The sequence below is a fragment of the Streptomyces sp. A5-4 genome (assembly GCF_051131715.1).
In the GTDB taxonomy this organism is placed as follows: Bacteria; Actinomycetota; Actinomycetes; order Streptomycetales; family Streptomycetaceae; genus Streptomyces.
The window spans coordinates 962,501-1,189,260 of sequence record NZ_CP178591.1 but is presented as its reverse complement, the minus strand read 5'-3'; the positions used below and the strand labels follow the sequence as shown (position 1 = coordinate 1,189,260).

The window sequence follows — 226,760 nt, the reverse complement described above, 5'->3', positions numbered from 1 at the left end:
GAACGACATGATGCCCGCGAACCCGTCCCGGGCCAGCACCCGCTCCAGCAGTGCGCGGCAGCGCACCGACTTGCTCGCCACTCTGATCGGCTTGCCGGCCGCCCGGCGGACCAGATCCGCGGCGTTGTCGTCGAAAGCCTCCAGATCGACGACGGCGACGGGAGCGTCGAGGCGGGCAGTGGCCCGGTCGTACCGGGCACGGTCGGCAGCGCGGGGTGTCATGGCCAGAGCTTGCCAGAGTCGATTACCACTGGGTAGGGGGATGATCCGGTCAGATCCGCCCGTCTTCCCCCGGACTCTGCGACTGGTTCCCGCCCGGCCCACGTCAGCCCGTAGAGTGACGCCCACGCGGTGAGGACGCGAACGGACCTGCCCCGAAAGGCGATCGGGCGTCGTGGGGCACAGGTCGGGAGAACACGAATCATGGGGGGCGGATGAGCACCGAAGCGCACCGTGCCCCGGCACAGCCCCCCACCCCGCCCGACCGCCCCCGCGCAACCGCCCCGGCGCCATGGCCGTCGGCGCCCGGCCCGCACCCGCCCGCCCCGGCGCCCACCGAAGGCACCTCGACGCCGGGCACCCGCCCGCCGGGCGGACCGCCGGAACACCCGCCCGCCCAGCCGCCCGCTTCCGGCGAACGCCCCGCCGCTCCAGGCATCCGGTCGCGCGGTGCGGCGGACGCCGTCCGGGCCGACGGCGCGCAGCCCCCGGCCCGTCCCGCGCGGGCGCCCGCGCGGCCCGCTTTCGTACCGCCGCGAGTGATCGTCGAAGCCCCCTCCCGGGCCCCCGGCTCCGGCGCCCACGACCCCGCGACCGGCCTTACCACCGCACCCGCGACCCGCCGGGCCCCCGGCTCCGGCGACCCCACGACCGGTGGTGCTCCTGTCCCGACGCCCAGGCGTGGCGTCGCGCGGGACACGGGTGCGCCGTCCGCCTCCGGATCGGACTTGGACGCCGGTCCCGGCGCGGGCACCGGCACCGCCCACCCGCCCAGGCCCACCCGGCACCCGCGGCCCGCCCCGCCGGTCGAGACCACCACCCGGCTTCGCCCCGTCACCGCCCCCCTCGCCCCGAGCCCGCGCCCCGCCCAGGCTCCACCCCGGCCGACCGGGCAGCCCGTCGGGCAGATCGCCGGCGGGCCGCTGCCCGGACCCGTGCGCCGCAGAGTCGTCGGCGCGGTCGGCCTGACTCCGCAGTCCGGCGCCGGACGCCCCGCCGTGTTCGAGCCACCCGCGCACTGGACGTCGTACGAGGCCCCCACCGAGACCACCACCCAACTGCGCCCCGTCCGCACCCGCCGGCCCTCGCGCGTCCTGGCCGCCGCCGTCTGTGTCGTGCTCGGGCTCGGCCTGATCGGTGGTGCGGTCACCGGGAGCTGGCTGACCGGGGACTCCGCCGCCGACGCCACCGCACCCACCGGCTACGCCGAGGCACGCGCCGGCTGGCACAGCGTCCCCGTCGACACCCTCTTCCCCCGCACCATCGAGGGCGACGGCGCGGGACCCGGCGGCGCGGACCGCGACTGGACGCGGATCGCCGTGGCCCCGGACAGCGGCTGCGCGACCGCATTCGACCCACTGCTGCGCAAGGCGCTCGCGCCGGTCGGCTGCGAGCGGCTGTTGCGCGCCACCTACACCGACGCCACCACCAGCAGCGTCATCACCGTGGGGCTGCTCTTCACCGAGGCCCAGGCGCCGGCCATGCGGACTCTGCGTACCCGCTTCACCGGCGAAGGCCTCGCGGAACGCGCCGACTTGATGCCCCGCACCTACCCGGTCGACGGCACCGCGGCAGCAGGCTTCGGCGACCGGCAGCGTGCGAGCTGGACGGTGAGCGTGCTCACCGACGCCCCCGTCGTCGTGTACGCCGTCTCCGGGTTCGCCGACGGACTTACCGTCACCGACCCGCAGCCCGCCAAACCCGCCATGGTCAAGGGCGAGACCACCGCCCCCGCCCAGGCGGGCCTAGGCCACGAGGCGAAGGGCGTCGCGGACCGCATCGAGCGGGCCCTGCGCAAGACGGTCGCCCCGGTCCCGGAGGCACCCCGATGACCCGCACCGCCCACCGGGCCGTCGCCGCCACCCTCGCGGCCACCGTCCTCGCGCTGCTGCCCGCGGCCCCCGCGCAGGCCGCCGACGGCATCCGCGTCCAGCAGTGGGCCCTCGACGCCATGCGCACCGAGCAGGCCTGGCGTACGACCAGGGGCGAGGGTGTCACCGTCGCCGTCCTCGACACCGGGGTGGACGACGCCCACCCCGACCTGGCCGGGCAGGTGCTCACGGGCAAGGACCTCATCGGCTTCGGGGCCCGGCGGGGCGATCGGCCGTGGGCCCGGCACGGGACCGCGATGGCCGGCATCATCGCGGGCCACGGACACGGCCCCGGCCGCACCGACGGCGTGCTCGGTATCGCGCCCCGAGCGAAGATCCTGCCGGTCCGGGTGATCCTCGAAGGCGGCGACACGGCCCGCAAGAAGGCCCGCGGCTCCCGGGGCAACGCCCTCGCCCAGGGCATCCGTTGGGCCGCCGACAACGGCGCCGACGTCATCAACCTCTCGCTGGGCGACGACAGCGAGTCCGCCCACCCGGAGCCCGCCGAGGACACCGCCGTCCAGTACGCGCTCGGCAAAGGCGCCGTGGTGGTCGCCTCCGCGGGCAACGGCGGCGAGGACGGCAACCACATCTCCTACCCCGCCGCGTACCCCGGCGTGATCGCGGTGGCCGCCGTCGACCGCGACGGCTCGCATGCCCCGTTCTCCACCAGCCGCTGGTACGCGACCGTCAGCGCACCCGGTGTCGATGTGGTCATAGCCGACCCCGACCGCCGCTACTACGAGGGCTGGGGCACCAGCGCCGCGTCCGCCTTCGTATCCGGCGCGGCGGCACTCGTACGCGCGGCGCATCCCGGGCTGTCCCCCGCCCAGGTCAAGAAGCTCCTCGCGGACACCGCGCGCAACGCGCCCCGCGGCGGGCGCGACGACGCCAGGGGCCACGGCCTCGTCGACCCGGCGGCCGCGATCGAGGCGGGCGGCAAGGTACGCCCCGCCGACCTGCGCCCGGCCGCGGCGGTGCACGGCGACAAGTACTTCGGTCCCGGCCCCACCCCCGAGCGCGAGCCCTACGAACCGGCCAACTGGTTCGCCCCCCTGGCCGGTGGCCTCGGCGCGCTGCTCCTGGCGGGAGCGGTGGTCCTGTGGCGCGGCAGCCGCGTCAGCGCGGGCCGCCGCACCTACTGACGGAGCCCGGCACCTCCGCCGGACCGGTGCGGCGCGCTCCAGGCGGGAGCGCCCCGCGCCCCACCGCCCCCTGCCCGACCCGCGGTGCCGCAGCGCCGCAGCCACTCCCGGACCGCCCCCGAACCCCCCGCGGCTTTCGGCTCGCCGCCTCGGCGCGTCTCGGCCGCAGCCATCGGGGGACCGCCCCCGATCCCCGAGCCGCCCCCGGGCTCGCAGACCCCGCGCTCACCGCCGTCTCAGCCGCACCCACTGCTGGAGCGCCCCCGGCGCCCACCGCGGCCCCGCCCGCACCTACCGCCGTACCCACTCGGCCACCGCCTCCCGTGCCACCCGCTCGACCAGCGCGACCCCAGCCTCCCGCGTGGCATGGCCGTCCGAGAGTACGGCGACCAGCAGGGTGCGGCCGTCCACGGACACGCGCCCGATGCTGTTGACGGCCCACAGCCCCTCCGGATCCCGCGGCATCCACCCGTTCTTCACCGCCGCCCCCGAGCCGGCCGCCGACACCCCCCAGGCCTGCGCCGGGACCACCCGCTCCATCAGGCGCCCGATGCGGGTGCGGGCGTCCTCGCTGAGCACCGAACCCGCCGGCGTGTCCACCGGACCGAACACCGCCCGCAGCAAAGCCAGTTGATCCCGTGCCGTGGTCTGGGTGCGCCCCCAGGCCCGGTCCGCCCGGGTCTCCGTGAGCCCCAGCCGCCCCAGCGCCGTGTCCAGCCCCGCGGCGCCACCGACCGACGCCCACAGTGCCGTCGCCGCGTCATTGTCGCTGCGCCGGATCATGGCGTCCGCGTACGCCTCCTCGCGCGCGCCGAGCCGCCGCCCGGTGTCCTGGGCCTGCAGCAGCAGCGCCGCGAGAATGCCGACCTTGACGATGCTCGCGCTCGCGAACCGGCCGTCTCCGCCCATGGTCACCCGCTCGTCGGCCGGCTCGGACACGGCGCAGGAGACGTTCATGGGAGGCGCTCTGCCCGCGGGCCCGGTGAGCAAACACGCGGGGACCGGCCGCTAGGCTCGGGGGGTGGCGCTCAAGAACATCCCGGACCCCGGTTTCTCCGAAGACGACGGCACGGCCGACCCGCGGCTCACCGCCGCGCTCGCGGCCTGGGCGGACGCCCCCTCCGCCGAGCCGCAGGTGCTTGAAGCGCTGGCGGGCGCCCGCCTCCTGGTGCCGGTCGTCGCACTACTCGGCGAGGTCGAGACCGACGAGAACGGCCTGCGCCGCGAGAAGACCAGCGACATGGCCGTGCCGACCCTGCAGGCCGGCGACCGTCGGGCGCTCCCCGCCTTCACCTCCACCGAAGCGCTGGCCCGCTGGAACCCCGAGGCGCGGCCCGTCGCCGTACCCCTGCACCAGGCCCTGCGGGCGGCGGCCCACGAGGGCGCCGACACGGTGGTCATCGACCTCGCGGGGCCCGTCCCGTACCAGCTCATGGGGTCCGCGCTGCTGGCGCTCGCCGAGGGGCGCACCAGTGCGGCGCCGCTGGACGACCCGGCCGTCACCGGGGCGGTGCGCGCGGCGGTCGCCGCCGAACCGGCGGTGCTCCGGGCCCACCTCGGCCCCGGCCGCGCCGACGGCGCCCTCGCCCTGGTCCTCGACCCGTCCGCCGACCCGGCCGCCACCGCGCGGCGGATCGCCGAGGCGCTGGCGGCGGACGACGTACTGAGGGCCCGCCTGGTGCGCGGTCTCGACCTGGCACTGCTGCCGGCCGACGCCACCCCACCGGGCGAGCCCCTGTTCGTACGGGAGTAGATGGGCAGCCACCCGGTCAGGTGGCTGTCAGGGGGCGGTCAGCCGTAGACGGGGCCCGTGTACTTCTCGCCGGGGCCCTTGCCCACCTCGTCCGGCACGATCGACGCCTCACGGAACGCCAGCTGCAGTGACTTCAGGCCGTCCCGCAGCGGTCCGGCGTGGAAGGAGCTGATCTCGGTGGTGGTCGCGTCCATCAGGCCGGCCAGCGCGTGCACCAGCTTGCGCGCCTCGTCGAGGTCCTTGTGCGCGTCGCCGTCCTCCGTCAGGCCGAGCTTCACGGCGGCGGCGCTCATCAGGTTGACCGCGACCGTCACGATCACCTCGACGGCGGGGACCTCCGCGATGTCGCGGGTCATGGCGTCGAAGTCGGGAGATTCACTGGGGGAGGTCGCGTCGCTCATGCGGCCCACGATATGCCCCGGTGTCCCGGCGCCCGCCCCGGCCACCGGTTAGCCCCTCCGGGCGGGAGCTGCTAACCTTCTGTAACGACCGGCCGGACACCTGTGTGCCCGGCCCACAAGTGGAGGCTCCGATCTCCCACCTTGCTGTCCTCGCGGACGGCGGGTCACCGGTCAAGCGGTCCCCATCGTTCCGTACGGACGATGGAACCGTTCGATGCGCCCCGCGGTAGGTACGCGGTGGTGCTCCGGTATTCCAGGAGCCCCGCCTGTGTCCCGTCCGGGGCTTTTTTCATGTGCCCTCGCGGTTGGTCCCAGGAAAATAGACGTTACACGGCTGTCTGCCAGGCGGCCGTGTGGTGCTACTGAGGAGGATCCATCAGCGCCGAGCCCCGCATCAACGACCGGATTCGCGTCCCCGAGGTGCGACTTGTCGGACCCAGCGGCGAGCAGGTCGGCATTGTGCCGCTTGCCAAGGCCCTGGAGCTTGCACAGGAGTACGACCTGGACCTGGTCGAGGTCGCGGCGACAGCCCGTCCGCCCGTGTGCAAGCTCATGGACTACGGGAAGTTCAAGTACGAGTCGGCCATGAAGGCCCGTGAGGCGCGCAAGAACCAGGCGCACACGGTCATCAAGGAAATGAAGCTCCGGCCGAAGATCGACCCGCACGACTATGACACCAAGAAGGGTCACGTCGTTCGGTTCCTCAAGCAGGGCGACAAGGTCAAGATCACGATCATGTTCCGTGGTCGTGAGCAGTCCCGCCCCGAGCTTGGCTTCCGCCTGCTTCAGCGACTCGCTTCCGATGTCGAGGATCTCGGCTTCATCGAGTCGAACCCGAAGCAGGACGGCCGGAACATGATCATGGTTCTTGGCCCGCACAAGAAGAAGACCGAGGCCATGGCCGAGGCTCGCGAGGCCCAGGCGGCCCGCAAGGCCGAGCGCCAGGGCTACGCGACGGACGACGACGCCGAGGCGTCGACGGACGAGGCCGCCGAGGTGGCGACGGACGAGGTGACCGAGGCTCCGGCCGCGGCCGCCGAGACTCCGGCCGAGACCCCGGCCCCCTCCGAAGCGTGACCTGCGGGGCTGCCATCCAGGCGCCCCCGGGTCCCGCCCGGAACCACATACCAAAGATCTGACGCTCCAGCATTCCGGTGTTCGCACCGGGGGAGCGCCACTGACGAGGAGAGAACGGCGCCATGCCGAAGAACAAGACGCACAGCGGTGCCAGCAAGCGCTTCAAGGTCACCGGCTCCGGCAAGATCATGCGCGAGAAGGCCGGCAAGCGCCACCTCCTGGAGCACAAGTCCTCCAAGAAGACCCGCTCGCTGACGGGTGCGGTCGTTGTGTCCGCGGCCGACGCCCCGAAGATCAAGAAGCTTCTCGGCAAGTGATGTTGGGCCCCTGGGTGACCGGGGGCGCGACATCGAGACCGGGACCAATTCGTTTCCGGGCCGTGTGAAGACACCCACGGCCCCGCTACAAGGAGTCAACAAGTGGCACGCGTCAAGCGGGCAGTCAATGCCCACAAGAAGCGCCGGGCAATTCTCGAGGCGGCCAAGGGCTACCGCGGTCAGCGCTCGCGTCTGTACCGGAAGGCCAAGGAGCAGGTCACCCACTCCCTGGTCTACAACTACAACGACCGCAAGAAGCGCAAGGGCGACTTCCGTCGGCTGTGGATCCAGCGCATCAACGCCGCTGCCCGCGAGAACGGCATGACGTACAACCGCCTCATCCAGGGTCTGAACGCCGCCAACATCGAGGTGGACCGCAAGATCCTGGCCGAGCTCGCGGTCAACGACAGCAACGCGTTCGCCGCGCTCGTCGAGGTCGCCCAGAAGGCGCTCCCGAGCGACGTCAACGCTCCGAAGACCGCCGCCTGATCCGGGCAGCAGCTCTTCCCATCGGACCCGCAGGCGTCTGCCGCCTGCGGGTCCGATGCGTCCTGCGGGTCCGAGGCGTCGTGCAGGACCCCTTCCGTACGTAGAGAAGTGAGCCGCCGACCATGGGCACCCCCGAGCTGATCTCGCCGCGATCCCCGCGCGTCGCCGCCGCCAAGCGGCTGACCAGGCGCAGCTTCCGCGGCAAGGAGCGCCAGTTCATCGCCGAGGGGCCGCAAGCCGTGCGCGAGGCGGTCGAGCACCGCAGCGACGGTCGGGCGACCCTGATGGAGCTGTTCGCGACCGTCGAGGCGGCCGAGCGCTACGCCGACATCGTCGACGCCGCCCAAGCCGCGGGTGTACGGGTGCACCTGGCGCCCGACGAGGTGCTCGCCGAGGTCTCGCAGACCGTCACGCCGCAGGGCATCGTCGGCGTCTGCCGCTTCCTCGACTCGCCCTTCGAGGAGATCCTCGCCGCGAAGCCCCGGCTGGTGGCCGTCCTCGCGCATGTACGCGACCCGGGGAACGCCGGGACGGTGCTGCGCTGCGCGGACGCCGCGGGAGCCGACGCGGTCGTCCTCACCGACGCCTCGGTCGACCTCTACAACCCCAAGTCGGTACGGGCCTCGGTCGGTTCGATCTTTCATCTGCCCGTCGCCGTCGGCGTACCCGTCGAGCAGGCGGTGAGCGGACTGAAGGCCGCGGGCGTCCGGATCCTCGCCGCCGACGGCGCGGGCGACGACGACCTCGACGACGAGCTGGACGCGGGCACCATGGGCGGCCCCAGCGCCTGGGTCTTCGGCAACGAGGCCTGGGGACTTCCGGCGGAGACCCGGGCGCTCGCCGACGCCGTGGTGCGCGTTCCGATCCACGGCAGAGCCGAAAGCCTCAACCTCGCGACGGCCGCCGCGGTGTGCCTCTACGCCTCGGCCCGTGCGCAGCGTGCTTCCGGAGGGTGCCGCAGCGTTACCTCCAACTAGTAGTGTGACGGGCCTGGGGACCCACTGCGCTAAGTGAAAGAGGTGGGGTACGGGGATGCCTGTCGGCATGAACGGCCTGTCCGGTCTGCGTGATTCCGTGCTGGGTACGGGCGAGGGGCCCGACGGCTTCGGGATCGATCCGGACGACCTGCCCGACGGTCTCGCCGTCGCCGACGAGAGCGGCCGCGTCATCTGTTTCAACGACGCCGCGGCCCGGATCACCGCCATCGCCAAGGAAGCCGCGCTGGGCCGGCCGCTGGAGCTCGCGCTGCCGCTGGAGGACCTCGAAGGCCGCCGCTGGTGGACGCTGACCGATCCGTACGGCGGACTCGCCATCAGGGTCGGCCAGCCCGAGCGCAATCTGCTGCTGCCCGGCGGCCGTGAGGTGCTGGTCTCCGCCCGGTACCTGCGCGAGGAGCCGACCGGGCCCGTGCGGCGGGTCGTCGTCTCCATCCGCGGCACCGAGGCCAGGCGCCGCACCGAGCGCAGCCATGCCGAGCTGATCGCCACCGTCGCCCATGAGCTGCGCTCCCCGCTGACCTCCGTGAAGGGCTTCACCGCGACGCTGCTCGCCAAGTGGGAGCGGTTCACCGACGACCAGAAGCGGCTGATGCTGGAGACCGTCGACGCCGACGCCAACCGGATCACCCGGCTGATCGCCGAGCTCCTCGACATCTCCCGCATCGACTCCGGCCGCCTGGAGCTGCGCCGCCAGCCCGTGGACATCGCCGCGGCCGTCGGACGCCATGTACAGGGCGCCATCTCGTCGGGCCAGGAGCCTGACCGCTTCCTGGTACGGGTGCAGCAGCCACTGCCCGACCTCTGGGCCGACCCGGACAAGATCGACCAGGTGCTGGGCAACCTGCTGGAAAATGCGGTGCGCCACGGCGAGGGAACGGTCACCATCGAGATGGCACCCGCGCACCTGAAGTACGCGGAACACCTGGCGAACTCGGCGAAGGGAACGGCCGTCACCGTGACCGACGAAGGCCCCGGCATCCCCGAGGAGTCCATGGGCCGCGTCTTCACCCGCTTCTGGCGGGGGAGCAAGCGCGGCGGGACCGGTCTTGGCCTGTACATCGTCAAGGGCATCGTCGAGGCGCACGGCGGCTCGATCACGGTCGGCCGCGGGCCCGGCGGCGGCGCAGAGTTCCGATTTATTCTGCCCGTCGGCGCTCCGGCCTATCTCGCCTGAGCAGCCCACGGGCCACTCCGCCCCTCGCGGGCTTTAGACTCGACCTTTGGCACCTTTGCGTCCTCAGCGGTCGAGCGGGGCCGCGCCACCAGCCAATCGGAAGTACGGGAAGAGATGTCCGCACCCAATAAGTCGTACGACCCTGTTGAGGTCGAGGCGCTGAAACCGGCCGAGATCGAGCGCATGCGCGACGAGGCGCTCGCCGCCTTCGCCGCCGCCGGTGATCTCGACGAGCTGGCTCGGGCGAAGACCGCGCACAGCGGCCCCACCTCGCCCCTCTCGCTCGCCAACCGTGAGATCGGCGCACTGCCGCCGGCCGCCAAGGCCGAGGCGGGCAAGCGCGTGGGCATGGCCCGTGGCGCCGTGAACAAGGCGCTCGCCGCCCGCCTCGCGGCCCTGGAGACCGAGCGCGACGAGCGCGTGCTGGTCGAGGAGGCCGTGGACGTCACGCTGCCCCACGACCGGGTCCCGGCCGGCGCCCGCCACCCGCTGACCACCTTCATGGAGCGCGTGTCCGACGTCTTCGTCGCCATGGGCTACGAGGTCGCCGAGGGCCCCGAGGTCGAGGCGGAGTGGTTCAACTTCGACGCCCTGAACTTCGTGCCCGACCACCCGGCCCGCCAGATGCAGGACACCTTCTTCGTCCGTGACGCCGACGGCGGCACCGGCGATGAGTCCGGCGTCGTACTGCGCACCCATACCTCCCCGGTCCAGGCGCGCACGCTGCTCGACCGTGAGCCGCCCGTGTACGTCGTCTGCCCCGGGCGGGTCTACCGCACCGACGAGCTGGACGCGACGCACACCCCGGTCTTCCACCAGATCGAGCTGCTCGCCGTCGACGAGGGCCTCACCATGGCCGACCTCAAGGGCACCCTGGACCACATGGTCCAGGCGCTCTTCGGCGAGGGCATGAAGACCCGGCTGCGGCCGAACTACTTCCCGTTCACCGAGCCGTCCGCCGAGATGGACATGGTCTGCTACGTCTGTCGCGGCGAGTCCGTCGGCAACCCGGACCGCCCCTGCCGCACCTGCGGCAGCGAGGGCTGGATCGAGCTGGGCGGCTGCGGCATGGTCAACCCGAAGGTGCTCGTCGCCTGCGGTGTGGACCCCGCCAAGTACAGCGGATTCGCCTTCGGGTTCGGCATCGAGCGGATGCTGATGTTCCGGCACAACGTGGAAGACATGCGAGACATGGTCGAGGGTGACGTCCGGTTCACTCGGCCCTTCGGGATGGAGATCTGATGCGGGTCCCGCTTTCCTGGCTGCGGGAGTACGTCGATCTCCCCGCCACCGAGACAGGCCGTGACGTACAGGCCAAGCTCGTCCCCGCCGGCCTGGAGGTCGAAGCTGTCGAGCAGCTCGGCGCCGGCCTCAAGGGCCCGCTCGTCGTCGGCAAGGTCCTCACCATCGAGGAGCTGACGGAGTTCAAGAAGCCCATCCGCTTCTGCACCGTCGACGTCGGCTCCGCCAACGGCACCGGCGAACCGCAGGAGATCGTCTGCGGCGCCCGCAACTTCGCCGTCGGCGACAAGGTCGTCGTGGTCCTGCCGGGCGCCGTCCTGCCCGGCGACTTCGCCATCGCCGCCCGCAAGACGTACGGCAAGACCTCGCACGGCATGATCTGCTCCGGCGACGAGCTGGGCATGGGCGGCGCCACCGCGACGGACAACGCCGGCATCATCGTGCTGCCGCCCGAGTACGAGGTGGGCATCGACGCCATCGAGCTCCTGGAGCTCGTCGACGAGGTGCTGGACATCGCCGTGACGCCCGACCGCGGCTACTGCCTGTCGATGCGCGGCATCGCCCGCGAGACCGCCACCGCGTACGGCCTGCCGCTGCGCGACCCGGCGCTGCTCGACGTGCCCCCGCCGAACTCCTACGGCTACCTGGTCAAGGTCTCCGACCCGCGGGGCTGCGACCGCTTCACCGCCCGCACGGTCACCGGCCTCGACCCCGAGGCCCGCTCCCCGATCTGGCTGCGCCGCCGGCTGCAGAAGGCCGGGATGCGCCCGATCTCGCTGGCCGTCGACGTCACCAACTACGTGATGCTGGAAGTTGGCCAGCCGCTGCACGCCTACGACCGCTCCCGCATCGACGGGACGATCGGGGTGCGCCGAGCCGAGCAGGGCGAGAAGTTCACCACCCTCGACGGCACGAAGCGTGTGCTCGACGCCGAGGACCTGGTCATCACCGACAACCGTGGACCGATCGGCATCGCGGGTGTCATGGGCGGCGCCAACACAGAGATCGCCGACACCGAGACCGACCCCGAAACGGGCCGCGCCCAGGGCACCACGGACGTCGTCATCGAGGCCGCGCACTTCGACCCGCTCTCCATCGCCCGCACCGCGCGCCGGCACAAGCTCGCCTCCGAGGCGTCCAAGCGCTTCGAGCGCGGCGTCGACCCCGAGGCGGCGTCGGCCGCCGCCCAGCGGACCGTCGACCTGCTGGTGCTGCTCGCGGGAGGCACCGCCGAAGCGGGAGTCACCGAGGTCATCGCGCCCTCGGGCCCGCGGACCATCAGCATGGGCGCGAACCACCCGGACCGCGTCGCGGGCGTCGAATACGGCCGCGAGACCGTCGTACGCCGCCTCCAGGAGGTCGGTTGTGACGTGTACGGGCAGGACGACCTCGTCGTCACCGTGCCGTCCTGGCGCCCCGACCTGGCCTTCCCCAACGACCTGGCGGAAGAGGTCATCCGGCTCGAAGGGTACGAGAACCTCCCCTCGACCCTGCCCACACCGCCCTCGGGCCGGGGGCTCACCGACCGCCAGCGGCTGCACCGCCGCATCGGCCGCGCCCTCGCCGGGGCCGGTTACGTCGAGGCGCTGAACTACCCGTTCATCGGCAACGCGGTCCTCGACCAGTTCGGCCTGGATGCCGACGACGCCCGCCGCCGTACGGTCGAGCTGGTCAACCCGATCTCAGACGAGGAGCCCGCGCTGCGCACCACGCTGCTGCCGGGCCTGCTCGGCGCGCTGCGCCGCAACGACGGCCGCGGCTCGCACGACCTCGCGCTCTTCGAGACCGGCCTGGTCTTCCGGCCCACCGGCGACGAGCACCAGGCCGCGCGGCTGCCCGTCGACCGGCGTCCCACCGACGAGGAGATCGCCGGGATCGACGCCACGCTGCCGCGTCAGCCGCGGCGCGCCGCCGTTGTCCTCGCGGGCGCCCGTGAGCAGGCCGGCTGGTGGGGCAAGGGCCGCCCGGCCGACTGGGCGGACGCCGTCGAGGCCGCTCGTACGATCGCCCGCGAGGCGGGCGTCGAGCTGACGATCCGCGGCGAACAGCACGCCCCGTGGCACCCCGGCCGCTGCGCCGCGCTCTACGTCACGGTGAACGGCACCGAGACCCTCGCGGGTCACGCCGGTGAGCTGCACCCGCGCGTCATCAAGGAGCTCCATCTCCCCGAGCGCAGCTGCGCCATGGAGATCGAGCTCGACGCGCTGGAGCAGGCCGCGGGCGGCGCACTGCTCGCGCCCCGGATCTCCACCTTCCCGGTGGCGACCCAGGACGTCGCGCTGGTCGTCCCCGCCGAGGTGGCTTCCGCCGACGTCGAGTCCGCGCTGCGCGCGGGCGCGGGTGAACTCCTCGAATCGCTGCGGCTGTTCGACGTCTTCACCGGAGAGCAGCTCGGCGAGGGCAAGAAGTCCCTCGCGTACGCGCTGCGCTTCCGCGCCGCCGACCGCACCCTGACCGTCGACGAGGCATCGGCCGCCCGCGACGCGGCCGTCGCGCTCGCCGCCGAGCGCACCGGAGCGGTGCTGCGCGGGGCGTAACGCCTGGTGGAGCAGTCGTGCAGGCAGTACTGAGGGGCGCGTCCGGACACCGGACGCGCCCCTCAGTCGTTCGGCTGAGAATTCCGGGCGGTGGTCCGCCCGCACACGGGAGAGAATCAAAAAAGTCATTCCGGCCGCAGGGCCGCACGTCGTACGCGGCGAAGGTCCAGGGGGCACCGGGATGAGCGCGGTGAGAGCTGCAGGGCGCTGCTGCGCCACACGCGCGGACGGTTCACCGGTGACGCGGCTCTGCTCGCGCTGCGCGACGATCGTCTCGGATCGAAGCGCAGCCCGGTGAGCCCGGCCCGCGCCGGCCCCGCGCCGAACCCTCCCATCCCTGAGTGGTCGCGAACCGGCCCGCCGACCGTCCGTCCGCCCTGCCGTGGAGTGTCGGGCAGACGAGCAGGGCGGACGGTGCGAGAACGGGCCGCCGCACTGTACGAGGGGGGGAGCCGGCGGCCCGGCCACCTCTTTGTGAGGCGGTTGCAGTTAAACGCGTGCGGCCCGCGGCGCGGGAGAGTACGCGGGGCACGAACGTGAGCGTTCCGTTCACACCCCGTGTGAAAGCGGCTCCACTACGCTGAGTTCACCGAGTCACCGGAGAGGCCCATGCAGCCCAATACCCTGCTCGACGCCCTGCTCGACGAGGCGGGCATCTCCAACGCCGGTCTGGCCGCGCACGTCAATCAGGCGGGCGGTGCCAGAGGGCTGGCACTGAGGTACGAACACACCGCCGTCGCCCGGTGGTTGAAGGGGCAGCGGCCACGCGGGCAGGTGCCCGACCTGATCTGCGACGTGCTCGCGGCCCGGCTGCACCGGCCGATAACCCTGGACGACATCGGCTTCGGCGTACCGGGCGAGACGGTCATGCCGCACGGCTCCCCGCTGACGGGCTTCGTGGAGCGCGCCACCGCGCTGTGGCGCTCCGACGAGCAGCAACGCCCCCATGTCCTGGTCGCGCCCGCGGTCACCGGCACGCCGGCCGTGATGCCCGTCTGGGAGTGGGAGAACCCTCCGGAGGACTCGGACGTCTCCCGCAAGGGCCAGACGCGGGTCAGCGTCGCCGACATTCAGATGCTGCGAGCGGCCAGGGCCCACTACGAGCTGATGTACCGCAAGGCGGGGGGCATCGCGACGCGCTCCCGGATCGTGGGCTTCCTCAACGCCGAGACCGCGCCGCTGCTGCGGGGCAGTTACTCCAATGCCATGGGGCGCCATCTGCACCGGGCGACGGGCGGGCTGGTCGCGATGGCCGGCATCTGCGCGTACGACTCGGACGCCCAGGGGCTCGCCCAGCGCTACTTCCACCAGGCGCTGAGGCTCGCGAAATCCAGTGGGGACAGGGGACTTGGCGCCTACATCATTGCGCTGCTCGTCAACCAGTCGCTGTTCATGGCCGAATACCGGCAGGCGGTGGCCTTCGCTGAGGCGGCCCTGCGGACGGCCGGCAAACAGATCACCCCGGCGCTGGCCGCGGATCTGCACGCGATGCAGGCCAAGGCGTACGCCCATCTCGGCGACGGGAAGGGCGCGTTGTCCTGCATCCGGCGTGCGGAGGCGGAGGCCGAGCGCATCAGGCGCGGCCACGAACCGGACGAGACGGGGTACGTCCAGCCGGGTCTGGTCAATGTGCAGGTGGCCGAGGCGCTGCTGAGCCTCGGCGACCTGCCGGCCGCGCGGGAGCACGCCGCCGCCGCGGTGGGCACGCCGGCGCACGACAGGGGGCGTGTGCACCGGCTCGCCATGCTCACCCACATCGAACTGCGTCAGGGCAAGGCGGATCGGGCCGTGGAGATTGCCGCGGAAATGGCCGAGCGGGCCAGAGGAATGGAGTCCCAGCGGATGCGGGACCGGTTGCGGGCGGTGCGTGAGCATCTGGTGGGGAGTGGCTGTGCCGGCGCCGAGGAGGCTGCCGAACTGATCGACGGGGCACTGCGCGTTCCGCTGTGACCATAGTCCTGCTGCGATGTTGCCACCTACTTGTCGAAAGGTGGCAGAACAGTGCAGTGGACGAATCTAAGCGAACAAACTGTGTACGAAAACCGATGGTTCCGGATCAACCTGGCGGATGTCGAGCTTCCCGACGGACGACACCTGGACCACTTCGTCATCCGGCTCCGCGCGGTGGCCGTGGCGACGGCGGTCAACGAGGCGAACGAGGTCCTGCTGCTCTGGCGGCATCGCTTCATCACCGACAGCTGGGGCTGGGAGCTCGCGGCAGGGGTGGTGGAGGACGGCGAGGACGTCGCGGAGGCCGCGGCCCGCGAGATGGAGGAGGAGACCGGCTGGCGGCCGGGGCCGCTGCGCCATCTGCTGACCGTCGAGCCGTCCAACGGCCTCACCGACGCCCGTCACCACCTCTACTGGGCGCAGGACGCGACGTACATCGGCCATCCCGAGGACGACTTCGAGTCCTCGCGGCGCGAATGGGTTCCGCTCAAGCTGGTGCCCGACATGGTGGCCCGGGGTGAAGTCCCGGCCGCCAATATGGCGGCCGGGCTGCTGATGCTGCACCATCTGCGCCTCGGCTGACTCCGCGTCCCGACGGCTCTTCACCGGGGACGGCTCCGTGCCCGCGCGGCGTCCGCCCCGCACTTCCCGTTAGCGGCCGAGCGCCTGCCAGAGGGTTACACCGAGTGATCCGGCCGTGGTGATCGCGGCCACCGTGGGGATCGGCCATCGGTTGTGTTCAAGGGCCGCGACGCGCGCCGTCAGGCCGCTCACGTCGTTGTCGGCCTGGTCAATACGCTGAGCCAGCAGGGCCAATCGGCCGTCGATGGTGGCGGCACCGACGTCCAGGCAGCGGCGTAACTCGGCGAATTCTTCTACGACCACGGGCTGGTCGGGGTCGAGGCTCACTGATCTGCTCCTTTTCGGCAAGGCGTCCAACGTCCTTGTCTGGGTGACGCAGAGTCAACTCGCCTTGTGCCCATGGCGGGAGCGTGTGTGCGAGGCATATGCGGGTACGCCTCGCACACTCCGTGCGAATCAGGAGTACGGGTAGAACCCGGAGCCCGTCTTCCGGCCGAGCCTGCCGGCGTCCACCATGCGCTGGAGCAGCGGGGGAGCGGCGTACAGCGGCTCCTTGAACTCGTCGTACATCGAGTCGGCGACCGAGGCGACCGTGTCAAGACCGATGAGGTCCGCCAGCTTGAGCGGGCCCATCGGGTGGGCGCAGCCCAGCTCCATGCCGTTGTCGATGTCCTCGCGGCTCGCGATGCCCGACTCGAACATCCGGATCGCCGAGAGCAGATACGGGATCAGCAGTGCGTTGACGACGAAGCCGGAGCGGTCCTGGGCGCGGATCGGGTGCTTGCCGAGCATGTCCTGCACGACGGCCTCGGAGCGTTTGATCGTCTCCTCGGAGGTGGTCAGCGCCGGGATCAGCTCGACGAGCTTCTGCACCGGGGCCGGGTTGAAGAAGTGGATGCCGATGACCTGGTCGGGACGCGAGGTCGCGACGGCCAGCTTCACCAGCGGGATGGAGGAGGTGTTCGAGGCGAGGATCGCGTCCGGGCGGGTCACCACCTGGTCGAGGACCTGAAAGATCTCCGTCTTGATCGACTCGTTCTCGACGACGGCCTCGATCACGAGGTCGCGGTCGGCGAACTCCCCGAGGTCGGTCGTGAAGCTGAGGCGGCCGAGCGTCGCGTCGCGCTCCTCCTCGGTGATCTTGCCGCGCTCGGCGGCCTTCGAGAGGGAGTTGTGGAGCCGGGTGCGGCCGATCTCCAGGGCTTCGCCCGAGGTCTCGGCAACCATGACTTCGAGGCCGCTGCGTGCGCACACCTCGGCGATGCCCGCACCCATCTGGCCGCAGCCCACTACTCCGACGCGTTCGATGTCGGTCACATCGTGCCTTTCGCTGAACAACAGTGCATGGGGTCCCCCAACCGAAGGTTAGGGGAAAGGTTCACCGGTGATTCCGGCGCCCGTCGGCCCCCGACGTTACTCCGGCCTTATGGGTACACCGGGGGCCGGGGCGGGCATGCTCTGCGGATAAGGCGGGACGAACTCACCGAACCAGGGGCAATAAATAGTGCAAATCGGGCGTAGAGGATTGTTGTTGGGAGCGGTCGGAGCGCTGTCCCCGCTGTCGGTCGCCGGAGACGCCGCGGCGGTCGGCCGCCGGGCACCGAAGAACGAGCTGCGGGGGATGTGGCTGGCCACCGTGGCCAACCGGGACTGGCCGTCGGCGCCGGGCCTCACCGCCGCCAAGCAGAAGGCCGAGCTGCTGGCCCACCTGGACACGGCTGTGCGCCGCAGGCTGAACGCCGTGGTCCTCCAGGTGCGGCCGACCGCCGACGCCCTGTGGCCCTCGCCGCACGAGCCGTGGTCGGCGTGTCTCACCGGCGTCCAGGGCAAGGACCCCGGCTGGGACCCGCTGGGCACCGCCGTGCGCGAGGCACACAAGCGCGGTCTTGAACTGCACGCCTGGTTCAACCCCTACCGAGTGGCCAATCACACGGACCCGTCCCGGCTGGCGGCGAGCCATCCGGCGCGTGTGCACCCGGACTGGGTCCTGCCGTACGGCGGGAAGCTCTACTACAACCCGGGGCTGCCGGACGTCAGGAAGTTCGTCCAGGACGCGATGCTCGACGCGGTGCGGCGCTACGACATCGACGCCGTGCACTGGGACGACTACTTCTACCCGTACCCGGTGGCGGGCCAGACGTTCGCCGACGACGACGCGTACGCGCGCTACGGCGGCGCCTTCCCCGACCGGGCCGCCTGGCGGCGCGACAACACCGACCGGCTGGTCAGCGAGACGGCCGCCCGCATCAAGGAGATCAAGCCGAAGGTGCGCTTCGGCATCAGCCCCTTCGGGGTGTGGCGCAACGCCACGACCGACCCGCTGGGCTCGCCGACCAAGGGTGGGGTGCAGACGTACGACGACCTGCACGCGGACACCAGGAAGTGGGTGAAGGAAGGCTGGATCGACTACATCGCGCCCCAGCTGTACTGGAACATCGGCTTCGCGGCGGCGGACTACGCGAAGCTGCTGCCCTGGTGGGCCGATGTCGTGCGCGGCACGGGCGTCGAGCTGTACGCCGGCGAGGCCCTCTACAAGGCGGGCGACCCTGCTCAGGCCGCGCCCTGGCAGGACCCGGCCGAGCTCTCCCGCCACCTCACCCTCGCCAAGAAGTCCCCTGAAGTGCGCGGCCACATCTTCTTCTCGGCGAAAGAAGTCGGCGTGGACCGCATCGGGGCCATGGCGAAGGTGGTCGCCGATCACTATCCGGCCCCGGCCCGGCCGCGCGGCTGACCGCGCCCCGCGGACGACTAGGGGGCGTCCGGCGGGTTCACACGCCGGACGATGGAGTCCGGACCCGGTGACACCAGGGCCTCGTGCCCGTCCGGGAAACGGACCCGGTAGGGCGGTGTCCCGTCGGTGCCCAGCACCTCGACGATCTCCGCGACCCGGTCCTGCTGACCGACAATCCGGCCGTGCACCAGGAGCTGGTCGCCCATGCTCGCTTGCATCGCGGATGACCTCCTTGAGACTGGCGGTATGTGACCGCCAGTCTACGGCCGGGGCCGGGAGATGAGCCCGTGCGGGAACTCCCGCGCAACCCTCTGGCTGCCCGCTCAGGTCCGCGCGCGCTGGGTGACCGCTATGGATATGAGCACGCCCACGGCGGCCAGCGGGGCGGCTGGGGAGAGGTGCTCGCCGAGCAGCAGAACCGACCACAGAAGCGTCAGCAGCGGCTGGGCCAATTGGAGCTGGCTGGCCTTGGCCACGCCGATCCGAGCCATCCCCCGGTACCAGACGACCAGGCCGAGGAACTGCGAGCCGATCGCCACCCAGAGCAGCCCCACGATGCTGTGCGCCGTCAGCTGCACCGGCTCCACGGCGAGGGTGACGGCCGCCGCCGGCAGGGTCAGCGGCAGACACAGCACCAGCGCCCAGCCGATGACGTGCCAGCCGGGCATCTCGCGCGCCAGCCTGCCCCCTTCGGTGTAGCCCGCGGCGCACACCAGCAGGGCGCCGAAAAGATACAGGTCGGCCTTGGACAGGGCGCCGCCGCTCTGCTGGAGGGTGAAGGCGATCACGATGCCGGCGCCGCCGAGCGCGGCCAGCCAGAAGGCACGGGACGGCCGGGACCCGGTGCGCAGCGCCGAGAAGGCGGCGGTGGTCAGGGGCAGCAGGCCGACCACCACGGCGGCGTGCGAGGTGCTCGACGTCTGGAGGGCGAGCGTGGTCAGCATCGGGAAACCGAGCACCACACCGGCGGCGACCACCGCGAGCCCCATCCGATGCCGGCGGGCGGGCAGGGGTACGCGCAGGGCAAACAGGGCCGTCCCCGCTATCAGGGCGGCCAGCGCGCTGCGTACGGACACGAGCGACCAGGGGCCGAACCCTTCGAGGCCCCAGGCGGTCGCGGGGAAGGTGAGCGAGAAGGCGGTGACTCCCAGGGCGGCGAGCACAGTGCCGTTGCCGATTCCTCGGCCCCCGCCGTGGGCGTCTCCGGCGTCGATGTCACTGCTCACCGCTACTGCGGTATCGGGAGTAGCGCTATTCTCTGCTGTCATGCAAGAGCGTAGCAGCGTCACCGAACTGGCCGAATCTCTCCGGCGGGATCTCAACCGCTACTCACCAGGTGGAAAGCTGCCATCCAGCCGGGCCCTGGTCGAGCGCCATCGGGTGAGCCCGGTGACCGTCTCGCGGGCACTCGCCCAGCTCGCCGCCGAGGGCCTGGTCGTCACCCGGCCGGGCGCGGGCGCCTTCCGGGCCCAGCCCCGCGCGCAGGCCGCGGCGCCCGGTGACACGTCCTGGCAGCAGGTGTCGCTCAGCGCCGACGGAGCCACCGAGTCCGTGCCGCGCTCCGTCGACGCGTCGGGGGTCCTGGCCACCCTCGCCGCCCCGCCACCGGGCGTCATCGAGTTCAACAGCGGTTACCTGCACGCCTCGCTGCAACCCGAGCGGGCCATGGCCGCCGCCCTGGCCAGGGCCGGACGCCGCCCCGGCGCCTGGGGCAGACCACCCGTCGAAGGCGTCGCGGAACTGCGCGAGTGGTTCGCCCGGGGCATCGGCGGTGCGATCACCGCCGCCGAGGTGCTGATCGCGGCGGGCGGCCAGAGTGCCCTGACCACCGCGCTGCGCGCGCTCGCCCCGCCCGGGGCACCGGTCCTGGTCGAATCACCGACGTACCCGGGGATGCTCGCCATCGCCCGCGCGGCCGGGCTGCGCCCGGTTCCCGTACCGGTGGACGCCGACGGAGTGCGCACCGACCTCCTCGCCGCGGCCTTCCGGGCCACCGGGGCCCGTGTCTTCGTCTGTCAGCCGCTCTTCCAGAACCCGACCGGCGCCGTGCTCTCGGCCGAGCGCCGCCCCGAGGTGCTGCGCGTCGCCCGCGAGGCCGGGGCCTTCGTCGTCGAGGACGACTTCGTACGACGCCTCGTCCACGAGGACGCCGGGCCGTTGCCCCGACCGCTGGCCACCGACGACCACGACGGCGTGGTCGTCCATGTCTGCTCGCTGACCAAGGCCACCTCGCCCAGCTTCCGGGTGAGCGCGCTGGCCGCGCGCGGGCCCGTGCTCGACCGGCTGCGCGCCATCCAGGTCGTCGAGAGCTTCTTCGTGCCGCGGCCCCTGCAGGAGGCCGCCGTCGAGCTCGTCGGGTCCCCGGCCTGGCCCCGCCATCTGAGCGCCGTGTCAAGGGAGTTGAGGGTGCGTCGTGACACGCTGGCGGCGGCCCTGCGGCTGCGGTTGCCCGAGCTGGCCCTGCCGCACATCCCGGCGGGCGGCTACCACCTGTGGCTGCGGCTGCCCGACGGCGCCGACGAGAGCGCGATGGTCTCCGCGGCGCTGCGGGCGGGTGTGGCCATCGCCCCGGGCCGCCCGTACTTCAGTGCCGAACCGCCCGCCGGGCACGTCAGGCTGAGCTTCGCGGGTGTGGCGGGAGCCGCCGAGATCACGGAGGGCGTGCGGAGGCTGCGCAGCGCCTGCGACGAACTCCTCGGATGACCCGGGTCGGAAATCGGCTCGACAGCAGGCGCCCGGCCTGCGAGTTTCCTGCCATGAAAGAGATGCCCGAGCCGACTCCGCCGCTCCCCGCCGGATACGAGATCTCCACCGACCCCGACCGTCTGGACCGCGCCCGCGTCCACCACTGGCTGTCCACCGACGCGTACTGGGCCATCGGCCGCAGCGGCGAGAAGCAGGACCTGGCCATCGCCGGATCGCTCAACTTCGGTGTGTACGAACAGGCTTCGGGCGCCCAGCGCGCCTACGCCCGGGTCGTCACCGACCGCGCCACCTTCGCCTGGCTCTGCGACGTCTACGTGGACCGGCCCGCGCGCGGCAAGAGTCTCGGCACCGCGCTGGTCGCGGCGATCCGCGACGAGCTCACCGCGTACGGGCTGCGCCGCGTCCTGCTCGCCACCGCGGACGCGCACGGCGTCTACGCGAAGGCCGGCTTCAGGCCCCTCGACGCCCCGGAGCGCTGGATGGCCCTCAATCTCCAGTGACCGCCGGGCCGGCCGACGCGCGGGGCGTCAGCGCCTGACGGCCCGCAGGACGACGAACTTCGGGTCGCTCGCCATCACCTCGCTGTTGCCGAAGATCCGGCGCAGCGCCACGTGGTAGCGCAGGTGCCGGTTGCCGACGACCCACAGCTCGCCGCCGGGGCGCAGCGCGTCGCGCGACTCGGTGAACATCCGCCGGGCCGTGGCGTCGGTCGTCGCCTGGTGGCTGTGGAACGGCGGATTGTTCAGTACGAGATCCACCGACCCCTCCGGCACACCCGTCAGGCCGTCGCCCACCAGGAACTCCGCCTTGGCGTCGGGCCCGGCGTTCGCCCGGAAAGTGGCCTCGGCCGACGCCACCGCCTGGAACGACTCGTCGGCGAAGAGGATCTCGGCCTCGGGGTTGATCACCGCGGCGGCCGTACCGACCACTCCGTTGCCGCAGCCGAGGTCCACCACACGCTCGGGGCCGTGGCGCCGCGGAAGCTGCTGGAGGAAGAAGCGGGTGCCGATGTCGAGGCGGTCGGCGCAGAAGATCCCGGCGTGGTTGGTGACGGTCAGCCCCGAGGCCGCGCCGGTGCCGGCGGGCAGCGTGTAGGAGCGCGGCCACGGGAGAGGGCCGCGGGCGAGCGCGGGGTCGGGCGTGCAGAAGATGAGCCGGGCCTTCTTGGCCGCCAGCGAGGTCCGCGTCGTACCGAGGATCCGTTCGAACAGCCTCAGCGTCGAGGTGTGGATCTCCTTGACCATGCCGGTGCCGATGACGACGGTGCCCGCGTGGACATGGGGCGCGAGCCGGTGCAGCTGGTCCTCCAGGAGCGCCAGGCTCTTGGGCACGCGGATCAGCAGGACGTCGATCCGGTCCGTCGGGGCGTCCCTGGTCGACAGGAGCCGCACCGCCGCGGTGTCGATCCCGTTGCGCTCCAGGTTGGCCAGGGTCGCCTGCTGGGTGAGGAACGAGTCGCTGATCTGCGTGGGCAGGGAACCGGCCAGCGCGGTGGCCAGCGCCCCCCATCTGTCACCGACCACGACGACGTTGCCCGACAGGTCCGTCGGCCCGTCGTCGTCGATCCCCTCCAGGTGCCGCAGGAGGTACTCGTCGGCGGCGTCCCAGGCACGGAGCCTGTCGCGGGGGTCTTCGGGGAAGCGGGCCAGATCGAGCTCGCCCCACGTCGTCACATCGTTCATCGTGCACCAGGCTAACCGAGCCTTCGCCCAGCTCACCGCATGATCATGCCAGGATCGTGCCGACCGGCCTGGCGATGAGGTCGAAGACATTGCCGAGAGGGTCGGTGATCTCTGCCATCCGGCCGTACGGGGTGTCCGAGACGGGGCCGGCCGAGCCGCCCGCAGCAAGGGCGCGCGCCGCCGAGGCGCCGGTGTCCGCGACCTCGAACGTGGTCTGCCAGCGGGTGGAGGTCGCGGTCGGGTCGCCGAAGACGCCGCCGATCTCGTGGCCGTCCGGCCGGCGGAGGAAGGTGAAGTCGAAGTCGGGCAGATCCTGGTTGCCGTCCAGGGTGAAGTCGAAGACATCGGCGTAGAAGGTCCGGGCCGGTTTCGGGTCCGCGGTGATCAGGTCGTTGCGGACCAGGGTGCCGGGCTCGTTCACCAGTCGGCAGCCGGGGTGCGTGCCGCCCTGCCAGAGCCCGAACCGGGCGCCGACAGGGTCCTCGGCGAGGGCCCTGCGGCCCAGACCGGGCACGTCGAGCGGGCCGAGCCGTACCGTGCCGCCCGCCTCGGCGACGCGCTTGGCGGTGCCGTCGCAGTCCTCCGTGGCGAAGTACACGCACCACAGCCCCGGGGTGGCGGGGGTAGCCGCCTGCCGGAGCCCCGCGACCGGCAGGTCCCGCAGCAGACAGCTCGTGTAGTACCCGTTCGCCGCGTCCGCCGTGGTGAAGTCCCAGCCGAAGAGTGCGCCGTAGAACTCCCTCGCGCGGTCGAGGCCGGTCGCGGGGACGTCGAGTTCGATCCAGGTCGGGGTGCCGTACGGCTGGTTGCTGTCGACAAGGCTCATGGGGTCCTCCAACGGTCCGGGGCTGGTCGTTCGAAGCTAGGGCCCATGTAGGTCGGATAGTGGCCGCGATGACGGTGGGACGGCGGAGATTGTCGTCGTGGCGATGGGCGCCCTCCTCGGCGCGGCGGCGTTCTGGTACTGGCTGCACGACGGTCACCTGTGGGCCGCCTACCTGCTGGCGCTCCCCTTTACTGTGGTCCGGATCTCTCGCTTTGCGCTGAGGGCCCGCCGTCTGATCCGCTGAGGGGGCGACTTCCGGCTGTCGCCCGCCGATGGTGGCGCCCGGCGTTCCGCAATTCGTTGCATAAAAGTGCGGCACTGCGTATAGTCATGCCGTCGACGAGGAGGGCTCGATGGCCGTACGTGCAGCAGTGGCAGGGGCGAGTGGATATGCGGGTGGGGAGCTGCTCCGCCTGCTTGTGGCCCACCCCGGGGTCGAGATCGGGGCCCTGACCGGCCACTCCAACGCCGGACAGCGACTGGGCGCGCTGCAGCCGCACCTGGTGCCGCTCGCCGACCGAATCCTTGAGCCCACCACCGCCGAGGTGCTCGCAGGCCACGACGTCGTATTCCTGGCGCTTCCGCACGGGCAGTCCGCCTCCGTCGCCGAGCAGCTCGGCGACGAGGTACTCGTGGTCGACATGGGCGCCGACTTCCGGCTCGCGGACGCCGCCGACTGGGAGAAGTTCTATGCCTCGCCGCACGCCGGGACCTGGCCCTACGGCCTCCCCGAGCTCCCCGGCGCCCGCGCCGCGCTGGCCGGCTCCAAGCGCATCGCGGTACCCGGCTGCTACCCGACCGCCGTGTCGCTCGCCCTCTTCCCGGCGTACGTCGCGAAGCTCGCCGAGCCCGAGGCCGTGATCGTGGCCGCGACCGGCACCTCCGGCGCGGGCAAGGCGCTCAAGCCGCATCTGCTCGGCAGCGAGGTGATGGGCTCGATGTCGCCGTACGGCGTCGGCGGCGGTCACCGGCACACCCCCGAGATGATCCAGAACCTCAGCGCGGCGGCGGGGGAGCGGGTGACGGTCTCATTCACACCGACGCTGGCGCCCATGCCCCGCGGCATCCTCGCCACCTGCAGTGTCAGGGCCAGGCCGGGAACGACCGCGCAGAGTGTGCGGGCCGCGTACGAGAAGGCCTGCGCCGACGAGCCGTTCGTGCACCTCCTCCCCGAGGGACAGTGGCCCGCCACCGCCTCCGTGTACGGCTCCAACGCCGTCCAGATCCAGGTCGCGTACGACGAGGCCGCCGGCCGGATCATCGCGATCAGCGCCATCGACAACCTCACCAAGGGCACCGCGGGCGGCGCCGTCCAGAGCATGAACATCGCCCTCGGGCTCCCCGAGGACACAGGGCTTTCCACGATCGGAGTAGCACCGTGAGCGTCACGGCAGCACAGGGATTCACGGCGGCGGGCATCGCGGCCGGAATCAAGGACAGCGGCGGACCCGACCTGGCCCTCGTGGTCAACAACGGGCCCCGCCAGGCCGCCGCGGGCGTCTTCACCTCCAACCGCGTGAAGGCCGCGCCGGTCCTCTGGTCCGAGCAGGTGCTCAAGGGCGGTCAGGTCTCCGCCGTCGTCCTCAACTCCGGCGGCGCCAACGCCTGTACGGGACCGCAGGGCTTCCAGGACACGCACGCGACGGCGGAGAAGACCGCCGAGGTCCTCGCCGGGCACAGCGCCGGCGAGATCGCCGTCGCCTCCACCGGGCTCATCGGCATCAACCTGCCCATGGACAAGCTCCTGCCCGGCATCGAGCGGGCCGCCACCGAACTCTCCGCGCACGGCGGCGAGAAGGCCGCCATCGCCATCAAGACCACCGACACCGTCCACAAGACGGCCGTCGCGGGCGGCGAGGGCTGGACCGTCGGCGGCATGGCCAAGGGCGCGGGCATGCTCGCCCCCGGCCTCGCCACCATGCTGGTCGTGCTGACCACCGACGCCGACCTGCCCGCCGACGTCCTCGACAGGGCGCTGCGCGACGCCACCCGCACGACCTTCGACCGCATCGACTCCGACGGCTGCATGTCGACCAACGACACCGTGCTGCTGCTCGCCTCCGGCGCGTCCGGAGCGGCGCCCGGGTACGAGGAGTTCGCCGAGGCCGTACGCACGGTCTGCGGCGACCTCGCCCGGCAGCTCATCGGCGACGCCGAGGGCTCCAGCAAGGACATCCGCATCGAGGTCATCAACGCGCTGACCGAGGACGACGCCGTGGAGGTGGGCCGCTCCATCGCCCGTAACAACCTCCTCAAGTGCGCCATCCACGGCGAGGACCCCAACTGGGGCCGGGTGCTCTCCGCGATCGGCACCACGCGGGCCGCCTTCGACCCCGACCAGCTCAATGTCGCCATCAACGACATCTGGGTCTGCAAGCGCGGTTCGGTCGGCGAGGACCGGGACCTCGTCGACATGCGCTACCGCGAGGTGAAGATCACCGCGGATCTCGCCGCGGGCACCGAGACGGCCGTCATCTGGGCCAACGACCTCACCGCCGACTACGTCCACGAGAACAGCGCGTACAGCTCATGAGCGCACGCAAGCACACCGCGCTGCCCAAGGCACAGATCCTCGTCGAGGCACTGCCGTGGCTGACCCGTCACCACGGCCGTACCGTCGTCATCAAGTTCGGCGGCAACGCCATGATCGACGAGGAGCTCAAGGCCGCCTTCGCCCAGGACGTCGTCTTCCTGCGCCACGCCGGGCTCAAGCCGGTCGTCGTGCACGGCGGCGGCCCGCAGATCAGCGCCCAGCTGGACCGGCACGGTCTGGTCAGCGAGTTCAAGGCGGGCCTGCGGGTCACCACGCCCGAGGCCATGGACGTCGTACGCATGGTCCTGGCGGGCCAGGTGCAGCGTGAACTGGTCGGGCTGCTCAACCAGCACGGGCCGCTCGCCGTCGGCATGACGGGCGAGGACGCGCACACCATCACCGCCACCCAGCACTACCCGCTGATCGACGGCGAGTCCGTCGACATCGGGCGGGTCGGCGAGATCGTCGAGGTCAACACCGGCGCCATCCAGGCCCTGCTCGACGACGGCCGCATCCCGGTCGTCTCGTCCATCGCCCGCAGCGCCGACGACCATCACGTGTTCAACGTCAACGCCGACACCGCGGCGGCCGCGCTCGCCGCCGCCCTGGGCGCCGAGACCCTGATGGTCCTCACCGACGTCGAGGGTCTCTACGAGGACTGGCCGAACAGCGACGAGGTGATCAGCAGGCTGACGGCGAAGGAGCTGGAGAAGCTACTGCCCGAGCTCTCCAGCGGCATGGTCCCCAAGATGGAGGGCTGCCTGCACGCCGTACGCAACGGGGTCAACACCGCCCGCGTGATCGACGGCCGGGTGCAGCACTCGATCCTGCTGGAAATCTTCACCGACGAAGGCATCGGCACGATGGTCGTGCCCGACGAGCACGAAGGGGACACGAAGTGACCGCGAACGAGGCGCTGATCGGGCGCTGGCAGGGCGTCATGACGGACAACTACGGCACCCCGAAGCTCTCACTCGTCCGCGGCGACGGCGCGAAGGTCTGGGACGCCGACGGCAACGAGTACGCCGACTTCGTCGGAGGCATCGCCGTGAACGCTCTCGGTCATGCCCACCCCGCCGTCGTCGAGGCGGTGTCCCGGCAGATCGCGTCCCTCGGCCACGTGTCGAACCTCTTCCTCGCCGAGCCTCCCGTCGCGCTCGCCGAGCGGCTGATCCAGCTCTTCGGCCGCCCGGGCCGCGTGTACTTCTGCAACTCCGGCGCGGAGGCCGCGGAGGCGGCCTTCAAGATCGGTCGGCTGACCGGCCGTACACACATGGTCGCCACCGAAGGCGGCTTCCACGGGCGGACCATGGGCGCCCTCGCGCTCACCGGCCAGCCGAAGAAGCGCGAGCCCTTCCTGCCGCTGCCCGGCGACGTCACGCACGTCCCGTACGGCGACGTCGAAGCGCTGCGCGCCGCCGTCACCACCGACACCGCGCTGCTGGTCATCGAGCCCATCCAGGGCGAGAACGGTGTGGTCGTACCGCCCAAGGGCTATCTCAGGGCCGCCCGGGAGATCACCCGGGCCACCGGCACCCTGCTCGTTCTCGACGAGGTCCAGACGGGCATCGGCCGCACCGGCCACTGGTTCGAGTACCAGGCACACGAAGGCGTCGAACCCGACCTCGTCACGCTCGCCAAGGGCCTCGGCGGCGGGCTGCCCATCGGCGCGACCGTCGCCTTCGGCGCCGCCGCCGACCTCCTGGAGCCCGGCCAGCACGGCACGACCTTCGGCGGAAACCCCGTCGCGTGCGCGGCTGGCCTCGCCGTCCTCGACACCATCGCGGCCGACGGCCTCCTCGACCGGGTCAAGCGCATCGGGGAGAAGCTCCGCGACGGGATCGAGTCACTGGGACACCCGCTGGTCTCCCACGTCCGTGGCGCGGGACTGCTCCTGGGTATCGTGCTCACCGAGCCACTCGCCGCCCAGGTGCAGCAGGCGGCTCAGGACGCCGGTCTCCTGGTGAACGCGCCCGCCCCCGATGTCGTACGGCTCATGCCGGCGCTCGTCATCGACGACGACGAGGTGGAATCGTTCCTCCGGGTCCTGCCCGGCGTTCTCGACACCGCACACGGGGACCGATGATCCGGAGACTGACGACGATGACCGAGGCGCAGGCGAAGGACACCGAGCACAGCGGCCCAGCCGTACCGCAGACCCGCACGGCCAGGCACCGCCGGATCGTGGACATCCTGAACCGGGTGCCGGTGCGTTCGCAGAGCCAGCTCGCCAAGCTTCTCGCCGACGACGGCCTGCACGTCACCCAGGCGACCCTCTCCCGGGATCTCGACGAGCTGGGCGCGGTGAAGATCCGCAACACCGGCGGCGAGCTGATCTACGCGGTACCGAGCGAGGGCGGCTTCCGCACCCCGCACGCACCGCTGGGCGAGTCCGCGAAGGAGGAGCGCATGCGGCGCCTCTCCAGCGAACTGCTGATCTCGGCGGAGGCCTCGGCCAACCTCGTGGTCCTGCGTACGCCCCCGGGCGCCGCCCAGTTCCTCGCCTCGGCCATCGACCAGGCCGAACTGCACGTCATCCTCGGGACCATCGCGGGCGACGACACGCTGCTCCTGATCAGCAGGGACCCGGCGGGCGGCCAGGCACTCGCGGACCATCTGCTGCGTCTGGCCCAGAACGACCGTTAGCGCGCTCGTCCGTCAGGAGGCGGCCGGATCCCCGGCCGCCTCCGCCGCCGCTGCCTCCGCCTTCCTGGACCGGTACGACATCCAGGCCGCGACCAGGGCCCCCGACACGTTGTGCCAGACCGAGAAGACCGCCGCCGGGAGCGCGGCCAGCGGGCTGAAGTGGGCGGTGGCCAGGGACGCGGCGAGGCCGGAGTTCTGCATGCCGACCTCGAAGGCCATCGCCCTTCTCGCGGGCGCCCCGAGACCCGCCAGCTTGCCCGCGCCGTAGCCCAGCGCGAGCCCGAGGCCGTTGTGCAGCACCACGGCGAGCAGCACGAGCAGCGCCGCCGACTTGATCGCGGTCGCGCTGCCCGCGACCACGACCGCGACGATCACGGCGATGGTGAGGGCCGACAGCCAGGGCAGCGCGCCGATAGCCCGGTCGACGTACCGGCCGGCGAGGAGCCGCACGGCGAGCCCCGCGAGGACCGGCAGCAGCACGGTCTTGAGGATGTCGGTCACCATCGAGGCCGCGTCGACGGGCAGGTACTCGCCCGCGAGCAGCAGCGTCAGCGGCGGCGTCACCAGCGGGGCGAGGACGGTCGAGACGGTCGCCACCGAGACGGACAGCGCCACGTCACCGCGCGCCAGATACGTCACCACATTGGACGCGGTGCCGCTCGGCGCGCAGCCGACGAGGATGACGCCCGCCGCCAACTGGGGCGACAGGTCCAGGGCATGGGCGATCAGCCAGCCGAGCCCCGGCATGATCACGTAATGGGCGACCAGACCGAGCGCGACCGCCCACGGCCGCTTCGCGACGCCCCGGAAGTCCTTGGGCGTCATGGTCAGGCCCATGCAGAACATCACGATGCCCAGCAGGTACGGGACGGAGGTCTTCCACTCCGCGAAGGTGGCGGGCGTGGCCAGGCCGAGCGCGCCGGCGGCGAGCACGAGGACGGGGAAGACGGTGACGGCGCGCCGGGCTGCCCGGTCGCCCGCGTCGGGGGTCCTGACGGGCGGCTCGGTGGGCTGGTCGGGGTTCATTTGTTCGGTCTGCACGGCGCGATGCAACGCCCCCGGGGCGGGGGTCCGCAACACCGTCTCGATATGTGGTCGCTACACGGGTAAGTGTGCGGCGGGTCAGTAGCGGGTGATCGCGGTCGGGCCCGAGCCCGTCCCGATCGCGATGTGCGGCGCGCGGTCCGGATCCGCCCACGTCAGGATCCGGCTCATCGCGGCATCCGGCACGGAGACACAACCCGCCGTCGCGCCGTCTCCATTGACGTGCAGGAAGATTCCGGCGCCCCGGCCGCGCACCGGCCGGTCGTAGTTGAAGCCGATCACCAGCGCGCGGGCGTACTGCTTGCCGTACGTCACCAGGTGCTCGGCCCGGTCCGCCCGGCAGTCCGCGGGCAGCCCCTCGGTCCACCGGTTGTAGTGGCGCGAGCCGTTGTCCTGGCACCACCACGACGCGGCGGTCACCCGGCGGTAGCGCACCCCGGTCCCGGCCGGCGCCGCCGCGATGCCGAAGGCGTACGGCAGGTCGTACAGGCCGGTGGGGGTGGTGTCCGTGCCCTGGGTCCGGCGCACGCCGTCCACCAGCCCGTTCGCCCCGAACCTGGCCTCGGCCGACCCGGCCGGTGACCAGTGCCCGCCGCGCCGGTCCCACCAGGTCAGCCGGCCCGCGGCGGAACCGGTGCGCGGGGCCTCGGCGGTGATCAGCTGGGTCCCGCCGTCGGTGTCCGCCATCCGCTCGGGGAGCGGCGCCGGGGGCTCGGGCGCGGCGCCGGGGGAGGCGAGGGACAGGAGCGCGGCGCCGATGACAAGAGCTGTACGCATGCTCGGGACCGTACGCCGAACCGGCCCTGACGGCCTCACAGGCAGGGCGCCATTACTCCGTACGCGCGAGCCGCCGGGCGCGCGGAACCGCGCGAGGCGATGGGTGGGCAGCGGCGCGATCTGATCAGCCGGTACGAAGGGGGAGAGGCAGCGGCAGCGCCGGCAGCCCGTCCAGGCTGACCCCGATGTAGTCCTTCTTCTCGCAGTACGCGGCGAACTCCTCGTCCGTCTTGCGACCGAAGTACTCGGCGTGCTGCGTCCGTTCCTCCTGGTACTCCATGAACGGAATGGCGAAACCACAGCTGTCGCTGATCCGCCCGGCGTGGACCACCACGATGGCGCGGGCGCTCGGCCCGTCGACGTCCTTGAACCATGTGATGAGATCCGCCCACCGGGGGTCGTCCCGGAACACGGCCTCACCCTGCCCGTGCACCCGCAGTATCTTGGGCGGCCCGGTGAAGGCGCACCACATCAGCGTGATGCGCCCGTTCTCCCGCACATGCGCGACGGTCTCGGCGCCGCTCCCGCCGAAGTCCAGGTAGGCGAGGGTCATTTCGTCCAGGACGACGAGGGTCCCGGCCCGGCCCTTGGGCGAGAGGTTGATGTGTCCGTCGCCGGCCAGTGGCGCGGTGGCCGTGAAAAAGAGGGGCTGGTCCTCGATGAAGTCGCGGATCCTGCCGTCTATTCGTTCGTAAAGTTTTCCCATGCCGTGGATTATCCGCGACGGGTTCCCGGCGGCGCCCTACGCCTTGGTGATCAGCGCCTTGCTGTGCTCGCGCACCTGGTCCGGTGTGAGATACGCGCCGGGGCTCTCGAAGTCGTGCAGAGTCCCCTCCCGGCGGGCCTGGAAGTCGGTACGGACGAAGTCGTTGCCCGCCACCGCGTTGAGCGCCCAGTTGGTCATCACCCGGGTCCTCGCGGTGAACGTGGGCAGCGCCATGAGGTGGTAGCCGCGGGCCACGGCCTGGGCCGGGAGGCCGTGCAGTTCGATGCCGAGAGGCTTGGACACCGCGTCCTTGCCGCCCAGGTCCACCACCAGGCCCATGTCCTTGTGGAGATACGGCTTGAGCGGGGTGCCCCGCAGCCGCGCCATGATGTTGTCGGCCATCGCCCTGCCCTGGCGCTGCGAGTGCTGCGCGGTCGGCGGGCAGATGGCGTCGCCCCCCTTGGCGAGGTCGGGAACGGCCGCGGCGTCGCCCGCCGCGAACAGCCCGTCACAGCCCGGCACGGTCAGCTGGGCCGTCGCCGCGAGCCGGCCGCGCACGGTCTTCGCCCCCAGCGTCGCCACCAGGGGGCTCGCCGCGACACCCGCCGTCCAGATCAGGGTGTGCGACGCCAGCGTACGGCCGTCGGTGAGCTTGACCGAGGTCGCGTCGACCGAGGCGACCGAGGTGCCCAGCGAGAACTCGACGCCCCGTCGGCGCAGCATGGCCATGGCCTTCTCGCCGAGCTTCTCGCCCAGCTCGGGCAGCAGCCGGGGCGCGACGTCCACCAGGTGCCACTTGATCAGGGCGTGGTCGAGCCGGGGGTAGCGCTTGGCGGCGGCCGAGGTGAGGCGCTGCAGACAGGCGGCGGTCTCGGTGCCGGCGTAGCCGCCGCCGACCACGACGAACTGCAGCCGCGCGGCGCGCTCCGCGGCGTCGGTGGTGGCCGCCGCGATGTCGAGCTGGGCGATCACGTGGTCGCGCAGATACGCCGCCTCGGCCAGCGACTTCATGCCGCGCGCGTGCGTGGTCAGGCCGGGGATGTCGAAGGTGCGGGTGGTGGAGCCGGCCGAGAGGACCAGCTGGTCGTACGGTTCCGCGACCACCTCACCGGTGACCTTGCGGATGACACAGACCTTGGCCTTGGCGTCGATGCCGATGGCGCCGCCCGGGATGATGCGGGTATGGCGCAGTCGGCGGCGCAGTGACACCGCGACGGATTGCGGTGTCAGAACCCCCGCCGCGACGTGCGGCAGCAGCGGCAGATAGAGCTGGTAGTCGGAGGGCGAGACCAGCACCAGTTCCGCTTCGCCGGGAGACAGCTTCCGTTCCAGCCGGTTCAGGCACTCCACTCCGGCGAAACCCGCGCCGACCACGAGGATCCTCGGTCGCGTCATCGTCTCCACTGCTCCTCACGGGTACCGACGGCTGTTCCGCTTCTCACCATCGGCGTTCGAACGGGTGGCCGCCCGTCGGCGGGGTGCATTCGGGGCACCGCACGGGTCAGGTCGGTCCGGACGAATCGGGCCACCTTTGGGCCGGGCCGGGGGGTGCTTGTCGGCGCAAGGCACAACACAGCACGCGCGTCGGACACTTGGCGGCCGGACAGCCTGGGAACACGGGACCATGACCGGGGCCATCGACGGCATCACCGATGAGCCCGCCGGTGAGTCCACCGGCGGGTCCGCGTCACGCCGGTCACAGGGGCGGCAGGGCCCGGCAGAGTGCCTCCAGCGCCGCCCGGTAGGCGTGGTCAGGGGCAGTGGCGTACCCGACGACCAGGCCGTCCTCGGCGGGCATGGTGGCGGCCGGGTGGCGGAATTCCGCCAGCCCGTCGAGGGCGAGCCCCTGCCAGGCGGCGGCCTTCGTGGTGGAGCGCTCGGTGCCCGGCGGCAGCCGCAGCACCGCGTGCAGGCCTGCGGCGATGCCGGTCGCGGTGATGTGCGGGGCGTGTTCCGCGAGGGCGGCCACCAGCTGGTCGCGGCGTGACCGGTACCGCTGGCGCATGCGTCGGATGTGCCGGTCGTAGTGGCCCCCGTCGATGAAATCGGCGAGCGTGAGCTGGTCGAGAACGCTCGTCCAGGCCTCACGCTCGCCCTTGGCGGCCAGCACGGGACCGACGAGATGCTCGGGCAGGACCAGCCAGCCCAGGCGGAGCGCGGGGGACAGGCTCTTGCTGACGGAGCCCAGGTGGACCACGCGGTCGGGGTCGAGCCCCTGCAGGGCGCCGACCGGTTCGCGGTCGTAGCGGAACTCGCCGTCGTAGTCGTCCTCCAGGATCACCCCGCCACGGCCTCGGGCCCAGTCGACGGCGGCGGCGCGCCGCTCGGCGTGCAGCGGGCCGCCGGTGGGGAACTGGTGGGCGGGGGTGAGCAGGACCCCCCGGGCATCCGGCAGGTCCGCCAGTTCCCCGGTGCGGGCGCCGTGTTCGTCGAGCGTGAGCGGGACCGTACGGACCGACGCGCCGGCCAGGACGGAGCGGTGGAATCCAAGGCCGTAGGACTCCACGGCCAGCGGGCCGCGCAGCACCCCGCCGTCGAACAGCAGCCGCAGGGCGTGCCCGACACCGGCGCAGATCACGATCCGCCCGGGGTCGGTGCGTACCCCACGGGCCCGCGTCAGATATTCGGCCAGCGCGCGGCGCAGCTCGACGCGGCCCTGCGGATCGCCGGGGCCGAAGGCGTCGCTGGGGGCGGCGTTCATGGCGCGTCGGGCGGCGGCGAGCCAGACGGCGCGGGGGAAGGACGCGGCATCGGGCTGGCCCTGCCGCAGATTGTGCGCGGGAGGGGCGGTGCGGGTCGGCGCCCTGGTCGGGACGCGGGCCGGGGCGACGGGGGTGGCGCGCGCGGCGACGCGGGTGCCCGAGCCCTGCCGGGCGGTCAGCCAGCCCTCCGCGACCAGCTCGGCGTAGGCGTCGGCCACGGTGTTACGGGCCAGACCGAGGTCGGCGGCGAGTGACCGGTAGGGCGGCAGCCGGGTGCCCGGGGTCAGCCGGCCGTCCCGAACGGCATCGCGCACGGCGCGGATAAGGGTGGCGCGGCGGCTGCCTGGACCCGCGAGTTCCAGATGCAGGTCGCTGCCGGCCCGCATCGCCGCGTCGGCCCACGAGCGCGCCGGGTCCGCTCCCTGTACCGGCCCGTCGGGACCCTCTGAACGCGGTGAATCCGCTGACTCCGCCATGGAGCAAGACCTTATCGAGGAGCGCGTTGACGAAACATACGGTGGAGTGCATACTTATACCCATCACCACATGCATCGTAAGGAGAAGACAGTGACCGAGCGCGTCGTACTCGCCTACTCGGGCGGCCTGGACACCTCAGTCGCCATCGGCTGGATCGCCGAGGAGACGGGCGCCGAGGTCATCGCCGTTGCCGTGGACGTCGGCCAGGGTGGCGAGGACCTGGACGTCATCCGCAAGCGCGCCCTCGCCTGCGGTGCGGTGGAGGCGGAAGTCGCCGACGCCAAGGACGAGTTCGCCGACGAGTACTGCCTCCCGGCGATCAAGGCCAACGCCATGTACATGGACCGGTATCCGCTGGTCTCCGCGCTGTCCCGGCCGACGATCGTCAAGCACCTCGTCGCCGCCGCCAAGAAGCACAACGCGGGCATCGTCGCCCACGGCTGCACCGGCAAGGGCAACGACCAGGTCCGGTTCGAGGCCGGCATCTCCGCGCTGGGTCCCGACCTGAAGTGCATCGCCCCGGTCCGCGACTACGCGATGACCCGGGACAAGGCGATCGCCTTCTGCGAGGACAAGAACCTCCCGATCGCGACCACCAAGAAGTCCCCGTACTCCATCGACCAGAACGTCTTCGGACGGGCTGTCGAGACGGGCTTCCTGGAGGACATCTGGAACGGTCCGATCGAGGACATCTACGAGTACACGTCGAACCCGGCGACGCAGCGCGAGGCCGACGAGGTCGTCATCTCCTTCAAGGAGGGCGCCCCGGTCGCCATCGACGGCAAGCCCGTCACCGTCCTGCAGGCGATCCAGCAGCTCAACGAGCGGGCCGGCGCGCAGGGTGTCGGTCGGATCGACATGGTCGAGGACCGGCTCGTGGGCATCAAGTCCCGTGAGGTGTACGAGGCGCCGGGCGCGATCGCGCTGATCACCGCCCACCAGGAGCTGGAGAACGTCACCGTCGAGCGTGAGCTGGCCCGCTACAAGAAGCAGGTCGAGCAGCGCTGGGGCGAGCTGGTCTACGACGGCCTGTGGTTCTCCCCGCTCAAGCGGGCCCTGGACGGCTTCATCAACGAGGCCAACCAGCACGTCACCGGCGACATCAGGATGACGCTGCAGGGCGGCCGGGCCGTGGTCACGGGCCGGCGCTCCAGCGAGTCGCTGTACGACTTCAATCTGGCGACGTACGACTCGGGCGACACCTTCGACCAGTCCAAGGCGCAGGGCTTCATCGAGCTCTTCGGCCTGTCGTCGAAGATCGCCGCCAAGCGCGACCTCCAGGCGTAGCCTGACGCCGACTTGCCCGACCAGCAGGTTGTACCGCCTCCCCGTTCCTCCGCGACGGGGAGGCGGTCGTACATCCCCCTTTTAGGAGCAGCAAGTGAGCAGCAACAGTGGTGACGTCCGGCTCTGGGGCGGCCGTTTCGCCGACGGACCGGCCGAGGCCCTGGCGAAGCTGTCCGCCTCGGTCCACTTCGACTGGCGGCTCGCCCCGTACGACATCGCCGGTTCCCGTGCCCACGCGCGCGTGCTCCACGGGGCGGGGCTGCTCACCGAGGACGAACTGACCCGGATGCAGGCCGGCCTCGACGCGCTCGAAGCCGATGTGGCGAGTGGCTCCTTCACCGGCACCATCGCCGACGAGGACGTCCACACGGCCCTGGAGCGGGGGCTCCTTGAGCGCCTCGGCCCGGACCTCGGTGGCAAGCTGCGGGCCGGCCGGTCCCGCAACGACCAGGTCGCGACGCTCTTCCGGATGTACCTGCGAGACCACGCCCGCATCGTCGGCGGCCTGGTCGCCGAACTCCAGGACGCGCTCGTCGGCCTCGCCGAGGCGCACCCCGACGTCGCCATGCCCGGCCGTACGCACCTCCAGCACGCCCAGCCGGTGCTCTTCTCCCACCACGTGCTGGCCCACGTCCAGTCGCTGTCCCGGGACGCGGAGCGGCTGCGGCAGTGGGACGACCGGACGGCCGTATCGCCCTACGGCTCGGGCGCCCTGGCCGGCTCCTCGCTCGGCCTCGACCCGGAGGCGGTCGCCGCCGACCTGGGCTTCGAGAACGGCTCCTGCGGCAACTCGATCGACGGAACGGCCTCCCGTGACTTCGTCGCCGAGTTCGCCTTCATCACCGCCATGATCGGCATCAATCTCTCCCGGATCGCGGAAGAGATCATCATCTGGAACACGAAGGAATTCTCCTTCGTCACCCTGCACGACGCCTTCTCCACCGGCTCGTCGATCATGCCGCAGAAGAAGAACCCGGACATCGCGGAGCTGGCGCGCGGCAAGTCCGGGCGTCTCATCGGCAACCTCACCGGCCTGCTGGCGACGCTGAAGGCGCTGCCGCTCGCGTACAACCGCGATCTCCAGGAGGACAAGGAGCCGGTCTTCGACTCCTGCGACACACTCGAAGTCCTGCTGCCCGCCTTCACCGGCATGATGGCCACACTCACCGTCAACCGCGAGCGCATGGCGGAGCTGGCGCCGGCCGGTTTCTCGCTCGCCACCGACATCGCCGAGTGGCTGGTCAGGCAGGGCGTCCCGTTCCGGGTCGCGCACGAGGTCGCGGGCGAGTGCGTCAAGGAGTGCGAGCAGCAGGGTATCGAGCTGGACGAGCTCACCGACGAGCAGTTCGCGAAGATCTCCCCGCATCTGACCCCCGAGGTGCGTACGGTCCTCAATGTCGCCGGCTCCCTCGCCTCCCGCGACGGCCGCGGCGGCACGGCTCCGTCCGCCGTCGCCGTCCAGCTCGCCGAGGTCAAGCAGGACCTGGCGGTCCAGCACGCCTGGGCCACCGCCAAGAACTGACGCCCCCTGAAGATCCCTCAACCATAACCACGATGAGACATCCATGTCTCATCGTGGTTATGGTTGTCTCATGACAGTCGACCGCCAACAGGTGTTGCGCACCGCCGCCGCCCTTCTCTCGCGCAGGGCGACCGCCACGATGGACGAGGTCGCCCGAGCCGCAGGCATCGGCAGGGCCACCCTCCACCGGCACTTCGCCGGGCGTGACGCCCTGGTCAAGGCGCTGGAGGACTTCGGCCTCCAGGAGCTGGAGTCGGCGATGGACGCCGCCCGGCTCGCCGAGGACCGGGCCGAGGACGCGCTGCGGCGGCTCATCGCCGAGGTGGAGCCGGTCGCCGGTCTCCTGGCCTTCCTCGTCACCGAGAACCAGCTCTTCGAGGGCGAGCAGATCAACGACGGCTGGGCCCGGCTCGACCGCCGGATCTCCGCGCTCTTCCGGCGCGGACAGGAGCAGGGCGAGTTCCGCATCGACCTCACCCCGGCCTGGCTGACCGAGGCGCTGTACGGGTTGGTGGGCGCCGGCGCGTGGTCCGTCCACGACGGGCGGGTCGCCGCCAAGGACTTCCAGTACATGATCGTCGAGTTGCTGCTCGGCGGGGCACGGCGGAGCGTGGAGAAATGACCAGCACTGATCAGCACGCGAAACAGTCGGACGCGGCGCGCGGCCCCGCCCGCTGGCTCGCGCTCGCCGTTCTTGTTCTCGCGGTACTGCTCGTCGCCGTCGACGCGACCGTGCTCGGCCTCGCGACGCCCTTCCTGAGCGAGGACCTCAAGCCGTCCGGCACCCAGCTGCTGTGGATCGGTGACGTCTACTCGTTCGTCATCGCCGGTCTGCTCGTCTCCATGGGCAGCCTCGGTGACCGCATCGGGCGTAAGAAGCTGCTCCTGGTCGGCGCCGTCGCCTTCGGCGGGGTCTCGGTGCTCAACGCGTACGCCACCAGCCCCGAGACGATGATCGTCGCCCGCGCGCTGCTCGGCGTGGCCGGTGCGACGCTGATGCCGTCCACCCTCGCGCTGATCCGCAACATCTTCCACGACGCCAAGGAGCGCAGCCTCGCCATCGGCATCTGGGGCGCCGCGGCCTCCGCGGGCGCCGCCGTCGGTCCCGTGGTCGGCGGCTTCCTGCTCGAACACTTCTGGTGGGGCTCGGTCTTCCTGATCAACCTGCCGGTGATGGCCGTCCTGGTGGCCGTCGGCATCAAGCTGCTGCCCGAGTCGAAGAACCCGGCGCCGGGCCCGTGGGACCTGCCCAGCGTCGGCCTCTCCCTCATCGGCATGGTCGGTGTCGTGTACGCCGTCAAGGAGGCGGCGGCGCACGGCTTCCACTGGTACGTCCTCGCGGCGGCGGTCGTCGGCGCGGGCGCCCTCTACTGGTTCGTACGGCGCCAGCTCACGCTGCCGGCGCCCCTCCTCGACATGCGTCTTTTCCACCACCGCGGGTTCTCCGGGGCGGTCCTGGCGGACCTGCTGACCATCCTCGGCCTGTCCGGCCTGGTCTTCTTCCTCTCGCAGTTCCTGCAACTCGTCCAACTGCACTCGCCCCTGAAGGCCGGCCTCATCGAACTGCCCGCCGCGGTCGGCGCGGTGGGAGCGGGCCTGCTGGCGGGCTACACCGCGCGCCGGGCCTCGGTCCGCAGCGCGGTCTCCGGCGGGCTGCTGGCCCTCGCGCTGTCCCTGGCGGCGTGCACGCTGGTCTCGGCGGACACCGGCGTCGTGCTGCTGGGCCTGGCCCTGTTCCTCGGCGGCGCGGGCGCGGGCATGGCCTTCACCGTGACCGCGGACGTCATCCTTTCCAGTGTTCCCAAGGAGCAGGCAGGCGCCGCCTCGGCCGTGTCGGAGACGGCGTACGAACTGGGCGCGGCGCTCGGCATCGCCCTGCTCGGCTCGATCGTGACCGGCATCTACCGCGGCTTCACGGTGCCATCGGGTGTCCCCGCCGAGGTGGCCGACGCGGCGCACGACTCGCTCGGCGGCGCCGTGCAGTCCGCGAAGGAACTGTCGCCGGAAGTGGGCGCGCAACTGCTCTCGTCGGCGCAGAACGCCTTCACCGACGGCTTCCAGACCGCCGCCGCGGTGGGCTCGGCGCTGCTCTTCGCCACGGCCGTCGCCGCGTGGTTCATGCTCCGCGGCCAGAAGCTGGAGGACGGCGTGGAGCACTGACGGTGTAGCGGGCGCACAGAGGTACGGCGGAGGGGCGGGCCACTCGTGGCCCGCCCCTCCGCCGTACCCAGGACTCTCGCGCCGGTCAGGCGGCCTTCGCCTTCGTCGCGTACATGTCCACGTACTCCTGGCCGGAGAGCCGCATGACCTCGGCCATCACCGAGTCCGTCACCGCGCGCAGCACATAGCGGTCGCGGTCCATCCCCTCGTAGCGCGAGAACTCCATCGGCTCACCGAAGCGGACCGTGACCTTGCCGGGGCGCGGCAGGCCGGCGCCGCCGGGCTGGAGCTTGTCCGTACCGATCATCGCGAACGGCACCACCGGCGCACCGGTCATCAGCGTGAGACGGGCGATGCCCGTACGGCCACGGTAGAGACGGCCGTCGGGGGAGCGGGTGCCCTCCGGGTAGATGGAGAAGACCTTGCCCTCTTCGAGGACCCGGCGGCCGGTCATCAGCGCGGCGACACCGCCACGGCCGCCGTCACGGTCCACCGGGATCATTCCGCAGCTGGTGAAGAACCAGGCCATCAGCCTGCCCTTGAATCCCTTGCCGGTGACGTAGTCGTCCTTACCGATGTAGAAAACCTGCCGGTCACAGCAGATCGGCATGATCATCGAATCGATGAACGTCAGGTGGTTGCCGGCGAGGATGACCGGTCCTGTCCCAGGAATGTTCTGTGCGCCTTCCACGCGTGGGCGGAACATCAGGCGCATGATCGGTCCGAGCACTGCCTTGATGAGCGCGTGACGGGACAACGCTTCCTCCGGTGTCGTGGCTGGGCGGGCTGGTTGTGAGTGAAGTCTGTGCAGGTGAGGACGATACTCGCGGGCTCCGCCTGACCGCACATCGGGTTCATCAAGTGGATACGCAGTGTTGACGTGTGTTTCCACTGCGTTCCGTCCACATCCTCGTCTGCGTAAGACGTAGACGCCTACGATCAGGCCTTCACTTTCGACGGTTTCCAGGCAGTTTCCAGGCAGTACGTGGACTTCACAGGTGCGGGACATCACACGAGGAGCGTTCATGACACAGGCCGGACAGAACAACCCCGGACGGCGGTCCGTGCTCGGGGCGGCCGTGCTCGGCGCGGGCGGCGTCACACTCGGCCTGGCGGGCACGGCGGGAGCCGAAGGCCGTCAGGACGGGCAGCGGGGCCGCGACGACCACGGGTCGTACCACGCTCTTCCCGTACCGACCGTCGTCGCGCACCGCGGGGCCAGCGGCTACCGCCCGGAGCACACCATCGGCTCGTACCAGCTCGCCCTCGACCTGGGCGCGCACGTCATCGAGCAGGACCTGGTGCCCACCAAGGACGGCCACCTGGTCTGCCGGCACGAGAACGACATCACCGCGACGACCGATGTCGCCGACCACCCCGAGTTCGCGGACCGCAAGGCCACCAAGTCCGTGGACGGGGTGTCGCTGACCGGCTGGTTCACCGAGGACTTCACGCTCGCCGAGCTCAAGACGCTGCGCGCCAAGGAGCGGATCCCCGCCACGCGCCAGGAGAACACCCTCTACGACGGCCGCTGGGCCATTCCCACCTTCGAGGAGGTACTGCGCTGGGCCGAGAAGGAGGGGCGGTCGCGCGGTCGGCGGATCTGGCTGCACATCGAGACGAAGCACCCCACCTACTTCCGCGGCCTGGGCCTCCCGCTCGAAGAGCCCCTCGCCAGGCTGCTCCGCGAGTACGGCCGTGACAAGAAGTCCTCGCCCAACTTCCTGCAGTCCTTCGAGCCGACCAGCATGCGCCGCCTCGCCAAGCTGGTCTCGGCGCCGCGCGTCGTGCTGCTCGACGCCAAGGGCACCCGCCCGTGGGACTTCGTCGTGGCGGGCGATCCGCGCAAGGTGGACGACCTGATCAAGCCCGAGGGCCTGAAGTGGATCTCCGGCTTCGCCCAGGGCCTCGGCCCCACCCTGGACCTGATCATCCCCAAGGACGCGGCGGGCAAGCTGGGCAAACCCACCACGCTGGTGCGGGACGCGCACGCGAAGGGGCTGATCCTGCACCCGTACACGATGCGCAACGAGAACACCTTCCTGCCCGCGGACTTCAGGCGCGGCACCGACCCCACCGCGTACGGGAACGCCTTCGGCGCGCTCCAGCTGTACTTCGAGCAGGGCATCGACGGGATCTTCTCCGACAACCCGGACACCGCGCTGCTCGCGGCCGCCGACTTCGCCGGACGCTGACCGCCGCCGCGGGAGCCGCCGCCACGGACGGGTGACTGTCCTGGCAGGCGGCAACCGCGGGCCGTCGGCGGCACGTCCCGCGTGGCATGACCCTCCCCGTACGTCACGCGAAGCCCGCCCCGCCCGTCCCCGTGCCCGACCTCTTCAGCTCCCTGCGCCCCCTGCTGGCCGCCGAGGCGGGGGCGGAGGCCGCCGGGACCGGAATCGAGCCGGGCGACCTCGAACAGGACGTATGGCTGCGCCTGCTCGAACTGCTCGACGGGGCGGGCCCGCCACCCGACCCGGCGCTCTGGGTGCGCCGCGCCGTACGCGCCGAGGCACGGCTGGCCCGCAGCCGGGCGCGGCGCGAACTTCCCCACGCCGCCCCGCCGGCCGCCACCACGGACGCCGCGTGCCCGGAACGCGAGGCGCTCAGGGCCGAACGTCGGCGCGCGGTGCGCGATGCGGTCGGCAGGCTGCCGGGGCGCTGCCCGCGGCTGTTGGCTGCGATGTTGTCGCCCGCGGACCCCACTTACCGCGAAATCGCAGGGGAGTTGGGAATGTCACAAGGCAGCTTGGGGCCCATGCGTTCCCGTTGCCTGGGATGCCTGCGCAGAATGCTGGCGGCGGAGGTTGCGGTTCCTGGCCCAGGGGGAAAGGAGCGGTAAGCAACCGGCGGAGCAGGCGAGCGGGAGGCATGCACACATGGGCATGAGCGTGACCATCTCAGCGGCAACGGAACAGGACGCCGAACACATCCTGAAGCTGCAGTACCTGTGCTACCAGAGCGAGGCCGAGCTGTACGGCGACTACGGCATTGAGCCCCTGACCCAGTCACTCGACGACCTGCGCGCCGAACTCGGCCGCAGCCACACTCTGGTGGCCCGTCTCGGCGACGAAGTGGTCGCCTCGGTCCGCGGCAGCGTCGACGACGCGGGCACGGCGCGGATCGCCAAGCTGATCGTCCACCCCAGGATGCAGCGCCACGGTCTCGGCGGGCGGCTGCTCGCCGCCATCGAGGTGCACTTCGCGGGGGAGCCGGCCGCCAAGCGCTTCCAGCTCTTCACCGGCCACCGCAGCGAGGTCAATCTGCGGCTCTACCGCAGCCACGGCTACGCCCCGGTGGCCACCGAGCGGCTCGGCCCCGGACTCACCCTCGTCACGCTGGAGAAGGAGACCGAGGCGCAGGCATACGTCGCGAGTGCCTAGGGGGTGTCGCGTCGCGCCCTGCGCAGCCAGAGCATTCCGGTGACCGGCAGCAGCACCGGAATGAAGAGGTACCCCCTGCCGAACATGGACCAGACGGTGGTGTCCGGGAACGCGGACGGCTCCACCACTGTCCAGGTCCCCACGACGAGCACGCCCACCAGCTCGGCGGCGCAGCACACCAGCGCCGCCCTACGGGCCCTTTCGCCGCCCCGGACGAGGGTGTACGTAATGAACGCGTAGACCACCGCCGCCACCGCGGACAGCGCGTACGCGAGCGGCGCACGGTCGAATTCCGTGGCGATCTGGTAGGCCGAGCGGGACACGGCGCCGACGGACATCACGCCGTACAGCCACACCAGCAGCAGCCCGGGCCCCTTGACCAGCCTGACGCGGCCCGGCTCCCGGTCCTGCTCGTCGGCGACGGACTCGCTCATCTCAGGCTCCCCAGATGTCGTGCAGCCGGACTTCGAGCACGGCCAGGACCACCGCGCCGGCCGAGACCGTCACAGAGCCCCAGCGGGTCCGCTCGCCCAGCGAAAGGAAGCCCGCGGCGGGCACCGCCGCGAACGCCCCGATCAGATACGAGACGAAGATCACCGCGCCCTCGTCCGGCTTCTCGCCGCGCGCGAGAAGCACGATGCCGATCACCAGCTGGGCGAGCGCGAGCACCGAGACCACGGCCATGCCGATGAAGTGCCAGTCCTTGGTGGGCTGATCGCGGAACGCGGCGTAACCGCACCACGCGGCGAGTGCGAGCGCGGCCACGGAAACCGTGACCGTCAGGGCGTCGAGCATGACCACGAGCGTATTACGGACGCGACGGGCACTGGACGTAGGGTCGGTCAGCATGAAGATCCAGGCCGAGGCCCTCCTGTTCGACAACGACGGAACACTCCTGTCCTCCATGGAGTCGGTGATCCGCTGCTGGACCCGCTGGGCGCAGGAGTACGGCATCACGGCCGAGGAGTTCGCCCGCGTCGAGCTGCACGGCCGCCCCGCCGCGGAGATCGCCGCCGATCTGCTGCCCGCCGACGTCGTGCCGGGCGCGGTGGCCCGTATCGAACAGCTGGAGGTCGAGGACGTGAGCGGCCCCGGCGGCGTCGTGCTGCTGCCCGGCACCGCTCAGCTCCTCGCGAGCCTGCCCGCCGACCGCTGGGCCGTCGTCACCTCCGCCACCCGCCGCCTCGCCGAGGCGCGGCTGGAGCGGGTCGGCATCACCCCCAAGACACTGATCGCCGCGGACGACATCACGCGCGGCAAGCCCGACCCGGAGCCCTTCCTGCTCGCGGCACGCAGGCTCGGGGTGGACCCGGCCCACTGCGTGGTGTTCGAGGACGCCCCGGCCGGGCTCCAGGCCGGCCGCGCGGCGGGCATGACGACCGTGGCGTTGGCCACAACGCACCTCCGCTCCGAGCTGACGGCCGACGTGGTCGTCACGGACCTCTCGGCGGTGTCGGCGCGGGCCACGGAGCACGGCGTGGAGATCGTCACGGCCGACTGACGACATCGGGCCCGTCCCCGATAGTGAGACAGGGGAGTCCGCTATTCGGACAGCGGTGATCGGTCCGTACTGCCGTCTGGTTTACTCGTTGTATGACCACGACGAGCAGCCGCACCCTTGCGACCGAGGCGACGATGACGCCCGGTGCTCGTTGTATGTGTCGAATGTGCGCCTTCTGAGGGCCCCTGCCCGAGCCTCGCGCCCCGAAGCGAGACCCGACAGCCGCCCCGCGCCCGACCGGCCACGCATGTGCCGGACGAGCCGGGCCCGCCCCGCGCACGCTTTGCCCTCCGGTACTCACCGGCTCGGCCGTGCCGCGTCCCCCAAGACGAATGCCCCGTGCCCGGCGGACACCTCGCCGCGCACTCGACAGTGACGGAAACCCTGTGATCACCACTACGGGCCTCACCAAGGTCTACCCCTCGCGAGGCCGCGAGGTCACCGCCCTGGACGGCGTCGATCTGCACGTCCGTGAGGGGGAGGTGTACGGAGTCATCGGCCAGAGCGGCGCCGGAAAGTCCTCTCTCATCCGCTGCGTCAACCTGCTGGAGCGCCCCACCGCCGGCATCGTGACGGTCGACGGCCAGGACCTCACCGCACTCGCCGGCCGCGGCCGGCGGGCCGGCAAGGAACTGCGCGCGGCGCGCAGCCGCATCGGCATGGTCTTCCAGCACTTCAACCTGCTGTCCTCGCGCACCGTCAAGGACAACGTCGAGCTGCCCCTGGAGATCCTCGGGATCTCCGGCCAGGAGCGCTCCCGCAAGGCCCTGGAACTGCTCGACCTCGTGGGCCTCGCAGACAAGGCGAAGGCCTACCCCGCCCACCTCTCCGGCGGTCAGAAGCAGCGCGTCGGCATCGCGCGGGCCCTGGCCGGCGACCCCAAGGTGCTGCTGTCCGACGAGGCGACCTCGGCGCTCGATCCCGAGACCACCCGCTCGATCCTCCAGCTCCTGCGCGACCTCAACCAGCAGCTCGGCCTGACCGTCCTGCTGATCACGCACGAGATGGATGTCGTCAAGACGGTCTGCGACTCGGCCGCGCTGATGAAGCGTGGGCGGATCGTCGAGTCCGGCACGGTCAGCGAACTGCTGGCGACCCCCGGCTCCGAGCTCGCGCACGAGCTGTTCCCGGTCGGCGGCCAGGCCTCGGGCCCCGACAGGACCGTCATCGACGTCACCTTCCACGGTGAGGCCGCGACGCAGCCGGTGATCTCCCAGCTCTCCCGTACGTACAACATCGACATCTCGATCCTGGGCGCCGCGATGGACACCGTCGGCGGCAACCAGATCGGCCGCATGCGCATCGAGCTGCCGGGACTGTACGAGGAGAACGTCGTCCCCGTCGGCTTCCTGCGCGAGCAGGGCCTGCAGGTCGAGGTCGTCGAGGAGAACACGCCCGGCAGCGAAACGCCCCCGCAGGTGGCGACGCGGACGCCCACGCTGGTCAAGGAAGGTGCCAAGTGACCTGGTCGGAAATGCAGCCACTGCTGGAGCAGGGCACCATCGACACCCTCTACATGGTGCTGTGGGCCACGGCCGTCTCGGTCCTCGGCGGGCTCCCGCTGGGCATCCTGCTCGTCCTTACGGACAAGGGCGGGCTGCTCCAGAACCTCACGGTCAACAAGGTCGTCGGCGCGATCGTCAACATCGGCCGGTCGCTGCCGTTCATCATCCTGCTGATCGCCCTGATCCCGTTCACGAAGCTGCTGGTGGGCACCTTCATCGGCCCGTCCGCGATGATCGTGCCGCTCGCCATCGGCGCCATCCCCTTCTTCGCCCGGCTCGTCGAGACCTCGATCCGCGAGGTCGACCACGGACTGGTCGAGGCCGTGCAGTCGATGGGCGGCTCCGTGCCGACCGTCGTCTTCAAGGCGCTGCTCCCGCAGTCCCTGCCGTCGCTGATCTCCGGCGTCACCACCACCGTGATCGTGCTCGTCGGCTACTCGGCGATGGCCGGCGCGGTCGGCGGCGGAGGCCTCGGCAACACGGCGGTCACCTACGGCTACCAGCGCTTCGAGACCCAGCTCATGCTCATCACCGTCGCCATCCTGATCGCGATGGTGACCGTCGTGCAGCTCATCGGCGACGGCGCGACACGGCTCCTCGCCCGCCGCAGCCACACCGCCTCCTAGGCCTCCCCGAGCTTTCTTCCCCACACAAGCCCGCACTCCTTGTCCGGGCGACCACCCGCAAGACCAGAAAGAGGCACTTTTCGGGCTCTGTCGCTGATCTTGTGACGGGGTGGGTCAGGGTGTGAGGAGCACCCGCTTGCGGAGGAAGTCGAGGTTGGCTCGTCCGTATCCTTGCCTTTTGAGGAATTTCACTCGTGTGACCTGGCCTTCGACCTGGCCTGAGCTCCAGGGGGTGGACAGGCCGGCGGTGACGGCGTCCTGGTCCCGGCGCAGGCCGTTGACCAGGGAGTGCAGGGCGGGCAGGTTGTCGGCGAGGACGCGTTCCATCCAGGCTGGCAGCTGGTCGCCGCGCAAGTCGCTCATCATGGCGGCGAAGTCGCGGACATGGTCGGTGACGGCGTCGAGTTCGGGGCAGTCGGCCCGGATCTCTTTGAGGTCGGCGGCGTCCACGGCTGCCAGGTTTCCGGGGGCGGTCATGATCCAGCGGACGATGCGGCGGGGCCGCGGAGCTGGACGGGGCACTGGCGGCGCGGTGGTGGAGGTCTTGAACGGGCGGAGGTAGCGGCGGACGGTCTGGATGCTTCCGGTGAACCCCCGGGCGACGATTTCCTGGTGGAGCTGGGCACTGTCGCGACAGCCCTCGTTCCATCGCTGGTGGAGGTAGGGCGTGTGCTCGTCCAGGAGGGTGGACCGGTTTGTCGCCTTGACCAGCAGTTCGTCGATGCTGGTGGCCCGGGCGAAGCGGCGCACGGTTTTGCGGCTCAGCCGCAGTGTCCGGCAGATCCCCTCCAGCGTGCTGCCGCCGTCCAGGAGTTCCCGCACTGCGGTGTAGCGTTCCCTGGTCCGGGTCACCAGACGGCGTTCGCGTCCGCAGACATCGAGCATCGCGTCAACCGGGGGCGGCGTCTGCCAGATGTCGTCGCTGGGCGGCGGCTTGGCCGGTACGGTGTTCTCGAACGCGGCCCGGGCGCAGGCGTGGTGGGCGGATACGGTCTTCTCCACCGCCTCGCCGAGGTTGTGCCACAAATGCCAGGCGTCTGCGACCTGGACCGCCTGCGGGGCGCCGCTGCGGGTGCCCTCGGCATACGCTCCGGCCCTGTCCCGGCACACGATCTCTATTTCCGGGTGGTTGCTCAGCCATGCGGCCAGTGGCTCGGCCTCACGGCCGGGCAGCACGTCGACCGGGCGCCGGGTCTCCAGGTCCACCAAGATCGTGGCGTACGTCGCACCCCTGCGGAGCGCGAAATCGTCGACACCGAGCACACGGATCTCTCCGACAGGCTCTTCCGGCACCGCACGGACCAGACGTAACAGAGTGTCCTTGGCGACGTCCAAGCCCAATACCCCGGCCAGGCGGGCCCCCGCGCGGCCGGCCAGCGCGAGAGCGATCGAGGTCAACTGGCCGCGCAGCAGCGGCGTATAGCGGGCATGCGGGCTGGTCAGCCCCGCGATCTGCTCAGCGAACGTCACCGCCCGGCACCCGGGGTTCAGGCACTTGAACCGCCGCACCAGCAACTCGATCACCACCCCGGCGCCGCTGGCCGCCGCGTCCGCGAGCCGCCGTACGTACCGTCCGTGCACCCGGCCCGACGCGCTACCGCAGTGCGGACACACCCCGCCCGACGACCGAGCACGCGCATGCATCGAGACCACACCGGACAACGACCGCTCGACCACCTCGACCACAACACCGGCCAGATGAGGGAACAACACCCCGAAACTCCGTGAAGTACACCTGGCTCATGATCACAGCCGCCACTGACACCACCCGCCCCGTCACAAGATCAGCGACAGAACCACTTTTCGTGCGCAAGAACCTCAAGATCACCGCGGCTGCCGCCGCCTCCGCCGCCCTCGCCCTGGGCCTCACCGCCTGCGGCACCGCCTCCGACCCGGGCGCCAAGACCGAGTCCGGCAAGGCTGACGAGTCCAAGGCGCTGGTCGTCGCCGCGTCCCCGACGCCGCACGGCGACATCCTCAACTACGTCAGGGACAACCTGGCGGAGAAGAACGGCCTGAAGCTCACGGTCAAGGAGTTCACGGACTACGTCCTGCCGAACACCGCGACCCAGAGCGGCGAGGTCGACGCCAACTTCTTCCAGCACAAGCCGTACCTCGACGACTTCAACAAGAAGAAGGGCACCACCATCGTGCCCGTCGTCAACGTCCACCTGGAACCGCTCGCCCTCTACTCCAAGAAGTCCAAGGACCTCAAGGACCTCAAGCCCGGCCAGACCGTGGCGGTGCCCAACGACACCACCAACGAGGGCCGCGCGCTCAAGCTGCTCGCCGAGAACGGCCTGATCACGCTGAAGGACGGCGCCGGCACGGACGCCAAGCTCTCCGACATCAAGGACAAGAAGGGCCTGGAGTTCAAGGAGCTGGAGGCCGCCACGCTGCCCCGCGCCCTGGACGACGTCGACGCCGCGATCATCAACGGCAACTACGCCATCGAGGCCGACCTCGACCCCGCCAAGGACTCCCTGGCGATCGAGAAGGCCGAAGGCAACCCGTACGCCAACTTCCTCGCCGTCAAGAAGGGCAACGAGAAGGACGCACGCGTGCAGAAGCTCGCAAAGCTCCTGAACTCCGACGAGGTCAAGAAGTTCATCGAGGACAAGTACGACGGCAAGGTCGTCCCGGCCTTCGGCGCCGTCAAGTCCTGACGCCCGCACGGCCCTTGTGAGCGAAGGCCCCGCCCACCCCCACCGGGTGCGCGGGGCCTTCCCGCGTCGACCCGCGCCTGCGTGCCCCCGCCGCGATGCTGCATGCTGTGCCTTTACGTCCTTTACGACGGTCCACGGCATGGAGTGAGCATGACTACCACCTTCCCGGACATCTCCATCAGCACGGACCGGCTGGTGCTGCGCCCCTTCGACGAGTCGGACATCCCGGCGCTGACCGAGATGATGAACGACGAGATGGTCACCGCCTGGACGTCGGCGCCCCACCCGTACACGACACGTGACGCCGAACGCTGGGTCCGCAGGATCGCTCCTGCCGAGCGGACCCAGGGCCGCGGCATCGCCCTCGCCGTCACCGAGTTCCTCACCCAGCGGCTCGTCGGCAGCGTCCACCTCAAGCACACCGACTGGCGCACCCGCGCCACCGAGATCGGCTATGTGACGGCCCACTGGGCGCGCGGTGAGGGGTACGCCACCGAGTCGGTGCTCGCCATGGCCCAATGGATCTTCCGCGACCAGCGCTTCGAACGCCTGGAGTTGCGCACCGCCGCGGACAACACGGCCTCGCAGCAGGTCGCGCAGAAGATCGGCTGCATCAGCGAGGGCGTCCTGCGTAACGCCTGGATAGCGCGTACACAGACCCAGGACGGCGGCTGGACGGACATCCGCACCGACCTGATCGTCTGGAGTTTGCTCCCGGAGGACCTGGACGGCGTCACCGACCAGATGGCCGAGGCCGGCGGCTACGGCACCTACACCGACTGGAACTGACCCCGCCCAGGTCCGTACCAGGTACTCTCACCCTGCCCCCGGCCGCCACGCCGGGCTGCCCCAGACCTGCGACAACCTCAGGAGACTGACGACGATGGCCGACCGGGTCACGGTGATCGGCTGGGACGGTTCGCCCCTCACCGCGGCGGCCCGCTCCGCTCTGGCCGCCGCGACCCTCGTCGCCGGGGCCGCGCACCATCTGGCACTGCCCGAAGTGCCGCCCGGCGCCGAGCGCATCCGCCTCGGCAGCGTCGATCTCGCCGCCCGCCGGATCGCGGGGCACCGGGGCACCGCCGTGGTCCTCGCGGACGGGGACCCCGGATTCTTCGGTGTCGTACGGACACTGCGCGCCGCCGAGCACGGCCTGGAGGTCGAAGTGGTGCCCGCCGTCTCGTCGGTGGCCACCGCGTTCGCCCGCGCCGGGATGCCCTGGGACGACGCGCAGACGGTCGTCGCCCACCGCCGTACGCTGCGCCGCGCCGTCAACGTGTGCCGGGCGCACTCCAAGGTCGCGGTGCTCACCTCCCCGGGCGCCGGGCCCGCCGAACTCGCCCTGCTCCTCGAAGGAGTCCACCGCACCTTCGTCATCTGCGAGGAGCTGGGGACCACCCGCGAGCAGATCACGGTCCTCATCTCCGACAAGGTCGCCGACCACGTCTGGCGCGACCCCAACGTCGTCATCGTCATCGGCGGCCCCGGTGGTCCGGCCGCCCCGGGCAGCGGCTGGATCGCGGGCCGCGAGCCCGGCTACCCGCCGGCCGTACGAGGCTGGGCGCTGCCCGGCGAGGTGTACGGCGACAACCTGGGGGAGGGCGAGTCGGCCGAACTGCGCGCCGCCCAGCTGGCCAGGCTCGGGCCACGCACCGGCGACCTGGTCTGGGACATCGGCTCGGGCAGCGGGGCGCTGTCGGCGGAGGCGGCCCGGTTCGGCGCGGCGGTCATCGCGGTGGACTCCGACGCGGACGCCTGCGGTCGCACCACCGTGTCGGCCCGGCGCTTCGGCGTCCAGGTCCAGGTCGTGCACGGACAGGCGCCGCACGTGCTGGAGGATCTGCCCGAGCCCGACGTCGTACGGATCGGCGCCGGGGGAGTGCCGGTCGTCTCGGCCTGCGCCGACCGCAGGCCCGAGCGCATCGTGACGCACGCGTCCACGCGGGACGAGGCGGAGGCGATCGGGCGGACGCTCACCGAGAGCGGCTACACCGTCGAGTGCGCGCTGCTCCAGTCCGTCGAACTCGACACCGGTGCCTGGTCGGAACGCGACCGCTCGGTGGTCTTCCTGCTCTCCGGGCAGCAGGAGCGGCGCGACGCGACCCGCTGAGGACCTGATGGGCGGGGCCGGGCGGGGGCGGGAATGCGCCCCGTGACGCTGCTTCGACACGGCGCGGGGTAGGCTGGCCGATCGTTGTACCGCAGCCAGGCCTTCGGCGCTTCGTTCGCCAATGTCCGGAAAAGGGGCCCGTTTTGGAACTCTATGTGGTACGGCGCGGCCGGGGGGCGCGCAGCGTGGCGTAGCCCACAGCGGATCGTGGCGGGACTTCCTGCAGCGGTGGCGCACGGCCGCGACAATGCTTGGAGTCCGTGGGCCTTTCGTGCCGCGTGGCGCGGACGCTCGTTCTTGATGAATGGGCGCCCGGTGTGCCACGAGCGGGCGTCGGGCGAAGGGCCGAAGGAGCAAAATCGATGGGCGAGGGGTATGCAGCATGACTGACACCGGCCAGGTCCCGGGCGAGGGACTGCCGGAGAACGCAGGCATGGTGGAGCAGCCGGGCATCCCCGCTCCGGGCGCGTACACCTTCCTCGACCCCTCCGAGAACACGACCGAGCAGGACGACGATCTGCTGTTGATGCCGGGTGCGCAGGGCGCGTGGAGCGACCCGCAGGTCATCCCGGCGCCTCAGCCGCAGATGCATGCGCAGCCCGCACAGCAGGCCCCGCAGATGCAGCCCGTCGCGCAGATGCAGCAGGCCCCGCGGACGGCCCCGGTGCCGCAGGGCGCGGAGCCCGGTGCGCACGAGGCCGGTGGCCGCGACTCCGGCTCCGTCAACCTCAACGGGGTACGGATGCCCCAGCCCGTGTCGACCTCGGCCCGGTCCGCCGCTCCGGCGTCCATGGCGACGCCGCCCCCTGCGCGCCGTCCACTTCACCTCGGGCCGCAGGTGCCGGACGGCTCCGCCGGAGTCGTGCGGTCGCTGGCCGACCGGGGTCCCGCCGGCGCCACCCCGGCGTACCCGGTTCCGCTGCGCAACCCGGGTCCTGCCACCACCGGTCCCGAGTACCTCGACATTTCGCGCGAGGAGATCGACGTACTGCCCGGCCCGCAGCTCGGGGCGATCCCGTCGCAGGTCGCCACGCCGTGGCCGCAACCTCAAGTGCAGCCGCAGCCGCAGCCGCAGCCGCAGCCCCAGGCCGTTCGGGAGACCCCAGCAGAAACGGTCGTTCCGGAGCCCGTGGCTCCGGAACCCGCCCCCGAACCACCGGTGGAGTCCGCGGCCGAGCCGGTAGCGGTACCCGCGCCGACGGAACTCCCGGTACCGGAACCGCAGATCCAGGCCCCGACGCCGGAACCGGCGGCCGGGGCGGCGCCGGAGCCGTTGCCGGAGGAGGCCGTGAGCATCCAGGCACAGCCGGAACCGGTAGCACCTGCCGCACCCGAGCCGGTCTTCGCCGAGTCCCCGGCGCTCATGGACATCGCGCCCGAGCAGCTGGCGGCAGAGCCGCTCGCCCCGTCGCCGATGGCCGCCGACCCCGTCGCCGCGGAGCAGCCCGCTCCCGAGTACGTCACCGCTGACCCGGCTGCGGCGGTAGCGGCAGCACCGGAGCCGGAGCTCCAGCCCCAGGCCGCCGGTGAGTTCGCCCCCGTCGAGGCAACAGCTCCGAGCGCCCCTCAACCAACTCCGACGCAGCCTGAGCCGATCGCGCAGGACGCGCCCGCGGCGGTGCCAGAGCAGTTGGCGCCCGAGCAGCGCGTACTCATGCAGCCCGCACCCGAGCAGCAGCCGTTGGCGGAACCGGCTCTGGAGCCGCAGCCGGCGACGACGTGGACCGCACCAGAAGCAGCCGAGGCACCACCCACGACACCTCATGCACTTGACGCACCTGGGGCGGAGAGCCTGTCCGCGGAGTCCGGGTCCGAGTCGGTGAGCCCCGAAGCCGAGCCGCAGCCGGTGCCCGAGCCCGCCCCGGCGGTGCTCGAAGAGCCGCCGACCGCGCAGCCCGAGCCCGTCGCGGAGTCGGTGCCCGAGCCCGTACAGCCCGAGGAATCCCTCGTGGCATCGATCGTCCCCGCTCCGCGCGACGCCGGCCCCGCGGCCCAACCGGCGGCGGAACCCGAGCCGGAGGCGTTGCTCGCTCCGGAGCCGGAGCCGGCGGCGTTGATCGCTCCCGAGCCGGAGGCCGTACCCGAGTACGAGTTCGAGGCGGCCACCCCTGTCACCGCCGCCACCGCGGCCAAGGCCGTCCCGGACGACCCCGGCCCCGCCCCCGGCTACAACGACGCCGAGCGTGAGGCGGTGCTGCGTGTGATGCGCGAGCGCCGGGACATCCGCAACGGCTTCCGCAGCGACCCCATCCCGCACGAGGTCCTGCTGCGCGTCCTCGAAGCCGCGCACACCGCGCCGAGCGTCGGTCACTCCCAGCCCTGGGACTTCGTGGTCATCCGCTCCGCCGAGACGCGCCGCACCATGCACGAACTGGCGCAGCGCCAGCGCGACGCGTACGCCAAGTCGCTGCCCAAGGGCCGTGCCAAGCAGTTCAAGGAACTGAAGATCGAGGCCATCCTCGACACCCCGGTGAACATCGTCGTCACCGCCGACCCCACCCGCGGCGGGCGCCACACCCTCGGCCGGCACACTCAGCCGCAGATGGCTCCCTACTCCTCGGCGCTCGCCGTCGAGAACCTGTGGCTCGCCGCCCGCGCCGAGGGCCTCGGCGTCGGCTGGGTCAGCTTCTTCGACGAACGCGAGATGGTCCGCTCGCTGGGCCTGCCCGAGCACCTCGAAGTCGTCGCGTACCTCTGCGTGGGTTACGTCGACGAGTTCCCGGAGGAGCCCGAGCTCATGCAGGCCGGGTGGTCCAAGAAGCGCCCGCTGTCCTGGGTAGTCCACGAGGAGACCTACGGTCGCCGCGCGCTGCCCGGCGAGGAGCCGCACGACCTGCTCCAGGAGACCGTCTCGCACATCCGCCCGCTGGACGCCAAGGCGCTCGGCGAGGCGTGGGAGCGCCAGAAGCGGATGACCAAACCGGCCGGGGCGCTCGGCATGCTGGAGATCATCTCCGCACAGCTGAGCGGTCTGTCCCGGATGTGCCCGCCGCCGATCCCGGAACCCGCGGCCGTCGCGATCTTCGCGGGTGACCACGGGGTGCACGCGCAGGGCGTCACCGCATGGCCACAGGAGGTGACCGCTCAGATGGTCGCCAACTTCCTCGGCGGCGGCGCGGTCGTCAACGCCTTCGCGAGCCAGGTCGGGGCGGAGGTCTGCGTCGTCGACGTCGGCGTCGCGGGTGAACTCCCGGCCACACCGGGCCTGCTGCCACGCAAGGTGCGTGCGGGTACGGCCGACTTCACCACGGGACCGGCTCTCACCCACGAAGAGGTGCTCGCCGCGATCGAGGTGGGCATCGAAACGGCCCGGGACCTGGTCGCCGCAGGCAACAAGGCGCTGATCACAGGCGAGATGGGCATCGCCAACACAACAGTTTCAGCGGCTCTGATCTCGGTCTACACGGGCGTGGACCCGGCCGAGGTCACCGGCCGAGGCACGGGCATCAACGACGAGATGCACGCCCGCAAGATCGATGTAGTGCGCCGTGCGCTCGAACTTCACCAGCCCGACCCGGCCGACCCGATCGGCGTTCTGGCCGCGGTCGGCGGCCTGGAGCACGCGGCACTGGTCGGCTTTGTACTCGGCGGAGCCTCGCTGCGTACGCCGGTGATCCTGGACGGCGTCAGCGCGGGAGCGGCGGCCCTGGTCGCCCGCGCGATCGCCCCCGAGGCGCTCGCGGCCTGCATCGCCGGACACCGCAGCGCAGAGCCGGGCCATGTGGCGGCCCTGAACAAGCTGGGCCTGCGCCCGCTGGTCGACCTGGACCTCCGCCTGGGCGAAGGCACGGGCGCCCTGCTGGCGCTCCCGGTGGTCCAGAGCGCGGCCCGTGCGATGCACGAGGTGGCGACGTTCGACTCGGCAGGCGTGACGGAAAAGTAACCCCCTGGGGCGAGACCCCACGCGCCAAGCGCCGGAGGCTTCGCCCCAGGTGGAGGACCCTCGGACCCGGCACCGTTTCCAAAGCGGTGCGGGAAGGGGACGTGGCGGGGCGCTCCAGTCCCCGGGGCCGCTCCCGCACGCTGCCGGGAGGGGACGTGGCGGGGCGCTCCCCGCAGGGTGTCGAACGCAACCACCGCAGGACCTCACGCAGCGGTGCCCGAACGTTCGGCACCCGAGGAGACGCCCCGCCGCGGCACCGACCCCCGGCACCGACCCCCGGCACCGACCCCCGGCACCGACCCCCGGCACCGACCCCCGGCACCGACCCCCGGCACCGACCCCCGGACCCGACCCCCGGACCCGACCCCCGGACCCGGCCCCAGGCACCCCGGACGCGGGCCCCCGGCCCATACCCCCGGCCCGCCCACACGCCCACCCCCGCCCGGCCGACCGAGACCCACGCGCCCCCGGCCCGTAAAGTATTCGCAGAGGGCTCGAACACCGCCCCACCAGCGCCGCTCCACCGCCGTGGCGGCCCCGCCCCGCACTCTGCCCCGCCCGAGGAGCCGCACGTCATGACCGCGCACGACGCCGCAGGCGCACCGCACACCGCTGCAGGCGACCCGCACCCCGCCTACCCCGTCGGACTCCGCCTGGCCGGGCGGCGGGTCGTGGTGGTAGGCGGTGGCCAGGTCGCCCAGCGCCGCCTCCCGGCGCTCATCGCGGCCGGCGCCGACATCGTTCTGGTGTCGCCCTCCGCCACCCCGTCCGTCGAGGCGATGGCCGAGTCGGGCGAGATCCGCTGGGAGCGCCGCCCGTACGCCGACGGGGACCTGGCCGACGCCTGGTACGCCCTGATCGCGTCCACCGACACCGACGCGAACAACGCCGCGTCCGCCGAAGCAGACCGCACCAAGACCTGGTGCGTACGCAGCGACGACGCCGAGGCGGCCACCGCCTGGACCCCGGCGACAGGCCGCAGCGAGGGCGTGACCGTCGCGGTTCTCACCGGCCGCGACCCCCGCCGCTCCGCCGCTGTCCGCGACGCGATCGTCGAGGGTCTGCGCGACGGCACTCTCGTCGCCCCGCACCACCGGGACCGCACCCCGGGAGTCGCCCTGGTCGGCGGTGGCCCCGGCGACCCGGACCTGATCACGGTCCGCGGCCGGCGCCTGCTGGCCGAGGCGGACGTCGTCATCGCCGACCGGCTCGGCCCGCGCGACCTCCTCGACGAACTTCCGCCGCACGTCGAGGTGATCGACGCCGCGAAGATCCCGTACGGCCGCTTCATGGCCCAGGAGGCCATCAACAACGCCCTCATCGAGCATGCCAGGGCCGGCAAGGCGGTCGTACGCCTCAAGGGCGGCGACCCCTTCGTCTTCGGCCGCGGCATGGAGGAGGCTGAGGCCCTGACCGAAGCCGGCATCCCGTGCACCGTGGTCCCCGGTATCTCCAGCTCCATCAGTGTCCCGGGTGCGGCCGGAATCCCTGTCACCCACCGGGGCGTCGCGCACGAGTTCACGGTGATCAGCGGCCATGTCGCCCCCGAGGACCCGCGGTCGCTCGTCGACTGGAAGGCGGTCGCGGGGCTCCGCGGCACCCTTGTCCTGCTGATGGCTGTGGAGCGGATCGGCGCGATCGCCGCCGCCCTCGTGGCGCACGGCCGCTCGCCCGAGACCCCCGTGGCGATCGTCCAGGAGGGCACGATGGCGACTCAGCGACGCGTGGACGCGACACTGGCGACGGTCGCCGAGACGGCAAAAACGGAAGACGTACGCCCACCCGCCGTCATCGTCATCGGCGATGTGGTCACCGTGGGGGCGAAGCACGAGGCGGCGGCCAAAAAACTACGAGGCGGACAGTAACCCCCGGTAACGCAGCTCCGTCCCGGCCGTTGGCACCGCACCCACGACAAGGCAGTATCTCCCTGTGGCTGATCTCATCTCCATCGACGACCCCGACGACCCGCGCCTGAGCGACTACACGGGCCTGACCGACGTCGAACTCCGGCGCAAGCGTGAGCCCGCCGAGGGCCTCTTCATCGCCGAGGGCGAGAAGGTGATCAGGCGCGCCAGGCAGAGCGGGTACACGATGCGCTCGATGCTGCTCTCGGCCAAGTGGGTCGACGTCATGCGTGATGTCATCGACGAGGTCCCTGCCCCGGTGTATGCCGTCAGCCCGGACCTCGCCGAACGCGTCACCGGCTACCACGTGCACCGCGGCGCGCTGGCGTCCATGCAGCGCAAGCCACTCCCGGAAGCCGGCGAACTGCTTCGCAGCGCCCGGCGGATCGCCGTGATGGAGGCGGTCAACGACCACACGAACATCGGCGCGATCTTCCGCAGCGCGGCGGCCCTGGGCATGGACGCGGTACTGCTCTCCCCGGACTGCGCCGATCCGCTCTACCGCCGCTCGGTCAAGGTTTCCATGGGCGCGGTGTTCTCGGTGCCGTACGCACGGCTGGAGGCCTGGCCCAAGGACCTGGAGGCGGTACGGGAGGCGGGCTTCAAACTGCTCGCCCTCACCCCGGACGCGAAGGCTTCGTCGATCGACGAAGCCGCCCCGCACCGTCTCGACCGGGTGGCGTTGATGCTCGGCGCGGAGGGCGACGGGCTGTCCACGCGGGCGCTGGTCGCGGCCGACGAGTGGGTACGTATCCCGATGGCGCACGGCGTGGACTCACTGAACGTGGGCGCGGCAGCGGCGGTCGCGTTCTACGCGGTGGCGTCGGGGCGGCCGCAACCCTGACACAGGACAGGCAGCCCGAGGCAAAAAAACAACCCGAGGCAGAACACAACCCGAGGCAAGTCGGACGGTCGGACGGCCCGATAAACAGGTCGTACCCCGCCGTACCCGGCCGACCCTGCCGCCCGCTCAGCCGACCCGAGGGCCGTTAGAGCTCGGCATCCCGTCGGCCCCAGGCCCCTGCTGCTGTACGCCGAGCCCCTGGGCCGGCCCCTGGCACCCCTGGGCCGCCGCGATCCCCAGCGCCACCAGCAGCGTCACCACGACGAACACGACGATGCGCTGCCGCAGCAGTCGCGGGTTGGCCGGGCGCCGTCCGCCCGAAGAGGTCCGAGTGCCGGGCCTGGTACCGGGCCTGGTGCCGGGCCGCGCACCCGCGCGCGAGCCGGAGCGGGTCGTGTTGCGGGCCTGCGGGGGGCGTGAACCGGTGCGCGCGGACGAGGAGCGCGGGGCCTGCGCGCGGGTAGCGTGCGGGCCCGTCGTACGCCCCTGCTGGGTGTCCTGTTCGGCATACCGCTCGGCGAGCCGCCCGGTCGGCGGTTCCTGGTCGACCCGCTGGGCGGGCGGCCGGCTCTCACCGCCCCCCTGGGCCTCTCGCGCGGCGATCTCCTTGAGCCGCATCGAGAGCTGCAGCGTGCTGGGACGTTCCTCCGGGTCCTTGGCGAGGCAGGCCTGCACCAGCGGCGCCAGCGCGTCGGGCACGCCCAGCAGCTGCGGCTCCTCGTGCACCACCCGGTAGAGCATGACTTCGGAACTGCCCTGCCCGAAGGGCGAATCGGCGGTCGCGGCGTACGCGAGAGTGGCGCCCAGCGCGAAGACGTCCGTGGCCGGCGTGACCGCCGCGCCCCTGACCTGCTCGGGCGCGAGGAAACCGGGGGAGCCCACCGCCGTACCCACGTGCGTGAGGGTGCTCGCGCCGGTCGCCCACGCGATGCCGAAGTCGATGATCCGCGGGCCTTTGGGCGACAGCAGGATGTTCGAAGGCTTGAGGTCCCGATGGACTACACCGGCCTCGTGCACGGCCACCAGCCCCTCCGAGAGCGCCGCACCGATCGAGGCCACCTCGGAAGCGGGCAGTGGACCCTCTTCGGCGACCTTGTCGTGCAGTGACGGGCCTGGTACGTACTGCGTCGCGAACCAGGGCCGGTCGGCCTCCAGGTCGGCCGCCACCAGCCGCGCCGTACAGCCGCCGCGGATGCGCCGCGCGGCGGACACCTCGCGGGCGAAGCGCGACCTGAATTCCTGATCCTCCGCCAGGTCCGGCCGGATCACTTTCAGGGCGACCCGCTGACCGCGCCGGTCGGAGCCCAGATACACGACGCCCATGCCCCCCGCGCCCAGCCGCCGGTGAAGCCTGAACGAGCCGACGACACGCGGGTCCTCGCGCCGGAGCCGCATCATCGCCATGTCCGTCCCCTACCTCCGGTGGGGCCTCCCCCACCCCGCTGCTGACCGGTCCGTTCGACGTGGCACAGCTTACGTACCTGCGGGCCGGTGTGCTCATAGGCCGCGCCCTCGTGAATCGACCGATTGTCAGTGCCGGGTGGGAAACTTGAAGAGTGGTCAGGGGGTGCGGGATCCGCGCTCCCCGGCGCGTGCGAGATCTCAATGGTCCGTCGCAGAAGGGGGATTGGATCAATGAAGGGTGATCGGGTGGAGATAGTCGTGGACGCGGGAGACACGACCAGGACGTACGAAGTAGTGGCCTCCAGGGCGGGCCGCCGGGTGGAAACGGCGGTCCGTAGAGGGGTGGTCGAAGTGAGCGAAGTCACCCGCAGCGGCTCGGTGGTGCGCACCGCGCGGTTCATGGCGACCAGGGTGCTCGCCCTGGTCGAGCAGCCGGTCCCCAGGGAGGACGCCTCGGAACATCAGGAGCGACCCCTCCGGGAAGACCCCAAGGCATAGGGCCCGCTCTCCACCCAGGGGAGTACGTCGCCGGGTGGTGGCTCATCCTCCGGGAGGCCCGGCAATCAGTACGCGGGCATGACGACCGGCCGCCGCCGCGCCCCTAATGTTGAAGTCAAGCGGCGGGTGGAGCACTCGTCCCCCGAGGTCAAACGCCCGCCGCTGCCAAATACGACAGGAGAGGGACCATGGCGGACACGGCATCGCGGGCAATGATCCGCACGCAGGGACGCAAGGCATTCGCCTCGTTCGGCGGCCGCGCGTCCGGTACGCGCCACCCGTTGGTGGCGACAGCCATGGTGCTTCCCCTGGCCGTGCTTCTCGTAGTCGTCTTCGGCGGCTGGGAAGCAGTGGTTACACAAGCGTCGTCCGTGGGTGTGATGCTCGGACGCTGAGCGGCGTCCACAGGCCCGGTAGAGCGGACCGGGCCGGAGTATCCGGCCATTCAACCCCGTGGGGACGGGGGTGCGGCGGGCGGCTGCGTTTGCCCGGACAGCTGGGGAGCTGTCCGGGCAGCGCCTTTTTCGCGCCCGGATCCGCGGCACCCCGACCTGGGCACGCGCGTGGGATGAGGCCGTGGGCGCCCCACCCGGCAGCTGCCCTCGCCTGCCCGACGTCGCCCCTCGGCCGGGATGGGCCTCGGGGCCGCCTTCGGCAGGACGGTTCACGGAGGCTTCCGGCAGCGCCGCTCCTTCCGGGCACCCACGCCGCATGCGCCTTCGCGCCGGCCCCTCCCGCCGCGGCCTCGGGGGAGAAGCTGTAGCCGCGGCGCGTAGGCTCCCGGGCGGCATCCGGACATTCGCGTCCACATCCGCATTCCGTATGTACCTGCATCCGCATCCGCACCCTGGGGGAGAACGCCGCCGTGACCGTATCCGTCGTGCAAGCGTTGGCCGCCGTCGCCCACGACGTCGCGGCCGTGCCCGCGCCACGCACCCGCCGCGCCGCGGCCCCCTGTGGCTGTGCGCGGCCGGACGTACTGGCGGACCGGCCGGACGGCATGGTCGTACGTCATGGGGAGGTCGTCGCCAAGTCGCACGCGCCGGACACGGATGTCCCCGCACTCGCGGCCCGCGTCACCATGGCCGCCGATCCGCTCCTCGCGGGCATCCTGCTGCCTCCGCTGCCGGTGCCGGCGGCGCGGGGCGCACTCACCACGATGGTGCACGGGCGGCCCCTGAGCCTGTGGCCGTACGGGCGCCCCGTCGACCCCGGTGACCCCGATTCCGCGCCCTGGGAGGACGCCGGGGCCCTCCTCGCCCGGTTGCACGCTGTGCCCCCGGGTGCGCTTGCCGGGCCACTGCCCGCGATGCGCGGCCCCGCGAAGGCGGCCCGCGCCGTCGCACGTATGCGCGCGGCGGGCCCCCACCCGGCCACCGCCTCCGTGCTCCGGGCCTGGGCCCGGCTCCCGTCCTGGGCCCGCGACGAAGCCCCGGCGAGCCCCGATCCCGCCACTGGCCCCGCGACCCCCGCGACCCCCGCACCCCCCACGAGCCGCCCCGTCGCCCTCTGCCATGGTGATCTGCACCTCGGTCAGCTCGTCCGCCATCCCGTCCCCGAAGGGCCCTGGTTGCTGATCGACGTGGACGACATGGGCCTTGGCGACCCGGCCTGGGACCTGGCCCGCCCCGCCGCCTGGTACGCCGCGGGCCTCCTGGCGCCCGAGGTCTGGGAGCGCTTCCTCGGCGCCTATCGGGCCGCGGGCGGCCCGGCCGTGCGCCGGGACGGCGACCCCTGGCCCGAACTCGACGCCCCCGCCCGCGCCCTGACGGTCCAGACGGCCGCTCTCGCCCTGGCCAAGTCGGCCGCCGAGAACCGTCCCCTGGACGAGGTGGAGGAGATGGTGATCGAGGCCTGTGGCCGAATCGCGGTCCTACCGCCCGAGTTTGAGTTCGAGACCAGGTCGTAGGGTGAGCGGACCGTCGCCGGGCATGCATTCCGGCGATGCCGAACCGACGGCGAGGAGTTGAGCCGACCATGCAGTGTCCCAAGTGCCATGCACCCATGCACACGTACAACCGCAATGGTGTCCAGATCGAGCAGTGCAGCGGTTGCCGCGGGATATTTCTCGACTACGGCGAGCTCGAGTCGCTGACCCGCCTCGAGTCGCAGTGGTCGCAGCAGGCGCCACCCGCACCGCCGGCCCCGCAGGCATACCCGGCCGCCGCCCCGCAGGCGTACCCGGCTCCCGCCGCGCCCGCCTGGGGTGCCCCGCAGCACGGCCACCACGGCCAGCACGGTCACCACCGCCAGAAGGGCTTCGGCCGGATGCTGTTCTCCTCCTGATCAGGGTGTGAAGCCGTGACCAGGGCATGAGCCGTGAGCCGTGACCAGGACATGAAGAAGCCCCCGGCCGTCGAGACGGCCGGGGGCTTCTTGTCGGTGCGCGATACTGGGATTGAACCAGTGACCTCTTCCGTGTCAGGGAAGCGCTCTCCCGCTGAGCTAATCGCGCGGGACGTTCACAAGATACAGGTACTGCACGTACTACAGGCACAGATGGTGCGAACTGCGTGCGCGATACTGGGATTGAACCAGTGACCTCTTCCGTGTCAGGGAAGCGCTCTCCCGCTGAGCTAATCGTGCGGGTACGGAAACCCGGCCGACTGCGGCCGTGTATCCAGTGGACGATACTGGGATTGAACCAGTGACCTCTTCCGTGTCAGGGAAGCGCTCTCCCGCTGAGCTAATCGTCCTTGGAGGTGGAGACGGGATTTGAACCCGTGTAGACGGCTTTGCAGGCCGTTGCCTCGCCTCTCGGCCACTCCACCAGGAGTGCGTGCGGGGAGTCGGGAAGATTCCCACACCGAGCGGACGACCAGGTTCGAACTGGCGACCTCAACCTTGGCAAGGTTGCGCTCTACCAACTGAGCTACGTCCGCTTGTCTCGGGGCGTTTCCTTGTCCCGGCGACGTGTTGAACTCTAGCGGATTCCCGGGCCAGCACAAAAACGCGTTTGTGCAGCGTGCTGCGCTGTGTTCACCCCGAGGGCATCACGACGCCACCCACCATAGACTCGCAGCCGTGCACGACCTCCCTCCCCTGGCCCGCTTCGGCGGCCTCGTCGCCTCCGACCTGCGCGATGTGACCAGCGACGCAGCCGCTCTCGACTCCGCCGGCTTCTGGGCCGTCACCGCGGACTTCGAGGGCCGGCTCCTGTGCGCCCGCTTCGGCGACGTACGGAGGGAAGCGCAGCCCGCCCCTGTGCCGGGCCGGTGGCACGGGCCCGACGCCGGTGACTGGATTTCCTCCATGGACCGGGCGGCGTACACCGCCGGGGTACGCCGCATCCGTGAGCACATAGCGGCCGGCGAGGTCTACCAGGCGAACCTCTGCCGCGTCCTGACGGCCCCGCTGCCGCGTCCGGCCACCGCCGACATCGACGCGCTCGCCGCACTGCTGGCCCGCGGCAATCCGGCGCCGTACGCCGGCACCGTGCGACTGCCCGCGCACGGAGTGGAGATCGCCACCGCGTCCCCCGAGCTCTACCTCAGGAGGGACGGGCGGGCCGTCGAATCCGGGCCGATCAAGGGCACCGGGCGGACGGCCGGGGACCTTCTGGAGAAGGACCACGCGGAGAACGTGATGATCGTGGACCTGGTCCGCAACGACCTGGGGCGGGTCGCCGTCGCAGGCTCGGTCACCGTGCCCCGGCTGTGCGCCGTCGAGCCCCACCCCGGCCTCGTCCACCTCGTCTCCACCGTGCGGGCCGAGCTCACCTCCGACACCGGCTGGGCCCCTCTGCTGGCAGCCACCTTCCCGCCCGGCTCGGTGACCGGCGCGCCCAAGAGCAGCGCGCTGAGGATCATCGAGGCGCTGGAGACCGCGCCGCGCGGCCCGTACTGCGGAGGCATCGGCTGGGTCGACGCGGACCGGGGCACCGGCGAGCTCGCGGTGGGCATACGTACGTTCTGGATCGACCGCACCGACCCCGGCGGCCCGGTCCTGCGATTCGGTACGGGGGCCGGCATCACCTGGGGCTCCGACCCCGAGCGGGAGTGGGAGGAGACCGAGCTGAAGGCGAGCAGGCTGCTCGCGATAGCGTCGGGGACGTATCGGGCAAGTGGAAGGACCGCGTCATGAAGCTCTGGGTCAACGGCGGACTGCGGGATGCCGAGACCGCCCGGGTGTCCGCACTCGATCACGGTCTGACCGTGGGGGACGGCATCTTCGAGACCGTGAAGGCGACCCGGGGGCGGACCTTCGCCCTCACCCGCCACCTCGACCGGCTGGTGCGCTCGGCCCGCGGGCTCGGCCTGCCCGAGCCCGACCTCGAAGAGGTGCGCCGCGCCTGCGCCGAGGTGCTGGCCGCCAACCCGATGGAGCTCGGCCGACTGCGGATCACGTACACCGGCGGGCTCTCCCCGCTCGGATCCGAGCGCGGGGACGCCGCGCCCACACTGATCGTCGGGCTGGGTGAGACCGGGCGCCGCCCCGACACGACCGCCGTGATCACCGTCCCTTGGACGCGCAACGAACGCGGCGCGCTGACCGGGCTCAAGACCACGTCGTACGCCGAGAACGTCGTCGCGCTCGCCCGCGCCCACGAACAGGGTGCCTCCGAGGCGGTGTTCGCGAACACCGTCGGGCAGCTCTGCGAAGGCACCGGATCCAATGTCTTCGTCGTGCTCGACGGAGAGCTGTACACCCCGCCCGTCTCCGGCGGCTGCCTTGCCGGGATCACCCGGGCGCTGGCCGTCGAATGGGTGGGCGCGCAGGAGGCGGACCTGCCGCTGGACGTGCTGGAACGGGCCGAGGAGATCTTCCTGACCTCGACCCTGCGCGACGTGCAGGCGGTCCACCGGGTCGACGCGCGGCAACTGCCCGACGCCCCGGGGCCCGTGACGACCAAGGCCATGCGGGTCTTCGCCGAGCGGGCCGCTTCGGACCTGGACCCGTAGAGCGCCGCGAAATCGGATGACGAGTGGTGTCGCGGCGGGTAGAACTCCCGTGATGACCACAACTCTGCGGCCGACCGTGCCGCTTCAGCAGGGCGCCGACGGCGCCAAGTCGCGCCGCTACGAGGTGTGCGTGAACAGCCGCCCCGTCGGCACGATCGAACTCGTCACCGAGGTCCGCCACGGAGCCGGGGCGGGCCGCATCGCCGCACTCGCGGTCGACGAGTCCGACCGGCGCCGGGGCAGGGCGACGGTCGCCATGCTCGCCGCCGAGGAGGTGCTGCGCGGCTGGCGGTGCGACCGGGTGGACATCTCGGTCCCGGCCGGGGCCGCGGCGGCGCTGCGGCTGGTGGCCGCTCTCGGCTACACCGAACGCAACATCAACATGGGTAGACCACTGTCCGGGCCGGCCCCCGAACTGCCCACCGGCATCTCGGCCAGAGCGATGACACAGGGCGAATTCGACGCCTGGCTGGCCCGCACCAGGGTCAATTACGTACAGGGACTGACTCGGCGCGGATTCCCCGAGAAGGCGGCGCGGGCCAAGGCCGACGCGGACCACGCCGACGCCCTGGCCGACGGTCTCGCCACCCCCGACACCTACCTGGGTGTCCTGACCCGCGACGACGCGGTCCTGGGCACGCTCTGGCTGGCACTGCGTCACCCGTTCCTCGGCCGCACCGGAGGCTTCGTCTTCGACGTGGAGGTCGCCGCGGCGTACCGGGGGAGGGGGCACGGCCGCTCGCTGATGCTGCTCGCCGAGCAGCGGGCGCTCGACGCCGGAGCGGAGCAGATCCGCCTCAACGTCTACGCGGACAACGTCCCCGCTCTGCGGCTGTACGAGTCGCTGGGGTACGAGCCGCAGATGCGCCACTTCTACAAGCAGTTGCTCTGACCTCCGGACCCGGGTCCGGAGGTCCGCGGCTCAGGCCTGGGCGAGCAGGTGGTCGACGATCTCCTCGATGCGCCCGCGCAGCCCTTCCTGGCTCTTGCCGCCGTCCAGCCGCTGGTCGTCGATGACGTACGTCGGTGTCCCGGTCACGCCGATGGCCTTGCCCTCGGCCTGGTCGGCGTCGACGATCAGCATGTGGCGCCCGTCGATCAGCGCGGTGTCGAACTCCTCGGCGTCCAGACCGAGTTCACCCGCGGTCGCCACCAGGAAGGGCTCGCCCTTCTTCGCCAGCTCCCCGGTCCCGGCGAGCACCGCAGCCACGTACGGCCATCCCTTGCCCTGCTCGAAGGCCTCCTCGGCGGCCTGCGCGGCGGCGTGCGCGTGCTTGTGCTTTTCGAGGGGGAAGTGCCGCAGCCGCAGCTCCAGACGGTCGCCGTAGCGCTCGCGCAGCGCGTTCACGTCGTCCAGGGCGGTGTGGCAGTCGGGGCACTGGAGCTCGCACCAGAGGTCGAGGACGACGGTGCGGGCGGGGGAGGAGTCGCTCATGGGGTCAGTCTCCCAGCCCCGCGGGCGCGTTCCCACCGGGACCTGGGGATGACCTTGGCCCGGAGATCTCCCTGAGGTGGCACGGGGGGCGTGGCCCCGGTGGGCCCCGGCGGTGCAGGATGGAGGGGAAACGTTATCCCTGAGGCTGGAGGACCGGATGCTGGCTGAGACCGTCTGTTCCGCGGTGTCCGCGGCCGGCCTGGGCATCGCCGCGATCACCGCGTACCGCAAGCGCTTCCTGGCCGCGACCCGTATCGCCGCCTACTCGCTCGTCCCGGTCGGCCTGGTCATGACCGGGGTCGTCGAGTGGGTCTCGGGCATCGCCTTCAAGCCGAGTGTGTGGGTCGGCTTCGGGGTGCTCGGGCTCGCCTGGCTGCTCTTCATGACGACCAGGGCCGTCGAGCGCCGCACCGGCGGCACCCGCAAGGAGCGCAGGGCCGCGCGGGCGGCGCAGCGCGAGGCGGTGGCCCCGCAGGCGTCCGCACCGTCGCTCGGCCCGTCTTCCTTGCCCGGACGGCAGGAGGCCGCGCAGCCGCAGGGCCGGCCCGCGGCGGAGCCCAGGAGCAAGCCGAAGGCCGCCGCGCCGGCCGAGGACTTCAGCGACATCGAAGCCATTCTGAAGAAGCACGGGATCTGAGGCGCGGGATCTGCGCACGGACCCTGAGGCGCGGGATCCGAGCGCTGGGATCCGAGGCGCGGGCCTGAAAGCGGCGTGCGGGACCTGTCAGGGGCGGGGCTGAAACCGGCGCGGAATCCGCCCGCTACCGGACAGGACCTGTCAAAGTCGGGCACCGCGCAGAGCGAAGTGATCCCGCATGGGTTACGGGCAGACGTGGATCCGGCGAACTCCCCCCGCGAGCGGGCGTGTTGGTCATCGAGGGTGCCCGTACTGCGTCATCATCGCACCGAGATGCTGGACACCTCCCGGGGCGAAGCCCCCGCCCCCACCGAAGAACCGCGCGGCTGCCTCTTCGCGCTCTCCCAGCCACCCCTGATGATCTTCCTCGGGGTGATCGGCTCGCTGCTTCTGGCGGCGGCTGTGCACGATCTCTTACTGCTTTGAGTGCGGGCCGCTGTGAGTCCCACCGCTGTGAGTCCCACCGCTGTGGGGCGCCCGTGGTGGGCTGGGGGAGCGCCTCGGCTCAGCCCGCCGCTTCCTTGCGTCGCGCCCGGTACGCGGCCACGTGCAGCCGGTTCCCGCAGGTGCGGCTGGAGCAGTAGCGGCGCGAGCGGTTGCGCGACAGGTCGACGAAGGCCCGCCGGCAGTCCGGGGCCTCGCAGCGCCGCAGTCGCTCCTGCTCGCCGGAGACCACGATGAAGGCCAGGGCCATCCCGCAGTCCGCCGCGAGGTGGTCCGCGACCGAGGCGCCGGGGGCGAAGTAGTGCACGTGCCAGTCGAAGCCGTCGTGGTCGGTGAGCCGGGGCGTGGTGCCGGCCGCGGCCACCAGTTGATTGATGAGTTCCGCCGCGGCGTGGGCGTCCTCCGCCGCGAATGCCTCCGCGAACCGCGCTCGCACGTCCCGTACGGCCTTCAAATCCAGCGCGCCGAGCTCTCCCACGTCGCTGACGTCGTGGAGCCTTACGAAGCCGTACAGCGCCTCGATGTCTGCGAGCCGGTCGGGCTGTCCGCCCTCCGCCGCCGTGTTCACCAGATCGACGACGACGTCGAGGGCGCGCCGGGTGTCGTGGGGGATCAGCACGATTTGCTCCCTGGCCTGCCGCGGGCGGGCGCCCGCCGATGCTGGCCGACTTTAGCGGGCGCAGCGGCGCCGCCCCCACGGTGGATTCCGTGGAGGCGGCGCCGGTGTCTGCCTTGTGCGGTTGTTCGCTCCGCGCCGTCGCCCCGAGTCGGACGGCGATGAACGGCTCTCGACCTGGCTCAGTTCTCGGCCAGGATGTGGGAGAGCTCGGTGTCGAGATCGAAGTGACGATGCTCGGTGCCCGGTGGCACCGCGGCATCCGTCCGCTTCAGGAACGACTCGAGAGCTCGCGCCGGAGCTTCGAGAAGCGCTTCTCCTTCCGGGGAGCTCAGGGCGATGCAGACAACGCCCTGACCGTGGCTGCGGGACGGCCAGACTCGGACGTCGCCGGTACCGGTGGGCCGGTGCAGGCCCTCGGCGAGGAGGTCGCGGGCGAACACCCACTCGACGGTTTCCTCGGCTCCGGTGTGGAAGGTGGCATGAACGGCATAGGGATCGGCCGTGTCATACCGCAGGCCCGCGGGTACAGGCAGTGAGGACTCGCTCGACACAACGAGGCGCAGGTGCAGCTCGCAGCTGACCGTGGTGTTCATAAGCGCCAGGGCCTTTCGCTCAGTGTGCGCTCGGGGATTCGCACGTCGGCGAAATCGACATGCCACCTACGGTGCCGTTGTAAACCCCTCTGACCGTTTTGCGGCCCTTCGGATACCTCGTACGGCGGAGTGGCACTTCATCCGATACGGCCATTCCGGTGACGCGGTCCGGTCGGGTAGGTTGGGCCCCATGAATGCGGAGAGTAACGAGCGGGAGAAGGTTGCCGATCCGGCCGCCGCCGACCCCGCGACGGGGGACGCGACCGGGGCGGATCGCGAGCTGGGATCCCGCGCGCCGCAGTTCATCAAGGCATCCAGGACGCTGCACATCAGCTGGCAGGTGGGCGTTTTCGTCATCGGCCTCGCGGTCGTGGTGGCGGGCGTCGTCATGCTGCCGCTGCCGGGGCCCGGATGGCTCGTGATCTTCGGTGGCATGGCGATCTGGGCCACCGAGTTCGTCTGGGCCCAGCTGGTGCTGCGCTGGACGAAGCACAAGGTGACCACGGCGGCGCAGAAGGCACTCGACCCCAAGGTCCGCCGACGCAACATCATCCTCACCACGATCGGCCTGGTGATCATCGCTGTGCTGGTCGGAATCTACGTCTGGAAGTTCGGCCTCGCGATGCCCTGGAAGATCGACGAGTAGCGCGTATTCCGGTTCGGGGGAGCCGCTGACATGGGGTAACGTTTGCGGTGCGCCCGGGCGATTAGCTCAGTGGGAGAGCGCTTCGTTCACACCGAAGAGGTCACTGGTTCGAAACCAGTATCGCCCACCCGGACCGAAGGCCCGAAAGACGAAAAGTCTTTCGGGCCTTCGTCGTTCCCGGCCGTCCGGGCCCCCGGCCCCGCCCGCCTCTCAGCGCATCCGGCCCAAGGTCTCCCGCAGCCTGCGGGCGTCGCGCAGCCGTTGCTCGTACGTCGCCCCGACGGCGAGCAGCAGCAGACCCACGAGGGCCGGCGGCAGCCAGCGCGGCAGCGCGCCGACGGCCTGGACGACGTACGGCGCGAGCTCGTGCAGCGCGTCCAGGGCGAGCACCGCGCCGCCGAGCATCAGCAGCGCCTGCAGCCGGTGCCTGGCGCCGGTGAGTGTGACGGCCAGGGCCACCGCACCGAGCAGCAGTGGGCGCGGCCAGTGCTCGTCGCCCCAGGCCGCGAAGAGGCTCGGCAGCAGCGTCGCCGCCAGGCCGGGGCCGTACGCCGCCCAGGACGAGGCCTGCGGGTCGCGGCGGCGCCGCAGCACGCCGACCACGAGCGCGGGCACCGTCACCGGCAGCGTGTACGCCTCGGGGGTGACCACGTCGGACGCGGCCAGCCGCACCCAGGCGGCCAGCACGAACAGCACCACGGCGGCGTGGCCGACGGGCCGCCGGTCGTCCCGTACGGCGCTGCCCGCGAGGACGACCCCGCACAGGGCGAGCACCAGCGCGAGTGTGGCCGCGTCCCCGGCGGCGAGGCCGATCGCGAGCAGGGCCGCCGCGGCGCCGGTGATCTCCAGGGGCAGCGTGAGGGGGCTGCGGGGGAGGCGGGCGGCGAGGACCGCGACCGCGGCCGGGGCCGCCAAGACGGCCAACGCGACCTGGTGGGGCGGCAGGTGGAAGGAGGCGGCGACGGCGGCGGTGAGCCCGGTCGCGTACACGACGGCGGCGCAGACACCGACGAGCGGCGTGACGCGGTCGGCGGCGTACGCGGCGTACGCGGTGAACAGCGCGAGCAGGACACCGAGGACGGTGAGGGTGGCGGCCTCCGAGGCCAGGGACAGCATGGCGGTGGCGGCCGAGGTGGCGAGAGCGCAACCGAACGCCGTCAGGGCGAGCGGGCCGCCGACCGCCGGCGCTGTGGGCTCCGGACGGGCGACGGTGGCGGGGGGCCCTGGGACCGGGGCGCCGCCCGCGGGCAGGGTGACCGGGGCGGAGCGGCGCACCGCCACCGCGAGGGTCGCCGCGGTCAGCAGCACGTACAGCGACATGGCCGCCGGGTAGCCGAAGCCCAGTGCGGCCGGGGCGGCGAGCAGCGCCGACCAGGTCAGGGCCAGTGCCCCGCAGACGGCCGCCGGGCGCCAGGCGCGGTCGGCGGAGGCCGGGCGGTACGCCGTCACCAGGGCCGCCGCGGCGATGAGCAGGACCAGCGAGGTCAAGGCGGCCCAGGACCAGGGAAACTCGCCGGAGAGCGCCTCACGGATGCCGTCGGGCGCCCCCGACCAGACCCGCTCCAGCAGGTTCACCGGGCCCAGCAGGGTCGCCGCGACCGGCGGCAGCGCCCACACGGCGCCCCCGGCGACGACCGCGCCGGCCGCCGCCGCCAGGCCGAGCGTCATGGGGCGCGGCAGACCCGCCCGCACGACGGCCAACAGGGCGACCGCGCACAGCACATACCCGGGCACCGCCCACGTTTCGGGCACGGCGGGGCGGATCGCGCCGCCGACCGCCGCGATCACGGCGAGACCCGCGGCGACCGCTGGCGCGACGGCGTGCGAGGAGGGTGCGCGCCAGGCCGTGAACAGGCCCAGCGCCGCGACGGCCAGCAGCAGCGCGCCGGGGCGCAGGGCGTCGCCGGCATCACCCGCGGCCGCCGCCATGCCCCCGGCGCCGATCAGCGCCCACCCGCCCATGAACCAGGCCAGGGTGTAGGCGAGCGGGCGAACGGCACGGCCCGTCGTCCACAGGGCGACCGCGACATCGAGCGCGGCCGTCGCCAGCAGGGCCCAGACCGCCGACAGCGGTCCGGCCCCCGCTGCCAGGGACCAGAGCAGGAGAGGCAGTTGAGCGGCGATCAGCGCGGCGGGCAGCGGAATCCGCAGCCGGCCGAGCGTCAGACCGTACGCCGTCCACAGCGCGGCGAGCACGGCCGAGGCGACCGCCACGTATCCGACACCGTCCACGTCCGCCAGCGCCACCCGGTGCAGCGCGTACGCGTCGAGGACCGTCAGCGCCAGGCCGAGAGCCGCCACCGACTCCGCCGTCGAGACGAGCCCGCGGCGCAGCAGCAGCGCCGGGGTCGCCAGGGCCAGGGCGGTCACCGCGCCCAGCACCACGCTGCGCCCACCGATGCCCATGTCGCCCCAGCTGACGAGGGTGAAGGCGATCGCGGCGATGGTCAGCAGAAGGCCGCCGAGCGTCAGCAGCACATTCTGCGCCCCCGGCGCCGAGGTGTCCTTGGGGGCGCGCGGCACGTGCCCGGCGCCGAGGGGGGCGACTGTCTGCGCGCGGGCGAAGGGCGGGGCCTGCGGCACGGGTGGCCACAGGACGCTGATCAACCAGGCCCTGCGGGCCAGCAACTGGGCGCGGCGGGCGTCCAATTGGACCAGTTCGCGATCGAGGATCACCAGTTCCTCGGCGGGCGGTGGCGCGTTTTCCATGGTCGGAGTGTGGCCGGTGCCACACGTCGCGGTATGGGTTGCGGTACTCAGATCCGTGGTGAGTACGCCCGGGTGCCCGCAGACTGCGGATATGGACTGGAGTCGTTACCGCTTTCGCACCGTGTGGGACCTGGCCGCCCCGCCCGCCGCCGTGTACGCCGCGCTGGAGCGCGCCGAGGACTACCCGCTGTGGTGGCCGCAGGTGCGGCAGGTGACCCCGGTCGACGACCGCACCGGCACCGCGCGGTTCCGCTCGCTCCTCCCGTACGACTTCGTCGTCACCGTCGTCGAGCGGCGGCGCGACCCGGCGGCCGGGGTGCTGGAGGCGGCCATGACCGGGGATCTCGAAGGGTGGGCGCGCTGGACGGTGACGGCGCGCGGCGCGGGCACGCGCGCCCTCTACGAGCAGGAAGTGGAGGTGCGAAAGCCGCTGGTGCGACGGCTCGCCGTACCGGGGCGCCCCTTCTTCATCGCCAATCACGCGCTGATGATGCGAGGCGGGCGACGCGGTCTCGCCGCCCTGCTCGCGGTTTGAAGGAAACCCGCGGAGCCCTGTATGGTTCAGTGCGTTCCCGGGCGATTAGCTCAGTGGGAGAGCGCTTCGTTCACACCGAAGAGGTCACTGGTTCGAAACCAGTATCGCCCACCGGGAAAGGCCGGTCCGTCAATCACGGACCGGCCTTCGCGCGTCCCGCTCAGGCCGCGGCCGGCAGATCGGGCCGCAGCGGCCAGGCCGGATCCACCGACTCCTCCGAGCCGTTGCGCGTGAACCACGCCTGCAGTCCGCGCGCCTGCGCCGCGTGCCACACCGCCTGAAGAGTGTGCAGCTCGCCCGGGGTGAGCCGCTCCAGACGCGCGGCGAACCGACGCCCCACCGCCCGTACGACCTCCAGTGACGCCGTCGCGTCGGCGGCGGCGTCATGGGCGCTGTCCAGCTCCACCTCGTACTGCATGCACAGGTCCGTCAGCGTGCGGCGGCCCTTGCGGTACCGGTCCAGATGCTTGTCCAGCACTCGCGGATCAAGCACGTGCAGCGGACGGCGATCCAGATAGTGCCCCAGGGACGAGGCTCGGTGCCGGCGCAACTCCCGGTCGAGCAGCGTCAGATCGAAGGGCGCGTTCATCACGACCACCGGTCGGCCCGCAGCGCACTGCTCGGCGAGAGCGCGCGCTATCTCCTCGACGACCGGTGCGGGCCAGCGGCCGTTGTGCTGCAGATGCTCATCGCTCAGCCCATGGATCTCGGTGGCCCCCGCGGGCACCGGAATCCCCGGATTGACCAGCCAGCGAGTGGCGCGCACCCGCATGCCGGGCGCGTCCTGGACGACGAGGGCGGCGGAAACGATGCGATCCTCCTCGACATCCACGCCCGTCGTCTCGGTGTCGAATGCGGCCAAGGAACCTTCGTACCAGCACGTCATGTCGGAACTCCTCTTTGCTGCTTCGGCAGATGGCGTGCGTCCCCTGCCCGAAACGGTGATACCCGGGCCGTTTGCGCTGTACGCAGGGAGGAGACAACACAAGTGACGGGGAGTGAAGTTGACGGCCCGTCAAAGAGAACTGATCGGTACGGCCCGGAAGGCACACGTCAGCCATGGCGCTCGCGCAGCCCGACCCGGGCGGGCTGCTGCCCGAGCGGATCGCACCGCTGCGCGGCGGACTCGCCACCACTGCCTGCATGGAGACACTTCAGGTGGGCTATCTGCACGCGGTCGCGGCGGCCGCGGGTTGCTCTCTCTCACAGCCGTTCCCGGACAACGGAATCGACTGGCACGTGAGCCACAGTGCTCCCGGGCACACGGTCGACGACGAAGTCACCATCAAGGTGCAGCTCAAGTGCACGTACCAGATCCCGCCCCGCCCGGCAGGACCCGCTTTCTCCTTCGTGCTCGACAACCCGCATCTGGAGAAGCTGGCCCGCAGCCCGGTCTCGGTGCACAAGATCCTGGTCGTGATGCTCGTACCGAGGACCCAGGAGGACTGGCTGCGCGCCGGCCACGACCGCCTGGACCTACGGCACTGCTGCTACTGGACCAACCTGGCCGGACACCCGGTGACAGGCAGGCGCAGAACCACTGTGCGGATCCCGACCTCGCGGATATTCGACGACCGAGCCCTCTGCGAGATCATGACCCGCGTCGGGGTGGGAGGGAAACCCTGATGCACTGGCCGATCGACGAGCCCCTGCGGCCGCACCCGAGCACGGTGTCCGACGGCTTGGCCGCGGGCCCCGGAGTCTGGGGCGCGGGCGCCGGCCCCGAACCCGCCCAGGTGGACCCCGTGGTCCTCGGCGCGCTGCTCGAGCGGCACGGCTGGCGGCGGCGCGGTGGCGCGGCGGGCCGCTACGCGCGCTGGACCCCGCCGGGCTCCGCCGGTGGCGGCGGTACGAGTCTGCTCGTACCGGAGAGCAGGGCGTTCCCGGACAGCGGCGACCTGCTCGGCGAGGCGCTCGTCGCACTCGCCCGCTGTCCCGCGCCGTCCGCCCGTGAGGTGCTGGTCTCCCTCGCCGTGCCCAGTGACGAGATCCGCTGGCGGCGCGAGGTGCCGGACGGCCCGTCCGGAGCGGCCCCGTGGACCGTGCAGGAGCAACTGCGGTCCGCGGCGCGCCAGATGCTGCTCGCCGCGGCCCTCGCGGATCGCGAGCGCTCCGGGTACCACGGCGCGCGGCACCGGCGGCAGGCGCGGAAGGTGCTCGACGGCGTACTGGTCGGGCCCGCGCCCGGCGGGCGCGAGCTCACCGCGTTCGTGCCGGTCGAGGCGGGACGCGGCTCCGTCGTGCGGCTGCACCACGCGCTGCACGCCGCCCGCGAGGCCACCGACTATCAGCGGACGACGGGTGGCATGGAGGCCTTCGACGCCGCCGTCGCCGCGGGAGTGAGCCGGGAGCTGACCGAGGCGGTCATCGCGCTGGTGCACGGCTCGGAGGGCGCGCGTATCGCTCTGGACTGGTCGCCCGCCGAGGGCGTGCCCGAAGGGTGCGCGGCGTGTCCGGAGCCGGTGGAGTTCTCGCCCGGCGACCTGCCGGCGCTGCGCGCGGCGGGCGCGCGCTATCTGCTGGGGGAGCCGTCCGTCCCGGTACGGATCACGGGCGCGGTGGTGCGGATGCGGCGCTCGGGGCAGCGCGGCCCCGGCACGGTGCGGCTGCGTGTCCTGGCGGGCGCGGAGATCGCGCACGTACGGATGGTGCTCGACGAGGACGCGTACCGGACCGCGGGCCACGCGCACCTGGTGGGCCTGCCGATCCGGGTCCACGGGCAGCTGGAGAGCCGGGGCGGCTTCCGGCGGCTGACCGGGGCGAGCGAGGTGGTACCCGTGCAGGTGGACGAGGCGGAGCGGGACCGGCTGATGAAGTCGCTGCACGAGAACCTCGACTTCTTCGAGGAGGCGTGCGGCGGCGAGTGAGGGGCGCGCCCGGGGCGCCTCCCGAGGGCGGGGAACAAACCGTTTCGCGATGCGGCGCCGGGGCTCGTTAGGATTGGCCATCGCGCGCGCAGCAACTTATGCGCGGCCCCCTCAGTCAGGAGTGACCGGTGTCAGACGTCCGTGTGTTCATCCAACGTGATTCCGAGCGGGAAGAGCGGGTGGTGACCACGGGCACTACGGCGGCCGAGCTCTTCCCCGGTGAGCGCACCGTCGTCGCCGCCCGCGTGGCCGGCGAGCTCAAGGACCTGGCGTACGTCGTCGCGGACGGCGAGGAGGTCGAGCCGGTCGACATCTCCTCGGAGGACGGCCTGAACATCCTGCGGCACTCCGCCGCGCACGTCATGGCCCAGGCCGTGCAGGAGCTCTTCCCGGACGCCAAGCTCGGCATCGGACCGCCGGTCAAGGACGGCTTCTACTACGACTTCGACGTCGAGAAGCCGTTCACCCCCGAGGATCTCAAAGCCGTCGAGAAGAAGATGCAGGAGATCCAGAAGAAGGGGCAGAAGTTCGCCCGGCGCGTCGTCACCGACGAGGCCGCGCGCGAGGAGCTGGCGGCCGAGCCGTACAAGCTGGAGCTCATCGGCATCAAGGGTTCGGCCTCGTCGGACGACGGCGCGGACGTCGAGGTGGGCGGCGGCGAGCTGACCATCTACGACAACCTGGATGCGAAGACCGGCGAGCTGTGCTGGAAGGACCTCTGTCGCGGTCCGCACCTGCCGACCACCCGCAACATCCCGGCGTTCAAGCTCATGCGCAACGCGGCGGCGTACTGGCGCGGCAGCGAGAAGAACCCGATGCTCCAGCGCATCTACGGCACCGCGTGGCCGTCGAAGGACGAGCTGAAGGCGCACCTGGAGTTCCTCGCCGAGGCCGAGAAGCGCGACCACCGCAAGCTCGGCAGCGAGCTCGACCTGTTCTCCATCCCGGAGCAGATCGGCTCCGGCCTCGCGGTCTTCCACCCCAAGGGCGGCGTCATCCGCCGGGTCATGGAGGACTACTCGCGCCGCCGGCACGAGGAGGAGGGGTACGAGTTCGTCTACACCCCCCACGCGACCAAGGGGAAGCTCTTCGAGACCTCGGGTCACCTGGACTGGTACGCCGACGGCATGTACCCGCCCATGCAGCTCGACGAGGGCACGGACTACTACCTCAAGCCCATGAACTGCCCGATGCACAACCTGATCTTCGACGCGCGGGGCCGCTCGTACCGTGAACTGCCCCTGCGGCTCTTCGAGTTCGGGACGGTGTACCGGTACGAGAAGTCGGGCGTCGTGCACGGCCTGACCCGGGCCCGCGGCTTCACCCAGGACGACGCGCACATCTACTGCACCAGGGAGCAGATGGCGGAGGAGCTCGACAAGACGCTCACCTTTGTCCTCGGCCTGCTGCGCGACTACGGCCTGAACGACTTCTACCTGGAGCTGTCCACCAAGGACCCGGAGAAGTTCGTCGGCTCGGACGAGGCCTGGGAAGAGGCCACCGAGACCCTGCGCCAGGTGGCCGAGAAGCAGGGGCTCCCGCTGGTCCCCGACCCGGGCGGCGCCGCGTTCTACGGCCCGAAGATCTCCGTCCAGACGAAGGACGCCATCGGCCGCACCTGGCAGATGTCGACCATCCAGCTGGACTTCAACCTGCCCGAGCGCTTCAACCTGGAGTACACCTCCGCGGACGGTTCCAAGCAGCAGCCGGTCATGATCCACCGCGCGCTGTTCGGCTCCATCGAGCGCTTCTTCGCGGTGCTGCTTGAGCACTACGCGGGCGCGTTCCCGGCGTGGCTGGCGCCCGTCCAGGCGGTCGGCATCCCGATCGGTGACGCGCATGTGCCCTACCTCCAGGAGTTCGCCGTGAAGGCGAAGGCCAGGGGGCTGCGCTTCGAGGTCGACTCCTCCTCGGACCGTATGCAGAAGAAGATCCGCAACGCCCAGAAGAGCAAGGTCCCGTTCATGATCATCGCGGGCGACGAGGACATGGCCAACGGCGCGGTGTCCTTCCGCTACCGCGACGGTACGCAGGAGAACGGCATTCCGGTCGACGAGGCCATCGCGAAGATCGCGAAGGTCGTCGAGGAGCGGACCCAGCTGTAGCCCGGCAGTACGGCCGCACGTCGCGACAGGCCCCCGGCGGGGCGACTCAGCCCGCCGGGGGCCTGTCCTCGTCCTCCCGCGCGAACGTCTGCAGCAGCCAGGACGAGAAGGACCCCGTCACCGCCCCCAGCAGTGCCAGCCCGCAGCCCATCAGGCCCGCCGCCACCAGCCGCCCCAGCGGCGTCACGGGAGCCACGTCGCCGTACCCCACCGTCGTCAGCGTCGCGCAGGCCCACCAGGCCGCGTCCCCGAAGGTACGGATCGTGGCGTCCGGCGCCCCGTGCTCCTGCTGATACACGGCCAGCGAGCCGGCGAAGCCCAGCAGCAGCGCCGTCAGGCCCGCATACGTGATCACGCGCGCGTGCAGGCTCAGCCGGGGTCTCGCGCGGCGGCGCTGCACCGCCGTGTAGAGCCGCACCATGCGCAGCGGTCGCAACAGCGGCAGCGCCAGCACCACGGTGTCGAGCCAGTGCGCCCGTACGAAGCCGAGCCGCCGCCCGTCCAGCCGCCAGCGCACCAGATAGTCGAGGGCGAAGGCCGCCCACGAGGCGACGGTCACGGCCAGGCACACGCTCCGCCAGACCGGCGGCAGCCCGTGGGCCAGCACCTGGACCGCGTACGCGGCCAGAAAGAGCAGCGACGCCACGGACAGCGGGATCTCACCGCGCTGCTCCCAGCGCCGGGCCCGGCTGTCGGCTTCGGCGGCATGCTCGGCTTCCATCTCCGCAGCATGCCCGCGCACCCACGGCCCGCGCCCCGGCGACACGGCCACCGGGAGCCAAGTCATATGCTGCACTCCATGACGATTGAGCCGGAGCAGCAGCTCGGAGTGGGGATTCAGGACGCGTTCCAGCGCCTGTGGACACCCCACCGGATGGCGTACATCCAGGGGGAGAACAAGCCGACCGGTCCGGGCGCCGACGACGGCTGCCCGTTCTGCTCGATCCCGGCGAAGTCCGACGAGGACGGCCTGGTCATCGCGCGCGGCGAGCACGTGTACGCGGTGCTGAACCTCTACCCGTACAACGGCGGTCACCTGATGGTCGTCCCGTACCGGCATGTCGCCGACTACACGGACCTGGACACGGCGGAGACCGCCGAGCTCGGTGAGTTCACCAAGCGTGCGATGAAGGCGCTGCGTGCGGCCTCCGGTGCGCAGGGGTTCAACATCGGGATGAACCAGGGCTCGGTGGCCGGGGCCGGTATCGCCGCGCATCTGCATCAGCACGTCGTGCCGCGCTGGGGCGGGGACACGAACTTCATGCCGATCGTCGGTCACACCAGGGTGCTGCCGCAGTTGCTGGGGGACACCCGCAAGATGCTGGCCGATGCCTGGGTGGCCCGGCTGGACACCCCCTGACACCCGGTCCGCATCACGCGTCGTAGAGGTCCGCCTTCCTCGGCGAAGGGTCCTGGACCATGCCGCTGAGGATCATCGAGCGGTTGCTGAAGCGCTCGGTGTCCACGCCGTGGTCGTCGAGGACCCGGATGGCCGCCGTGTGCACCACGCGCAGCACGGGCGCGGCGGCCCGCATCGCGTCGTCGGCCATGAAACGGTGCCGCCACGGCTTCTCGGCCCAGGCGTGCCGCAGGCCGAACGGCTCGGGCAGGGTGAGCTTGCCGCCGAAGAAGTCCAGCAGCGGCGGGAACCAGGTGAGCGGTGCCCGCACGGCGAGGCGCACCACCTCGGTGGCGTCGACCAGCGGCAGATTCCGGTCGGTGGTCTCCCAGAACTTGACCGTCTTGCTGACCGTGACGGTCTTGGGTTTGGGCTTGGTGGTGAACAGCGAGTGCACCGGGCCCAGCGCGTGGCCCGTGACCTCGATGCGCAGCGTCTCGTGCAGCACGGTGACGGTGATCAGCATGGTGATCACCAACTGGCCGTCCCAGAGGGTGAACTGCACGCCCAGGTAGTGCCGGTTGCCGGCGCCGAACTGCTGCTCGTTGCAGATCCGCTGTATTTCGTGGCCCTTGATCTGGAAGGCGTCCACGTTCTGGCCGTCGGGCCGCGCCACCTCGGCCGCGTTCTCGCCGACCGGTGCGACGATCCAGTGGCGTACGGACGGGGCGGGGAAGCCGCCGGTGTGCAGCGGGCCGCGCTCCAGCATGCGGAGCTGGTCGTGGATGGCCCGTATGACGTCCCAGCTGCGGAAGCCGTGGATCTCCTTGCCGGCTTCCCGCGGGTTGAGATCCTCCGCGAGGTGCCAGCTGCCCCAGCGGGTGCCCATGCCCAGTATCCCCTTGGGGCCCGCGTAGAAGACCGAGTTGCTGTGCTGCTCGGCGGTGAGCTTGGCGAGCGACTGGCGCAGCTGCTCGGCGGCGGACTCGTTGGGGTCTCTGGGGACGGCCTCGGGGACCTTGGCGCCGACGCCGCTGCCGCCCTCAAGGAGGGCCAGCCAGCGCGCCCGCAGATCCTTGGCGGTGGACTCGCTGATCTGCTTCGCCCACAGCCAGCCGATGATCGGGGCGACGACCATGGCCCGCAGGTAGATGGCGGGCAGCCCGGTGAAGGGGAGCTTGACCAGGAAGATCACGGCGAGTCCGCCCGCGGCCACCAGGGCCGCGGTGGCGAGGGCGCCGGTCCGCTTGTCCTTGGAGCCGGAGATGGTGCGCCGCAGCTGGAACAGGCCCAGCCAGAGCAGCAGTCCGGGCAGGAAGACCAGGCCGAAGGCGACCGTGATGCCGGTGAGTTTGCTGTCGCGCTCCTTGCGGATGCGGGTGGCGGCGAGGCAGTGCTCGACGACGGTCTGCGGCTCGGTGCCGAAGGACTGGATGAGCGCCTTGCGGGCGCCGCCGAGCATCCGTACCTGCACGGCGCGCGAGAAGGCCTCGCCGAGGTTCGGCTCGAAGAGCGAGAGCCTGCCCTTCTTCACTTCGGACTTGTGCCACTCGCTGTTGGCCTTGAGGATGTCGTCGAGCGGGCTGTCGCGGTACGCGGCCGAGGCGAGGGCGTGCGTCGCCGCGGTCTGCCCCGCCGATCCCTGGAGCGGGATCTGCGCTCCAGGTGAGAAGTCGAATACGTCGTTCGCCACTGCTGCCCCCATCGCCGCACGCCACCGCTGTTGCGGCCTTTTCCCGACCACCGCGCCCCGCACACCAGCTGAGCTGGGATCACAGCGTATCCGGGTGTTCCCTGCCCGTCAGGGGACAGTGCAATGCCGCCCACCGCAAGGCAATTGGGTGGGCGGCACCCGCAACTATGCTCCCTTTTCTGCCTGTTCGCGCATCTTGCCCGCCAGCTGTGGCGGCATCGGCTCATGGCGGGCGTAACTGCGGCTGAACCGGCCGGTGCCGTGCGAGACCGACCGCAGGTCGACCGCGTACCGCCCGATTTCGATCTCCGGGACCTCGGCCCGTACGAGCGTCCGGCCGTGTCCCGCCTGTTCCGTTCCGACGACTCGGCCACGGCGGCCGGACAGGTCGCTCATCACCGGGCCGACGTAGTGGTCGGGCACCAGCACCAGCACCTCCGCGACCGGCTCCAGCAGGTTGATCCTCGCGTCGGCCGCCGCCTCGCGCATCGCCAGCGCGCCCGCCGTCTGGAACGCCGCGTCCGAGGAGTCGACCGAGTGTGCCTTTCCGTCGAGCAGGGTGATGCGTACGTCCACGAGCGGATAGCCCGCCGCGACGCCGCGCCCGGCCTGCGCGCGCACTCCCTTCTCCACCGACGGGATGAACTGGCGTGGTACCGACCCGCCCACGACCTTGTCGACGAACTCGATTCCGGTGCCCGGGGGCAGCGGATCGACCGCGATCTCGCAAATCGCGAACTGGCCGTGGCCACCGGACTGCTTCACGTGCCGGCCGCGGCCCGTCGACCTCGCGCCGAACGTCTCCCGCAGCGACACCTTGTGGGGCACGGCGTCGACCTGGACGCCGTAGCGGCTGCGCAGCCGCTCCAGGACGACGTCGCGGTGGGCCTCGCCCAGGCACCACAGCACCAGCTGGCGGGTGTCCTGGTTCTGCTCCAGACGCATCGTCGGGTCCTCCGCGACCAGCCGCGAGAGGCCCTGGGAGAGCTTGTCCTCGTCCGGTTTGCTGTGCGCCTCGATGGCCAGCGGCAACAGCGGGTCGGGCATGCTCCAGGCCTCCATCAGCAACGGGTTGTCCTTCGCGGACAGGGTGTCGCCGGTTTCGGCGCGGGTCAGTTTCGCGACGCACGCGATGTCGCCCGCGATGCAGTGGGTGAGGGTGCGCTGATGTTTGCCGAACGGGGAGGAGAGCGCGCCGACCCGCTCGTCGACATCATGGTCCTCGTGGCCGCGGTCGGTGAGGCCGTGCCCCGACACATGCACCGTCTCGTCCGGGCGCAGCGTCCCGGAGAACACCCGGACCAGGCTGACCCGGCCGACGTAGGGGTCGGAGGCGGTCTTCACCACCTCGGCCACCAGCGGCCCCTGCGGATCGCAGGTGATCGGCGGGCGGGAGCCGCCCTGCGGGGTGGTGACCTCGGGCGCCTCGCCCTCCAGTGGGGTCGGGAAGCCGCCGGTGATCAGTTCGAGCAGCTCGATCGTGCCGAGGCCCTCGCGGGCCCCCTCGGGCGCGGGCGCGGCGGCCAGCACCGGATGGAAGGTGCCGCGCGCGACGGCCCGCTCCAGGTCGTCGACCAGGGTCCGGTAGTCGATCTCCTCGCCGTCGAGATAGCGGTCCATGAGGGTCTCGTCCTCGCTCTCGGCGATGATCCCCTCGATGAGCCGGTTGCGGGCCTCCTCGATCCGCGGCAGTTGGTCCTCGTCCGGCGGGGTCTCCTTGCGCTCCCCGGAGGAGTAGTCGAATACCCGCTGCGAGAGCAGCCCGACCAGTCCGTCCACCGGGGCGTGCCCGTCGGCTCCCGTGGTCCCGTACAGCGGGATGTACAGCGGCAGTACGGCGTCGGGGTCGTCGCCGCCGAAGGCCTGCGCGCAGGTCCGCGTCATGGCGTCGAAGTCGGACCTGGCCGCTTCGAGGTGGGTGAGGACGATGGCCCGCGGCATCCCCACCGCGGCGCACTCCTCCCACACCATCCGGGTCGCGCCGTCCACCCCGTCCGACGCGGAGACAACGAAGAGGGCCGCGTCCGCTGCCCGCAGACCGGCCCGAAGCTCCCCGACGAAGTCCGCGTATCCGGGAGTGTCCAGCAAATTGATCTTGATGCCACCCCAGTCGACGGGGACCAGCGACAGCTGGACCGACCGTCCCTGCCGGTGTTCGATCTCGTCGTAGTCGGAGACGGTCGCGCCGTCCTCCACCCGACCCGCCCGGTTGACCGCTCGCGCTGCCAGCGCGAGGGCCTCGACCAGGGTCGTCTTTCCCGATCCGCTGTGGCCGACCAGCACCACGTTCCTGATGGATGACGGCCGGTCGGCCGCCGTTGCCCTGCCGGCGGCCCCGGAGTGTGCGTTCGCCTTGTCGCCCATGAACCTTGCCTCCCTGTTGCGTGCACGGTGAGGACAGAGGGCGCGGACCTGTGGGAGCCGCAGCGGCGTGGCGGCACCGGTGACGCCCGCGGTCTTTTGAGCTTTCCACTCCGGTCACGGTGCGTCCATACGTCGTACCGGATCGTCGGCAGGCCGGTGCCCCGGCGGTGGCGCCGCGCGGTCGTGGCTACGATGGGCCAGCCGGCGGCCACAGGGGCCGCACCGGCCACCGACCGTCGGGAAGGCCATGCTGAACAAGTACGCGCGTGCATTCTTCACGCGTGTCCTCACACCGTTTGCCGCATTTCTGCTCCGGCGCGGGGTGAGCCCGGACGCGGTCACCCTCATCGGAACGGCCGGAGTGATGGCGGGCGCACTGGTCTTCTTCCCCAGGGGAGAGTTCTTCTGGGGCACGATCGTCATCACGCTCTTCGTCTTCTCCGACCTCGTCGACGGCAACATGGCGCGGCAGGCGGGCGTTTCGAGCCGCTGGGGCGCTTTCCTCGACTCCACGCTCGACCGGGTCGCCGATTCGGCCGTCTTCGGCGGGATCGCGCTCTGGTACGCGGGCTCCGGCGACAACAACGTGCTGTGCGCCGTCGCCATCTTCTGCCTGGCCAGCGGCCAGGTCGTCTCCTACACCAAGGCACGCGGCGAATCGATCGGCCTGCCGGTCGCCGTCAACGGTCTCGTGGAGCGGGCCGAGCGGCTCGTCATCACCCTCGTCGCCGCAGGCCTCGCGGGGCTGCACAACTTCGGGGTGCCGGGCATCGACATCCTGCTGCCGATCGCCCTGTGGGCCGTCGCGGTGGGCAGCCTGGTGACCCTCGGGCAGCGCGTCGTGACCGTGCGCCGGGAGTCCGCCGAGGCGGACGCCGCCGCGGCCACCGGGAGCGAGGCGACCTCATGAGCGGTCTGAGCGATATGAAGGACCGGCTGGCCGGTTCGCTGTACGGGCTCGGCTGGGCCACCGTCAAGAAGCTTCCCGAGCCGGTGTCCGTCGCCCTCGGGCGCAGGATCGCCGACACGGCGTGGAAGCGACGCGGCAAGAGCGTGCTGCGGCTGGAGTCCAACCTCGCCCGGGTGGTGCCCGACGCGGGCCCCGAGCGCCTTGCCGCGCTGTCCCGGGCGGGTATGCGCTCGTACATGCGCTACTGGATGGAGTCGTTCCGGCTGCCTGCCTGGAGCAAGCAGCGGATCGGCACCGATGTGCAGATCAAGGACGTCCACCACCTGGAGGACGGCCTCGCGGCCGGCCGGGGCGTAGTCGTCGCACTGCCGCACCTGGCCAACTGGGACCTGGCGGGCGCCTGGGCCACCACCCAGGTCGGAGTGCCCTTCACCACGGTCGCCGAGCGCCTCAAGCCCGAGACGCTCTACGACCGGTTCGTCGCGTACCGGGAGGGTCTCGGCATGGAGGTCCTCCCGCACACCGGCGGCAGCGCCTTCGGGACGCTCGCCCGGCGGCTGCGGTCGGGCGGCCTGGTCTGCCTGGTCGCGGACCGTGACCTGTCCTCCTCGGGTGTGGAGGTGCAGTTCTTCGGCGAGAGCGCGCGGATGCCCGCGGGCCCGGCGATGCTCGCCCAGCACACCGGCGCGGCCCTGCTGCCGGTGACGCTCTGGTATGACGGAACGATCATGCGTGGCCGGATTCACCCTCCGGTGGATGTCCCCGAAGCAGGGACCCGGGCGGAGAAGACGTCCGGTATGACGCAGGCGATGGCCGATGTCTTCGCCGCCGGAATCGCCGACCACCCGGAGGACTGGCACATGTTGCAACGGCTGTGGCTCGCGGACCTGTCCGACGAGGCCGGGGAGCGCGCGTGAAGATCGGCATTGTCTGCCCGTACTCGTGGGACGTGCCGGGCGGCGTCCAATTCCACATCCGCGACCTGGCAGAGCACCTGATCGGGCTCGGCCACGAGGTCTCCGTACTGGCCCCCGCGGACGACGAGACCGTGGTGCCGCCGTACGTCGTGGCGGCCGGCCGGGCCATTCCGGTGCGGTACAACGGCGCGGTGGCCCGGATGAACTTCGGCTTCATCGCCGCGGCGCGGGTGCGGCGTTGGTTGCACGACGGCACGTTCGACGTGCTCCACATCCATGAGCCGACCACGCCCTCGCTCGCGCTGCTGAGCTGCTGGGCGGCGCGGGGACCGATCGTCGCGACGTTCCACACGTCCAACCCGCGGGCGCGGCTGCTGGCGGCCGCGTACCCGATGCTCCAGCCCGCGCTGGAGAAGATCAGCGCCCGGATCGCGGTGAGCGAGTACGCGCGGCGCACGCTGGTCGAGCACCTTGGCGGGGACGCCGTCGTCATCCCCAACGGCGTCGACGTCGACTTCTTCGCGAAGGCCGAGCCCAAGCCGGACTGGCAGGGGCAGACCATCGGGTTCGTCGGCCGCATCGACGAGCCGCGCAAGGGGCTGCCCGTCCTCATGAAGGCGCTCCCCAAGATCCTCGCGGAGCGGCCGGACACCCGACTGCTGATCGCGGGCCGCGGTGACGAGGAGGAAGCGGTCGCCTCGCTGCCCAAGGAGATGCGTGCACGCGTCGAGTTCCTCGGAATGGTGAGTGACGAGGACAAGGCACGGCTGCTGCGCAGCGTCGACCTGTACATCGCGCCGAACACCGGGGGCGAGAGCTTCGGCATCATCCTGGTGGAGGCGATGTCGGCGGGCGCGCCGGTGCTCGCGAGCGACCTGGACGCCTTCGCGCAGGTCCTGGACCAGGGTGCGGCGGGCGAACTGTTCGCCAACGAGGACGCCGACGCGCTGGCCTCGGCCGCCGTACGCCTGCTGGGCGACCCGCAGCGGCGCGCGGAGCTCCGGGAGCGGGGCGCGGTGCATGTGCGCCGCTTCGACTGGCTGACGGTGGCTGCGGACATCCTGGCGGTGTACGAGACGGTGACGGACGGGGCGGCCTCCGTCGTGGCCACGGACGAGCGACCGGGACTCCGGTCCCGCTTCGGCCTGGCCCGGGACTGACCACTGGCCGCCCGACGCTCCCACGGGCGGCCGTGACCCCCGCCGGGCGTGACGGCGGCGATCGGGTGCGGAGCCCGCCGCGACATGCGACGGCGGCGAGGGCCCCGCTGAGGCCCGTAGCTCCGGGGTCCGCGCTCCGCCCGATGGCCACGCGGCCCCCTCACCCGGCGCCCGGGTCCCCCGGCCGGGCCGGGCCACCTCCCGCTCCCGGTAGCGTTGCGGCCTGTGACCGCAACTCTGATCTGGATCGTCGTAGCCCTCTTCGCGATTGGGCTCTACCTCAGCTGGACCGCAGGCCGCCTCGACCGCCTGCACGCCCGTATCGACGCCTCGCGCGCCGGGCTCGACGCCCAGCTGCTGCGCCGCGCCTCGGTCACCCAGGAGCTGGCCACCTCCGGCGTGCTCGACCCGGCCGCCTCGATCGTGCTCCATCAGGCCGCGCACGCCGCCCGTCAGGCGGAGGAGGACCAGCGCGAGGTCGCGGAGAGCGAGCTCAGCCAGGCGCTGCGAGCGGTTTTCGGCGAGAGCGCGCAGGTCGAGGCGGTCAAGGAGGTGCCCGGCGGCGAGGAGGCCGCCGGGGAGCTGGCCGCGGCCGTACGCCGCGTGCCGATGGCCCGGCGATTCCTCAACGACACCGTCGGCTCGGCCAGGGCGCTGCGCCGGCACCGCACGGTCCGCTGGTTGCGGCTGGCCGGCCACGCACCCTTCCCCCTCGCCTTCGAGATGGACGACGAGGCGCCGGTGGCGCTGGCCGACAGGCCCGGCACGTAACGCGACCTCGGGTCCCAGGCCCGCCACTGGCCAAAACGATCCACCGGGTCCCCATTGGCTCTTGCAGTGGACTGGTCGGCCGGGGTTGTCTCGGGAGTGCAGGAACCGCGGTGCAGTAATCCGCAGTGCAGAAACTCCCGCTACTTTTTCACCGAGTGAGGTCCACCCGTGTCCAGCACCAACACCCCCCAGGCCCCCGAGACCGGCACCGCGCGCGTTAAGCGCGGCATGGCCGAGCAGCTCAAGGGCGGCGTCATCATGGACGTCGTCAATGCCGAGCAGGCCAAGATCGCCGAGGACGCGGGCGCCGTGGCGGTCATGGCGCTGGAGCGCGTACCCGCCGACATCCGCAAGGACGGCGGAGTGGCTCGGATGTCCGACCCGAACATGATCGAAGAGATCATCGAGGCCGTGTCGATCCCCGTCATGGCCAAGTCCCGGATCGGCCACTTCGTCGAGGCCCAGGTCCTGCAGTCCCTCGGCGTCGACTACATCGACGAGTCCGAGGTCCTGACCCCGGCCGACGAGGTCAACCACTCCGACAAGTTCGCCTTCACGACCCCGTTCGTGTGCGGCGCCACCAACTTGGGTGAGGCGCTGCGTCGTATCACCGAGGGCGCGGCCATGATCCGCTCCAAGGGCGAGGCCGGCACCGGCAACGTCGTCGAGGCCGTCCGCCACCTGCGCCAGATCAAGAACGAGATCGCCAAGCTGCGCGGCTACGACAACAACGAGCTGTACGCCGCCGCCAAGGAGCTCCGCGCCTCCTACGAACTGGTGAAGGAGGTCGCCGAGCTCGGCAAGCTCCCGGTCGTCCTCTTCTCCGCGGGCGGCGTGGCCACCCCCGCCGACGCCGCGCTGATGCGCCAGCTCGGCGCCGAGGGCGTCTTCGTCGGCTCCGGCATCTTCAAGTCCGGCGACCCCGCCGCGCGCGCCGCCGCGATCGTGAAGGCCACCACCTTCTTCGACGACCCGAAGATCATCGCGGACGCTTCGCGGAACCTGGGCGAGGCCATGGTCGGCATCAACTGCGACACCCTCCCCGAGTCCGAGCGCTACGCGAACCGTGGCTGGTAGTCACTGATGCGCAGCAACCCTGTGATCGGCGTCATGGCTCTCCAGGGCGACGTGCAGGAGCACCTGATCGCCCTGGCCGTGGCCGACGCCACGGCCAGGCCGGTCCGGCGCCCCGAAGAACTCGCCGAGCTCGACGGTCTGGTGATCCCCGGCGGCGAGTCCACCACCATGTCCAAGCTCGCCTCTCTGTTCGGGATGCGGGAGCCGCTGCGTGAGCGCATCGCGGGCGGGCTGCCGGTCTACGGCAGCTGCGCCGGTCTGATCATGCTGGCCGACAAGATCCTCGACCCGCGCTCCGGGCAGGAGACGTTCGGCGGCATCGACATGATCGTGCGCCGCAACGCCTTCGGACGGCAGAACGAGTCGTTCGAGGCGACCGTCGACGTCGCGGGCGTCGAAGGCGGCCCCGTCGAGGGCGTCTTCATCCGCGCGCCGTGGGTGGAGTCGGTCGGCGCCGAGGTCGAGGTGCTCGCCGAGCACGACGGTCACATCGTCGCGGTACGCCAGGGCAACGCCCTCGCCACGTCGTTCCACCCCGAACTGACGGGCGACCACCGGGTGCACCATCTGTTTACCGAGATGGTCCTGGCCGTACGCTGACGGGATCCCGGTAGGATCTCTGCCGAACGCAGCAGAATTGGTGACGCGAAGGAGACAGGCGGATGTCCGGCCACTCTAAATGGGCTACGACGAAGCACAAGAAGGCCGTGATCGATGCCAAGCGCGGCAAGCTCTTCGCGAAGCTGATCAAGAACATCGAAGTCGCGGCGCGCACCGGTGGCATCGACCCCGAGGGCAACCCGACGCTCGTCGATGCTGTTCAGAAGGCGAAGAAGAGCTCCGTCCCGAACAAGAACATCGACTCCGCGGTCAAGCGCGGCGGCGGTCTTGAAGCGGGCGGCGTCGACTACCAGACGATCATGTACGAGGGTTACGGGCCGAGCGGTGTCGCGGTGCTCATCGAGTGCCTCACCGACAACCGCAACCGCGCCGCCTCCGACGTACGGGTCGCCATGACCCGCAACGGCGGCTCGATGGCCGACCCCGGTTCGGTCTCGTACCTCTTCCACCGCAAGGGCATCGTGATCGTCCCCAAGGGCGACCAGGCCGAGGACGACATCCTCGGCGCGGTGCTGGAAGCGGGCGCCGAGGAGGTCAACGACCTCGGTGAGTCCTTCGAGGTGCTCAGCGAGGCCACCGACCTGGTCGCGGTCCGTACCGCGCTCCAGGACGCCGGCATCGACTACGACTCGGCGGACGCCAGCTTCGTGCCGACCATGCAGGTCGAGCTCGACGAGGACGGCGCGCGGAAGATCTTCAAGCTGATCGACGCGCTGGAGGACAGCGACGACGTGCAGAACGTCTTCGCCAACTTCGACGTCTCGGACGAGGTCATGGAGAAGGTCGACGCCTGACCTCCCCCAGGGGAATCGCACACGGCAGCGGCGGGCCGACGGGACACACCCGTCGGCCCGCCGCTTTGTCACTGGTAGCCGATAGCCTGCACAAACAAGTGATCGAAGGGAGGGGTGACGTGCGTGTGCTCGGCGTGGACCCGGGGTTGACCCGGTGCGGAGTCGGCGTGGTCGAAGGCGTCGCGGGCCGTCCCTTGAAGATGCTCGGCGTCGGTGTCGTCCGTACGGCGGCGGACGCGGAGCTCGGGGACCGGCTGGTGACCATCGAGTGCGGCATCGAGCAGTGGCTCGACGAATACCAGCCACAATTCGTCGCCGTGGAGCGGGTGTTCAGCCAACACAACGTGAGTACGGTCATGGGCACCGCCCAGGCCAGCGCCGTCGCAATGCTCTGCGCCGCCCGCCGCGGCCTGCCCGTCGCCCTGCACACGCCGAGCGAGGTGAAGGCGGCGGTCACCGGCAGCGGCCGGGCCGACAAGGCCCAGATCGGCGCGATGGTGACCCGGTTGCTACGGCTCGACGCCCCACCCAAGCCGGCCGACGCCGCCGACGCCCTCGCGCTCGCCATCTGCCACATCTGGCGGGCCCCCGCGATCAACCGACTCCAGCAGGCGCACGCCGCAGCCCGCGCGCCGCGCATCCCCGTACGGAAGGCCACGCGATGATCGCGTTTGTCAGCGGCCCGGTGGCCGCACTCTCCCCGAACACCGCCGTCCTCGAGGTCGGCGGCATCGGAATGGCCGTCCAGTGCGCGCCGAACACCCTGTCCACCCTGCGCATGGGCCAGCCCGCGAGACTCGCGACCTCCCTGGTCGTACGGGAGGACTCCCTCACCCTCTACGGCTTCGTCGACGACGACGAGCGCCAGGTGTTCGAGCTGCTGCAGACCGCCAGCGGGGTCGGCCCGCGGCTGGCCCAGGCCATGCTCGCCGTGCACGCGCCGGACGCGCTGCGCCTCGCCGTGTCGACCGGCGACGAAAGGGCGCTCACCGCCGTGCCCGGCATCGGCAAGAAGGGTGCGCAGAAGCTGCTCCTTGAGCTCAAGGACCGCCTGGGCGCCCCGCTGGGTACCGGTGGGCACCTCGGCGCCCAGCGCAGCATCGCCTCCGGCCCCGCCCCGTGGGACGAGCAGCTCCAGGCCGCCCTGATCGGCCTCGGCTACGCCTCACGCGAGGCCGAGGAAGCCGTCGCCGCGGTCGCGCCGCAGGCCGAGGCCGCGCTCGCCGACGGCGTCCAGCCTCCCGTACCGCAGCTGCTGCGCGCCGCACTCCAGACCCTCAACCGCGCCCGCTGACCGAGAGATCCACACTCATGAACTGGGACGAGACCGGCCCCGACACCGACCAGCGCCTGGTCGACTCCGGCACCGACGGCGAGGAGCAGGCCGTCGAGGCCGCGCTGCGCCCCAAGGACCTCGACGAGTTCGTGGGCCAGGAGAAGGTCCGTGAGCAGCTCGACCTGGTCCTGCGCGCCGCCAGGGCACGCGGCGCCACCGCGGACCACATGCTGCTCTCCGGCGCCCCGGGACTCGGCAAGACCACCTTGTCGATGATCATCGCCGCGGAGATGAACGCGCCGATCCGCATCAGCTCCGGCCCCGCCATCCAGCACGCGGGCGACCTCGCCGCCATCCTCTCCTCCCTCCAGGAGGGCGAGGTCTTCTTCCTCGACGAGATCCACCGGATGTCCCGCCCGGCGGAAGAAATGCTCTACATGGCGATGGAGGACTACCGGGTCGACGTCATCGTCGGCAAGGGCCCCGGCGCCACCGCCATCCCGCTCGAACTGCCGCCGTTCACCCTCGTCGGCGCCACCACCAGGGCCGGCCTGCTGCCACCCCCGCTGCGCGACCGCTTCGGCTTCACCGCGCACATGGAGTTCTACGAGCCGTCCGAGCTGGAGCGCGTCATCCACCGCTCCGCCCGCCTCCTCGACGTGGAGATCGACACGGAGGGCGCCGCCGAGATCGCCGGACGCTCCCGCGGCACCCCCCGTATCGCCAACCGCCTGCTGCGCCGTGTCCGTGACTACGCCCAGGTCAAGGCCGACGGCTTCATCGTCCGGGACATCGCCAGGGCTGCCCTGAAGGTGTACGAGGTCGACGCCCGCGGCCTCGACCGCCTGGACCGCGCGGTCCTCGTCGCCCTGCTCAAGCTCTTCGGCGGCGGCCCGGTGGGTCTCTCCACCCTGGCGGTGGCGGTGGGGGAGGAGCGCGAGACGGTCGAAGAGGTGGCGGAGCCCTTCCTCGTACGGGAAGGGCTGCTGGCCCGCACCCCGCGCGGGCGGGTGGCCACACCCGCCGCCTGGGCACACCTGGGACTCGTGCCACCGCAGCAGGGGCAGGGCGGAAGCGGACAACCGGGCCTCTTCGGGGCGTGACGGCGCGGAGGGTGGCCGGGGCAGGAACCACGGTGCCATGCTGGGCGTTGTTCCATTGATGCGGACTCGCTTAGACTCCGCCGATGCCGCCCTTCCAGGTCGGCACGCCCACCCCCGTATATCAGGCCGCCCATCTGTGCGGTCGTGCGAAGGAAGTTCCGTCCCGTGAGTATCGTGACCCTCCTCCCCTTCATCGTGCTCATCGGGGCCATGTTCCTGATGACCCGGTCCGCCAAGAAGAAGCAGCAGGCGGCTGCGCAGATGCGCAACGAGATGCAGCCCGGCACCGGCATCCGGACGATCGGTGGCATGTACGCCACGGTCAAGGAGGTGCACGACGACACGATCCTCCTTGAGGTCGCCCCCGGCGTGCACGCCCTCTACGCGAAGAACTCGGTCGGTGCGGTCCTCCCGGACGAGGAGTACAACCGCATCGTCCACGGTGACCCCGCCATCGAGGCCGACAGCCCGGTCGTGCCGGACGACGCCTCCTCGCTGACCGACTCCTCGGACGACGACGTCGCGCACATCGACCTCAGCAAGAAGCCCGAGACGGACGACGCCGAAGCGGTCGCGGTCACCGACGAGCCGGTTGTCGACGAGCCGAAGGATAAGAAGGCCGACGGCGAGGACGACGCGAAGAAGTAGTCACGTAGGGGGACCGTGGAGCGCCCACCGGCGTACCCCGGTCCCCGGATCGTGTCGACTTCCGCGGGGCAGTGCCTCACACACTTCGTGGCCGTCCGAGCGCTCACCCGGCGCGGGGCGGTTGGACAGGGAGAAACGAAAAGGTGGCAGCACCGAAGAAGGGCCGTAGGCCCGCGGGGGCTCCGGGGAGGCCAGGGCGCGCCCTGGGCCTGATTCTGGTCCTCATGGTCGCGCTCATCGGCGGAATGTTCTGGTCGGGCGAGACCACGCCGCGCCTGGGCATCGACCTCGCCGGCGGTACGAGCATCACGCTCAAGGCCCAGAGCGAGCCCGGCAAGCCCAACGCGGTCAACAAGACCAACATGGACACCGCCGTCAGCATCATCGACAGCCGTGTCAATGGTCTGGGTGTTTCCGAGGCCGAGGTACAGACCCAGGGCACCGACAATATTGTTGTCAACATCCCCAAGGGAACGAACGAACGCCAGGCCCGGGAGCAGGTCGGTACGACCGCCCAGCTCTACTTCCGGCCCGTGCTGACGCTCGACGCCGGTGTCCCCGCACCCAAGCCCTCGGGCAGCCCGTCGCCGGGTGCCACGCCCGGCGACAAGGACAAGCCCGCGGAGAAGGACAAGGCGACGGACGGCAAGTCGTCGCCGACCGCGAGCCCGTCGTCCACGACGCAGGGCCGCGCCGTCCCGGAGGCGCTCAAGAAGGACGAGACGCCGACCCCCAAGGCCGACGAATCCAAGGCCCCCAAGCCGACCGGCACACCTCCCGCCGACCCCGCGGCCGCCGCGCTGGGGAAGAAGTTCACCGCCCTGAACTGCTCCGACGATGTCGCGCGGAACAAGGCCGGGAAGGGCGTCAAGCCCGAGGACCCCACAGTCGCCTGTGGCAAGAACAGTCAGGACCAGTGGGAGAAGTACATCCTGGGCCCGGCCGCCGTCAACGGTAAGGACGTCGACGACGCCAGCGCCGAGCTGGACACCCAGCGAGGTGGCCAGTGGAAGGTGAACATGGAGTTCACCAGTGGCGGGTCGAAGAAGTTCTCGGACATCACCAGCAAGCTGTCGCAGCAGCAGCCCCCGCAGAACCAGTTCGCCATCGTCCTCGACGGCGAGGTCGTCTCAGCCCCCTCGGTCAACCAGACCCTGAGCGCCAATGCCGAGATCTCCGGCAGCTTCACCCAGGAGTCCGCTCAGGAGCTGGCGAACATCCTGTCGTACGGCGCGCTGCCGCTCACCTTCCACGAGGAGACCGTCACCACGGTCACCGCGGCGCTCGGTGGCGACCAGCTGAAGGCCGGTCTGATCGCCGGTGCGATCGGGCTCGTCCTGGTCATCATCTATCTGCTGGCGTACTACCGGGGTCTGGCGTTCGTCGCGATCGTCAGCCTCTTCGTCTCGGCGGTCCTCACCTACTCGCTGATGACGCTGCTCGGCCCGGGCATCGGGTTCGCACTGAACCTGCCCGCGGTGTGTGGTGCGATCGTTGCGATCGGTATCACCGCGGACTCGTTCATCGTCTACTTCGAACGAATCCGCGACGAGATCCGCGAGGGCCGCACCCTCAAGCCGGCCGTCGAGCGTGCCTGGCCGCGTGCCCGACGCACCATCCTGGTCTCGGACTTCGTGTCGTTCCTCGCCGCCGCGGTGCTGTTCGCGGTGACCGTCGGCAAGGTGCAGGGCTTCGCGTTCACTCTCGGTCTGACCACCCTGCTCGACGTGGTCGTGGTGTTCCTCTTCACCAAGCCACTGATGACGCTGCTGGCCCGCACCGAGTTCTTCGGCCGGGGTCACCCGTGGTCCGGCCTGGACCCGAAGCGGCTCGGCGTTCAACCCCCGCTTCGCCGTACCCGTCGCGCCTCCGCCCCCACCGACCCGAAGGAGGCCTGAGATGTCGCGACTCGGCAGCCTCGGCGCCCGGCTCTACCGCGGTGAGGTCGGTTACGACTTCGTCGGCAAGCGGATGATCTGGTACGGCCTTTCGATCCTGATCACCATCACGGCCATCGTCGGTCTGGCGGTGCGCGGTCTGACGATGGGTATCGAGTTCGAGGGCGGTGCCGTCTTCACCACGCCCAAGACGAGCCTCTCCGTCGCGAAGGTCCAGGAGGACGCCGAGAAGGCGTCCGGGCACGACGTGATCGTCCAGGAGCTGGGCAACGGCGGCATGCGGATCCAGATCAGTGGTCTGGACACCGCCACCGCCACCCCGGTCCAGGACGCGCTCGCCAAGGACCTGGACGTCCCGGCCAACAAGATCAACGCCGAGCTGGTCGGCCCCAGTTGGGGTGAGCAGATCGCCAACAAGGCTTGGACCGGCCTGGCGATCTTCATGGTGCTGGTGGTGATCTATCTCGCCATCGCCTTCGAGTGGCGGATGGCCGTCGCCGCCCTCATCGCCCTGATCCACGACCTCACCATCACCGTCGGTGTCTACGCACTGGTGGGCTTCGAGGTCACACCGGGCACGGTGATCGGCCTGTTGACGATCCTTGGTTACTCCCTCTACGACACCGTCGTCGTCTTCGACGGGCTCAAGGAGGGGTCCAAGGACATCACCAAGCAGACTCGCTGGACCTACAGCGAGGTCGCCAACCGCAGCCTCAACGGCACGCTGGTGCGATCCATCAACACCACCATCGTGGCGCTGCTCCCGGTGGCCGGCCTGCTGTTCATCGGTGGCGGCGTGCTCGGCGCGGGCATGCTCAACGACATCTCGCTCTCGCTGTTCGTCGGCCTCGCCGCCGGTGCGTACTCGTCGATCTTCATCGCCACTCCGCTCGTCGCCGACCTCAAGGAACGCGACCCGCAGATGAAGGCCCTGAAGAAGCGCGTGCTCGCCAAGCGGGCCGCCGCGGCGGCCAAGGGCGAGTCGGCCGAGGGTTCGGACCGGTCCGACGGCTGGGACGGGCCGCAGGACCGGGTCGAGGGTGACGCCGCGCCCGCCGGTGCGGTCGTCGGCCAGCGTCCTGCCGACCGCGGCCCCCGCGGTCGCGGCAAGCCCTCGGGCAAGCGGCGATGACCAGCACCCAGGAGCTCCTGCTCAGCCGCATCAGGGACGTTCCGGACTATCCGAAGCCGGGCGTGATGTTCAAGGACATCACCCCCCTGCTCGCGGACCCGGAGGCCTTCACGGCCCTGACCGAAGCCCTCGCGGAGCTGTGCGTACGGCACGGCGCCACCAAGGTCGTCGGCCTGGAGGCGCGCGGCTTCATCCTGGGCGCGCCGGTCGCGATTCGCGCCGGCCTGGGTTTCATCCCCGTGCGCAAGGCGGGGAAGCTGCCCGGGGCGACGCTCTCGCAGGCGTACGAGCTGGAGTACGGCACCGCCGAGATGGAGATCCACGCCGAGGACCTGGCCGCGGACGACCGCGTCATGATCATTGATGACGTGCTCGCCACCGGCGGCACAGCCGGGGCCTCGCTGGAGCTCGTCCGGCGGGCCGGTGCCCAGGTCGCAGGCGTGGCCGTGCTCATGGAGCTCGGCTTCCTGAACGGCCGAGCACGGCTGGAAGGGCCCCTCAAGGGGGCACCGCTGGAGACCCTGATCACTGTCTGACCTGCGCTGATGTACGTAAGAGGCGGGCCCGGGAATTCTCCCCGGGCCCGCCTCCTGCGTCCCCTTCGCCCCCGGCCCCGGGCGAAGGCCGGGCCAGGGATCGTTACCATGGGCTTTCCGGGCCTGACCGGGGGACCCGGATCCGCACGAGGAGCGCTCTTGCCAGACGAGGCCCAGCCACTCTCCCCCAGCGCCCGTCCGGGGGACCCCGCAGCCGCGCAGCCCGGCCCCGAGCAGGCCGACCGGGCCGCGGCGGGCACGGTCACGCCCGCGGAGAGCGGCGCTCCCGCCGACACCACCCGGAACACGGAGCCCCCCAAGACGGCCGAGCCCGCCAACGCCACCGGGACGCCCGAGCCCGCCAACGCCACCGGGGCGGTGAAGCCCGCCGAGCCCGCCGGGAACACGGAGCCCGCCGAGCCCGCCGACGATGTCAAGGCCGCCGAGTCCGCGGAGTCCGCCAAGGACGCGGCGACGCCCCCGCAGCCCAAGGCCGCCCCTGAGCAGGCCAACGACGCTTCCCCTGTCTCCGCCCCCAAGCCGGTCCAGGGCTCCGCCCCGCGCACCGGCGGCGGCTCGTCCAACCGGGTCAAGGCCAGGCTCGCCCGCCTCGGCGTGCAGCGCACCAGCCCGTACAACCCGGTCCTCGAGCCGTTGCTGCGCATAGTGCGCAGCAACGATCAGAAGATCGAGACCACGACCCTGCGTCAGATCGAGCGCGCCTACCAGGTCGCCGAACGCTGGCACCGCGGGCAGAAGCGCAAGAGCGGCGACCCGTACATCACCCACCCGCTGGCCGTCACCACCATCCTCGCCGAGCTCGGCATGGACCCGGCGACGCTGATGGCGGGCCTGCTGCACGACACCGTCGAGGACACCGAGTACGGCCTGGACACACTGCGCCGCGACTTCGGCGACCAGGTGGCACTGCTCGTCGACGGCGTCACCAAGCTGGACAAGGTCAAGTTCGGCGAGGCCGCGCAGGCCGAGACCGTTCGCAAGATGGTCGTCGCCATGGCCAAGGACCCGCGCGTCCTGGTCATCAAGCTCGCCGACCGCCTGCACAACATGCGCACGATGCGTTATCTCAAGCGGGAGAAGCAGGAAAAGAAGGCCCGCGAGACCCTGGAGATCTACGCGCCGCTGGCCCACCGCCTGGGCATGAACACCATCAAGTGGGAGCTGGAGGACCTCGCCTTCGCGATCCTCTACCCCAAGATGTACGACGAGATCGTGCGGCTGGTGGCCGAGCGGGCGCCCAAGCGCGACGAGTACCTCGCCATAGTGACCGACGAGGTCCAGTCCGATCTGCGGGCCGCTCGCATCAAGGCCACCGTCACCGGTCGGCCCAAGCACTACTACAGCGTCTACCAGAAGATGATCGTGCGAGGCCGCGACTTCGCCGAGATCTACGACCTGGTGGGGATTCGTGTACTTGTCGACACGGTCCGCGACTGTTACGCCGCCCTCGGCACCGTCCACGCGCGATGGAACCCGGTACCCGGCCGGTTCAAGGACTACATCGCGATGCCCAAGTTCAACATGTACCAGTCGCTGCACACGACCGTGATCGGGCCCAGCGGCAAGCCCGTCGAGCTGCAGATCCGTACGTTCGACATGCACCGCCGCGCCGAGTACGGCATCGCCGCGCACTGGAAGTACAAGCAGGAGCCGTCCGCCGGCGCCTCCAAGGTGCGTACCGACGCACCGAAGAACACCGGCCGGGGCCAGGACACCGTCAACGACATGGCCTGGCTGCGGCAGTTGCTCGACTGGCAGAAGGAGACCGAGGACCCCAGCGAGTTCCTGGAGTCCCTGCGCTTCGACCTCTCGCGCAACGAGGTCTTCGTCTTCACGCCCAAGGGTGACGTCATAGCGCTCCCGGCCGGCGCCACGTCCGTCGACTTCGCGTACGCCGTGCACACGGAGGTCGGCCACCGGACCATAGGGGCGCGGGTCAACGGGCGGCTCGTAGCGCTCGAATCGACCCTCGACAACGGCGACCTGGTGGAGGTCTTCACCTCCAAGGCGGCAGGAGCGGGTCCGTCCCGCGACTGGCTGGGCTTCGTCAAGTCGCCGCGAGCCAGGAACAAGATCCGCGCGTGGTTCTCCAAGGAGCGCCGCGACGAGGCGATCGAGCAGGGCAAGGACGCCATCGCGCGGGCCATGCGCAAGCAGAACATGCCGATCCAGCGCATCCTCACCGGCGACTCGCTCGTCACCCTCGCGCACGAGATGCGCTACAGCGACATCTCCTCGCTGTACGCGGCGATCGGCGAAGGCCATGTCACCGCGCAGAGCATCGTGCAGAAACTGGTGCAGGCGCTCGGCGGCGAGGACGCGGCCAACGAGGACATCGCGGAGAGCTCACCGCCCTCGCACGGCCGAAGCAAGCGCCGGGCCAACGCCGACCCGGGCGTCGTCGTCAAGGGCGTCGACGACGTGTGGGTCAAGCTGGCCCGCTGCTGTACGCCGGTCCCCGGCGACCCCATCATCGGGTTCGTCACCCGGGGCAGCGGCGTATCGGTGCACCGCGCCGACTGCGTCAACGTCGACTCGCTGTCCAAGGAACCCGAGCGCATCCTTGAGGTCGAGTGGGCCCCGACGCAGTCCTCGGTCTTCCTCGTCGCCATCCAGGTGGAGGCGCTGGACCGGTCCCGGCTGCTCTCGGACGTCACCCGCGTCCTGTCCGACCAGCACGTCAACATCCTGTCGGCGGCCGTCCAGACGTCCCGCGACCGGGTGGCCACCTCGCGGTTCACCTTCGAGATGGGCGACCCCAAGCACCTCGGTCACGTCCTGAAGGCGGTCCGCGGTGTGGAGGGCGTCTACGACGTCTACCGCGTCACCTCGGCCCGCAGGCCGTAGGGCGGACAGCGCATGGGGCGGCCCCGGTACGGAATTCCGTACCGGGGCCGCCCCACGCGTGTGGTGAGTCCGGCTCTCAGCCGCCGAACTCTTCCAGGCCCTTGAGCGCCTGGTCGAGCAGCGCCTGACGGCCTTCGAGCTCACGGCCGAGCTTGTCGGCCTTGGAGTTGTTGCCCGAGGCGCGGGCCGCGTCGATCTGCGTACGCAGCTTGTCGACGGCGTCCTGGAGCTGGCCGGTCAGACCCGCGGCGCGCGCACGCGCCTCGGGGTTCGTACGGCGCCACTCGGTCTCCTCGGTCTCCATGAGAGCCCGCTCCACCGTCTGCATCCGGCCCTCGACCTTCGGGCGGGCGTCACGCGGCACATGACCGATGGCCTCCCAGCGCTCGTTGAGGGAACGGAACGCGGCCCTGGCCGCCTTCAGGTCCTTCACCGGCACCAGCTTCTCGGCCTCGGCCGCGAGCTCCTCCTTGAGCTTGAGGTTCTCGGACTGCTCCGCGTCGCGCTCCGCGAAGACCTCGCTGCGCGCGGCGAAGAAGACGTCCTGGGCGCCGCGGAAGCGGTTCCACAGATCGTCCTCGGCTTCGCGCTGGGCGCGGCCCGCGGCCTTCCACTCGGTCATCAGATCGCGATAACGGGCGGCGGTCGTCACCCAGTCCGTGGAGCCGGAGAGCGCCTCGGACTCGACGACCAGCTTCTCCTTGGCCTTACGGGCCTCCTCGCGCTGCGCGTCCAGCGAGGCGAAGTGGGCCTTGCGCCGCTTGGAGAACGCCGAGCGGGCATGCGAGAAGCGGTGCCACAGCTCGTCGTCGGACTTCCGGTCCAGCCTGGGCAGGCCCTTCCAGATGTCCACCAGCGCCCGCAGCCGCTCGCCGGCCGACCGCCACTGCTCGCTCTGCGCCAGCTCCTCGGCCTCGACGACCAGAGCCTCCTTGGCGTGCTTCGCCTCGTCGGTCTGCTTCGCCTTCTGTACCTTGCGCTCCTCGCGGCGCGACTCGACCGTCTTGACGAGCGCGTCGAGGCGCTTGCCCAGCACGTCGAGGTCACCGACCGCGTGATGCTCGTCGACCTGCAGGCGCAGGTGGTCGATCGCGGTCTGCGCGTCCTTGGCCGACAGGTCGGTGGTCTTCACCCGCCGCTCGAGGAGGCCGATCTCGACAACCAGGCCTTCGTACTTGCGCTCGAAGTAGGCCAGGGCCTCCTCGGGAGAGCCCGCCTGCCAGGATCCGACGACCTTCTCGCCATCGGCCGTACGCACGTACACGGTGCCGGTCTCGTCGACACGGCCCCACGGGTCGCTGCTCACAGCGCCTCCTCCACATGATGCCTGTCAGGGGCGCGAAGGCCCCCGGGCATCGTCCACAGTTTCTTTTCGCGGGTCACAGGCGCCCCGCACTCCGCCAACATAGGCGAACCGCAGGGCGGCTGTCCGCATCCCGCACTGCCGGATTTACTTGGTGACGGTCGCCTTGTCGATGACGACGGTCGCATTCGGCGCCCCGTCACCCTGACCGGTCGCCTCACCCGCACCAGCGATCTTCTTCAGTACGTCCTGACCACCCTTGATGGTGCCGAACGGCGTGTAGTTGGCAGGCAGTTTGCTGTCCTGGTACACGAGGAAGAACTGGCTGCCACCGGTACCCGGGCCCGCGTTCGCCATCGCGACCGTGCCGGCCGGGTAGACGCCACCCTTGAGCTTCGGGTCCTTCAGGTTCTCGTCGGGCAGCTTGTAGCCGGGGGTGCCCGAGCCCTGGGCCGTCGGGTCACCGCACTGCAGGACGAAGATGCCGTTCGTCGTCAGGCGGTGGCACTTCGTGTGGTCGAAGTACCCCTTGGACGCGAGGAAGTTGAAGGAGTTGACCGTGCGGGGCGCCTTCGCCGCGTCCAGGCCGAGCGTGATGTCACCACAGGTGGTCCGCAGCTTCATCGTGTACGCGGCGGACTTGTCGATGGTGAGTGCCGGCTCCTTCTTGTACGACAGCTTCTTCACGGCGCCGGCCGCCGGCTTCTTGCAGGGGTCGGGCCCCTTCGACGGCGACGCACTGGGCGTGGAGTCGGCGACGGTGTCCTTGCTGTCGTCCTTCTTGTCGTCGCCGCCCAGACTGCCGGTGGCGAACGCGGCGGCCCCGGCAGCCAGCACCACGGCGAGCGCCGAGGCGATCACGGCATTGCGCCGCCGCGCCTTGCGCTTCGCGGCGGCGCGGCGGACCTGCTGGCGTTCGAACTTTTCACGGGCGAGCTGCCGCCGCCGCTGATCGTTGTTGACCACCGGTGTCTCCTCGTACGTCTCGTCTGTCACTGTCGGCCGACCTGAGCTTGCCCGTACCGTATATGGGTTACCTGTGGGATGAGCGGCGCCGGTAGGCTTTGGTCCGCCGCCACTCGACGCGGCGATCTCTTGCCGGACGACACATAGAGGACGATCGTGCTAATTGCCGGGTTCCCCGCCGGGGCCTGGGGGACCAACTGTTACGTGGTCGCCCCCGCCGCAGGCGAGGAGTGCGTGATCATCGACCCGGGCCACCAGGCCACCGAGGGAGTCGAAGAGACGCTCCGGAAGCATCGGCTCAAGCCGGTCGCCGTCATCCTCACCCACGGCCACATCGACCATGTCGCCTCGGTCGTCCCGGTGTGCGGAGCGCACGACGTACCCGCCTGGATCCACCCCGCCGACCGGTACATGATGAGCGACCCGGAGAAGGCCCTCGGCCGCTCCATCGGCATGCCGCTGATGGGCGAGCTGACCGTGGGAGAGCCGGACGACCTCAGGGAGCTCACGGACGGCGCGGAGCTGAAGCTCGCGGGACTCGACCTCACCGTCGCGCACGCGCCCGGCCATACCAAGGGGTCGGTGACCTTCACGATGCCCGAGTCCGGCGATGTCCCGCCGGTGTTCTTCTCGGGCGACCTGTTGTTCGCCGGCTCCGTCGGACGCTCGGACCTGCCCGGCGGCGACCACGCCGAGCTGCTCGGATCGCTGGCCAGGGTGTGCCTGCCGCTGGGCGATCCGACCGTGGTGCTGTCCGGCCACGGCCTCCAGACGACCATCGGCCACGAGCGCGCCACCAACCCGTACATGCGGCAGGTGGCGGCCGGCCAGGGAGCGGCTCCCGCTCCACGACGAGGAATGTGACGAGAGATTCCGTGAGCACTTTTCAGGCCCCCAAGGGCACGTACGACCTGCTTCCGCCGGACTCCGCGACGTACCTCGCGGTGCGCGAGGCCATCGCCGCGCCGCTGAGGAACTCCGGCTACGGCTATGTCGAGACGCCGGGCTTCGAGAACGTCGAGCTGTTCTCGCGCGGTGTGGGCGAGTCCACCGACATCGTCTCCAAGGAGATGTACGCCTTCGAGACCAAGGGCGGCGACAAGCTGGCGCTCCGCCCCGAGGGCACCGCCTCCGTGCTGCGGGCGGCGCTGGAGGCCAACCTGCACAAGGCGGGCAGCCTCCCGGTCAAGCTCTGGTACTCCGGCTCGTACTATCGCTACGAGCGTCCGCAGAAGGGCCGCTACCGCCACTTCTCGCAGGTCGGCGCCGAGGCGATCGGCATGGAAGACCCGGCCCTGGACGCCGAGCTGATCATCCTGGCCGACCAGGCGTACCGCGCGCTCGGGCTGCGGGAGTTCCGCATCCTGCTGAACTCGCTGGGCGACAAGGAGTGCCGCCCCGTCTACCGGGACGCGCTCCAGGGCTTCCTGCGCGGTCTCGACCTGGACGAGGAAACCCGCCGTCGCATCGAGATCAACCCGCTGCGGGTCCTCGACGACAAGCGCGCCGACGTCCAGAAGCAGCTGGTGGGCGCTCCGCTGCTGCGCGACTACCTGTGCGACGCGTGCAAGGCGTACCACGAGGAGGTCCGCGGGCTGCTGGCCTCGGCCGGCGTCCGGTACGAGGACGACGAGAAGCTGGTGCGCGGCCTCGACTACTACACGCGTACGACCTTCGAGTTCGTGCACGACGGTCTCGGTTCGCAGTCCGCGGTGGGCGGCGGCGGCCGTTACGACGGCCTGTCCGAGATGATCGGCGGCCCCGCGCTGCCGTCCGTCGGCTGGGCACTGGGCGTGGACCGCACGGTCCTGGCACTGGAGGCCGAAGGCATCACCCTCGAACTCCCCGCCACCACCAGCGTGTTCGCGGTGCCGCTGGGCGAGGAGGCCCGCCGGGTCCTGTTCGCAGTGGTGACGCGGCTGCGCCAAGAGGGCGTGGCGACCGACTTCTCGTTCGGTGACCGCGGCCTCAAGGGCGCCATGAAGGGCGCCAACCGGTCCGGTGCACGGTTCGCGATCGTCGCGGGTGAGCGCGACCTCGCCGACGGCCTGGTCCAGCTCAAGGACCTCAAGTCGGGGGAGCAGGAGCCGGTCGCGCTCGACGCGGTCGTCGCCGAGATCCGGCGCAGGCTCGCCTGACGCACGCACGCACGCACGGAAAGCGGGGGCCCGGACACATCGTCCGGGCCCTTCGCGTTCTGGTGGGCGCGTTCCACAGGCTTGCGGACGTCAACTTCGTGACGGTACCCACCCCTTACGGGCGCCACCGTCGCCGATGGCGCCCCTTCCGGCGGATGCCCAGGTCCAGGCCGTTTCCGTGGGCCGCGCACGCGTCGCCGGGTCCGTCCTTATGTCCATCGAACAGTGGAAACGGGTGGTGGTGCGGCACAATGACCCTGCCCGGCAGGTACTGAGTGATGGAACGGCGATATGACGACTGCAGTGGTAGACGACGTGTCCTCCGACCGCGGGGGAGCGAGGGGTACGGTCGGCGGCGGTCGCGCGCTGGCCCTGCTGCTGATGATCACCGGGGCGGCCGGTCTGCTGGCCTCCTGGGTCATCACCATCGACAAGATCAAGCTTCTCGAGGATCCGACCTTCACGCCGGGCTGCAGCCTCAACCCCGTGGTGGCCTGCGGCAACATCATGAAGAGCGAGCAGGCCTCGGCCTTCGGGTTCCCCAACCCGATGCTCGGTCTCGTCACCTACGCGATGGTCGTGTGCATCGGCGTGGGGCTGCTGGCCGGGGCGCGCTACCGGAGCTGGTTCTGGCTCGGGCTGAACGCGGGCACCTTGTTCGGTGTCGGCTTCTGCACCTGGCTCCAGTACCAGTCGCTGTACAACATCAACTCGCTCTGCCTGTGGTGCTGCCTGGCCTGGGTCGCCACCATCGTGATGTTCTGCTACGTCACCACGCACAACATCAAGCACCGGATCATCCCGGCCCCCGAGGGCCTGCGGAAGGGCCTGCTGGAATTCCACTGGGTGCCTCCGGTGCTGTGGATCGGCATCATCGGGATGCTGATCCTGACGCGCTGGTGGGACTTCTGGACCAGCTGACCAGCCGGTCCGAGGGCATTGTCAGTGGGCTGGCATAGGCTTCATGCGTGGAGCCCGACCTATTCACCGCAGCCGCGGAAGACCGCCAGTTGAAGGACCCGTCCAGCAGTCCGCTGGCTGTACGGATGCGTCCGCGCACCCTCGACGAGGTGGTCGGCCAGCAGCATCTGCTGAAGCCCGGATCGCCACTGCGCCGCCTGGTCGACGAGGGCGGCAGCGGCCCCGCGGGCCCCTCTTCCGTGCTCCTCTGGGGCCCGCCCGGCATCGGCAAGACGACCCTGGCGTACGTCGTGAGCCAGGCCACCCAGAAGCGCTTCGTCGAGCTCTCCGCGATCACCGCCGGCGTCAAGGAGGTCCGGACCGTCATCGACAGCGCCCGGCGAGCCTCCGGTGGCTACGGCAAGGAGACCGTCCTCTTCCTCGACGAGATCCACCGCTTCAGCAAGGCCCAGCAGGACTCCCTGCTGCCCGCCGTCGAGAACCGCTGGGTCACGCTCATCGCCGCGACCACCGAGAATCCGTACTTCTCGATCATCTCACCGCTCCTCTCCCGGTCGCTGCTGCTCACACTGGAGTCGCTGACCGACGACGACCTGAGCGCACTGATGCACCGGGCGCTCACCGAGGACCGTGGCCTGGGCGGGGCCGTCACGCTGGCCGAGGACGCCGAGGCGCATCTGCTGCGGATCTCGGGCGGCGACGCGCGGCGCGCGCTCACCGCGCTGGAGGCCGCCGCGGGGGCCGCCATCTCCAAGAGCGACCAGGAGATCACCCTCGAAACGGTCGAGGAAACCGTCGACCGCGCGGCCGTGAAGTACGACCGGGACGGCGACCAGCACTACGACGTGGCGAGCGCGCTCATCAAGTCCATCCGCGGCTCCGACGTCGACGCGGCGCTGCACTACCTGGCGCGGATGATCGAAGCGGGGGAGGACCCCCGGTTCATCGCCCGAAGGCTGATGATCTCGGCCAGCGAGGACATCGGCCTCGCCGACCCGACCGCGCTGCCGACCGCGGTGGCCGCCGCCCAGGCCGTGGCGATGATCGGCTTCCCGGAGGCCGCTCTCACCCTGAGCCACGCCACCATCGCGCTCGCCCTCGCGCCCAAGTCCAACGCGGCGACGATGGCGATCTCCGCCGCCCAGGAAGACGTACGCAAGGGACTCGCGGGCCCGGTCCCCGCGCATCTGCGCGACGGGCACTACAAGGGCGCGGCCAAGCTCGGCCACGCGCAGGGCTATGTGTACCCGCACGACGTGCCGGGTGCCATCGCCGCCCAGCAGTACGCGCCGGACGCGGTGCACGGCAAGCAGTACTACACCCCCACGCGCTACGGCGCGGAGGCGCGGTATGCCGATGTGGTCGACAAGGTGCGCGAGCGGCTGCGCGGGGGCGGTTCGTAGCGGGGGACCGCCCCGGACCGTCAACCCCGGTGCGCCCGTGGGCGCGCCGTGACCGGCCGAAACCGGCAGGATCAGGTCCATGGTCCGACGATCCGCGTCCCACCGGTGCCGCGCCGCGGCGGCGCTCCTGGCCTGCGCCGTCGTACTGCCCGGCTGCCGGCACGAGGGGCCGCCCGCCGTGCGGCCGAAGGCCGTCCCGCTGAGCAGACCCGGCTTCCCGCCAGCGCCCGCGCAGGCGCGCACCGGGCTGGCCGGCCTCGGAGTCGGCCGGGGCGAGAACTGGCAGACGTACGCACGCGAGAAGTTCGGCAGGACCTGGTCGGACGACACCGACGCCCCTGGCGGGCGCAATGGCTGCGACACCCGCGACGACATCCTGGCGCGCGACCTGTCCGAACTGCGCCGCGGCGACCGCAACCCCTGTGTGGTGCTGTCCGGGGTGCTGAACGATCCGTACACCGGCAGGAAGCTGCCGTACTCCTACCGTCGCGCCTCGCAGATCCAGACCGACCACGTCGTCGCGCTCGGCGCCGCGTGGCGGGCCGGCGCCTGGGCGTGGACACCGGAGCGGCGTCTTGTGTACGCCAACGACCTGGACGTCCTGCTCGCCGTCGACAAGCGGGCCAACTACGACAAGAGCAGCAAGACCCCGGACAAGTGGAAGCCGCGCAAGGCGTACTGGTGCGAGTACGCCAGGCGCTGGGTCGGAATCAAGGTGAAGTACCGGCTGACCGTGACGCCGCCGGAGAAGCTCGCCCTCCGGGACATGCTGGTGGTCTGCCCGAAGTGAGCCGCTCGGGCACCGGCCCACCCGGCCGGTGCGCCGGATGCGCGGCTCTCGGGGCGCGGCTCCTCAGTGCGCCGCCGCGTCGAAGAGCTGATGCATGGCCCGGCGCAGCCCGATGATGTCGGTCACCGGCTCCTGGAAGTCGAACCGCGCGTCGAAGATGCGCCCGCCGGTCGACTGGAAGCGCACCCGCAGTCCGAACCGGTCCAGGCCCACCGGCACCGCGCTCTGCCAGTCCCCCTCCGTCGGGTCCGCCCCTTCGCCCACCAGGCACCCCAGCTCGCGCACCTGCTCGTTGTGCGCCGTGTGCAGGTGCTGGAGGAGGTCGGCCTCGTGCGCCACCAGGGGATCGGCGGTCGCCGAGGCGAAATCCTCGGGCTCCACGGAGCCGGCGCCCCACAGGTCGTCCACGCAGGCCTCGCCGACTTCGAGCCGCAGCAGCATGCGGCCGGGGTCGGCGATCCCGCGCACCGCGGTGAGCCAGCCGGTGACCCAGGCGCGGCCCCGGATACGGTTGGGGACCGAGACCGGCGCGACATCGGTGATCTCCAGCACAGCGGTCAGCTCGTCGTCCTGGGCGTGGGTGGCGGCGCGTACGGCCGGTGAGTCCGCGGGGAAGAGCAGGAACACCTCTCCGTCGGGTCCCACGCTCCTTTCCGACGGTGTCAGCTGCTCCGGACGGGCTCCGTCCAGCCCCGGGATGAGGAGCACCGCGGAGGAGGTACTCTGTACGAGAGTTCGTGTGCGCTCGGCTGCTGACGGCATCCGTGCGATTTCAAGTCCGCTGGGACGCGGCTGACCACGATCTGATCGGACCTCCGTCGCGTCGATGCCCTGAGCGTCGGCCTTCTTCGTGTTGTCCGTGACGTGACTGGTGTTCCCCGGGCGAGACATACGATCTCCTTGAGTAAGGTGAGCCTAACCTAACCTACAACGGAGGTCCGGAGAACGTGCCTAACCAGTCGCGTCCCAAGGTCAAGAAGTCACGTGCGCTCGGTATCGCACTGACGCCGAAGGCTGTCAAGTACTTCGAAGCCCGCCCGTACCCGCCGGGCGAGCACGGCCGTGGGCGCAAGCAGAACTCGGACTACAAGGTTCGTCTGCTCGAGAAGCAGCGTCTGCGCGCCCAGTACGACATCAGCGAGAAGCAGATGGCCCGCGCGTACGACCGCGCCAAGAAGGCCGAAGGCAAGACGGGCGAGGCGCTGGTCGTCGAGCTCGAGCGCCGGCTCGACGCGCTGATCCTTCGTTCGGGCATCGCCCGCACGATCTACCAGGCCCGCCAGATGGTCGTTCACGGCCACATCGAGGTCAACGGTGGCAAGGTCGACAAGCCGTCGTTCCGTGTCCGTCCCGACGACGTCGTGATGGTCCGCGAGCGCAGCCGCGAGAAGCACCCCTTCCAGGTTGCCCGCGAGGGTGGTTACGACACCGACGGTGAGACGCCGCGCTACCTCCAGGTGAACCTGAAGGCCCTGGCCTTCCGCCTGGACCGCGACCCGAACCGCAAGGAAATCCCGGTCATCTGCGACGAGCAGCTCGTCGTCGAGTACTACGCCCGCTGATCAGGCGTACGTAGCTCAGTCAGAGCGCCTCAGCCCGTCGCCTCCTCGCTCCTCACGGAGCGGGAGGCGGCGGGTTCGCGCGTGTGCGGGGCGTTTTCCCTCGGCGGCGGTACCGCACGCGACCGGGCCGGCCCGGCGGGGCGGACCGGTCCTGCCAGCGCCCTGGCGACCGCCGTGTCCATGGCGAGTCCGGCGCCCTCGTGCCTGAGCTTCTCGTACGCGCCGTCGCCGAGGCGCTCGCGCGCCTGCGCCTCGCACAGGGTGTGCGGCTCGCTGTAGTACGCCGAGCCGAACAGGGGCAGCCCCACCGACGGCCAGATCCGCTCGGCCGCCCCCTGCAGGACGGCGGCCTCCGCCGGATCACCCTCGTCCAGGGTCACCAGCGCCAACAGCTCCAGCGTGAGCACCAGACCGAGCAGGTCGTGGAAGGCGTGGTCGATGGCCAGGCACTCCACGAGCAGCTCCCGGGCCCGTTTAGGGCGGCCGTGGGTCCGCGCCGCGTAGGCCAGGACGTACAGCGCGTACGTGAGAGTCCAGCGTTCCCCATGGTCCTCGCAGACCTCGGTGACCTCCTCGCAGAGCAGTACGGCCTGTGCCAGATCGCCGCGGAAGGCCACCGCCATGGCCAACTCGACCTGTCCCATCAGCACATTGCTGTTGAGCTCGCCGATCTCCCGGTAGCGCAGCAGCGCCTCGCGCAGCAGCGCCTCGGCGCGCGGCATGTCGTCGGACACCAGCGCCAGACATCCCGACCTGTGCACGGCGTACGCCGCCGCGACCGCGTTGCCGGACACTTCGGCGCCGGCGCGGCACTCCTGGAGCGCGGCGAGCGCCCCGATCGCGTCGCCCTGCAGCACGGCCACGTGGCCGAGCACCCACAGCGCCTTCAGCCGGTAGGCCCCGTACTCGGTCTCCGCCTCCAAGGCGTGGTCCAGCCAGTGCCGGCCCTCCGCCAGGCGCCCGCAGCCGACCCAGTAGAACCACAGCGTGCCCGCCAGGTACTGGCCCAGGTGCGCCTCCTGCGGGCTGTCCAGCGAGTACTCCATCGCCTTGCGGAGATTGGGCAGTTCACTGTCGACTCGTGTGGCCACCTCGGCCTGCCGGGGGCTGAACCAGTCCAGTTCGCACCAGGTCGCCACCCCCAGATACCAGTCGCGGTGCCTGCGCGACAGCCGCGCCGCGTCCCCCGTCGCGGTCAGCCAGTCGCCGCCGTACTCCCTGACGGTGTCCAGCATCCGGTAGCGGACGCCGGACGGGGTGTCCTCGCGGGTCACGACGGACTGCGCCAGCAGTTCACCGAGTACGTCGAGTACGTCGAGTACGTCGGCGCCCGGCAGGTCGGGGCCGCCGCAGACGTACTCGGCGGCCTCCAGGTCGAACAGCCCCCGCGAACACCGAGAGGCGCGCCCACAGCAACCGCTGCGCGGGGGTGCACAGTTCATGGCTCCATCCGATGGCCGTGCGCAGCGTCTGATGGCGGGGGAGCGCGCCCCTGGCGCCGCCGGTCAGCAGCCGGAAACGGTCGTTGAGCCGGTCGAGCACCTGCTCGACGGAGAGTGCGCGGAGCCGCCCGGCGGCCAGTTCCAGGGCGAGTGGAATCCCGTCGAGGCGCCGGCACAGCTCCTCGACGGCGGCGCCGTTGTCGTCGCTCAGCCGGAAGGCGGGCTGCCCGCCGACGGCCCGGTCGGCGAAGAGCGCCATCGCGTCGGGCGGCGGCATGGGCGGCAGTTCGAAGGCCTGCTCGCCGTCGATGGTCAGCGGCATCCGCCCGGTGGCCAGCACGCGCAGCCCGGGTGCTCGCCGCAGCAGCTCCCTGACGAGGCCGGCGCAACTGTCGACGAGGTGCTCGAACCCGTCGAGCACCAGCAGGAGTTCACGCCCGGTGAGATGTTCGAGGAGTACGTCGCCTGGCGGCCTGGCGGTGTGGTCGGTCAGCCCGAGCGCCTCGACGACCGCGTGCTCCAGCAGTTCGGGATCGGGGAGCGCGGACAGCTCGGCGAGCCACACCCCGTCGGCGTACCGTTCCTGCAGGGCGCCCGCCTCGTGCAGCGCGAAGCGTGTCTTACCGACGCCGCCCACCCCGGTGACGGTGACCAGCCGGGCACGCGCGAGCAGTCGGCCGAGTTCCGCGAGCTCCTCGTGGCGCCCCACGAATCGATTCAGCTCCGTCGGCAGATTGCCGTGAGCGGCGGACGGGAACCCGGGCCGAGGAGAGCGTCGCATAGAACACGGAGCGTACCGACCTATAAGCACTCCGTACAATCGGCCCGGACAACTCCCGCCGTACGCACGCGTAATGCGGTATGGGCGGTGAGTCCCGGCGCGATAGGCTCACAGGACGACTTTTTTCACGTAGAGGGAGCGGTGCAAAGTGTCCGGTGGAGAGGTGGCCGGGATCCTGGTGGCCGTCTTCTGGGCGATTCTGGTCTCCTTTCTCGCCGTGGTGCTGGTGAGGCTGGCCCAGACGCTCAGGGCGACGACCAAGCTGGTGGCGGACGTGACCGAGCAGGCAGTGCCGCTGCTCGCCGACGCCTCCGCGACCGTGCGCTCCGCGCAGACTCAGCTCGACCGGGTCGACGCCATCGCCACGGACGTCCAGGAAGTCACCTCCAACGCGTCCGCGCTCTCGACCACGGTCGCGTCCACCTTCGGCGGCCCGCTGGTTAAGGTCGCGGCCTTCGGGTACGGCGTACGCCGGGCCCTCGGCCGCAACAAGGACATGCCGGCCCAATCGTCCCGGCGTGCCGTCATCGTCGGCCGGGCCGTGCCGTCCGACCGACGCAGGAAGCGGAAGGGCTGAAGCCGCAATGTTCCGCCGTACGTTCTGGTTCACCGCGGGCGCCGCAGCCGGTGTGTGGGCCACCACCAAGGTCAACCGCAAGATCAAGCAGCTGACGCCCGAGAGTCTCGCCGCGCAGGCCGCCGACAAGGCGGTCGAGGCAGGTCACCGGCTCAAGGACTTCGCGCTCGATGTCCGGGCGGGCATGGCGCAGCGCGAGAGCGAGCTGGGTGAGGCGCTCGGCCTGGAGCAGCAGAACGATCCCGAACTTCCCGCGCAGCGACGCATCGCTGCCATCGAGCACCCCAAGCATTCGTACAACCGGAATGAGGACCACTAATGGAGTCGGCTGAAATCCGCCGTCGCTGGCTGCGCTTCTTCGAGGAGCGCGGACACACTGTCGTGCCCTCGGCGTCGCTGATCGCGGACGACCCGACCCTGCTGCTGGTCCCCGCGGGCATGGTGCCCTTCAAGCCGTACTTCCTCGGCGAGGTCAAGCCGCCCGCGCCGCGCGTCACCAGCGTGCAGAAGTGCGTGCGTACGCCGGACATCGAAGAGGTCGGCAAGACCACCAGGCACGGCACGTTCTTCCAGATGTGCGGCAACTTCTCCTTCGGGGACTACTTCAAGGAAGGCGCCATCAAGTTCGCCTGGGAGCTGCTGACCAGCTCCGTCGCGGACGGTGGCTACGGCCTGGAGCCCGAGCGCCTGTGGATCACGGTCTACCTGGACGACGACGAGGCCGAGCGGATCTGGCGCGAGGTCGTCGGCGTGCCCGCCGAGCGCATCCAGCGGCTGGGCAAGAAGGACAACTTCTGGTCCATGGGCGTGCCGGGACCGTGCGGCCCTTGCTCCGAGATCAACTACGACCGGGGCCCCGACTTCGGCGTCGAGGGCGGCCCCGCCGTCAACGACGAGCGGTACGTGGAGATCTGGAACCTGGTCTTCATGCAGTACGAGCGCGGCGCCGGCGAGGGCAAGGACGACTTCCCGATCCTCGGCGACCTGCCGTCGCAGAACATCGACACCGGTCTCGGCCTCGAACGCCTGGCGATGATCCTCCAGGACGTGCAGAACCTGTACGAGATCGACACCTCGCAGGTCGTCATCGACAAGGCCACCGAGCTGACCGGCGTGCGGTACGGCGCCGAGCACGCCTCGGACGTCTCGCTGCGCGTCGTCACCGACCACATGCGTACGTCCGTGATGCTCATCGGCGACGGTGTCACCCCCGGCAACGAGGGCCGCGGCTATGTGCTGCGCCGCATCATGCGCCGCGCCATCCGCAACATGCGCCTGCTCGGCGCCGGCGGGCCGGTCGTCGCCGAGCTCGTCGACACGGCCATCAAGACCATGGGCGAGCAGTACCCGGAGCTGCTCACCGAGCGCAAGCGCATCGAGACCGTGGCCCTGGCCGAGGAGGCCGCCTTCGTCAAGACGCTGAAGGCCGGCACCAACATCCTCGACACCGCCGTCACCGAGACCAAGGCCTCGGGTGCGCAGGTCCTCGCCGGCGAGAAGGCCTTCCTGCTGCACGACACCTGGGGCTTCCCGATCGACCTCACCCTGGAGATGGCCGCCGAGCAGGGGCTGTCCGTGGACGAGGACGGTTTCCGCCGCCTGATGAAGGACCAGCGGGAGCGCGCCAAGGCCGACGCCAGGTCCAAGAAGACCGGCCACGCCGACCTCTCCGCCTATCGCCAGGTCGCCGACGCCTCGGGCACCACCGAGTTCACCGGGTACACCCGGACCGAGGGCGAGTCCACCGTCGTGGGCCTGCTCGTCGACGGTGTGCCCTCGCCGGCCGCCACCGAGGGCGACGAGGTCGAGATCGTCCTCGACCGCACCCCGTTCTACGCCGAGGGCGGCGGCCAGCAGGCCGACCAGGGCCGCATCAGGCTCGACTCCGGCGCGGTCGTGGTCGTGCGCGACGTGCAGCAGCCGGTCCCCGGCATCAGCGTCCACAAGGGTTCCGTGCAGGTCGGCGAGGTGACGGTCGGCGCTTCGGCGCACGCCGCCATTGACCTGACGCGCCGCAGGGCCATCGCCCGCGCCCACAGCGCCACGCACCTCACGCACCAGGCGCTGCGCGACGCTCTCGGCCCGACGGCCGCCCAGGCCGGCTCCGAGAACTCTCCCGGCCGGTTCCGCTTCGACTTCGGCTCGCCGGCCGCCGTTCCCGGCGCGGTCCTCACCGACGTCGAGCAGAAGATCAACGAGGTGCTCTCCCGGGAGCTGGACGTCACCGCCGAGGTGATGTCCATGGAGCAGGCCAAGAAGCAGGGCGCCATCGCCGAGTTCGGCGAGAAGTACGGCGACAAGGTGCGCGTGGTCACCATCGGTGACTTCTCCAAGGAGCTGTGCGGCGGTACGCACGTCCACAACACCGCCCAGCTGGGTCTGGTGAAGCTGCTCGGCGAGTCGTCGATCGGCTCGGGCGTACGGCGTGTCGAGGCCCTGGTCGGTGTCGACGCGTACAACTTCCTGGCCAGGGAGCACACCGTCGTCGCCCAGCTCCAGGAGCTGGTCAAGGGCCGTCCCGAGGAGCTCCCGGAGAAGATCTCCGGCATGCTCGCCAAGCTCAAGGACGCCGAGAAGGAAATCGAGAAGTTCCGCGGCGAGAAGGTCCTGCAGGCCGCGGCCGGTCTGGTCTCCGGTGCCAAGGACGTGCACGGCGTGGCCCTGGTCACCGGCCAGGTGCCCGACGGCACCTCGGCCGACGACCTGCGCAAGCTGGTCCTCGACGTCCGTGGCCGTATCCAGGGCGACCGCGCCGCCGTGGTCGCGCTGTTCACCACGGTCAACGGGCGTCCGCTGACGGTCATCGCCACCAACGAGGCCGCCCGCGAGCGTGGTCTCAAGGCCGGCGAGCTGGTCCGTACGGCCGCCAAGACCCTCGGTGGCGGTGGCGGCGGCAAGCCGGACGTCGCCCAGGGCGGCGGTCAGAACCCGGCCGCCATCGGGGACGCCGTGGCCGCCGTCGAGCGCGCCGTCGCCGAAACGGCCTGACCCGCCGTGCGCAGAGGCCGTCGCCTCGCGATCGACGTCGGGGACGCCCGGATCGGGGTCGCCTCGTGCGACCCCGACGGGGTCCTCGCCACACCGGTGGAGACCGTGCCGGGACGTGACGTCCCGGCCGCCCACCGGCGGCTGAAGCAGCTCGTCGACGAGTACGAACCCATCGAGGTCGTCGTCGGCCTTCCTCGCTCCCTCAACGGGGGCGAGGGGCCGGCCGCGGCCAAGGTGCGGATCTTCGCCCAGGAGATCGCGCGGGGCATCGCGCCCGTCCCGGTGCGGCTGGTCGACGAGAGGATGACCACAGTGACGGCCAGTCAGGGGCTGCGCGCTTCGGGCGTGAAGTCCAAGAAGGGCAGGTCGGTCATCGACCAAGCGGCCGCAATTGTCATCCTTCAGAACGCCCTTGAGGCCGAACGGGGCTCAGGTAAACCCCCGGGTGAGGGCGTCGAAGTGGTTGTCTGATCGCGATACGGTAACGTTCCGCGCGATGCGGCGGCGTTCGAACAGTTGCCGCACAAAGAAGAGGCGGAACCGGTTGCCGTGCCCCACGCGCGATGCAGCCGACGCCTCGCGGCTCTATGGGGTTTGATGACTGACTATGGCCGGGGCACAGGTCGTGAACCGTGGCATCCCGAGGACCCGCTGTACGGGGACCCGGGGTGGGACGGACAGCAGGCCGCGCACGGCCAGGGTTCCTACGGTGGCCGGCCTCAGCAGCCTCAGCAGCCGTACTACGACGGGCAGCATCAGCACCAACAGCCTCAGCAGCCCTATTACGACGGGCAGCAGCAGCCCCAGTACGACGGCCATCGGCAGCCGCAGCAACAGCAGCCCCAGTACGACAACGGGCAGCAGCAACACCCCGGGTACCCGGACCAGCAGCAGTACAACAACAGCGGCTGGGACACGGGGCAGCAGCAGGGCGCCGTCCCGTACGACGTGAATCCGGCGGACCCGTACGGCGGTCAGCAGCCCGGCTACGGCGGCGAGAGCCCCGACTACTACGGCACACCCGAGGCGTACCCCCCACCGCAGCCGCCCGGCCGGCGCCACAGCGCGCCGGAGCAGAGCGACGACTGGGACTCCACGCCCGAGGCGGAGGCTCCCGAGGAGCACCCCTTCTTCGCCGGCGGCAACGACCGCGACGACGACGGCGAGTACGACGACGATCCGGACGAGAAGCGCCGGGGGCGCGGCGGCGAGCGCCGGGGCAAGACCAAGAAGAAGAGCCGCACCGGCTGCGCCTGCCTGGTCCTGTCACTGATCATGGCCGGCGGCGTGGGCGGTGTCGCGTACTTCGGCTACGAGTTCTGGCAGGACCGCTTCGGCGAGCCCGCCGACTATGCGGGCCGCGGCACGGGCTCGGTCGAGATCGAGGTCCCCAAGGGCGCGGGCGCCGCCGTGATGGGCTCCATCCTGGAGAAGGAAGGCGTGGTCAAGAGCGCCGGAGCCTTCGTGTCGGCGGCGGCCGGCAATCCCAAGTCCAAGGGAATCCAGCCGGGCATCTACCCGCTGAAGAAGGAGATGTCCGCCAAGGCGGCTCTCGAAGTGATGGTCAACCCGTCGAACCTGAACGCCCTGATCATCAGCGAAGGCCAGCGGAACGTAAAGATTTACGCGGAGATCGACAAGCGGCTGAAGCTCAAGGACGGGACGACCCGGGACGTCGCGAAGAGCGAGTCCAAGAATCTCGGACTGCCCACCTGGGCAAATGATAATACGAAGATCAAGGACCCGCTGGAGGGATTCCTTTATCCGGCGCGCTACGACGTGGGCGGAAAGTCGACCCCCAAGTCCGTACTCAAGGAAATGGTCGCGCGGGCCAACGGTCAGTACGCGAGCCAGGACCTCGAAGCGCAGGCCAACCGGCTGGGTCTCGACTCTCCGTTGCAGCTCGTCACGGTCGCCAGCCTGGTGCAGGCCGAGGGTAAGACGCACGAGGACTTCCGCAAAATGGGCGAGGTCGTCTACAACCGCCTCAAGCCCGATAACGACCAGACGAACCAGAAGCTCCAGTTCGACTCTGCCTTCAATTACCTCAGGGGTCAGAGCAACATCAAGATCAGCGAGTCCGAGATCAATAGCAACCCGGACCCGTACAACACCTATTTCCATAAGGGCCTTACTCCCGGCCCCATCGGAAATCCGGGCTCCGAGGCGATGGCCGCCGCCCTGAACCCGACGAAGGACGGCTGGCTGTATTTCGTGGCGACGGACGGTGAGCACCAGACGGAGTTCGCCAAGACGATCGCCGAATTCAATAAGCTGAAGGACAAGTTCAATGAAAGCCAGGGACTCGACTGAGGCGCGCCGGGCGGCCGTTCTCGGGTCGCCCATCGCCCACTCGCTCTCACCCGTGCTGCACCGCGCCGCCTATCAGGAGCTCGGTCTCGCCCATTGGTCGTACGACCGCTTCGAGGTGGACGAGGCCGCGCTCGCCGGCTTCGTGGAGGGCCTCGACGCCTCCTGGGCGGGGCTGTCGCTGACCATGCCGCTGAAGCGCGCGGTCATGCCGCTACTCGACACGGTCAGCGACACGGCGGCCTCGGTCGAGGCGGTCAACACCGTCGTGTTCACCGAGGACGGCCGCCGCACGGGCGACAACACCGACATCCCCGGGATGATCGCCGCACTGCGTGAGCGGGGCGTGGACCAGGTCGAGTCCGCCGCCGTCCTGGGCGCCGGCGCCACCGCGTCCTCGGCGCTCGCCGCGCTCTCCCGCATCTGTACGGGCCCGGTCACCGCGTATGTACGCAGCGCGGCCCGCGCCGACGAGATGCGCCAGTGGGGGGAGCGGCTCGGGGTGCGGGTGCGCATCGCGGACTGGGCGGAGGCGGACCTGGCGCTGAGCGCGCCGCTAGTCGTGGCCACCACCCCGGCCGGCGCCACCGACGAGCTCGCGAAGGCCGTCCCCGACCACCCGGGCACGCTTTTCGACGTCCTGTACCACCCCTGGCCGACCGCTCTGGCCGGTGCCTGGTCGGCGCGCGGCGGCGCGGTCGTGGGCGGTCTTGACCTGCTGGTCCACCAGGCGGTCCTCCAGGTGGAGCAGATGACGGGCCGCGCCGTCGCGCCCCTCGCGGTCATGCGGAAAGCCGGGGAGCAGGCGCTCGCGGCCCGCTAGCGCCCTCCGGGTCCCTTTGCGTGACGGGGGAGAACAGCATGGGCGCCATCGGCATGGGCCTGCCACAGGCTTCCGGCGTTGGCGAGTCCTCGACGGCCTGTTCACCGACCACCTGGGCTCGTACGCGCCCAGCGACGGCGACGGGGGCTGACGGGCGTCCGACTGCTGGACCTGGGGCCGGGCCGGGGGGCCGTTCGTGGGAGGATCGGGGATGGCGGGCCAGGGCCGCGCACCCGGTCGCGCCGCAGCAGTTCGGGCGCGAGCATGAGGAGCATCGTTGAGCAGGTTGCGCTGGCTGACCGCGGGGGAGTCCCACGGCCCCGCACTCGTCGCGACGCTGGAGGGCCTTCCCTCCGGCGTACCCATCACCACGGACATGGTGGCGGACGCGCTGGCCCGGCGGCGGCTCGGCTATGGCCGTGGTGCCCGCATGAAGTTCGAGAAGGACGAAGTCACCTTCCTCGGCGGCGTACGGCACGGCCTGACCATGGGCGGCCCCGTCGCGATCATGGTGGGCAACACCGAGTGGCCCAAGTGGGAGCAGGTCATGTCGGCCGACCCGGTCGACCCCGACGAACTGGCCAAGCTCGCCCGTAACGCCCCGCTGACCCGCCCGCGCCCCGGCCACGCCGACCTCGCGGGCATGCAGAAGTACGCACTCGACGAGGCCCGTCCGGTCCTGGAGCGCGCCAGCGCCCGGGAGACCGCGGCCCGCGTCGCGCTGGGCACGGTCGCCCGCTCCTACCTCAAGCAGACCACCGGCATCGAGATCGTGTCGCACGTCGTCGAGCTGGCCGCGGCCAAGGCGCCGTACGGCGTCGTCCCGGTCCCCGGCGACGAGGCGAAGCTCGACGCCGACCCGGTGCGCTGCCTGGACGCGGCCGCCAGCGAGGCGATGGTCGCCGAGATCGACCAGGCCCACAAGGACGGCGACACGCTGGGTGGCGTCGTCGAGGTCCTCGCGTACAACGTGCCCGTGGGCCTCGGCTCGTTCGTGCACTGGGACCGGCGCCTGGACGCCCGGCTGGCCGCCGCCCTCATGGGCATCCAGGCCATCAAGGGCGTCGAGGTCGGCGACGGCTTCGGCCTCGCCCGGGTGCCAGGATCGCAGGCCCACGATGAGATCGTCCCCGGCGAGAACGGCGTGCGCCGCACCTCCGGCCGGGCCGGCGGCACCGAGGGCGGGATGTCGACCGGTGAACTGCTGCGTGTCCGGGCCGCGATGAAGCCGATCGCGACCGTGCCGCGCGCGCTGGCCACCATCGACACCGTCACCGGTGAGGTGGCCGCGGCCCACCACCAGCGCTCCGACGTGTGCGCCGTGCCCGCCGCCGGGATCGTGGCCGAGGCCATGGTCGCGCTCGTCCTCGCGGAGGCGGTCGGCGAGAAGTTCGGCGGCGACAGCGTGGGCGAGACCCGCCGCAACGTGCGGGGCTACCTCGACACCCTGGTCGTACGATGACCGGCCCGCTGGTCGTCCTGGTCGGCCCCATGGGGGTCGGCAAGTCCACGGTCGGTGAACTGCTGGCCGAGCGGCTCGGCTGTGCGTACCGGGACACCGACGCGGACATCGTCGAGGCCGAGGGCCGGCCGATCTCGGAGATCTTCGTCGAGGCGGGCGAACCGTACTTCCGCGACCTGGAACGCGAGGCGGTACGCGCGGCGCTCGCCGAGCACACCGGCGTACTCGCCCTGGGCGGCGGCGCGGTCCTCGACGAGGGCACCCGCGCGGCGCTGGCCGGGCACCCGGTCGCCTACCTCTCGATGAATGTGGGCGAGGCACTCAAGCGGGTCGGGCTCAACACCGCGCGCCCGCTGCTGGCCGTCAACCCCCGCCAGCAGTGGAAGCTCCTGATGGAGGCGCGCCGCCCCCTCTACACCGAGGTCGCCGGCGCGGTCGTCGCCACCGACGACCGCACCCCCGAAGAGGTCGCACGGGCGGTCCTCGACGCACTGGAATTGAAGGAAGCATGACGGAGCAGGCAGCACCCACCCGAATTCAGATCGGCGGCAGCGAGGGCGCGGAGCCGTACGAGGTGCTGGTCGGACGGCAGCTCCTCGGGGAGCTCCCCGGGCTGATCGGCGAGCGTGCCCAGCGGGTGGCGGTCCTGCACCCGGAGGCGCTCGCCGGCACCGGCGAGGCGATCCGTGAGGACCTCGCGAGCCAGGGCTACGAGGTCATCGCGATCCAGCTGCCGAACGCCGAGGAGTCCAAGACCGTCGAGGTCGCGGCGTACTGCTGGAAGGCGCTCGGCCAGACCAACTTCACCCGCACCGACGTCATCGTCGGCGTCGGCGGCGGCGCCACCACCGACGTGGCGGGCTTCGTCGCGGCGACATGGCTGCGCGGGGTGCGCTGGGTCGCCGTGCCGACGACCGTGCTGGGCATGGTCGACGCCGCGGTCGGCGGCAAGACCGGCATCAACACCGCCGAGGGCAAGAACCTCGTCGGCGCCTTCCACCCGCCGGCCGGTGTGCTCTGCGACCTGGCGGCGCTGGACTCGCTGCCGGTGAACGACTACATCAGCGGTCTCGCCGAGGTCATCAAGGCGGGCTTCATCGCCGACCCGGTGATCCTCGAACTGATCGAGGAGGACCCGGTGGGGGCCCGCTCGCCCGACGGGCGGCACGCCGCCGAGCTGATCGAGCGCGCCATCCGGGTCAAGGCCGACGTCGTCTCCAGCGACCTCAAGGAATCGGGGCTGCGCGAGATCCTCAACTACGGGCACACCCTCGCGCACGCCATCGAGAAGAACGAGCGCTACAACTGGCGGCACGGCGCCGCGGTGTCCATCGGCATGGTCTTCGCCGCCGAACTGGGCCGTCTCGCGGGTCGCCTCGACGACGCGACCGCCGACCGGCACAGCGCGGTCCTGGAGTCCGTCGGGCTGCCGCTCACCTACCGCGGCGACCAGTGGCCCAAGCTGCTGGAGGCCATGAAGGTCGACAAGAAGTCCCGCGGCAATCTGCTGCGCTTCATCGTCCTCGACGGTCTCGCCAAGCCGACGGTCCTGGAGGGCCCGGACCCGGCGGTGCTGCTGGCCGCCTACGGCGAGGTGTCCAAGTGACAGCGGCCACCCGGCGGGTGCTGGTACTCAACGGACCCAACCTCGGCAGGCTCGGCTCGCGCGAGCCCGATGTCTACGGGGCGACGTCCTACAGCGGACTCGTCGAGGAATGCGGGCGGCTCGGCAAGCAGCTCGGCTTCGACGTCGATGTCCGCGAGACCAATGACGAGGGCGAGCTGATCCGCTGGCTGCACGAGGCCGCCGACGGTTCAATTCCGGTCGTTCTCAACCCGGGTGCTTTCACGCACTACTCGTACGGAATGCGGGACGCGGCGGCCCAGCGCACCGCGCCGCTCATCGAGGTGCACATCTCGAATCCGTACACACGCGAGGAATTCCGGCACACCTCGGTCGTCGCGGCCGTCGCCAGCGGCACCATCGCGGGCTTCGGCATCGGCTCCTACCGCCTGGCCCTGCGCGCCCTCGCCGACGAACTCGACGGCTGACAGGGCACTCTGGACCTGCCCCGGCCGTTCACAGTGCAGCGGCCGGGGAGGGTACCGTTCAGTAGGCCTTGGCCGCCCCGGCCCAGCACGAGTCGCCTGTACGAGACGGAGTGGCACCGGATGCAGCACGCTATGGGGGCTCCGCTGCCACCGCCCCACGAGGCCGGCGCCGCGTGGGCGCAGGGCGCCCCGCACCCCGCCGGTCCTCCGGCACCCCACGGGCCCCCGCAGGTGCCTCCGGGCCCCGCCCGGGCCCCCGGCTGGACGGCGCACGCCCCGCAGCACCCGCAGGGGCCGGCGTCCCGGGACACCACGGGACACATACAGCTGCCGCCCGGCGGCCCCGTTCCCGTGCCCGCGCCGCCGCCCGCCGCGGCGGGCGCCAACACCGGCAGTACCACGCTGGCCGTGCTCCTCATCGGCCCGGCCGGTGCGGGCAAGACGACCGTCGCCAAGTACTGGGCGCAGCACCGCAGGGTGCCGACCGCGCACATCAGCCTCGACGACGTACGCGAATGGGTCTGCTCGGGCTTCGCCGACCCGCAGTCCGGCTGGAACGACCACTCCGAGGCCCAGTACCGCCTCGCCCGCCGCACCTGCGGCTTCGCCGCCCGCAACTTCCTGGCCAACGGCATCTCGTGCATTGTCGACGACGCCGTCTTCCCGGACCGGCCCGTCGTCGGGCTCGGCGGCTGGAAGCGCCATGTCGGCCCCGGACTGCTGCCCGTCGTGATCCTTCCCGGCCTGGAGATCGTGCTGGAGCGCAATGCCCAGCGCGGCGGCAACCGCCGTCTCTCGGACGAGGAAGTCGCCCGTATCCACGGCCGGATGGCCGGGTGGTACGGCTCGGGGCTGCCGATCATCGACAACTCGCAGTACGACGTGCCGACCACGGCCCGGGTACTGGACGAGGTGCTGGCCCGCTCCATCGCCAGCCCGCCCAGCTGGTAGCCGCCCGGCCCAGGTGCGGGGGAGCGCCCCGCCCCTGGGCGCGGCGGCCCCGCCGCCCGGTCGGACGCGCTGAACCGGCCGGGTCGCGCGGGCGCTCGTAGGCTCGTGGCATGTCAGAGGTGCATGCGGTTCGCCGCGGACGGCTGCGTGACCGGTGTGCCGCGGCCGGCAGCGCCGCCGCACTCGTCTCCAGTCCCGCCAATGTCCGCTATCTCGCCGGCGGAGCGCCGCCCGGCGCCGTGCTGCTGCTCGGTCCCGGCGGGGGCGACGACGTCCTGCTCTGCCCCCGTACCTCACTGGTCGACCCCGCCGACGGCCGTCCCGACGAGTCGCTGCGGGTCACGGTCCTGCCGATGCCGGGAGGCGACACCGTGGTCGCGGCGGCCGGCCTCGTCGCCGCGTCCGGCGCGCAGTCCCTCGCCGTGGAGGAGCACCACCTCACCGTCGCCCGGCACCGGGCGCTCGGCTCGGTCGCGCCGCGGCTTCGCCTGCACGATCTCGCGGGCGCCGTGGAGCAGCTGCGGATCGTCAAGGGCGAGGAGGAGATCACGAGCCTGCGGACCGCGGCCGAGATCACCGACCAGGCCCTCGGTGAGCTGCTCGAATCGATTCTGGTCGGGCGCACCGAGCGTCATCTCGCCCTGGAGCTGGAGCGCCGGCTGGTCGACCACGGCGCAGACGGCCCCGCCTTCGTGACCTCGGTGGCCACCGGTCCCAATTCGGGACAGGGCAGACACCGGCCGTCGGACAGGCGGGTCGAGGAAGGAGATTTCCTCTCCGTCTGCCTCGGCGCCAACTACCGCGGCTACCGTTGCGAGATCGGTCGCACCTTCGTCATCGGCTCGGCGCCCGCGGACTGGCAGATCGAGCTGTACGACCTCGTATTCGCCGCTCAGCGGGCGGCCCGGGAGGCTCTGGCACCCGGCGTCGCCTACCGCGAAGTGGACCGTGCTGCCCGCCAGGTACTGGACGCGGCGGGCTACGGGGAGAACCTCCCAGCACGGACCGGACACGGTGTGGGGCTCGAAATCGAGGAGGACCCGGAGCTGGCACCTGCGGCCATGGGTAAACTGGACGCTTGTGTGCCGGTCACCGTCGAACCGGGGGTCCACCTCCCGGGCCGGGGCGGTGTCCGGATCGATGACACGCTCGTCGTTCGCCCCGAGGCGGACGGCGGACCCGAGCTACTCACCATCACGACCAAGGAGCTGCTCGCGCTGTAGCCGTGTGCCGCAGCGTGCACCCGAGGTCCCACCAGCCTTCAGTCCAGGAGATTCCGCAACCGTGGCTTCCACGAACGACCTCAAGAACGGCCTGGTGCTCAAGCTCGACGGAGGCCAGCTCTGGTCCGTCGTCGAGTTCCAGCACGTCAAGCCCGGCAAGGGCCCTGCCTTCGTGCGCACCAAGCTCAAGAACGTGCTCTCCGGCAAGGTGGTCGACAAGACCTTCAACGCCGGCGTGAAGGTCGAGACGGCCAGCATCGACAAGCGCGACATGCAGTTCTCGTTCAAGGACGGCGACAACTTCGTCTTCATGGACATGGACACGTACGACCAGATCTACGTCGATCCCAAGGTTGTCGGGGACGCCTCCAACTTCCTGCTGGAGGGCTTCGAGGCCAGCGTCGCGATGTACGAGGGCAGCCCCCTCTACATCGAGCTGCCCGCCGCGGTCGAGCTGGTCATCAAGTACACCGAGCCCGGCGTCCAGGGCGACCGCTCCACCGGTGGCTCCAAGCCGGCCGAGCTGGAGACGGGCCACGAGATCGGCGTTCCGCTCTTCATCACCACCGGTGAGAAGATCAAGGTCGACACCCGTACGGGCGACTACCTCGGCCGGGTGAACAGCTAACCGTGGCTGCCCGGAACAAGGCGCGTAAGCGCGCCTTCCAGATCCTTTTCGAGGCCGACCAGCGCGGTGAGTCCGTGCAGACGGTCCTCGCGGACTGGATTCGGCATGCCAGGACCGACGACCGGCAGCCGCCGGTGACCGAGTACACGATGTCGCTCGTCGAGGGGTACGCGGAACACGCGGACCGTATCGAGGAGCTCATCTCCACCTACGCGGTGGACTGGGCGATCGACCGGATGCCGGTCGTCGACCGAAACCTGCTGCGGCTCGGCGCGTTCGAGCTCGTGTGGGTGGACGAGACGCCCGACGCGGTGGTGATCGACGAGGTGGTACAGCTCGCCAAGGAGTTCTCCACCGACGACTCCCCGTCCTTTGTGAACGGCATGCTGAGCCGTTTCAAGGACCTCAAGCCGAACCTGCGCCGCGAGAACCGCGAATAGTTTCCGCCAGGGGGACGGCCGAAAAGGGGCCTGCGACACGCTGAGAGCGTGTCGCAGGCCCCTTTCATGGCTTCCACGGGTCCCGGGGCCCCGCCGTGCCCACGTCTCGCGTACGGGCCCGTGGGCGACGCGGGAACGCCGGGGTCGGCAGAGGCGAAAAGCCACTGCCGACCCCGGCGTTACGTTTCTGCTGGGTCCGATCAGACGTCGTCGTGAGCGACCGCACGGCGTGCGTCGGAGTCCAGCACGCCCCAGCTGATGAGCTGCTCGGTCAGGACCGAGGGCGACTGGTCGTAGATCACGGCAAGGGTGCGCAGGTCGTCCTGGCGGATCGACAGCACCTTGCCGTTGTAGTCGCCGCGCTGCGACTGGATCGTGGCGGCGTACCGCTGGAGCGGGCCGGCCTTCTCCGCCGGGACGTGCGCGAGACGCTCCAGGTCGAGGCGGAGCTTGGGCGGCGGCTCGGCTGCTCCACCGGGCGTCGTGCCGGGCAGGAGCTCCTGCACGGGGACCCCGTAGAAGTCCGCCAGCTCGGCGAGGCGTTGCACGGTCACGGCGCGGTCGCCGCGCTCGTACGACCCGACTACGACGGCCTTCCAACGGCCCTGGGACTTTTCCTCGACACCGTGGAGGGAAAGGCCCTGCTGGGTGCGGATGGCGCGGAGCTTGGCCCCGAGCTGTTTGGCGTATTCGCTGGACATATGGCTCCCCGGACGAAGACTGGTAACTCACTGTGAGGTTACGCAGCGTTACTTGGATGCGTCAAGCCGAATGGTCCGGACCGGTTCTTTCCGGGGCCCCCGAAGAGGTCGCGGAAACGCCCTGGTACTGTGGATGACGCAATTTCGACGTCCTTTAAGATCCGTCCTGTGAGGCGGAGAAGGGGGTCCGTTTTTCAATGGACGCAATGAATTCCGATGAGGCACGCCCTGTTCTTGAGGGCCCCGACATCGCGCGGGTACTGACCCGCATCGCCCACGAGATCGTCGAGCGCGCCAAGGGCGCCGACGACGTGGTGCTCCTGGGCATTCCCACCCGCGGTGTCTTCCTGGCCCGCCGGCTCGGCGCCAAGCTCGAAGAGATCACCGGCCGGAAAGTACCGGTCGGCTCCCTCGACATCACCATGTACCGCGACGACCTGCGCAGAGGCCCGGCACGCGCCCTCGCGCGCACCGAAATCCCCGATGAGGGCATCGAGGACCGGCTCGTCGTCCTCGTCGACGACGTGCTCTTCTCCGGCCGTACGATCCGGGCCGCGCTCGACGCGCTGGGCGACATGGGCCGCCCCCGCGCCGTACAGCTGGCGGTCCTCGTCGACCGCGGCCACCGCGAACTGCCGATCCGCGCCGACTACGTCGGCAAGAACCTCCCCACGTCGTTGCGGGAGACGGTCAAGGTCCAGCTCGCCGAGGAGGACGGCCGCGACGCCGTGCTGCTCGGTCTGAAGCAGACCGCTCCGGTCGGCGAGCAGTAGCGCTCTCCCGCACGGGCCCGAGAACCGGGTCCGTACCCGGCCGCGCCCTGCCCGCCTTCACTTTCGCGCCCCTCCACGACTCACGGAGCACCAGATGAAGCGCCACCTCATCTCGGCCGCCGACCTCACCCGCGACGACGCCGTCCTGATCCTCGACACCGCCGAGGAGATGGCCCGGGTAGCGGACCGGCCGATCAAGAAGCTGCCGACGCTGCGCGGACGCACCGTCGTCAATCTCTTCTTCGAGGACTCGACCCGTACCCGCATCTCCTTCGAGGCCGCCGCCAAGCGCCTCTCCGCCGACGTCATCAACTTCTCCGCGAAGGGCTCGTCCGTCTCCAAGGGCGAGTCGCTGAAGGACACCGCGCTGACGCTGGAGGCCATGGGCGCGGACGCCGTCGTCATCCGGCACGGCGCCTCCGGCGCCCCCTACCGCCTCGCGACCTCCGGCTGGATCGACGGCGCGGTCGTCAACGCGGGCGACGGCACCCACGAACACCCCACGCAGGCGCTGCTCGACGCCTTCACGATGCGCCGCCGGCTCGTCGGCGCCGACGCGGGCACAGGGCGTGACCTGGGCGGTCGTCGCATCACGATCGTCGGCGACGTCCTGCACAGCCGCGTCGCCCGCTCCAATGTCCTGCTGCTGCACACCCTCGGTGCCGAGGTGACGCTCGTGGCGCCTCCCACCCTGGTACCGATCGGCGTCGAGAATTGGCCCTGCGAGGTCAGCTACGACCTCGACGGGGTGCTGCCGAAGTCCGACGCGGTCATGATGCTGCGTGTGCAGCGCGAGCGGATGAACGCCGCCTTCTTCCCCACCGAGCGCGAGTACTCGCGCCGCTACGGCCTGGACGGCGACCGGATGGCGCGGATGCCCGAGCACGCCATCGTGATGCACCCCGGCCCGATGAACCGCGGCATGGAGATCACCGCGCAGGTCGCGGACTCCGACCGCTGCACGGCCGTCGAGCAGGTCGCCAACGGCGTCAGCACCCGGATGGCCGTCCTCTATCTGCTTCTGGGCGGCAATGAGCCCGCCATCTCGACCAACGCCCGCACCGAGGAGAACAAGTAACCATGAGCAAGATCCTGATCCGCGGTGCGAAGGTCCTGGGCGGCGAGCCGCAGGACGTCCTGATCGACGGCGAGACGATCGCCCAGGTCGGCGCCCACATCGAAGCGGGCGACGCGACCGTCGTCGAGGCGGCGGGCAAGGTCCTGCTGCCGGGCCTCGTCGATCTGCACACGCACCTGCGCGAGCCGGGCCGCGAGGACTCCGAGACCGTGCTCACCGGCACCAAGGCCGCCGCCGTCGGCGGCTTCACGGCCGTCCACGCCATGGCCAACACCTTCCCCGTCGCCGACACCGCGGGCGTCGTCGAGCAGGTCTGGCGCCTCGGCAAGGAGTCCGGCTACTGCGACGTCCAGCCCATCGGCGCCGTCACCGTCGGTCTTGAGGGCAAGAAGCTCGCGGAGCTCGGCGCCATGCACGACTCCGCCGCCGCCGTGAAGGTCTTCTCCGACGACGGCAAGTGCGTGGACGACGCCGTGATCATGCGCCGCGCGCTGGAGTACGTGAAGGCATTCGACGGTGTCGTCGCGCAGCACGCCCAGGAGCCCCGCCTCACCGAGGGTGCCCAGATGAACGAGGGCATCGTCTCCTCGGAGCTGGGCCTCGGCGGCTGGCCGTCCGTCGCCGAGGAGTCGATCATCGCCCGCGATGTCCTCCTCGCCGCCCACGTGGACTCGCGGGTGCACATCTGCCACCTCTCGACCGCCGGTTCGGTGGAGATCGTCCGCTGGGCCAAGTCCAAGGGCTGGAACGTCACCGCCGAGGTCACCCCGCACCACCTGCTGCTCACGGACGAGCTCGTCCGTACGTACAACCCGGTCTACAAGGTGAACCCGCCGCTGCGCACCGAGGCCGACGTGATGGCCCTGCGCGAGGCACTCGCCGACGGGACCATCGACTGCGTCGCCACCGACCACGCCCCGCACCCGCACGAGGACAAGGACTGCGAGTGGGCCGCGGCCGCCATGGGCATGGTCGGTCTGGAGACCGCCCTGTCCGTCGTCCAGCAGACGATGGTGGACAGCGGCCTGATCGACTGGGCGGGCGTCGCGGACCGGATGTCCTTCCGGCCTGCGGCCATCGGCCGGCTGGAGGGTCACGGCCGCCCCGTCTCGGCAGGAGAGCCCGCGAACCTCACGCTCGTCGATCCGGCTTACCGTGGAACCGTGGACCCCTCGGGCTTCGCCTCCCGCAGCCGCAACACCCCCTACGAGGGCCGTGAGCTGCCGGGACGCGTCACCCACACCTGGCTGAGGGGCCGCGCGACGGTCGTTGACGGGATTCTGGCGTGACACCTTTCATTCATCTGGCAGCCGAGGCCGCCGAGCAGAAGTCGGCCGAAGTGACCGATTGGGCCGCCCGCGTGGGGTGGGTCGTCGGGCTGCTGCTCTTCATCACCCTCGTCTATTGGCTGATGCGCCAGGGCTGGAAGTGGCGCGGCACCCTCCAGTCGGACCTGCCCGAGCTGCCCACCGCGCCCGAATCGCCCGGAGCGGCCAAGCTGAGCATGAGCGGCCGCTACCACGGGTCGACGACCGCCGGGCACTGGCTCGACCGGATCGTGGCGCACGGTCTCGGCACCCGTAGCAAGGTCGAGCTGACGCTCACCGACGAGGGGCTCGACGTCGTACGCCCCGGGGCGAGCGACTTCTTCGTCCCGGCGGCGGCGCTGCGCGAGGCCCGTCTCGACAAGGGCATCGCGGGCAAGGTCCTCGCCGAGGGCGGCCTGCTGGTCGTCACCTGGCAGCACGGGGACCGGCAGATCGACTCCGGCTTCCGCTCCGACCGGGCCGCCGAGCACGCCGCCTGGGTCGAGGCGGTCAACACCATGAGCGAAACCAACAGCATCACAACGGAAGGCACCGCACGATGACGATCTCCACCCGGGGAGCCGGCAGGGCTCCCGCCGTACTCGTCCTGGAGGACGGTCGCAGCTTCCGCGGCCATGCCTACGGGGCCGTGGGGGAGACCTTCGGCGAGGCGGTGTTCAACACCGGCATGACCGGCTACCAGGAAACCCTCACGGACCCGTCGTACCACCGCCAGGTCGTCGTGATGACGGCCCCGCACATCGGCAACACCGGAGTCAACGACGAGGACGACGAGTCGGGGAGGATCTGGGTCGCCGGTTACGTCGTGCGCGACCCCGCCCGCATCCCGTCCAACTGGCGCTCGCGCCGCTCCCTCGACGAGGAGCTGGTCGGCCAGGGCGTCGTGGGCATCAGCGGCATCGACACCCGCGCCCTCACCCGCCACCTGCGCGAGCGCGGCGCCATGCGCGTCGGCATCTTCTCCGGCGACGCGCTCGCCGACGAGGCCACGCTGCTCGCCCGCGTCCAGCAGGCCCCCGAGATGACGGGCGCCGACCTGGCCGCCGAGGTCGCCACCAAGGAGGCGTACGTCGTCCCCGCGATCGGTGCGAAGAAGTTCACCGTCGCCGCCATCGACCTCGGCATCAAGGGCATGACCCCGCACCGGATGGCCCAGCGCGGCATCGAGGTGCACGTGCTGCCCTCCACCGCCACGGTCGAGGAGGTGTACGCGGTCGGCCCCGACGGCGTTTTCCTCTCCAACGGTCCCGGCGACCCCGCCACCGTCGACCTCACGGTCGTCAAGGCGGTCCTGGAGCGCAGGACCCCGCTCTTCGGCATCTGCTTCGGCAACCAGATCCTGGGCCGCGCGCTCGGCTTCGGCACGTACAAGCTCAAGTACGGTCACCGCGGCATCAACCAGCCGGTGAAGGACCGTTCCACCGGCAAGGTCGAGATCACCGCGCACAACCACGGATTCGCCGTCGACGCCCCGCTCGACAAGATCTCCGACACCCCCTTCGGTCGCGCGGAGGTCTCCCACGTCTGCCTCAACGACAACGTGGTGGAGGGCCTTCGACTGCTCGACCAGCCGGCCTTCAGCGTCCAGTACCACCCCGAGGCAGCAGCGGGTCCGCACGACGCCGCGTACCTGTTCGACCGCTTCACGTCTTTGATGAACACAGCCCAGATGGAGGACCAGCGTGCCTAAGCGCACCGATATCCAGTCCGTCCTGGTCATCGGTTCAGGACCGATCGTCATCGGCCAGGCCGCGGAGTTCGACTACTCCGGCACCCAGGCCTGCCGCATCCTGAAGGCCGAGGGCCTGCGGGTCATCCTGGTCAACTCCAACCCGGCGACGATCATGACCGACCCGGAGATCGCCGACGCGACCTACGTCGAGCCGATCACCCCGGAGTTCGTCGAGAAGATCATCGCCAAGGAGCGCCCCGACGCGCTGCTGCCGACCCTCGGCGGCCAGACCGCGCTCAACACCGCGATCTCCATGCACGAGCAGGGTGTGCTGGAGAAGTACGGCGTCGAGCTCATCGGCGCCAACGTCGAGGCCATCAACAAGGGCGAGGACCGCCAGCTCTTCAAGGGCGTCGTCGAGGCCGTGCACGCCAAGATCGGCCACGGCGAGTCCGCCCGCTCGGTCATCTGCCACACCATGGACGACATCATCGGCGGCGTCGAGACGCTCGGCGGCTACCCCGTCGTCGTCCGCCCCTCCTTCACCATGGGCGGCGCCGGCTCCGGCTTCGCGCACGACGAGGAGGAACTGCGCCGCATCGCCGGACAGGGCCTGATGCTCTCGCCGACCACCGAGGTCCTCCTGGAGGAGTCCATCCTCGGCTGGAAGGAGTACGAGCTGGAGCTGATGCGCGACAAGAACGACAACGTCGTGGTCGTCTGCTCCATCGAGAACTTCGACCCGATGGGCGTGCACACCGGCGACTCCATCACCGTCGCCCCGGCGATGACGCTGACCGACCGCGAGTACCAGCGGCTGCGCGACGTGGGCATCGCGATCATCCGCGAGGTCGGCGTCGACACCGGCGGCTGCAACATCCAGTTCGCCGTCAACCCCGAAGACGGCCGGATCATCGTCATCGAGATGAACCCGCGCGTCTCGCGCTCCTCGGCGCTCGCGTCGAAGGCCACGGGCTTCCCGATCGCGAAGATCGCCGCGCGGCTGGCCGTTGGCTACACGCTGGACGAGATCCCCAACGACATCACCGAGAAGACCCCGGCGTGCTTCGAGCCCACCCTCGACTACGTCGTCGTCAAGGTGCCGCGCTTCGCCTTCGAGAAGTTCCCGGCCGCCGACGCCACCCTCACCACCACCATGAAGTCGGTGGGCGAGGCCATGGCGATCGGCCGCAACTTCACCGAGGCGCTCAACAAGGCGCTGCGCTCGCTGGAGAAGAAGGGCAGCCAGTTCACCTTCGTCGGTGAGCCCGGCGACAAGGTCGCGCTCCTGGAGACCGCGAAGGTCCCCACCGACGGGCGTATCAACACCGTCATGCAGGCGATGCGGGCCGGCGCCACCCCCGAGGAGATCTTCGACGCCACGAAGATCGACCCGTGGTTCGTCGACCAGATGTTCCTGATCAAGGAGCACGCCGACGAGCTCGCCGCCGCCGAGAAGCTCGATCCCGAGCTGCTCGCGGACGCGAAGCGGCACGGCTTCTCCGACGCCCAGATCGGCGAGATCCGCGGTCTGCGCGAGGACGTCGTCCGCGAGGTCAGGCACGCGCTCGGAGTACGCCCGGTCTACAAGACGGTCGACACCTGCGCCGCCGAGTTCGCCGCGAACACCCCGTACTTCTACTCCTCGTACGACGAGGAGTCCGAGGTCGCACCGCGCACCAAGCCCGCCGTGATCATCCTGGGCTCGGGTCCGAACCGTATCGGCCAGGGCATCGAGTTCGACTACTCCTGCGTCCACGCCTCCTTCGCGCTCAGCGAAGCGGGCTACGAGACCGTGATGGTCAACTGCAACCCGGAGACCGTCTCCACCGACTACGACACCTCCGACCGGCTTTACTTCGAGCCGCTCACCCTGGAGGACGTACTGGAGATCGTGCACGCCGAGTCCCTCGCGGGGCCGATCGCCGGTGTCATCGTCCAGCTCGGCGGCCAGACCCCGCTGGGCCTCGCCCAGGCGCTCAAGGACAACGGCGTACCGGTCGTCGGCACGCCGCCGGAGGCCATCCACGCCGCCGAGGACCGCGGCGCGTTCGGCCGGGTCCTCGACGAGGCCGGTCTGCCCGCGCCCAAGCACGGCACCGCGACGACCTTCGACGAGGCCAAGGCCATCGCCGACGAGATCGGCTACCCGGTGCTCGTACGCCCGTCCTACGTGCTGGGCGGGCGCGGCATGGAGATCGTGTACGACGAGACCCGGCTCTCCTCGTACATCTCCGAGTCCACCGAGATCGGCCCCGACCGGCCGGTCCTGGTCGACCGGTTCCTCGACGACGCGATCGAGATCGACGTCGACGCGCTCTACGACGGCACCGAGCTCTACCTCGGTGGCGTCATGGAGCACATCGAGGAAGCCGGCATCCACTCCGGCGACTCCGCCTGCGCGCTGCCCCCGATCACCCTCGGCGGCTTCGACATCAAGCGGCTGCGGATCTCCACGGAGGCCATCGCCAAGGGCGTCGGCGTCCGCGGACTGATCAACATCCAGTTCGCACTGGCCGGCGACATCCTCTACGTCCTGGAGGCCAACCCGCGCGCCTCACGTACCGTCCCCTTCACCTCGAAGGCGACCGCGGTGCCGCTCGCGAAGGCCGCCGCCCGCATCTCGCTGGGCGCCACCGTCGCGGAACTGCGCGCCGAGGGGCTGCTGCCGAGGACCGGCGACGGCGGCACCCTGCCGCCGGACGCGCCGATCTCCGTCAAGGAGGCCGTGATGCCGTGGAGTCGCTTCCGCGACATGCACGGACGCGGCGTCGACACCGTGCTCGGTCCGGAGATGCGCTCCACCGGCGAGGTCATGGGCATCGACTCGGTCTTCGGCACGGCATACGCCAAGTCGCAGGCCGGAGCGTACGGCCCGTTGCCCACCAAGGGCCGCACGTTCATCTCGGTCGCCAACCGCGACAAGCGCACGATGATCTTCCCGGCCCGTGAGCTCGTCGCGCACGGCTTCGAGCTGCTCGCCACCTCGGGCACCGCCGAGGTGCTGCGCCGCAACGGCATCAATGCCACGGTGGTGCGCAAGCTGAGCGAGGGCGAGGGCCCGAACGGCGAGAAGACCATCGTCCAGCTCATCCACGACGGCGAGGTCGACCTCATCATCAACACGCCGTACGGCACGGGCGGCCGACTCGACGGCTACGAGATCCGCACGGCGGCCGTGGCGCGCGGCGTCCCGTGCCTGACGACGGTCCAGGCGCTCGCCGCCGCCGTCCAGGGCATCGACGCACTCAACCGCGGCGACGTCGGCGTCCGTTCCCTCCAGGAACACGCCGAACACCTGACCGCGGCTCGCGCGGAATAGGGCGAACGAGGGGGACACCGGTCGGTGTCCCCCTCTTCATGAGCCCCCTTCATGAGCTTCTGCCTCATGACCCCCTCCCGCCCCTCGTTCAGAAGGCACCCGCAGCCCATGTACAAACTCTTCTTCAACCTCGTCTTCCGGCGCATGGACCCCGAGCAGGCCCACTACCTGGCCTTCCGCTGGATCCGGCTGGCCGCCCGCGTCCCGGTCCTGCGCACCTTCGTCGCTGCCGCCCTCGCGCCCCGCTACGAGGAACTGCGCACCGAGGCATTCGGCCTGCGCATGCACGGCCCCTTCGGCCTCGCCGCCGGCTTCGACAAGAACGCCGTGGCGATCGACGGGATGTCGATGCTCGGCTTCGACCACATCGAGATCGGTACGGTCACCGCCCAGCCGCAGCCGGGCAACCCCAAGAAGCGCCTCTTCCGGCTCGTGAAGGACCGTGCGCTCATCAACCGCATGGGGTTCAACAACGAGGGCTCCGAGGTCGTCGCGGAGCGCCTGGGTACCCGCAGGCCCGTCTTCACGACCACCGTCGGCGTCAACATCGGTAAGACCAAGGCCGTCGCGGAGGAGGAGGCCATCGGCGACTACGTCACCTCCACCGAGCGGCTGGCCGCCCACGCCGACTACCTCGTGGTCAATGTCTCCTCCCCGAACACACCCGGCCTGCGCAACCTCCAGGCCACCGAGGCGCTGCGCCCGCTGCTCAGCGCCGTGCGCGAGGCCGCCGACCGCACCGTCACCGGCCGGCGCGTCCCGCTCCTCGTGAAGATCGCGCCCGACCTGGCTAACGAGGACGTCGACGCGGTCGCCGACCTGGCCCTGGAGCTCGGGCTGGACGGCATCATCGCCACCAACACCACCATCGCCCGCGACGGCCTCGGCCTGAAGTCGGACCCGGCCCTGGTCAAGGAGACCGGTGGACTGTCCGGAGCGCCCGTCAAGGAGCGCTCCCTGGAGGTCCTGACCCGCCTGTACGCGCGCGTGGGCGACCGGATCACCCTGGTGGGCGTCGGCGGCATCGAGAACGCCGAGGACGCCTGGCAGCGCATCCTGGCGGGCGCCACGCTCGTCCAGGGCTACAGCGCCTTCGTCTACGAGGGCCCGTTCTGGGGCCGCGCCGTCCACAAGGGCCTGGCCGCGCGCCTCGCCAACAGCCCGTACGCCACCCTCGCGGACGCCGTCGGCGCCGGGACGAGGAAGGCCGCCCGATGACCGTGGAATCCCCAGGGACCGCCGGTTCCCCCGGTGCCGTCGAGACCTTCGGTACGCGCCTGCGCCACGCCATGGACACCCGCGGCCCGCTCTGCGTCGGCATCGACCCGCACGCCTCGCTGCTCCACGCGTGGGGCCTGGGCGACGACATCGCCGGCCTGACGGCCTTCACCCGCACGGTCGTCGACGCGCTGGCCGACCGGGTCGCCGTGCTCAAGCCGCAGTCGGCCTTCTACGAGCGCTTCGGCTCGCGCGGCATCGCGGTCCTGGAGAAGGCGGTCGAGGAGGCGCGGGCGGCCGGCGCGCTGGTGCTGATGGACGCCAAGCGCGGCGACATCGGCTCGACCATGGCCGCGTACGCGGCGACGTACCTCGACAAGGACTCGCCGCTCTTCAGCGACGCGGTCACCGTCTCGCCCTACCTGGGCTTCGGATCGCTGCGCCCGGCGCTGGACGCGGCGCGGGTCAGCGGAGCGGGTGTCTTCGTGCTCGCCCTGACCTCCAACCCGGAGGGCGCGGAGGTCCAGCGTGCGACGGTGGCCGACGGGCGCTCGCTCGCGCAGGTGATGCTCGACCACATGGCGGCCGAGAACGCGGGCGCCACGCCCCTGGGCTCGGTCGGCGCGGTGGTCGGCGCGACCCTCGGCGACGCGGGCGTCGACCTCGCCGTCAACGGCCCGCTGCTGGCGCCCGGCATCGGCGCTCAGGGCGCGACCCCGGCCGATCTGCCGGGTGTCTTCGGGTCCGCCGTCGGCAATGTCGTCCCGAGTGTGAGCCGCGGCGTACTGCGCCACGGCCCGGACGTGGCCGGACTGCGGGAGTCCGCTTCCCGCTTCGCCGACGAGGTGCGGGCGGCGGTCTCGGGGGCGTGAGGAGCGGCCCTTCGGGTGGCTGTCGCCGGGTTGTGGTGGCCTTGGAGCGGGTCACCCGAACCGTGTTGACGGATTCCTGACCCAAAAGCGGGGTGATATGACCGAAATATCCCAACCGGTGGAGGCTGACCAGGACTTTTCGTCTGTTCTCGCTGACTGGAGCGGTCCTGGCCGCTAGTCTCCGTCGAGAGCAAACGCACAACTCCGTTGTGCGTTGCTCGCCCCGGTGTGGGGCGACCAGCTTCCTCACCGGTCCGTATCCGACAGTTCGACATCCGAGGTGACGTAGGCGTGGCTCTTCCGCCCCTTACCCCTGAACAGCGCGCAGCCGCGCTCGAAAAGGCCGCCGCGGCTCGCCGGGAGCGGGCCGAGGTCAAGAATCGACTCAAGCACTCCGGTGCCTCGCTCCATGAGGTCATCAAGCAGGGTCGGGAGAACGATGTCATCGGCAAGATGAAGGTCTCGGCCCTTCTCGAGTCACTGCCCGGCGTGGGCAAGGTCCGCGCCAAGCAGATCATGGAGCGTCTGGGGATCTCCGAGAGCCGTCGTGTGCGCGGCCTCGGGTCCAATCAGATCGCCTCTTTGGAGCGTGAGTTCGGCGGCGGCGGCGCCTGACGTTCTCGGGCACTCCCGAGAAGCTGGATAATCAGCTCCATGGCTGCAACATCCCGGGGGACGCCCCCCGTACCCCCGGACGTACGTCCGCGGCTGACCGTGCTCTCCGGCCCTTCCGGGGTCGGCAAGAGCACGGTCGTCGCCCATATGCGCAAGGTCCACCCCGAGGTCTGGCTCTCGGTGTCGGCCACCACACGCAAACCGCGCCCCGGCGAGCGTCACGGCATTCAGTATTTCTTCGTCAGTGACGACGAGTTCGACAAGCTGATCGCCAACGGCGAACTGCTGGAGTGGGCCGAGTTCGCGGGCAACCGGTACGGCACGCCCCGGCGTGCTGTGAGCGACCGGATCGACGCGGGTGAGGCCGTGCTCCTGGAGATCGACCTCCAAGGCGCACGCCTGGTCCGCGAGTCGATGCCGGAGGCCCGGCTGGTCTTCCTGGCCCCGCCCAGCTGGGACGAGCTGGTGCGCAGGCTGACCGGCCGCGGCACCGAGTCGTCCGACGTCATCGAGCGTCGGCTGGCCGCCGCCAAGATCGAACTCGCCGCCGAGGCGGAGTTCGATACGACCCTTGTCAACACCTCCGTCGAGGACGTGGCGCGCGAGCTGCTAACGTTGATGGAAGTTGCTTGATCTCTGTCCACTTTTTCGGAAGGTAGAGCGTGTCCTCTTCCATTTCCACGCCCGAGGGCATCATCAACCCGCCGATCGACGAGCTGCTCGAGGCTACGGACTCGAAGTACAGCCTCGTGATCTACGCGGCCAAGCGTGCGCGTCAGATCAATGCGTACTACTCGCAGCTCGGTGAGGGTCTGCTCGAGTACGTCGGTCCTCTGGTGGACACTCACGTCCACGAGAAGCCGCTCTCGATCGCCCTGCGCGAGATCAACGCGGGTCTGCTGACCTCCGAGGCCATTGAGGGCCCCGCTCAGTAGCACCAGGCGCAGGAATAATTTTCACCACAGGCCCGGCAGCGCGACTGCCGGGCCTGTGGTGTGTCATGTGACGTGTCACAGGACGTCGGTCCTGGTGGCATCAGTTACCGGTTGCCGGCCGTTTGGGAGACGCAGTGGACAAGCCGAAGGTCGTGCTGGGGGTCAGCGGGGGAATCGCCGCGTACAAGGCGTGCGAACTGCTGCGACGGCTGACCGAGTCCGGACATGACGTACGGGTCGTGCCGACCGCGGCGTCCCTGCACTTCGTGGGTGGAGCCACCTGGTCGGCGCTCTCGGGCAACCCGGTCTCGACCGAGGTCTGGGACACGGTCCACCAGGTCCCGCACGTGCGCATCGGACAGTCCGCCGACCTGGTCGTGGTGGCCCCCGCCACCGCCGACCTGCTGGCCAAGGCGGCGCACGGCCTCGCCGACGACCTGCTGACCAATACGCTGCTGACCGCCCGCTGTCCGGTGATCTTCGCGCCCGCGATGCACACCGAGATGTGGGAGCACCCGGCCACCCGGAAGAACGTCGATACGCTGCGCCGCCGGGGTGCGCTCGTCATCGAACCCGCGGTCGGCCGGCTCACGGGCGTGGACACCGGCAAGGGCCGGCTGCCCGACCCGGGCGAGATCTTCGAGGTCTGCCGTCGGGTGCTGGCGCGCGGTGTCCGCGAGCCCGACCTGGCCGGCCGGCACGTCGTGATCAGCGCGGGCGGTACGCGCGAGCCGCTCGACCCCGTGCGCTACCTGGGCAACCGCTCCTCCGGCAAGCAGGGGTACGCCCTGGCCCGTACGGCCGTCGCGCGCGGCGCCCGGGTCACGCTCATCGAGGCCAACACCGGCCTGCCCGACCCGGCCGGCGCCGACATCGTCCGGATCGGGACGGCGTTGCAGCTGCGCGAGGCCGTGCTCAAGGCCGCGGCGGACGCCGACGTGGTGGTGATGGCGGCGGCGGTGGCCGATTTCCGTCCTTCGGCGTACGCCGAAGGCAAAATCAAGAAGAAGGACGGCCAGGAGCCGGCAGCTGTCGAGCTGGTCCGTAATCCGGACATTCTCGCCGAGGTTTCGGCGGAGCGTGCCAGGCCGGGACAGGTGGTCGTCGGCTTCGCCGCGGAGACCGACAATGTGCTGGCCAACGCCCGCGAAAAGCTTCAGCGCAAGGGCTGTGACCTGCTCGTTGTCAATGAGGTGGGGGAGCGTAAGACCTTCGGCTCGGAGCAGAACGAAGCCGTCGTGCTCGCTGCGGACGGGGGCGAGACGCTGGTGCCGTACGGACCCAAGGAGGCCTTGGCCGACACGGTCTGGGATTTGGTGACAAGTCGGCTCGGTTAAATCTCGGTGTGGCCCGACGGACTCGGGACGAGCGCCGCCGTGGCCGAAAACCCGGGGAAACTCGACTTTTCGGCCTCTGGTGGGAGGCGATGGTCTTGCTGCACAATGCAGTGCCGCAGATCACAGGCTCCCACGGAGCGAGACACGTGGTCCGGTTGTCGGAAGGGACCGATAAACTGGTCCAGGACCGACGCCGGGCGCAGCTCCCGGCCGGTCCGCCAATGATGAGCCAGCAGCCGCTGCAACCCCAGGGAGCGTTGTGTCCCGTCGTCTGTTCACTTCGGAGTCTGTGACCGAAGGTCACCCCGACAAGATCGCTGACCAGATCAGCGACACGATTCTTGACGCGCTTCTGCGGGAGGACCCGGCTTCCCGGGTCGCCGTGGAGACCTTGATCACTACCGGCCTGGTGCATGTGGCCGGCGAGGTCACCACCAAGGCCTGGGCCGACATCCCCACGCTCGTCCGTAACAAGATCCTCGAAATCGGTTACGACTCCTCGAAGAAGGGTTTCGACGGCGCCTCCTGCGGCGTGTCGGTGTCCATCGGCTCGCAGTCCGCCGACATCGCGCAGGGCGTCGACACGGCGTACGAGAAGCGGGTCGAGGGCGACGAGGACGAGCTCGACAAGCAGGGCGCCGGCGACCAGGGCCTGATGTTCGGGTACGCCTGCGACGAGACGCCCGAGCTGATGCCCCTGCCGATCCACCTGGCGCACCGGCTCTCGCGCCGGCTGTCCGAGGTCCGCAAGAACGGGACCATCCCGTACCTGCGCCCCGACGGCAAGACCCAGGTCACCATCGAGTACGACGGCGACAAGGCGGTCCGCCTCGACACGGTTGTCGTCTCCTCGCAGCACGCCTCGGACATCGACCTGGACTCACTGCTCTCGCCCGACATCCGTGAGTTCGTCGTCGAGCACGTGCTGGGTCAGCTCATCGAGGACGGCATCAAGCTGGACACCGAGGGCTACCGCCTGCTGGTCAACCCGACCGGCCGCTTCGAGATCGGCGGCCCGATGGGCGACGCCGGTCTCACCGGCCGCAAGATCATCATCGACACGTACGGCGGCATGGCCCGGCACGGCGGCGGCGCCTTCTCGGGCAAGGACCCGTCGAAGGTGGACCGCTCGGCCGCGTACGCGATGCGCTGGGTCGCCAAGAACGTGGTGGCCGCGGGTCTCGCCGCGCGCTGCGAGGTCCAGGTCGCCTACGCGATCGGCAAGGCCGAGCCGGTCGGCCTCTTCGTGGAGACCTTCGGCACGGCCACGGTCGACAGCGAGAAGATCGAGCACGCGATCGGCACGGTCTTCGACCTCCGCCCGGCCGCGATCATCCGCGACCTCGACCTGCTGCGCCCGATCTACGCGCAGACCGCGGCGTACGGCCACTTCGGCCGCGAGCTCCCGGACTTCACCTGGGAGCGCACGGACCGGGTGGACGCGCTGCGCGAGGCCGCGGGCCTGTAACCAGCCCCGACCCGCCCCGCCGGTCTTCATGTGTCGGCACGGCCCCGGACCGCACTGGTCCGGGGCCGTGTGCGTGGCGGCGGGTCCCTGGTCTGTCAGTGCGGTCTGGTAGGAATTTGGCTGTGAGCAGCGAAAACGAGCAGCCCGAAGAGGCCCCGGCCGTGGCCGGGGCGCCGGAGCAGCTTGCGCTCATTCGGGAGACTGTGCGCCGGGCGAAGGTGCCGCGGGCCAAGCCGCGGACGTGGCGGGGGGCCGCGCTGGCCAAGGAGTTGCCGGTGGCGCGCGTCGTGGTGAACAAGGGCGTGCTGCATCTCGATCAGTACTTCGACTACGCCGTGCCCGAGGAGCTGGACGCCGACGCGCAGCCGGGGGTGCGGGTGCGGGTGCGGTTCGGGGCCGGGGCGCATCAGGTGCGGGACGGGCGGCGGGAGGGTGGGGGGCTGATCGACGGGTTTCTCGTCGAGCGGCGCGCCGACTCCGACTATCAGGGGGCTCTCGCGGCGCTCGCCGGTGTGGTGTCGCCGGAGCCCGTGCTGAGTGCGGAGCTGTTGGGGCTGGCCCGTGCGGTGGCCGACCGTTACGCGGGGAGCCTGGCCGACGTACTGCAGCTGGCCGTGCCGCCGCGCAACGCCAGAGCCGAGGGGAAGGCCTCGCCGGAGCCGTTGCCGGCGCCCGCGATGCCCGAGCCGGGCACCTGGGGGCGGTATGCGAAGGGCGCCGCGTTCCTGGAGGCGCTGGGGCAGGGCGGCGCGCCGCGGGCGGTGTGGACGGCGCTGCCCGGGGCGCACTGGGCCGAGGAGATCGCACGGGCCGTCGCCGCGACGCTGGCCTCCGGGCGGGGGGCGCTGATCGTCGTGGGGGACGGGCGCAGCGCGGCGCGCGTGGACGCGGCCCTGACCGAGCTGCTCGGCGAGGGGCGGCACGCGCTGCTCACCGCCGACGCCGGGCCGGAGAAGCGCTACCGGCAGTGGCTCGCGGTGCGGCGCGGTGCGGTGCGGGCCGTGGTCGGGACGCGGGCCGCGATGTTCGCGCCGGTGCGGGACATGGGACTCGTCGTCATCTGGGACGACGGGGACTCCAGCCACAGCGAGCTGCACGCCCCCCTGCCGCACGCGCGCGAGGTGCTTCAACTGCGGGCCACGTACGACAAGTGCGCGTTCCTGCTGGGTGGTACGAGCTGCACCGTGGAGGCGGCCCAGCTCGTCGAGAGCGGCTGGGCGCTGCCGCTCGTCGCCGACCGCGAGCGGGTGCGTGCCGCGGCGCCGCTGGTGCGGACGGTGGGCGACGCCGAGCTGGCGCGGGACGAGGCGGCGCGGGCCGCGCGGCTGCCCAGCCTCGCCTGGCAGACCGTACGGGAAGGGCTCAAGAGCGGCCCGGTCCTGGTGCAGGTGCCGCGGCGCGGGTATGTCCCCCGGCTGGCCTGCGAGCGGTGCCGTACACCGGCGCGGTGCGCGCACTGCTCGGGGCCGCTGGAGGCGCCGGACGAGCGGGACCTGATGTGCGGGTGGTGCGGGCGCGGGTCGACCGGCTGGCACTGCTCCGAGTGCGGGGGCAGGCGGCTGCGCGCGCAGGTCGTCGGCGCCCGCAGGACCGCCGAGGAGCTGGGGCGGGCGTTTCCCGCGGTGCCGGTGCGTACGTCCGGGCGCGACCATGTCCTGGACACCGTGCCGGGTCAGCCCGCGCTCGTCGTGAGCACGCCGGGGGCGGAGCCGGTCGCCGACGGAGGGTACGCGGCGGCGCTGCTGCTCGACGGGTGGGCGATGCTCGGCCGTCCGGACCTGCGGGCGGGCGAGGAGGCGCTGCGGCGCTGGATCGCCGCGGCGTCGCTGGTCAGGAGCCAGAGCGAGGGCGGCACCGTGGTCATCGTCGCCGAACCGACGCTGCGGCCCGTGCAGGCGCTGGTGCGGTGGGATCCGGTCGGGCACGCGTTGCGGGAGCTGGCGGAGCGGGCCGAGCTGGGTTTTCCGCCGGTGTCGCGGATGGCCGCGGTGAGCGGGCGGGCGGAGGCGCTGGCGGCGTTCGTGGCCGCGGCGGAGCTGCCGGCGGATGTGGAACTGCTGGGGCCCGTCCCCATCGCGGCCCCCGATCCCGGCAGGCCGCGCAGGCCCGGGGATCCGCCGACGGGGGAGCACTGGGAGCGGGTTCTGCTGCGGGTGCCGCGGGGGAGCGGGGCTGCGCTCGCTGCGGCGCTCAAGTCGGCCCAGGCGGGGCGGACGGCGCGGGGCGGCGGGGAGCCCGTGCGGATCAGGGTCGACCCGCCGGACATCGGGTGAGGGGGCGGGCGCGGGGTGCGGAGTGGGTGCGGGCCCGGGGTGCCTGCGGCGCTGTCCCCTACCCGCCGGCGGCCTTGGCCGTCCCGTTGTACGTGGGTTTCGTACGGCGGGACGGCCGGGGGAGTCGGGTCAGCCGTTGCGGGGGCCCGGGAAGGCGCTGGGACGTGCCTCCCCGCGCATCGACTGGCTGCTCGCCGTCGGCTGCGGCGGCATGGAGCGGGCGGCGGGTACGGCGGGCAGGCCCGGCGGGACCGGCAGCGTGCGGGTCGCGGCGGGCAGTGTCGGCTCCGTATTGAGCTCGGCGTCGACGGGGATACCGGGCTGCGCCGTGCGGCGTGCTCCGTAACGTCGGTGCACCGCCTGCTTGGTGACCCCGAGCGCGGAGCCGACCGCGTCCCACGAGAAGCCCAGCGAACGGTCGAAGTCCACGGCGGCTGTCACCAGGGTCTCGACACTGTCCCGCAGCTCCTGTGCGAGGCGGACGGTCGGGGCGGGTGCCCTGCCGTAGACGACGAAGCCCGCGGAAGGGCCGGAGCGTCGCGGGCGGTAGACGTTGCCGAGCTGCGCGGTGAGGGTGCGCAGCGCGTCCACCTGCCTGCGGACCCGCTCGATGTCCCGTACCAACAGATGCAGGCTGGCCCGCGCTTGGGCGTCGTGGGTGGCGTGGTCGGCCATGAACAAGCCTCTCGAACCGGCGTGGAATAAGGATCGGGCCGCATGTGCGGCCCGTTCTGGTCAATCTCTCTTGACCAACGCGTCACTGGGTGTCTGGGTCACGCTGCGGGGGCGTGTCCGTATTCGGGTGGGGCGCGCGAAGGCGCGTACGCCCCCCGGTGCACAGGCAGGCGCAGGCCCCTAGACTGGTGCGTCTCTTGAATCCGCGCCCGAATTCCACGCCCGATCGGGCACCCGGCTCCCTGCTTTTCCCACCTTCCCGACCGAGAGGCTCGCGCCACCGATGAAGCTCGTCTTCGCAGGCACCCCCGAGGTCGCCGTCCCCGCCCTGGACGCGCTGATCGCCTCCGACCGGCACGAGGTGGCCGCCGTCGTCACGCGGCCGGACGCCCCCGCGGGACGCGGCCGCAAGCTGGTCGCGAGCCCCGTCGCCGAGCGCGCCGAGGAGGCAGGCATCGAGGTGCTCAAGCCCGCCAAGCCGCGCGACGAGGACTTCCTGGCACGGCTGCGCGAGATCGCCCCCGACTGCTGCCCCGTCGTCGCGTACGGCGCGCTGCTCCCCAGGGCCGCCCTCGATGTCCCCGCTCGGGGCTGGGTCAACCTGCACTTCTCGCTGCTGCCCGCGTGGCGCGGCGCCGCCCCCGTGCAGCACGCGATCCTCGCGGGCGACGAGGTCACTGGCGCGTCGACGTTCCTCATCGAGGAGGGTCTGGACTCCGGCCCCGTGTACGGCGTACTCACCGAGCTGGTGCGGCCCACGGACACCAGCGGCGACCTGCTCACTCGCCTCGCCTTCGCCGGATCCGGGCTGCTGCTCGCCACCATGGACGGCATCGAGGACGGCACCCTGCACGCCGTGCCGCAGGCCGCCGACGGCCTGTCCCTCGCGCCGAAGATCACCGTCGAGGACGCGCAGGTGGACTGGACGGCGCCCGCGCTGCGCGTCGACCGCGTGGTGCGAGGCTGCACGCCGGCGCCCGGCGCGTGGACCGTCTTCCGCGGCGAGCGGCTCAAGCTGGTCGCCGCGAAGCCGGTACCCGATCACGCGGGTCTGGCTCCCGGCGAGCTCGCCGCGGCCAAGAAGAACGTGTACGTCGGCACCGGGTCGCACGCCGTGGAGCTCCTCTGGGTTCAGCCGCAGGGCAAGAAGCCGATGCTCGCCGCCGACTGGGCGCGTGGTGTGCGGATCGCCCCGGGCGAGCGCGTCGGCGTGGCGGACGTACGCTGAGAGGGATCGTCCCCCATTCAAGCGGAGCACCTTTTACGTGAACGCCCAGCCTCCCAGCAGTTCCAGCGGCCCCGGCAGTCCCAGTGGCCCCGGCGGTTCCGCCAAGCGCCCGCACAAGCCGCACCGGCGTCCGAAGAAGGACCCGGTCCGGTTCCTCGCCTTCGAGGCGATGCGCGCCGTCGACGAGCGTGACGCGTACGCGAACCTGGCCCTGCCGCCGTTGCTCAAGAAGGCCCGCGCCAAGGGCGACTTCGACGACCGCGACGCGGCGCTCGCGACCGAGCTGGTCTACGGGACGCTGCGCCGCCAGGGCACGTACGACGCGGTCATCGCGGCCTGCATCGACCGGCCGCTGCGCGAAGTGGACCCGCCGGTCCTCGATGTGCTGGCGCTCGGCGCGCACCAGCTGCTCGGCACCCGCATCCCCACCCACGCCGCCGTTTCCGCGAGCGTGGAGCTGGCGCGTGTGGTGCTCGGCGAGGGGCGGGCGAAGTTCGTCAACGCGGTGCTGCGCAAGATCGCCGCGCAGGACCTCGAAGCGTGGGTGGCGCAGGTCGCGCCCCCGTACGACGACGACGCCGAGGCGCACCTCGCCGTGGTCCACTCCCACCCGCGCTGGATCGTCGCCGCGCTTTGGGACGCGCTGGGCGGCGGCCGGGCCGGGCTGGAGGACCTTCTGGAGGCGGACAACGAGCGGCCCGAGGTGACGCTCGTCGCCCGCCCGGGCCGCTCCACCCCCAAGGAGCTCCTCGAAGCACTGGGGGAGGACTCCGGGCTGCCGGGCCGCTGGTCGCCGTACGCCGTGCGGCTGGCCGAGGGCGGCGAGCCCGGTGCCATCACGGCCGTGCAGGAGGGGCGCGCCGGCGTCCAGGACGAGGGCAGTCAGCTCGTCGCGCTCGCGCTGGCCGAGGCGCCGCTGGAGGGCCCCGACACCCACTGGCTCGACATCTGCGCCGGCCCCGGCGGCAAGGCCGCTCTGCTGGCCGCGCTGGCCGCCGAGCGGGGCGCCGCGCTGCTGGCGTCCGAGAAGTTGCCGCACCGCGCCCGGCTCGTGGAGCGGTCGCTGGCGGGCAACCCCGGCCCGTACCAGGTCATCGCCGCCGACGGCACCCGCCCGCCGTGGCTCCCCGGCATCTTCGACCGTGTCCTGGTGGACGTCCCCTGCTCGGGACTCGGCGCCCTGCGGCGCAGGCCCGAGTCGCGCTGGCGGCGCCGCGCCGAGGACCTGGAGGGCTTCGCGCCGCTTCAGCGCGCCCTGCTGCGCGAGGCGTTCACGGCGGTACGGGTCGGCGGAGTCGTCGCGTACGCCACCTGTTCACCGCACCTCGCCGAGACCCGGGTCGTCGTCGACGACGTACTCAAGGGACACGGCGGGCAGCAGACGATCGAGGCGGAGTGGATCGACGCCAGGCCGCTGATGCAGAGCGTGCCGGGTCTCGGCGACGGGCCCGACGTACAGCTGTGGCCGCATCTGCACGGGACCGACGCCATGTATCTGGCGCTGCTGAGGCGTACCGCCTGACGGCGGTTCTCGGTCCGGCCGGCTGCGCCCCGGCTCGTCCTCACGGGCGAGCCGGGGCGGCCACCACACCCTCGGTCCCACGTCCAGGTCCAACGACGTGACCAGCGGGGACCGTACGACGAGGACGTCCAGCAGCACGCCCGGCGCGACCGCGAAAAGCGATCCCCGCGAAGGCCGCCACCGGCAGTGTGCCCAGGACGGCGAAGGTGCCCGCCAGGACCGGCCCCGCCGAGGTGCTCACCGCATCCGTCGCCGGCCCGTAGCCATGAGGCCGCCAATCCGCTCGTACAGGACGGCGGTGGGCAGCGCCCATGGCCTGAACTCCGGGGAGAGTCAACGGACTTGGGTGGCTTCGGGGCTGCCGGGCCGAGTCGTTGTCCTGTACGTCCGAGAGCTTCTGGCTGAGCGGTGGGGCCAGTACGGTCACCACGAGCCACAGCAGCGCCACGGGCCACTTGGTACGGCGCCCGCGGACCAACCGGCCACTCCCTGCCGCCGACGCTCCTGTGCGTCCGCGATGCCCGCCCCATGGGCGCTCGCCGCGCGTGGTGGTCGCCCCGAGGCGCTGTGAAATCGCCAGGACGGCACGAGTCGCCGTGATCCCGGGGGGCTTTGGTCCGTACCGAGGGTGGGAACTGCCCCGGAACATGGCAGGCTTGGGGCATGGCCGCGCAGATCAATCCGAGCATCCTGTCCGCAGACTTCTCCCGGCTCGCCGAAGAGGCGAAGGCCGTCGAGGGCGCCGACTGGCTGCATGTCGACGTGATGGACAACCACTTCGTGCCCAACCTGACCCTGGGCGTCCCGATCGTGGAATCTCTGAGCAGGGCGACGGACATCCCGCTGGACTGCCACCTGATGATCGAGGACGCCGACCGCTGGGCCCCGCAGTACGTCGAGGCGGGGGCGGGCTCGGTCACCTTCCACGCCGAGGCGGCCGCCGCACCGGTGCGCACGGCCCGTGAGATCCGGGCCAAGGGCGCCCGCGCCTCCATGGCGCTCAAGCCGGCCACGCCCATCGAGCCGTACGAGGACCTGCTCCCCGAGCTCGACATGCTGCTGATCATGACCGTGGAGCCGGGCTTCGGGGGCCAGTCCTTCCTGGACATCATGCTGCCGAAGATCCGCCGGACCCGTCAGCTGATCGCCAAGCACGGTCTTGAGCTGTGGCTCCAGGTCGACGGGGGCGTCTCGGCCTCGACCATCGAACGCTGCGCCGAGGCGGGAGCCGACGTCTTCGTCGCCGGCTCCGCCGTGTACGGGACCGACGACCCCGCCGCGGCCGTGCGCATGCTGCGCAACCAGGCGACCGAAGCCACCGCCGCGGCGTCCTGGGCATGCGGCCACTGAGCTACGGCTCGGTGAACGGCGCCCTTCGGGGCAGATCAAGGGCGCGGGCATCTGACAGGATGACCGCGAGTCCAGAGTGTGAACAGCAGTGAGGAGATCGCGGTGTCTGCAATGTCGGCGGGTCGGTCAGTCCCGCGGATGGGACCCGCTGAGCTGGTGCAGGCGGCGGCCATGGCCCGCCGCTTCTACCTCGAGGGCAAATCCAAGATCCAGATCGCCGAGGAATTCGGTGTCAGCCGCTTCAAGGTGGCCCGCGTCCTGGAAACGGCACTCGAACGCGATCTCGTACGGATCGAGATCCGGGTGCCCGCCGAGCTGGACGCGGAGCGCTCCGACGCCCTGCGCGCCCGCTACGGCCTGCGGCACGCGGTTGTCGTCGAATCCCCCGCGGACGCCGCACCGGACGCTCCCGCCGCGTTCCCCGGCAGCACCCTCACCGATCCGGAGAACCTGGGCGAGGTCGCGGCCGACCTGCTCGGCGAGCTGGTGACCGAGGGCGATGTGCTGGGCCTGGCCTGGGGCCGGTCCACCATCCACATGGCGGCGGCCCTGCATCAGCTGCCGCCGTGCACCGTCGTCCAGCTCACCGGCGTGTACGACGCGGGCACCGCGGAGCGCGGCTCGGTCGAGGCGGTACGGCGCGCCGCCCAGGTGTCCGGCGGTGAGGCGCACCCGATCTACGCGCCGATGCTGCTGCCCGACCCGGCCACCGCCGCCGCACTGCGCAACCAGACCGGCATCGCCCGCGCCTTCGAGTACTTCGACAAGGTGACCGTCGCCGCCGTCTCCATCGGCTCCTGGGAGCCGGGCATCTCCACCGTCCACGACATGCTCAGCGACGAGGAGCGAGCGCACTACGCCTCGCTGGGCGTCGCCGCCGAAATGTCCGCGCACCTCTTCGACGCGCAGGGCCGCCGGGTCGGCCGCGACCTGGGGGAGCGGTGCATCACCGTCGAGGCGGACCGGCTGCGGCGGGTCCCCGAAGTGGTGGCGATCGCGGGCGGACTGCGCAAGGCGGCCGCCATCGACGCCGTACTGCGGTCGGGGCTGGTCACCAGCCTGGTCACCGACACCGCCGCGGCGGACTTCCTGCTGAACGAGACGGCTCCCGGGCCGCGGCCCGCACTGAACCGGGCCGACCCGGACGACTGACCCGCGGGCGCGGGGCGCGGGCCGGGGCGGGCCGAACGCCACACGGCCGCGACGGTCTCCCCAGGGGGAGTCGGCGGAACAGACAAGGCGAGTGGCGGCGGCTTGGATGAACATTCACAAAAGGGTCCGCCGGTTCGCCACTTGCCCTTTGTGTCGGTGATGATGGTCTAGGAACCGCAGACGGATCCGACCCCGAACCGGTGTCGGGCCGTGCTGGCTTCCCACCCGCCCATTCCGCAAAACCGCAGGTGAGAGAGCTAGAATGCGTTTCCTCAACGACCTGAAGCCGCCGTACGACCTGACGTACGACGACGTATTCATGGTGCCGAGCCGCTCGGCCGTCGGCTCCCGCCAAGGTGTCGACCTCGCGGCCCCGGACGGCACCGGCACCACCATCCCCCTCGTCGTCGCGAACATGACCGCGATCGCGGGCCGCAGGATGGCCGAGACGATGGCCCGCCGCGGCGGCCTCGTCGTCATCCCCCAGGACATCCCGATCGAGGTCGTCACCGAGGTCATCTCCTGGGTGAAGACGCGCCATCTGGTGCTTGACACCCCGATCATGCTGTCGCCCTCGCAGACCGTCGCCGACGCCCTGTCCCTGCTGCCCAAGCGGGCGCACGGCGCGGGTGTCGTCGTGGACGCCGAGAACCGTCCCGTCGGTGTCGTCACCGACCACGACCTGACCGGTGTCGACCGCTTCACCCAGCTGTCCGAGGTCATGTCCAGGGACCTCGTCCTCCTCGACGCCGACATCGACCCGCGCGAGGCCTTCAACCGGCTCGACGGCGCCAACCGCAAGTACGCGCCCGCGGTCACCAAGGACGGCCGGCTCGCCGGCGTCCTGACCCGCAAGGGCGCGCTGCGCGCGACCCTCTACACGCCGGCGACCGACGGGGACGGCAAGCTGCGCATCGCCGCGGCCGTCGGCATCAACGGCGACGTCGCGGGCAAGGCCAAGCAGCTCCTCGCGGCAGGCGTGGACACGCTCGTGGTCGACACGGCGCACGGCCACCAGGAGTCGATGCTCGCCGCGGTCAGGGCCGTGCGCGCGCTCGACCCGCAGGTCCCGATCGTCGCGGGCAACATCGTGGCCGCCGAGGGGGTGCGCGACCTCGTCGAGGCCGGCGCGGACATCATCAAGGTCGGTGTGGGCCCCGGCGCCATGTGCACCACGCGCATGATGACCGGCGTGGGCCGCCCGCAGTTCTCCGCGGTGATGGAGTGCGCCGCGGAGGCGAAGAAGCTCGGCAAGCACGTCTGGGCCGACGGCGGTGTCCGTCACCCCCGTGACGTCGCGATGGCGCTCGCCGCCGGCGCGTCCAACGTGATGGTCGGCTCCTGGTTCGCCGGTACGTACGAGTCGCCCGGTGATCTCCAGCAGTCCGCCGACGGCCGCTTCTACAAGGAGTCGTTCGGCATGGCGTCGGCCCGCGCCGTACGCAACCGTACGAGCGAGGAGTCGGCGTACGACCGCGCCCGCAAGGCGCTGTTCGAGGAGGGCATCTCCACTTCCCGGATGTTCCTCGACCCGACCCGTCCGGGCGTCGAGGACCTGGTCGACTCGATCATCGCGGGCGTCCGTTCCTCCTGCACGTACGCCGGTGCGAACTCGCTGGAGGAGTTCGCCGAGAAGGCGATCGTCGGCGTGCAGAGCGCCGCCGGCTACGCCGAGGGCAAGCCGCTGCACGCCAGCTGGAGTTGAGGCGGCAGCACTTGCTGAACCGGCCGGTTTCCGTGCATTCTGCGGGGACCGGCCGCGGTGCGTCGGGGGTCCAATATCGGCGCGAGGGAGGGTCGTTGTCGACAATTCGCCGACAGCGATGAATGACTTCCCTACTTCCGGGTACCCGGCCACTTGCGCTTGCACCGGAGAACCAAGGGAGGAAATCGTGTCCATGGCGACCGCAGTCCCGACCGGACTGACCCACGGAACAACGACATCCGATGTGGCGGAGCTGGAACTTCCATATGTGGAGAATCCGGCGGAGGTGGCTCCCAAGGACGCGCGCGAACTGTCGAAGATATTCTTCGAGCGGCTCGCGGTCCTGGAAGAGGGCACCCACGAGTACCAGTACGCGCGCAATACGCTGATCGAGCTCAACCTGGCGCTGGTGAAGTTCGCCGCGACGCGCTTCCGCAACCGGTCCGACCAGATGGAGGACATCGTCCAGGTCGGCACGATCGGTCTGATCAAGGCCATCGACCGATTCGAGCTGACCCGCGAGGTCGGGTTCGCCACCTTCGCGATGCCGTGCATCATCGGCGAGATCAAGCGTTTCTTCCGGGACACCAGCTGGTCCGTCCATGTGCCGCGCAGGCTGCAGGAGCTGCGGATCGACCTGGCCAGGGCGAACGACCTGCTGTTCCAGGAGCTCGACCGGGCGCCGACGACCCCCGAACTGGCCGCGCACCTCGGTCTGGAGGAGGACGAGATCGTCGAGGGGCTGGTCGCCTCCAACGGCTACACGGCCGGCTCGATCGACATGCCGCTCGACGAATCCGGGAACCCGGGCTCCGCGACCCTCGCCGACCGGCTGGGCGAGACGGACGCCGAGCTGGAGATCGTCGAGAATGTCCAGGCCCTCAAGCCGCTGCTCGAAGAGCTCGGTGAGCGCGACCGCTGGATCCTGAGCATGCGCTACGGCGCGGAGATGACGCAGTCGCAGATCGGCGCCGAGCTGGGCGTGTCCCAGATGCAGGTGTCCAGGCTGCTGACGCGCATCACGTCGCGGCTGCGGACGGGGCTCCTCGCCCAGGAATGACTTGTGCGGGAAAGGCCGTGGAGCACGGCGAGTGATGTGCGCGCGTGCGAGTGGTGATTGATGTGGGGCGGTGTCTCCTCCGGTGACGGAGGGGGCACCGCCGTACGATCGTCTCGGCGGCCCGTACGTTGTTCCTGGAGCGCGGCTACCGGCGTACCACTCTGCGCGCGGTGGCCGGGGCAGCCGGGGCCACGGCCAGTTCGCCAGCCGCGAGAAAGCGCCGCGTACCTCGTCCTGGGTTCGCACCCGCGCACGCTGTGAGCCTGAAGCGTCCCGCGCTTTCAGCAGGCCGCCGTGAGCCCGAACATCCCGGCTTTCAGCAGACCGGGGCTTCGGAACCGGGCCCTCGGAAGAGCGGAATGGCTGGGGCCGGCCTCGGCCAGGTCGCCCGTACCTGTTTGCCCTCGGGCAGGGACAGCGCCTCGACCCGCCCCGCGAGCTTGAGCACCATGTGCCGGCCGAACCCGCCGCCCCGGAGAAATCGGGCTCGCGCGGCACCGGCAGCTGGGCGCAGGAGTCGTCCATCTCGACCACCAGCTCTTCCCGGCCCGCGTGCAACCGCAGCCGCCACCAGCCGGAGGTGTGCCGGGCCGCGTTGGCGACCAGTTCAGTGATCACGAGCGGCACGGCGTCGAAGTCCGCCCAGGGGCAGTTCTGGGCCAGATACTCGGCGGCGGCTTCTCTGGCCGTCGCGCTGTTTGCCTGCGGCGAATCCAGGACCGCCCATGTGCGGGTCCTCAGTCATCAACGGCTCGGTTTACCCGCCCTTCACGCATTCATGACCCCCTGCCCCGTCAGGTGGTCACGCCCTGGGCGAACGCGGGGCCCGGCCGTCCTCCGGCGCGGTGGCGCCGCTACGGCACGAAATCCGCCTTCCGCAGCGCTTCGGCCACAGCCTCGGCCAGCACTCCATGCCCTGCGTCGTTGGGGTGGAGGCCGTCCGCCAGGTGCTCCGGTCCCAGCACGCCGAGGCCCGGCAGCAGGGCCAGCCGCGTGTCACCCGCCGTGATGAGGTCGTGGACCGCACTCTCCAGCGCGGTGCGAAGATCGGCCAAGGTGGCGCCCGGCGCGTTTGCCCTCCGCTCGGCGTCGGGGCGCAGGACGGGGGAGACGACCAGCAGGGGAGTGCGCGGATGTCCCTCGCGTACGAGGCCGATGAAGGCCCGTACCGTCTCGTGCAGCAGGGGCGCCGAGAAGGGGGCGCGGGACCAGCAGTTGGTGCCGAATGCCAGGGTCAGCAGGTCGGCGGGGAGCGAAGCGAGCTGCTCCGCGGTGGCGAGCTCGCCGCGGGCGGCCCCCGCGTAGCCGAGGTTGACGGCGTCCAGGCCCAGCGCACGGCCGGCCGTCGCGGGCCAGGCGTGCGCGGGACGGGTGGACCACCAGCCCTCCGTGATGGAGTCGCCGTGCACCAACCAGCGCGGCCGGTCCGGCGCGGGGGCGACGGAGCCGCCGACGGCGCGGACGCCGAGGATCATCGGGGACCGGCCCTCCGGCGGATGGACGATGAAGAGGCCGCCCGAGGAGGGAAGGCCGATGCGTACGACCGCCTCCTCCGCCGGGTCGGTGAAGGACTCCGAGAGGAGTTCACCGCTGTCCCAGAGCGCGAATACATGGGCGAGGTCGTGCAGTGCCTCGTCGGCGGCCGGCACCGTGGCGCGGTAGCGGATCTCGATCGCCGTGGCGTCCTGGGTGGTGAACTCCAGCCGCACGCCTATGGGCAGGCTCGCCCGCTGCACGGTGTCCCACGGCAGCCGGAGCAGATCGGCCGGGTCCGCACGCACCACGCGTCCCCCGTCGCCGCGCCAGGCCACCCCGCGCAGGAAGGGCTGCGGATCGAGCCATGTCATCATTCGCCTCCGATGGCCGATGGCCGATGGCCGGTGTACGGGAATCTCGCAGCCGCCCGCCGTCCACCATGAGTGTCTGCCCAGTGACACACGCTGCCATGGGGAGGCGAGGGAAAAGGCGCGGACGCGATGGCGGCCGACCGCGGGGTCCGCACGACGCCGGGCGCGACCGCGTTGACACGTACCCCGTGCGGACCGGGTTCAACGGCCGCCGACCGCACCAGGGGGCCCGGGGCCGGGCCGGGCAGACCGCGCCGCATCGCACCCCGCGACCGGGGCCGACGAAGCGACGGCGCGCACCCGCGTCCGCGCCCGCCGCAAGGGGGCAAAAAGGATTTCGAAAGGTGATGCGCAACAAAAACGCATCCGTCGTGGTTGTGCGCAATGATCGGCCGCCGATGCGCAAGGTTGCTGCATTACGACCGGGAACTCGCAGCTCGTAGGGTTCACGCTGTACGTGGAGTGGCGGGGACCGCCTGCTCGGCGGTTCCCGAGCTCCGGGCTGTTCAGTCATGCCCGGGGCCCACCGTCGCGGTCGCCGCCTTCCCGATAGGCAGCGATAAGGAGCCACCAAAAAGTGTTGGACCACGGCGCAGCGCCACCCGCCACCCCCCAACCGGAATCCGGGCGTCCGCAGCTCGGCAGTCGGCTGATGCGGCGCAAGCCCGTCGAGCAGCTCGTCTCCGAGAGCGGCCAGGGCGAGGGCGGCTCGCTCCGCCGCTCGCTCACCATGTGGCAGCTGACCATGATCAGCATCGGTGCCACGCTCGGCACCGGAATCTTCGTCGTCCTCGGTGAGGCCACCCCGCTGGCCGGACCGGCCGTCGCGATCTCGTTCGTCATAGCCGGCCTCACCGCGCTCTTCTCGGCGCTCTCCTACGCGGAGCTGGCCGGTTCCATACCGGTCTCCGGCTCCTCGTACTCCTACTCGTACGCGACCATGGGCGAGCTCGTCGCCTGGATCTGCGGCTGGTGCCTGGTGCTCGAATACGGCGTCTCGGTCGCGGCCGTCGCCGTCGGCTGGGGCGAGTACCTCAACGAGCTGCTCGACGGCACGCTCGGCGTCACCATCCCGGACGCCGTGTCCGCCCCGCTCGGTGAGGGCGGCTACATCAACCTGCCGGCGCTCGTCGTCGTCATGCTCGCCATGGTGTTCCTGATGGGCGGCGCCAAGGAGAGCGCCCGGATCAACACGATCATGGTCATGGTCAAGATCGCCACGCTGGTGCTCTTCTGCGTGATCGGCTTCATGGGCATCAAGGCGGGCAACTACACCCCGCTCGCCCCGCTCGGCGTCACCGGGATCAGCGCGGCCGCGGCCACCCTGTTCTTCTCCTACATCGGCTTCGACGCCGCCTCCACCGCCGGTGAGGAAGCCAAGAACCCCAAGCGGGACCTGCCGCGCGCGATCATGCTGTCGCTGCTCATCGTCACCGTCCTGTACTGCCTCGTCGCCCTGGTCGCCGTCGGCGCCATGCCGTGGCAGAACTTCGAAGGCACGGAGGCCGCGCTCGCCCAGATCATGAAGGACGTCACGGGCCACAGCTTCTGGAGCGTCGTACTCGCGGCCGGCGCGGTCGTGGCCATCGCCAGCGTCGTCTTCGCCGTCCTGTACGGGCAGACCCGCATCCTCTTCGCGATGTCGCGCGACGGCCTCGTCCCCAAGGTCTTCGCCAAGATCGACCCGCGCACCGGCACCCCCAAGGCCAACGTGGTGCTCGTCTCGCTCTTCTGCGGTCTCCTCGCGGCCACCATCCCGCTGGGTGAACTCGCCAACGCGACCAGCATCGGCACACTCTTCGCGTTCGCCCTGGTCAACATCGCGGTCGTCATCCTGCGGTACAAGCGGCCCGACATGGCGCGCACCTTCCGCGTGTCGCTGTTCCCGGTCACCCCGATCCTGGGCTTCGCGTTCTGCGGCTGGATGATGTTCAGCCTGCCGGGTGTCACCTGGGCGGTCTTCGGTGGCTGGATGGCCGTCGGGCTCGTGTTCTACTTCTGTTACGGCTTGCGCCGCTCCCGTCTGGCCACCGCAGAGAAGTGATCCACCCGCAGTGCGACTGAACGACCTCGACGAACGCATCGTCCACGCCCTCGCTGAGGACGCGCGCCGCTCCTACGCCGACATCGGCTCGATCGTCGGCCTGTCCGCGCCCGCGGTGAAACGCCGGGTGGACCGGCTGCGTTCCGTCGGAGCGATCACCGGGTTCACCGTACGGGTGGACCCGGTGGCCCTCGGGTGGGAAACCGAGGGCTTCATCGAGATCTACTGCAGTCGCAACACGTCGCCCGCGGCGATCGAGCGCGCGCTCAAGCGGTACCCGGAGATCGCGTCCGCCTCCACCGTCACCGGTGACGCGGACGCGATCGTCCAGGTCTTCGCCTCCGACATGCGCCACTTCGAGCGCGTCCTGGAGCGGATCGCGGGCGAGCACTTCGTGGAGCGCACCAAGTCCGTACTGGTGCTGTCCCCGCTGCTCAGGCGCTACTCCTCGGGCGCGCCCACCTAACAACCCCGCTCGGCCCCCTCAGCCCCGCGCCGACTCGTACACCGGCTGCCACGGCAGCACCTTGAAGTCGCCCGTGCCCGCCTTGACCTTCTCGAACGGGGCGGAGCTCATGCACTTGGGCAGGTTCTGCTTCTCCGCGTCCCGGCCGATCCAGCTGTACCCCAGGCGGTCGTTCTTGCCCTGGTCGTGGACCGAGATGCCGACCCGCTTGCCCTTGTTGGCCTGGTCGGTCTCGGTGATGATGCCCGTGACGACCGCCACCTTGCCGCCCGTCAGCAGGCAGTCGACCTTCCCCTTGGCCCATCCGGACGTACCGTCCGGGAAGGCATGGCGGAAGCTGAACGTGCCGGACGCCTGCTCCGGGTCCATGTTGTCCTTCGCGGCCAGATGGGCGTCGAAGGTGAAGGTGATGTCGTCACCGGCCGGCCGGTACAGCTTGGCGGTGCCGGTCAGTGCGGCCGCCTCGCGCGCCTGGCCGGCGGGGACGGCGTCCCCGGAGGCCAGGGCGGTGCCGGCGGCCCCTGCGGTGACCAGCAGGGCGGCGCCGAGTGCGGCGATCTTCGTGCGGCGCTGGGTGAGACGGTTCATGACGGCCCCTTCGGCGGGTGATGGCGGGTCGCCCGGCGCTGCTGTCCGGACGCCCTTTACTCTTCCGGCGGGGGGCGCCGCGCGCATCGCGCCGAGGTGTCCGTCGGCGCTCCGCCGCGCGGCGGGAACCGGGTCCGCGCCGTACACCTCAAGGCGTACGTTCCGTGCGACTTCCGTCGCCCTTGGTGATCACGCAACGAATCGCCGCCACAGTGCCAAATTGCGCAACGGATCGACGGTCGCTCCGCAACAGTCGTGCCTTGTCCGTACATGTGCACGGCCCGTACCGTCATAGCGTCTCCCTCCCGCCCCACCTGCCCGAGGTCTGCCATGCCGCCGCTGCGTACCGCCCTGCTCCAGAGCTCCGGGCGTCCCGGCTCCGTCGCCGGGAACCTCAAGGTCCTCGACGAGGCCGCGGGCCGCGCCGCCGACGCGGGCGCCGCGCTGCTTGTCTGCCCCGAGATGTTCCTGACGGGCTACGCCATCGGCGCGGACGTGCACCGGCTGGCCGAGGCGGCCGACGGCGAGGCGGCCGACGCCGTCGCCGACATCGCCGTACGCCACGGACTCGCCGTCCTCTACGGCTACCCGGAGCGCGACGGTGAGCAGGTCTACAACGCGGCGCAGCTGATCGGCCCCGACAGCGCACGGCTCGCGAACTACCGCAAGACCCATCTCTTCGGCGGCTTCGAGCAGGAGTGGTTCACGCCCGGCGACACCCCGGTCGTCCAGGCCGAGCTCGGTGGCCTGCGGCTGGGCGTCATCATCTGCTACGACGTGGAATTCCCGGAGAACGTCCGCGCCCACGCGCTCGCGGGCACCGACCTGCTGCTGGTGCCGACCGCCCAGATGCACCCGTTCCAGTTCGTCGCCGAGTCCGTCGTGCCCGTCCGGGCCTTCGAAAATCAGATGTACGTCGCGTACGTCAACAGGACCGGCGTCGAGGGCGAGTTCGAGTTCGTCGGGCTGAGCTGCCTAGCGGGCCCCGACGGCACGGCCCGCGCCCGCGCGGGCCGCGACGAGGAGCTGGTGTTCGGCGACGCCGACCCCGAGTTCCTGCGCGCCTCGCGCGAGAACAACCCGTACCTCCGCGACCGCCGCCCCGGCCTGTACACGTCACTCGGCTGACGCGACCGCGCCCCGCCCTCTTTTCTTTCCGCCCTGCAAGGAGTCCGTACCCCATGACGTCCACGGTGCCCACCGCTGTCCAGCACATCGACGCGCAGCCGCCGATCACCATGTTCGGGCCGGACTTCCCCTACGCGTACGACGACTTCCTCGCGCACCCGGCGGGCCTCGGCCAGATACCGGCGACCGAGCACGGCACGGAGGTCGCGGTCATCGGCGGCGGTCTCTCCGGCATCATCGCCGCGTACGAGCTGATGAAGATGGGCCTCAAGCCCGTCGTCTACGAGGCCGACCAGATAGGCGGCCGGCTGCGTACGGTCGGCTTCGAGGGCTGTGACACCTCGCTGACCGCCGAGATGGGCGCCATGCGCTTCCCGCCGTCCTCCACGGCGCTCAACCACTACATCGACCTGGTGGGCCTGGAGACCAAGGCGTTCCCCAACCCGCTGGCCCCCGAGACCCCGTCGACCGTCGTCGACCTCAAGGGCGAGTCGCACTACGCCGTGACCGTCGACGACCTGCCGCAGGTCTACCGCGATGTCATGAACGCCTGGAATGCCTGTCTGGAAGAGGGCGCGGACTTCTCCGACATGAACCAGGCCATGCGGGAGCGCGATGTTCCGCGGATCCGCGAGATCTGGGCCAAACTCGTCGAGAAGCTCGACAACCAGACCTTCTACGGCTTCCTCTGCGAGTCGGAGGCCTTCAAGTCCTTCCGGCACCGCGAGATCTTCGGTCAGGTCGGCTTCGGCACCGGCGGCTGGGACACCGACTTCCCCAACTCCATCCTGGAGATCCTGCGGGTCGTCTACACCGAGGCGGACGACCACCATCGCGGCATCGTCGGCGGCAGCCAGCAGCTCCCGGTCAGGCTCTGGGAGCGCGAGCCGCAGAAGCTCGTGCACTGGCCCGCCGGTACGTCGCTGAAGTCGCTCCATGACGGCGCCCCGAAGCCCGCGGTGACGCGGATGCACCGCACCGCGGGCAACCGGATCACCGTCACCGACGCCTCCGGCGACATCCGCACCTACCAGGCCGCGATCTTCACCGCCCAGTCCTGGCTGCTGCTCTCCAAGATCACCTGTGACGACTCGCTCTTCCCGATCGACCACTGGACGGCGATGGAGCGCACCCACTACATGGAGTCGTCCAAGCTGTTCGTGCCCGTCGACCGGCCGTTCTGGCTGGACAAGGACGAGGTGACCGGGCGCGACGTGATGTCGATGACGCTCACCGACCGGATGACCCGCGGCACGTACCTGCTGGACGACGGCCCGGACAAGCCCGCCACCATCTGCCTCTCGTACACCTGGTGCGACGACAGCCTCAAGTGGCTGCCGCTGTCCGCCAACGAGCGGATGGAGGTCATGCTGAAGTCGCTCGGCGAGATCTACCCGAAGGTCGACATCCGCCGTCACATCATCGGCAACCCGGTCACCGTCTCCTGGGAGAACGAGCCGTACTTCATGGGCGCGTTCAAGGCGAACCTGCCCGGCCACTACCGGTACCAGCGGCGCCTGTTCACGCACTTCATGCAGGACCGGCTGCCCGAGGACAAGCGTGGCATCTTCCTCGCGGGCGACGACATCTCGTGGACCGCGGGCTGGGCGGAAGGCGCCGTACAGACCGCGCTCAACGCGGTGTGGGGTGTGATGCACCAACTCGGCGGCGCCACCGACGCCTCCAACCCCGGCCCCGGTGACCTCTACGACGAGATCGCCCCGGTCGAGCTGCCCGAGGACTGAGCGGACGTCGACGGGCCTGGCCCCGGCCGGGGTCAGCCCGCCGGGGTCAACAGGCAGCGCCCGACGAGCCCCACCGCGCCGTCCATGCGCTGCCTGAACTCATCGGCCAGCTCCGGCAGTTCACGCAGGCTCCAGAGCAGCCGGGCGGCGGACCAGGCGGCGTCCCGCGCCCGGTCCAGGCTCCATGAGCCGAGCAGATGGGTGAGCGGATCGGCGATCTCCAGGAGATCGGGTCCGGGCATCAGATCCTCACGGATACGTTCCTCCAGCGCGACGAGCGTGTCGCCCACCCGGTCGAAGTCGGCCTCCAGGTCGGCCGGCAGGCAGCCCAGCGCATGGCAGCTGTCGACGACGGCCAGGGCCAGATCGTGCCCGATGTGTGCGTTGATCCCGGCGAGCGCGAACTGCACGGGGCTCACGCCCGGATGGTGCCGGTACTGCATCAGCGGACGCCAGCAGTCCGGTGGACGTCGCCCCGCGACCGAGGCGTCGACGGCGGCCAGGTACCGCTCGGCGAAGAGCACGTCGAGGGTGACGGCGCTGCGGGCGTCGGGGAACACGCCGCGCTCGATCCGCCGGCCGATCTCCTCGGTGACCGTCAGATAGACCCCGTTGAAGACCGCGAGGCCGTCGGACGGCAGCCAGCTGGAGTGGTGGGCGCGCATCCGCGCGACGACGGTGTCCACGGAGTGCGGGGCGAGCTCGGCCGGGGTGGGGAAGCGCTCGATCTGCTGCTCGATCTGCGTCATACGGGCAGCCTCGCAGCCCGGGCCCTTCGCCCGGCGCGGGCGGCGGTGGCTTCCCCAGAACGAGCGAACGGGCGCGCCGGGCGCGGGCAGGGGAAGCGCCCCGCAGGGCTTAGCGCTCCGCGTCGTACGACGACGTGCCCTCGTCCAGCAGTGGCTCCTGGCCCTTGAGATGCGCGGGCGCCAGCGCCCGCAGCACGTGGTAGCCCGTGATGACCACGATCGTGCCGAGTGCGATACCGCTGAGCTCGAAGTTGTCGGAGAACTTCAGACCGACTCCGCCGACGCCGATGATGATGCCCGCCGCGGCAGGCACCAGATTCAGCGGATTGCGCATGTCGACCTTCGCGTTGATCCAGATCTGGGCGCCGAGCAGGCCGATCATGCCGTACAGAATGACCGTGATCCCGCCGAGTACACCGCCGGGAATCGCCGCCACGACCGCGCCGAACTTGGGGCAGAGCCCGAAGAGGAGCGCGAATCCGGCGGCGGCCCAGTACGCGGCGGTCGAGTAGACGCGCGTCGCGGCCATCACCCCGATGTTCTCGGAGTACGTCGTGTTGGGCGGCCCGCCGACCGCCGTGGACAGCATGGACGCGACGCCGTCGGCCGCGATCGCGGTGCCCAGCTCGTCGTCGAGCGGGTCGCCGGTCATCTCGCCGACGGCCTTGACGTGCCCCGCGTTCTCCGCGACGAGCGCGATGACGACGGGCAGGGCGACGAGGATCGCCGACCATTCGAAACTGGGACCGTGGAAGGACGGGAGGCCGACCCAGTCGGCGTTGCCGACCGCGGAGAGGTCCAGGCGCCAGTGGTCCACCGCCTCGGCTCCACCGGACGGGGAGTGGATCCGGCCGAAGACGCGGTCGAAGACCCAGGAGATCCCGTACCCGAAGAGCAGGCCGAGGAAGATCGCGATGCGCGAGAAGAAACCACGCAGGCACACCACGGCCAGTCCGGTGAAGAGCATCACCAGCAGCGCGGTCCACTGGTCCTGTGGCCAGTACGTCGACGCGGTGACCGGCGCCAGATTGAAGCCGATCAGCATGACGACCGAGCCGGTGACCACCGGCGGCATCGCCGCGTGGATGATCCGGGCGCCGAACCGCCGCACCACCAGGCCCACGAGGAAGAGCGCGGCGCCGACCACGAGGACCGCGCCGGTGACGGTGGCGCTGTCACCTCCCGAGGCCCGGATCGTGGCGGCGACGCCGACGAAGGAGAGCGAACAGCCCAGATAGCTGGGCACCTTGCCGCGGGTGGCCAGCAGGAAGATGACGGTGGCGACACCGGACATCATGATGGCCAGATTGGGATCCAGGCCCATGAGTACCGGCGCGACGAACGACGCCCCGAACATCGCCACCACGTGCTGGGCGCCGAGCCCGGCCGTGCGGGGCCAGGACAGCCGCTCGTCGGGGCGTACCACGGCGCCGGGGGCGGGGTTCCGCCCGTCGCCGTGCAGGGTCCAGCGCACCCCGAGCTTCATGGTGGCTCCCGTACAGAATCGGTCGGAAAGATTCGGAAAAGATCAGCGTCATGCTAAGGCCGAAAAGAGTCCCTCACTCGCCGTGCCGCTGAGAGGCCGCCGGGTTTCCCTGCTGGCGCGGTCGGTTCACGGCCGCGGGTCGGGAACCGGCTTCTGCGCCGCGCCGGTCGGCGCACTTGTGCGCCCGGCCGAGCGCAGTACCCCCGCACCCACCACCAGGCCGAACGCCAGCACCGTGACCAGCCCGAACGACACCACCAGCGAGGTCGCGTCGGCGACCGCGCCGATCGCCGACGGGGCGATCAGCCCGGAGGTGTACGTGATGGTCGCGACGCCCGCGATGGCCTGGCTTGGGTTGGGCCCACTGCGGCCGGCCGCGGCGAAGGCCAACGGAACGACGACCGCGACGCCCAGCCCGACGAGCCCGAAACCGGCCATCGCGACCGCCGGATGGGGGGCCAGCACGACCAGGGCGCCGCCGACGGTCGCCGTGACACCGCCCACCCGGACCGTGCGTACCGGACCGAACCGGTCGACGACCCTGTCCCCGGCGAACCGCGCCACGGCCATGGTCAGGGCGAACGCGGTGGTCGAAGCGGCCGCGAGACCGGGCGAGGTCTCCAGTACGTCCCGCAGGTAGACGGCCGACCAGTCCAGGCTCGCCCCCTCCGCGAAGACCGCGCAGAAGCCGATCGCGCCAATGGCCAGCGCCGACTTCGGCGGCAGCGCGAAGCGCGGCGGAGCCACCTCGTCGGGGGCGCTGCGCAGGTCGAGGACGTGCCGGCAGGCGACCAGACCGGCCACCGTGAGGGCTGCCGCGGCGAGCATGTGATGCAGCCGGGCGTCGCTGCCCAGATGGGCGGCGACTGTGCCCGCGGCGGATCCGATCAACGCGCCCGCGCTCCACATGCCGTGCAGCCCCGACATGATCGACCGGTCGAGCCGGTTCTCGATCTCGACACCCAGGGCGTTCATCGCCACGTCCGACATGCCCGCCGTCGCGCCGTACACGAAGAGAACGGCGCACAGGGTGAGCAGATTGGGCGCGAGTGCGGGCAGGGCCAGCGCGAGGGTCCACAGGCTGAGCAGCCCGCGCAGCGCGGTGCGCGCCCCGAAGCGGTGGCTGATCGCCCCGGCCAGTGGCATCGACACCGAGGCGCCGATGGCGGGAAAGGCGAGCGCGAGGCCCAACTGTCCCGCGCCGACCGACGCGTGGTCCGCGATCCACGGGATCCGGGTGGCGAAGCTGCCCGTGACGGCGCCGTGCACACAGAAGACGGCGGCCACGGCGATCCGTGCCTGCCTCAACTGCTGCTGACTGAAGACCTTCTCGCCTGCCATACGTCCCCGCCCTCCCCGATCCCTGTCCCGCCCGGCCCGTCCCACGTGCGGCCGTAAACTATCAGGAACCCTGCCTGATAAATAGGTGAAATAAATCTGAGAGGATCCGTGGCATGCCCGCATCACCGAGCACCGCCCGGGCCATCAACGACCGGTCCGCCCTTCGACTGCTCCAGGACGAGGGGCCACTGACGGCAGGACAGCTGAAGAAACTCACCGGGCTGTCCCGCCCCAGCATCGCCGACCTGGTGGAGCGGCTGCAGGGCTCCGGCCTCATCACGGTCGTGGGCGAGGCGGGCGCGCAGCGGCGCGGGCCCAACGCCCGGCTGTACGGGATCGTGGCCGACCGGGCGCATCTCGCCGCGCTCGACGTCCGGACCGGGGGCGTCACCGTCGTGGTCGCGGATCTGCTCGGCACGACCCTCGCCGAGGCGACCCTGCCGATCGACGAGAACGCCACCGGCACAGGGCCCGCCGTGGAACAGGCCGTGGCGCTCCTTGAACGCACCGTCCGCCGGGCCGGCGCGGAGCGGCTGCACAGCGTCGGCATCGGCGCCCCGGGGCTGATCGACCCCGCCACCGGCGAGCTGCGCGACACCACCGGGCTGCCCGCCTGGCACCGCAGGCTGGTCGCCGCCCTGCAGGAACGGCTCCCGGCCACGGTGCTCGTGGAGAACGAGACCAACCTCGCGGCCGTGGCGGAGCAGCGGCTCGGAGCGGCCCGTGACCGCGACACCTTCGTACTGCTCTGGCTCGGCCACGGGGTCGGCGCGGCCCTCTTCCTGGACGGCAGGCTCCGCCGCGGGGCCTCCGGCGGAGCGGGCGAGATCGGCTTCCTGCCGGTGCCCGGCACCGTCGGGCTGCCCTCGGCCACCGGCTGCGACGGTGGCTTCCACTCCCTGGTGTCCGCCGCCGCCGTCGCCGAACTCGCCGTGCGGCACGGCATCGAGACGGACGGCGGAACCTCGGCGGCGGCCGGTGTGCGGGCCGCCCTGGCCGCGGGCTCGCGCGGCGCCCCCCTCCTCGAAGCGCTGGCCCAGCACCTCGCGGTCGGGGTGGCGGCCGTCACCGCGGTCCTCGACCCCGGCTGCGTCCTGCTGGGCGGCGAGATCGGGCACGCGGGCGGCGCGGCGCTGGCCGACCGGGTGGCCGACCGGCTGGCCGGGTTCTCGCCGCTGCGCACGGAGGTACGGGCGGGGGAGCTGGGCGACGGGGCGGTGCTGCGCGGGGCGCTGCTGACGGCCAGGGACGCGGCCCAGGACGATGTGTTCGCCCCTGGGGCCGGGTGACCCGCCGGGCGGCCCCGCCCGGGACCCGGCGACGGCAAGGGCCAAGTGTCCGCCGCCGGGCGCCGGCCGTGGGGGCCGCCGGGCATCGAGTGCCCGCGGGCGGCCCACTACTGATCCAGTACCCGGCCCTCCGCCGCGTGCACACCGCGGGGCGCCCGTGTGAGCCAGGCCACAGGTCGTTCATGTATGGCCGTCGATCAGGCGTGGCAGACTGGCCGTGTACCAATAGCAGCGCACTCCGGGGTCGGTGTAATTCCGAACCGGCGGTTATAGTCCGCGACCCGGTCACCTCCAGTGACCGGTTGAACAGGTGAAATTCCTGTACCGACGGTGAAAGTCCGGATGGGAGGCAGTGCGCGGCGGGCCCTCACAGGTCTTCGGTACGCCGCTGTCGGCGTTTCGTCCCACGGGCGATCCGTATTTCCGGCCTTGGTGTCGCCGTCTCCGACCAGTGGTGTTCCCGTTCTTCTGTCGTCATTGACAGGCCCCGGAGTCCGTGCCCCGTAAAGGCAGGAGACCGGTGGCCACCCGAGCCGCAGCCGATGAACAGGCCATGCGCCGAGCCATTGAGCTCGCTGCGCGCGGACTCGGCCTCACCAGTCCCAACCCGGTCGTCGGGTGTGTTGTCCTCGACGCCTCGGGGCAGCTCGCGGGCGAAGGCTTCCACCAGCGGGCGGGCGGCCCGCACGCCGAGGTGCACGCCCTGCGGGCAGCGGGCGAGCGGGCCCGCGGCGGCACGGCGTACGTCACCCTCGAACCCTGCAACCACACCGGCCGCACCGGCCCCTGCGCCCAGGCGCTGATCGCCGCCGGAATCACCCGCGTGCGGTACGCCGTCGGCGACCCGAACCCGCAGGCCACCGGCGGCGGCGACGCCCTGCGCGCGGCCGGCGTCGAGGCCCGGGAGGGCCTGCTCGCCGCCGAGGCCGAGGTCGGCAACGCCGCGTGGCTCACCTCCGTACGCCGCGGACGGCCGCACGTGCGCTGGAAGTACGCCGCGACGCTGGACGGCCGGATCGCCGCCGCCGACTCCACCAGCCGCTGGATCAGTTCCGCCGAGTCCCGCGCCGACGTCCACCGGCTGCGCGCCGAGGCCGACGCGGTCGTCGTCGGCTCCGGCACGATGCGCGCCGACGACCCGCACCTCGCCGTCCGCGGCATCGAGGGCGCCACCCAGCCACTGCGCGTCGTCGTCGACACCTCCGCCACCGCCGTCAAGCCCGGCGCCCGCGTCCTGGACGACGCCGCGCCCACACTGATCGCGGTGGCCGACGACGCCGACACGGGGCACCTGCCGCACGCCGACGTGCTGAGGCTGCCGCGCACCGCGACCGGCCTGGACATCCCCGCGCTGCTCGCCGCCCTGCACGCCCGCGGTGTCGTGTCCGTACTCCTCGAAGGCGGCCCGACGCTCGCCGGAGCCTTCGTCGCGGCCGGCGCCGTCGACACCGTCACCGGCTACCTCGCCCCGGTCCTTCTCGGCGCGGGCCCCGCCGCCCTCGGCGACGCCGGAATCACCACCCTCACCGAAGCGTTGCGGCTCGATGTGACCGAGACCGTCCGCATCGGCCCCGACCTGCGTATCACTGCCACCCCGAAGGAGCGCTGAGCGTGTTCACCGGAATCGTCGAAGAACTGGGTGAGATCACCGCCGTCGAGAACCTCGGCGACGCCTCCCGCTTCCGCCTGCGCGGCCCCGTCGTCACCGAAGGCGCGAAGCACGGCGACTCCATCGCCGTCAACGGTGTCTGTCTCACCGTCGTCGACTTCGGGGACGGTGAGTTCACCGCCGACGTGATGGCCGAAACGCTGAAGCGCTCCAGCCTCGGCGCCCTCGGCGTCGGCTCGCGCGTCAACCTGGAGCGCCCCATGGCGCTCGGCGGGCGCCTCGGCGGACACCTCGTCCAGGGCCATGTGGACGGCACCGGCACCATCGTCGGCCGCGAACCCTCCGAGCACTGGGAGATCGTCAAGGTCTCGCTCCCCGCGGACCTCTCCCGCTATGTGGTGGAGAAGGGCTCGATCACCGTCGACGGGGTGAGCCTCACCGTTGTCGACGCGGGAGCCGACCACTTCACCATCAGCCTCATCCCGACCACGCTCGCCCTGACCACGCTCGGCATCAAGCAGGCCGGCGACCCGGTCAACCTCGAAGTGGACGTACTCGCCAAGTATGTCGAGCGGCTGCTCGGCGCGGACCGGAAGGAGACCGTGAAGTGAGCGCCGTTTCCTGGCTCAACAGCGAGGCCTTCACGGCCTTCGGACAGCACATCATGTGGTCCGACATGATCGGCAACACCATAGGCCTGATCGCGCTCGCGCTCGGCTGGCGCCGCTCCATATGGACCTGGCCCGCCCAGTTCCTGTCCGGCGTCATCCTGGTCGCCGCGTACTCCTCGGCCAATCTCAGCGGCGGCGTCGGCAAGCAGCTGCTGGTCATCGGCGTCGCCCTGTGGGGCTGGCGGATGTGGCAGCGCGGCAGGCAGCAGGCCCAGGACGGTTCGATCGCCGTCCGCTTCGCCACCTGGCGCGAGCGGGGTCTGCTGGTCGCCGCGGCGGTCGCGGGCACCCTCGCCGTCGGCGGGCTCTTCACCCTGTACCCGTCGCTGTCCTGGAGCCCCTGGGCCGACGCGTACATCTTCGTCGGCACACTCGTCGCGATGGTCGCCCAGGCCCGCGGCCTGGTCGAGTTCTGGTTCGCCTGGCTGCTGGTCGACCTCGTCGGCGTACCGCTCGCCTTCAACAGCGGACTGGCCTTCTCCGGATTCGTGTACGTCGTCTACCTCGCCCTCGTCCTCTGGGGTGCCTACGACTGGTGGCAACGCTCGCGTACGAGCGTGCGGCCCGCCCTGGAAGGAGCTGCAGCATGACCACTGCCCTGCCCACCTGGTACAGCACCGACAACGTCGAGGACCTCGCCCTCGACCCGGTCGAACGAGCGATCCGCGACATCGCGGCGGGCCGTCCCGTCGTCGTGGTGGACGACGAGAACCGGGAGAACGAGGGCGACCTCGTCATCGCGGCCGAGAAGGCCACCCCCGAGATCGTCGCCTTCATGATGAGCGAGTGCCGCGGCCTGATCTGCGCCCCGATGGAGGGCGACGAGCTGGAGCGGCTCGACCTCCCGCAGATGGTGCAGAACAACACCGAGTCGATGCGTACGGCGTTCACCGTCTCCGTCGACGCGAGCCCCGCGCACGGCGTGAGCACCGGCATCTCCGCCGCCGACCGTGCCACCACGCTGCGGCTGCTGGCGGGCGGCGAGAGTGTCGCGGGCGACTTCGTCCGCCCCGGCCATGTCTTCCCGCTGCGCGCCAAGCCCGGCGGCGTACTCGTCCGCAACGGCCACACCGAGGCCGCCGTGGACCTGGCCAGGCTCGCTGGCCTGCGCCCGGCCGGTGCGATCGTGGAGATCGCCGGTGAGGACGGGGTGATGCTGCGACTGCCCGAGCTGATCCCGTTCGCCCGCAAGCACGGCCTGACGATCATCTCCATCGAGGACCTGATCGCGTACCGCCGCACCTCGGACCCCACGGTCCGCCGTGAGGCCACGGTCCATCTCCCCACCACCTTCGGGGAGTTCACGGCGTACGGCTACCGCTCCACCGTGGACGGCGTCGAGCATGTCGCCCTCGTCCACGGCGAGGTCGGCGACGGCGAGGACGTCCTGGTCCGGGTCCACTCCGAGTGCCTGACCGGCGACATCTTCCAGTCGCAGCGCTGCGACTGCGGCCCCCAGCTGGAGGCGTCCATGCAGCGCATCACCGAGGCGGGCCGCGGCATCGTCGTCTATCTGCGCGGCCACGAGGGGCGCGGCATCGGGCTGCTGTCCAAGCTGCGCGCGTACGAACTCCAGGAGCTCGGCCGCGACACCCTGGACGCCAATCTCGAACTGGGGCTCCCCGCCGACGCCCGCGACTACGCGGCGGGCGCGCAGATCCTGGAGGATCTCGGCGTGCACAGCCTCCGGCTGATGACCAACAACCCGGACAAGACCGCGGCGCTCGTACGACACGGGCTCAAGGTCACCCAGCGCGAGCCCATGCCGGTACAGGCGGGCGAGCACAATCTGCGGTACCTGCGGACCAAGCGGGACCGGATGGGGCACGACCTGCCCTGGCTGGACCCCGCCGCTTCCACCTGCGGAAACCAGTAAGCACCACCAGCATGAACACCACCAGTGAGCACGACCGACGAGGAGAGCTGTGAGCGGCAAGGGCGCACCCGTACTGAGCGTGAAGAACTGCGGAGACCTGCGGGTGGCAGTGATCGCGGCCCTGTGGCACGAGAAGGTCATGGACGGCCTCGTCGACGGCGCTCTGCGCGCCCTGCACGAGCTGGGCATCGACGAGCCGACCGTCCTGCGGGTGCCCGGCAGCTTCGAGCTGCCGGTCGTCGCCAAGGTCCTCGCGGGCCGGGGCTACGACGCGATCGTGGCACTGGGCGTCGTCATCCGCGGCGGAACCCCGCACTTCGACTTTGTGTGCCAGGGCGTCACCCAGGGCCTGACCCAGGTCTCGGTCGACACCGGGGTTCCCATCGGATTCGGCGTACTGACCTGCGACACCGAGCAGCAGGCGCTGGACCGCGCCGGAATCGAAGGCTCGACCGAGGACAAGGGCCACGAGGCCGTGACCGCCGCCGTCGCCACCGCGACCACGCTGCGCACCGTCGCCGAACCCTGGCGCTGAGTCGCCACGGGCCACCCCTTACCCTAGGACCATCATGGCGAACAAAACCTTCGAAGAGCTCTTCACCGAGCTCCAGCTCAAGGCCGCCAACGGCGACCCCTCCACCTCCCGTACCGCCGAACTGGTGGACAAGGGTGTGCATGCCATCGGCAAGAAGGTCGTCGAAGAGGCCGCCGAGGTCTGGATGGCCGCCGAGTACGAGGGCAAGGAAGCCGCCGCCGAGGAGATCTCGCAGCTGCTGTACCACGTCCAGGTGATGATGGTCGCCCGCGGAATCTCCCTCGACGACGTCTACGCCCACCTCTGAGGACCGCACCCGCTGTCCTCTCCCGTCCGAAAACTCCCGCACAGAAGGACCTGACCTCATGCTGCGCATCGCCATCCCCAACAAGGGCTCCCTCTCCGGACCTGCGTCGGCGATGCTCCATGAGGCCGGCTACCAGCAGCGCAAGGAGTCGAAGGAGCTCGTCCTCGTCGACCCCGAGAACGAGGTCGAGTTCTTCTACCTCCGGCCGCGCGACATCGCGATCTATGTGAGCTCCGGCAAGCTCGACATCGGCATCACCGGACGCGACCTGCTGCTCGACTCCGGGGCCAGCGCCGAGGAGATCCTCCGGCTCGGCTTCGCCCGCTCGACCTTCAGGTACGCCACCCGGCCGGGCACCGCCCAGGGAGTCAAGGACTTCGGCGGCATGACCGTGGCCACCTCCTACGAGGGCATCGTCGCCAAGCACCTCGCCGACAACGGCATCGACGCCGCCGTCGTGCACCTCGACGGCGCGGTCGAGACCGCCATCGAGCTGGGCGTCGCCCAGGTCATCGCGGACGTCGTGGAGACCGGCACCAGCCTGCGCAACGCCGGCCTCGAAGTGATCGGCGAGCCGATCATGAAGTCGGAGGCGGTCGTGATCCGCCGCACCGGCGCTCCCGCCGACGACGCCAAGGTCCAGCAGTTCCTGCGCCGCCTGCAGGGCGTCCTGGTGGCCCGCAGCTACGTGATGATGGACTACGACTGCCGCGCCGAGCACCTCGAAGCGGCCGTCGCCCTCACCCCCGGGCTGGAGTCACCGACCATCTCGCCGCTGCACAACGAGGGCTGGGTCGCGGTCCGTTCGATGGTGCCCGCCAGGGACTCCCAGCGGGTCATGGACGACCTGTACGAGATCGGCGCCCGCGCCATCCTCACCACGGCCATCCACGCCTGCCGTCTCTGACCGGGTGCGCCCCGGCGCCCCCGACCCACCCCGCCCGAAGGAATCCGGCCACCGTGTCACAGTCCGAACTGCCCATACTGCCGGTCACGTTCCGGCCGACCCGCACCCGGGCCGTCCTGCTGACCGTCGGGGCGGCGATGTTCGCCGTCATCACGGCGATCGCACTGCTCCTGGAGACCCTGTCACCGGGGGAGCGGGTCAGCTTCATCTTCACCGCGCTGCTGCTCTTCGGCGTCATGCTGCTGCTGAGCCGCCCCAAGGTGGAGGCCGACGAGGCCGGGGTCACGGTCGTCAACCTCACCACCAGGCGCCGGCTGGAGTGGGCCGAGATCGTGAAGGTCAACCTGCGTCCCGGCGACGCCTGGGTCTTCCTCGACCTGAGCGACGGCACCAGCCTGCCGGCCCTCGGAATCCAGCCCGGCATCGCCAAGGAGCAGGCCATCCGTGACGCCCGCGCGCTGCGCGCCCTGGCGGAATTCCACGGCTCGGGCACACACGCCGACTGAGCCCCACCCGGCTCGCCGCGCCAATGATTACTCTGTTGACTGTGGCGCCGAGAACGGCCCGCCCCGCACCGAACGGCCGCACCTGGGCCGCGGGGCACCTGCGACCCAAGGAGTGACTCCCTCCAGCAATGGACGGATCGTCCGGTAGTACCTGCGCCGCCCCCTCTTCGGAGTCGGCGGCATGACCATCCCGCTCGTGCTGCTCGCCGCAGCCTTCCTCCTCATCCTCGCCAACGGGTTCTTCGTGGCCGCCGAATTCGGCCTGGTCACCGTGGAGCGGCCGGACGCCGAGCGCGCCGCGGCGGCGGGTGACCGGCGGGCCCGTACCGTCGTCACCGCGCTGCGCGAGCTCTCCTTCCAGCTCTCCGGCACCCAACTCGGCATCACGATCACCTCCCTGGTGGTCGGCATGCTCGCCGAGCCCGCGCTGGCCCACCTCCTCGCCGGCCCCTTCACCGCCGTCGGCGTCCCCCAGGGCGCCGTGTCCGGCATCTCCGTCGTGGTCGGCATGCTGCTCGCCTCCGCCGTCCAGATGGTGATCGGCGAGCTCGTGCCGAAGAACTGGGCGATCTCCAGGCCCCTGCAGGTCGCACGATTCGTCGCCGGCCCGCAGTACCTGTTCTCGACCGTCTTCCGGCCGGTGATCTCCCTCCTCAACTCCGTCGCCAACCGCCTCGTGCGGATGCTGGGCGTCGAACCCACCGAAGAGCTGGCATCCGCCCGTACCCCGGGAGAGCTCGTCTCGCTCGCCCGCCACTCGGCGCTGGCCGGCACGCTGGAGCAGGACACCGCCGATTTGTTCGTACGGGCCCTCTCGCTCGGCGGGCTCACCGCGCAGCACGTCATGACGCCGCGGGTGAAGGTCAGCGCCCTGCAGTCCTCCGCGACCGCGGCGGACGTCCTCAACCTCACCCGGGCCACCGGCCTGTCCCGTTTCCCCGTCTACCGGGAGCGCATCGACGAGATCGTGGGCATGGTCCACCTCAAGGACGCGCTCGCCGTGCCGGTGGACGAGCGGCTGCGCACCCCGGTGTACCGGGTCGCGGTCCCGCCGCTCCTGGTGCCTGAGACCCTGCCCGTCCAGCAGCTGCTGGACCGGCTGCGCAGCGAGCAGCCGATCGCCGTCGTCGTCGACGAGTACGGCGGCACGGCCGGGGTCGTCACCCTGGAGGACATCGTCGAGGAGCTCGTCGGAGAGGTCAGGGACGAGCACGACGACGAGGGCGCCGAGCGACCCGAGCTCGCCGCGGTGCCCGCCGAGGACGGCCAGCCCGCCTGGGAGGCCGAGGGCAGCTGCCGGGTCGTCGGCCTGCGGCGCATCGGCCTCGAAGTCCCCGAGGGCCCGTACGAGACCGTGGCCGGTCTGGTGGCCGATCTGCTGGGGCGCATCCCCGCACCCGGAGACCGGGCCGAACTGCCCGGCTGGCGCCTGTGTGTGCGGCAGGTGGACCGCCATCGCGCGGAGCGGGTCCGTCTTGTCCGTACCGTGCAGGTCCCGGAGGCCGTGCGATGAACGTGCTGCACCTGTTGTTCGCCGTGCTGCTGGTCCTGGCGAACGGGTTCTTCGTCGGCGCCGAGTTCGCGCTCATCTCCGTACGCCGCAGCCAGATCGAACCGCTCGCGGCCGGCGGCTCCGCACGCGCCAGGAAAGTCCTGCACGGCCTGGAGCGCCTTCCGCAGATGATGGCGGCGGCGCAGTTCGGCATCACGATCTGCTCGCTGACCCTCGGCGCGGTGGCGGAGCCGACCGTCGCGCGTCTGCTGGAGCCCGTCTTCCACGCGGTGCACCTGCCCGAAGGGCTGATCCATCCCCTCGGATTCGTGATCGCGCTGGCGGTGGTCGTCGTCCTGCACCTCGTGATCGGCGAGATGGTCCCCAAGAACCTCGCCATGGCCGCCCCCGAGAAGACCGCGCTGTGGCTCAGCCCCGGCCTGGTCGGCTTCGCGCGGCTGTGCCGCCCGGTGACGGTGGGGCTCGGCGCCTGTGCGCGTCTGGTGCTGCGGCTGTTCCGCGTCGAGCCCAGGGACGAGGTCGAGTCGGTCTTCACCAGTGAGCAGCTGAACCGCCTCGTCGAGGACTCGGGGCAGGCCGGACTGCTGGAGCCGGGGGAGCAGGAACGCCTGGAGGACGCGCTGGAACTGGGCAGCCTCCTGGTCGCCGACGTCCTGCTCGACCGGGCCTCCCTGATCACCGTGGACGCCTCGGTCACGCCCCGCGAGATCGAGGAGCTCACGGTCAGCACCGGCTACTCGCGCTTCCCGGTGTGCGCCGACGGCGGTGCCTTCATGGGCTACCTGCACGTCAAGGACGTACTGGACCTGGAGGAGACCGGGCGGGCCGTGCCCCAGCAGATCTGGCGTCCGATGGCCGTCCTCAGTGCGGAGCTGCCGCTGGACGACGCCCTGACCGTGATGCGCCGCGCCGCGACGCATCTGGCGCAGGTCGCGGACGGATCGGGACGGGTGCTCGGTCTGGTCGCGCTGGAGGACGTACTGGAGATGCTGGTGGGCGAGGTACGCGACCCCGCCCACCGGGTGGTGGTGCCCCGGCTGCCCAGGGACACCGCCCCGGCAGTCGGGAACGCCGCTGATCAGGTGGCCCTGGTCGGGTGACGCACCGCCGGTGTGCGTGCCCCCGCCGGGGCACGCACACCGGCGGTCACAGCAGAGGCGGTTCCTGCTTGCCGCGCCCCACCGGGCCGCGGCCCGACAGCACCTCGCCGTACGCCTGCATCAGGTCCGGCAGCCGCAGTGTGGACAGGTCGTCGCGGGTGGGGGTGGCCGGGTAGCCGGAGAGTCTCAGGTCCCGGTACGCGCAGCTCTTCTCGTACAGCGTGCGCAGGAACCGGCCGTTGCCGAGCTCGTCGATCCAGCTCTGGTCGACGACGTGTCCACTGATGCTGCGCAGCTCCTCCAGCGCCTCCTCGTCCCACATGTCACCGTTCTCGGCGGCCAGCACCCCGCCGATGGCGGTCAGCTCCAGCGGGCGGTAGCTGGGGAAGTCGACGCGGGTGGTGAAGCGCGAGGAGAGCCCGGGATTGACCGCCAGCAGGCGGTCCATGCCCTCCGGGTAGCCGGCCAGGATGACGACCAGATGGTCCCGGTTGTCCTCGGCGCGCTTGAGGAGCACCTGAAGGGCCTCGTCCCCGTACGCGTCGCCCTTGCTGTAACCGGTGTTGGAGAGGCTGTACGCCTCGTCGACGAAAAGCACCCCGCCGAGCGCGGAGTCGATCAGCTCATTGGCCTTGACCGCGGTCTGGCCGAGGAACTCGCCCACCAGATCGGAGCGTTGGGCCTCCACCAGATGGTCGCCGCCCAGCAGCCCGAGCGCGTAGAAGACCCGCCCCAGGATCCGGGCGACGGTGGTCTTGCCGGTGCCGGACGGTCCGGAGAAGACAAAGTGACGTTTCGGCGGCTGTACGGGAAGGCCCTCGCCCGCTCTCAGACGAGCCATGTTCAGCTGCGCGGAAAGCGCCTTGACCTGGCGCTTCACCGGATCGAGGCCCACCATCCGCTCCAGCTCCGCGAGCGCCTCGGCGAGCAGCGCCGGGTCGGCCGAACCGGCCGGGAAGGACGGCACGGCCGCCCGCACCGGGATGACGGCCTTCTCCCGCACGCCGTCGCCCGTGATCGGCGGGACCGCGCCTCCGAGCGGGGTCTGGACCCCGTCGCCGAGCCGCAGGTCCCGGCCCTCCGGCGCGTCCGGGCCGATCAGGGTGTCCGCGTCACCCGCCGCGTCCGCGGTGTCCTGGCCGAGCCCCGCCAGTGACATGGCGGCGAAGTCGGTGGAGTCCTCGTACCCGTCCCCCTCGGCGATGGCCGCCAGCCGCGCCGAGGTGTCCATGAAGGCCGGGTCGACCCGGTGCACGGCCCGGTAGAGCGGCAGCGCGGCGGCGCTGCGCCCGGTGCCCTCGTGCGCGCGCGCCAGCCAGTACCGCAGCTCCTTTCGCTGCGGCTGCTCGCTGCGACAGCGCATCAGGGCGGCCGACAGCATCGGCTCCGCCTGCCCGTACATCTCCAGACGCACCCGCGCCATCCCGCCGAAGAGCCCTGTCTCGATGCCCAGCAGCGGGTCGTCGACGAGCGGGTCGGTGTGCCGTACGAGCTGCTCCCAGTCCTTGACCAGATACGCGCGGCACGCGTGCAGGAAACGCACCTGCGGGTCGGCGTCCACCGGCGGCAGGCCCGCCAGTGCCCGGTCCAGCTCGGGCACATGGCGGCCGTCGAGCCAGTGCGAGGCGTGCGCGAGCAGCAGATCGCGCGGGCTCTCCAGCACGGGCTGTACCCACCAGCCCAGCCAGTACCAGGAGTTGATGGTGCGTCGGTGCCGGGCGCGCTGTTCGCCGAAGCGCTCGCGGTGGCGGTACATGCGCAGCAGGGCGGTGGTCGTGTCGACGCGCAGCGCGTGCAGCCCGAGCCAGCCGTCGGCCATGCCGGGATCCATCCGCACGGCGGCCCTGAACTCCTCCTCCGCCTGCGGATACCCGCCCATCGTGTAGGCATCGACGCCGCGCAGCCAGGCGAGGTCGGCCGGTGCGTTCACACCCTGCGTGCCGAAGTCCGTCACGTCCACCACAAACTGTGCCCCCCGTGATGTGCCGCCGGGCCGGCGCCCGTCGGCAGGTCGCAGAACCAGGTCTCAGAACCGCCGTGCCGCGGACGGGATTTGACCGCACCGAAGGGCATCGTACCTGTGCAGAGAGCTACGGCCCAAGGGTGGCGCAGGTCGGTCGCGCACGGTGACCGAGGGTGAGCGAAAGGCGCCACTGGGCGGCCCGACAGGGGGCTGTGGGGGCAGAACGAAGCCCCCGATCACGGGGGAACAACCGGGGGCTTCGCGTCTGCGGCGGCTCCGGAGAGCCGCACATTGAGAACGTAAGACCTGTACACCCCTTGGGTCAAGCGGAGTTGAGGCACTCCCGGGGCGGTTTTCAAGCCGTTCCGGAAGCCGGGGGCAGGTGGTCACGTGCAGTGACCAAAAGGGCCGCTTCGCGCTGTCGCGGAGGGCCCATGGCGCCACTTGTACCCCTCCTGCCTCTCCTGTACCAACGTATTCGCGTACGGCCGAGAGGGGTCGGTCGCGAAATGGCGCGTCTCCGCCGCTGTCCACCCGTCCCAGAAGCCGGACTGGGCCGGTCCGTCCCTGCGCCGCCCCCGTGCCCAGGACCGGCGCGCGTCCAGATCCATCCACAGCAGCCACGCGAGATCCGGGCGCAGCGCCCCGCGCCCGGCCCCCACACCCTCGATCAGCACGACCGGCGCGGGGTCCAGGAGGCGCGGCGGGCCGAAGCGGCGCAGCGACCAGTCGTAGGGGGTGTACCGCGCGCTCCCGCCGCGGGAGAGCGGCCCGGTCACCTGCTCGCGCAGCCGTCCGGTCCAGCCGAAGAGCTGCTCGTGGGTGGCCAGGTCGTCGAGATGCAGTACGGGGGCGCCGCCGAGCGCCGCCGCGAGCCGGGCCGCGAAGGTGCTCTTGCCCGAGCCCGCGTGCCCGTCGACGGCGACCAGCCGCACCGGGCCGCAGGAGGGCGGCAGTGCGGTCAGCAGGGCGGCGAGTCGGTCCAAGTCTTCCACTCTGTCCACCCTAGGACCATCCCGGGCCGGGGCGCCTCGCAGGTCACACCAGTGGTCCAAACCAATATTGGTGGGAACCACGCGGCGTCAGGTGCTGGCAGAAGTCCGCCGGAACCGGCCATAGTTGGCGCACTGCCGGGCATCTGTTGCGCCATCCGCATCCCATTTGGGGGTCCATGACCATGACCAGATCCGCTTCGCGCCGAACCGTTCTGACCGCCGCAGTCGCGGTGGCCGCGGGTGCGGCAGCCGCTTCCGCCGCGACCCCCGCCGCCGCTTCACCCACCGGTGGCGCCGCCGTGCGTACCCCGCTCGTCGACAACCGCTTCTGGTCCACCTACCGGGACTGGCGGAGCGGCGCCGACTCGGGCACCAAGGTCGTGGCGGGCCGCCGGCCGTCCCTGGTCATCGCCACGCCGTCCGGCCGCACCGAGTACACCGATCCGCACACCGGCGCGACCACCAGCTGGGAGAGCGCGACCTGGACCTCGCCGGTCCACCGCTGCACGGTCCCCGCGACCGAGGTCATCGCCTCCTGGAACGCGCACACCCCGGCCGGTACCTGGCTGGCGGTCGAGCTGAGCGGCACGTACTCGGACGGTGCGAAGACGCCCTGGTACGTGATGGGCCGCTGGGCCGCGGGCGACGCCGACATCAAGCGCACCTCCGTCGACGACCAGAGCGACGACCGGAGCAGCGTCTGGACCGACACCTTCGCCATCGACGACCCGGCGAGCGGCCTGCGCCTGGCCTCGTACCGGCTGCGGCTGACGCTGCACCGCAAGCCCGGCACCCGCCTCACCCCGGCCGTCTGGCGGGTCGGCGCCATGGCCTCGGACATCCCCGACCGCTTCACCGTCCCGGCGTCCACGCCCCGGGCTGGCCGGGAGCTCGTCGTCCCGCGCTACTCGCAGAACACGCACGTCGGGCAGTACCCGGAGTTCGACAACGGCGGTGAGGCGTGGTGCAGCCCCACCTCCTCGCAGATGATCATCGAGTACTGGGGCCGCAAACCCACCGCGCGCGACCTGGCCTGGGTGAACCCCGATTTCGCCGATCCGCAGGTCTGTCACGCGGCGCGCCACACCTTCGACTACCAGTACGACGGCTGCGGCAACTGGCCCTTCAACGCCGCGTACGCCGCGACGTACAAGGACATGAGCGCGGTCGTCACCCGGCTCCACTCGCTGACCGACCTGGAGACCCTGGTCAAGGCGGGTATCCCGGCCATAACGTCGCAGTCCTTCCTGGAGAAGGAGCTGACGGGCGCGGGCTACGGCACGGCGGGCCACCTGATGACGGTCATCGGCTTCACGCCGGACGGTGATGTGATCGCGAACGACCCGGCCTCCCCGAGCAACCAGGCCGTGCGCCGCGTCTACAACCGCCGCGAGTGGGAGAACGTCTGGCTCAGGACCAAGCGCTACAACGCGGCCGGGAAAGTGGTGTCCGGCACAGGCGGCGTCTGTTACGTCTACTGGCCCGCCCACCCGAAGCTGGCCCAGCAGTGGGCTCTGGGGGCCGTGGGCATTCGCTGAGACGGGAGGCCCCGGGGGCGCGTGACCAACGTCATGTACCCCGGGGCCGGACCCGCTGTCAGTGTGGAGACGTCTCTCGGGGGACATCCACTGCCACACGACCGAGCGGGATTCCATGACTGCCACGACCGTGAACACTGCCGAAAGCGCCCGCGCCCGGACGGGCGGCCCCAAGGACGGCCCCAAGCTGCTGGAGCACCTGCTGGGCTGGACCCTCGTCGTCCTTCTGGCCATGTTCGTCACCGGCGCCGGACTCATGTGACCCGCGGGTGACCCGGAGTCCGCCGGGCGCCGGCGCTTCAGGCGGCCCGGATGAGCTCCACGTCGGCCCTCCAGTGCCGGTGCGGGACGCCCACCAGCCCGTACAGCAGCCGCACGGGACTGCGCCGCGGCAGCAGCACGACCCCCGCCAGGGCCGCGAACAGCGCGAGCCCCGCCGGCCACCCCAGCAGGCGTACGAGCGCACTCGCTGCCAGCGCGCCGACGAACGGCAGGCCGTACACCCCGGCCGCCGCGACGGCGACGGCCGCCACCCGCGCCACCTTGCGGTCCTCGTCCGCGCCCGGCAGCCGCCAGCCCTCCAGCAGCCAGCCGATCTCGGTGGCCAGCATGGTCCCGACGACACCCGCGCCGAGGATCAGCAGGGCGAGGAAGGTCCCGGAGGTCAGGAAGTCCAGGACGTTGTTGACCACGCTCTCGCGCGGCCAGTCGGCGTACGCGTCCCTGCCGGTGGTCAGCAGGCGCCGGTAGCCATGGCCGTCCCAGCCGTGGATGAGTATGCCGAAGAGCAGGAAATGGCCACCGACGGTCTGCAGGTACGCCCAGTACCCCGCGCCCACCAGCACGAACAGCCGCGCCGCCAGAAAGCCGAGCAGCGTGGCGACAATGATCCCGCCGGCGTAGAAGAGGACGAGGCCCGCCCACACCCCGTCGTGGTCGCGCGCCACGTGCATGGTGGCCCAGGACGGGTTCTGCCAGAGCAGGAAGAGGCCGGTCGGCACCAGCATGACCGCCGCGAAGAGCAGGGTGAGCGCGAGATAGGGGTCGGCCGCCCGGCTGCGCGTCCGTGGGCCCTGGCCCCGCACGGACCGCTCCCACCACTGGAGCTGGCGCCCCGCCGACAGGGCGAAGGTCGCCCCGATCGCGTAGGACCAGAACAGCGCCGCCTGGATCTGGATCACGAGGCCTCCAGCGTCAGCCCGTCGGTGACGATCAAGTCCGAGGTGACCAGGGCCTGTTCGGCGCTGACATCGGTCATGAAGACGAAGGGCGGCACGACGGGGGGCACCGGCAGGCCGTCCGGGGTGAAGGTGAGACACAGGATCCCCTGGAGGCACCCGCTGAACTTGGTGAGGTAGAGCGTCACATCGCCGCTCAGGTCCAGGGTGTCCGCGCCGAGGGCGAGTTCGTCGTGGCCGTCGCGGGTCTTGAGCCGGTAGTCGGAGAGGGACGCGGACCGCATCTTGAGCACCATCGCCCGCACCGGGCCGTCGACCGTCGGGACCTCCCGCACCCCAGCGATCAGAAAGCCGTCCGGGGCGAAGCGGGTGGTGGTGACGGTCGGCGCCGTGCGGGGCGCGAGGACGGAACCGGGCTCCGGCGCCTTCTGCGCCGGACCGCCGCCGAGCGCGGCGAGCAGTACGACGGGCAGCGCGGCCGCGAGCGTCCTTGACCCCTGCCCGTCGTGCGGCGGCGCGTGCTCCCGCTCCTCGTGCTCGTCCGGGGCGGGCGTCCAGCCGAAGCCCATCGCGCTGCCCGCGATCCCCAGCCCCATCCCGACCAGGAATCCGCCCAGATTCGTCGCGGCGAAGGACAGCACCGACAGCAGCAGCGCGTTGATGCTCACGTAGTGGCGGGTGTGCGGCAGGAACCACAGGAACAGCCCCGCGACGATCAACGCGAGCCCGATGCCGATCGCCGCGAGTCCGCCGAGCCCGAGACTCACCAGCACCGTCAGCGGCGACAGCGGCACGAGCAGCAGCTCGGTGCCCCCGAGCATCAGCAGCAGCCCGCCCCAGAACGGCCGGGTGCGCCGCCAGGCCCGCAGGCGGCGCCGCCCGTCGGGGTACGGGAGACGCCTCTCCAGCCGGCCCTTGACCGGATTCGTCAGAAGCACTTCTTGCCGTCCAGGCTCACATCGATGCTGAGCCCCTTCAGCCGGAAGTTCCCGCCGGTCGCGGACCAGGCGTGCGACTTCACGCCCGCGACCTCGATGTCCCCGGCCTGCAGCCCGAACTTGCCCGCCTCGCCCTGCACGCCCGGTACCTGGTCGAGCGTCGACGCGTCCCGGCCGATCTCCGCGGTGCCGAAGCGGGCGTCGCCGACCAGGTCCTCGGCGTCGATGATCAGGCTGCTGGCCGTCACCTCACCGGCCTTGCCGCCCGCGGTCAGCTTGAAGACGACCTTGCCGACGGGCGTCTCGGCCTCGGCGGCCTGGCAGATGTCGCTGAGCCTGGCGTCACCGATGCCCAGCAGCGCGACAGGATGGCCCCTGCCGTCCGCCGACCGGTCCGTCTGGACGTAACTGGAAAGCCCCTGGCTCGACAATTTTCCCGACGCCACCTGGAAACTCGTGCCCGAGACGGCGAACGACGCGGCCAGCGCGCCCTCGCCCATCATGGATGCCATCACCCCGACCGCCAGCACCGCCGGCATCGCGACGACCGCGGTCTTCTTCCAGGCCGTTCTGCCCTCGGCAGGTGGCCGCTTGGCTGCGCTCACTGTGTTCCTCCCGTACGTCGTTCGGTGCGCAGGGGGAGTGCGTGGAGGTGCGTTCAAGCTCGTTCAAGGCATGTTCAAAACCGCCGACAGGACAACGCGAGAACGGAGTTGGCCAGGTCTGGCATACTGCCGTGATCCTGTGGCAGTTGGAGACTAGGGCGTAATTTGAATATTAGTCAACAGCGTGGATCGACCGAACGATCCCAGCTGCGCCGCGCCGAACTCATCGCGACCGGAAGGAAGTTGTTCGCCGACACGTCGTACGACGCACTGTCGATGGACGACATCGCCCGGCACGCGGGCATCGCCAAGGGCTTGATCTACTACTACTTCAAGAGCAAGCGGGGCTACTACCTCGCCATCGTCGAGGAATCGGTCGCCGAACTGGTCGCGCGCGCCGGCAGCGAGACCGACCTGCCGCCCACCCAGCGCCTCCAGCGCACCATGGACGGCTACCTGCGCTACGCCCAGCACAACCAGGCGGCGTACCGCACGATCGTCACCGGCGGCGTCGGCTTCGACACCCAGGTCCAGGAGATCCGCGACACGGTGCGCGAAGAGCTGATCGCCACCATCGCGGAGGGGGCCTACGGCCGCCGCGACATCCAGCTGATCGCCCGACTGGCGCTGATCAGCTGGATGACCGGCGTCGAAGGGGTCACGCTGGACTGGCTGGGCCACCAGGAGCTGGACCGCGACGAGGTGCGTGAGCTGCTCGTACTGCTGTTGCGCTCCACTCTTCGTACGATCGGGGAGCTGGTCCCCGAGTGCCCGGCACCGGCCGTCGTCCCCTGACCCGTGACGGAAACCCTTCCATCGGGCATACTCAACCCGCCACAGCCGCTGGCCAGCGACTTCCGTGATCCGGGAGTACGCGGAGCGGCCCTGGCAGTGAGACCCGGCGGCGCCGCCACACCCTGCGCGCGCGACCGCCGCAGTGCCCGAAAGGGAGGAGTGCGCCGCAATGCCCGACCGTGCCCCGCAGCCGGTGGAACGACAGCTGCCCACCGAGGAGTCCCGGGATCTGCTCGCGCTCGTGCGCGACATGATCCAGCGCGACATCGCGCCCCAGGCGGCAGCGGAGGAGGACGCCGGGCACTTCCCGCGCCATGTCTTCTCGCTGCTCTCCGAGTCCGGCCTTCTCGGCCTGCCGTACGACGCCGAGTACGGCGGCGGCGACCAGCCGTACGAGGTCTATCTGCAGGTCCTGGAAGAGCTCGCCGCGGCCCGCCTCACGGTCGGTCTCGGCGTCAGCGTCCACAGCCTCGCCTGCCACGCGCTGGCCGGGTACGGCACCAAGGAGCAGCAGCGCGAGTACCTTCCCGCGATGCTGGGCGGCGGCCTGCTCGGCGCCTACTGCCTCTCCGAACCCGCCTCCGGCTCCGACGCCGCCTCGCTGAGCACCAAGGCGGTGCGCGACGGGGACGACTGGATCATCACTGGTACCAAGGCCTGGATCACCCATGGCGGGGTCGCCGACTTCTACACCGTCCTGGCGCGGACCGGCGGTGAGGGCGCCCGGGGCATCTCGGCGTTCCTGGTGCCCGGCGACGCCGAGGGGCTGACCGCGGCGTCGCCCGAGAAGAAGATGGGCATGAAGGGCTCGCCCACCGCCCAGCTGCACTTCGACGGCGTACGGGTGGCCGACTCGCGCCGTCTCGGCGAGGAGGGCCAGGGCTTCGCGATCGCGCTGTCCGCGCTCGACTCGGGTCGCCTGGGCATCGCGGCCTGCGCGATCGGGGTGGCGCAGGCGTCGCTGGACGAGGCGCTGTCGTACGCGACGGGGAGGCAGCAGTTCGGCCGGCCGATCGCGGACTTCCAGGGGCTGCGCTTCATGCTCGCGGACATGGCCACCCAGATCGAGGCGGGCCGGGCCCTGTATCTCGCGGCGGCACGCCTGCGGGACGCCGGGCGGCCGTTCTCACGGCAGGCCGCCATGGCGAAGCTGTTCTGCACGGACGCGGCGATGCGGGTGACGACCGACGCGGTCCAGGTGCTCGGCGGTTACGGCTACACCCTGGACTTCCCGGTCGAGCGCTTCATGCGGGAGGCGAAGGTGCTCCAGATCGTCGAGGGTACGAATCAGATCCAGCGCATGGTCATCGCCCGCCACCTAGCGGGGCCCGAGTCCCGCTGATCCGCCCTGCCTGCTCCAGTCGGGCTCCGGCCAGCCAGGGGACGCCACGAGCCGGATCCACTCCGGGTCGCGGCGCCCCGGCAGGGTCCGCCCCGCGCTGTGCCACTGGTACATGAGGGCGCGGTAGATGGGCGGATCGGCAGGCTGCGGAACCGATTCTTCCGGCATGGGTGACGCGTGGCGCCGGCGTCCGTCACCGATCGCGGTGGTGAAAAGCTGGGTCATGCATGGCCAACTGCGGCAGGCCGCCGGGGGTACCGCCCGGCCGAATCGAGCGTCTGTTCATGGCGTGACCGTCCCGTGGGCGGACGGTGACACGAGTATGGCCCCGAACGCGGTTTCTGACGTACCGTCATATCCGCCGCCGGGGGCCGCACCGTCCGGTGGCGCCGTACCCCGTCAGGGGGTGTCCGGCGGCTCCCGGTTCACGCCGCGGTGACCCGCGAACGCCCCACGTCCGCGCCCAGGAGGACCGCCGTGGCCGAGGACCGCCCCATCGCGCTCGACGAATACCCCATCCACCAGACCCCGTTGTCGATGAAGCACGTGGCGACGGGCGACCGCAACGCCTACGACCGGTGCATCTTCCACCTCGTCGACCACACCGGCCGCGCCCTGCTCATCGCGGGCCTCGGCGTTTATCCCAACACCGGGGTGATCGACGCCTACGCGACGCTGCGCATCGGTGATCGACTGCATGCCGTACGCGCCTCCGACGCACTCACCGACGACCGGATGAACCTCTGTGTCGGCCCGCTGCGGATCACCGTCGACGACCCGCTGCGCCGCTTCACGCTGCACTGCGACGCCGACCCGAAGGACCCGGACGCCCTGTCGTACGACATCACCTGGACCGCGGACTTCCCCGCCGTCTGGGAACCGCACCACGTCCAGCGGCGCGGCGAGCGCCTGATGCTCGAAGGGCGCCGGTTCGTCCAGGCGGGCGGCGCCACGGGCGTGATCCGCGCCGGCGGCGAGGAGATACCGCTGACGGCGGGGGAGTGGACCGGCACCCGCGACCGCAGCTGGGGGGTGCGGCCCATCCCGGGCGAGGACGGCGGCCGGGCCGCCGAGGAGTACCGCCCCGAGGGCTTCCACTGGCTCTGGGTCCCGGTGCGCTTCGACGACCGCTTCCTGATGGTGATCGCCCAGGAGGACGCCGACGGGCACCGCAACCTCAACGAGGCGCTCCTGGTGCGCGACGGCGAACACGACGTCCAACTCGGCTGGCCGCACGCCGACATCACCTACCGCCCGGGAACACGCCACCCGGAGAGCGCCGTCATCCATCTCACCGACCCCGCCCGCAAGCCGCTCGAACTGGGCGTGGAGATCCTGAACTCCTCGCCGCTGGCCGTCGGCGCCGGCTACCCGCCCGCCGCCGACTGGCAGCACGGCACCTGGATGGGCCGCGACTGGACCGACCGGCGCACCTACGACCTGTCCGACCCCGCGGCGCACCCCATGGCGGCGTACGGCGTCACCGACCACGCCGCCCGCTTCACCCTCGACGGGCGCATCGGCCACGGCGTCTTCGAGCACGGCACCTTCGGCCGCCACGACCCCAGCGGCTTCACCGGCTACGACTCGGTGGCGCCCTGACGGGTGCCCGGCGGGCCCTCCCGGGGACCGCCGGGCCCTCTCGGCACGCACCCACGCCCGGCACACGCGTACACGATCGGCACGCACCCCCTCGGCACACCTGCACGCGCCGCGCGCTGCCGGGAGACCCACCGGCGCCCGCGCGTCCTCCGACGACCCGAACGCCCCGCAGACGGGAGTACCGCCATGACCACGGCACCTCGCCCCCGCACCACCACCCGCGACCCCGAGGAGATCGGCCGCCGGCTGACCGCGTGGTTCGCCGGCCGCCTGCCCGGAGCGCGCGTCACCGGCGTCCACGCCCCCGCCTCCAACGGCATGTCCAGCGAAACGCTGCTCTTCGACCTCGACCACCCCTCGGCCCCGGCGCACCGCTGCGCCCTGCGGCTGGCCGCGGACCCGGCGGCGTACACCGTCTTCCCCGTCTACGACATGGCCCGCCAGCATCGCGTCATGAGCCTCGTCGCCGAGCACACCGGCGTGCCCGTGCCGCGCACCCTGTGGCTGGAGGAGGATCCCGGCCCGCTCGGCGCGCCCTTCTTCGTCATGGAGCGGGCCGAGGGGCGGGTGCCGCCCGACGTCATGCCCTACACGTACGAGGGCAACTGGCTCCACTCCGCCACCGACGCCGAGCGCGCCCAGCTCCAGGACGCCACGCTCACCGTCCTCGCGCGGCTGCACGACCAATTCCCGGCGCAGGAGGCACGGTTCCTGCTGCCGCCCGGCCCGGGCAGCCCACTGCGCCGCCATGTCGAGGCCCAACGGGCCTACTACGCCTGGGTGGTGGACGGTGTAGCCCGCTCCCCGCTCATCGAGTCGGCCTTCGACTGGCTGGAGAAGCACTGGCCCGAAGAGTCCGCGCCGGCCGTGCTGAGCTGGGGCGACGCCCGCATAGGCAACATCATTTACGAGGGCTTCGAGCCCGCTGCCGTGCTCGACTGGGAGATGGCGGCCTACGGCCCGCGCGAACTCGACCTGGCCTGGACGGTCTATCTGCACCGCTTCTTCCAGGACCTGACCGAGTCCCTGGGGCAGCCGGGCCTGCCGGGCTTCCTGCGGCGGCACGACATCGAGCGGCGCTACGCCGAACTCACCGGCCACACACCGCGGGACATGGAATTCCACACGCTGTACGCCGCCCTGCGGCACGCCGTCCTGATGCTGCGCATCGGCTACCGGCAGGTGCACTTCGGTGAGGTCCGGGTCCCCGCGGACCCGGACACCATGATCCTGCACCGGGCGTCACTCGACGCGATGGTGCGTGGGACGTACTGGAGCGCCGGCTGAGGTCAGGCGGCGCTCCGCAGCTGCGCCGCCTTGAGCGGGCGCGAGCCCTGGCCGCCGACGTGCGAGAAGGGCTGCGTCCGCCAGTCCAGCCCCTGGGGGAGCGTCAGCAGCAGCGCGGTCTCCTGCTCCTGCACGTCCAGGGACGCGTCGGCGGGCTTGGCGTCCGACGACGGCCGGCCCGTGCCGGTGCACGCCGTGAGCCCGAACGGGTTCCACGGGGTGGGGCACTTCGCGTGCTCGGGCAGGACGGTCTCGTCCGCGAGCAACGCGATCGGCTGGGTGCAGTCCGGGCAGATCACCCGGTACATCTCGAAGGTGTCGTACTCGTCGAACTCGTCCTCCTCGACGCATTCGACGGACTCCGGTTCGGTACGTCCGGTGCGCTTCAGCTTCTGCATGGAAACTCTCCCCCTCAGGTGGGCCGACAAAGGCACTGCGACCTCGACCACAGCAAGCACTTCCCGTCGCGCTCGCGCGGTAACCGCACAGGCCCGGTGGACACGGCCATAACCCTGTGGTCTTCGTCACATGCCCGCCGCGGGTGCCCCCGTCGACCGCCTCCGGCTGTGCCGGAAGCCCTCCGGGGCCATAGGTTGATCCGCTATGGAGGAGCTGGATCGTCAGATCGTGGATTTGCTCGTCAAGGACGGGCGGATGAGCTACACCGACCTGGGCAAGGCCACGGGCCTGTCCACCTCGGCCGTGCACCAGCGGGTGCGCAGGCTGGAGCAACGCGGCGTCATTCGCGGCTACGCCGCCGTGGTCGACCCCGAGGCCGTCGGTCTGCCGCTCACCGCCTTCATCTCGGCGAAACCGTTCGACCCCAGCGCCCCCGACGACATCGCGGAACGGCTCGCCGTGGTCGACGAGATCGAGGCCTGCCACAGCGTGGCGGGCGACGAGAACTACATCCTCAAGGTGCGGGTCGCCACCCCCCTCGAACTGGAGCACCTGCTGACCCGGATCCGCTCCCTCGCGGGGGTCTCCACCCGCACCACCGTGGTCCTCTCCACCCCGTACGAGGCGCGCCCCCCGCAGCTCTGACCCCGCGGGCGGGACACTCCGCGCGAGGGGCGAGACTGGTCACCATGACCGAGCACAACGCCCCTGGGGCCGAACACCGCACCGTGCTGCTGCGCGGTGGAGACGTCCACAGCCCCGCCGATCCGTTCGCCACCGCAATGGTCGTCGAGCGGGGGCACGTCGCCTGGGTGGGTTCCGAGGGGGCGGCCGACGCCTTCGCCACCGGTGTCGACGAGGTGATCGATCTCGAAGGGGCCCTGGTCACCCCGGCGTTCACGGACGCCCACGTCCACACCACGTCCACCGGCATCGCGCTCACCGGCCTCGACCTGTCCGCGGCGCGGTCGCTCACCGAGGCCCTGGAGCTGGTACGGGCCCACACCGGCGCCCACCCGGACGGGCAGGTCGTCCTCGGGCACGGCTGGGACGCCACCCGCTGGACCGAGCAGCGCCACCCCTCGCGCGCCGAGCTCGACGCGGCGGCGGGCGGCCGCCCGCTCTACCTGCCCCGGATCGATGTCCATTCGGCCGTCGTCAGCACCGGGCTGCTCGACCTGGTTCCCGGGATCACCAGGATGGCCGGCTACCACCCGGAGGGCCCGCTCACCGGCGCGGCCCACCACGCGGTGCGCGCGGCCGCCCACGGGGCGATCACCCCGCGCCAACGGGCCGAGGCGCAGCGCGCGGCGCTCGCCAGGGCCGCCTCGCTCGGCATCGGCGCCGTCCACGAGTGCGCCGGGCCGGACATCTCCGACGAGGAGGACTTCACCGGCCTGCTGAAGCTCGCCGCCGACGAACCCGGGCCGCGGGTCTTCGGCTACTGGGCCGAGCAGGTGGCCGACGCCAAGGACGCCCGTCGCATCCGCGAACTCGGCGCCATCGGCGCGGCCGGCGACCTCTTCGTCGACGGCTCCCTCGGCTCGCACACGGCCTGCCTGCACGAGCCCTACGCCGACGCGCCCCACACCGGCGCGGCCCACCTGGACGCGGCGGCCGTCGCCGCGCATGTGGCCGCGTGCACCGAGGCCGGGCTCCAGGCGGGCTTCCACGCCATCGGGGACGCCGCGGTCGGCTCCGTGGTCACCGGGGTGCGCGCGGCGGCCGAGCGGCTCGGCCTTGCCCGGGTGCGCGGCGCCCGCCACCGCGTCGAGCACGCCGAGATGCTCACCCCCGCCACGATCGCCGCCTTCGCCGAACTGGGCCTCACCGCCTCCGTCCAGCCCGCCTTCGACGCGGCCTGGGGCGGCTCCGACGGCATGTACGCGGCGCGCCTGGGCGCCGAGCGGGCCCGGACGCTCAACCCGTACGCCGCCCTGCTGCGCGCGGGCGTCCCGCTGGCCTTCGGCTCCGACAGCCCCGTCACCCCCCTCGACCCGTGGGGCACGCTGCGCGCCGCGGCCTTCCACCGCACGCCCGAGCACCGGATCTCGGTACGGGCCGCCTTCGCCGCCCATACGCGCGGCGGCTGGCGGGCGATCGGCCGGGACGACGCGGGCACCCTGGTTCCCGGTGCCCCCGCCGACTACGCGATCTGGCGCACCGACGAGCTCGTCGTACAGACGCCCGACGACCGGGTCGCCCGCTGGTCGACCGATCCGCGCTCGGGTACGCCGGGGCTGCCGAACCTCACTCCCGGCGCCGAACTCCCCGTCTGTCTGCGGACGGTGGTCTTCGGACAAACAGTTTTCCTGCGACCGAACGAGTGATGCGTACGGGCCCCATACGGCCGATCGCTGTTCCGGAAGGCTCTCGTGTCACTTGGCCACCTTCCGCACTGACCTGGTGATTTGACCTAAACCCGCAGGTGGGGCGGCTGTTGACAGAAAGCGGCCATCCACGGGTAGGTTCGGCCGGGTCCACCGCAGGACGTCCGACCGCCGAACCTCCACGCAGTCGTCGAACGCCGCTGGGTCATGGGGCGGTGTGCCGCACCGGCGCACCCGCACCCGGAGCCAGGTTCAGCGCCCGCGCCTCGGGGCGAGGGAAGGTTTCAGCAGGTCGGCGGGTGGTACCCGGGTGGGGCCCGGACGTTCAGTAGACAACGGCTTTCGGTCGACCCGCAGCCAGCGGGTCCCAGGTCGGCCCGAAGGACGCCGGGCCCCGATCCGCAGAAACGACTTGGCGCTGCCCGACACCCCCGAAGCACGGTCGTGCGGGGGCCACCGGGCATGCTCGCTATGGTGGTCCCTCTGTGCACGACATTAAGGGGCAGTAGTGAACGACGGCGGTCAGAGGCGTTACGGCCCGCTCGGCAGAGTCCTGGTCATCATTCCGACCTACAACGAGGCCGAGAACATCAAGCCGATCGTCTCCCGGGTCCGGTCCGCGGTGCCCGACGCGCACGTTCTCGTCGCGGACGACAACAGCCCCGACGGCACCGGGAAGGTCGCCGACGAGCTCGCGGCGGCCGACGACCAGGTCCACATCCTGCACCGCAAGGGCAAGGAGGGGCTCGGCGCGGCCTATCTGGCGGGCTTCCGCTGGGGCATCGAGCAGGACTACGGCGTCCTGGTGGAAATGGACGCCGACGGCTCGCACCAGCCCGAGGAGCTGCCCCGGCTGCTGACCGCGCTCAAGGGCGCCGACCTGGTCCTCGGGTCGCGCTGGGTGCCGGGTGGTCGCGTCGTCAACTGGCCCAAGTCCCGCGAGATGCTCTCCCGCGGCGGCAGCACGTACTCGCGCATGCTCCTCGGCGTCCCGATCAGGGACGTCACGGGCGGCTTCCGGGCCTTTCGCACCGAGACGCTGGTCGGACTCGGCTTCGAGGACGTCGCCTCCCAGGGGTACTGCTTCCAGGTGGACCTCGCCCGCCGCACGGTCGAAGCCGGCTACAACGTGGTCGAGGTGCCCATCACCTTCGTCGAGCGCGAACTGGGCGACAGCAAGATGAGCCGCGACATCGTCGTCGAGGCGCTGTGGCGGGTGACGGCGTGGGGCGTCGGCTCCCGGACGAACAAGCTGCTCGGGCGCAAGCCCTCCTGATCTTGTCTTTACGCCGCTCAGGCGCCCGCCCAGGCACACTGGGGGCATGACGACCGGCTCACCGCCCCCGACAGTTCCCAAGCGCTCACGCGCGCTTACCTTCGTGCCGCTGGGCGTCGCCGCCTGGCTGGTGCTCGAAATCTGGCTGCTGACCGTCGTGGCGTCCGCCGCCGGCGGACTCACGGTCTTCCTGCTGCTGGTCGCCGGCGCCGTGCTCGGCGCCGTGGTCATCAAGCGGGCCGGCCGCCGGGCCTTCCGCAACCTCACCGAGACCCTCCAGCGCCAGCAGTCCGGCGCGGCGCCCGAAGAGGGCAAGGAAGAGCGGGGCAGCAGGGGCAACGGCTTCCTGATGCTCGCCGGCCTGCTGCTGATGCTGCCGGGACTGCTGTCGGACGCGGCCGGTCTGGTGTGTCTCCTGCCGCCCGTCCGCTCGTTCCTGAGCCGCTTCGCGGAGCGGTCGCTGGAGCGCCGGATGAGCGCGGCCGGCCCCGGCAGCCTGGGCGACGCCTTCCAGCAGGCCCGTATCCACCGCCCCGACGGAAAGGTCGTCCCGGGCGAGGTCGTCCACGGCGAGGTCATCAGGGAGGACGGCTCGCCCGCGCCGCGCCGCGATGAGGGCCCCAGGCCGCCGCTCACCTCCTGAGGCCGGGGGCCCGCCTCGGATGCGAGGGCTCGGGGCCCCGGCCACGGCACTTCGGCGCACGACAAGAGCCGCGGGGCTGTGACACACATTGTGTGTGTCACAGCCCCGCGGCTCTTGTGTGGTGCTACTGCTGTGGTGCTTGTTGTGCTGACTGCCGTAGGGCGCAGCGCCGAGGCGCTACGCGGACTTGCGGCTGTCCCGCGGATGCACGGCAATGTTCATGGCGCCTGAACGCAGTACCGCCAGCCTTTCGGCCAGAACCTCTTCAAGTTCCTCGCGGGTGCGCCTTTCCATGAGCATGTCCCAGTGCGTACGCGCGGGCTTGCCCTTCTTCTCCTCAGGCCCGTCGCCGTCTACAAGGAGTGCCTGGGCGCCGCACGCCTTGCACTCCCACTCCGGCGGAATTTCTGCCTCAACCGAGAACGGCATCTCAAATCGATGTCCGTTCTGGCATGCGTACTCCACCGCCTGGCGCGGGGCCAGATCGATGCCGCGGTCCGTCTCGTAGCTGGTAACCACGAGTCGCGTGCCGCGGAGAGCTCGCTCACTCATGAATTGTGCCTCCCGGGCTTGTCGCCCACAGGACAGGTGTCGCTGTCGTCGTCATCCGGTCAACGTCCGGTCGTCGGTAAAGATTCCCGTTGCCGGTCATGCGTCGCCGGGCGTGCCGCCCTTTGTTGTACCCATCAGTGCCCGGTTTGTCACCTCTGGCACCAGAATGTCACCCAGCGTTGTAGAGATCTGAGCGCGCAGTAACGGTCCGCCTGGCAGGTCAAAGACGTACACTACCGGCCTTTCACTTCAAGGCCTAAATTCGCGGGGCACGAGGTTTCCCGCCGCCTCCACGGCCCGTCGTACGGGTACCCGTACGAGCAGCATGAAACCCACCGCGAAGAAGACCACGAGCGAGACGATCGCATCGCGATAACTGCCGGTCAACTGGTACGTGAGCCCGAAGACCAGCGGCCCCAGCCAGCTCGTGCCCCGGTCGCTCATCTCGTAGGCCGAGAAGTACTCCGCCTCCTTGCCGCGCGGCACCAGATGGGAGAAGAGGGAGCGGGAAAGAGCCTGGCTGCCGCCCAGCACCAGGCCGATCGCCGAGGCCAGGACGTAGAACCAGACCGGTGATCCGGCGGGCAGGAAGTAACCCGCGCCGATGGTCACGGTCCAGGCGGCGAGCGAGCAGAGGATGATGCGTTTGGCCCCGAACCGCTGCGCCAGTCGGCCCAGGCCGAGCGCGCCGGCCACCGCGAGCACCTGCACCAGCAGGATGGCCGTGATGAGGGTCGTCTGGTCGAGTCCCAACTCCTCGGACCCGTAGATCGAAGCCTGGGAGATCACCGTCTGGATGCCGTCGTTGTAGACCAGATAGGCGAGCAGGAAGGACAGCGTCAGCGGATGGCGGCGCATGTCCTTGAGCGTGGCGACCAGCTGACGCCAGCCCGCGCCGACCCGGCCCGCCACCACGTCCTCCCGCCGCACCCGCCGGTCGCGCAGCCGCCGCAGCGGTATGAGCGTGAAGGCGCCCCACCAGACACCGGCCGAGGCCAGGCAGATCCGTACCGCGGTCCCCTCCGACATCCCGAAACTCTCGTGTCCCGAGTAGAGGACGAGGTTGAGTACGAGGACGAGGGCGCCGGACGTGTATCCGAAGGCCCAGCCCCGGGAGGAGACCCTGTCCCGCTCCTCGGGCCCGGCGATCTGGGGGAGGTAGGCGTTGTACAGCGCCATCGACACGGACAGCGAGGCGTTGGCGACGATCAGCAGACCGGCGCCCAGCAGATAGCGGTCGCCGTTCAGGAAGAACATGCCCGCCGTCGCGGCCGATCCCAGGTACGCGGCGACAGCCAGCAGCGGCTTCTTGCGCCCCGTACGGTCCGCGACCGCGCCCGCCAGCGGCATGACCAGCACGGCCAGCACCACGGAGATCGACACGGCGTACGCGAAGACCGAGCCCGCCCGCACCGGGACGCCCAACGGGTGGACGAAACCGTCGGCGTCCGCGGCGGCCTTGGTGATGGACGTCAGGTACGGGCCGAGGAAGACCGTGAGCACACTCGTCGAATAGACGGAGCACGCGAAGTCGTAGAAGTACCAGCCGCGCTGCTCACGCTTACGGGCGGCGGTCGACCCACCCGCTTCGTCCGCCCCGCAGGCTCCGTCGTCCCCGTCGGTTCCTTCCGGTCCACCGGTCCGGTCCACGGTGTCAGCGCTCACCGCGCCCCCTTGTTCGTCCCGTGCCGATGCGGGCCACGGGCGGGCGGGGTTCAGGTCCAGGCACCCCGCTCGGTCAGCACCGTGCGCAACGTCTCTGTGCGATCCGTCATGATGCCATCCACGCCGAGGTCGAGCAGCGCCGCCATCCGCTCGGGCTCGTTGACCGTCCAGACATGGACCTGCAGACCCAGTGCGTGCGCGGTCGTCACGAAGCGCCGGTCGACCACCCTGATGCCGTTCCGGACCTCGGGCACCTGCGCGCACACGGCGCCCCGGCGCAGCGTGGCAGGGATCTTGCGCGCGCGCAGCCACAGCCCGAGGATTCCCGTGGTGCCGTAGGAGGTGGCGAGGCGGGGGCCCGCCAGGCGCTGCGCCCTGGCCAACCGGCCCTCGCTGAACGACCCGACGCACACCCGGTCCCAGGCGTCGGTCCTGCGCACCAACTCGATCAGCGGGCCCAGGGCCCGCTCGGCCTTGACGTCCACGTTCCAGCGGTGCTCGGGAAACTCTTCCAACAGCTCCTCGAAGAGCGGCAGCGGTTCCTTTCCCCCCACGCGCGCGTGTCTCACCCGGCTCCACGGGAGCGCGGCTATCCGCCCGTCCGCGTCGGTCACGCGGTCGAGGGTCGCGTCGTGGAAAGCGACGAGACGGCCGTCCGCCGTGGCGTGCACATCGGTCTCGAAGTAGCGGAACCCGGCCCTTCCGGCGCGCCGGAAGGCGACCGCGGTGTTCTCCAGGCCGTCGGCCGCCCCTCCGCGGTGGGCGAAGGCGATCGGCGTGGGGTGGTCCAGGTAGGGGTGGCGTACTCGGTTCACCCGGGAAGTATCGCTCCTTCCGGAGCGCCGTCGGCGACGACCGTGCGTTCCGGCTCCGGCGAGGGGACGGCGAAGAGCTTCAGGAAGAACTGGGCGAGCGGCCCGATGGCGAGCGCGTAGGCGACGGTGCCGGCGCCGAGCGAGCCGCCCAGGGCGAAGCCGGTGGCGACGACGGCGACCTCGATCGCGGTGCGGGCCAGCCGGATGGAGCGGCCGGTGAGCCGGTGCAGCCCGGTCATCAGCCCGTCGCGCGGCCCGGGTCCGAAGCGGGCGGCGATGTAGAGGCCCGTCGCCACACCGTTGAGCACGATGCCGAAGAGCATCAGCGGGATCCGCAGGCCGAGGCCGTGCACGTCCGGTACGAGGGCGAGCACGCCGTCCATCGCGACGCCGATCACCACGACATTGGAGACGGTGCCCAGCCCCGGACGCTGTCGAAGGGGTATCCACAGGAGCAGCACCGCGGCGCCGACGATGATCGACACCACGCCGATCGTCAGGCCGGTCCGCTCGGCCAGCCCCTGATGCAGGACGCCCCACGGCTCCAGGCCGAGACCCGCGCGGACAAGCAGCGCCGAACTCACCCCGTACAACGCGAGGCCGATGTACAGCTGCGACAGCCGACGGGTGAGTTCCCTGGACAAGGATTGCCCCCTGTGTGGTGGTGGTGGACCGACACATGACACTCTGTGGCTTGGCAGGACAGGCATTCCAGGGCCAATTCGGGTTAGGTGGACCGGTAATTATGGCGCAGTGGACCTCAGCGGTCGGTGCGGCTCAACTCGCCCGGCAGCTCAACGCCCAGCAGTCCCGCCCGGCGGGCCCCGGCACCCGCAAGCCGCCGGCCTACCGGGCGCTGGCAGACGGCATAAGGCTGCTCGTCCTCGAAGGACGCGTGCCGGTCGCCGCGCGGCTTCCCGCCGAGCGGGAACTCGCCGTGGCGCTGGCCGTCAGCCGGACCACCGTGGCGGCAGCCTACGAGGCCCTGCGGGCCGAGGGCTTCCTGGAGTCGCGCCGCGGAGCGGGCAGCTGGACCGCCGTGCCCGCGGGCAACCCACTGCCCGCGCGCGGTCTCGAGCCCCTGCCGCCCGAGTCGCTCGGCTCGATGATCGACCTCGGCTGCGCCGCGCTGCCCGCACCCGAGCCGTGGCTCACCCGGGCCGTCCAGGGCGCCCTGGAGGAGCTGCCGCCGTACGCCCACACGCATGGGGACTACCCGGCCGGCCTGCCCGCGCTCCGCCAGACGCTCGCCGACCGCTACACCGAGCGCGGCATCCCGACCATGCCCGAGCAGATCATGGTGACCACCGGCGCGATGGGCGCGATCGACGCGATCTGCCACCTCTTCGCGGGCCGCGGCGAGCGCATCGCCGTCGAGTCGCCCTCGTACGCGAACATCCTTCAGCTCATGCGCGAGGCCGGCGCCCGCCTGGTACCCGTCGCGATGGCCGACGGGTTGGCGGGCTGGGACCTCCCCCGGTGGCGGCAGGTGCTGCGCGACGCCGCGCCCAGGCTCGCGTACGTCGTCGCCGACTTCCACAATCCGACCGGCGCCCTGGCCGACGAGGACCAGCGGCGGGCGCTCGTCGACGCGGCCCGTTCGGCCGGCACCGTTCTGGTGGTCGACGAGACCATGTCGGAGCTCAGCCTGGACCCCGACCTGGAGATGCCGCGCCCGGTCTGTGCCTTCGACCCGGCGGGCAGCACGGTGCTCACCGTGGGGTCGGCGAGCAAGGCCTTCTGGGCGGGGATGCGCATCGGCTGGGTGCGGGCCTCGCCCGATGTGATCCGCAGCCTGGTGGCGGCCCGCGCCTACGCCGACCTCGGCACGCCCGTCCTTGAGCAGCTCGCCGTCAACTGGCTGATGAGCACCGGGGGCTGGGCGCAGGCCGTCGACATCCGCCGCGACCAGGCCAGGGAGAACCGGGACGCGCTGGTGGCGGCGCTCGGCAAGGAGCTGCCCGACTGGGAGTTCGACGTCCCTCGCGGTGGGCTGACGCTGTGGGTCCGTACCGGTGGGCTGTCCGGTTCGCGGCTCGCCGAGCTGGGCGAGCGGGTGGGCGTCCGGGTGCCGTCCGGACCGCGTTTCGGGGTCGACGGAGCCTTCGAGGGGTACGTCAGGCTGCCGTTCACCGTGGGCGGCCCCGTGGCGCTGGAGGCCGCGGCGCGGCTGGCGGCGGCCGCGAGGCTGGTCGAGTCCGGAGCGCGCTCCGGTTCCGAGGCCCCGCGGACCTTCGTCGCCTGACGGGGACGGTGCCCCGGCGTCAGCCCTCCGCCGGCACCGGGGTCGCCTCCGGGGCCTGCGCCTGGGGCTGCACCTCGGGCTGCGTCTGGGGCTCGGGCTGCGCCTCCGGCGCCACCTGGCGCTCCGGGAGCAGGTCGAGCACGGCCTGCCGGTGCGCCTCGCTCGTCGCGTCGTCGTACGGGTCGGGCGTGGCCGGGACCTGGAGCCGCAGGACCGGCCCGGTGCCCAGTCGCGCGTAGCCGCGGCCCGGCGGGTTGTCCCGGGTCGGCGTCGTGTGCGGCGGCTCGCCCAGCACCTCCTCCAGCAGCTCCGGGGCGGCGGGTCCGAGCACGGCCCGCGCCCGGGTGTGCGAGCGCACCGGCTCGCTGAGGTCGTCCAGGGCGTCGAACTGCTCCGCCACGACCACCGTCACGTTCGCCGCCCTGCCGTGCCGCAGCGGCACCTGGAGGAGCTGCTGCGGATCGGTGCGTCCGTCGGCCGCCGCCAGATGACCGAAGACGCTCGGCCGGTCGAGCAGGATCCACAACGGACGCTTGGTGTCCTCGGGCGCGGGGTGGCCGGCCTGGCGGGCCCGGTTGGCGGAGATGAGCCGCCGCTCGGTCTCGTGCGCCGCCCACTCCAGGCTGGCCAGCGCCCCGGTAAGGCCGCACTCGACGGCCAGTACGCCCGTGCGCCCGGTCAGGCAGGCGTACTCGCCGGTGCCGCTGCCCTCGATGATCAGTACGTCGCCGTACTGGAGGGCCTGCAGTGCGATGCAGCGCAGCAGGCTGGTCGTGCCGCTGCCCGGCTGCCCGACTGCGAGCAGGTGCGGCTCGGTCGAGCGCGCCCCCGTCCGCCAGACGACCGGGGGAGCGTCACGGGACTCCGCGCCCTCGGTGACCGGCATGGTCCGCCGGACCGCGTCGGCGTCGGTGAAGCCCAGCACGGTCTCGCCGGGGGACGTGACGAACCGCTGGGCCGCGACAGTGGTGGGAAGCGCGTCGAGCACCGTCATGACCAACTGGTTGCCCTCCTCGTCCCAGGCGAAGTGGTACTCACGGCCGCGCCCCGACTTCGCGTGCAGCAGCTGTTCGATCCGGGCCCGGGACAGGGGCTCGCCGTCGGTGAAGTACGCGGGGTAGCGCAGCGCGAGCCGGACGAGCCTGCCGTCGTCGTCGAAGGCGTGGTCGCCGAACGCCGTGGCCCAGTCGCCGCCGTGGGTGAACAGCGGACTGGGGTCCTCGGGCACCGAGAAGTACGGCACCAGAGCCTCGTAGAGGGTCTGGAGCCGCTGGACCTCGGCCGGATCGGGACCGGTGTGCACCGGAGTGCGGTCCCGGCCCTTCCAGGCGGCCGCGGCCATCACCGTGATCAGGGCGAGCAGCGGCCCGTACGGGATGAGCGCGACCACCAGGACGATGGCCGCCACCAGGAACAGCGCGGGACCGCGCCGCTCCTTGGGCGTGCCGACCCACTTCAGCCGGCCTGCCGCGGCCAGCTGTCGCAGGCCACGGGTGATCGTGATCAGCGGATGGAGAACGTCGGTGGCGCTGTCGGCTGCGGTGCGCGCGATCTCGCGGCTGCGGACGATCGAGGCACTGCCGCTGCTCAGAATGCGGGGGAGTGGACGCCGGACCACTTCGGTCTCCTGATGGTGTGGAAGCGGGAACGGCAGGTCAGAACTTGATCCCGCCCAAGAGGCTGGCGAGGCTCGCGCCCCCGGCCTTGATGCTCGGGGCGATGGCGGTGCCCGCGAGGTAGAAGCCGAAGAGTGCGCAGACGAGGGCGTGGGATGCCTTGAGTCCGTCTTTCCGGAAGAAGAGGAAGACGATGATTCCGAGCAGCACGACGCCTGAGATGGACAGGATCATGAGGGGATCTCCTGGTTGAGGGGGACAGTCACCATGAGTTCTTCCAGGCTCACAGCATGTATCTATACGGCAAAAGGTGCAAATGGGCTATTTCTGGGCTTTTTCACTTGAGTGGCGGAGGGGGTCTGCCTGCGGTGATCTTTGCCACTGCCGGGTCGGGTCATGTCGTCCGGCGGGCAGTACCCTGACGATTCACTCGTACGGCGCTGCTGCCGTACGTACAGGTCACGGCAGTGGAAGGCGGTCCGTCCGATGAGCGAAACCCCGGAGCCCGAGGTGGTCGAGCTGGCTACCAAGATCTTCGACCTGGCCCGCCGGGGCGAGACCGAGGCGCTCGCCGCGTACGTCGACGCGGGCGTGCCCCCGAATCTCACCAACGACCGGGGCGACTCCCTGGTGATGCTGGCCGCGTACCACGGTCACGCTCCGGCGGTCGAGGCGCTGCTCGCCCGGGGCGCCGACGCGGACCGGGCCAACGACCGCGGTCAGACGCCGCTCGCCGGCGCGGTCTTCAAGGGGGAGGACGCGGTGATCCGCGCGCTCCTCGCCGGCGGCGCCGACCCGGCCGTCGGAACGCCGTCCGCGGTGGACACTGCGCGCATGTTCGACAAGAAGGACCTGTTGGAGCTGTTCCGGGCCCAGTGACCGGACGCCGTAAATGTGGTCGCGGTGGCGAAATGGGTGGGTCATCATGACGTCGGAATCACATGCGCGGGGTACGGGCAGAAGATGCCGAATCACGGGGGATGTGAGAGGGCCCGCACCGGGCCCCAGCGACGAAGGGCAGAGGAAGATGGTCTACACCAGGCAAGAGATGACGGCGTACTGCCGAACATGTTGTCGCGCGGCCTAGGCACGGCACGTTTCCCGGTTGCGTCGACAGCTCGATGTGAGGCATTTTCCATGTTCGATCCAGTCATAGCGCCGAGCGGCACGCTGCTCGGCCTCCTGCAGAGGGGCCGTGGCGACGGGACGCTGCACGCGCTCGCCGCCCCCCGCCCCGAAGCGCTCGCCGCCCTCAACCACTGCGTACTCGACGACCCCCGCCACGACTGGCAGGTCGAGAACCGCTCCCTCTACTACGCGCGTCTGTACGTGGACCTCGACGGCGGACTCGAAGAGATCGAGGAGCACCTCTTCGACACCGCGGATCTCGTCGACGCCGACGAGTCCAGGACCGGACTGGCGCTCGCCGTGCTCGGCCACCTCGCCTCGTACGGCAGGGAGGACGCCCTGGCGCTGCTGCGGCAGTACGCCAGGACCGGCTCCAACTGGGCCTGGGCCCTCGACGAGCTCGCGCTGCGCGACAACGACGCGGGACTGCGCCAACTCGCCGTCCCCGTCCTCGCCAGGTTCCCCGGCACCCCGCAGGGCGAGACCGAACTGGCCACCGCGGTCCGGGACGCCTTCGAGCCCAGGCCCTGGCGACTGTGGGCGCAGGACCCGCGCGAAGCGGTCGGTGCCCGGGTGCGGGCGGCCGGCGAGCAGGGCTCCTTCGACCGCTGGCAGCGGCAGATGCGGCCGACCGGGCCCCGGCCCGGCTGGAGCGTCCAGGCCGTCTTCGACTGGGCCCAGCAGGGCCTCGACCGCGGCACACCCCTGCATGTGCCGGCCGCCAGGTGCCTGACCGCCGTGGCAGGCCCCGCCGACCGGGCCGCGATCGTCACGGCGGCGCTCAGTGGTGAGGACGGGGCGCGCAGTACGGCGCTGCACTATCTCGCCGAGTCACAGGATCCCGCGGTCCTCGACCTGATCGAAGCGGCCGCGCAGAGCCCCTCGCGCACGGTCGCGGACGCCGCCGTCGCCTCTTTCGAGCGGATGTGCGGCGCCGCCGCGGTGGACCGGGCCCGCGGGTGGGTCCACCGCCCGGACGTCCTGGGGGCATCGGCGGCGGGCGTGCTCGCGTGCCGCGGCGGGGCGCAGGACGCCCCGCTGGTGCTCGGTGCGCTGCGGGAGACCGTGCGGTCGGACGGGCCCGACGCGCCGCTCCTGTGGACCCTCGTCGACGGGGCGGGCCGGCTCGGCATCGGCTCGGCCGCTCCCGTGCTGCGCCACGTCTACCGGGAGACCACCTCCTCGCACCTGCGAGGCCGCGCCGCCCGCGCCCTGGCCGCCACCGACCCCTCGTACGCCACCGGCTTCGCCGTCGAGTGCCTGTGGGACTGCGAGGAGACCACCAGGGAAGTCGCGGCGCTGCACGCCGAGACCGCCGACGCGCGCGTGGCGGACAGACTGCGGCGGCTCGCCGCCGACCCGGCCGAGGAGGCCGAGGTGCAGACCGCGGTACGCAGCAGGATCGGGCCCGACGCGCCGGCTCTCTGAGCGGACGCGACGGGCACGGGGGCCCGAAGCCCTGTCGCGCACCTCTCAACGGTGTTCGGACACCGCTCGACGGTCCGGACATCCCGCAAAAATCCGTACGTCCTTCGCACAGGCCACCCGCCGGGTGCGATGTCGTTGAACGATCCTCCAAGAGTTGTGTTGTCTCGTTCCGGTATCTGCGATTCACTTCAAGAGCATTTCTGTGAAACCGGGGACACCCCGGGGGCGGCCGGGGAACAGAACAGGTGGGACACCGCGTGGGTTCGAGTGGGGTCGAAGTAGGCGCACTGGCGGACGACCGCCCACTGCTGGGGCGCACCAGCACGGCCGAGCGGGTCGCCGACATCCTGCGCAGCCGTATCGCGGAGGGCTTCTTCCAGCCGGGCACCCGGCTGTCCGAGGACAGCATCGGCGGCGCCCTGGGGGTCTCGCGCAACACGCTCCGCGAGGCCTTTCGACTGCTGACCCACGAGCGGCTGCTGGTTCACGAGCTCAACCGCGGGGTCTTCGTCAGGGTTCTCGCCGTCGAGGACGTCGAGGACATCTACCGCATTCGACGGCTGATCGAGTGCGCGGTCGTGCGGGGGCTGGGGGAGCCGCCGTTCGCCCTGGACGGGCTCGACGCGGCCGTCACGGACGGCGAGCGGGCCGCTCGGAAGAAGGAGTGGAAGGGCGTGGCCACGGCCAATATCCACTTCCACCACGAACTCGTCGCGCTCGCCGGCAGCCCGCGCACCGACGAACTGATGCGCAGCGTCCTGGCCGAACTGCGCCTCGCCTTCCACCTGGTGGCCGATCCGCGTCTGCTGCACGAGTCCTATCTCGTACGGAACCGGCAGATCGTGGAAGTGCTCCGGACCGGGGACAAGGCGGCCGGGGAACACCTGCTCGACGTGTACTTCGACGACTCGCGCAATCAGCTCGTAGAGGTGTACGCACGGCGCATCGAGGCGGACGGACAGAGCAACGGGCACAGCGGCTGACAGGCAGGCCGGCCTGTCTGTTGGCGCGCGGACACCGTGGTGGGCCGGGTGGCCGGGAAGCCTTGTCCGGGTCCTGTGCGAGGGGTCGCTTCTGCGCCGTTTCGACCGTTGTCAGTGTGAGGACCTAATCTGTGCCACGTGACTTCGCCTGCATCGACGGAATTCGTTCCGCCCCAGCTCAGCGCGGGGCCGCGGCCCGCACTGGGCCCGGCCGCCGACGAGGGGCTCGCGCGGCGGCTCCGCGCGCTCGCCTGCACGGCGCCGCTGCACGATCTCGACGTACGCAAGGCGAACCTCGCCGGTGAGTACTCGGTGTACGCGATGGCGGAGGTCGCGCTCGCCGCGATCGACCTCGTGACGCTCAACATGGACTTCGACACGGGCGCGGACCACGAGCAGATAGTGGCCAGACTGCTGCCCCGCGTCGCCGCCCAGTCCCCCGGGCGCCCGCTCGCCGAGCACGAGCGCGTCGCGCGCTGGGTCCTGGAGAACCTGATCAACGTCGGAAGCGTGGACCGCGGCTTCCGCGCGGTCTACGGCACCTTCGGCCCCGACGGTGCCTATGTGCGCAGGGACTACGACTTCAAGCTCATCGAGGAGGTCCCGGGCTACGGCGGCAGCGTCTACCTGCGGACCACCGACGAAGCGGTCAACGTCCTGGTGGGCGCCCTCGACACCGACGTCACCAGTGCCCAGATCGCCGCCGAGGTGAAGCTCGAAGTGCTGATCAGCCGGGGCAGGCTGGCCGACGCCCAACTCGCCGCGGAGCAGGCCCGCTACCGCACCGTGCAGTACGCCGAGACGCTCCGCAGGACCCTGGAGGCGACCCGGCGCAACGTGCGCGCCGTGGACTGGCTCAACGCCGTACCGGACATGATCGCCGAGGCGCTCGACCACATCGCCGACCGGTACCGCCACGAGAACGCCATCCTGACCAACATCCGCAAGGCCCGTGACGAGGCCGAGGACCCCGAGCACAAGCGCCGCGCGGCCGAGCTCGTCGACATCGTCAAGGACTGCATCCGCCGGCACACGCAGCTGCAGTCGCGGCTCCTGGAGGCCGGGCCCCTGTTCCGTGCCGAGCAGGACCGGCAGGCCTTCGCCACGCCCACCGCGCGGGTCGGCCTCGACCTGTACGGGCAGCTGCTCGCCCCACTGCTGCCGCTCCCCGTCGAGCAGGCGATCCGAATCACCGACGCGTTCTTCACCGCGGGCACCGGGCTGCGCACCCCCGTTGCGGTCCGGGTCGGAGACCTGGTCGACATACTGCTGACGCCGACGGTGGAGCGGGAGCACCTGGGTGCCGAGATGCCCGAGCCCGAGCTGATCGCCACCCCCGACGACAGCCGGTTCAGCGAGGAGCAGCTCGCGAGCGCCATGGAGCTGCTCGACCTTCCGCACGACGCACCGCGCAGGCTGTCGGGCCTGCTGGCCGACGCCCGGCTCCGCGATCCCGACCTCCCGTACCTCGTCGCGCTCCTCGCGGTCCACGCGGCGAGCCCGCCGGTCGGTACCGCCTACCGGCAGGGTGAGAAGCGGCTGCTGTTCTCCGTCGACGACGGGACCGAGCTCGACGATCCGGAGTTCGGTGGCGCCGACCTGATCGTGGGCACGGCCCTGCTGGACTCGGTCGCCATGACCGCCGACCGCAAGGAGGCGGCATGACGGCTTCGGTTGCCGGCACTCCGAGCAGCCCGGCTCCGCCCGGGACGGTTTCGAGCACCCCGGCTTCGGACCATACGGTTTCGCGCGATTCACCCGGTGCGCCGATGATTTCGGCCGGCGCGGGAGCGGGCCCCGGATCCGGGCGTCGCCCGCCCGCGGACCGACCGCAGGCCCGTCACCGTCCGGCACCCCAGACCTTCCGCAGCAAGGAGCAGCAGTCGTGAGCGACCACCACGCAGAGCACGCCGGCGCGTGGAGCGAGCGAGGATCCGAGGCCGCCGCCGAGGGAGCCACGGCAGTCGACCCGGCCGACGTACCCACGTTCGGGCCCACGCCCGCCGGAAGCGGCGCGGTCACCCCCGCCGACGCCGCCGACGCCGCGCGGCTCGTGTCCTTCGGCCTGCAGCCCAAGCTGCTGCCCGCACGTGACGCCGAGTACGCCGACCTCCTTCGCCGGTACCGCGAGGAGTCCGCCTTCGCCCGGCTCGCCGATGCCGTCGCGACCGGGCTCGGGCTCATCGTCCTCGAAGTCTCCACGCGCGCGGGCATGGCCGTATCGGCCGGCGAGGACTCCGTCTTCGCCGTGCGCATGGGGGACTACGCCCGGCGCGCCTCCGCCGAATCGGCCGACCGGTTCCTGCACGGCCTCGCCCACCTGGCCGTCGCCGCCCTGGCCTTCCCCCGCCCCGAGGACCTGGCCGACGACGGTTACATCGGCCGCATCACGGTCAACGGTGTCGATGCCTTCGTCCGCCAGGCCTGCCGACGGCTGGAGGAGCAGGCCGAGGAGCACGGCGAGAACACCGACCCGGCCACCGAAACCCCCGGCCTCGAAGCGGCCTGGCGGATATACGCACGCCGCAGCGCGACCGGCGCCACCAAGGACGCGCGGCGGCTGGCCGGTTCCACCACCGGCATCATCGGCAAGGCCGTCGCCTTCCTCACCGACTCCGGCTTCCTGCAGCGCACCGGTGACGACGCGGGAGGGGCGTACCGCACCACCGCCCGCTACCAGTTGCAGGTCCGCGACATGGCGGGCAGCGCCGCCATGGCCGAGTTGCTCGAGCTGGGTGTGGTGCCGGTGACCGACGGCAGCGCGACACTACTGCCGCCTTCCGACGCCGACGACCTGGAACTGACCGCCGACGCGGGCCTGCCCTTCCACAACTGACCGCAGCCCGACCCACAAGTGACCCACGCCTGGCCCACGACTGAGCCTCAACCGACTCACACCCGACCACGCGTGGCCCCTGCCGCTTCACGACTTACGACGAGAGTCCGCCGCCATGTACGAGCTGTCCCGGGTCCGCCTCTACTCCATCGGCCCCGCCGGTGCGCGCTACGCCGACACCGTGCTTGACCTGCGTGGAGTCGGCAAGCCCGTGCCCAACCCCGCCCCCACGCAGGCGGAGTTCTTCGAGGACGAGCCGGTCGGCCCACCGCGCCGCCCGGCGCCCGCCGGTGTGCTCTTCCTGGAGAACGGCGGCGGCAAGTCCGTCCTTCTCAAGCTGATCTTCTCGGTGATGCTGCCGGGTCACCGCAATACGCTCGGCGGCGCCAGCTCCGGCGTGCTGCGCAAGTTCCTGCTCGCCGACGACTGCGGCCACGTCGCCCTGGAGTGGCAGCACACGCTCACCGGCGAGTGCGTGGTCGTGGGCAAGGTCAGCGAATGGCGGGGGCGGCAGGTCTCCAACGACCCACGGAAGTTCGCGGAGGCCTGGTACTCCTTCCGGCCCGGCCCCGGGCTCAGCCTCGACTCGCTGCCGGTCGCCGAGTCCACCGCCGTCCGCCCGTACGGCGAAGGCGTGTCCGGCGCGCAGGGCCGCCGCCGCACCATGAAGGGCTTCCGTGACGCGATCACGGACGCGGGCAAGGCGTATCCGCACCTCGACATCCACTGGGAGGAGATCCACGACCGGTGGAACGAGCACCTCGGTGACGTCGGCCTCGACCCCGAACTGTTCCGCTACCAGCGGGAGATGAACTCCGACGAGGGCGAGGCGGCCGGCCTCTTCGCGGTCAAGAAGGACTCCGACTTCACCGACCTGCTGCTGCGGGCCGTCACCGATACCCGGGATACGGACGGCCTCGCCGACCTCGTCCACGGCTTCGGCAACAAGCTGGGGCGACGGGCCGAACTGATCGCGGAGCGGGAGTTCACGGCGGGCTCCGCCGACCTGCTCGGTCGCATCGTCGACGCGGCCGACACCCGACTGCGCTCCCGCGACATCCACGCGGGCGCCGAGCGCAGGACCCGCACGCTCTCCCGCAGGCTCACGGTGCGCGCCGCCGAGGAGCGTGGCCGCACCGGCGAGCTCGCGCAGCAGGTCACCGCCACCGCGCACAAGGTCACCGAGGCCGAGCAGGTCCGCAGCCGCAGCTCGCTGATCGCCGCCGAGCTCGCCTACCGGCACGCCTCATTGGCCCTGACCGCCGCCGAGAAGGCGGCGGGCGGCCAGCGCCGTGAGCTGGCCGACGCCCGTACGCTGCACGCCGCCTGGCAGGCGGCCGAGGTCGTCCTGCGCCACCGCGCCGCCGCCGACCGGGCCGCGCGGGTGACCGTCGCGATCCGCGAGGCGGAGCGGGACGCCGCACCGGCGCTGGCCGCCCGCGGCACCGCGGCCGGCGAGCTCGTACGGGCGCTGCACACGGCGGCGGAGGACGGCGAGCGCGTGGCGGCCGAGGAGGAAGAGCGCTCCGCGACGCTCCAGGAGACCGGCGAGGCGGCGCACCGCGATGCGACCACTGCCGCGACCCAGGCGCAGCGGGCGCGCAGCGAGGCCGGGCATCTGCGGCAGCGCCTCGGCGAGGTCGAGCAGGAGACGGCGGAGGCGGTGCGGGCCGGGTGGCTCGACGACACCGCCCCCGACGCCGACCCGGCGCGCGCGGCGCTCGCCGCCGTCGACGCGGAGAAACTGGCGGTCGCCGCCTGGGAAACCGCGCGGGATGCCGCTCGTACGACGGGCGACCGGGCGAAGGAGGCCACCGCCACGGAGAGCCGTGCCGATTTGGCGGCAGCACGAGCGTCGGACGCCGCGCAGGGCGCGGAGCACGCGTACCAGGCCGAGTACCGCGCGGCGGAATCGATCGCCGCGCACGACCGCCTGGCAGAGTTGCTGAGCCTGCCGTCCGCCCCGTCGGCGGCCGGGGGCGTACCGCAGCCCCGTCGAAGCGCGGCACAGGCCGGTTACCCGGACGCGCAGGGCGCGGACGGGTCTGCGTCCGCGGACGCCGCGTCCGGGCCCGACGACCGGGACGGCGGGACGGTCTCCGCGAGCGGCGACACCCCGGCCGCAGCCGCGACGGACGAGGCGGGCGACGCCTACGCCGGGCGGAGCGACGCCTCCCGCGAGTCGGGAGCCTCCGAGGGCGCCTACCACCCCCGTACCCCGCGCCCCACGGCGGAGGGCCCGCTCACCGTCGCGGAGCTCGACCGCAATGCCGAAGACCTGCTCCACCTGCTCGACCAGGGCGTCACCTCCGCCGAACGCCAGCTCTTCGGCATGCGTACGGCAGCCGCCGACGACGCACGGATTCTCGGCGCTCTCGGCGACGGCGGTCTGCTGCCCCCCGGCCCCGATGTCCTCGCCACCGTCGAGTTCCTCGGCGAGCACGGCATCCCCGCCCTGCCGGGTTGGCGCTACCTCGCGCAGGCCGTCGATCCGGGAGACCACTCCGCCGTGCTCACGGCGCGCCCAGAGTTGGTCGACGGCGTGGTCATCACCGACCCCGACGCACACGTACGGGCCCGCGAGGCGCTCGCCGGCGCCGCACTGCTGCCCCGCTCGGCCGTTGCCGTCGGCACCGCCGCCGCCCTGCTGGCCCCGGTGCCCGCACCCGGAGCCGACGGATCCGACCGCGGTGACGTCTTCCTCGTACCGCCGAACCCGGCCATGCACGACGAACACGCCGCGGACGAGGAGCGCCAGGCACTCAGAGCCCGCGCCGCCGCCCGCGACGAAGAGATCCGCAAGCTCGCCTCCAGGCTCACGGGCGACCGTGCCCTCGCGGCCCGCCTCGGCTCCTGGCGCGCCGACTGCCCGCCGGGGAGGCTCGACGAGCTCGCGGAGACGGCCGGTGTCGCGAGCGCCGCGGCCGAAACCGCCGAAGCCGCGCTCGCCGAGGCCCGTACGGCCCGTGCGGAGGCCGACGAGGCCGCGGCGGACGCAGCCCACGTCCGGGACGACCGGCAGGACTCCACCCAGCGTGCCCGCCGCGTCGCCGACGCCCTCGCGGGCCTCGCGCACCGGCTGCGCGAGCGCGCCGGCTGGCAGCTCAAGCTGCGTGAACTGACCGAGGAGGCCGCAGAGTCGGAGGCCAGGGCCACGGTCTGTCTGGAGCGTGCGAGGGCCGCCGACGAGGACCGCCGCGCCGCCCAGCGCACCGCCGACGACGCCCACCGGACGGCCCGCACCCTGCGGGCCGAGCGGGCCGAGATCGCCGGCGCGCCCGAGACCCTTCCCGAGCCCGATGAGAGCGCACCGCGCACCGCGCTGCCCGCCCTGCGCGAGGCCTACCGCGCCGCCTCACAGCTCTACGAGAAGGTCGGCGTGGGCGCGGACCTGCGGGCCGAACAGGCCAGGGCCGAGAGCGACGAGAGCACCGCCCTCACCGAGCTCAACCGGCTCACCAACAAGGTCCGCACCAAGGCCGCCCTGATGCTGGAGGGCACCGACGGGGCCGACGGTCCGTCCCGCCAGGCCGCCGCGGCCCGCGCCGAGTCCCTCGTGCAGATGCTGGAGTCCAGGGCCTCCGCCGCCAGCGAGCAGCTCGGCCGACTGCGCGGCGAGGCCGAGCGCCTCGCACCGCAGGACGCCCCGGCGCACACCGAGCTGCCCGACGAGCTGGTGCCTGCCGACGCCGAGCAGGCACAAGCCCTGCTGCGCACCGCCACCGGGGAGCTCGCCACCTGCTCCGACGCCCTGGAATCGGCCCGCGAGGCCCACGCCGAGCTGCTCCGGGCGCACCGCACGGCGGAGGACGCCGCAGGCGGCTTCGAGGAGACCGCGGCGATACTGCGTGACCTCCTCAGGGACCAGCAGCGGTCCGCCGAGGCGGCGGAGGCCGCCGAAGGAGCCGATGCCCCCGAGCCGTACCCGGGCAGCCTGGAGGAGGCGCGGCAGTCCGCCGCCGATTCCCGCCGCTCACTGCGCGGCTGCGCCGCCGACCTGTCCGCCGCCGACGCCGCGGTGCGCGAGACGAGCGACGTACTCGTACGGCATGCCAACTCCACGCGGTACGAGCAGGTAGGCACCCCCGCGCGCCAGCAGATCCGCGAACTGCCCGCCGCCGCACTGCCCGAGCACGCCGCGGCCTGGGCGGCGGCCTTCGCGCCCCGGCTGCGCGTGCTGACCGACGAGCTCGAGCAACTGGAGCGCAACCGCGGCAGCATCGTCGACCGGCTCCGCGGTCTCGTGGAGTCGGCGCTGACGACGCTCCGATCGGCGCAGCGGCTCTCGCAGCTGCCCGAAGGTCTCGGGGAGTGGTCCGGCCAGGAGTTCCTGCGGATCCGCTTCGAGGAGCCGGATCAAGCGACGCTGGTGGAGCGGCTCGGCGAGGTCATCGACGAAGCCACCCGCTCCGCCGTCAAGAGGAACTCGGATCTGCGCAGGGACGGAATGTCCTTGCTCCTGCGGGGTGTTCAGGCGGCCCTGGAGCCCAAGGGCATCTCCGTGGAGATCCTCAAGCCGGACGCAGTGCTGCGCGCCGAGCGGGTGCCGGTCGGGCAGATGGGAGACGTGTTCTCCGGTGGCCAGCTGCTGACCGCCGCCATCGCGCTGTACTGCACGATGGCCGCGCTGCGCAGCAACGACCGGGGCCGCGACAAGCACCGGCACGCCGGCACGCTGTTCCTCGACAACCCCATCGGCCGGGCCAACGCCACGTATCTGCTGGAGCTCCAGCGCGCGGTCTCGGACGCGCTCGGCGTTCAGCTGCTCTACACGACGGGCCTGTTCGACACGACCGCGCTCGCCGAGTTCCCGCTGGTCATCCGGCTTCGGAACGACGCAGACCTCAGGGCTGGGCTGAAGTACATCAGCGTCGAGGAGCACCTGCGCCCCGGCCTCCCGCAGCAGGACCCGGAAGCCGAGACAGTGCACGGCGAGATCACGGCGACACGGATGTTCAAGCGCACGCCCATGCCCGCCGAGTGACCTCTGCGGAGCGGGCACGGCCGCGCCAGCTGAGTAACGTCGGCGGACACGGGCGCGGTCGTGCCTGCCGGTTGGCCTCTACGGACACGGGCATCGTCACGACTGCCGGGTGACCTCGGCCGGTGTCCGTGCCCGCTAGGTGCCCCGAGCGACCGCGACCACGAGCGTGGGCGCGAGCGCACACGAGAGGCGCCACGCGAGAGGCGTCACGCGAGAAGCACAGGGGGCGGTCGAAGGAACGAGCGGCGGGGCTCAGGCCTGGGAGAGTCGGCCCGTCCCTGGCTGTCCCTGCGGCTCGCGTTCCCGTATGCGTGTCGACCGGCGGGCGGCCCGGCGCACTCGCCGTCGCTCGCGGCGCAGTTGGCGCGCCGTGCTGCTCGGCACGGACACCACGCCGTGCCGCTGGTTCCACACCTGGCGGGTCACCCACACGTCCAGCACGCCCCAGGTCGCGACCACCGTGCTGGCGACGCTGCTGAGGACCATCGGAAAGGCGAGCCAGGAGCCCGCGAGCGTGCACAGGAACGCGACCATTGCCTGGATCATCGTCAGCGACATGATGACGACGGCGCGCACGGCGGCCGTACGAACGGGGTCGGCCATCCGCGGCCGTATGGCGGGCTCCTCCACCCACAACTGCCTTGGCGCCCCGGCCTCCTCCGCCGATTCCGCCCCACGCGGGGCCGCCCTCGCACTCGCGTCAGCCGTCGCGCCCGGAGCCTTCACGGGTGCCGCGAACGTCCTGCGGTGCTCTTCCGTGTCCATCAAACCTTCACTCCCCACCACCTGGCCCCACGACCTGGCGTGCTGCTCAACCCGGTTGCGGGACAACCGCCTTCACGAACGGCTGCCCGTCTTACGCCCTTATATGCCGATCCACCGGGCCCAATGTGATAGGTGCGTCGCCATCATTCCCGTTCCCCCGTACAACAGGACGAATGACCGGCCTCGAAGATTCCCGCCGAGATGAGAATTTCAGCCATCTGCCCCGGTGGGGAACGAGGCGTCTCTTCAGGCCTCCTGTACCCCAGCCGGGCGCTCAACTACGGAAACCCAGTGCAAGTCATGATCAATCAGCCACGGTACGGCTGAAAATCGACCGGACAGGCCTTCGAGTTGCCGGAGTGACAGTAGTAGGCTCACGCCGTTTGTTGACGGAACATTTACCCCCGCTCGACGGGGGTTGAGCTGGGGGAGGCCATGCGCTTTCGCGGGAAGTCCATCCGCAGGAAGATCGTGGCGTTGCTGCTGGTGCCGCTCGTCTCCCTCACCTCACTGTGGGGATTCGCCACCGTGATCACCGGGCGCGAGGCCGACCAGCTTCTTGACGTCGCCTACATCGTCGAGCAGGTGGGCTACCCCATCGAGGACACGGTCAGGGTCATCCAGCAGGAACGCCGACAGACGCTGATCTATTTGGCGGACCCCCGGGCTTCCGACGCCCTTGCCGCTCTCCGCCGTGAACGCGCTCTGACCGACGCGTCCGTGGCGAAGATCAAGGAGCGGGCCGGGCAGCCCAATGTGCGCGACGAGATGCGCTCCCAGACCGAGCGGCGACTCGGCTCGCTCCTGGAGGCCTTCGAAGGCCTGGACGCGCTGCGCAGTTCCGTCGAGGACAGCACCGTCACGCGGCGGCAGGCCCTCGACCGCTTCAATCAACTGGTCGACCCCTGCTACGCCTTCCTGATGACCCTCCACGCCCTTGAGGACGTGGAGATGGACAAGCAGGGCCGCGCACTGGTCGGCGTCACCCAGGCCCGCGAGATGCTGTCCCGCCAGGACGCGCTGGTCGCCTCGGCCCTGGTCGCCCGCCAGTTCACCGCGCCCGAGCTGCGCGAGGTCTCGGGCCTGGTCGCCAACCGCAAGCTGCTCTACACGGTCAACCTGGAGAATCTGCCCTACGACGAGCGTGGCATCTTCGAGCGGTACTGGCGCAGCCCGGACACCGAGCCCCTGCGCAACGCCGAGGAACGTCTCATCGCATCGGGCGCGGGCAAGGAGCCGAAGGCCGTCAGCTTCAAGAGCTGGAACGAAGCCGCGACCGGCGTCCTCGACCACCTGGCCACCGAGGCCCAGGCCGCGAGCGACCGCTACCAGGACCGGGTCGACCCGGTCGCCTTCGGAGTCCTCATCCAGGCGGGCCTGGCCGGTGTGCTGGGCTTCCTCGCCCTGCTCATCTCGCTCGTCCTGTCCGTACGGATCGGCCGCAGTCTCGCCCGTGACCTCTCCCGGCTCCGCAAGGAGGCGCACGAGGCGTCCGGCGTCCGCCTGCCGAGCGTGATGCGCAGACTCGCCGCCGGCGAGGAGGTCGACGTGGAGACCGAGGCCCCGCGCCTGGAGTACGAGAGGGACGAGGTCGGCCAGGTCGGCCAGGCCCTCAACACCCTCCAGCGCGCAGCCGTCGAATCGGCCGTCAAACAGGCCGACATGCGCCGGGGCGTCTCCGAGGTCTTCGTCAACCTGGCCCGTCGCAACCAGGTTCTGCTGCACCGCCAGCTCACGCTCCTCGACACCATGGAGCGCCGCACCGAGGACACCGACGAGCTCGCGGACCTCTTCCGCCTCGACCACCTCACCACCCGCATGCGCCGCCACGCGGAAGGCCTGGTCATCCTGTCCGGCGCGACAGCGTCCCGGCAGTGGCGCAAGCCCGTACAGCTCATGGACGTCGTACGCGCCGCCGTCGCCGAGGTCGAGGACTACGAGCGCATCGAGGTACGCAGGCTGCCGCGCATCGGCGTCGGCGGTCCCGCGGTCGCCGACCTCACCCACCTGATCGCCGAACTCCTAGAGAACGCCACGGTGTTCTCGCCGCCGCACACCGCTGTCCAGGTGCACGGTGAGCGCGTCGCCAACGGCTTCACGCTGGAGATCCACGACCGCGGCCTGGGCATGACTCCCGAAGCCCTGCTCGACGCCAATCTGCGGCTCGCCGAGACCCCCGAGTTCGAGCTGTCGGACACCGACCGGCTCGGTCTCTTCGTGGTCAGCCGGCTCGCCCAGCGGCAGAACGTCCGGGTCTCGCTCCAGCCGTCCCCGTACGGCGGAACCACCGCGATCGTCTTCATTCCCGCCGCACTGCTCACTGATGCCCCGGAGACCAACGGCACCGGCTTCCGGCTCGACCGCAAGCACGCCGCCGACAGCCCGGGCATTGGGGACGGCGGCCGTCGCCAGCCCGTCACGACCCTCGCCCGTGTCCCCGCGGAACTCGCGGCCCAGGCGGTCCTCGACGGACCGGTGGAGCTCGAACCCCCGCTCGGCGTCCTGGGCCTCGAAGAGGCAACGCTCGGAGCTCTCGCCGACATCGAGGACACGGAGAGCGAGCGCGGCGGCATTTTCCGGCCCCGTGAGCGCCCCCGGGACCGCGGCCGGGACACCCTCGGCGAGCAGCACCAGCAGGCCTCCGAGCCGTTCCCCGAGAGCGGCGAGCGCGCCCACCCGGGCGCCGCGGTCCCGCTGCCCCGCCGCAAGACGTCGAGTCCCGTTCCGCCGGCCGCGCAGCACCCGCCGAAGCCACCGACCCTGGTGTCCGACAACGGCCGTCTCGTCGGCGGCCGCAGGCGACCTCCGGCCGAGCGTACGGACCGTACCTTCTCCACCCCACCCGCACGGGAGCAGGCCGCCGCGGACGAGCCCCCGGGCCTGCCGCCGCTGGACGGACTGCCCCGACGCGTCCGCCAGGCCAGCCTCGCCCCGCAGCTGAAGGACACCGACACCGCCGGCCGCACCGGATCCGCCACCGACGCGCCCGTCACCGAGCAGGACACCGAGCGCGACGCCGACGAGGTGCGCAGCCGTATGGCCTCGCTCCAGCGCGGCTGGCAGCGCGGCCGTCGCGAGAACGACGAGCCCGAGGAGAGCGGCGCGACGGGCGGGCACGGCGCAGCACCGGGCGACACAGCACCAGGAACCACACCAGAGGGGAACGGTCGATGACCGCACCGAACGCCGCAGCACACAACGCCACAGGCAGGGGTTCCGGGGAGCTCAACTGGCTCCTCGACGAATTGGTCGAGCGCGTCGGCAGTATCCGTAAGGCGCTGGTGCTCTCCAGCGACGGCCTGCCCACCGGCGCGTCGAAGGATCTGACGCGCGAGGACGGCGAACACCTCGCCGCCGTCGCTTCCGGCTTCCACAGCCTCGCCAAGGGGGTCGGTCGGCACTTCGAGGCGGGCCGCGTGCGACAGACCGTCGTGGAGCTCGACGAGGCCTTCCTTTTCGTCACCGCGGCGGGCGACGGCAGCTGTCTCGCCGTGCTGTCGGACGCCGACTCCGACGTCGGCCAGGTCGCGTACGAGATGACGTTGATGGTCAAGCGGGTCGGCGTGCACCTGATGACCGCGCCCCGCTCCGGTCTGCCCGCCGGAGGGTGAGTGGATTGGCATGAGCGAATCAGGCCAACAGGGATCGCCGCACTGGTTCGACGACGACGCGGGTCCCGTCGTACGCCCGTACGCGATGACACGTGGCCGGACCAGCAGTGCGACCCGGCACCGGCTCGACCTGATCGCGCTGGTCGTTCCCGAGCCCGCCGCCGACGACCCGGGACGCGACCAGACGCTCGCCCCCGAGCATGTCGAGATCGTCGAACTGTGCAGTGAGACACCGCAGTCCATCGCCGAGCTCGCCGCGGGCCTCGACCTCCCTGTCGGGGTGGTCCGGGTGCTCGTCGGTGACCTCGTCGAGGACGAACTGGTGCATGTGACCCGACCCGTACCGCCGGCGGAGCTGCCGGACGAGAGCATCCTTCGCGAGGTAATCAATGGTCTTCGGGCGCTCTAGCCGCAAGAAGCGACCGGTGGACCCGGTGACGCTCAAGATCCTGGTGGCAGGCGGATTCGGGGTGGGCAAGACCACCCTGGTGGGCGCGGTCAGCGAGATCAGACCGCTGCGCACCGAGGAGACGCTCACCGAGGCGGGCCGTCCTGTCGACGACGTCGAAGGGGTCGAGGGCAAGACCACCACCACGGTGGCCATGGACTTCGGGCGCATCACGCTCCGCGAGGACCTGGTGCTCTACCTCTTCGGCACCCCCGGCCAGGACCGCTTCTGGTTCCTCTGGGACGAGCTGGCGCAAGGCGCGCTCGGCGCCGTCGTGCTCGCCGACACCCGGCGCCTGGAGGACTGTTTCGCGGCCATCGACTACTTCGAGCGACGCGGCATTCCCTTCGCGGTCGCCGTCAACTGCTTCGAGGGCGCCAACCGTTACCCCCCGGAGACGGTGCGCGCGGCGCTCGATCTCGATCAGAACGTGCCACTGCTGCTGTGCGACGCACGGGACCGCGAAACGGTCAAGACCGTACTCATCGCCGTCGTCGAGCATGCGCTGGCCCGCTCCGCCGACCGGCGGCAGACCGCGTCCACCTGACGCCGGGCGCCCAGGTGCAGGAGCGGCCCGTACCCCCGCCGACAGGGGTACGGGCCGCGCTCTTCGGGGCCGCGCGGGCGCGCCCGCGCGGCCGTCGGACTACCCCTGCCCGTCCTCCTGCCAGCCGAAGCTCCGCTCCACGGCCTTGCGCCAGTTGTGGAGCCCACGGTCGCGCTCCTGCGCCTCCATCCGCGGCGTCCACTCGACATCGCGCTGCCAGTGCGCCTTCAGCTCGTCCAGGTCCGACCAGACCCCGGTCGCGAGTCCCGCCGCGTACGCCGCGCCCAGGCAGGTCGTCTCGGAGATCTTCGGCCGGATGACGGGCACGCCCAGGACGTCCGCCTGGTGCTGCATCAGCAGATTGTTGCCGGTCATGCCGCCGTCCACCTTCAGCGTGGTGATGGCGACGCCCGAGTCCTGGTACATCGCGTCGACGACCTCCTTGGTCTGCCAGCTGGTGGCCTCCAGGACCGCCCGCGCCAGGTGCGCCTTGGTCACGTACCCCGTCAGCCCGGTGATGACGCCACGGGCGTCGGAGCGCCAGTAGGGGGCATAGAGCCCGGCGAAGGCCGGCACGATGTAGGCGCCGCCGTTGTCGTCGACGCTCGCGGCGAGCGTCTCGATCTCGTCCGACGTACGGATGATTCCCAGCTGGTCCCTGAACCACTGGACCAGGGCGCCGGTGATCGCGATCGACCCCTCCAGGCAGTAGACCGGCGGCTCGCCGCCGATCTTGTAGCCCACCGTGGTGAGCAGGCCGTTCTTCGAGGCGACCGGCCGGTCGCCGGTGTTGAGGAGCAGGAAGCTGCCTGTTCCATAGGTGTTCTTGGCCGTGCCGACGTCATAACAGGCCTGCCCGAAGACGGCGGCCTGCTGGTCGCCGAGCGCCGAGGCCACCGGCACCCCCGCCAGCTGCCCGACGGCCGTCCCGTACACCTCGGACGACGACTTGATCTCCGGCAGTACGGCCTCGGGCACATTCATCGCCGACAGGATCGAGCGGTCCCACTGGAGCGTCGCGAGGTCCATCAGCATGGTGCGCCCGGCATTGGTCACATCCGTGACGTGTACGCCGCCGTCCGTGCCCCCAGTGAGATTCCAGATCAGCCAGGAGTCAATGGTCCCGAAAGCGATCTCGCCGCGCTCCGCGCGACCGCGCAGCCCCGGGACGTTGTCCAGCAGCCAGGTCACCTTGGGGCCGGAGAAGTAGCTCGCGAGCGGCAGACCGGTGGTCTCCCTGAAGCGGTCCTGGCCGTCCGTGCCACCCAGCTCCTTGCAGAGCGCCGCCGTGCGGGTGTCCTGCCAGACGATCGCGTTGTGCACCGGCTTTCCGGTGGCCCGGTCCCACAGCACCGTCGTCTCACGCTGGTTGGTGATGCCCAGCGCGCTGAGCTGCTCGGGGCGCAGTCCCGCCTTGGCGATCGCGCCCGCGACGACGGCCTGCACCTTGGACCAGATCTCGGTCGCGTCGTGCTCCACCCACCCCGGTTTGGGGAAGATCTGGCGGTGTTCGCGCTGGTCCACGGAGACGATCGCACCGGAGTGGTTGAAGATGATGCAGCGGCTGGAGGTGGTGCCCTGGTCGATGGCGGCGACGTACTTCTCGGTCTGCCCAGTGTTTTCCGTCATGTCGTCCCCTCGGTCGGAAGGATCTGAGGCTTGAGGGCCCAGTGGTCCTGCTGCGCGATCGGAGCCCGTTCGGGCGCTCCGGGGATTTCAGAAGGCCAGGTTGTAGACGACGCCCGCGAGGGCCCCGCCGATGAGCGGGCCCGCCACCGGCACCCAGGCGTAACTCCAGTCGGAGGTGCCCTTGTCGGGGACGGGCAGTACGGCGTGGACGAGGCGTGGTCCCAGGTCGCGGGCCGGATTGATGGCATACACCGGAGGGCCCGCCGAGCGACAGGCCGATGCCGACCACCAGGAGGGACACGATCAGCACCTGGGTGCCGGACTCGCCGAGTCCCTTGGTCAGGCCGAACGCCAGGACCGGCAGCACCAGCCCCGTGGTCGCGATGATCTCGGTGACGAGGTTGGCGACCGGGCTGCGGATCTCCGGGATGGTGGAGAAGATGCCCAGCGTCGGCAGCGCCGTCTCCTGGTCCTGGTTGGCGGCGAACTGGGCTTAGTAGACGAGCCAGGCGAGTACGGCCCCGAGTACCGCGCCGGCCAGCTGCCCGAGGACGTACACCCAGACCTGGCCCCAGACGCCGGTGTCGATGGCGATTCCGAGCGTCACCGCCGGATTGGGATGGCCCCCGGACAGCGGCGCCGCCGTGTACGCCCCCGGCGAGCACGCCGAAGCCCCAGCCGAAGGAGATGACGACCCACCCCGCGGCCTTCGCCTTGGAGTGGTTCAGCGTGACGGCGGCGCACACTCCGGCGCCGAAGAGGATCAATATGGCGGTGCCGATGATCTCACCGACGAAGACGTCCCCGTTGCTCATGGCGGCTCCTAGGCCCTCGCCCGGGGTCGGAGCCCGGTCCTGAAGTGCAGGGTGCGTTTTCCATGGCCGCGGAGTCGAAAGCGGGGGAGTCCCGTACCCCGCCCGGCCCCGTGACGTGCCTGCCGAGCCGGTGGGATCGCCCGTGGGGGAGGTGCCCCGGAGGCAGGGCTGCGCCCCGCGTGTCCGGGAGCCGTCGTGCGGCGACGCCGACTGACACCGGAAGTGTTCACCGGCGGTGACGGACCGTCAAGGTCGTCGACAGCAACCGCTGGCCGGGGAGGCAGCGCCCCGCCGAGGCGGCCTCAGCGCACGGCGATCACCGCGGAGCCGTGCCCGAACAGCCCCTGGTTCGCGGTGAGTCCGGTGCGCGCCCCCGGCACCTGCCGCTCGCCCGCCGTGCCGCGCAGCTGCCAGGTCAGCTCGCAGACCTGCGCGATGGCCTGGGCGGGCACCGCCTCGCCGAAGGAAGCCAGTCCGCCGCTCGTATTGACCGGGATCCGGCCGCCGAGCGCCGTCGCGCCCTCCCGCAGCAGCTTCGCGCCCTCTCCCGTCCCGCACAGCCCGATGTCCTCGTACCACTCCAGCTCCAGAGCGGTGGAAAGGTCGTAGACCTCGGCGAGGGAGAGGTCGTCGGGCCCGATGCCCGCCTCCTCGTACGCCGCCCGCGCGATCGAGGCCCGGAAGGAATCGGGGGAGGGGGCAACCGCGGCGGACGAATCGGTGGCGATGTCGGGCAGGTCGAGCACGGCCTTGGGGTAGGTGGGCGTGATGGTCGAGACGGCGCGGATACGGACCGGGTCGCTCACCCCCCGGCGGCGCGCGAACTCCATGCTGCACAGCACGAGTGCGGCGGCGCCGTCGGAGGTGGCGCAGATGTCGAGTAGCCGCAGCGGATCGGCGACCACCGCGGACGCCGCGACGTCCTCGGCGGTGACGGGCTTGCGGTAACGGGCGTTGGGGTTGAGCGCGCCGGCCACCGCGTTCTTCACCTTGACCTGGGCGAAGTCCTGCGGCGTATCGCCGTACAGGTGCATGCGGCGGCGGGCGTAGAGCCCGAAGTACGCGGGGTTCGTCGCCCCGAGGACCCTGAAGCGCAGCCAGTCGGGGTCCTCGGGGCGCTCACCGCCCGCCGGCGCGAAGAATCCTTTGGGCGCCGCGTCCGCACCCACCACCAGCGCCACGTCGGCCATGCCGGACAGGATCTGGGCGCGGGCGGTGTTGACGGCCTGCGCGCCGGACGCGCAGGCGGCGTACACACTCGTCACGCGCGCCCCCTGCCAGCCGAGCGCCTGCGCGAACGTCGCGCCCGCCACATAGCCGGGGTAGCCACCGCGCACCGTCTCCGCGCCGACGACGGACTGCACGTCCTGCCAGGGCACCCCGGCGTCGGCGAGCGCGGCACGCGCCGCCACCGTGCCGTACTCGATGAAACTGCGCCCCCACTTGCCCCATGGGTGCATGCCCGCGCCGAGCACCGCCACGTCGCCGGTCATGACCGCGCCCCGTCCGTGTCCACTGCGACGGGCCGCCAGTGCCAGGTCGTCCAGGTGGTCCCCGCCGCCTCGTCCTCGTTGAGCACCCCGGGAACGACTTCGACCTCCATGCCCACCGCCAGATCCGCGGTCGTCAGGCCGGGTGCGGCCTGCCCGAGGACCACCATGCCCTCGGCCGCGAGCTCGACGGCGACCAGCGTGTACGCCGTCCAGTCCACGGCCGGGTCGCTGACGTAGGGCGCGGGCGGGCGGTAGCGGCTGTCGGTGTACGACCACACGCGGCCCCGCTTGGACAGCGGCACCTCGGCCAGCTCACCGCCGACGCAGGCCGGATTGCGGCACAAGGCGTCCTGGCGTGGGAAGAAGACCGAGGCGCACGCCGAGCAGCGGGTGCCCAGCAGCCGGAAGTCCTCCCGGTCCGTCTCCACGGTGAACCAGCCGGCCACCACGGGTGTGCGTGTGTGCGTCAAGAGCCCTCCCCTGCACAGGAACTGACGGTACGTCAGAAGTGTGCCACGGGTCAGCGGTTCTCCGCGAGCCACTTGGCGGCGGTCTCCGCCAGCTCACTGTCGCGGCCCGCGAGCATCGTCCGGATCATCTGTACATCGCCGCGCAATGACCAGGCGGGATGTCCGAAGCTGGCGGGGTTGTTCTTCTCGATCAGGAAATGCGCGGGCCAGGCGGCGCCGTAACCGATCAGCGGCAGCGCGGCGGCATACCGCTTCCGGCCGCGCGCCAGGCCGTACACGCTGACGCAGAGACCGGTGAGCGTGCCGACGAGATGGACCCAGCGGGTCGCCGCCCTGGAATGCATCGCGACGTAGTAGGGCCAGAATTCCTCGTACGAATCAAAAGTCTGCTGCTCCATACCGGCACCGTAATGGCCCGACGGAGAACCGGATACAGGCGATCGGCGTCCGAAGGGGGGAGCGGACGGCCGGGGCCCACGGGGGTGGCCCCGGCTGTCCGTCACCCGCGCCTCTTACGGAACAGTCCTTACGGCCTCGGGGCAATGGCGCGTGGGCTCCCGCCGCCCCGCGACTCCGCCTTGGATGCGAAGCCGCATGGCGCCGCTCGCTGATCCACCCTCCGTCGCCCCCGAATTCGTTAGTGACCGGCGACCGAACGGCGCGACACCGGGAAGTCGAAGAACGTGTCGGGGAACAGCTCGGGCTTGAAGGTGTAGTGCCACCACTCCTCAGCCAGATTCACGAAACCCGCGTCCGCCAGGGAGCCCTTGAGCAGCTGCCGGTTGGCGCGCTGCTCGCCCCCGATCCGCGGATCGTCGGTGTGCGACAGGGTGTCGAAGCAGTCGTAGCCCGTGCCCATGTCCACGGAGTTGTCCGGGAAACGCTCGGCCTTCGGCGCGTAGCAGGACGTGAGGGGCTCACCCGGCAGGTACGGACGCGTGGGCTCGGCCGGCAGCCTCACGATCGTCAGATCCACCGTGCTGCCCCGGCTGTGCCCGGACTTCTCCGCGATGTAGCCGTCCGCGAACAGCCGCGACTTGTCGACCCGGGGATAGAACTCCTTCTTCATCGCCTCGTCTTCGAGGTCCTTCGCCCACCGTACGAAGTGGTCGACGGCCCGTTGCGGCCGGTAGCAGTCGTAGACCTTCAGCGAGTAGCCGCGACGCAGCAGTTTCAGCTGGGTCTGCTGGAGGGCCTTCGCGGCGGGCCCGGTCAGAATGCAGACGGGCCGGCGGTAGCCGTCGACCGGCTCGCCCATGAAGTTGTGCCCGGTGGCGTAGCGCATCTCCTGGATGATCGTCGGCGCCACGGACCGCAGGGCCACGAACTCCCTGGGAGCCTTCGGTTCGGGCTTCGCCTGCGCCGTGGGGGAGACGGCGGTGACGGTGAGCAGGGCGACGGCCGCGGTGGCCAGGGCGCGGAGTGCGGAGGCAAGTCCTGTCATGGACCTTCGTCTATCAGGTCAACGGCCCGCCGGGGAAGGGCGATCGGATACAGTCCGCGCGTGTCCGGACCCACGAACAAGCCCGCCCAGGCCGCCACCGGGGCCCCTGCGGAGTCGCCCGACCAGGTTCCAGCGGGAATCTCCGCCCGACCCCCGGCCGTGTCCGTCCCCGTTCGGGACTCCCACTGTGCCAGCTGCGGGGCGCCCTACCCGCCGGGTGTCGGCTGGCCGCGCTCCTGCCCCGCCTGCGGCACCGCGGCATACCGCAACCCGTTGCCCGTCGCCGTCGCCCTGCTGCCGGTACGTGACGCGCAGGGCACCGGACTCGTCGTGATCACCCGCACCATCGAGCCCCGGATCGGCGGAATCGCGCTGCCCGGCGGCTTCATCGACCACGGCGAGGACTGGCGGCACGCCGTCGTACGCGAACTGCGGGAGGAGACGTGCATCTACGCCGACGAGAGCCAGGTGCGCCTCGCCGACGCACGAAGCTCCCCGGCCGGCCACCTGCTGCTCTTCGGCCTGCTCCCCGAACGCGCGCTCGCGGAGCTGCCGCTGTCCGTCCCCACGGACGAGACGAGTGGTTGGCACCTCCTGCGAGAACCGGCCGAACTGGCCTTCCCGCTCCACACGGAAGCAGCGCAGGCCTGGTTCGCAGGCGACCACGCGCCCGGCCCCCTCAACCTGCCCACCACATCCAACCCCTCCGGCGCTTCCGGCACTTCCGGCCCGTAGGGCGTTTGAGGACACCGGGACCCCGGGGGCGCGCCCCCGGGTACGGGAAAGGGCGCGGGCAGGGGAAGGCTCCCCACGCCTCACACCCCCCGCACCCGAACCGGCAGCCCCACCTCCCCGCCCCCCTCCCGCTCCACCACGACTCGCCCGCCGTGCACCCGAGTCGTGAACCGCTCCACCTCCGCCGGTTCCCAGCCGTCCCCCGCATCCCTGACGACCAGCCCACCGCCCGTACACCCCGCCGCGGGCGCCCACACGTCGAGCGCGAGCCCGCCGTCCTCACCCCGCACAGGAATCACCGCACCGGCCCGCGCCAGTACCGGGATACGGGAGAGCGGCGCGTCGATCAGCACCTGCCCCGGGCCCTCGTACGCCTCACCGGTAGCCGTGTCGTACCACCGCCCGCGCGGCAGCCGCACCGCCCTCCGGTCCGTCCCTTGCTCCAGCACGGGCGCCACCAGCAGACAGTCCCCGAGCAGGAAGGCGTCCTCGCAGTCCCGCAGCGCCCGGTCCTCCGGGGCGCCCCACCACACGGGCCGCGCATAGGGCGCGCCGGTGAGACGGGCCAGATGGGACAGCGTCACGAAGTAGGGCCGCAGCCGCTCCCGCTCCACGAGCGCGGCCCTCGCGTGCTCAAGCACCCGCGGACCGAACTCCCAGGGCTCCCGGCGGCCCGCGGTGAGCGCCGCGTGCGTACGGAACAGCGGCAGGTGCGCGCCCAGCTGGAACCAGCGCAGATACAGCTCGGGTGAAGGGCTGCCGTTGAAGCCACCCACATCGGGACCGGAGTACGGCACTCCGCACAGCCCCATGCCGAGCACCAGGGAGAGCGAGGCGCGCAGCCCCGGCCAGCCGGTCGACACGTCACCGGACCAGGTCCCGCCGTACCTCTGCATTCCGGCCCACCCGGAACGCGAGAAAAGGAACGGCCGCTCGTCGGGACGCAATCGGCGCAACCCCTCGTAACCGGCGCGCGCCATCGCCAGACCGTAGACATTGTGGGCCTCCCGGTGATCACCGCCCCGCCCCTCCAGATCGTGCCGCGCGGAACGCGGCAGCGTCGGATCACCGAAGGCGGAGAAGGAAACCGGCTCGTTCATGTCGTGCCACACCCCGGAGAACCCCTGCGCGAGTCGCTCCTCGTACAGCGATCCCCACCAGTCACGCGCGCGTGGAGCGGTGAAATCGGGATAGACGCACGCGCCGGGCCAGACCTCACCGCGCACCTCGTCGCCCCGCGCGTCCCGCACGAAGAGCCCGGCGGCCGACCCGCTGTCGTACAACGCGCTGCCACGCTCCGCCCTGACAGCGGGATCGACGATCGACACCAGCCGCACTCCCGACTCCCGAAGGTCGGCCGCGAGCCCGGGGAGACCGGGGAACCGCTCGCGGTCGACCGTGAAGACCCGATGCCGGTCGTGGTGGTCGATGTCGAGATGCAGCACGGACAGCGGCAACCCCCGCTCCTGATAGCCCCCGACGATCCGCCGCACCTCCCGCTCGCTGCCGAAACCCCAACGCGCGTGCTGGGGACCGAGCGCCCACGACGGGGGGAGCGCGGGCGCCCCCGTGAGCGCCGCCCAGCCGTGCAGCACGCGCGCGGGCGCGCCCGCCACGACCCAGCAGCGCAGCGGGCCGCCCTCCATGCGTATTTCACTGGTGCCCGGCCGGTCGTGCCCCGAGCCCGCTCCCTCCTCGCCCTCCCGCAGGGTCACCCGGCCCTCCCACGTGTTGTCGTGGAAAGCCAGATGCGTGCCCGCGTCGGAAACGATCACCTGCACCGGCATCGTGATGTAGAGCGGATCGTCACCCGGCGCGAAGCTGCCCCCGGGGTCGCTGTTCCACAGCCGATACGTACCGTCACGCAGCCGGGGCCCGGAAGCCCGGCCGCCGAGGCCGAAAAAACGCGCGTCGGCCGGCACCTCACTGCGCTGCACCCAGCGCGCGGGCCCCCCGGCGACCGGCTCCCACCAACGCGGCGGCAACTCCCGACGGAGCACCACCCCACCCGGTGTACGCACCTCGACAGAGCCGTGCCGTGACACGGCGACAGTGAGCCGCTGCGACACCACCCGCCAGCCGCCGTCCTTGTCGGGCTCAAGCCCGGCCCTCGGGTCGGGCTCGGGGCAGGCGCCCGCGAGCGCGTACGAGGGCTCGGGGTCCGCGCCGTCCCAGCCCCAGAAGACCGCGCCGCCCACAGCCACCATCACCCGCAGCTCCGAACGGGCGAACCGCACGACCCCACCGCCCGGCTGAGGCTCCGCCCCGGTCACCGGACCCGGCACCCGGGCACGCTCCGCGCCCCTGGGGGCCAGCCCCCAGGCATCCGTACGATGCCGCCGCCAGGCCGAGCGCGCCGCGCGCAGCCCCCGCACCATGCCGACCAGTCTCACCGAGCGCACCAGGTCACGACCGTCCATACGGCTCACCCTGCCACCCGGCGGACCGTACGCGGGAGGCGTTCAGCAGCCGTTCACCCGTGGTATGCCCAAACGACCAGGTGCCCGGCTGTGTGCGGCCCGCCCTGGTGCCAAAGACGATCACATGGCATCGTCCGTGTCAGCCGCCGCGTGCGCACACCCTCCGCACGTGCGCGCCACAACGCACACCACGCGTACAGCCCGGGAGCCGCCCCATGACCTCAGCACCCAACGCCGCGCCCCTCTGGCAGCCGGACGCAGACCGCATCGCAGCCGCCGCGGTCACCCGCTTCCAGGCCTGGGCGGCCGAGCGGTACGGCGCGCCCGCGGAGGGCGGCTACCCGGCGCTGCACCGCTGGTCGGTCGACGAGCTCGACACGTTCTGGAAGGCCGTGGCCGACTGGTTCGACGTCCGGTTCTCGACCCCGTACGAGACGGTTCTCGCCGACCGGTCCATGCCCGGCGCCCAGTGGTTCCCCGGCGCCACCCTCAACTACGCCGAGCACGCGCTGCGCACCGCGGAGGACCCGGCCCGCGCGGACGACCCGGCCCTCCTGTACGTCGACGAGACCCACGAGCCCACCCCGGTCAGCTGGTCCGAACTGCGCCGCCAGGTGGGGTCGCTCGCCGCCGAACTGCGCGCCCTCGGCGTACGCCCCGGAGACCGGGTCAGCGGCTACCTGCCCAACATCCCCCAGGCGACCGTCGCCCTGCTCGCCACCGCTGCCGTCGGTGGCGTCTGGACCTCCTGCGCCCCCGACTTCGGTGCGCGCAGCGTCCTCGACCGCTTCCAGCAGGTCGAGCCCGTCGTCCTGTTCACCGTGGACGGCTACCGCTACGGCGGCAAGGAGCACAACCGCAGCGAGGCCGTCGCCGAGCTGCGCCGCGAACTGCCCACCCTGCGCGCGGTGGTCCACATCCCGCTCCTCGGCACCCCGGCCCCCGAAGGCGCCGTCGAGTGGTCCGCGGTCACCTCCGCGGACACCGAGCCGGTCTTCGAGCAGGTCCCCTTCGAGCACCCGCTGTGGGTCCTGTACTCCTCAGGCACCACCGGCCTGCCCAAGGCCATCGTCCAGTCCCAGGGCGGCATCCTCCTGGAGCACTTCAAGCAGATCGGCCTGCACTGCGACCTGGGCCCCCAGGACCGCTTCTTCTGGTACACCTCCACCGGCTGGATGATGTGGAACTTCCTCATCTCCGGTCTGCTCACCGGCACCACGGTTGTCCTGTACGACGGCAGCCCCGGCCACCCGGACACCGGCGCGCAGTGGCGGATCGCCGAACGCACCGGGGCCACGCTCTTCGGCACCTCGGCCGCCTACGTCATGGCCTGCGCCAAGGCGGAGGTCCATCCCGCCCGCGACTTCGACCTCTCCGCCGTCAAATGCGTCGCCACCACGGGGTCCCCGCTCCCGCCCGACGGCTTCCGCTGGCTCCACGACGAGGTCGCGTCCGACCTGTGGATCGCCTCCGTCAGCGGCGGAACCGACGTCTGCAGTTGCTTCGCCGGCGCCGTCCCCACCCTCCCCGTCCACATCGGAGAGCTTCAGGCCCCCTGCCTCGGCACCGACCTGCAGGCCTGGGACGCCCAGGGCAAGCCGCTCACGGGCGAGGTGGGCGAGCTGGTGGTCACCAACCCCATGCCGTCCATGCCGATCCGCTTCTGGAACGACCCCGACGGCGCCCGCTACCACGACAGCTACTTCGACACCTACCCCGGCGTCTGGCGCCACGGCGACTGGATCACCCTCACCGACCACGGCTCGGTGATCATCCACGGCCGCTCCGACTCGACGCTCAACCGCCAGGGCGTGCGCATGGGTTCGGCCGACATCTACGAGGTGGTCGAGCGCCTCCCCGAGATCCGTGAATCCCTGGTCATCGGAGTGGAAGAGCCCGACGGCGGCTACTGGATGCCCCTGTTCATCCACCTTGCCGACGGCGCGACGCTCGACGACGACCTGCGCACCCGTATCAAGCAGGCCATCCGCACCCAGCTCTCCCCGCGCCATGTTCCCGACGAGGTGATCGAGGTCCCCGGCATCCCTCACACCCTCACGGGCAAGCGCATCGAGGTCCCCGTCAAGCGCCTCCTCCAGGGCGCGGCCCTGGACAAGGCCGTCAACCCGGGGTCGGTGGACAACGTCGGCCTGCTGCACTTCTACGAGGACCTCGCCCGCACCCGCCGCTGACTCCCGGCCATGACTGTCAGTGCCTGCGGTTACGGTGAGTGAGCAATCATCAACTGCGCGCAGGGGGAGTCATGGCGCATACCAAGCACATCAAGCGCACCACGAGCAAGAGCATGCGACGGATGCTCCGCCGCGAAGTGCCGAGCACAGTAGGCCTGTTGGCCGAGGAGCAGGACTTCGCGGCGATGACGAGGTACCGCAGTTTCGTCTTCGACGACCACTCGGTGTACCTCCAGCAGGTCGAAGACCTGCTGCGGTCCCTCGCGGCCCAGGGGGTGCACACCACCGTCACCCTCTTCGATCCGGAGGAGTTCCTGGAGTTCTGCGAGACCTCCGGACTCGACCCGGACACACCGCTGAGCAGGACCCGTTTCATCGCGGAGCTCGCGATCGGCGGCGCGTCCGTTCCGTACAGCGGGCAGCCCATCGACCGGCTGGTTCCTCTGCTGATCAACGAAGCGGTCCGCCAGGCCACTTGGGACTACGCGACGCTCCTGCTGGCCGACCTGGGAACCTGCGCCGAGTGCGGGAAGGACATCGGCCGGGAATCCTTCGACCGTGCCTCGCGACTCGTGCTGCGGCTGCTCGAAGCGGCCGGCGCCGGCACTCACCACCTGGTCTGCAGTGTCCCGGCCGAGGAGGCCCAGTTGCTGGCCGTCCTGCACGTGGAGCGCGCGGGCGAGGAGCCGGTCCGTCCGTCCGGATCCGAAAGCGCGGAGTTCGTGACGGTCCTCGCGGCGGGCCTGGCCATGGAGAGCGCCGGGGGAGTGGTGCTCAGGACCACCGGGCCCGGCGAGCCGGACCGGCTTCGCGGTTGGCGACTGAACCGCGGCAGCCTCGTCGCGCTCAGTGCCGGCGAGGTGTTCAGCGCCTACTGCACGGACGCGGAAACCGGCGACCCCGTGTCACCGGAGCCGGGCGTCGAGTACTGCCCGGGTTTCGTCGTCGAAGATCCGGAGCCCCGCCACTGAACGACCGAGGGGCTGTCCGCGCTCGGCGGACAGCCCCTCGACCCGGATCCTGGTCGGTCACTCCCCGGACAGCACCGCCTGCGCGGCCGCACGGGCCTCGTCGGCGGTGTCGGTGGCGCGCGCTGCCGCGGCTGCGCGCTCACACTGCGCGAGGGTGTATTTCGCCAGCGCCGCACGGACATAAGGAATGGCCTTCGCCCCCATCGAGAGGGAGGTCACGCCCAGCCCCGCCAGCACACAGGCGAGCAGCGGGTCGGCCGCGGCCTCGCCACACACACCACAGCTCTTGCCCTCGGCCCCGGCGGCGTCGGCGGACATCGCGACCAGGTCGAGCAGCGCGGGCTGCCACGGGTCCTGAAACCGGGCCACCGCACCGACCTGGCGGTCGGCCGCGAAGGTGTACTGCGCCAGGTCGTTGGTCCCCAGCGAAAGGAACTCGACTTCCTGCAGAATCGAGCGGGCCCGGAGCGCGGCGGACGGAATCTCCACCATCGCGCCGAACTTCGCCTGCAACCCTGCCTCGCGGCACGCGTCCGCAAATGCCTTGGCGTCCGTACGGTCCGCGACCATCGGCGCCATGACGTCGAGGTACACCGGCAGCCCCTCGACGGCCTTGGCCAGTGCGGTCAACTGGGTGCGCAGCACATCGGGGTGCTCGAGCAGGGACCGGAGCCCACGCACACCCAGCGCCGGGTTAGGCTCCTCGGCCGGCGTCAGGAAGTCGAGCGGCTTGTCCGCACCGGCATCCAGGACCCGCACTACGACACGGCCCTCGGGGAAGGCCTCAAGTACCTGACGGTAGGCCTCGACCTGCTTCTCCTCCGTCGGCGCCTGCGAGCTGTTGTCGAGGAAGAGGAACTCCGTACGGAACAGGCCGATGCCCTCGGCGCCGGCCTCGACCGCAGCCGGCACGTCGGCGGGACCGCCGATGTTGGCGAGCAGCGGCACCTTGTGTCCGTCGGACGTCGCACCGGGACCGGTCGAGGCGGCAAGCGCCGCCCGGCGTTCCGCGGCAGCGGCTTCGAGTTCCGCACGCTTCTCGGCGCTCGGCTCGACGAAGATCTCACCCGTGCTGCCGTCCACCGCGACGACCGTTCCCTCGGCCAGCTCACCGGCACCAGGCATGGCCACCACGGCAGGTACGCCCAGCGCACGCGCGAGAATCGCGCTGTGGCTGGTCGGCCCGCCTTCTTCGGTCACAAAGCCCAGCACCAGAGCGGGGTCGAGCAGCGCGGTGTCGGCGGGAGCGAGGTCCCGGGCGATCAGCACGTATGGCTCGTCGCTGTCCGGCACACCGGGCATCGGCACGCCGAGCAGGCGCGCGACGATACGGTTCCGCACGTCGTCGAGGTCTGCCACTCGGCCGGCCATGTACTCGCCGGCACCGGCGAGCAGTTCCCGGTAGGTGGCGAACGCGTCGTAGACACCACGCTCGGCGCTGCTGCCGACAGCGATCCGCCGGTCCACATCAGCCATCAGCTCGGGATCCTGGGCCATCATGGCCTGCGCCTCAAGCACATGCTGTGCCTCGCCGCCGGCCAGATTGCCGCGTGCGATCAGATCGGCCGCCACAGCCTCAACCGCCTGGCGGGCACGCCCCTGTTCGCGCCCGGCCTCCTCGACGGGAATCTGCTTGGCAGGCGGCTCGAGAACCGCCGTGCCCATGTGCCGAACCTCGCCGATGGCCACACCGTGGCTCACGCCGACGCCTCGCAGCGTTGTCTCCATTTCACCCGTCTCCGGTTATTGCGGCGGGCTCCGCCGCCGCGATGAATGTCGTACCCACGGCCGTTACTGCGGCGCGGGCGTCACTTCCAGCTGAAGAGAGCTTCGCCGGACTTCACGTCGCCGTCCTCGACCAGGCCGGAGAGGGAGTCGGCCGTGGCCTCGAGCGCCACAATGGGACACACCGGCGACTTGCCGGCCGCTTCCACGGCTGCCGGGTCCCAACGTACGACCTCCTGGCCGCGCGTCACGGTGTCCCCCTTATTGACGAGCAACTCGAAGCCCTCGCCGTTGAGCTGCACCGTGTCGATGCCGAGGTGCGTCAGCACCCCGTGACCTTCGTCGTCGACGACGACGAAGGCGTGCGGGTGCAGCGAGACAATGACTCCGTCAATAGGGGCCACCGCCGCCGACGGCTCACGCACGGGGTCGATGGCGGTGCCGGGACCGACCATCGCTCCGGAGAACACGGGGTCGGGGACTGCGGCGAGTCCGATGGCGCGTCCAGCAAGAGGGGATGAAACGCTGGTCATGGGGAGCCTCCCAGGGGCGGAGATTCGTGGGCCGCCGTCACTACCTGTCCTGGACGGCGTACTGTTCAGAAGCGTAAGTCATGAGAAGTCCCGGTTCCGCACGAGACGTACTACTTGGCGGACCTAGGGACGCACCAGAAACGATTTGCCTCGTCTGCTGGTGGCATGTACTGTCGTACTTCTGCCTGACACCAACACGCACTCCATCGTGAGTCGTGGGTCGGCAGCGTCTATCAAAACCTGACCCTATCCTGAATTCGAACTTTTGCGTGCTCGCAGAAGGTTGGTCAGGAGCGCGGAAAAGGACTGGTAGAGTCGGAATCGCCGGAAAGGGAAACGCGAAAGCGGGAACCTGGAAAGCACCCCGCCGGCGGGGAATTGGACACGAAAGCGTCTGGTAGAGTCGGAAACACGAAATACCGAAGGGAAGCGCCCGGAGGGCCCCGTGAAAAGGGACCAAAGGAAGCGTCCGTTCCTTGAGAACTCAACAGCGTGCCAAAAGTCAACGCCAAATGTTGATACCCCGGCCCACCTTTACTGGTGGGTTGGTGGTTCCTTTGAAAAAGACCTGGACGATCCCCGCTCTGGCGGG

207 protein-coding genes, 7 tRNA genes, 3 pseudogenes and 1 riboswitch (1 of these 218 cut by a window edge) are annotated in these 226,760 nt (G+C 71.2%); of the genes and pseudogenes, 150 read left to right on the top strand and 67 right to left on the bottom strand.

The genetic code is table 11. The annotated features are described in order from the left end of the window. On the bottom strand, positions 1-222 hold the 5' end (the start) of the coding sequence (locus ACLLJJ_RS05480; RefSeq protein ID WP_434588120.1) for an amino acid deaminase/aldolase. 981 nt of this gene lie to the left of the window's left edge; the window shows 222 of its 1,203 coding nt (coding positions 1-222); its start codon is at positions 220-222; its stop codon lies off the left edge, out of view. A 212-nt stretch (positions 223-434) separates the two neighbouring features. On the opposite strand from ACLLJJ_RS05480, the gene ACLLJJ_RS05475 reads away from it, so the two are divergent. Further along, positions 435-2,051, top strand: coding sequence for a hypothetical protein (locus ACLLJJ_RS05475; RefSeq protein WP_434588119.1), 1,617 nt, complete (start codon positions 435-437; stop codon positions 2,049-2,051). Beyond that, positions 2,048-3,235, top strand: a complete 1,188-nt coding sequence (gene mycP, locus ACLLJJ_RS05470) for a type VII secretion-associated serine protease mycosin (RefSeq protein ID WP_434588118.1) — start codon at positions 2,048-2,050, stop codon at positions 3,233-3,235. The genes ACLLJJ_RS05475 and mycP overlap by 4 nt, the downstream gene beginning before the upstream one ends. Positions 3,236-3,526: 291 nt before the next feature. Here mycP and ACLLJJ_RS05465 read toward each other — a convergent pair whose 3' ends face one another. Then, entirely contained in the window at positions 3,527-4,192 is a 666-nt protein-coding gene (locus ACLLJJ_RS05465; protein WP_434588117.1) for a serine hydrolase, read from the bottom strand. A 64-nt stretch (positions 4,193-4,256) separates the two neighbouring features. Between ACLLJJ_RS05465 and ACLLJJ_RS05460 the strand changes: the two genes are divergently transcribed. Then, entirely contained in the window at positions 4,257-4,988 is a 732-nt protein-coding gene (locus ACLLJJ_RS05460; protein ID WP_434588116.1) for an SseB family protein, read from the top strand. A 38-nt stretch (positions 4,989-5,026) separates the two neighbouring features. Here the strand turns inward: ACLLJJ_RS05460 and ACLLJJ_RS05455 are convergent, their stop codons facing one another. Next, a complete protein-coding gene (locus tag ACLLJJ_RS05455; RefSeq protein WP_434588115.1) occupies positions 5,027-5,389 on the bottom strand; it encodes a DUF1844 domain-containing protein in 363 nt (120 codons plus the stop codon). 375 nt (positions 5,390-5,764) lie between these two features. Here ACLLJJ_RS05455 and infC point away from each other — a divergent pair, with 375 nt between their 5' ends. The 9 genes from infC (at position 5,765) to ACLLJJ_RS05410 (ending at position 15,755) form a co-directional block, all read left to right on the top strand. Continuing rightward, complete coding sequence (gene infC / locus ACLLJJ_RS05450) at positions 5,765-6,466, top strand: translation initiation factor IF-3 (RefSeq protein ID WP_434600310.1); 702 nt, start codon at positions 5,765-5,767, stop codon at positions 6,464-6,466. 122 nt (positions 6,467-6,588) lie between these two features. Next, positions 6,589-6,783, top strand: a complete 195-nt coding sequence (gene rpmI, locus ACLLJJ_RS05445) for a 50S ribosomal protein L35 (protein ID WP_283518962.1) — start codon at positions 6,589-6,591, stop codon at positions 6,781-6,783. A gap of 102 nt (positions 6,784-6,885) precedes the next feature. After that, positions 6,886-7,272 carry a 50S ribosomal protein L20 gene (gene rplT, locus ACLLJJ_RS05440; protein WP_283518960.1) on the top strand — a complete coding sequence of 129 codons (387 nt, stop codon included), beginning with the start codon at positions 6,886-6,888 and terminating at the stop codon, positions 7,270-7,272. Positions 7,273-7,394: 122 nt separating this feature from the next. Continuing rightward, positions 7,395-8,249, top strand: coding sequence for a TrmH family RNA methyltransferase (locus ACLLJJ_RS05435; protein WP_434588114.1), 855 nt, complete (start codon positions 7,395-7,397; stop codon positions 8,247-8,249). 55 nt (positions 8,250-8,304) lie between these two features. Next, complete coding sequence (locus tag ACLLJJ_RS05430; protein ID WP_434588113.1) at positions 8,305-9,444, top strand: ATP-binding protein; 1,140 nt, start codon at positions 8,305-8,307, stop codon at positions 9,442-9,444. A gap of 114 nt (positions 9,445-9,558) precedes the next feature. Beyond that, the gene (pheS, locus tag ACLLJJ_RS05425; protein ID WP_434588112.1) at positions 9,559-10,686 is read left to right on the top strand and encodes a phenylalanine--tRNA ligase subunit alpha; all 1,128 of its coding nucleotides are present in this window, start codon (positions 9,559-9,561) and stop codon (positions 10,684-10,686) included. Continuing rightward, positions 10,686-13,223, top strand: coding sequence for a phenylalanine--tRNA ligase subunit beta (pheT, locus tag ACLLJJ_RS05420; protein WP_434588111.1), 2,538 nt, complete (start codon positions 10,686-10,688; stop codon positions 13,221-13,223). Before pheS ends, pheT begins: the two co-directional genes overlap by 1 nt. Positions 13,224-13,832: 609 nt before the next feature. Further along, a complete protein-coding gene (locus ACLLJJ_RS05415) occupies positions 13,833-15,173 on the top strand; it encodes a transcriptional regulator (protein ID WP_434588110.1) in 1,341 nt (446 codons plus the stop codon). Between the two features lie 51 nt (positions 15,174-15,224). Beyond that, positions 15,225-15,755 (top strand): NUDIX hydrolase, encoded by a 531-nt coding sequence (locus tag ACLLJJ_RS05410; protein ID WP_434588109.1) that lies wholly within the window; start codon positions 15,225-15,227, stop codon positions 15,753-15,755. A 69-nt stretch (positions 15,756-15,824) separates the two neighbouring features. Here ACLLJJ_RS05410 and ACLLJJ_RS05405 read toward each other — a convergent pair whose 3' ends face one another. Next, entirely contained in the window at positions 15,825-16,082 is a 258-nt protein-coding gene (locus ACLLJJ_RS05405; protein WP_434588108.1) for a hypothetical protein, read from the bottom strand. Positions 16,083-16,211: 129 nt separating this feature from the next. Further along, positions 16,212-17,072 carry a 3-hydroxybutyryl-CoA dehydrogenase gene (locus ACLLJJ_RS05400; RefSeq protein WP_434588107.1) on the bottom strand — a complete coding sequence of 287 codons (861 nt, stop codon included), beginning with the start codon at positions 17,070-17,072 and terminating at the stop codon, positions 16,212-16,214. A gap of 211 nt (positions 17,073-17,283) precedes the next feature. Here ACLLJJ_RS05400 and ACLLJJ_RS05395 point away from each other — a divergent pair, with 211 nt between their 5' ends. Continuing rightward, complete coding sequence (locus ACLLJJ_RS05395) at positions 17,284-18,486, top strand: glycoside hydrolase family 10 protein (RefSeq protein ID WP_434588106.1); 1,203 nt, start codon at positions 17,284-17,286, stop codon at positions 18,484-18,486. 17 nt (positions 18,487-18,503) lie between these two features. Here ACLLJJ_RS05395 and ACLLJJ_RS05390 read toward each other — a convergent pair whose 3' ends face one another. Together ACLLJJ_RS05390 and ACLLJJ_RS05385 are read right to left on the bottom strand one after the other, a co-directional pair. After that, positions 18,504-18,704 (bottom strand): DUF1918 domain-containing protein, encoded by a 201-nt coding sequence (locus ACLLJJ_RS05390; RefSeq protein ID WP_434588104.1) that lies wholly within the window; start codon positions 18,702-18,704, stop codon positions 18,504-18,506. A 105-nt stretch (positions 18,705-18,809) separates the two neighbouring features. Further along, on the bottom strand, positions 18,810-19,754 hold the full coding sequence (locus tag ACLLJJ_RS05385) for a DMT family transporter (RefSeq protein WP_434588103.1): 945 nt from the start codon (positions 19,752-19,754) through the stop codon (positions 18,810-18,812). Between ACLLJJ_RS05385 and ACLLJJ_RS05380 the strand changes: the two genes are divergently transcribed. Beyond that, positions 19,753-21,189 carry a PLP-dependent aminotransferase family protein gene (locus ACLLJJ_RS05380; RefSeq protein WP_434588102.1) on the top strand — a complete coding sequence of 479 codons (1,437 nt, stop codon included), beginning with the start codon at positions 19,753-19,755 and terminating at the stop codon, positions 21,187-21,189. The genes ACLLJJ_RS05385 and ACLLJJ_RS05380 overlap by 2 nt on opposite strands. 62 nt (positions 21,190-21,251) lie before the next feature. Then, positions 21,252-21,692: a GNAT family N-acetyltransferase gene (locus ACLLJJ_RS05375; protein WP_434588101.1), complete on the top strand. Its 441-nt coding sequence runs from the start codon at positions 21,252-21,254 to the stop codon at positions 21,690-21,692. Positions 21,693-21,719: 27 nt separating this feature from the next. Here the strand turns inward: ACLLJJ_RS05375 and ACLLJJ_RS05370 are convergent, their stop codons facing one another. Both ACLLJJ_RS05370 and ACLLJJ_RS05365 read right to left on the bottom strand, forming a co-directional pair. After that, positions 21,720-22,874 (bottom strand): methyltransferase, encoded by a 1,155-nt coding sequence (locus ACLLJJ_RS05370; protein WP_434588100.1) that lies wholly within the window; start codon positions 22,872-22,874, stop codon positions 21,720-21,722. A gap of 43 nt (positions 22,875-22,917) precedes the next feature. Then, a complete protein-coding gene (locus ACLLJJ_RS05365) occupies positions 22,918-23,700 on the bottom strand; it encodes a VOC family protein (RefSeq protein WP_434588098.1) in 783 nt (260 codons plus the stop codon). A 97-nt stretch (positions 23,701-23,797) separates the two neighbouring features. Between ACLLJJ_RS05365 and ACLLJJ_RS05360 the strand changes: the two genes are divergently transcribed. The 6 genes from ACLLJJ_RS05360 (at position 23,798) to ACLLJJ_RS05335 (ending at position 28,879) form a co-directional block, all read left to right on the top strand. Further along, positions 23,798-23,944: a hypothetical protein gene (locus tag ACLLJJ_RS05360; protein ID WP_434588097.1), complete on the top strand. Its 147-nt coding sequence runs from the start codon at positions 23,798-23,800 to the stop codon at positions 23,942-23,944. A 109-nt stretch (positions 23,945-24,053) separates the two neighbouring features. Continuing rightward, positions 24,054-25,082: an N-acetyl-gamma-glutamyl-phosphate reductase gene (argC, locus tag ACLLJJ_RS05355; RefSeq protein WP_434588096.1), complete on the top strand. Its 1,029-nt coding sequence runs from the start codon at positions 24,054-24,056 to the stop codon at positions 25,080-25,082. Further along, the gene (argJ, locus tag ACLLJJ_RS05350) at positions 25,079-26,233 is read left to right on the top strand and encodes a bifunctional glutamate N-acetyltransferase/amino-acid acetyltransferase ArgJ (protein WP_434588095.1); all 1,155 of its coding nucleotides are present in this window, start codon (positions 25,079-25,081) and stop codon (positions 26,231-26,233) included. The genes argC and argJ overlap by 4 nt, the downstream gene beginning before the upstream one ends. Continuing rightward, positions 26,230-27,135, top strand: a complete 906-nt coding sequence (gene argB, locus ACLLJJ_RS05345; RefSeq protein WP_434588094.1) for an acetylglutamate kinase — start codon at positions 26,230-26,232, stop codon at positions 27,133-27,135. Before argJ ends, argB begins: the two co-directional genes overlap by 4 nt. A 38-nt stretch (positions 27,136-27,173) precedes the next feature. After that, positions 27,174-28,319: an acetylornithine transaminase gene (locus ACLLJJ_RS05340; RefSeq protein ID WP_434600309.1), complete on the top strand. Its 1,146-nt coding sequence runs from the start codon at positions 27,174-27,176 to the stop codon at positions 28,317-28,319. A gap of 17 nt (positions 28,320-28,336) precedes the next feature. Then, positions 28,337-28,879, top strand: coding sequence for an arginine repressor (locus ACLLJJ_RS05335; protein WP_434588093.1), 543 nt, complete (start codon positions 28,337-28,339; stop codon positions 28,877-28,879). A gap of 12 nt (positions 28,880-28,891) precedes the next feature. Here ACLLJJ_RS05335 and ACLLJJ_RS05330 read toward each other — a convergent pair whose 3' ends face one another. The 5 genes from ACLLJJ_RS05330 to ACLLJJ_RS05310 form a co-directional block, all read right to left on the bottom strand. Then, positions 28,892-29,905, bottom strand: coding sequence for a bile acid:sodium symporter family protein (locus ACLLJJ_RS05330; RefSeq protein ID WP_434600308.1), 1,014 nt, complete (start codon positions 29,903-29,905; stop codon positions 28,892-28,894). A 96-nt stretch (positions 29,906-30,001) separates the two neighbouring features. Further along, positions 30,002-30,700, bottom strand: coding sequence for a L,D-transpeptidase family protein (locus tag ACLLJJ_RS05325; RefSeq protein WP_434588092.1), 699 nt, complete (start codon positions 30,698-30,700; stop codon positions 30,002-30,004). A 124-nt stretch (positions 30,701-30,824) separates the two neighbouring features. Then, positions 30,825-31,406, bottom strand: a complete 582-nt coding sequence (locus ACLLJJ_RS05320) for a pyridoxamine 5'-phosphate oxidase family protein (RefSeq protein WP_434588091.1) — start codon at positions 31,404-31,406, stop codon at positions 30,825-30,827. A gap of 36 nt (positions 31,407-31,442) precedes the next feature. Continuing rightward, positions 31,443-32,801, bottom strand: coding sequence for an NAD(P)/FAD-dependent oxidoreductase (locus ACLLJJ_RS05315; protein ID WP_434588090.1), 1,359 nt, complete (start codon positions 32,799-32,801; stop codon positions 31,443-31,445). Positions 32,802-33,102: 301 nt separating this feature from the next. After that, the gene (locus ACLLJJ_RS05310; RefSeq protein ID WP_434600307.1) at positions 33,103-34,494 is read right to left on the bottom strand and encodes a PLP-dependent aminotransferase family protein; all 1,392 of its coding nucleotides are present in this window, start codon (positions 34,492-34,494) and stop codon (positions 33,103-33,105) included. A gap of 181 nt (positions 34,495-34,675) precedes the next feature. On the opposite strand from ACLLJJ_RS05310, the gene ACLLJJ_RS05305 reads away from it, so the two are divergent. The 4 genes from ACLLJJ_RS05305 to ACLLJJ_RS05290 all read left to right on the top strand — a co-directional run bounded on the left by ACLLJJ_RS05305 (position 34,676) and on the right by ACLLJJ_RS05290 (position 39,554). After that, the gene (locus ACLLJJ_RS05305; RefSeq protein WP_434600306.1) at positions 34,676-35,872 is read left to right on the top strand and encodes an argininosuccinate synthase; all 1,197 of its coding nucleotides are present in this window, start codon (positions 34,676-34,678) and stop codon (positions 35,870-35,872) included. 94 nt (positions 35,873-35,966) lie between these two features. Further along, positions 35,967-37,394, top strand: coding sequence for an argininosuccinate lyase (gene argH / locus ACLLJJ_RS05300; RefSeq protein WP_434588089.1), 1,428 nt, complete (start codon positions 35,967-35,969; stop codon positions 37,392-37,394). A 70-nt stretch (positions 37,395-37,464) separates the two neighbouring features. Continuing rightward, positions 37,465-38,016, top strand: coding sequence for a TetR/AcrR family transcriptional regulator (locus ACLLJJ_RS05295; RefSeq protein ID WP_434588088.1), 552 nt, complete (start codon positions 37,465-37,467; stop codon positions 38,014-38,016). Next, the gene (locus ACLLJJ_RS05290; protein WP_434588087.1) at positions 38,013-39,554 is read left to right on the top strand and encodes an MFS transporter; all 1,542 of its coding nucleotides are present in this window, start codon (positions 38,013-38,015) and stop codon (positions 39,552-39,554) included. The genes ACLLJJ_RS05295 and ACLLJJ_RS05290 overlap by 4 nt, the downstream gene beginning before the upstream one ends. 85 nt (positions 39,555-39,639) lie before the next feature. Here ACLLJJ_RS05290 and ACLLJJ_RS05285 read toward each other — a convergent pair whose 3' ends face one another. Beyond that, positions 39,640-40,311, bottom strand: coding sequence for a lysophospholipid acyltransferase family protein (locus ACLLJJ_RS05285; protein WP_283518921.1), 672 nt, complete (start codon positions 40,309-40,311; stop codon positions 39,640-39,642). Positions 40,312-40,579: 268 nt separating this feature from the next. On the opposite strand from ACLLJJ_RS05285, the gene ACLLJJ_RS05280 reads away from it, so the two are divergent. The 3 genes from ACLLJJ_RS05280 to ACLLJJ_RS05270 all read left to right on the top strand — a co-directional run bounded on the left by ACLLJJ_RS05280 (position 40,580) and on the right by ACLLJJ_RS05270 (position 42,937). Further along, positions 40,580-41,749 (top strand): glycerophosphodiester phosphodiesterase, encoded by a 1,170-nt coding sequence (locus tag ACLLJJ_RS05280; protein WP_434588086.1) that lies wholly within the window; start codon positions 40,580-40,582, stop codon positions 41,747-41,749. A gap of 86 nt (positions 41,750-41,835) precedes the next feature. Further along, positions 41,836-42,396: a sigma-70 family RNA polymerase sigma factor gene (locus ACLLJJ_RS05275; RefSeq protein WP_434588085.1), complete on the top strand. Its 561-nt coding sequence runs from the start codon at positions 41,836-41,838 to the stop codon at positions 42,394-42,396. 37 nt (positions 42,397-42,433) lie between these two features. After that, on the top strand, positions 42,434-42,937 hold the full coding sequence (locus ACLLJJ_RS05270; protein WP_434588084.1) for a GNAT family N-acetyltransferase: 504 nt from the start codon (positions 42,434-42,436) through the stop codon (positions 42,935-42,937). On the opposite strand, the gene ACLLJJ_RS05265 is transcribed toward ACLLJJ_RS05270, so the two are convergent. Both ACLLJJ_RS05265 and ACLLJJ_RS05260 read right to left on the bottom strand, forming a co-directional pair. Further along, positions 42,934-43,371, bottom strand: a complete 438-nt coding sequence (locus ACLLJJ_RS05265; RefSeq protein WP_434588083.1) for a hypothetical protein — start codon at positions 43,369-43,371, stop codon at positions 42,934-42,936. The two genes, ACLLJJ_RS05270 and ACLLJJ_RS05265, sit on opposite strands and share 4 nt — an antisense overlap. A 1-nt stretch (position 43,372) precedes the next feature. Then, positions 43,373-43,732: a hypothetical protein gene (locus ACLLJJ_RS05260; RefSeq protein WP_434588082.1), complete on the bottom strand. Its 360-nt coding sequence runs from the start codon at positions 43,730-43,732 to the stop codon at positions 43,373-43,375. Positions 43,733-43,784: 52 nt separating this feature from the next. Here ACLLJJ_RS05260 and ACLLJJ_RS05255 point away from each other — a divergent pair, with 52 nt between their 5' ends. The 3 genes from ACLLJJ_RS05255 (at position 43,785) to ACLLJJ_RS05245 (ending at position 46,569) form a co-directional block, all read left to right on the top strand. Further along, positions 43,785-44,438, top strand: a complete 654-nt coding sequence (locus ACLLJJ_RS05255; RefSeq protein ID WP_434588081.1) for an HAD family hydrolase — start codon at positions 43,785-43,787, stop codon at positions 44,436-44,438. Positions 44,439-44,824: 386 nt separating this feature from the next. Continuing rightward, the gene (locus ACLLJJ_RS05250; RefSeq protein ID WP_434588080.1) at positions 44,825-45,901 is read left to right on the top strand and encodes a methionine ABC transporter ATP-binding protein; all 1,077 of its coding nucleotides are present in this window, start codon (positions 44,825-44,827) and stop codon (positions 45,899-45,901) included. Beyond that, entirely contained in the window at positions 45,898-46,569 is a 672-nt protein-coding gene (locus ACLLJJ_RS05245; RefSeq protein ID WP_434588079.1) for a methionine ABC transporter permease, read from the top strand. Before ACLLJJ_RS05250 ends, ACLLJJ_RS05245 begins: the two co-directional genes overlap by 4 nt. Positions 46,570-46,683: 114 nt before the next feature. Here the strand turns inward: ACLLJJ_RS05245 and ACLLJJ_RS05240 are convergent, their stop codons facing one another. After that, positions 46,684-48,282: an ISL3 family transposase gene (locus ACLLJJ_RS05240; protein WP_434588078.1), complete on the bottom strand. Its 1,599-nt coding sequence runs from the start codon at positions 48,280-48,282 to the stop codon at positions 46,684-46,686. A 92-nt stretch (positions 48,283-48,374) separates the two neighbouring features. Between ACLLJJ_RS05240 and ACLLJJ_RS05235 the strand changes: the two genes are divergently transcribed. From ACLLJJ_RS05235 to ACLLJJ_RS05210, 6 genes are all read left to right on the top strand, one after another. Beyond that, complete coding sequence (locus ACLLJJ_RS05235; RefSeq protein ID WP_434600305.1) at positions 48,375-49,235, top strand: MetQ/NlpA family ABC transporter substrate-binding protein; 861 nt, start codon at positions 48,375-48,377, stop codon at positions 49,233-49,235. 102 nt (positions 49,236-49,337) lie between these two features. Then, positions 49,338-50,024, top strand: coding sequence for a GNAT family N-acetyltransferase (locus ACLLJJ_RS05230; RefSeq protein WP_283518903.1), 687 nt, complete (start codon positions 49,338-49,340; stop codon positions 50,022-50,024). Positions 50,025-50,118: 94 nt separating this feature from the next. Continuing rightward, positions 50,119-51,345, top strand: coding sequence for a precorrin-6y C5,15-methyltransferase (decarboxylating) subunit CbiE (cbiE, locus tag ACLLJJ_RS05225; protein WP_434588077.1), 1,227 nt, complete (start codon positions 50,119-50,121; stop codon positions 51,343-51,345). Between the two features lie 382 nt (positions 51,346-51,727). Next, positions 51,728-55,228, top strand: coding sequence for a nicotinate-nucleotide--dimethylbenzimidazole phosphoribosyltransferase (gene cobT / locus ACLLJJ_RS05220; RefSeq protein ID WP_434588076.1), 3,501 nt, complete (start codon positions 51,728-51,730; stop codon positions 55,226-55,228). Positions 55,229-55,803: 575 nt separating this feature from the next. Then, a complete protein-coding gene (gene cobA, locus ACLLJJ_RS05215; RefSeq protein WP_434588075.1) occupies positions 55,804-57,093 on the top strand; it encodes a uroporphyrinogen-III C-methyltransferase in 1,290 nt (429 codons plus the stop codon). 64 nt (positions 57,094-57,157) lie between these two features. After that, the gene (locus ACLLJJ_RS05210; RefSeq protein WP_434588074.1) at positions 57,158-57,976 is read left to right on the top strand and encodes a TrmH family RNA methyltransferase; all 819 of its coding nucleotides are present in this window, start codon (positions 57,158-57,160) and stop codon (positions 57,974-57,976) included. Between the two features lie 126 nt (positions 57,977-58,102). Here the strand turns inward: ACLLJJ_RS05210 and ACLLJJ_RS05205 are convergent, their stop codons facing one another. Further along, positions 58,103-59,380, bottom strand: a complete 1,278-nt coding sequence (locus ACLLJJ_RS05205; RefSeq protein ID WP_434588073.1) for a protein kinase domain-containing protein — start codon at positions 59,378-59,380, stop codon at positions 58,103-58,105. Between the two features lie 231 nt (positions 59,381-59,611). On the opposite strand from ACLLJJ_RS05205, the gene ACLLJJ_RS05200 reads away from it, so the two are divergent. From ACLLJJ_RS05200 to ACLLJJ_RS05185, 4 genes are all read left to right on the top strand, one after another. After that, on the top strand, positions 59,612-59,878 hold the full coding sequence (locus tag ACLLJJ_RS05200; RefSeq protein WP_434588072.1) for a hypothetical protein: 267 nt from the start codon (positions 59,612-59,614) through the stop codon (positions 59,876-59,878). A gap of 188 nt (positions 59,879-60,066) precedes the next feature. After that, entirely contained in the window at positions 60,067-60,273 is a 207-nt protein-coding gene (locus tag ACLLJJ_RS05195; protein ID WP_347120967.1) for a hypothetical protein, read from the top strand. 470 nt (positions 60,274-60,743) lie between these two features. Then, positions 60,744-61,787, top strand: a complete 1,044-nt coding sequence (locus ACLLJJ_RS05190; RefSeq protein ID WP_434588070.1) for a phosphotransferase family protein — start codon at positions 60,744-60,746, stop codon at positions 61,785-61,787. A 68-nt stretch (positions 61,788-61,855) separates the two neighbouring features. Then, positions 61,856-62,164 carry a zf-TFIIB domain-containing protein gene (locus tag ACLLJJ_RS05185; protein WP_434588069.1) on the top strand — a complete coding sequence of 103 codons (309 nt, stop codon included), beginning with the start codon at positions 61,856-61,858 and terminating at the stop codon, positions 62,162-62,164. A 97-nt stretch (positions 62,165-62,261) separates the two neighbouring features. Here the strand turns inward: ACLLJJ_RS05185 and ACLLJJ_RS05180 are convergent. The 5 genes from ACLLJJ_RS05180 to ACLLJJ_RS05160 form a co-directional block, all read right to left on the bottom strand. Beyond that, positions 62,262-62,333 (bottom strand) — tRNA-Val (locus tag ACLLJJ_RS05180). Positions 62,334-62,392: 59 nt separating this feature from the next. Further along, positions 62,393-62,464: transfer RNA gene (locus ACLLJJ_RS05175), tRNA-Val, on the bottom strand. A 38-nt stretch (positions 62,465-62,502) separates the two neighbouring features. Then, positions 62,503-62,574: transfer RNA gene (locus ACLLJJ_RS05170), tRNA-Val, on the bottom strand. A 1-nt stretch (position 62,575) separates the two neighbouring features. Beyond that, positions 62,576-62,649: transfer RNA gene (locus tag ACLLJJ_RS05165), tRNA-Cys, on the bottom strand. Between the two features lie 38 nt (positions 62,650-62,687). Continuing rightward, positions 62,688-62,760, bottom strand: a tRNA-Gly gene (locus ACLLJJ_RS05160). A 142-nt stretch (positions 62,761-62,902) separates the two neighbouring features. Here ACLLJJ_RS05160 and ACLLJJ_RS05155 point away from each other — a divergent pair. The 3 genes from ACLLJJ_RS05155 to ACLLJJ_RS05145 are packed head-to-tail and all read left to right on the top strand — an operon-like array spanning position 62,903 to position 65,671. Further along, on the top strand, positions 62,903-63,961 hold the full coding sequence (locus ACLLJJ_RS05155) for a chorismate-binding protein (RefSeq protein ID WP_434588067.1): 1,059 nt from the start codon (positions 62,903-62,905) through the stop codon (positions 63,959-63,961). Then, on the top strand, positions 63,958-64,779 hold the full coding sequence (locus ACLLJJ_RS05150) for an aminotransferase class IV (RefSeq protein ID WP_434588065.1): 822 nt from the start codon (positions 63,958-63,960) through the stop codon (positions 64,777-64,779). Before ACLLJJ_RS05155 ends, ACLLJJ_RS05150 begins: the two co-directional genes overlap by 4 nt. A 52-nt stretch (positions 64,780-64,831) precedes the next feature. Next, positions 64,832-65,671: a GNAT family N-acetyltransferase gene (locus ACLLJJ_RS05145; protein WP_434588064.1), complete on the top strand. Its 840-nt coding sequence runs from the start codon at positions 64,832-64,834 to the stop codon at positions 65,669-65,671. A gap of 30 nt (positions 65,672-65,701) precedes the next feature. Here ACLLJJ_RS05145 and ACLLJJ_RS05140 read toward each other — a convergent pair whose 3' ends face one another. Beyond that, positions 65,702-66,214 carry a DsbA family protein gene (locus ACLLJJ_RS05140; protein WP_434588063.1) on the bottom strand — a complete coding sequence of 171 codons (513 nt, stop codon included), beginning with the start codon at positions 66,212-66,214 and terminating at the stop codon, positions 65,702-65,704. 157 nt (positions 66,215-66,371) lie between these two features. Here ACLLJJ_RS05140 and ACLLJJ_RS05135 point away from each other — a divergent pair, with 157 nt between their 5' ends. Both ACLLJJ_RS05135 and ACLLJJ_RS05130 read left to right on the top strand, forming a co-directional pair. Further along, on the top strand, positions 66,372-66,851 hold the full coding sequence (locus ACLLJJ_RS05135) for a hypothetical protein (protein WP_434588062.1): 480 nt from the start codon (positions 66,372-66,374) through the stop codon (positions 66,849-66,851). A gap of 273 nt (positions 66,852-67,124) precedes the next feature. Continuing rightward, entirely contained in the window at positions 67,125-67,277 is a 153-nt protein-coding gene (locus ACLLJJ_RS05130) for a hypothetical protein (protein WP_434588061.1), read from the top strand. Positions 67,278-67,356: 79 nt separating this feature from the next. Here ACLLJJ_RS05130 and ACLLJJ_RS05125 read toward each other — a convergent pair whose 3' ends face one another. Both ACLLJJ_RS05125 and ACLLJJ_RS05120 read right to left on the bottom strand, forming a co-directional pair. Next, complete coding sequence (locus ACLLJJ_RS05125) at positions 67,357-67,914, bottom strand: CGNR zinc finger domain-containing protein (RefSeq protein WP_434588060.1); 558 nt, start codon at positions 67,912-67,914, stop codon at positions 67,357-67,359. A 179-nt stretch (positions 67,915-68,093) separates the two neighbouring features. Continuing rightward, complete coding sequence (locus ACLLJJ_RS05120) at positions 68,094-68,507, bottom strand: SsgA family sporulation/cell division regulator (protein ID WP_003987206.1); 414 nt, start codon at positions 68,505-68,507, stop codon at positions 68,094-68,096. A 190-nt stretch (positions 68,508-68,697) separates the two neighbouring features. On the opposite strand from ACLLJJ_RS05120, the gene ACLLJJ_RS05115 reads away from it, so the two are divergent. Together ACLLJJ_RS05115 and ACLLJJ_RS05110 are read left to right on the top strand one after the other, a co-directional pair. Then, positions 68,698-69,153 carry a TIGR02611 family protein gene (locus ACLLJJ_RS05115; RefSeq protein WP_434588059.1) on the top strand — a complete coding sequence of 152 codons (456 nt, stop codon included), beginning with the start codon at positions 68,698-68,700 and terminating at the stop codon, positions 69,151-69,153. Between the two features lie 55 nt (positions 69,154-69,208). Continuing rightward, positions 69,209-69,280: transfer RNA gene (locus ACLLJJ_RS05110), tRNA-Val, on the top strand. 83 nt (positions 69,281-69,363) lie between these two features. On the opposite strand, the gene ACLLJJ_RS05105 is transcribed toward ACLLJJ_RS05110, so the two are convergent. After that, positions 69,364-71,862: an SCO7613 C-terminal domain-containing membrane protein gene (locus ACLLJJ_RS05105; RefSeq protein ID WP_434588058.1), complete on the bottom strand. Its 2,499-nt coding sequence runs from the start codon at positions 71,860-71,862 to the stop codon at positions 69,364-69,366. A 91-nt stretch (positions 71,863-71,953) separates the two neighbouring features. Here ACLLJJ_RS05105 and ACLLJJ_RS05100 point away from each other — a divergent pair, with 91 nt between their 5' ends. Both ACLLJJ_RS05100 and ACLLJJ_RS05095 read left to right on the top strand, forming a co-directional pair. Beyond that, the gene (locus tag ACLLJJ_RS05100) at positions 71,954-72,397 is read left to right on the top strand and encodes an SRPBCC family protein (RefSeq protein WP_434588057.1); all 444 of its coding nucleotides are present in this window, start codon (positions 71,954-71,956) and stop codon (positions 72,395-72,397) included. Between the two features lie 39 nt (positions 72,398-72,436). After that, positions 72,437-72,508, top strand: a tRNA-Val gene (locus ACLLJJ_RS05095). A 49-nt stretch (positions 72,509-72,557) separates the two neighbouring features. Here ACLLJJ_RS05095 and ACLLJJ_RS05090 read toward each other — a convergent pair. After that, positions 72,558-73,283 carry a 3'-5' exonuclease gene (locus ACLLJJ_RS05090; RefSeq protein ID WP_434588056.1) on the bottom strand — a complete coding sequence of 242 codons (726 nt, stop codon included), beginning with the start codon at positions 73,281-73,283 and terminating at the stop codon, positions 72,558-72,560. Between the two features lie 173 nt (positions 73,284-73,456). Here ACLLJJ_RS05090 and ACLLJJ_RS05085 point away from each other — a divergent pair, with 173 nt between their 5' ends. From ACLLJJ_RS05085 to thrS, 3 genes are all read left to right on the top strand, one after another. Then, on the top strand, positions 73,457-74,023 hold the full coding sequence (locus ACLLJJ_RS05085) for a DUF4365 domain-containing protein (protein WP_283520674.1): 567 nt from the start codon (positions 73,457-73,459) through the stop codon (positions 74,021-74,023). Next, positions 74,023-75,264 carry a hypothetical protein gene (locus ACLLJJ_RS05080; protein ID WP_434588055.1) on the top strand — a complete coding sequence of 414 codons (1,242 nt, stop codon included), beginning with the start codon at positions 74,023-74,025 and terminating at the stop codon, positions 75,262-75,264. The genes ACLLJJ_RS05085 and ACLLJJ_RS05080 overlap by 1 nt, the downstream gene beginning before the upstream one ends. Before the next feature lie 128 nt (positions 75,265-75,392). Further along, positions 75,393-77,369: a threonine--tRNA ligase gene (gene thrS / locus ACLLJJ_RS05075; RefSeq protein ID WP_434588054.1), complete on the top strand. Its 1,977-nt coding sequence runs from the start codon at positions 75,393-75,395 to the stop codon at positions 77,367-77,369. A gap of 46 nt (positions 77,370-77,415) precedes the next feature. Here the strand turns inward: thrS and ACLLJJ_RS05070 are convergent, their stop codons facing one another. Next, positions 77,416-78,090 carry a potassium channel family protein gene (locus tag ACLLJJ_RS05070; protein WP_434588052.1) on the bottom strand — a complete coding sequence of 225 codons (675 nt, stop codon included), beginning with the start codon at positions 78,088-78,090 and terminating at the stop codon, positions 77,416-77,418. Positions 78,091-78,156: 66 nt separating this feature from the next. On the opposite strand from ACLLJJ_RS05070, the gene ACLLJJ_RS05065 reads away from it, so the two are divergent. Next, positions 78,157-78,729, top strand: a complete 573-nt coding sequence (locus tag ACLLJJ_RS05065) for an HIT family protein (protein WP_434588050.1) — start codon at positions 78,157-78,159, stop codon at positions 78,727-78,729. A 13-nt stretch (positions 78,730-78,742) separates the two neighbouring features. Here the strand turns inward: ACLLJJ_RS05065 and ACLLJJ_RS05060 are convergent, their stop codons facing one another. Both ACLLJJ_RS05060 and ACLLJJ_RS05055 read right to left on the bottom strand, forming a co-directional pair. Further along, on the bottom strand, positions 78,743-80,413 hold the full coding sequence (locus ACLLJJ_RS05060) for a hypothetical protein (RefSeq protein ID WP_434588049.1): 1,671 nt from the start codon (positions 80,411-80,413) through the stop codon (positions 78,743-78,745). Between the two features lie 153 nt (positions 80,414-80,566). Beyond that, positions 80,567-82,765, bottom strand: coding sequence for an elongation factor G-like protein EF-G2 (locus ACLLJJ_RS05055; RefSeq protein WP_434588048.1), 2,199 nt, complete (start codon positions 82,763-82,765; stop codon positions 80,567-80,569). A gap of 247 nt (positions 82,766-83,012) precedes the next feature. Here ACLLJJ_RS05055 and pgsA point away from each other — a divergent pair, with 247 nt between their 5' ends. From pgsA to ACLLJJ_RS04980, 15 genes are all read left to right on the top strand, one after another. Continuing rightward, the gene (gene pgsA, locus ACLLJJ_RS05050; RefSeq protein ID WP_434588047.1) at positions 83,013-83,675 is read left to right on the top strand and encodes a phosphatidylinositol phosphate synthase; all 663 of its coding nucleotides are present in this window, start codon (positions 83,013-83,015) and stop codon (positions 83,673-83,675) included. Further along, positions 83,672-84,592: a phosphatidylinositol mannoside acyltransferase gene (locus ACLLJJ_RS05045; RefSeq protein ID WP_434588045.1), complete on the top strand. Its 921-nt coding sequence runs from the start codon at positions 83,672-83,674 to the stop codon at positions 84,590-84,592. Before pgsA ends, ACLLJJ_RS05045 begins: the two co-directional genes overlap by 4 nt. Next, a complete protein-coding gene (locus tag ACLLJJ_RS05040) occupies positions 84,589-85,752 on the top strand; it encodes a glycosyltransferase family 4 protein (protein WP_434588044.1) in 1,164 nt (387 codons plus the stop codon). The genes ACLLJJ_RS05045 and ACLLJJ_RS05040 overlap by 4 nt, the downstream gene beginning before the upstream one ends. A gap of 225 nt (positions 85,753-85,977) precedes the next feature. Further along, entirely contained in the window at positions 85,978-86,523 is a 546-nt protein-coding gene (locus ACLLJJ_RS05035) for a hypothetical protein (protein ID WP_434588043.1), read from the top strand. 168 nt (positions 86,524-86,691) lie between these two features. After that, on the top strand, positions 86,692-87,600 hold the full coding sequence (gene pdxS, locus ACLLJJ_RS05030) for a pyridoxal 5'-phosphate synthase lyase subunit PdxS (protein WP_434588042.1): 909 nt from the start codon (positions 86,692-86,694) through the stop codon (positions 87,598-87,600). 6 nt (positions 87,601-87,606) lie between these two features. Next, on the top strand, positions 87,607-88,200 hold the full coding sequence (pdxT, locus tag ACLLJJ_RS05025) for a pyridoxal 5'-phosphate synthase glutaminase subunit PdxT (RefSeq protein WP_434588041.1): 594 nt from the start codon (positions 87,607-87,609) through the stop codon (positions 88,198-88,200). Positions 88,201-88,262: 62 nt separating this feature from the next. Continuing rightward, entirely contained in the window at positions 88,263-89,015 is a 753-nt protein-coding gene (locus ACLLJJ_RS05020) for a YebC/PmpR family DNA-binding transcriptional regulator (RefSeq protein ID WP_434588040.1), read from the top strand. Positions 89,016-89,134: 119 nt separating this feature from the next. Then, positions 89,135-89,680 (top strand): crossover junction endodeoxyribonuclease RuvC, encoded by a 546-nt coding sequence (ruvC, locus tag ACLLJJ_RS05015; RefSeq protein WP_434588039.1) that lies wholly within the window; start codon positions 89,135-89,137, stop codon positions 89,678-89,680. Then, positions 89,677-90,309, top strand: coding sequence for a Holliday junction branch migration protein RuvA (gene ruvA, locus ACLLJJ_RS05010; protein ID WP_434588038.1), 633 nt, complete (start codon positions 89,677-89,679; stop codon positions 90,307-90,309). Before ruvC ends, ruvA begins: the two co-directional genes overlap by 4 nt. Positions 90,310-90,326: 17 nt before the next feature. Then, entirely contained in the window at positions 90,327-91,394 is a 1,068-nt protein-coding gene (gene ruvB, locus ACLLJJ_RS05005; protein ID WP_434588037.1) for a Holliday junction branch migration DNA helicase RuvB, read from the top strand. A gap of 165 nt (positions 91,395-91,559) precedes the next feature. Then, entirely contained in the window at positions 91,560-92,042 is a 483-nt protein-coding gene (gene yajC / locus ACLLJJ_RS05000; RefSeq protein WP_434588036.1) for a preprotein translocase subunit YajC, read from the top strand. A 143-nt stretch (positions 92,043-92,185) separates the two neighbouring features. Then, positions 92,186-93,940: a protein translocase subunit SecD gene (secD, locus tag ACLLJJ_RS04995; protein WP_434588035.1), complete on the top strand. Its 1,755-nt coding sequence runs from the start codon at positions 92,186-92,188 to the stop codon at positions 93,938-93,940. A 1-nt stretch (position 93,941) separates the two neighbouring features. Then, positions 93,942-95,072: a protein translocase subunit SecF gene (gene secF, locus ACLLJJ_RS04990; RefSeq protein WP_434588034.1), complete on the top strand. Its 1,131-nt coding sequence runs from the start codon at positions 93,942-93,944 to the stop codon at positions 95,070-95,072. After that, positions 95,069-95,608, top strand: a complete 540-nt coding sequence (locus ACLLJJ_RS04985; protein WP_434588033.1) for an adenine phosphoribosyltransferase — start codon at positions 95,069-95,071, stop codon at positions 95,606-95,608. The genes secF and ACLLJJ_RS04985 overlap by 4 nt, the downstream gene beginning before the upstream one ends. 159 nt (positions 95,609-95,767) lie before the next feature. Continuing rightward, positions 95,768-98,476, top strand: coding sequence for a RelA/SpoT family protein (locus ACLLJJ_RS04980; protein WP_434588032.1), 2,709 nt, complete (start codon positions 95,768-95,770; stop codon positions 98,474-98,476). A gap of 76 nt (positions 98,477-98,552) precedes the next feature. Here ACLLJJ_RS04980 and ACLLJJ_RS04975 read toward each other — a convergent pair whose 3' ends face one another. After that, positions 98,553-99,782, bottom strand: coding sequence for a DUF349 domain-containing protein (locus tag ACLLJJ_RS04975; RefSeq protein WP_434588031.1), 1,230 nt, complete (start codon positions 99,780-99,782; stop codon positions 98,553-98,555). Between the two features lie 144 nt (positions 99,783-99,926). Next, positions 99,927-100,745, bottom strand: a complete 819-nt coding sequence (locus ACLLJJ_RS04970) for a peptidylprolyl isomerase (protein WP_434600304.1) — start codon at positions 100,743-100,745, stop codon at positions 99,927-99,929. Between the two features lie 156 nt (positions 100,746-100,901). Here ACLLJJ_RS04970 and ACLLJJ_RS04965 point away from each other — a divergent pair, with 156 nt between their 5' ends. The 5 genes from ACLLJJ_RS04965 to ACLLJJ_RS04945 all read left to right on the top strand — a co-directional run bounded on the left by ACLLJJ_RS04965 (position 100,902) and on the right by ACLLJJ_RS04945 (position 105,997). Next, complete coding sequence (locus ACLLJJ_RS04965; protein WP_434588030.1) at positions 100,902-101,609, top strand: MBL fold metallo-hydrolase; 708 nt, start codon at positions 100,902-100,904, stop codon at positions 101,607-101,609. Between the two features lie 11 nt (positions 101,610-101,620). Next, positions 101,621-102,883, top strand: a complete 1,263-nt coding sequence (hisS, locus tag ACLLJJ_RS04960; protein ID WP_434588029.1) for a histidine--tRNA ligase — start codon at positions 101,621-101,623, stop codon at positions 102,881-102,883. Positions 102,884-103,174: 291 nt separating this feature from the next. Further along, complete coding sequence (locus tag ACLLJJ_RS04955) at positions 103,175-103,804, top strand: vitamin K epoxide reductase family protein (RefSeq protein ID WP_434588027.1); 630 nt, start codon at positions 103,175-103,177, stop codon at positions 103,802-103,804. 47 nt (positions 103,805-103,851) lie between these two features. Beyond that, complete coding sequence (locus tag ACLLJJ_RS04950; protein ID WP_434588026.1) at positions 103,852-105,207, top strand: replication-associated recombination protein A; 1,356 nt, start codon at positions 103,852-103,854, stop codon at positions 105,205-105,207. A 79-nt stretch (positions 105,208-105,286) separates the two neighbouring features. Then, positions 105,287-105,997 (top strand): HNH endonuclease family protein, encoded by a 711-nt coding sequence (locus ACLLJJ_RS04945; protein ID WP_434588025.1) that lies wholly within the window; start codon positions 105,287-105,289, stop codon positions 105,995-105,997. Between the two features lie 63 nt (positions 105,998-106,060). Here the strand turns inward: ACLLJJ_RS04945 and ACLLJJ_RS04940 are convergent, their stop codons facing one another. Then, on the bottom strand, positions 106,061-106,759 hold the full coding sequence (locus ACLLJJ_RS04940) for a DUF2470 domain-containing protein (RefSeq protein WP_434600303.1): 699 nt from the start codon (positions 106,757-106,759) through the stop codon (positions 106,061-106,063). A 185-nt stretch (positions 106,760-106,944) separates the two neighbouring features. Here ACLLJJ_RS04940 and rpsD point away from each other — a divergent pair, with 185 nt between their 5' ends. Then, positions 106,945-107,559 (top strand): 30S ribosomal protein S4, encoded by a 615-nt coding sequence (gene rpsD, locus ACLLJJ_RS04935; RefSeq protein ID WP_283520647.1) that lies wholly within the window; start codon positions 106,945-106,947, stop codon positions 107,557-107,559. A gap of 29 nt (positions 107,560-107,588) precedes the next feature. Here the strand turns inward: rpsD and ACLLJJ_RS04930 are convergent. Next, positions 107,589-109,782: pseudogene (locus tag ACLLJJ_RS04930) on the bottom strand (ATP-binding protein). A 148-nt stretch (positions 109,783-109,930) separates the two neighbouring features. Between ACLLJJ_RS04930 and ACLLJJ_RS04925 the strand changes: the two are divergent. The 14 genes from ACLLJJ_RS04925 (at position 109,931) to nusB (ending at position 123,236) form a co-directional block, all read left to right on the top strand. Continuing rightward, entirely contained in the window at positions 109,931-110,359 is a 429-nt protein-coding gene (locus tag ACLLJJ_RS04925; protein WP_434588024.1) for a DUF948 domain-containing protein, read from the top strand. Positions 110,360-110,366: 7 nt separating this feature from the next. Continuing rightward, entirely contained in the window at positions 110,367-110,678 is a 312-nt protein-coding gene (locus ACLLJJ_RS04920; protein ID WP_283520644.1) for a DUF6167 family protein, read from the top strand. Further along, positions 110,678-113,347 (top strand): alanine--tRNA ligase, encoded by a 2,670-nt coding sequence (gene alaS, locus ACLLJJ_RS04915; RefSeq protein WP_434588023.1) that lies wholly within the window; start codon positions 110,678-110,680, stop codon positions 113,345-113,347. The genes ACLLJJ_RS04920 and alaS overlap by 1 nt, the downstream gene beginning before the upstream one ends. A 6-nt stretch (positions 113,348-113,353) precedes the next feature. Continuing rightward, entirely contained in the window at positions 113,354-113,818 is a 465-nt protein-coding gene (ruvX, locus tag ACLLJJ_RS04910; RefSeq protein ID WP_283520641.1) for a Holliday junction resolvase RuvX, read from the top strand. 126 nt (positions 113,819-113,944) lie between these two features. Beyond that, positions 113,945-115,660 (top strand): endolytic transglycosylase MltG, encoded by a 1,716-nt coding sequence (mltG, locus tag ACLLJJ_RS04905; RefSeq protein ID WP_434588022.1) that lies wholly within the window; start codon positions 113,945-113,947, stop codon positions 115,658-115,660. After that, the gene (locus ACLLJJ_RS04900) at positions 115,638-116,480 is read left to right on the top strand and encodes a shikimate dehydrogenase (protein ID WP_434588021.1); all 843 of its coding nucleotides are present in this window, start codon (positions 115,638-115,640) and stop codon (positions 116,478-116,480) included. The genes mltG and ACLLJJ_RS04900 overlap by 23 nt, the downstream gene beginning before the upstream one ends. Positions 116,481-116,757: 277 nt before the next feature. Next, on the top strand, positions 116,758-117,942 hold the full coding sequence (aroC, locus tag ACLLJJ_RS04895) for a chorismate synthase (RefSeq protein WP_434588020.1): 1,185 nt from the start codon (positions 116,758-116,760) through the stop codon (positions 117,940-117,942). After that, positions 117,939-118,454 carry a shikimate kinase gene (locus ACLLJJ_RS04890; RefSeq protein ID WP_434588019.1) on the top strand — a complete coding sequence of 172 codons (516 nt, stop codon included), beginning with the start codon at positions 117,939-117,941 and terminating at the stop codon, positions 118,452-118,454. The genes aroC and ACLLJJ_RS04890 overlap by 4 nt, the downstream gene beginning before the upstream one ends. After that, positions 118,451-119,548: a 3-dehydroquinate synthase gene (aroB, locus tag ACLLJJ_RS04885; RefSeq protein WP_434588018.1), complete on the top strand. Its 1,098-nt coding sequence runs from the start codon at positions 118,451-118,453 to the stop codon at positions 119,546-119,548. Before ACLLJJ_RS04890 ends, aroB begins: the two co-directional genes overlap by 4 nt. After that, positions 119,545-119,994, top strand: a complete 450-nt coding sequence (aroQ, locus tag ACLLJJ_RS04880) for a type II 3-dehydroquinate dehydratase (RefSeq protein ID WP_434588017.1) — start codon at positions 119,545-119,547, stop codon at positions 119,992-119,994. The genes aroB and aroQ overlap by 4 nt, the downstream gene beginning before the upstream one ends. A gap of 120 nt (positions 119,995-120,114) precedes the next feature. Continuing rightward, positions 120,115-120,945 carry a Pro-rich N-terminal domain-containing protein gene (locus ACLLJJ_RS04875; RefSeq protein WP_434588016.1) on the top strand — a complete coding sequence of 277 codons (831 nt, stop codon included), beginning with the start codon at positions 120,115-120,117 and terminating at the stop codon, positions 120,943-120,945. 110 nt (positions 120,946-121,055) lie between these two features. Further along, positions 121,056-122,168: a M24 family metallopeptidase gene (locus tag ACLLJJ_RS04870; protein WP_434588015.1), complete on the top strand. Its 1,113-nt coding sequence runs from the start codon at positions 121,056-121,058 to the stop codon at positions 122,166-122,168. A gap of 61 nt (positions 122,169-122,229) precedes the next feature. Further along, the gene (efp, locus tag ACLLJJ_RS04865) at positions 122,230-122,796 is read left to right on the top strand and encodes an elongation factor P (RefSeq protein WP_283520631.1); all 567 of its coding nucleotides are present in this window, start codon (positions 122,230-122,232) and stop codon (positions 122,794-122,796) included. A gap of 2 nt (positions 122,797-122,798) precedes the next feature. Further along, positions 122,799-123,236, top strand: coding sequence for a transcription antitermination factor NusB (nusB, locus tag ACLLJJ_RS04860; RefSeq protein WP_434588014.1), 438 nt, complete (start codon positions 122,799-122,801; stop codon positions 123,234-123,236). A 200-nt stretch (positions 123,237-123,436) separates the two neighbouring features. On the opposite strand, the gene bldD is transcribed toward nusB, so the two are convergent. Beyond that, entirely contained in the window at positions 123,437-123,937 is a 501-nt protein-coding gene (bldD, locus tag ACLLJJ_RS04855) for a transcriptional regulator BldD (RefSeq protein WP_283520629.1), read from the bottom strand. Positions 123,938-124,134: 197 nt separating this feature from the next. Between bldD and pyrR the strand changes: the two genes are divergently transcribed. The 14 genes from pyrR to ACLLJJ_RS04785 all read left to right on the top strand — a co-directional run bounded on the left by pyrR (position 124,135) and on the right by ACLLJJ_RS04785 (position 140,828). Next, on the top strand, positions 124,135-124,710 hold the full coding sequence (gene pyrR, locus ACLLJJ_RS04850) for a bifunctional pyr operon transcriptional regulator/uracil phosphoribosyltransferase PyrR (RefSeq protein WP_434588013.1): 576 nt from the start codon (positions 124,135-124,137) through the stop codon (positions 124,708-124,710). A gap of 94 nt (positions 124,711-124,804) precedes the next feature. After that, complete coding sequence (locus ACLLJJ_RS04845) at positions 124,805-125,788, top strand: aspartate carbamoyltransferase catalytic subunit (RefSeq protein WP_434588012.1); 984 nt, start codon at positions 124,805-124,807, stop codon at positions 125,786-125,788. Positions 125,789-125,790: 2 nt separating this feature from the next. Continuing rightward, positions 125,791-127,077: a dihydroorotase gene (locus ACLLJJ_RS04840; protein WP_434588011.1), complete on the top strand. Its 1,287-nt coding sequence runs from the start codon at positions 125,791-125,793 to the stop codon at positions 127,075-127,077. Beyond that, positions 127,074-127,658 (top strand): hypothetical protein, encoded by a 585-nt coding sequence (locus tag ACLLJJ_RS04835; RefSeq protein WP_434588010.1) that lies wholly within the window; start codon positions 127,074-127,076, stop codon positions 127,656-127,658. Before ACLLJJ_RS04840 ends, ACLLJJ_RS04835 begins: the two co-directional genes overlap by 4 nt. Then, the gene (carA, locus tag ACLLJJ_RS04830) at positions 127,655-128,806 is read left to right on the top strand and encodes a glutamine-hydrolyzing carbamoyl-phosphate synthase small subunit (RefSeq protein ID WP_434588009.1); all 1,152 of its coding nucleotides are present in this window, start codon (positions 127,655-127,657) and stop codon (positions 128,804-128,806) included. Before ACLLJJ_RS04835 ends, carA begins: the two co-directional genes overlap by 4 nt. Further along, positions 128,799-132,110, top strand: a complete 3,312-nt coding sequence (gene carB / locus ACLLJJ_RS04825; RefSeq protein WP_434588008.1) for a carbamoyl-phosphate synthase large subunit — start codon at positions 128,799-128,801, stop codon at positions 132,108-132,110. The genes carA and carB overlap by 8 nt, the downstream gene beginning before the upstream one ends. Positions 132,111-132,218: 108 nt before the next feature. Further along, positions 132,219-133,328, top strand: a complete 1,110-nt coding sequence (locus ACLLJJ_RS04820; protein ID WP_434588007.1) for a quinone-dependent dihydroorotate dehydrogenase — start codon at positions 132,219-132,221, stop codon at positions 133,326-133,328. Continuing rightward, complete coding sequence (gene pyrF, locus ACLLJJ_RS04815; RefSeq protein ID WP_434588006.1) at positions 133,325-134,200, top strand: orotidine-5'-phosphate decarboxylase; 876 nt, start codon at positions 133,325-133,327, stop codon at positions 134,198-134,200. Before ACLLJJ_RS04820 ends, pyrF begins: the two co-directional genes overlap by 4 nt. 291 nt (positions 134,201-134,491) lie before the next feature. Next, on the top strand, positions 134,492-134,815 hold the full coding sequence (locus ACLLJJ_RS04810) for an integration host factor (RefSeq protein WP_434588005.1): 324 nt from the start codon (positions 134,492-134,494) through the stop codon (positions 134,813-134,815). A gap of 39 nt (positions 134,816-134,854) precedes the next feature. Further along, on the top strand, positions 134,855-135,448 hold the full coding sequence (gmk, locus tag ACLLJJ_RS04805; protein ID WP_434588004.1) for a guanylate kinase: 594 nt from the start codon (positions 134,855-134,857) through the stop codon (positions 135,446-135,448). Between the two features lie 29 nt (positions 135,449-135,477). Continuing rightward, the gene (gene rpoZ / locus ACLLJJ_RS04800) at positions 135,478-135,750 is read left to right on the top strand and encodes a DNA-directed RNA polymerase subunit omega (protein ID WP_028814064.1); all 273 of its coding nucleotides are present in this window, start codon (positions 135,478-135,480) and stop codon (positions 135,748-135,750) included. A 134-nt stretch (positions 135,751-135,884) separates the two neighbouring features. Next, positions 135,885-137,087, top strand: a complete 1,203-nt coding sequence (gene coaBC, locus ACLLJJ_RS04795) for a bifunctional phosphopantothenoylcysteine decarboxylase/phosphopantothenate--cysteine ligase CoaBC (RefSeq protein ID WP_434588003.1) — start codon at positions 135,885-135,887, stop codon at positions 137,085-137,087. A 259-nt stretch (positions 137,088-137,346) separates the two neighbouring features. Further along, the gene (gene metK, locus ACLLJJ_RS04790) at positions 137,347-138,555 is read left to right on the top strand and encodes a methionine adenosyltransferase (protein WP_434588002.1); all 1,209 of its coding nucleotides are present in this window, start codon (positions 137,347-137,349) and stop codon (positions 138,553-138,555) included. A gap of 122 nt (positions 138,556-138,677) precedes the next feature. Continuing rightward, positions 138,678-140,828: a primosomal protein N' gene (locus ACLLJJ_RS04785; RefSeq protein ID WP_434588001.1), complete on the top strand. Its 2,151-nt coding sequence runs from the start codon at positions 138,678-138,680 to the stop codon at positions 140,826-140,828. A gap of 129 nt (positions 140,829-140,957) precedes the next feature. Here the strand turns inward: ACLLJJ_RS04785 and ACLLJJ_RS04780 are convergent, their stop codons facing one another. Continuing rightward, complete coding sequence (locus ACLLJJ_RS04780) at positions 140,958-141,503, bottom strand: hypothetical protein (RefSeq protein WP_434588000.1); 546 nt, start codon at positions 141,501-141,503, stop codon at positions 140,958-140,960. A 283-nt stretch (positions 141,504-141,786) separates the two neighbouring features. On the opposite strand from ACLLJJ_RS04780, the gene fmt reads away from it, so the two are divergent. Further along, on the top strand, positions 141,787-142,731 hold the full coding sequence (fmt, locus tag ACLLJJ_RS04775) for a methionyl-tRNA formyltransferase (RefSeq protein WP_434587999.1): 945 nt from the start codon (positions 141,787-141,789) through the stop codon (positions 142,729-142,731). Positions 142,732-142,768: 37 nt separating this feature from the next. Beyond that, positions 142,769-144,253: an RsmB/NOP family class I SAM-dependent RNA methyltransferase gene (locus ACLLJJ_RS04770; protein ID WP_434587998.1), complete on the top strand. Its 1,485-nt coding sequence runs from the start codon at positions 142,769-142,771 to the stop codon at positions 144,251-144,253. Between the two features lie 15 nt (positions 144,254-144,268). Here ACLLJJ_RS04770 and ACLLJJ_RS04765 read toward each other — a convergent pair. After that, a pseudogene (locus ACLLJJ_RS04765) lies at positions 144,269-144,506 on the bottom strand (MMPL family transporter); the annotation flags it as partial. Positions 144,507-144,916: 410 nt separating this feature from the next. Between ACLLJJ_RS04765 and rpe the strand changes: the two are divergent. The 5 genes from rpe to ACLLJJ_RS04740 all read left to right on the top strand — a co-directional run bounded on the left by rpe (position 144,917) and on the right by ACLLJJ_RS04740 (position 150,134). Then, complete coding sequence (gene rpe / locus ACLLJJ_RS04760) at positions 144,917-145,603, top strand: ribulose-phosphate 3-epimerase (protein WP_434587997.1); 687 nt, start codon at positions 144,917-144,919, stop codon at positions 145,601-145,603. Between the two features lie 78 nt (positions 145,604-145,681). Then, the gene (locus ACLLJJ_RS04755; RefSeq protein ID WP_434587996.1) at positions 145,682-146,755 is read left to right on the top strand and encodes a sugar-binding transcriptional regulator; all 1,074 of its coding nucleotides are present in this window, start codon (positions 145,682-145,684) and stop codon (positions 146,753-146,755) included. A 262-nt stretch (positions 146,756-147,017) separates the two neighbouring features. Then, positions 147,018-148,460, top strand: a complete 1,443-nt coding sequence (locus ACLLJJ_RS04750; protein WP_434587995.1) for a GuaB1 family IMP dehydrogenase-related protein — start codon at positions 147,018-147,020, stop codon at positions 148,458-148,460. A gap of 187 nt (positions 148,461-148,647) precedes the next feature. Continuing rightward, positions 148,648-149,520, top strand: a complete 873-nt coding sequence (locus ACLLJJ_RS04745) for a SigB/SigF/SigG family RNA polymerase sigma factor (protein ID WP_434587994.1) — start codon at positions 148,648-148,650, stop codon at positions 149,518-149,520. Positions 149,521-149,627: 107 nt separating this feature from the next. Further along, entirely contained in the window at positions 149,628-150,134 is a 507-nt protein-coding gene (locus ACLLJJ_RS04740) for a TetR family transcriptional regulator (RefSeq protein WP_434600302.1), read from the top strand. A gap of 240 nt (positions 150,135-150,374) precedes the next feature. Here the strand turns inward: ACLLJJ_RS04740 and ACLLJJ_RS04735 are convergent, their stop codons facing one another. Together ACLLJJ_RS04735 and ACLLJJ_RS04730 are read right to left on the bottom strand one after the other, a co-directional pair. Next, positions 150,375-151,367 carry a GDSL-type esterase/lipase family protein gene (locus tag ACLLJJ_RS04735; protein ID WP_434587993.1) on the bottom strand — a complete coding sequence of 331 codons (993 nt, stop codon included), beginning with the start codon at positions 151,365-151,367 and terminating at the stop codon, positions 150,375-150,377. After that, positions 151,367-151,627 carry an SDR family oxidoreductase gene (locus ACLLJJ_RS04730; protein ID WP_434587992.1) on the bottom strand — a complete coding sequence of 87 codons (261 nt, stop codon included), beginning with the start codon at positions 151,625-151,627 and terminating at the stop codon, positions 151,367-151,369. The genes ACLLJJ_RS04735 and ACLLJJ_RS04730 overlap by 1 nt, the downstream gene beginning before the upstream one ends. A 317-nt stretch (positions 151,628-151,944) precedes the next feature. On the opposite strand from ACLLJJ_RS04730, the gene ACLLJJ_RS04725 reads away from it, so the two are divergent. After that, positions 151,945-153,411 (top strand): amino acid permease, encoded by a 1,467-nt coding sequence (locus ACLLJJ_RS04725; RefSeq protein ID WP_434587991.1) that lies wholly within the window; start codon positions 151,945-151,947, stop codon positions 153,409-153,411. Between the two features lie 10 nt (positions 153,412-153,421). Next, on the top strand, positions 153,422-153,877 hold the full coding sequence (locus tag ACLLJJ_RS04720) for an Lrp/AsnC family transcriptional regulator (protein WP_434587990.1): 456 nt from the start codon (positions 153,422-153,424) through the stop codon (positions 153,875-153,877). Between the two features lie 18 nt (positions 153,878-153,895). On the opposite strand, the gene ACLLJJ_RS04715 is transcribed toward ACLLJJ_RS04720, so the two are convergent. Further along, on the bottom strand, positions 153,896-154,465 hold the full coding sequence (locus tag ACLLJJ_RS04715) for a Repetin (protein WP_434587989.1): 570 nt from the start codon (positions 154,463-154,465) through the stop codon (positions 153,896-153,898). 330 nt (positions 154,466-154,795) lie between these two features. On the opposite strand from ACLLJJ_RS04715, the gene ACLLJJ_RS04710 reads away from it, so the two are divergent. Further along, the gene (locus tag ACLLJJ_RS04710) at positions 154,796-155,593 is read left to right on the top strand and encodes a carbon-nitrogen hydrolase family protein (RefSeq protein WP_434587988.1); all 798 of its coding nucleotides are present in this window, start codon (positions 154,796-154,798) and stop codon (positions 155,591-155,593) included. 53 nt (positions 155,594-155,646) lie between these two features. Next, positions 155,647-157,338, top strand: coding sequence for a flavin monoamine oxidase family protein (locus ACLLJJ_RS04705; protein WP_434587987.1), 1,692 nt, complete (start codon positions 155,647-155,649; stop codon positions 157,336-157,338). A 32-nt stretch (positions 157,339-157,370) separates the two neighbouring features. On the opposite strand, the gene ACLLJJ_RS04700 is transcribed toward ACLLJJ_RS04705, so the two are convergent. The 3 genes from ACLLJJ_RS04700 to ACLLJJ_RS04690 form a co-directional block, all read right to left on the bottom strand. Next, positions 157,371-158,087, bottom strand: a complete 717-nt coding sequence (locus tag ACLLJJ_RS04700; protein WP_434587986.1) for a DUF5995 family protein — start codon at positions 158,085-158,087, stop codon at positions 157,371-157,373. 109 nt (positions 158,088-158,196) lie between these two features. Beyond that, positions 158,197-159,573 (bottom strand): uracil-xanthine permease family protein, encoded by a 1,377-nt coding sequence (locus ACLLJJ_RS04695; protein WP_434587985.1) that lies wholly within the window; start codon positions 159,571-159,573, stop codon positions 158,197-158,199. 126 nt (positions 159,574-159,699) lie between these two features. Further along, on the bottom strand, positions 159,700-160,914 hold the full coding sequence (locus tag ACLLJJ_RS04690) for an MFS transporter (protein WP_434587984.1): 1,215 nt from the start codon (positions 160,912-160,914) through the stop codon (positions 159,700-159,702). 113 nt (positions 160,915-161,027) lie between these two features. Between ACLLJJ_RS04690 and ACLLJJ_RS04685 the strand changes: the two genes are divergently transcribed. The 11 genes from ACLLJJ_RS04685 (at position 161,028) to ACLLJJ_RS04635 (ending at position 171,227) form a co-directional block, all read left to right on the top strand. Next, complete coding sequence (locus ACLLJJ_RS04685) at positions 161,028-162,203, top strand: ROK family transcriptional regulator (protein ID WP_434587983.1); 1,176 nt, start codon at positions 161,028-161,030, stop codon at positions 162,201-162,203. 229 nt (positions 162,204-162,432) lie between these two features. Beyond that, positions 162,433-162,563: riboswitch (FMN riboswitch) on the top strand. Positions 162,564-162,756: 193 nt separating this feature from the next. After that, a complete protein-coding gene (gene ribD, locus ACLLJJ_RS04680) occupies positions 162,757-163,812 on the top strand; it encodes a bifunctional diaminohydroxyphosphoribosylaminopyrimidine deaminase/5-amino-6-(5-phosphoribosylamino)uracil reductase RibD (RefSeq protein WP_434587982.1) in 1,056 nt (351 codons plus the stop codon). 2 nt (positions 163,813-163,814) lie between these two features. Continuing rightward, a complete protein-coding gene (locus ACLLJJ_RS04675) occupies positions 163,815-164,423 on the top strand; it encodes a riboflavin synthase (RefSeq protein ID WP_434587981.1) in 609 nt (202 codons plus the stop codon). Further along, positions 164,420-165,073, top strand: a complete 654-nt coding sequence (locus ACLLJJ_RS04670) for a nicotinamide mononucleotide transporter family protein (RefSeq protein ID WP_434587980.1) — start codon at positions 164,420-164,422, stop codon at positions 165,071-165,073. The genes ACLLJJ_RS04675 and ACLLJJ_RS04670 overlap by 4 nt, the downstream gene beginning before the upstream one ends. Next, the gene (locus tag ACLLJJ_RS04665) at positions 165,070-166,359 is read left to right on the top strand and encodes a bifunctional 3,4-dihydroxy-2-butanone-4-phosphate synthase/GTP cyclohydrolase II (protein ID WP_434587979.1); all 1,290 of its coding nucleotides are present in this window, start codon (positions 165,070-165,072) and stop codon (positions 166,357-166,359) included. The genes ACLLJJ_RS04670 and ACLLJJ_RS04665 overlap by 4 nt, the downstream gene beginning before the upstream one ends. 49 nt (positions 166,360-166,408) lie before the next feature. Beyond that, positions 166,409-166,894, top strand: coding sequence for a 6,7-dimethyl-8-ribityllumazine synthase (ribH, locus tag ACLLJJ_RS04660; RefSeq protein ID WP_434587978.1), 486 nt, complete (start codon positions 166,409-166,411; stop codon positions 166,892-166,894). A gap of 34 nt (positions 166,895-166,928) precedes the next feature. Continuing rightward, entirely contained in the window at positions 166,929-167,201 is a 273-nt protein-coding gene (locus tag ACLLJJ_RS04655) for a phosphoribosyl-ATP diphosphatase (protein ID WP_214905880.1), read from the top strand. A gap of 58 nt (positions 167,202-167,259) precedes the next feature. Beyond that, positions 167,260-168,108 carry an ATP phosphoribosyltransferase gene (gene hisG / locus ACLLJJ_RS04650; protein ID WP_434587977.1) on the top strand — a complete coding sequence of 283 codons (849 nt, stop codon included), beginning with the start codon at positions 167,260-167,262 and terminating at the stop codon, positions 168,106-168,108. A 53-nt stretch (positions 168,109-168,161) separates the two neighbouring features. Beyond that, complete coding sequence (locus tag ACLLJJ_RS04645; protein WP_434587976.1) at positions 168,162-168,614, top strand: PH domain-containing protein; 453 nt, start codon at positions 168,162-168,164, stop codon at positions 168,612-168,614. A gap of 181 nt (positions 168,615-168,795) precedes the next feature. Then, positions 168,796-170,127, top strand: a complete 1,332-nt coding sequence (locus ACLLJJ_RS04640; RefSeq protein WP_434587975.1) for a hemolysin family protein — start codon at positions 168,796-168,798, stop codon at positions 170,125-170,127. After that, positions 170,124-171,227, top strand: coding sequence for a hemolysin family protein (locus ACLLJJ_RS04635; protein ID WP_434587974.1), 1,104 nt, complete (start codon positions 170,124-170,126; stop codon positions 171,225-171,227). The genes ACLLJJ_RS04640 and ACLLJJ_RS04635 overlap by 4 nt, the downstream gene beginning before the upstream one ends. Positions 171,228-171,273: 46 nt before the next feature. Here the strand turns inward: ACLLJJ_RS04635 and ACLLJJ_RS04630 are convergent, their stop codons facing one another. After that, a complete protein-coding gene (locus ACLLJJ_RS04630; RefSeq protein WP_434587973.1) occupies positions 171,274-173,190 on the bottom strand; it encodes an AAA family ATPase in 1,917 nt (638 codons plus the stop codon). 386 nt (positions 173,191-173,576) lie between these two features. Beyond that, the gene (locus ACLLJJ_RS04625; RefSeq protein ID WP_434587972.1) at positions 173,577-174,185 is read right to left on the bottom strand and encodes a uridine kinase family protein; all 609 of its coding nucleotides are present in this window, start codon (positions 174,183-174,185) and stop codon (positions 173,577-173,579) included. 182 nt (positions 174,186-174,367) lie between these two features. On the opposite strand from ACLLJJ_RS04625, the gene ACLLJJ_RS04620 reads away from it, so the two are divergent. Both ACLLJJ_RS04620 and ACLLJJ_RS04615 read left to right on the top strand, forming a co-directional pair. Next, positions 174,368-175,723, top strand: a complete 1,356-nt coding sequence (locus tag ACLLJJ_RS04620; RefSeq protein WP_434587971.1) for a peptidase C39 family protein — start codon at positions 174,368-174,370, stop codon at positions 175,721-175,723. Positions 175,724-175,838: 115 nt separating this feature from the next. After that, on the top strand, positions 175,839-175,985 hold the full coding sequence (locus ACLLJJ_RS04615; RefSeq protein WP_434587970.1) for an SCO1431 family membrane protein: 147 nt from the start codon (positions 175,839-175,841) through the stop codon (positions 175,983-175,985). Between the two features lie 37 nt (positions 175,986-176,022). On the opposite strand, the gene ACLLJJ_RS04610 is transcribed toward ACLLJJ_RS04615, so the two are convergent. Genes ACLLJJ_RS04610 through ACLLJJ_RS04600 form a run of 3 tightly spaced genes read right to left on the bottom strand, consistent with a single transcriptional unit; the run spans position 176,023 to position 178,378 of the window. Further along, complete coding sequence (locus ACLLJJ_RS04610; protein ID WP_434587969.1) at positions 176,023-176,904, bottom strand: hypothetical protein; 882 nt, start codon at positions 176,902-176,904, stop codon at positions 176,023-176,025. Beyond that, a complete protein-coding gene (locus ACLLJJ_RS04605) occupies positions 176,901-177,839 on the bottom strand; it encodes a DUF6114 domain-containing protein (RefSeq protein ID WP_434587968.1) in 939 nt (312 codons plus the stop codon). The genes ACLLJJ_RS04610 and ACLLJJ_RS04605 overlap by 4 nt, the downstream gene beginning before the upstream one ends. Continuing rightward, positions 177,830-178,378, bottom strand: a complete 549-nt coding sequence (locus ACLLJJ_RS04600) for a DUF6230 family protein (protein ID WP_434600301.1) — start codon at positions 178,376-178,378, stop codon at positions 177,830-177,832. Before ACLLJJ_RS04600 ends, ACLLJJ_RS04605 begins: the two co-directional genes overlap by 10 nt. Positions 178,379-178,609: 231 nt before the next feature. Between ACLLJJ_RS04600 and ACLLJJ_RS04595 the strand changes: the two genes are divergently transcribed. From ACLLJJ_RS04595 to ACLLJJ_RS04580, 4 genes are all read left to right on the top strand, one after another. Then, positions 178,610-179,239 carry a TetR/AcrR family transcriptional regulator gene (locus tag ACLLJJ_RS04595; RefSeq protein WP_434587967.1) on the top strand — a complete coding sequence of 210 codons (630 nt, stop codon included), beginning with the start codon at positions 178,610-178,612 and terminating at the stop codon, positions 179,237-179,239. Positions 179,240-179,408: 169 nt separating this feature from the next. Continuing rightward, a complete protein-coding gene (locus tag ACLLJJ_RS04590) occupies positions 179,409-180,581 on the top strand; it encodes an acyl-CoA dehydrogenase family protein (RefSeq protein ID WP_434587966.1) in 1,173 nt (390 codons plus the stop codon). Between the two features lie 477 nt (positions 180,582-181,058). Beyond that, a complete protein-coding gene (locus ACLLJJ_RS04585) occupies positions 181,059-182,183 on the top strand; it encodes a hypothetical protein (RefSeq protein ID WP_434587965.1) in 1,125 nt (374 codons plus the stop codon). Between the two features lie 186 nt (positions 182,184-182,369). Further along, complete coding sequence (locus ACLLJJ_RS04580) at positions 182,370-183,470, top strand: phosphotransferase family protein (protein WP_434587964.1); 1,101 nt, start codon at positions 182,370-182,372, stop codon at positions 183,468-183,470. A 2-nt stretch (positions 183,471-183,472) separates the two neighbouring features. Here the strand turns inward: ACLLJJ_RS04580 and ACLLJJ_RS04575 are convergent, their stop codons facing one another. Beyond that, the gene (locus tag ACLLJJ_RS04575) at positions 183,473-183,868 is read right to left on the bottom strand and encodes a hypothetical protein (protein ID WP_434587963.1); all 396 of its coding nucleotides are present in this window, start codon (positions 183,866-183,868) and stop codon (positions 183,473-183,475) included. 205 nt (positions 183,869-184,073) lie between these two features. Between ACLLJJ_RS04575 and ACLLJJ_RS04570 the strand changes: the two genes are divergently transcribed. From ACLLJJ_RS04570 to fxsA, 4 genes are all read left to right on the top strand, one after another. Then, on the top strand, positions 184,074-184,514 hold the full coding sequence (locus tag ACLLJJ_RS04570; protein WP_283521634.1) for an Lrp/AsnC family transcriptional regulator: 441 nt from the start codon (positions 184,074-184,076) through the stop codon (positions 184,512-184,514). A 44-nt stretch (positions 184,515-184,558) separates the two neighbouring features. Next, on the top strand, positions 184,559-186,199 hold the full coding sequence (locus ACLLJJ_RS04565) for an amidohydrolase (RefSeq protein ID WP_434587962.1): 1,641 nt from the start codon (positions 184,559-184,561) through the stop codon (positions 186,197-186,199). 508 nt (positions 186,200-186,707) lie between these two features. Continuing rightward, entirely contained in the window at positions 186,708-187,475 is a 768-nt protein-coding gene (locus tag ACLLJJ_RS04560) for a polyprenol monophosphomannose synthase (protein ID WP_434587961.1), read from the top strand. A 46-nt stretch (positions 187,476-187,521) separates the two neighbouring features. Further along, positions 187,522-188,118 (top strand): FxsA family membrane protein, encoded by a 597-nt coding sequence (fxsA, locus tag ACLLJJ_RS04555; RefSeq protein WP_434587960.1) that lies wholly within the window; start codon positions 187,522-187,524, stop codon positions 188,116-188,118. 177 nt (positions 188,119-188,295) lie between these two features. Here the strand turns inward: fxsA and ACLLJJ_RS04550 are convergent, their stop codons facing one another. The 4 genes from ACLLJJ_RS04550 to ACLLJJ_RS04535 all read right to left on the bottom strand — a co-directional run bounded on the left by ACLLJJ_RS04550 (position 188,296) and on the right by ACLLJJ_RS04535 (position 191,794). Further along, entirely contained in the window at positions 188,296-188,670 is a 375-nt protein-coding gene (locus ACLLJJ_RS04550) for an RNA polymerase-binding protein RbpA (protein WP_003959706.1), read from the bottom strand. Between the two features lie 249 nt (positions 188,671-188,919). Continuing rightward, positions 188,920-190,335, bottom strand: coding sequence for an MFS transporter (locus ACLLJJ_RS04545; protein WP_434587959.1), 1,416 nt, complete (start codon positions 190,333-190,335; stop codon positions 188,920-188,922). A gap of 50 nt (positions 190,336-190,385) precedes the next feature. Further along, positions 190,386-191,150: a glycerophosphodiester phosphodiesterase family protein gene (locus ACLLJJ_RS04540; protein WP_434587958.1), complete on the bottom strand. Its 765-nt coding sequence runs from the start codon at positions 191,148-191,150 to the stop codon at positions 190,386-190,388. After that, a complete protein-coding gene (locus tag ACLLJJ_RS04535; RefSeq protein ID WP_434587957.1) occupies positions 191,147-191,794 on the bottom strand; it encodes a YczE/YyaS/YitT family protein in 648 nt (215 codons plus the stop codon). Before ACLLJJ_RS04535 ends, ACLLJJ_RS04540 begins: the two co-directional genes overlap by 4 nt. Positions 191,795-191,895: 101 nt before the next feature. On the opposite strand from ACLLJJ_RS04535, the gene ACLLJJ_RS04530 reads away from it, so the two are divergent. After that, complete coding sequence (locus ACLLJJ_RS04530; protein WP_434587956.1) at positions 191,896-193,395, top strand: PLP-dependent aminotransferase family protein; 1,500 nt, start codon at positions 191,896-191,898, stop codon at positions 193,393-193,395. Positions 193,396-193,414: 19 nt separating this feature from the next. On the opposite strand, the gene ACLLJJ_RS04525 is transcribed toward ACLLJJ_RS04530, so the two are convergent. Together ACLLJJ_RS04525 and ACLLJJ_RS04520 are read right to left on the bottom strand one after the other, a co-directional pair. After that, positions 193,415-195,013 carry a hypothetical protein gene (locus tag ACLLJJ_RS04525; RefSeq protein WP_434587955.1) on the bottom strand — a complete coding sequence of 533 codons (1,599 nt, stop codon included), beginning with the start codon at positions 195,011-195,013 and terminating at the stop codon, positions 193,415-193,417. Positions 195,014-195,050: 37 nt separating this feature from the next. Then, a complete protein-coding gene (locus tag ACLLJJ_RS04520; RefSeq protein WP_018534760.1) occupies positions 195,051-195,245 on the bottom strand; it encodes a hypothetical protein in 195 nt (64 codons plus the stop codon). Positions 195,246-195,497: 252 nt separating this feature from the next. Between ACLLJJ_RS04520 and ACLLJJ_RS04515 the strand changes: the two genes are divergently transcribed. From ACLLJJ_RS04515 to ACLLJJ_RS04490, 6 genes are all read left to right on the top strand, one after another. Next, complete coding sequence (locus ACLLJJ_RS04515) at positions 195,498-195,890, top strand: ankyrin repeat domain-containing protein (RefSeq protein ID WP_434587954.1); 393 nt, start codon at positions 195,498-195,500, stop codon at positions 195,888-195,890. A 258-nt stretch (positions 195,891-196,148) separates the two neighbouring features. Beyond that, entirely contained in the window at positions 196,149-197,567 is a 1,419-nt protein-coding gene (locus ACLLJJ_RS04510) for a HEAT repeat domain-containing protein (RefSeq protein ID WP_434587953.1), read from the top strand. A gap of 257 nt (positions 197,568-197,824) precedes the next feature. Next, positions 197,825-198,550 carry a GntR family transcriptional regulator gene (locus ACLLJJ_RS04505; RefSeq protein WP_434587952.1) on the top strand — a complete coding sequence of 242 codons (726 nt, stop codon included), beginning with the start codon at positions 197,825-197,827 and terminating at the stop codon, positions 198,548-198,550. Positions 198,551-198,688: 138 nt separating this feature from the next. After that, positions 198,689-200,215: a hypothetical protein gene (locus ACLLJJ_RS04500; protein ID WP_434587951.1), complete on the top strand. Its 1,527-nt coding sequence runs from the start codon at positions 198,689-198,691 to the stop codon at positions 200,213-200,215. 220 nt (positions 200,216-200,435) lie between these two features. Beyond that, complete coding sequence (locus ACLLJJ_RS04495) at positions 200,436-201,386, top strand: hypothetical protein (protein WP_434587950.1); 951 nt, start codon at positions 200,436-200,438, stop codon at positions 201,384-201,386. A 115-nt stretch (positions 201,387-201,501) separates the two neighbouring features. Further along, positions 201,502-206,370 carry a hypothetical protein gene (locus ACLLJJ_RS04490; protein ID WP_434587949.1) on the top strand — a complete coding sequence of 1,623 codons (4,869 nt, stop codon included), beginning with the start codon at positions 201,502-201,504 and terminating at the stop codon, positions 206,368-206,370. Between the two features lie 252 nt (positions 206,371-206,622). Here the strand turns inward: ACLLJJ_RS04490 and ACLLJJ_RS04485 are convergent, their stop codons facing one another. Further along, positions 206,623-207,135, bottom strand: coding sequence for a hypothetical protein (locus tag ACLLJJ_RS04485; protein ID WP_434587948.1), 513 nt, complete (start codon positions 207,133-207,135; stop codon positions 206,623-206,625). Positions 207,136-207,570: 435 nt separating this feature from the next. Between ACLLJJ_RS04485 and ACLLJJ_RS04480 the strand changes: the two genes are divergently transcribed. From ACLLJJ_RS04480 to ACLLJJ_RS04465, 4 genes are read left to right on the top strand one after another with little or no spacing between them, the layout of a single operon-like run. After that, positions 207,571-210,309, top strand: coding sequence for a nitrate- and nitrite sensing domain-containing protein (locus tag ACLLJJ_RS04480; RefSeq protein WP_434587947.1), 2,739 nt, complete (start codon positions 207,571-207,573; stop codon positions 210,307-210,309). Beyond that, complete coding sequence (locus tag ACLLJJ_RS04475; protein ID WP_283521651.1) at positions 210,306-210,746, top strand: roadblock/LC7 domain-containing protein; 441 nt, start codon at positions 210,306-210,308, stop codon at positions 210,744-210,746. Before ACLLJJ_RS04480 ends, ACLLJJ_RS04475 begins: the two co-directional genes overlap by 4 nt. Before the next feature lie 10 nt (positions 210,747-210,756). Then, positions 210,757-211,155 (top strand): DUF742 domain-containing protein, encoded by a 399-nt coding sequence (locus ACLLJJ_RS04470; protein ID WP_283521652.1) that lies wholly within the window; start codon positions 210,757-210,759, stop codon positions 211,153-211,155. Further along, positions 211,136-211,741, top strand: a complete 606-nt coding sequence (locus ACLLJJ_RS04465) for a GTP-binding protein (RefSeq protein ID WP_434587946.1) — start codon at positions 211,136-211,138, stop codon at positions 211,739-211,741. Before ACLLJJ_RS04470 ends, ACLLJJ_RS04465 begins: the two co-directional genes overlap by 20 nt. Before the next feature lie 99 nt (positions 211,742-211,840). On the opposite strand, the gene glpK is transcribed toward ACLLJJ_RS04465, so the two are convergent. Together glpK and ACLLJJ_RS04455 are read right to left on the bottom strand one after the other, a co-directional pair. Further along, entirely contained in the window at positions 211,841-213,370 is a 1,530-nt protein-coding gene (gene glpK / locus ACLLJJ_RS04460; RefSeq protein ID WP_434587945.1) for a glycerol kinase GlpK, read from the bottom strand. 87 nt (positions 213,371-213,457) lie between these two features. Beyond that, positions 213,458-214,137, bottom strand: a pseudogene (locus ACLLJJ_RS04455) (MIP/aquaporin family protein). Between ACLLJJ_RS04455 and ACLLJJ_RS04450 the strand changes: the two are divergent. Beyond that, complete coding sequence (locus ACLLJJ_RS04450; protein WP_434600685.1) at positions 214,058-214,228, top strand: hypothetical protein; 171 nt, start codon at positions 214,058-214,060, stop codon at positions 214,226-214,228. The pseudogene ACLLJJ_RS04455 and the gene ACLLJJ_RS04450 sit on opposite strands and share 80 nt — an antisense overlap. Before the next feature lie 259 nt (positions 214,229-214,487). Here the strand turns inward: ACLLJJ_RS04450 and ACLLJJ_RS04445 are convergent, their stop codons facing one another. From ACLLJJ_RS04445 to ACLLJJ_RS04430, 4 genes are all read right to left on the bottom strand, one after another. After that, on the bottom strand, positions 214,488-215,678 hold the full coding sequence (locus tag ACLLJJ_RS04445) for a lipid-transfer protein (protein WP_434587944.1): 1,191 nt from the start codon (positions 215,676-215,678) through the stop codon (positions 214,488-214,490). Beyond that, positions 215,675-216,127, bottom strand: a complete 453-nt coding sequence (locus tag ACLLJJ_RS04440) for a Zn-ribbon domain-containing OB-fold protein (RefSeq protein ID WP_434600300.1) — start codon at positions 216,125-216,127, stop codon at positions 215,675-215,677. The genes ACLLJJ_RS04445 and ACLLJJ_RS04440 overlap by 4 nt, the downstream gene beginning before the upstream one ends. Before the next feature lie 71 nt (positions 216,128-216,198). Then, a complete protein-coding gene (locus ACLLJJ_RS04435; protein ID WP_434587943.1) occupies positions 216,199-216,546 on the bottom strand; it encodes an Mpo1-like protein in 348 nt (115 codons plus the stop codon). A 239-nt stretch (positions 216,547-216,785) separates the two neighbouring features. Further along, positions 216,786-217,592, bottom strand: a complete 807-nt coding sequence (locus tag ACLLJJ_RS04430; protein WP_434587942.1) for a M15 family metallopeptidase — start codon at positions 217,590-217,592, stop codon at positions 216,786-216,788. Between the two features lie 138 nt (positions 217,593-217,730). Between ACLLJJ_RS04430 and ACLLJJ_RS04425 the strand changes: the two genes are divergently transcribed. Continuing rightward, on the top strand, positions 217,731-218,327 hold the full coding sequence (locus tag ACLLJJ_RS04425; protein WP_434600299.1) for an NUDIX domain-containing protein: 597 nt from the start codon (positions 217,731-217,733) through the stop codon (positions 218,325-218,327). Positions 218,328-218,407: 80 nt separating this feature from the next. Here ACLLJJ_RS04425 and ACLLJJ_RS04420 read toward each other — a convergent pair whose 3' ends face one another. Further along, positions 218,408-220,747 carry a glycoside hydrolase family 31 protein gene (locus ACLLJJ_RS04420; RefSeq protein WP_434587941.1) on the bottom strand — a complete coding sequence of 780 codons (2,340 nt, stop codon included), beginning with the start codon at positions 220,745-220,747 and terminating at the stop codon, positions 218,408-218,410. A 215-nt stretch (positions 220,748-220,962) separates the two neighbouring features. Here ACLLJJ_RS04420 and ACLLJJ_RS04415 point away from each other — a divergent pair, with 215 nt between their 5' ends. Together ACLLJJ_RS04415 and ACLLJJ_RS04410 are read left to right on the top strand one after the other, a co-directional pair. Next, complete coding sequence (locus ACLLJJ_RS04415; RefSeq protein ID WP_434587940.1) at positions 220,963-222,939, top strand: acetoacetate--CoA ligase; 1,977 nt, start codon at positions 220,963-220,965, stop codon at positions 222,937-222,939. 71 nt (positions 222,940-223,010) lie between these two features. Next, positions 223,011-223,910 (top strand): hypothetical protein, encoded by a 900-nt coding sequence (locus ACLLJJ_RS04410; RefSeq protein WP_434587939.1) that lies wholly within the window; start codon positions 223,011-223,013, stop codon positions 223,908-223,910. A gap of 57 nt (positions 223,911-223,967) precedes the next feature. Here ACLLJJ_RS04410 and ptsP read toward each other — a convergent pair whose 3' ends face one another. Both ptsP and ACLLJJ_RS04400 read right to left on the bottom strand, forming a co-directional pair. Beyond that, positions 223,968-225,638, bottom strand: a complete 1,671-nt coding sequence (gene ptsP, locus ACLLJJ_RS04405) for a phosphoenolpyruvate--protein phosphotransferase (protein WP_434587938.1) — start codon at positions 225,636-225,638, stop codon at positions 223,968-223,970. A gap of 80 nt (positions 225,639-225,718) precedes the next feature. Further along, positions 225,719-226,168 carry a PTS sugar transporter subunit IIA gene (locus tag ACLLJJ_RS04400; RefSeq protein WP_434587937.1) on the bottom strand — a complete coding sequence of 150 codons (450 nt, stop codon included), beginning with the start codon at positions 226,166-226,168 and terminating at the stop codon, positions 225,719-225,721. Positions 226,169-226,760: the final 592 nt, after the last annotated feature.

Excerpts from the sequence above, each read along its gene's own strand:
- ACLLJJ_RS05475 (WP_434588119.1), top strand. The coding sequence starts at position 435 with ATGAGCACCGAAGCGCACCGTGCCCCGGCACAGCCCCCCACCCCGCCC.
- mycP (WP_434588118.1), top strand. The coding sequence starts at position 2,048 with ATGACCCGCACCGCCCACCGGGCCGTCGCCGCCACCCTCGCGGCCACC.
- ACLLJJ_RS05465 (WP_434588117.1), bottom strand. The coding sequence starts at position 4,192 with ATGAACGTCTCCTGCGCCGTGTCCGAGCCGGCCGACGAGCGGGTGACC.
- ACLLJJ_RS05455 (WP_434588115.1), bottom strand. The coding sequence starts at position 5,389 with ATGAGCGACGCGACCTCCCCCAGTGAATCTCCCGACTTCGACGCCATG.
- rpmI (WP_283518962.1), top strand. The coding sequence starts at position 6,589 with ATGCCGAAGAACAAGACGCACAGCGGTGCCAGCAAGCGCTTCAAGGTC.
- ACLLJJ_RS05435 (WP_434588114.1), top strand. The coding sequence starts at position 7,395 with ATGGGCACCCCCGAGCTGATCTCGCCGCGATCCCCGCGCGTCGCCGCC.
- ACLLJJ_RS05430 (WP_434588113.1), top strand. The coding sequence starts at position 8,305 with ATGCCTGTCGGCATGAACGGCCTGTCCGGTCTGCGTGATTCCGTGCTG.
- pheS (WP_434588112.1), top strand. The coding sequence starts at position 9,559 with ATGTCCGCACCCAATAAGTCGTACGACCCTGTTGAGGTCGAGGCGCTG.
- pheT (WP_434588111.1), top strand. The coding sequence starts at position 10,686 with ATGCGGGTCCCGCTTTCCTGGCTGCGGGAGTACGTCGATCTCCCCGCC.
- ACLLJJ_RS05415 (WP_434588110.1), top strand. The coding sequence starts at position 13,833 with ATGCAGCCCAATACCCTGCTCGACGCCCTGCTCGACGAGGCGGGCATC.
- ACLLJJ_RS05390 (WP_434588104.1), bottom strand. The coding sequence starts at position 18,704 with ATGCAAGCGAGCATGGGCGACCAGCTCCTGGTGCACGGCCGGATTGTC.
- ACLLJJ_RS05380 (WP_434588102.1), top strand. The coding sequence starts at position 19,753 with ATGCAAGAGCGTAGCAGCGTCACCGAACTGGCCGAATCTCTCCGGCGG.
- ACLLJJ_RS05385 (WP_434588103.1), bottom strand. The coding sequence starts at position 19,754 with ATGACAGCAGAGAATAGCGCTACTCCCGATACCGCAGTAGCGGTGAGC.
- ACLLJJ_RS05375 (WP_434588101.1), top strand. The coding sequence starts at position 21,252 with ATGCCCGAGCCGACTCCGCCGCTCCCCGCCGGATACGAGATCTCCACC.
- ACLLJJ_RS05370 (WP_434588100.1), bottom strand. The coding sequence starts at position 22,874 with ATGAACGATGTGACGACGTGGGGCGAGCTCGATCTGGCCCGCTTCCCC.
- ACLLJJ_RS05365 (WP_434588098.1), bottom strand. The coding sequence starts at position 23,700 with ATGAGCCTTGTCGACAGCAACCAGCCGTACGGCACCCCGACCTGGATC.
- argC (WP_434588096.1), top strand. The coding sequence starts at position 24,054 with ATGGCCGTACGTGCAGCAGTGGCAGGGGCGAGTGGATATGCGGGTGGG.
- argB (WP_434588094.1), top strand. The coding sequence starts at position 26,230 with ATGAGCGCACGCAAGCACACCGCGCTGCCCAAGGCACAGATCCTCGTC.
- ACLLJJ_RS05340 (WP_434600309.1), top strand. The coding sequence starts at position 27,174 with ATGACGGACAACTACGGCACCCCGAAGCTCTCACTCGTCCGCGGCGAC.
- ACLLJJ_RS05335 (WP_434588093.1), top strand. The coding sequence starts at position 28,337 with ATGACCGAGGCGCAGGCGAAGGACACCGAGCACAGCGGCCCAGCCGTA.
- ACLLJJ_RS05330 (WP_434600308.1), bottom strand. The coding sequence starts at position 29,905 with ATGAACCCCGACCAGCCCACCGAGCCGCCCGTCAGGACCCCCGACGCG.
- ACLLJJ_RS05325 (WP_434588092.1), bottom strand. The coding sequence starts at position 30,700 with ATGCGTACAGCTCTTGTCATCGGCGCCGCGCTCCTGTCCCTCGCCTCC.
- ACLLJJ_RS05320 (WP_434588091.1), bottom strand. The coding sequence starts at position 31,406 with ATGGGAAAACTTTACGAACGAATAGACGGCAGGATCCGCGACTTCATC.
- ACLLJJ_RS05315 (WP_434588090.1), bottom strand. The coding sequence starts at position 32,801 with ATGACGCGACCGAGGATCCTCGTGGTCGGCGCGGGTTTCGCCGGAGTG.
- ACLLJJ_RS05310 (WP_434600307.1), bottom strand. The coding sequence starts at position 34,494 with ATGCGGGCCGGCAGCGACCTGCATCTGGAACTCGCGGGTCCAGGCAGC.
- ACLLJJ_RS05295 (WP_434588088.1), top strand. The coding sequence starts at position 37,465 with ATGACAGTCGACCGCCAACAGGTGTTGCGCACCGCCGCCGCCCTTCTC.
- ACLLJJ_RS05290 (WP_434588087.1), top strand. The coding sequence starts at position 38,013 with ATGACCAGCACTGATCAGCACGCGAAACAGTCGGACGCGGCGCGCGGC.
- ACLLJJ_RS05280 (WP_434588086.1), top strand. The coding sequence starts at position 40,580 with ATGACACAGGCCGGACAGAACAACCCCGGACGGCGGTCCGTGCTCGGG.
- ACLLJJ_RS05275 (WP_434588085.1), top strand. The coding sequence starts at position 41,836 with ATGACCCTCCCCGTACGTCACGCGAAGCCCGCCCCGCCCGTCCCCGTG.
- ACLLJJ_RS05270 (WP_434588084.1), top strand. The coding sequence starts at position 42,434 with ATGGGCATGAGCGTGACCATCTCAGCGGCAACGGAACAGGACGCCGAA.
- ACLLJJ_RS05265 (WP_434588083.1), bottom strand. The coding sequence starts at position 43,371 with ATGAGCGAGTCCGTCGCCGACGAGCAGGACCGGGAGCCGGGCCGCGTC.
- ACLLJJ_RS05260 (WP_434588082.1), bottom strand. The coding sequence starts at position 43,732 with ATGCTCGACGCCCTGACGGTCACGGTTTCCGTGGCCGCGCTCGCACTC.
- ACLLJJ_RS05255 (WP_434588081.1), top strand. The coding sequence starts at position 43,785 with ATGAAGATCCAGGCCGAGGCCCTCCTGTTCGACAACGACGGAACACTC.
- ACLLJJ_RS05230 (WP_283518903.1), top strand. The coding sequence starts at position 49,338 with ATGCTGTGCCTTTACGTCCTTTACGACGGTCCACGGCATGGAGTGAGC.
- cbiE (WP_434588077.1), top strand. The coding sequence starts at position 50,119 with ATGGCCGACCGGGTCACGGTGATCGGCTGGGACGGTTCGCCCCTCACC.
- cobT (WP_434588076.1), top strand. The coding sequence starts at position 51,728 with ATGACTGACACCGGCCAGGTCCCGGGCGAGGGACTGCCGGAGAACGCA.
- cobA (WP_434588075.1), top strand. The coding sequence starts at position 55,804 with ATGACCGCGCACGACGCCGCAGGCGCACCGCACACCGCTGCAGGCGAC.
- ACLLJJ_RS05205 (WP_434588073.1), bottom strand. The coding sequence starts at position 59,380 with ATGGCGATGATGCGGCTCCGGCGCGAGGACCCGCGTGTCGTCGGCTCG.
- ACLLJJ_RS05200 (WP_434588072.1), top strand. The coding sequence starts at position 59,612 with ATGAAGGGTGATCGGGTGGAGATAGTCGTGGACGCGGGAGACACGACC.
- ACLLJJ_RS05195 (WP_347120967.1), top strand. The coding sequence starts at position 60,067 with ATGGCGGACACGGCATCGCGGGCAATGATCCGCACGCAGGGACGCAAG.
- ACLLJJ_RS05185 (WP_434588069.1), top strand. The coding sequence starts at position 61,856 with ATGCAGTGTCCCAAGTGCCATGCACCCATGCACACGTACAACCGCAAT.
- ACLLJJ_RS05150 (WP_434588065.1), top strand. The coding sequence starts at position 63,958 with ATGAAGCTCTGGGTCAACGGCGGACTGCGGGATGCCGAGACCGCCCGG.
- ACLLJJ_RS05145 (WP_434588064.1), top strand. The coding sequence starts at position 64,832 with ATGACCACAACTCTGCGGCCGACCGTGCCGCTTCAGCAGGGCGCCGAC.
- ACLLJJ_RS05140 (WP_434588063.1), bottom strand. The coding sequence starts at position 66,214 with ATGAGCGACTCCTCCCCCGCCCGCACCGTCGTCCTCGACCTCTGGTGC.
- ACLLJJ_RS05135 (WP_434588062.1), top strand. The coding sequence starts at position 66,372 with ATGCTGGCTGAGACCGTCTGTTCCGCGGTGTCCGCGGCCGGCCTGGGC.
- ACLLJJ_RS05130 (WP_434588061.1), top strand. The coding sequence starts at position 67,125 with ATGCTGGACACCTCCCGGGGCGAAGCCCCCGCCCCCACCGAAGAACCG.
- ACLLJJ_RS05120 (WP_003987206.1), bottom strand. The coding sequence starts at position 68,507 with ATGAACACCACGGTCAGCTGCGAGCTGCACCTGCGCCTCGTTGTGTCG.
- ACLLJJ_RS05115 (WP_434588059.1), top strand. The coding sequence starts at position 68,698 with ATGAATGCGGAGAGTAACGAGCGGGAGAAGGTTGCCGATCCGGCCGCC.
- ACLLJJ_RS05105 (WP_434588058.1), bottom strand. The coding sequence starts at position 71,862 with ATGGAAAACGCGCCACCGCCCGCCGAGGAACTGGTGATCCTCGATCGC.
- ACLLJJ_RS05100 (WP_434588057.1), top strand. The coding sequence starts at position 71,954 with ATGGACTGGAGTCGTTACCGCTTTCGCACCGTGTGGGACCTGGCCGCC.
- ACLLJJ_RS05090 (WP_434588056.1), bottom strand. The coding sequence starts at position 73,283 with ATGACGTGCTGGTACGAAGGTTCCTTGGCCGCATTCGACACCGAGACG.
- ACLLJJ_RS05085 (WP_283520674.1), top strand. The coding sequence starts at position 73,457 with ATGGCGCTCGCGCAGCCCGACCCGGGCGGGCTGCTGCCCGAGCGGATC.
- ACLLJJ_RS05080 (WP_434588055.1), top strand. The coding sequence starts at position 74,023 with ATGCACTGGCCGATCGACGAGCCCCTGCGGCCGCACCCGAGCACGGTG.
- ACLLJJ_RS05070 (WP_434588052.1), bottom strand. The coding sequence starts at position 78,090 with ATGGAAGCCGAGCATGCCGCCGAAGCCGACAGCCGGGCCCGGCGCTGG.
- ACLLJJ_RS05065 (WP_434588050.1), top strand. The coding sequence starts at position 78,157 with ATGCTGCACTCCATGACGATTGAGCCGGAGCAGCAGCTCGGAGTGGGG.
- ACLLJJ_RS05060 (WP_434588049.1), bottom strand. The coding sequence starts at position 80,413 with ATGGGGGCAGCAGTGGCGAACGACGTATTCGACTTCTCACCTGGAGCG.
- ACLLJJ_RS05055 (WP_434588048.1), bottom strand. The coding sequence starts at position 82,765 with ATGGGCGACAAGGCGAACGCACACTCCGGGGCCGCCGGCAGGGCAACG.
- pgsA (WP_434588047.1), top strand. The coding sequence starts at position 83,013 with ATGCTGAACAAGTACGCGCGTGCATTCTTCACGCGTGTCCTCACACCG.
- ACLLJJ_RS05045 (WP_434588045.1), top strand. The coding sequence starts at position 83,672 with ATGAGCGGTCTGAGCGATATGAAGGACCGGCTGGCCGGTTCGCTGTAC.
- pdxT (WP_434588041.1), top strand. The coding sequence starts at position 87,607 with ATGCGCAGCAACCCTGTGATCGGCGTCATGGCTCTCCAGGGCGACGTG.
- ACLLJJ_RS05020 (WP_434588040.1), top strand. The coding sequence starts at position 88,263 with ATGTCCGGCCACTCTAAATGGGCTACGACGAAGCACAAGAAGGCCGTG.
- ruvA (WP_434588038.1), top strand. The coding sequence starts at position 89,677 with ATGATCGCGTTTGTCAGCGGCCCGGTGGCCGCACTCTCCCCGAACACC.
- ruvB (WP_434588037.1), top strand. The coding sequence starts at position 90,327 with ATGAACTGGGACGAGACCGGCCCCGACACCGACCAGCGCCTGGTCGAC.
- secF (WP_434588034.1), top strand. The coding sequence starts at position 93,942 with ATGTCGCGACTCGGCAGCCTCGGCGCCCGGCTCTACCGCGGTGAGGTC.
- ACLLJJ_RS04985 (WP_434588033.1), top strand. The coding sequence starts at position 95,069 with ATGACCAGCACCCAGGAGCTCCTGCTCAGCCGCATCAGGGACGTTCCG.
- ACLLJJ_RS04955 (WP_434588027.1), top strand. The coding sequence starts at position 103,175 with ATGACGACTGCAGTGGTAGACGACGTGTCCTCCGACCGCGGGGGAGCG.
- ACLLJJ_RS04945 (WP_434588025.1), top strand. The coding sequence starts at position 105,287 with ATGGTCCGACGATCCGCGTCCCACCGGTGCCGCGCCGCGGCGGCGCTC.
- ACLLJJ_RS04940 (WP_434600303.1), bottom strand. The coding sequence starts at position 106,759 with ATGCCGTCAGCAGCCGAGCGCACACGAACTCTCGTACAGAGTACCTCC.
- ACLLJJ_RS04920 (WP_283520644.1), top strand. The coding sequence starts at position 110,367 with ATGTTCCGCCGTACGTTCTGGTTCACCGCGGGCGCCGCAGCCGGTGTG.
- alaS (WP_434588023.1), top strand. The coding sequence starts at position 110,678 with ATGGAGTCGGCTGAAATCCGCCGTCGCTGGCTGCGCTTCTTCGAGGAG.
- mltG (WP_434588022.1), top strand. The coding sequence starts at position 113,945 with ATGACTGACTATGGCCGGGGCACAGGTCGTGAACCGTGGCATCCCGAG.
- ACLLJJ_RS04900 (WP_434588021.1), top strand. The coding sequence starts at position 115,638 with ATGAAAGCCAGGGACTCGACTGAGGCGCGCCGGGCGGCCGTTCTCGGG.
- ACLLJJ_RS04890 (WP_434588019.1), top strand. The coding sequence starts at position 117,939 with ATGACCGGCCCGCTGGTCGTCCTGGTCGGCCCCATGGGGGTCGGCAAG.
- aroB (WP_434588018.1), top strand. The coding sequence starts at position 118,451 with ATGACGGAGCAGGCAGCACCCACCCGAATTCAGATCGGCGGCAGCGAG.
- ACLLJJ_RS04875 (WP_434588016.1), top strand. The coding sequence starts at position 120,115 with ATGCAGCACGCTATGGGGGCTCCGCTGCCACCGCCCCACGAGGCCGGC.
- ACLLJJ_RS04870 (WP_434588015.1), top strand. The coding sequence starts at position 121,056 with ATGTCAGAGGTGCATGCGGTTCGCCGCGGACGGCTGCGTGACCGGTGT.
- bldD (WP_283520629.1), bottom strand. The coding sequence starts at position 123,937 with ATGTCCAGCGAATACGCCAAACAGCTCGGGGCCAAGCTCCGCGCCATC.
- pyrR (WP_434588013.1), top strand. The coding sequence starts at position 124,135 with ATGGACGCAATGAATTCCGATGAGGCACGCCCTGTTCTTGAGGGCCCC.
- ACLLJJ_RS04845 (WP_434588012.1), top strand. The coding sequence starts at position 124,805 with ATGAAGCGCCACCTCATCTCGGCCGCCGACCTCACCCGCGACGACGCC.
- ACLLJJ_RS04840 (WP_434588011.1), top strand. The coding sequence starts at position 125,791 with ATGAGCAAGATCCTGATCCGCGGTGCGAAGGTCCTGGGCGGCGAGCCG.
- carA (WP_434588009.1), top strand. The coding sequence starts at position 127,655 with ATGACGATCTCCACCCGGGGAGCCGGCAGGGCTCCCGCCGTACTCGTC.
- ACLLJJ_RS04820 (WP_434588007.1), top strand. The coding sequence starts at position 132,219 with ATGTACAAACTCTTCTTCAACCTCGTCTTCCGGCGCATGGACCCCGAG.
- pyrF (WP_434588006.1), top strand. The coding sequence starts at position 133,325 with ATGACCGTGGAATCCCCAGGGACCGCCGGTTCCCCCGGTGCCGTCGAG.
- gmk (WP_434588004.1), top strand. The coding sequence starts at position 134,855 with ATGGCTGCAACATCCCGGGGGACGCCCCCCGTACCCCCGGACGTACGT.
- ACLLJJ_RS04780 (WP_434588000.1), bottom strand. The coding sequence starts at position 141,503 with ATGGCCGACCACGCCACCCACGACGCCCAAGCGCGGGCCAGCCTGCAT.
- fmt (WP_434587999.1), top strand. The coding sequence starts at position 141,787 with ATGAAGCTCGTCTTCGCAGGCACCCCCGAGGTCGCCGTCCCCGCCCTG.
- rpe (WP_434587997.1), top strand. The coding sequence starts at position 144,917 with ATGGCCGCGCAGATCAATCCGAGCATCCTGTCCGCAGACTTCTCCCGG.
- ACLLJJ_RS04750 (WP_434587995.1), top strand. The coding sequence starts at position 147,018 with ATGCGTTTCCTCAACGACCTGAAGCCGCCGTACGACCTGACGTACGAC.
- ACLLJJ_RS04735 (WP_434587993.1), bottom strand. The coding sequence starts at position 151,367 with ATGACATGGCTCGATCCGCAGCCCTTCCTGCGCGGGGTGGCCTGGCGC.
- ACLLJJ_RS04730 (WP_434587992.1), bottom strand. The coding sequence starts at position 151,627 with ATGCGGCGCGGTCTGCCCGGCCCGGCCCCGGGCCCCCTGGTGCGGTCG.
- ACLLJJ_RS04715 (WP_434587989.1), bottom strand. The coding sequence starts at position 154,465 with ATGAACCGTCTCACCCAGCGCCGCACGAAGATCGCCGCACTCGGCGCC.
- ACLLJJ_RS04710 (WP_434587988.1), top strand. The coding sequence starts at position 154,796 with ATGCCGCCGCTGCGTACCGCCCTGCTCCAGAGCTCCGGGCGTCCCGGC.
- ACLLJJ_RS04705 (WP_434587987.1), top strand. The coding sequence starts at position 155,647 with ATGACGTCCACGGTGCCCACCGCTGTCCAGCACATCGACGCGCAGCCG.
- ACLLJJ_RS04700 (WP_434587986.1), bottom strand. The coding sequence starts at position 158,087 with ATGACGCAGATCGAGCAGCAGATCGAGCGCTTCCCCACCCCGGCCGAG.
- ACLLJJ_RS04695 (WP_434587985.1), bottom strand. The coding sequence starts at position 159,573 with ATGAAGCTCGGGGTGCGCTGGACCCTGCACGGCGACGGGCGGAACCCC.
- ACLLJJ_RS04690 (WP_434587984.1), bottom strand. The coding sequence starts at position 160,914 with ATGGCAGGCGAGAAGGTCTTCAGTCAGCAGCAGTTGAGGCAGGCACGG.
- ACLLJJ_RS04685 (WP_434587983.1), top strand. The coding sequence starts at position 161,028 with ATGCCCGCATCACCGAGCACCGCCCGGGCCATCAACGACCGGTCCGCC.
- ribD (WP_434587982.1), top strand. The coding sequence starts at position 162,757 with ATGCGCCGAGCCATTGAGCTCGCTGCGCGCGGACTCGGCCTCACCAGT.
- ACLLJJ_RS04665 (WP_434587979.1), top strand. The coding sequence starts at position 165,070 with ATGACCACTGCCCTGCCCACCTGGTACAGCACCGACAACGTCGAGGAC.
- ACLLJJ_RS04655 (WP_214905880.1), top strand. The coding sequence starts at position 166,929 with ATGGCGAACAAAACCTTCGAAGAGCTCTTCACCGAGCTCCAGCTCAAG.
- hisG (WP_434587977.1), top strand. The coding sequence starts at position 167,260 with ATGCTGCGCATCGCCATCCCCAACAAGGGCTCCCTCTCCGGACCTGCG.
- ACLLJJ_RS04640 (WP_434587975.1), top strand. The coding sequence starts at position 168,796 with ATGACCATCCCGCTCGTGCTGCTCGCCGCAGCCTTCCTCCTCATCCTC.
- ACLLJJ_RS04635 (WP_434587974.1), top strand. The coding sequence starts at position 170,124 with ATGAACGTGCTGCACCTGTTGTTCGCCGTGCTGCTGGTCCTGGCGAAC.
- ACLLJJ_RS04620 (WP_434587971.1), top strand. The coding sequence starts at position 174,368 with ATGACCAGATCCGCTTCGCGCCGAACCGTTCTGACCGCCGCAGTCGCG.
- ACLLJJ_RS04615 (WP_434587970.1), top strand. The coding sequence starts at position 175,839 with ATGACTGCCACGACCGTGAACACTGCCGAAAGCGCCCGCGCCCGGACG.
- ACLLJJ_RS04600 (WP_434600301.1), bottom strand. The coding sequence starts at position 178,378 with ATGCCGGCGGTGCTGGCGGTCGGGGTGATGGCATCCATGATGGGCGAG.
- ACLLJJ_RS04590 (WP_434587966.1), top strand. The coding sequence starts at position 179,409 with ATGCCCGACCGTGCCCCGCAGCCGGTGGAACGACAGCTGCCCACCGAG.
- ACLLJJ_RS04580 (WP_434587964.1), top strand. The coding sequence starts at position 182,370 with ATGACCACGGCACCTCGCCCCCGCACCACCACCCGCGACCCCGAGGAG.
- ACLLJJ_RS04575 (WP_434587963.1), bottom strand. The coding sequence starts at position 183,868 with ATGCAGAAGCTGAAGCGCACCGGACGTACCGAACCGGAGTCCGTCGAA.
- ACLLJJ_RS04570 (WP_283521634.1), top strand. The coding sequence starts at position 184,074 with ATGGAGGAGCTGGATCGTCAGATCGTGGATTTGCTCGTCAAGGACGGG.
- ACLLJJ_RS04565 (WP_434587962.1), top strand. The coding sequence starts at position 184,559 with ATGACCGAGCACAACGCCCCTGGGGCCGAACACCGCACCGTGCTGCTG.
- fxsA (WP_434587960.1), top strand. The coding sequence starts at position 187,522 with ATGACGACCGGCTCACCGCCCCCGACAGTTCCCAAGCGCTCACGCGCG.
- ACLLJJ_RS04550 (WP_003959706.1), bottom strand. The coding sequence starts at position 188,670 with ATGAGTGAGCGAGCTCTCCGCGGCACGCGACTCGTGGTTACCAGCTAC.
- ACLLJJ_RS04530 (WP_434587956.1), top strand. The coding sequence starts at position 191,896 with ATGGCGCAGTGGACCTCAGCGGTCGGTGCGGCTCAACTCGCCCGGCAG.
- ACLLJJ_RS04520 (WP_018534760.1), bottom strand. The coding sequence starts at position 195,245 with ATGATCCTGTCCATCTCAGGCGTCGTGCTGCTCGGAATCATCGTCTTC.
- ACLLJJ_RS04515 (WP_434587954.1), top strand. The coding sequence starts at position 195,498 with ATGAGCGAAACCCCGGAGCCCGAGGTGGTCGAGCTGGCTACCAAGATC.
- ACLLJJ_RS04510 (WP_434587953.1), top strand. The coding sequence starts at position 196,149 with ATGTTCGATCCAGTCATAGCGCCGAGCGGCACGCTGCTCGGCCTCCTG.
- ACLLJJ_RS04490 (WP_434587949.1), top strand. The coding sequence starts at position 201,502 with ATGTACGAGCTGTCCCGGGTCCGCCTCTACTCCATCGGCCCCGCCGGT.
- ACLLJJ_RS04485 (WP_434587948.1), bottom strand. The coding sequence starts at position 207,135 with ATGGACACGGAAGAGCACCGCAGGACGTTCGCGGCACCCGTGAAGGCT.
- ACLLJJ_RS04480 (WP_434587947.1), top strand. The coding sequence starts at position 207,571 with ATGCGCTTTCGCGGGAAGTCCATCCGCAGGAAGATCGTGGCGTTGCTG.
- ACLLJJ_RS04475 (WP_283521651.1), top strand. The coding sequence starts at position 210,306 with ATGACCGCACCGAACGCCGCAGCACACAACGCCACAGGCAGGGGTTCC.
- ACLLJJ_RS04470 (WP_283521652.1), top strand. The coding sequence starts at position 210,757 with ATGAGCGAATCAGGCCAACAGGGATCGCCGCACTGGTTCGACGACGAC.
- ACLLJJ_RS04465 (WP_434587946.1), top strand. The coding sequence starts at position 211,136 with ATGGTCTTCGGGCGCTCTAGCCGCAAGAAGCGACCGGTGGACCCGGTG.
- glpK (WP_434587945.1), bottom strand. The coding sequence starts at position 213,370 with ATGACGGAAAACACTGGGCAGACCGAGAAGTACGTCGCCGCCATCGAC.
- ACLLJJ_RS04450 (WP_434600685.1), top strand. The coding sequence starts at position 214,058 with ATGACGACCCACCCCGCGGCCTTCGCCTTGGAGTGGTTCAGCGTGACG.
- ACLLJJ_RS04445 (WP_434587944.1), bottom strand. The coding sequence starts at position 215,678 with ATGACCGGCGACGTGGCGGTGCTCGGCGCGGGCATGCACCCATGGGGC.
- ACLLJJ_RS04435 (WP_434587943.1), bottom strand. The coding sequence starts at position 216,546 with ATGGAGCAGCAGACTTTTGATTCGTACGAGGAATTCTGGCCCTACTAC.
- ACLLJJ_RS04430 (WP_434587942.1), bottom strand. The coding sequence starts at position 217,592 with ATGACAGGACTTGCCTCCGCACTCCGCGCCCTGGCCACCGCGGCCGTC.
- ACLLJJ_RS04420 (WP_434587941.1), bottom strand. The coding sequence starts at position 220,747 with ATGGACGGTCGTGACCTGGTGCGCTCGGTGAGACTGGTCGGCATGGTG.
- ACLLJJ_RS04415 (WP_434587940.1), top strand. The coding sequence starts at position 220,963 with ATGACCTCAGCACCCAACGCCGCGCCCCTCTGGCAGCCGGACGCAGAC.
- ACLLJJ_RS04410 (WP_434587939.1), top strand. The coding sequence starts at position 223,011 with ATGGCGCATACCAAGCACATCAAGCGCACCACGAGCAAGAGCATGCGA.
- ptsP (WP_434587938.1), bottom strand. The coding sequence starts at position 225,638 with ATGGAGACAACGCTGCGAGGCGTCGGCGTGAGCCACGGTGTGGCCATC.
- ACLLJJ_RS04400 (WP_434587937.1), bottom strand. The coding sequence starts at position 226,168 with ATGACCAGCGTTTCATCCCCTCTTGCTGGACGCGCCATCGGACTCGCC.